The organism is Amycolatopsis sp. MEPSY49 (assembly GCF_051337345.1).
Lineage (GTDB): Bacteria > Actinomycetota > Actinomycetes > Mycobacteriales > Pseudonocardiaceae > Amycolatopsis.
Window position 1 is genome coordinate 803,201 of sequence record NZ_JBDLYJ010000003.1, and the last position, 221,046, is coordinate 1,024,246.

The following is a 221,046-nucleotide window of genomic DNA, read 5'->3' on the forward strand; positions in this document are numbered from 1 at the left end:
TCGAGTACGCGATGGACCACTACGACGTCGCCGGCGCGTGCCAGACCGTGCGGGACTTCCTCGAGGTCCTCACGAACTGGTACGTCCGCCGCTCGCGGGACCGCTTCTGGGCCGGGGACCAGGACGCCATCGACACGCTGCACACCGTGCTGGAGGTGACTTCGCGGGTGACGGCGCCGCTGCTGCCGCTCACCACCGAGGTCGTCTGGCGCGGCCTGACGGGCGGCCGCTCGGTGCACCTGGCCGACTGGCCGAACGCGAACGACCTGCCCGCGGACGCGGCGCTGGTCACCGCGATGGACCGGGTGCGGCAGGTGGCGTCGTCGGCGCTGTCGCTGCGGAAGGCGAACAAGCTGCGCGTGCGGCTGCCGCTGTCTTCGCTGGTCGTCGCGGCCGACGACGCCTCGTCGCTGGCGCCGTTCGCCGACATCCTGCGTGACGAGGTGAACGTCAAGACGGTCGAGCTGACCACCGACGTCGCCGCGCACGGCGGGTTCGAGGTCGCGGTCAACGCCCGCGCGGCCGGCCCGCGGCTGGGCAAGGACGTCCAGACCGTGATCAAGGCCGTCAAGGCGGGCGACTGGTCGTTCCAGGGCGGCGCCGTCGTCGCGGCCGGCATCACGCTGCGCGAAGGCGAGTTCGACCGGCGGCTGGTCGCCAAGGGCGGCGGCGCGGCGGCCGAGCTGCCCGGCGGCTCCGGGCTGGTCCTCATCGACACCGAGGTGACGCCGGAGCTGGCGGCCGAAGGCCTGGTCCGCGACCTGATCCGCGTCGTGCAGCAGGCGCGCCGCGACGCCGGGCTGGATGTCGCCGACCGGATCGCGCTCACCGTGGACGCGCCGGACGACGTCGTCGAGGCGGCTCGGACACACCAGGAGTTCCTGGCCTCGGAGACGCTGGCGACGTCGGTGACGTACGGCGCGGTGGCCGACGGGTCCGCCGGCACCGTCGGCGACGGCACGAAGGTCACGGTCGCGGTCGCGAAGGCCTGATTGTCGGGGGTGGCCGGTAAGGTGAGCGCCTGACCGGCCACCCCGATGCTTCGTGGGCGGCTTCCTTGGGGGAGGGGATCGCGAAATGAGTCCTGCCAGAAGACGCGGCATCCTGATCGGCGGCGCGCTGCTCGTCGTCGTGGTCGTGGTGGCGGCGTTCTTCGTGCTGAACGGCGGATCGGCGCCCGAGGCGGAGGCCGGGGCGACGAGCGTCGAGAGCCCGGGCGCGGCCGACCCGCACACGGCGATCACGGAGTACTTGCAGGACGTGGCCGAGAACAACCCGGACGCGGCCGCCCGGCTGACCGACGGCGCGCCCGCGGCCGCGGTGGCCCTGCGGGACGCGCGGAACACGCTGAGCCCGAGGTCGGTCGTCGCCAAGCTGACCGTCCTGCAGCCGACCCCGGCCGGGGCGAAGCGGACCAGCGGGACGTTCAGCATGTCGTGGGCCCTCAAACCGGGCAACTGGACCTACGACGTGCCGTTCGAGCTGGTCCAGGCCGACGGGAAGTGGCTCGTGCACTGGGCGCCGTCGCTGCTGCACCCGAAGCTGGAGGCGGGACAGCGGCTGGTGATCAGCACGGCGGTGCCGGACACGACGGCGGTCGCCGACCGGGACGGCAAACCGCTGCTGGTCAACGGGGCAGGTGGCCTGCGCGCGGTCGACGGCGACCCGGCGCCGCTGCTGCGGTCGGCGCTCGGCGGGCAGGTCACGGCGGCGAGCGGGAGCGGCTTCGCCGTCCAGCGCGTCGACACGAGCGGGAAGAGCGTCGAGACGCTGTTCGGGAAGGCCGACGGCGAGGCGAAAGCGCTGACGTCGAGCCTGAGCCTGACCGCGCAGAAGTCCGCGCAAGCCGCGGTGGACAGTTACCAGGGCTCGGCCATGATGGTCGCCCTCGACACCGGCTCGGGCGACATCCTGGCCGTCGCGCAGAACGCGGCCGCCGGGAACTCCCCGAAGGCGCTGCACGGCCTGTACGAGCCCGGTTCGTCGTTCAAGATCGCGACTTCGGTCGCGGCGGTCCAGCAGAGCGGCCTGAACGCGCAGTCGCCGGTCGACTGCCCCGGCGTCGCGACGATCGGGACGCGGACGGTCAAGAACGAGGGCTTCGAGCTGGGCGCGACCACCCTGCAGACGGCGTTCGCGCGTTCCTGCAACACGACGTTCGGGCAGCTGGCGCTGGACCTCCCGGCCGACGGGCTGGTGAAGGCCGCGAACGAGCTGGGCCTCAACGCCGACTACGAGATCCCGGGAATCGACACCGAGCTGGGCAAGGTCGAGCCGGCGGCGAGCAAGGACGAGCAGGTCGAAGACGGGTTCGGCCAGGGCCGGATCCAGGCGAGCTGCCTCGGCGGAGCGCTGATGGCGGCGACGGTGGCGTCCGGCAAGGCCGTCACGCCGCGGCTGTGGCACGACCTGGAGACCACGGTCGTCAAGGGCTACTCGCCGCCGCCCGCGGCGGTGCTCGGGCAGGTGCGGAAGATGATGCGGGCCGTCGTGACCAGCGGGACCGGGCGCGGCGCCGGGGTCGCGGGCGAGGTCTACGGCAAGACGGGCACCGCCCAGTTCGGCGACGGCTCGGACGCCACGGGCTGGTTCGTCGGGTACCGCGGCAACGTGGCGTTCGCGGTGCTCCTGGAGGAGTCCAACGACTCGGGCCCGGCGGTCACGTTGGCGGCGAAGTTCCTGAAGGGGATCTGACGCTTCGGCCGCGGCCGAAGAGCGCGGGTCGTAGCGTGGGGGCATGGAGACGATCGCCCTCGCCGAGGTCGCCGCGGTGCTCGCCGACCCGAGCCGGGCCACCATGTGCCTCGCGCTGCTCGACGGGCGCGCCTGGACCGTCGGCGAGCTGGCCAAGGCAGCCGGGATCGCGCTCTCCACGGCCAGCGAGCACGTCACGCGGCTGGTCGACGCCGGGTTCGTCGTCCGGGTCAAGCAGGGCCGCGCGAGCTACGTCCGGATCGCCGACCCGCGCGTCGCCGAGCTGATCGAGCACCTGGCCCAGCACGCTGTGACATCCGGGGCGCTGCCCCGGGCCGGGGGCTCCGCCACCCGGAGCCCCCGAAAAACTGTCGGGCACCGGCCGGTGACCGGGCTGAAGTCGTCGCTGCGGGTGAAGCGGCTCGGCTTCGCACGCACCTGCTACGACCACCTCGCCGGGGTGCTGGGCGTCGCCGTCCGCGACGGCATGCTCGCCACCGGGCTCGTCGACACGGCCGACGGGCTGACGCTGACCGGCCGCGGCCGCGAGGTGCTGACCGGGCTCGGCGTGCCGGTCGCCGCCGGACGCCGGCCGCTGCTGCGCGACTGTCTGGATTGGACGGAACGCCGCGACCACCTCGCCGGCGCGCTGCCCGCGGCGCTGCTCGACCGGGCGGTCGAAGCGGGCTGGGTCGGCCGGGACGGCCACCGCGCCGTGAAGGTGCATCCGAGCGCCGTCGAGCCGTTCGCGGCGCTCGGTGTCGATCTCGCCGCGCTCGGTGGGCCTTGCCGCGCTGCTGGTCATTGACCCGGCCACAGCCACGGCCGAAGAGTCTCGAGCCACGATCGCCTGCCGCTCGGCGGCGGCCTGCTTCCGGCCGGGTCAATAACACACCGGGTGCCCGACTCGGGCCGGCGGTACACGAACGAGTTAACCCACCCGCTTCACTATTCTGAGTGCCCACGGCACTCGGAGGGAGGCGGCATGGACCAGCTCCCCGTGTTGCTCGGCGTCGGCGGCGTCGTGCTGCTCGCGTCCGTGCTCGCCGTGCGCGTCTCCATCCGGCTGGGCCTGCCTTCGCTGCTGCTGTACCTCGGGATCGGTGTGCTGCTCGGCGAAGCCGGCTTCGGCATCCGGTTCGACAACCCCGAGCTGACCCAGTCGCTCGGGCTCGCCGCGCTCGTCATGATCCTCGCCGAAGGCGGGCTGACGACCCGCTGGTCGGCCGTGAAACCCGCGCTGGGCTTGGGAATCGTACTGTCCACAGTGGCCGTCGTGGTGAGCATCGCGGTCACCGGTGCGGCGCTGCACTTCCTGCTCGGCCTCGACTGGCGGTTCGCCCTGCTGTGGGGCGCGGTGCTCGCGTCGACCGACGCGGCGGCGGTGTTCTCGGTGCTGCGCACGGCGGGGATCGGCAAGCGCCTGGTCGGGGCGCTGGAGCTGGAGTCCGGCATCAACGACGCGCCGGCGTACATCGCGGTCGTCGTGCTGGCCGAAGGCACCACTGTGGACTGGACGCTGCCGCTGCTGGTGGTCTACGAACTCGGCGCGGGCCTGGCGATCGGGCTCGGCTTCGGCTGGCTCGGCGGGATCGCGCTGCGCCGGGCCGCGCTGCCGGCGACCGGGCTCTATCCGCTGGCGACGGTCGCGGTCTGCGTGGTGGCGTACTCGTCCGGCCAGTTGGCGCACGCGTCCGGGCTGCTCGCGACGTACGTCGCCGCGCTGGTGCTGGGCAATTCGCGGCTGCCGCACCGGTCGGACACGCTGTCGTTCGCCGAGGGGCTCGGCTGGCTGGCGCAGATCGGGCTGTTCGTGCTGCTCGGGCTGTTCGCGTCGCCGAGCCGGCTGTTCGAGACGCTGATCCCGGGCCTGGTCGCCGGCGCCGTCGTGCTGCTGCTGGCCCGGCCGATCTCGGTGGTGCTCTCGGTGCTGCCGTTCCGGCTGCCGTGGCGGGAGCAGGCGTTCCTGTCGTGGGCCGGCCTGCGCGGCGCGGTGCCGATCGTGCTGGCCATGATCCCGCTGTCCCAGGGGTTGCCGGGCGCGCAACGGCTGGTCGACGCGGTGTTCGTGCTGGTGATCGTGTTGACGCTGGTCCAGGGCGCGACGCTCGGACCCCTCGGCCGCAAGCTCGGGCTGGCGAAGAAGTCCGAGCCGCACGAGGTCGAGGTCGACAGCGCACCGCTGGACGAGCTGGGCGCCGAGCTGCTGCAGGTCCGCATCCAGCCGGGGTCCAAGCTGCACGGCGTGTACTTGTCGGAGCTTCGGCTGCCGACGGGGGCGACGGTGAGCTTGGTAGTCCGCGAGGGCACGGGGTTCACCCCGCAGAAGACGAGCAGGCTGCAGGAGAACGACCAGCTGCTGGTGGTGACGACGGCCGCGGTCCGCGACGCGGTCGAGCGCCGGTTGCGGGCGGTGGACCGGGCCGGTCGGCTGGCACGGTGGCGGGGCGAGTCGGGGCGGTAACCCGTTCGGGGCCGCGGCCGGGCTGGGACCGATCGGACGATTCGCTGCCGGCTCGACCTGCCTACGAGCCGAGCGCCCGATCAACCCGCCGATCGCGAGGGCGGCCTTTCAAGCGCGGACAACCCAGCCAGGCGCATGAGTCGCCGCCAGGCCCCTTGCGCCGAGCACGTGCCCCAACCCCGGTGTACTGCTCGGCCCCGGCGGTGAAGCGCCAGCCGCCGATGGTCTTGCCGTCGACGGGTTCGGCGGCCAAAGGTTGGATCATGGGGAAGATCTCGGACGCGGAAGATCACCCTGACGGGAAAAGATCACCAGGTGGATGCGGAGAGTGGACAGGGATCGGACAACGCGCGGCTCAAGCAGAGCTCTGACCCTCGCGGGCTGTGAGCGGCGTCTCAGAATGTGAGGCGGGGGTTGGCCGCCGGCCGCGTTCTCGGTTACCTTCGGGCTCAGGTCATGAGTGCCAGCGCCAAGCCCCGGCTTGCTGGCCGGCAACCCTCCTACCGCGGTGGGGTGCCCCGGGTGAAGACCGGGCCGGTCGCGCCGTGCGACGGGCAAGCGCGGGCCCCTCGCCGGGGTCCCCCGGACCGCCGAGGAGGCACCGATGACTCTCGCCATCGACCGCACCAGCACGATCACCTCGCTCGAAACCGTTGTCGCGCACGACATCCCGGCCGTCGCCGGGGCCGCCCTGCGCGTCCCGCTCGTCACCGGCGAGACCGTCGGCTACGCCAACCTCGACCACGCCGCGAGCGCCCCCTGTCTCGACGCCGTCCGCGCGAAGGTCGACGAATTCCTGCCCTGGTACGCCAGCGTCCACCGCGGCGCCGGCTTCGCGTCCCAGGTCTCCACCAAGCTCTACGAGCGCACCCGCGACGTCCTGCGCCGCTTCGTCGACGCCCGGCGGACCGACACCGTCGTGTTCACCCGCAACACCACCGACTCCTTCAACCTGCTCGCCCGCAGCCTGCCCCGGCACACCACGGTGGTCGTCTTCGACACCGAGCACCACGCCGCGCTGCTGCCGTGGCAGGGCCCGAACGTCCGGCGGATCCCGACCCCGCGCACCCGCCTCGCCGCAGTGTCCGCTGTGGACGAAGCGCTCGCGGACGCCCCGCAGGGACCGCGATTGGTGGTCGTCACCGGAGCGTCCAATGTGACCGGTGAGCTCCTTCCGGTCGCCGAAATCGCCGCCGTCGCGCGGAAACACGGCGCTCGCATCGCGCTCGACGCGGCCCAGCTCGCCCCGCACCGCCGGATCTCGATCAAGGAACTGGACGTCGACTACGTCGCGCTGTCCGGCCACAAGCTGTACGCGCCTTTCGGTGCGGGCGCGCTGATCGGCCGCGCCGACTGGCTGCGCGCCGCCCGGCCGTACCTCTCCGGCGGCGGCGCGACCAAGCTCGTCACCGAAGACGCTGTCGTCTGGAACACCGGGCCCGAGCGCCACGAAGCCGGCTCGCCCAACACCGTCGGCGTGTACGCGCTCGGCGTCGCGTGCGAGACCCTGGCCGAAAACTGGGCCGCGATCGAAAGCCACGAGCAGGCCCTGCTGACCCGGCTGCGCAAGGGACTCGAAGGCATCCCGGGCTGCGCCGAGCTGCGGCTGTTCGACGCGCCGGTCGACCGGGTCGGCACGGTCAGCTTCGTCGTCGACGGCTTCGACCCCGGCTGGCTGGCCGCGGTCCTGTCGGCCGAGTACGGCATCGGCGTCCGCGACGGCGCCTTCTGCGCCCACATCGCGGCCAAGCGCCTGATCGGCGTCACGGGCGGCAGCGGGCAGCAGGCGATCCGCGTCAGCCTCGGCCTGGGCAGCACGGAGGAGCACGTCGACCGCGTGATCCGGGCGCTGCGCCAGATCGTCGCGCGCGGAGCCCGCTGGGAGTACGCGAAGGTGGACGGCCGCTGGGCCCCGGTCGGCGACCCGCGGGAGCTGCCGCCCTTCTGCTGAGCGCGAGCCCGGCCCGATGGGGAGAGGGCGGCGGTTCTGGTTCCCACTGGCACTGCTCGGGCTGACGCAGATCGGCCTGGTGGCGGTGCAGTTGCTGTCGCGCCGGAGCCCGGCCGAAGACCAGTCCGCGAACCTCCTCCTCCGGCCGTCGCCGACCGGGGCGGCGGGCTACGGCCGCCTGCAGTTCCTGACCCAGGGTCCGCTGTTCACGCCGGGGCCGGAGCTGCCGGCCGGGCCGGCGTGGCAGGTCGCGCTCGGCGTGGCGGTGCTCGGCACGGCGATCTGGTACTGGTTCGCGCTGCGGCCGGCCCGCACCGGCTGGTTCGTCCTCGGCACGATCGGCGCGCTCCTCGCCGTTCCGCTGCTGGACCTGGTCGGGTCGTGGCAGCTCCGCCTCGGCGACGGGCTGCGCGGCCCGCTGCCGGCCACTCTCGGCCTGCTGGTGCTCGCCGCGTACGAGCGCAGCAAGCTCGTCCTGGTCACCGCGGCCGGGTTCGCCGTGCTCGCCGTGGTGCTCGCGGCCGACCTCGTGGGTGCGCTGCTCTCGGCGGTCGTCCTGCTCACCGCGGCGTTCGCGGTCCTGCTGCGCCGGGCACCCGATACCCTGCGGTGATGGGGAGTGCGCGACGGTCCTGGTTCCCGTTGGCGGCGCTGGGGTTCGCGCTGCTGGTCATGGTGGCGGTCGACCTGCTGCCGAACGAGACCAACGCCGGCTTCGTGGCCGGACGGGGTTACGACCTGAGCCAGCACCTGTCCGGCCTCGGCACCGGCGAGGTTTCCGGCACGGGACTGCCGGACAACCAGCTCTCGGGTATCGCCGTCGCGGTCGCCACCGACGTGGTTCCATCGGCGACGCTCGGCTGGCTCGCCGGCCTCGCCTGCGTGGTGCTCGCCGTCGCCGGCTGGTACTGGCTGTCCCTGCGCCGGGCCGGGACGCCGCCGCGGCCCGTCCGGTTCGTGCTCGGCACCCTGGGCGCGCTGGCGGCCGTCCCGCTGCTCGATCTGGTCGGCGCGCTGGAGCTGCGGCTGCCCGGGGACGTCCGCGGCGCGCTCCTGGCCGCGCTCGGCCTCCTGGTGCTGGCCGCGTACGAGCGCAGCTGGTTCCTCGCGGCCGTCGACGCGGCGTTCCTCCTGGTCGCGACGGTCTTCCCGACCGCGCCGGCCGGTGCATTGGTGTCGGCGGGCCTGCTGTTCGCCGCCGCGTTCGCCGTGCTCCTGCGCGGCCCGGTCACCGCCGCCGACACGGCCTGACCAGCACCGTGGAGAATGGAGCGGTGAGCACCGAGCCCAGCCACTCCGAACCCGACACCGAACCCGCCGCCGAGGCGGCGCCCGAGACCGTGCAGGAGACGCCGGAAGAGCCGGCGAAGCCGCTGCCGAAGCGCCGGGTGGGCTGGGTGTTCGCCGTCGCCGTCGTGTTCTGGGCGGTCGACCTGGTGACGAAGAACCTGGTCGTGGCCAACCTGGAGGGCAAGGAGCCGGTCAAGATCCTCGGCGGGCTCGTCTACCTGCAGGTGATCCGCAACCCCGGTGCCGCGTTCTCGATGGCCACCGGCATGACGTGGGTGCTCGCGCTGGTCGCGCTCGCCGTCGTCATCGCGATCATCTGGCTCTCCCGGCGGCTGCGCTCGATCGGCTGGGCGATCGGCCTCGGCCTCGTGCTCGCCGGGGCGACCGGCAACCTCACCGACCGCATCTTCCGCGCGCCCGGCGGGCTGCAGGGCCACGTCGTCGACTTCATTTCGGCGTTCGCCCCGAACGGCAAGGGCTTCGCGATCTTCAACATCGCCGACTCGGCCATCTGCGTCGGCGGCGCGCTGATCGTGCTGCTTTCGCTGCTGGGCAAGGACTACGACGGCACGTCGACCAAGGACAAGAAGAAGGTCGAGAAGGCGCAGGAGGAGCAGGCGTGAGCTCGCGGATGCTCCCGGTGCCCGACGGGCTCGACGGGATGCGGGTCGACGCCGGCCTCGCCAAGCTGCTCGGCCTGTCCCGGACCGTCGTCGCGGAACTGGCCGAAGCCGGGGACGTGCTGCTCGACGGCCGTCCCGCGGGCAAGTCCGACCGGCTCTCCGGGGGCGGCCTGCTGGAGATCACGCTGCCGGAGCCGGCGAACCCCGTCGAGGTCGTCGCCGAGCCGGTCGAAGGCATGCAGATCCTCCACGACGACGACGACATCGTGGTGATCTCGAAGCCGGTCGGCGTCGCCGTGCACCCGAGCCCGGGCTGGACCGGCCCGACGGTCGTCGGCGGCCTGGCCGCAGCCGGCCTGCGCATCGCGACGTCGGGCGCGGCCGAGCGCCAGGGCGTCGTGCACCGGCTCGACGCGGGCACCACCGGCGTGATGGTCGTGGCCAAGAGCGAGCACGCGTACACGGTCTTGAAGCGCGCGTTCAAGGAACGCACGGTCGACAAGGGCTACCACGCGATCGTCCAGGGCCACCCCGACCCGACGCGCGGCACGATCGACGCCCCGATCGACCGCCACCCGCGCCACGACTACAAGTTCGCGGTCGTCCAGGGCGGCCGCGAGAGCGTCACGCACTACGAGGTCGTCGAGGCGTTCCGGGCGGCGTCGCTGGCGCACATCAAGCTGGAAACCGGGCGCACGCACCAGATCCGCGTCCACTTCTCGGCGCTGCGCCACCCCTGCGTCGGCGACCTGACGTACGGCGCGGACCCGGTCCTGGCCCGGCACCTCGGCCTGAACCGTCAGTGGCTGCACGCGAAGACACTGGCGTTCGCGCACCCGGCGGACGGCCGCTGGGTCGAGTTCGAATCCGAGTACCCGGACGACCTGGCGAAGGCCCTGGAGATCCTGCGGGACGAGAGTTACTGATCCTCGATCGACCAGGTGAGCGTGCGCTCGTCGGGCTCCGGCCGCGGGCTCCAGCGCACCGACACCACCCGCGTCGCGTCCGGCAGGACGTACACCGTGTGGCCGCCCAGGGTTTCGCCCGGCTTGACGCCGATCTTGTGCGGCGGCCGGGACGTCAGCGACACCGGCGCCTTGCCGATCGCGGAGCCGTCGGCGGCGAGCAGCTCGAGGTAGTTGTCGGGCAGCGACGCGAACGGGATCGACCCGCGGTTGGTGATCTCGGTGTGCACGACCACCGCGCGTTCGCCCGCCTCCAGGCGGTATCCCGCCGCGCTGAACAGGTAGTCCGCCGGGTCCTGGACCTCCAGCAGCTGGACCGTCAGCTGCTCGCCCTCCAGGCCCTGGGTTTCCATGACCTCGCCGAGCTTGCCCTTCTTGCCGGTGCCGGCCGGCCGGGCGGGCTCGTCGCCGCGGGCCCACGACGCCGTCTGCGGCAGGCCCCACGTGCTCACCACGGGATCGACCGGCACCGGCGGCGGGGTGAACTGGGGACGCGGTGGCGGGCCGGGGTAGCGCCCGGACGGCGTGCCCTGGACGTTGTAAGGGCCTGAAGGCGCGCCCTGGACGGTGTACGGACCCGAAGGCGCGCCCTGGACGGTGTACGGACCCGAAGGCGCGCCTTGCACGTTGTACGGCCCCGACGGCACGCCCTGCGGGCCGGGGCCGGGGGCGGGCGGCGGCATCGGCGGCGCGGGCTGCTGGGGAACCGGGTGCGACGGCGGCGCGAACTGCTGCGGGGCCGGGAACTGCTGCGGCGGCCGGTTCGCCCACGACGGCGGCGCCCCGGCGATCGCCGCGCGCAACCCCTGCGGGTCGCTCTCGACGCCGACGAGCAGCGGCAGCCCGCTGCCGGACAGCGCGACCAGCCGGTAGGCGACCTCGCGGGGATCCATGCCGACCTTGGCCGCCAGCTCGTGCACCGCGGCCTTGCCGAGGTCGGCGAGCGCGGCGAGCAGGCGGATGTCCACGGGATCGGTCACGGCCACCCACAGAACGCTACCGCCTCCTCGATCCGCCCGCGCCGGCCCCGCTCGGTGGGGCCGCCTCGCCGATCCGATCACGCCGCCCCTGCCCGGCAGAGTTCCGGCAAAGTCGCGGCGGCGTGCTGGCGGCGGCTCCGCCGACGTCTTGAATGACTCATTCATGTCGTGGGAGGTCCTGAATGAGTCATTCAAGACACTCGGGTTCCGCTTCAGCGACCAGGACGCCGACTTTGCCGGGCCCTGCCCCCCGGCGGCGCAGGCTCGCCCGCACCGCCTGCGAGGCCGCGCCCTGTGGGGCCCGCCTTGCCGATCCGCCTGCGCCGGCCGTGTGGCCCGCGTCCGGTGGGGCTGCCTCACCGATCCGCCCGCACCGCCCGCGCCGGCCCGGTCCGGTGGCTCACCGTTCTTGTCGGTGATCTCCGTTAGGGTCGGCTGAGGAGCACAACACCGAAAGCTGGGGGTCCTGCCCATGACCGCGGTCACCGAACTCGCCGAGGAGTTCGTCGAAGCGCTGTTCGCCGCCGATCCGCTGACGCCTGCCCTGCTGGGCATCCGCCCGGCCGAGCCCGGCCTGCCGGACTTGTCCGCCGAGGCCGAGCAGGCGCACCGCGCCACGCTCGCGGAGTTCGCCGAACGGGCCCGCGCGCTGGACGCCGAGGAGCTGTCGGCCGAGGACCGCGTGACCCGTGACGTCCTGATCGCCACGGCGGAAGACCGCGTGGCGGCGATCGACAGCCGGATGGCCGAGTTCACCGTCACCGACATCATGGTCGCGCCCGCCGCCTCGCTGCTGATGGTGCTGCCGATGACGACGGTGACCGCCGGCGAAGCCGCGGAGGCCCAGCTCGGGCGGCTGGCCGCCGTCCCGGAGTACCTGCGCCAGGCCGCCCGGCGGCACGCCGAGGGCATCGCCGCCGGGCGCACCCCGGTGGCGCACCTGGTGGAGGCCGCGATCGCGCACCTCGACCGCTACCTCGCCGCCCCGGAGGCGGACCCGCTGCGCCGCCAGCCCGCGCCGGACGAGGAGTTCGGGCGACGGCGCGACGAGCTGCTGGCCGATGTCGTCCGCCCGGCCTTCGCCGAGTACCGCGCGTTCCTCGACACCGAGGTGCGGCCGCACGGGCGGCCCGCCGACCGGCCCGGCGTGAAGTGGCTGCCCGGCGGCGAAGAGACGTACGCGCGGCTCGCGAAGGTGCACACGACCACCGACCGCACGCCCGAGGAACTGCACCGGACCGGCCTCGACGTCATCGACTCGCTGGCCGCCGAGTACCGCGAGCTGGGGCAGAAGGTGTTCGGCACCGACGACCTGGCCGAGATCTTCGAGCGGCTGCGCACCGATCCGGCCCTGCGCTGGAACGACGCCGAGGAACTGCTGGAGACCGCGCGCACGGCGGTCGCCCGCGCGACCGCCGAAGCCCCGAAGTGGTTCGGCGACGTGCCGTCGCAGCCGTGCCGGGTCGAGGCGGTGCCGGAGGAGGCCGCGCCCGGCGCGCCGCCGGCGTACTACCTGCGGCCGGCCGCCGACGGCTCGCGTCCGGGCATCTACTTCGCGAACACCTACGAGGCCACCGAACGCTTCCGGCACTCCGCCGAGTCGGTCGCGTTCCACGAAGCCGTGCCTGGGCACCACTTCCAGCTGAGCATCGCGACCGGCCTGACCGACCTGCCGCTGCTGCGCCGCATCGGCACCTTCACCGCCTACACCGAGGGCTGGGGCCTCTACAGCGAGCGCCTCGCCGAGGAGATGGGCCTGTACTCCGACGACGTCGCGCGGCTGGGCATGCTGACCGCCGACTCGATGCGAGCGGGCCGGCTGGTCGTCGACACGGGCCTGCACGCACTGGGCTGGAGCCGGCAGCAGGCCGTCGACTACCTGGCCGAAAACACGCCGATGGCCCGGGTGGAGATCGAAGCCGAGGTCGACCGCTACATCGCGTGGCCCGGCCAGGCGCTGGCGTACATGGTGGGGCGGCTGGAGATCCAGCGGATCCGCGCCCGCGCCGAGGAGCGGCTCGGGTCCCGGTTCGACGTCCGGGCGTTCCACGACCTCGTGCTGGCCGGCGGCGCGCTGCCGCTGTCGGCGCTCGCGTCCGTGGTCGACGAGTGGGTGGCCGGCCACGGCGACACGGCGAACGGCTTGGCCGCCGAGCTGGTCGAGCTGTCCTTCGAGCACGAGCCGCTGTTCCCGTCGGTCTTCGGGCTGCCCGGCGACCACGACCGGCTCGCCGACCAGACCCGGGCCGCGCAGGAGAAGTTCCGCACTGCCTACCGCGAGCTCGCCGCCCGCGCCCGGGCGCTGCCCGCCGACGGGCTGACGGCGGAAGAGGCCGTGACGCGCGAAGTGGTGGTCGCCGCCGCCGAGGTGGAGGCCGACCGGCTCGGCGCCCGCAGCGCCGACATCGCGGTCAGCGACGGGCTGACCGCGCCCGCGCTGGGGCTGCTGCTGTACCTGCCGTACTACAGGCTGGACGACGAGAAGAAGGCGCGCGGCTACCTGGCCCGGCTCGCGGCGAGCGCGACGTTCCTCGAGCAGCTGACCGAGCGGCAGCGCGAAAGCCTGGCCGACGGGCTCGTGCCGCCGGCCTACCTGGCCCGCGTCGGTATCGAGTACATCGACCGCTACCTCGCGGCGCCGGACAGCGACCCGCTGAAGGTGGGCACGACCGCGGACGTCGAGGGTTTCGAGGCCGAGCGCGACCGGCTGCTCGCCGAGGTCGTTCACCCCGCGTACGCCCGCTACCGGGACTTCCTGCGCACCGAGGTCGAGCCGGTCGGGCGGCCCGACACCGCGCCCGGCATCGGGCACGTGCCGGGCGGCGCGGAGCGCTACGCGGCGCTGATCCGCGCGGAGACGACGACCGAGCGCACGGCCCAGGACCTGCACGACACCGGGCTGGCGCTGATCGAAAAGCTCGCGGACGAGTACCGCGAGCTGGGGCAGAAGGTGTTCGGCACCACCGATCTCGCCGAGATCTTCGAGCGGCTGCGCACCGATCCGGCGTTGCGCTGGCGCGACGGCGAGGAACTGCTCGCCGCGGCGCGTGACGCCATCGCCCGCGCGGAAGCCGTGGCACCGCGGTGGTTCTCGAGCATCCCGGCGGAGAAGTGCGAAGTCGCGCCGGTGCCCGAAGCCGACGCGGCGAGCGGCACGATCGCGTACTACCTCCAGCCGTCGCTCGACGGGACGCGGCCGGGGACTTACTACGCCAACACCTACGAGGCCGACAAGCGCCCGCGCTTCACCAGCGAGGCGATCGCGTTCCACGAAGCCGTGCCGGGGCACCACTTCCAGCTCAGCCTGGCCCAGGAGCTGACGGACCTGCCGCTGCTGCGGCGGATCGGCATGTTCAACGCCTACGCCGAGGGCTGGGGCCTGTACGCGGAGCGGCTCGCCGACGAGATGGGGCTGTACTCCGACGACGTGGCCCGGCTCGGCATGCTCACGCAGGATTCGATGCGGGCCGGCCGGCTCGTCGTCGACACCGGGATGCACGCGCTGGGCTGGAGCCGGCAGCAGGCGATCGACTACCTCGTCGACCACACGCCGATGGCGCGGATGGAGATCGAGGCGGAGATCGACCGGTACGCCGGCTGGCCGGCCCAGGCCCTCGGGTACATGGTGGGGCGGCTGGAGATCCAGCGGCTGCGGGCCGAGGCCGAGGAGGCGCTCGGTGACGGTTTCGACATCCGCGCCTTCCACGAAGTCGTGCTGGGCCACGGCATGCTGCCGCTTTCGGCGCTGGCCAAGGTCGTCACGGACTGGGTGGCGGCCCAGGGCGACACCGCCGACCGGCTGGCCGACGAGTGCCTGGAGCTGATGTTCGAGGCGCAGCCGCTGCTGCCGTCGCTCTACGGGCTGCCCGGCGCGCACGACAAGCTCGCCGACCAGTCCGCCGAGGCGATCGCCCGGCAGCGCGCCGGGTTCGCCGCGCTCATCGCGCGAGCCGAGGCGCTCGCGGAGTTGCCGCCCGCCGCGCGCGTCACGCGGGACGTTGTGATCTGGCAGGCCCGCACGCTGATCGACACGCTGGACTCGGGCCGGGCGGACATCGCGGTGAGCGACGGGCTGGCCGCGCCGGCGCTGGAACTGCTGATGATGCTGCCGCAGACGGTGCTCGACGACGAGGCCAAGGCCCGCGGCTACCTGAGCCGGCTCGGCGCGATCGGCACGTACCTGGACCAGCTGATCGAGCGGCAGCGGGCCGCGCTCGCCGAGGGCCTGACGCCGCCGGAGTTCCTGGCGCGCATCGGCGTCGGCTACGTCGAGCGGTACCTCGCGGCTCCGGACAGCGACCCGTTGAAGGTGCCGGTCCACGGGCTCGAGGCCGAGCGCGACCGGTTGCTGGCCGAGGTCGTGCGGCCCGCGTATGCGCGGTACCGCGACTTCCTGGCCGACGAGGTGATCCCGGTCGCGCGGCCGGAGACGTCGCCGGGCATCGGCGACCTGCCGGGCGGCGCGGAGCGGTACGCGGCGCTGATCCGCGCGGAGACGACGACCGAGCGCACGGCGCAGGACCTGCACGACACCGGGCTGGCGATCATCGAGCGGCTGGCGGGGGAGTACCGCGAGCTGGGGTCGAAGGTGTTCGGCACCACGGACCTCGCGGAGATCTTCGAGCGGATCCGCACGGACCCGGCGTTGCGCTGGCGCGACGGCGACGAGCTGCTGAACGCGGCGCGGGAGACGATCGCGCGGGCGGAAGCCGTGGCGCCGCAGTGGTTCCTGCGGGTGCCCGAGCAGAAGTGCGAGGTCGCGCCGGTGCCGCCCGCCGAGGCGGAAAGCGGCTCGATCGCGTACTACATCGACGCGTCGCTGGACGGTTCGCGGCCGGGCACGTACTACGCCAACACGCACGAGGCCGACCAGCGGCAGCGGACGCTGGGGGAGGCGGTGGCGTTCCACGAAGCCGTGCCGGGGCACCACTTCCAGCTGACGCTCGCGCAGCAGCTGACGGGAGTCCCGTTGCTGCGCCGGATCGGCATGTTCAACGCCTACGCCGAGGGCTGGGGCCTGTACGCGGAGCGGCTCGCCGACGAGATGGGGCTGTACTCCGACGACGTGGCCCGGATCGGCCTGCTGACGCAGGATTCGATGCGCGCGGCCCGGCTGGTGGTCGACACGGGCCTGCACGCGCTGGGCTGGAGCCGGCAGCAGGCGGTGGACTACCTGGTCGAGAACACGCCGATGGCCCGGATCGAGATCGAGGCGGAGATCGACCGGTACGCGGGCCACCCGGGCCAGGCCCTGGGCTACATGGTGGGCCGCCTGGAGATCGAGCGGCTGCGGGCGGAGGCGGAGCAGGCACTGGGCGAGGAGTTCGACATCCGCGAGTTCCACGACACGGTGCTGGGCAGCGGAACGGTCCCGCTCCCGGTGCTGGCGGACGTGGTGGCGGAGTGGGTGGCGGCGCGCGCGAAGTGAAGGCGGCGGGCCCGGCGGCGGTAGCTGGTTTCACCCGGCAGCCGGGAAAGGGCGGCGCCTTGGCCGGTCGGCGGCAGAATGCTCGACCGGCCTCGTCGGCCCCGTCCGGCCTGGCCCCGTCCGGCCTGGTCCCGCCGACGGCGCTTGGCCCTGGCGGCGGCGCTTGGTCCTGCCGCCCGGCTTGGTCCTGCCGACGGCGCCTGGTCCCGCTGGCAGCGCCCAACCCGCGGGCAGCGCCTGCCCCGCCGGCCACCCACCCCCGCCTGCCCCGCCGGCCCACCCACCCCGCCGGCCGCCCACCGTCCAGTGCGGACTTTCGACCCGAGGAGCACATGTGACCTGGCTCGACCTCGCCGACGACACCCCGTTCGGCCTGGACAACCTGCCCTACGGCGTCTTCTCGGTCGGCGGCGCGCCCGAGCGGCGCGTCGGCGTGCCCGTCGGTGAGCACGTCCTCGACCTGAGCGCCGCCGCCGAAGAGACCGCCGCCGCCTTCGCACCTCTGCTCACCGCCGGTGTCCTCAACCCCCTGCTCGCCGCCGGGCCCGACACCTGGCGGGAAGTGCGCGAAACCCTCCGGGACTGGCTCACCGAACCCCGGTACGCCGACCAGCTCCGCCCGCACCTGCACCCGCTGACCGAGGTCACCACGCACCTCGCCTTCGACGTCGCGGACTACGTCGACTTCTACTCCAGCGAGCAGCACGCCCTCAACGCCGGCCGGATCTTCCGGCCCGACGCGGCCGAGCTGCCGCCGAACTGGAAGCACCTGCCCATCGCCTACCACGGCCGGGCGGGCACGGTCGTCGCGTCCGGCACCCCTGTCGTCCGCCCGCACGGGCAGCGCAAGCCCCGCAACGCCGACGCTCCCTCCTTCGGCCCCTCGAAGCGCCTGGACATCGAAGCCGAAGTCGGCTTCGTGGTGGGCGTTCCGGGCACGCGGGTGTCCACTGGGGACTTCGCCGCCCACGTCTTCGGCGTCTGCCTGGTCAACGACTGGTCGGCCCGCGACATCCAGGCGTGGGAGTCCCAGCCGCTGGGCCCGTTCCTCGGCAAGTCGTTCGCGACGTCGGTGTCGCCGTGGATCGTCCCCCTCGCCGCGCTCGAGCACGCGCGGGTCGACGGCCCGCCGCAGGACCCGGAGCCGCTCGACTACCTCCGCACCACCGAAAAGCAGGGCCTCGACCTGGCGATCGAGATCCGGCTCAACGGCCACCTCGTGTCCAGCCCGCCGTTCGCGACGCAGTACTGGACGCCGCCCCAGCAGCTGGCGCACCTGACGGTCAACGGCGCGAGCCTGCGCACCGGCGACCTGTTCGCCTCGGGCACCGTCACCGGCCCGGACCGCGACCAGCGCGGCTCGTTCCTGGAACTTTCCTGGGGCGGCCGGGAACCCCTCGAGCTCCCGGACGGTCAGACCCGCACGCTCCTGGAGGACGGCGACGAGGTCACGATCACCGCGACGGCCCCGGGGCCGGGCGGCGCGCGGATCGGGTTCGGGGAGGTGCGCGGCACAGTCGTCCCCGGATGACGCGTGACGATCACCCCGCCACCGGGTCCGGACTGCGGAGGACACGTGCGGATGAGAGGGTCGGCCGGTGGGGAAAGCCGTCGTGAGGAAGCCGCTGCGGCGGGTCGGGGCCACACTCGCCCGGTACCGCGAACGCGACGGCGACCACTACGCCGCCGCCGTCACGTTCTTCAGCCTGCTCGCGCTGGTGCCGCTGGTGATGGTCGCCGTCTCGGTAGCCGGGTTCGTGCTGGCCGGCGACCAGCTGCTCGCCACCGAGCTCGACCGGGCCATCGACGGCGCGCTGCCGCCCGAGATCGCCGGGCGGGTCAACGACGTCGTGCACACCGTCGTGGGGGAACGCGGGCGGATCGGGCTGCTCGCGCTGACCGTCGCCGCGTACTCGGGCTGGAGCTGGATCAGCAACGTCCGCGACGCCGTCACCGCGATGCTCGGGCAGGAGCGCACCACCCGGCCGCTGCTGCGCGGGATCGCCGCGGACATCTTGGCGCTGATCGGGGTCGGGCTCGCGATGGCGGTGTCGTTCGGGCTGGCGGCGCTCACCGGCGCGGCCGGGACGTGGCTGCTCGGCCTGACCGGGTTGACCGGCGGCTTCGCGCACTTCGTCCTCGTCGCGGGTTCGCTGCTGCTCGGCCTCGCGGCGAACTGGCTGGTCATCGCCTGGTGCCTGGCCCGCCTGCCGCGCCGTCCGCTGCCGCTGCGGTCGACGCTGCGCCCGGCCGGGGCCGCCGCGGTGGGGCTCGCCGCGCTCCAGCAGGCCGGCGGGCTGTACCTGCACCTGCTCGGCCGCTCGCCCGCGGTCGCGGCGTTCGGCACGCTCGTCGGCGTGCTGCTGTTCGTCTACCTGGTGGTCCGCTGGCTGCTGATGGTGACGGTCTGGCTCACGGTCCGCGACGACCCGCCGGCCGGCACGCTCGCCGCCGACGTCCGCTACGCCGGGACGACGCTCGGGGCGGGAGCGTCGGCGGAGCTGGTGGTCCGCACCCTGACGGGCCGCTGAGCTGACCCCGCCGGTCGGCTGACCGCAGCCGGGGTGCGGAGACGACGGCCCGCCGCGGCCGTCATGACCAGGATCGCCTCCTCATCTTCGACCGCTGGTGCGCAGCACGATGGGCCTGCGAACTGTTCCGGAATCGTTGTGGCGTGCGGTACGCTCGACGCGCTCGCAAATCGCGAAGGCGTGGGCACGCGGAGGTGATCGCAGTAAGCGCCGATGGACCGGGCTTCGAAAAAAATCCCACCGACGTCCGCGTACCGCCATATCCGGCGGTAGCTCTTTCGGAGTTGGCGCACTTCCTCAGTTACCGTGATCCGGGGGGAAAGTACTTCGTTTTCTTCCGGGACAGGCCGCCGAGGAAAGGTGGCCCCGCCCTGGTCGTCGCCCGGCGATCGGCAACTGGGTTCGACAAGGTCGTTTCGGATTTTTTCCCGCCGACGGCGCAGGGTTGGGCCGACGTCTGGAAGACCCTCGCGGACCTCGACCCGGGCGAGTTCGAAAGATGCCGCAAAGCCGTCGGCCGCAACGAAGTCGGCTACCGCAACCGAACGGACGATCACGAGCTCCGCCGGGAACTCGAACGTGAGACGCGCTTGTTGCTGACTCCCACGGTCTTCCTGGGCGGCGACTACGCGAAATGCGGAAACTTGAGAGCGAAGTCGTCCTACGATGTGCGGTTCACCGACGACAGCCTCAAGGTGCTCGGCGTCGGATCGCGGCAAGTGGCCGGCATTCTGCCCTACGAGGATTTCACGAACATCCAAATCAGCGGACCCGGGGAGACCCAGTCGACCAACCCATTCGTCGACTCGGCGGGGAAAATCATCGGCTCGGCCCTCAAGGCCACGCAGGCCGGCATCAGCGACAACTTTTCGGGCGCGGTGGACGGTCTGGTTTCGGCCGTCCTGAAGGCGGCCGGCACCCGTACCACCATCAAGACCATCCTCGCCGTGCGTACCACGGAATCGGAATTGTTCTTCCTGTACACGGTCACCGAGCCCGGTCAGCTGCGCATAGAACTGTCGCCGGTGCTGGGGAGAATCAGGGAAGTCCTCGCCTCGGCCGCGGGTACGGGTGAAGTGAAGCCACGGCCGGACGCCGCGTCCATCATCGAGCAACTCGACAAGGCGTCGAACCTGCTGGACCGCGGCCTGATCGACCGCGCCGATTTCGACCGGCTGAAGGCTCGGTTGTTCTCCGGGAATTAGACAGCACGACGTGCGGGTGTGACACGCGTTGCGATCGAAACGTCGCGGGGAGGGGCGGTCCGCTGAGTGGCGGCGCGCACATCGTCCCCGCGCGAGACGCCCGGTCCCAGTAGGCTCTCTGGCTAAGCGCTTGCTCAGCAACGGAGGTGGCCATGCGGATCGGGACCGCGATCAACTACGCCGGAGGCTTCGCCGACAGCGTGGCGGACATCGTCGAGCTGGAGAAGGTGGGGCTCGACGTCGCGTTCGTTCCCGAGGCCTACTCCTTCGACGCCGTCAGCCAGCTCGGCTACCTGGCGGCGAAGACCGAGCGCGTCCAGCTCGCGTCGGGCATCTTCCAGATCTACACGCGCACGCCGACGCTCACCGCGATGACCGCGGCCGGGCTCGACTTCGTCTCCGACGGGCGGTTCATCCTCGGGCTCGGCGCCTCCGGGCCGCAGGTCATCGAGGGCTTCCACGGCGTGAAGTACGACGCGCCGCTGGCTCGCACCCGCGAGATCGTCGAGATCTGCCGGCAGGTGTGGCGCCGCGAACGCGTCGTCCACGACGGCAAGCACTACACGATCCCGCTGCCGCCGGAGCAGGGCACCGGCCTCGGCAAGCCGCTCAAGCTGATCAACCACCCGGTGCGCGAGCGCATCCCGGTGCTGCTGGCCTCACTTGGCCCGAAGAACGTCGCCCTCACCGCGGAAATCGCCGAGGGCTGGCAGCCGATCTTCTTCCACCCGGAGAAGGCGGCCGACGTCTGGGGCGAGTCCCTCGCGGCCGGCAAGGCGAAGCGCGACCCGGCGCTGGGCGAGCTGGACACGTTCGTCAGCGCGGCGCTCGCGATCGGCGACGACGTCGAGCCGCTGCTCGACCGCCTGCGCCCGATCGTGGCGCTGTACGTCGGCGGCATGGGCGCGCGGGGCAAGAACTTCTACAACGACCTCGCCTGCCGCTACGGCTACGAGGCGGAGGCGAAGCTGATCCAGGACCTGTACCTCGACGGCAAGAAAGAGGAGGCCGCCGCGGCGGTGCCGGTCGAGCTGCTGCGCTCGATCTCGCTGGTCGGCCCGGCCGGGTACGTGAAGGAGCGGCTGGCGGCGTTCGAGGAAGCCGGCGCGACGACGCTGGTGGTCAACCCGCTGCTGCCCGGCCGCGAGGCGCGGGTGTCGGCGGTGGCCCAGCTGCGCGAGCTGCTCGGCTGACGACTAGACCGGCGTCGCGTACACGGCGACCCGGGGCGAGTCCATCCCGGCGAAGTCGTGGTTCCCGTCGCTGGTGATGAGCCGCAGCTCCGGGCCCGTTCCCTCCGGGGCGACGAGCGTGCTGTCCGGCTCGTCCGGCGCGAACGTCTCCGTCCTGCGGACCGTGAACCGAGCCTCGTGGCCTTCGTCGTCGCGGACCATGACCGCCGCGCCCGGCTGCAGGGTGCCGAGGCGGGCGAACGCGCCGCGCGAGAACCCGAACCCCGCGTGCCCGGACAGCACCGCCACGCCCGGGGCGCCCGGGGCCGGTCCGTCGGCGAACCAGCCGACGCCGAGCGCCGTGCCGGGCTGCTCGCGGCGGCCGGCGACGTGGCCGAGGTCGACGAGGTGGCTCACGGAGAGGCCCAGGTCGGGGATCACGAGCGCGGTCGGCAGGACACCCGTCGCGGGCCGGTCCGCGGCCGCCGCGCCAGGGGTCGTCGAGGCGCCCGGCGCGAGCACCGTCGTGACGCCGAGCAGGACACAGCCGAGCCCGGCCACCACCGCGAGCACGGCGGCGGCCGGACCGACGAGCTTCCCCTGCCGCACGCCGGTAAGTCGGGTCCGCGGCGGCCTGCGTTACCGAATCGTGTCCAGAGGTGGCCGGGTTCACTCGATCGGGTCACCCCACTGTGACCTTCGCGTCAGCAAGGCACGTCCGGAGGAGGTAAATCCGACAATTCCCGGCGGACTGCGGTGAACTCCGGCAGAATGGCCGGTTTCGGACTGTCGAACTGGGGTTATCCACCGGGGCGGAAGTGAGGTGCGCCGAGTCGTGCGAAAAATCGAAGAACCCGCGGTGGGCGTACTGGACGTCGGATCGTTCAGCGCCCGCCTGGTCGTGGTCCCGGTGGACGGCTCGCCGCGCGAGCCGGTGCTGAACCACCAGACGCGGCTGCGCCTCGACCGCGCGCTCGACGACCGCGGCCGGCTCACCGACCGCGGCATCGCCGACGTCACGGCCGCCGTCGCCGCGGGCATGACGGCCGCCTACCGCCACGGCGTGAGCGACGTCTACCCGTTCGCGACGTCCTCCATCCGCGACGCCGCCAACGCGGCCGACGTCGTCCGGCACGTCGCCGGCGAAACCGGCGTCGAGCTGCGGTTCCTCTCCGGCCGCTGCGAAGCCGAGCTGACCTACCTGGCCACCCGCCGCTGGTACGGCGCCGAGGCCGGCCCGCTGCTGGTGCTCGACATCGGCGGCGGGACGGTCGAACTCGCGGCCGGCCGCGGCGACCAGGCCACCTTCGCGCGGTCGCTGCCGCTGGGCGCGCGGTCGATGACCCGCGACTGGCTGCCGGGCGAACGCGTCTCGACCAAGCAGGTCAAGGCGCTGCGCGCGCACGCGCTCGACGTCGTGACCACCACGCTGGGTGCCGCCGACGTCGACGACCCGACGGTCGTCGGCTGCTCGAAGGTGCTGCAGCAGCTCGCACGCCTGGCCGGGGCGCGGCCGAACAAGTGCAAGGAGCTGCGGCTCGAAGACCTGCGCGCCTGGATCCCGCGGCTCGCCGCGCTGCCGCCGTCGAAGCGCGCGAAGCTGCCCGGCATCTCCCGCAGCCGCGCGCACCAGGCCCTCGCGGGCGCGATCGTGGCCGAGGCGCTGCTGACGGTCGCCGGCGGCAAGGTCGCGATCTGTCCCTGGTCGACCCGCGACGGCCTGCTGCTCACCCTGCAGGACCGCGCGCGGGAGAAAGCGGGCAACGGCGTCGCCGCCTGACCCCTGGCCGTAACCGGGAAAACCGGGTATTCCGGAGAGCATGAGCGAGCAGCAGCGCATCCACGCCCTGGACGACGAAGACGACGAACTCCCGAAGCTGCCGAAGCCTGGCCAGCTGACGCATGACGTGCCGACCGCGCCCGACCCGGACGTCAGCCCGGGCGGGACCGAAGAGATCCCGGCCCCACCCGGACGGGAGGCCGCGAGCGACCTCCCGCAGTGACACCTCAGTCGGAGTAGACCTCGCTGATCGGGTTCGACGGTTCGGCGTACTGCCGCATCTTTTCCGAGTCACGTCGCATGGGCGCGCGGCCCGGCGGCTGCTTCGGCGGCTCGCCCGCGTCGATCTTCGGGATCGTGAACCGCTGGGGCTCCGGGGTGAGCGTGATGCGCTCGCCGTGGTGCAGCACTTCCAGCGGGTCGCCGTCGAGCACGTGGTAGGTCGCCTGGTCGCGGTCGATCTCGACCTGGAACCGCGTGCCGCGGAACATCAGGCGGAAGGTGATCCGGTCCAGCTGCGCCGGCAGCCGCGGCGCGAACGCCAGCGTCCCGCCGTGGTCGCGCAGGCCGCCGAAGCCCGCCACCGCGCCCTGCCACGCCCCGGCCAGCGACGCCATGTGCAGACCGTTGCGCACGTTGTTGTGCACGTCGTGCAGGTCGGTCAGCGCGGCCTCGGCGAGGTAGTCGTAGGCCAGGTCGAGGTGCCCGACCTCGGCCGCGACCACCGCCTGCGTCCCCGCCGACAGCGACGAGTCGCGCACGGTCCTGGCTTCGTAGTAGGCGAAGTCGCGCGCCTTTTCCTCGGGGCTGAACGAGTCGCCGCACAGATGCAGCGCCAGCACCAGGTCCGCCTGCTTCACGACCTGCTTGCGGTAGAGGTCGAAGTACGGGAAGTGCAGCAGCAGCGGGTAGTGCGCGAGGTCGGTGTTCTCGTAGTCCCACTCGTCGTGGTCGAGGAACCCCTCCGACTGCGGGTGCACGCCGAGCTCTTGGTCGTAGGGCAGGTACATCGCCGCGGCGGCCGCGCGCCACGAGTCCAGCTCGACGGTGTCGACGCCGAAGTGCGCCGCCACGTCCGGGTGCCGCTCGCACGACTCCGCGGCGGCCAGCAGGTTCCGGCGCGCCATCAGGTTCGTGTAGACGTTGTTGTCCGCCACGGCCGAGTACTCGTCGGGTCCGGTGACGCCGTCGATGCGGAAGTCGCCGTGCCGGTCGTGGTGCCCGAGCGACGCCCACAGCCGCGCGGTTTCCAGCAGCAGCTCGGTGCCGTAGTCGCGTTCGAACTCCACGTCGCCGGTCGCGTTGAGGTACCGCAGGACGGCGTCGGCGATGTCCGCGCTGACGTGGAACGCCGCCGTGCCCGCCGGCCAGTACGCCGAGCACTCGGCGCCGTTGATCGACCGCCACGGGAACGCCGCGCCGCGCAACCCCAGCTGGTGCGCGCGTTCCCGCGCTTTGTCCATTGTGGAATGCCGCCAGCGCAGGGCGTCGCGCGCCGCGTCCGGCATCGTGTAGGTCAGCACCGGCAGGACGAACGATTCGGTGTCCCAGAAGGCGTGCCCGTCGTAGCCCGGGCCGGTCAGGCCCTTGCCGGCGATCGCGCGGCTTTCGCCGCGGGCCCCGGCCTGCAGGAGGTGGAACAGCGCGAAGCGCACCGCTTGCTGCAGCTCGGGATCGCCCTCGATCTCGATGTCCGAGGTGGCCCAGAAGTCGTCGAGGAACTGGCGCTGCTCGGTGACCAGGCCCTTCCAGCCGGTCTGGCGCGCGCCGGCGAGCGCGGCCTCGACCTGCGACCGCAGGGCGGGCACCGAGCGCTGCGCGGACCAGCCGTAGGCGAGGAACTTCGTGATGCGCAGCCGGCCGCCCTTCGGCACGTCGACCGCGACGGTGAGCCGCGCGAGGTCCTCCTCGGAGTGGATGCGGGCGCGGATCCCGTCGTCCACCTCGATCTTGTGGTCCATCGCCGCGGCCATCCGCAGCCCCGAGCGGCGGGTCTGGTGCACCAGCACGGCGTTGTAGTCCGACGCCCGGTGGAACTCGCCGACCAGCGGCGAGTTCAGCGCGGCGGCCACCCGCGGGTCGCTGGTGTCGGACTCGATCGGCTCGTTGGCCAGCAGGTCGGACTGGACGACCAGCTGCAGGTCCTCGTCGAGCGGCTCGACCTCGTACCGGATCGCGGCGATCGCGCGCTGGGTGAACGACACCAGCCGCTCGGTGCGCACGCGGACCCGCCGCCCGGTCGGCGACGACCACTCGGTGGTCCGGCTCAGCGTGCCTTTGCGGAAGTCGAGCACGCGGTCGTGCGCGGTGGCCGCGCCGTAGCGCATGTCCAGCGGCTCGTCCTCGACGAGCAGCCGGATGATCTTGCCGTCGGTCACGTTGACGACGGTCTGGCCCTCTTCGGGGTAGCCGTAGCCCGCCTCGGCGTAGGGGAGTTCGTGCTGCTCGTAGAAGCCGTTGAGGTAGGTGCCGGGCAGCCCGCGCGGCTCGGCTTCCTCGAGCGTGCCGCGCAGCCCGATGTGCCCGTTCGACACGGCGAACGCGGACTCGGTGCGCTGCAGCGCGTCGACGTCCATCCCGCGCCAGCGCAGCTCCCACGGCGCGCACTCGTAGCCGCGGGGTTCTTCTTCGGTCATCAATCCTCCAGCAGGTCGGCGAGGTCGTCGACGACGATGTCGGCCCCGTGCGCCTTCAGCTCGGCGGCCTGGTCGGCCCGGTTCACGCCCACGACGTACCCGAAGCCGCCGGCCTTCCCGGCTTGGACGCCGGACTGGGCGTCCTCGAACACCGCCGCGTGCGCGGGTTCGACGCCGAGCGCCGCGGCGCCGGCCAGGAACGAGTCCGGCGCGGGCTTGCCCCTGAGGTTCCGTTCGCGGATGACGAGCCCGTCGACGCGGGCTTCGACGTACTTGCTCAGGTCGGCGCCGTCGAGCACCTTCGCGCCGTTCGCGGACGACGTCACCACGGCGATCCGCAGGCCGGCCGCCTTGACGGCCTCGAGGTAGCGCACCGAGCCGGGGTAGGGGTTGACGCCCCGCTCGTCGATGATCTTCAGGACCAGTTCGTTCTTGCGGTTGCCCACGCCGTTGACGGTCGGGGCGTCCACCGGGTCGTCGGGGGTGCCTTCCGGCAGCTCGATCCCCCGCGAGCGCAGGAACTCGCGCACGCCGTCGGCGCGCGGGCGGCCGTCCACAAAGGTCGCGTAGTCCTGCGCGGTGAACTCTCGGAAGTCAGCGCCGTCGCGGGCGCGCAGGAATTCGTCGAAAGTCCGTTTCCAGGCTTCGCTGTGGAGTACGGCCGTACCGGTAAGCACTCCGTCGAGATCGAACAGGCACGCGGTGATGGTCTCGGGCAATCCCGTCATGCGAGCACGCTACCGGTCACCCTGATCGGGCGAGGACTCCTGGGGGTGTGGGCGCACCCGATGGATGAGTTCGTGCACGGTCGCGTCCGCGAGCCGGTAGCGCACGACGCGTCCGGTGCGCTGCGCGGTGACCAGCCCGTGCGCCCGCAGCAGCCGCAGGGCCTGCGACACCGCGGTGTCGGTCATGCCGGTGACCGCGGCGAGGTCGGTGACGCTGATTTCGCGGGCGTAATGGATCGAGACGAGCAGCGCCAGCCGGGACGGGTCGGCGACGACGGAGAAGCGCTGGGCCCACTCCTCGATGACGGCGCGGTCGCCCAGCCCGTCGACCGCCGCCGCGACGCGTTCCGGGTCGATCGGCTTGCGGTCGGTGCTCACCCCAGGATGATTCCACCCGGCCCGCGGGCGGACCACCGGTGGCCTGGGTCACGCGCCGCTTGACGACGGCGGCCGCGCGGGCGAAGCTGCGATTAAGACAGTTGTCATAGTCGAGGAGCCGGGATGACCGACGTCGAAGCGCAGGTCCGTTCGAAGACCATCACGTGGCAGGACCCGCTGGCGACGGCCCGGCTCGGTGCCACCATGTCGGGGTTCGACTACCTGACCGCCGTCGCCGAGGGCCGCGTCCCGGGCCCGCCGATCGCCGCGCACTTCGGGTTGCGCTGGGAGCACATCGGCCACGGCGAGGTCGTCGCGGTCGCCGAGCCGGACGAGTCGCTGTACAACCCGATCGGGATGGTCCACGGCGGTGTCGCGGCCACGATGCTGGACTCGGTGGTCGGCTGCGCGGTGCACACGACGCTGCCGGCCGGCGTCGGCTACTCGTCGGTGGAGCTGAAGGTGAGCTACCTGCGGGCCATCCACGCGGGCCGCGGCGAGATCCGCGCGACCGGCCGCGTCGTGAAGGAGGGCTCGAGGATCGCGTTCGCCGAAGGGGAGATCCGCGACGCCGGGGGCAAGCTGCTGGCCACGGCGTCGGGGACCTGCGTCATCACGCGCTGAGCGGCTGTTTGACGTCCCAGTGCTCGACGAGACCGGTCGCGGCGGCGCGGCTTTTGCCGCGTCGAAGTCCTTGTGCGCGAACAGGTTTTCGAGGCAGTCTCGCGCGGGCGTCGATTACGCCGGGGGTAATCACCGGGGCGGGCGGACGCGTCGGGCGCGGATCGCGTCGTCGCCGCCGAAGCGGCCGATGACCGCCGCCAGGAGTTCCCGGGCGTCGGCGACCCGCTCGGCGCCGAACTCCGACTCCAGTTCTTCCTGAAGTTCTTTCCTGAGCGCGCGTGTCGCTTCGACGGCGTGCCGCGCGTGCTCGGTGAGGTGCAGGAGCTTGGTGCGCGCGTCGGCGGGGTCGGGTTCGCGGCTGAGCAGTCCCCGGCGTTCGAGATCGGCGACGGCCTTCGACGCGGCTTGCTGGGTGACGCCCATGCGTTCGGCGAGCGCGGTGATGGACAGCGGCGCGGCCAGGACGTGCTGGATGACGACGCCGTCGTTGAACCTGAGCTCGCCGAGACCCTGCTCGGCGAGCCGCCGCTGGACCTCGTCGGTCATCGCCCAGCCGGCGAAGAGCGCGGTCAGCGAGAGGTCGAGGCTGCTAGTATGCACAACCATGGTTGTGGAATCTAGCAGGGTGCCGGCCGGACTGGCCGAAGCGTTCGTGCGCGTGGCGCACCGGATCGTCTGGTGCACGCTGGTGACCGTCGACGGCCGGGGCCGGCCGCGCTCGCGGGTGGTCCACCCGATCTGGGAGCAGGGCCCGGACGGGCTGACGGGGTGGCTGTTCACCCGCCCGACGCCGCTGAAGGTGGCGCACCTGGCGGCGTCGCCGTACGTGTCGTGCTCGTACTGGGACCCGCGGCACGAAGTGGCGGTGGCGGAGTGCCGCGCGGAGTTCGCCGACGACGAGCCGACGCGGAAGTACCTGTGGGAGCTGTTCGCGTCGGCCCCGGAACCACTGGGCTACGACCCGAAGATCCTGGGCGGCGAGGACCACCGCGACCCGAAGATCACGGTGCTCAAGCTGACGCCGTGGCGGATCTCGACGGGCGGCGAAGCCTGGCGCGCGGCCTAAGCCGCGCCCACGCGGCGGTCGAAGACCAGGCCCTCGGCCGCCCGCAGTCCCACGCTGATCGCCCCGGTCAGCACCGCGTCCTCGCCCAGCTCGCCCTGGACCACCTTCGGCACCAGCGGCGTGAACGCCCGCAGCGCCCGGTCCAGCGGCTCCAGCAGCAGGTCCGCCGCGGTCCCCATCCCGCCGCCGAGGACGATCAGCTCCGGGTCGATCACCGCCGCCACCGAGGCCACCGTGTACGCCAGCCGATCCGCCTCCGCCTCCAGGGCCTGCTTCGCCAGTTCGTCGCCCTCGCGGGCCAGGCGGAACACCTCGCGCGCCGATTTCGCCGTGCCCAAGCCGAGTTCGCGGGCGCCGCGGACCACCGACTGGGCCGCCGTCGCCTCCTCCAGGTGGCCGCGGGCCGGCGGCGCGCCGTCCTCCGACGACGACCGCGTGCGGCCGTACGGCAAGTAGCCGATCTCGCCGGCCGCGCCCGTCGCGCCGCGGAACACGCGGCCGTCGACCATCATGCCCATGCCGACGCCGGTGCCGATCGTGATGCAGCCGAACACCGACGCCCCGCGCGCGGCGCCGCTCTCGCCCTCGCCGACCGCCGTCAGGTTCGCGTCGTTCTCCACCATCAGGTCCGGGCCCAGCGCGGCCTCGAGGTCGTCGATCAGGCCCGCCCGGCCCCAGCCCGGCAGGTTCGGCGCGTGCCGGAAGCAGCGCTTTTCCGGATCGGCGACCCCGGGGGAGCCGACCACGCGGACAACGATGTCGGCGGCCGACAGCCGCGCCTCCGCGACGGCCGAAGCCGCGATCTTGCCGACCGCCGTCACCAGTGCCGCGCCGGAGCGGGCGGTGTTGCGTTCGTCGCGGCGGGCCACGACCCTGCGGCCGAGGTCCGACACCGCGACGCGGATGTGTTCGCGCCCGATGTCGACGCCCAGCACGTACCCCGCGGTCGGGTCGGCCTCGTACAGCACGGCCGAGCGGCCGGTGCCGGTCGACGTCTGCCCGGTCGGGCGCGCCAGCCCGGCGGCCTCGAGCGCCAGCAGGGCCTGGCTCACCGTCGGCTTCGACAGCCCGGTTTCCTTCGCCACCTGCGGCCGGGTCGCGGCCCCGCTGCGGCGCAGCAGGTCGAGCACCGCCCGCTGGTTGATCTTGCGCATCCCGGCGGGGGTCCCGACCGTTGGAGCATCTACGCCGGCCACCCGTGCCCGCCTCCACTCGTCCTCGTGCTTCCTGCCACGCTAGCCGTCCGAGCCCCGGTTTCGCCGGAATACCCCCGCTTCGGGACCCGTTGACCGGGGCATGAGCACTCCGGTACGCGGCCGGGTCCGCGTGGCACAAGGCGCGAAGCGGGTACGGGCGTTCCTCGGCGGGCAGGTCGTCGCGGACACCGTGCACCCCCTTCTGGTGTGGGAAGTCCCGTACTACCCCACGTACTACTTCCCGCGCGCGGACGTCGTGAGCGGCGTTCTCGCCCCCTCCGGCCGGACGTCGCACTCGCCCAGCCGCGGAGAAGGTGTTCTGTCGACGATAAAGGCCGGCCGGGCCGAGGCGGTGGACGGCGCGCTGGAATACCCGGATTCGCCGATCGAAGAGCTGCGGGACCACGTCCGCTTCGAGTTCGGCGCCTTCGACTGGTTCGAAGAGGACGAACAGATCTTCACGCACCCGCGCGACCCCGGCGTCCGGGTCGACATCCTGCCGAGCTCCCGCCACGTGCGGATCGAGGTCGACGGCGTCACGGTCGCCGACACGGTGCGGCCGCACCTGCTGTTCGAGACCGGCCTGCCGACCCGTTACTACCTGCCCCGCGTGGACGTCCGGATGGACCTGCTGGAGAAGATCGACACGGTGACGCACTGCCCGTACAAGGGCGCGGCGGAGCACTTCGACGTGAGCGGGCACGCCGATCTCGCGTGGAGCTACCCGACGCCGCTGCCGGAGAGCACCCGCGTCGCCGGGTTGGTGGCGTTCCTCGACGAGAAGGTGGACGTGTTCGTCGACGGCGTGCGGCAGGAGCGGCCGAAGACGAAGTTCGCCTGAGCCTCAGGCGCCGAAGACGGCTCGCACCGCCGCCTCGTCGCCTTCGACGTCGAGGAGCTCGCAGGTGTCGTCGAAGGCGAGCACCCCCGGCCAGGCCGAGCACGATCGCGGCGTCGGCGCGCACGACGGCGTCGAGGTCCCGGCCCCGCCTTGGTGCTGCGCGCCGCCGACCGCTTGGCTCCCCAGTTCGTATAACGACCTATACCTCAGGCCGCGTGCCGGCCGTGGGCCTGGCGGCGGAACGGGCGGGGCCGCGGCCGTCCTGTCGGCGCGTCCGCAGTGGACCCGCCGGCCGCCGGGCCGCTTTCGTCGGCCGTCGCCGCCGGGAGGGGTGCGCCGCCGTGGTCGCGGTGACCTCGGTGGACCGCCCACAGCAGCACCAGCCCCGCCACCACCAGGACGTGCGTCGCGAGCCGGGCGAGCGTCACCTGGCCCGCCGCCAGGTCGCCCGCCGACAGCACCAGCAGGACCCCGACGAACCCGGCCAGCAGCGGCAGCTGGCCGCCCGCCGTCTTCGGGCGGAGGGCCGCCGTCAGCAGGCCGATGCCGACCGCCAGGTTCCAGGCGCCGCTCTCGTGGCCGAGGTGGGTGCCGCCGTGGCCGCCGTCCGTGCCCAGCAGCTGGGCGAACGCCAGGCCGAGCTGCCCGATCGCCACCAGTGCCAGCGCGATCCGCGGCCCCCAGCCCTCGCCGGACGGCGCCGGCGGCCGCTCGAGGATCGCCGCCGTGAGGTCCGGGACCGGCGGGGCCGGGCGGAGCACCATCGCGCGCCGCAGCCGTTCGGCGCCGGCGAACCACTCCCGGCACGCCGCGCAGCCCTCCAGGTGCCGGTCGACGCCCGCGGGTTCGTCCTCGCCGTCAAGCCGCGCCGAAAGCCCTTCGCGGCACTCCTCGCACTTCACCTCCCAGTAGTCGGACGGCGGGTCCCGATGGTTCCCGGTAACTGCTACGTTCCGGTTCATGACTCGCGGTGAGGACGACGAACGCGTCACCAGCCTGGCCATGGCCGCCGGCCGCGGCGACCGGCGCGCGCTCGAAGAGTGGGTCCGTGCGACGCAGGCCGACGTCTGGCGCTTCCTCGCCCACCTGACCGACGCCGCCGCGGCCGACGACCTGACGCAGGAGACCTACCTTCGCGCCTTCGGCAGCCTTCGCCGCTTCGCCGGACGCTCGTCGTCGCGGACGTGGCTGCTGTCCATCGCGCGCCGGGTGGTCGTCGACCAGATCCGGGCCGCCGGCGCCCGCCCGAAGATCGCCGACACCGACTGGGAGGCGGCCGCCGAGCGCACCCGCGACCCCGCGGCCGGTTTCGAGGAGCTCGTCGAGCTGGGCCTGCTGCTCGACGGCCTGGAGCCGGAGCGGCGCGAAGTCCTCGTCCTGACCCAGGTCCTCGGCCTGTCCTACGCCGAGGCCGCCGACGTCTGCGGCTGCCCGGTCGGCACGGTCCGTTCCCGCGTCGCCCGCGCCCGCGACGACCTGATCCAGGCCCGGCGCGCCCGCGGCGCCGGTTAGCGGACGCCCGGACCGTAGCGCCGCGCCATGCCGACGAGCCACTCCCGGCCCACCGGGTTGGCCGTGTGGACGCGCACTTCCCGTGGCCAGCGGTCGTTTTCGCACAGCCAGAGCACGACCGGGCGGGTCGTGTCGTCGCCGCCCAGGTCGTGGTCGAGGGAGATCGCCGTGAACTCGCCGGCGGCGAGCAGCTCGATCGCCGCCGCGCTCGTCTTCGCCCACGTCCAGCCCGGCGGGGCCGGCCGCAGGTCGTCCACCCAGAGGCCGGTCATGCCGCGAGCAGTTCGCGGGTGCGGGCCTGCTCCGCGGGCGACCCGAACGGCATCACCAGCAGCTCGGTCGCGCCCGCGTCTGCGAGCGATTTCACCTGGCGGCGCACGAATTCCTCGTCGCCCACGAGCACGCTGTCCGACACGCGCGCGTACCCGTCGCGGTCCAAAATGGACCGATAAGCGGGCACCTGCGCGGCGGCACCGTAGGTCTCTTCGACCCATGACCGGCGTTCGTCCACTTCGGACGTCACGCAGATCAGCTGGCCGGAAACCACGCGGCCGTTGCCCAGTGTCGGCGCCACGAACTCGCCGATTGCCCGCGGGCCGGCCCACGTCGTGATCACGCCGTCGGCGAGCTCGCCCGCCAGCCGCGTCGAACCCGGGCTCACCGAGCCGACCAGGACCGCCGGCCGGGACGCGCCTGGCGTATTCAGTCCGCCCGCCGCCGTCAGCGCTTCGCCATGGACGTCCGCTTTTTCCCCGCGCAGCAACGGATTCAGCGCTTCGAGGTACTCGCGCAGGTGCCGCAGCGGGCGGTCGTAGGAGTACCCGAACTCCTGCTCGACGATGTGCCGGTGGCTCAGCCCGACGCCGAGGTGGACCGGCACGCCGCTCGCGGCCTGGACGGTCAGCGCCTGCGCGGCCATCGTGATCGGGTGGCGCGGGTACGTCGGCACGACGCACGTCCCGAGTTCGATGTCGGATACGCCCAGCGCGGCCAACGCCGTGAGCGCGTCCCAGCCGCCGCGCTGTGCCAGCCAGAGCGTGCGGTAGCCGAGCTTCGCGGCTTCGCGTGCCTGCGCGCGTATGCCGTCGAAGCCGACGCCCAGTTCGTCGATCAGGATCCCGGTGCGCATGGTGTCCTCCCAGTGGTCAGTACGCGCGTTCGAGCTGCTTCCGGTCGAGCGCGGCGGATTCGGTGAACAGCGCGACCACTCGCGGCGCGACGGCCCGCAGCCGCATCGTCGAGACCGCGACCGGCTCGAAGGCGTGCGCGACGGTGTCGGCGATCAGGGCGGGGGGTGGCGGGGGAGTCCCGACGAGGAACCCGTGCAGCACCGCCCGGTAGGCGACGGCGAGCTCCCGGGCGGGCCGGTCGGTGCGCAGCAGGTCGTTCTCCGCCAGCAGGCCGAGGTACTCGACGAAGGCCTCGTCGTGGCGCGGGTCGAGCTTGGCGTGCAGCTTCGGCAGGAGCTTCCCGAGCGTGTCGGCGTCGTCGGCGTACCCCGCGCGCAGCAGCGGCCGCCCCAGCACGTTCGCGTACTGGACTTCGGTCAGCGTCGACAGCCGCGCGGCCAGCGGGTCGGCGTCGACCGCCCGGACGAGGTCTTCGATGCTGCGCACGGACTCCCGGAGCAGGACCGCGAGGAACAGCTCCTCGCGGTTCTTCCAGTGCAGGTAAACGGTCCCCTTGCCGACATCCGCGCGCTCGGCGACGTCCTCGATCGTCGTCCGCCGGTAGCCGGCCCGCAGCAGCAGCTCGGCAGCCGCGTCGAGGATCCGCTCGGCCCGTTCGGCGCGGTCTTCCGCAGGAGGCATGCCATCATCATATGACCAAATTCGAAATCTGGTCAAACGTCGAGCCGGAAAGGGCGGGACGCGCGCAGCGCCCCGCCGCCGGGCCTCAGGAGTCCGAGGACCGCTTCCAGAGGTTGATGTCCGCGTCGGTGGCGTGCCCGTCGATCTCGGTCAGCTCCTCCGAGGAGAAGTCGAGGTTGCCGAGCGCGCCGACGTTGTCTTCCAGCTGCTTGACGCTGCTGGCACCGATCAGTGCCGACGTCACGCGGCTGTCGCGCAACGTCCACGCGAGCGCCAGTTGCGCCAGCGACTGGCCGCGCCGGGCCGCGATGTCGTTGAGCGCGCGGACGCGGTTCAGGCGGTTCTCGTCGAGGGTGCCCGGGTCGAGCGACTTCCCCTGCGCCGCCCGCGAATCCGCCGGGACGCCCTTGAGGTACTTGTCGGTCAGCAACCCCTGCGCGAGCGGCGAGAACGCGATGCAGCCGGCGCCCGCCTCCTCGAGGGTGTCGAGAAGCCCGTCCTCTTCGATCCAGCGGTTCAGCATCGAGTACGACGGCTGGTGGATCAGCAGCGGCGTGCCGAGCTCGCGCAGCAGCCGCGCGGCCTCGGCGGTCCGCTCCGAGCTGTACGACGAAATCCCGACGTAAAGCGCTTTCCCGGCGCGGACGGCGGAGTCGAGTGCCCCGACCGTCTCCTCCAGGGGCGTCTCCGGGTCGAACCGGTGCGAGTAGAAGATGTCGACGTAGTCCAGGCCCAGCCGGCCGAGCGACTGGTCCAGTGAGGACAGCAGGTACTTGCGCGAGCCCCACTCGCCGTACGGGCCGGGCCACATGTCGTAGCCGGCCTTGGTCGAGATCACCAGCTCGTCGCGGTAGGGCCTGAAGTCGGTGGCCAGCAGCCGCCCGAAGTTCTCCTCCGCCGAGCCGTAGGGCGGGCCGTAGTTGTTGGCCAGGTCGAAGTGCGTGATACCGAGGTCGAACGCGCGGCGCGTGATGTCGCGCTGGGTCTGCAGCGGCCGGTCGTGGCCGAAGTTGTGCCACAGCCCGAGCGAGATCGCGGGCAGCTTGAGCCCGGAACGCCCGCAGCGGCGGTAGGGGATCGTTTCGTATCGGCCGGAAGCGGCAACGTAGGTCACGCGGCCGATGCTAGCCCGCTCGTCGGGTACGCTCCTGGTGAGCGACCGCTTAGGAGGCACGTGGTGGGCACCGGATTCTTCACCTCCGTCGACGACGTGTCGGCCAAGCTGGCCGAAGCCGGCTACCTGGCGTCGACGGCCGTGGCGACCACCGTGTTCCTCGCCGACCGGCTCGGCAAGCCGCTGCTGGTCGAGGGGCCCGCCGGCGTCGGCAAGACGGAGCTCGCCAAGGCCGTCGCGCAGGTGAGCGGCTCGCGGCTGGTGCGCCTGCAGTGCTACGAGGGCATCGACGAGGCCCGCGCGCTGTACGAGTGGAACCACGCGAAGCAGCTGCTGCGGATCACCGCCGGCCGCGACGAGACGTGGGAGCAGGCCCGCACCGACATCTTCGGCGAGGAGTTTCTGCTGCGCCGCCCGCTGCTGACGGCGATCTCGTCGGACGAGCCGACCGTGCTGCTGATCGACGAGACCGACAAGGCCGACATGGAGGTCGAGGGCCTGCTGCTGGAGGTGCTCGGCGACTTCCAGGTGACCGTGCCGGAGCTGGGCACGATCACCGCCACGCGCGCGCCGTTCGCCGTGCTGACCTCCAACGCGACGCGCGAGCTGTCCGAGGCGCTGCGCCGCCGGTGCCTGTTCCTGCACATCGACTTCCCGGACGAGGACCTCGAGCGCGACATCGTCCGGCTCAAGGTCCCCGGCATCGACGCGGCGCTCGCCGATTCCGTCGTCCGGGTGATCGCCGCCCTGCGCGCGATGGACCTGCGCAAGCTGCCGTCGGTCGCCGAGACCATCGACTGGGCGCGCACGCTCCTCGCGCTCGGCGCCGCGACCCTGGACGACCAGGTCGTGCGGGAAAGCCTCGGCGTCGTCCTCAAGCACCAGGACGACATCGCCAAGGCCGGCGCCGGCCTGAAGCTCGAACAGGTCCTGGACGCGTCGTGACCGGCGGCGTGCCGGAGCGGCTCGCGTCGTTCGTGCGGGCCCTGCGGGACCAGGGCATCCCGGCCGGCCCCGCCGAGACCGTCGACGCCGCCGCCGCGCTGGAAGTCCTCGGCATGGACGACCGCTCGCTCGTTCGTGAAGGCCTGGCCGCGGCGCTGGTCCGCCGCGGCGGGCAGCGCGCGGTCTTCGACGCCGCGTTCGACCTGTACTTCCCGGCCGGCATCGGCACGCCCGAGCGGGCCCGCGAGGACCAGCCGTCGACGCTGGAGGAGCTGCGCGCGGAACTCGCGACGGCGCTGGCCGACGGCGACCAGCAGGCGCTCGCCCAGCTGGCCGGGCTCGCGGTGGACATGCTCGGCCAGTACGGCTCGGCGTCCGGACCCGGTGGCGGCTTCTCGGCCCACCAGACCCTGGAGCGGCTCCAGCCGCAGACGCTCATCGCGCGGGTGCTGGCCGCGGTGCGCGGCGGCGGCGCGCGGGGCGAGTTCACCGACCGGCTCGACCGCGACGAGATCCGCCGCCGCGTCGAAGGCTTCCGCGGCCAGGTCCGCACCGAGGCGCGCCGCCGCGCCGCCGAGGTCCGCGGCCGCGAGCGCGTCGCCAAGCACGCCATCGCGCCCGCGCCCGACCGCGTCGACTTCCTCATCGCGAGCCGCAACCAGCTCGCGGAGCTGCGGCGCACGATCCAGCCGCTGTCCCGCAAGCTGGCGACGCGCTTGGCGGCGCGCCGCCGCCGGATGACGCGGGGACAGATCGACCTGCGCCGCACGCTGCGCCGGTCGCTCTCCACCGGCGGGGTCCCAGTCCGCCCGGCCTACCGCCACCGGCGGCCCGGCCGGCCGGAGATCGTGCTGCTGTGCGACCTCTCGGGCTCGGTGGCCGGGTTCGCCAACTTCACGATGCTGCTGGTGCAGGCGCTGCGCGACCAGTTCAGCAAGATCCGCGTGTTCGCGTTCGTCGACAGCGCCGACGAGGTCACCCACCTGGTCACCACCGGCGTCGCCGACCCCGAGCACCTGGGGGCGCGCATGCTGTCCGAAGCGGCGCTGGTGCGCTGGGACGGCCACAGCGACTACGGCGGCTCCCTGCGCCAGTTCACCGCGAACTGGCTCGACGCGGTCGGCCCGCGCACGTCGGTGCTGATCCTCGGCGACGCCCGCACCAACGGCGGCGACCCCAACCTCGACGCCGTCCGCGAGATCAAGGCCCGCGCCCGGCACGTCTACTGGCTGAACCCGGAACGGCGGTCGCTGTGGTCGACCGGCGACTCGGCGGCGCTGGAGTACGCCGAGGTCGTCGAGATGCACGAGTGCCGCACAGTGCACCAGCTCGGCACGCTGGTCACCCGCCTGCTGCCGGTGTGAGCCAGGCGTCGATGTCGTGCAGCAGCCGCTCCTTCGTCGCTTCGGGCGCGAAGGACGCCGTGACGCTGGCCCGCGCGAAGCCGGCCATCGCGGTGTCGTCGTAACCAAAGGCGTCGCGGACGCGCGCGTACTCCGCCGCCAGGTTCGCGCCGGTGACCGACGGGACGTCGGTGTTGAGCGTGACCGTCAGCCCGGCCTCGACGAGCCGCGGGAGCGGGTGTTCGCGCAGGGACGGGACCAGCCCGAGCGTCACGTTCGACGACGGGCAGACCTCCAGCGCGAGCCCCCGCGCGCGGACTTCGGCGACGAGCGACGGGTCGTCGAGGACGCGGATGCCGTGGCCGAGGCGCTCAGTACGGCCGACGTCGAGGGCTTCGCGGATGCTGTCCGGGCCGGCGTCCTCGCCGGTGTGGTGCAGCAGGTGAAGGCCGGCCGCGTGGGCCTTCTCGAAGACCGTCGCGAAAGGACGGAGGGAGTGGTTTTCCTCGCCGGCCATGCCGATCGCGAACACGTCGTCGTACTTCAGCGCGAGATCGAGGGTCCGCTCGGCGCGGTCGACCGGACGGCGTCGCGAATGGTCCAGCAGCAGTCGCCATTCGAGGCCGGCGGTGCTCGCGTTCAGTCCTTTGAGGACGGATTCGAGCGGCATGGCGAGATCGCCGAGGCGTTCCCCGTGTGAGGCCGCGGTGAACGTGATCTCGGCGTAGCGCGTGCCTTGGGCAACTTCGTCTTCGCAGTACTCGCGGGCGATCCGTTCGAAGTCTTCGGGCCGCCGGAGACACGATCGGATGAGCGCGTTGTGGTCGGCGAAGGCGCGGAAGCCGTCGAACACCGGGGCCTCGGCGGGGACGTCGACGCCGTTGGCCTCACCCAGTTCGCGGAGGGTGTCCGGTCGGATCGTGCTCTCCAGGTGGACGTGCAGGTGGGCCTTCGGCAGGGCGGCCAGGTCGCGCATGAGCGCGAGCCTAGAGGCGCGTGGCGGCGGCTCGCGCGGCTTTTCCGGCGCGGTCACGCGCTCGTCACTCTCCGCGCCCGAGGTTTGGCGGTCGTCACACGGGGAACCTCCGGGTGGTTCGTCCGCGTTGTCAGGATGACCGGAACCGATGAGGGAGGGCCACCGTGCCTCTGATGAAGAAGCTGACCATGCTGGCCGGCGCTGCCGGCGCGGCCCGGGCGTACGCCAAGAAGAACCCCGAAAAGGTGAACCAGGTCGTCGGCAAGGCCGCGAAGTTCGTCGATGACAAGACCAAGGGCAAGTACCACCAGCAGATCGCCGGCGCGGTCCGCAAGGTGAACTCGGTGACGGGGCCGGACGGCCGGCCGGGACCGGCCGCCCGGTAGGTCACTCCGCCGTCAGGACCTCGAGGACGCCTTCGCCGTACTTGGCGAGCTTGTTCTCGCCGACGCCGCTGACCGTACCCAGGTCGGCCAGCGTCGACGGCCGTTGCGTAGCGATCTGACGCAGGGTCGCGTCGTGGAAGATGACGTACGCGGGCACGCCCTGCTCCTTCGCGACGCCCGCCCGCCAGGCACGCAGGCGCTCGAACAGCGGGGCCGCCTCCGCCGGCATGTCCGCCGCGGGGGCGGCCTTGCGCGCGCTGCGGACGCGGGCGGCCGCGGCGCGCTCGGGCTCGCGGCGCAGCAGCACTTCGCGGCCACCGCCCAGCACCTCGGCACTGGCTTCGGTCAGCACCAGCGAGCCGTAGTCGCCTTCGACGGCCAGCAGGCCTTGGGCCAGCAGCTGCCGGACCACCGCGCGCCACTCCGGCTCACGCAGCTCGGTGCCGATGCCGAACGTCTTGAGCGTGTCGTGCTGGAACTGCGTGACCTTCGGCGTGGACTTGCCGAGCAGGATGTCGATCACCTGGCCCGCGCCGAACTTCTGGCGCCGCTCGTTGCGCAGCCGCACGACCGTCGAGAGCAGCTTCTGCGCCGGGATCGTGCCGTCCCACGTCTCCGGCGGGCTCAGGCACGTGTCGCAGTTGCCGCAGGGCTCGGCCTTCTGGCCGAAGTAGTTGAGGATCTGCACGCGCCGGCATTCGACCGTCTCGCACAGCGCGAGCATCGCGTTCAGGTGCGTGGCCTGCCGTCGCCGGTGCGCCTCGTCGCCCTCGGACGTGTCGATCATCTTGCGCTGCTGCACGACGTCCTGGAGCCCGTACGCCAACCATGCGGTGGACGGCAGCCCGTCCCGGCCCGCGCGGCCGGTTTCCTGGTAGTAGCCCTCGACGGACTTCGGCAGGTCGAGGTGCGCGACGAACCGGACGTCCGGTTTGTCGATGCCCATCCCGAACGCGATCGTGGCGACCACGATCAGGCCGTCTTCGCGCAGGAACCTCGACTGGTGTTTCGCGCGGGTCCGCGAGTCGAGGCCCGCGTGGTAGGGCACCGCCGGGATCCCGTTCTGCACCAGGAACTCCGCGGTCTTCTCGACCGAGTTGCGGGACAGGCAGTAGACGATCCCCGCGTCCCCCTTGTGCTCGGTCTGCAGCAGTTCCAGCAGCTGCCGCTGCGGCGAGTTCTTGCCGACGATCCGGTACTGGATGTTCGGCCGGTCGAAACTGGCGACGAAGTGGCGGGCTTCGTCCAGCTTCAGCCGTGCGGAGATCTCCCGGTGCGTGGCCTCGGTCGCCGTCGCGGTCAGCGCGATGCGCGGCACGTCCGGCCAGCGTTCGTGCAGCGACGACAGCGCCAGGTACTCGGGCCGGAAGTCGTGGCCCCACTGGGACACGCAATGCGCTTCGTCGATCGCGAACAGGGCGATCTTCCCGCGGTCGAACAGCCGCGCGGTGGACTCCATCGACAGCCGTTCCGGTGCCAGGTAGAGCAGGTCGAGCTCGCCGGCCAGGAACGCCGACTCGACCTCCTGGCGGGCCGCGTAGTCCTGCGTGGAGTTCAGGAAACCCGCGCGGACACCGGCGTTGCGCAGCGCGTCGACCTGGTCCTGCATCAGCGCGATCAGCGGGGAGACCACCACGCCGACACCCGGCCGCACCAGCGCGGGAATCTGGTAGCACAACGACTTCCCGCCGCCGGTGGGCATCAGGACGAGCGCGTCGCCGCCGGCGACCACGTGCTCGACGATCGCCGCCTGGTCGCCGCGGAAGCTGTCGTAGCCGAACACGCGCCGGAGGGTCTCCAGCGCGTCGGACACGGTCGCGAGGTCGGTGTCTGCCACCCGGCCGACTATAGAGCGGGGGCCCGACAGTTCCGGTCCGGCCCGCCGCGGGGTGGCACACTGGCCACGTGGAGTACTGGCCGGTTCCCGATCTCGCCGCGCATTTCGCCGGCGAATGGCGCTTCGACCGGGAAATCCGCACCGCCGACGGCGATCCGGCGGGGGAGGTCACCGGCACCGCCACGTTCACCGAGGAGGACGGCGTCCTCGTCTACCGCGAAGCCGGCGAACTGCGGCTCGGCGGGTACACCGGGCCCGTGACGCGCGAGCTGCACTACCGGCCGACCGCGCCCGGCCGCGCCGACGTGCACTTCGACCACGGCGGGTTTTTCCACGCCGTCGACCTGCGCGCCGGGCACTGGGACGCGGACCACCCCTGCCGCGACGACTTCTACCGCGGGAGCTACCGCGTGCTCGACGCGCGCCGCTGGCGGCAGGAGTGGGCGGTCCGCGGCCCGGCGAAGGACCACGTGATCGTCACCCGGTTCAGCCGGCCGCCGGGCTGAGCAGGTCGGCCAGGTCGATCCGGCGCAGGAACTCGCTCCGGATGCGGTCGCCGACTTCGGCGACCAGCCAGCCGCCGTCGTCGGCCGGGTCGACGTGCACCCGGAACGGCCGTTTCCCCTTGGGCAGGTCCACCACGCGCGCCAGCTCTTCGGCGACGACGGCGACGTCCGCGTCCGCCGGGGTGATCTCGGCCAGCTTCGCGGCGACGTGGTCGGTCAGGCCCGCGTACCGCTCTTCGTAGGCGGCCGCGACGGCCGTGTCGGCCGGGTGCCCGGAGTTCGGGAAGTGGTTGGTGCCCGCGGTGAACGCGCCCGGCACGACGATCGTGGTGTCGATGCCGAAGCGCGCGACCTCGGCGGCGTAGGAAACGGCGAGGCTGTCCATCGCGGCCTTCGCCGCGAAGTACGGCGCCAGGTAGGGCGGGGTGCCGCCGCGGACGCTGCTGCTCGACACCCACACCAGCAGCCCGTCGCCCTGCGCGCGCAGGTGGGGGAGGGCGGCGCGGTTGACGCGCTGGGTGCCGATCGCGTTGGTGTCGTAGAGCTGGGCGAGCTGCTCCGGCGTGAACGCCTCGGCCGGGCCGAGCACCATGTGCCCGGCGTTGTGCACGACGACGTCCAGCCGGCCCTGCTCGGCGACGATCCGGGCGATGGCGGCGTCGGCCGAATCCTGGCTGGAGACGTCGAGGTCGACGGTCCGCAGGTCGACGCCGTGGTCGCGGGCGAACGCGGTGGCCGCGTCGACCTGCGGCGCGTTGCGGCCGGCGGTGGCGCGCATGCCCGCGTAGACGGTGTGGCCGGCGCGGGCCAGCGCCCGGGCGGAGAGGGCGCCGATCCCGCTGGAGGCGCCGGTGACGACGATGATCACGGCCGTTCCCCTCTCAGACGATTCCGCCGTTGGCGCGCAGCACCTGGCCGTTGACCCAGCGGGCCGGGCCGGCGAGGAACGCGACGACCTCGGCGATGTCCTCGGGCTTGCCGAGCCGCTCGAGCGGCGGCTGCTTCGCCATCCGGGAGATGGTTTCCTCGTCCTTGCCGTCGAGGAACAGCGCGGTCGCCGTCGGGCCGGGCGCGACCGTGTTCACGGTGATGTCGCGGCCGCGCAGCTCGCGCGCCAGGATCATCGTGATCGCCTCGACCGCGCCCTTGGTCGCGTTGTAGACGCCGTAGCCGGGCAGGTTCAGGCCGAGGACCGAGGTCGACGTCGTGATGATCGCGCCGCCCTCGCGCACCCGCCGCGCGGCCTGCTGGGCCACCGCGAACGTGCCGCGGATGTTGGTGCGGTGCACCCGGTCGAGGACCTCGAAGTCGGTGTCGGCGATCGGTGTCGGCGCGTTCATCACGCCGGCCAGGTGGGCGACGACGTCCACGCCGCCGAACGTGGTCTCCGCGGTGTCGAACAGCTCCGCGACCGCGGCCGGGTCGGCCACGTCGGCGCGCACGGCGATCGCCCGGCCACCCCGTCCGGTGATGGCGTCGACCGCGGCCTGCGCCTCCTTCTCGTTGCCCGCGTAGTTGACGACGACGGCCATGCCGTCGGCGGCCAGGCGCTCGGCGACCTGGCGGCCGATGCCGCGGGAGCCGCCGGTGACGATCGCGACACGGGGTTCGGTGGTGCTCATCGTTTCCTTCTTCCTGAGAGGTAACGCTGCTTTCGTCCTGCTGTTATCGACGATAGCACCTTGTTGGTAACGACGCTAGTCGGAAGTTGTTATCGTCGTTACACCGCTGTCGGCGCCTCGGCATCCGGCGGTATCCGCGCCGCCGGTCGGCCGAATCGCGGATGAACGCGGTTTTCGGCGCCCCGGATACGGGCACACCGGTCGCATCGGGGGCGACATCCGTGAAGGAGTTTGCGCAATGCCCACATGGCTGATCATCGTGATCGTCGTCGTGGCCGTCGCGGTGCTCGGCGCCGTGATTTGGCTTGTGACGCAGGAGATGCAGCGGAAGCGCCTGCAGCAGCGGTTCGGCCCGGAGTACGAGCGGGTCGTCAAGGAGAGCGACAACCCCCGTGCGGCGCAACGGGAACTCGCCGAGCGCGAACGCCGGCACAAGGAGCTCGACATCCGGCCGCTGTCGGCCTCGGCGCGCGAGCGTTACGCCCGGGAATGGGCGCAGGTGCAGGAGAAGTTCGTCGACCAGCCGGCCGAAGCGGTCAGCGAAGCCGACCGGCTCCTCGTGGCGCTGATGGGCGAGCGCGGGTACCCGACCGAGGGCTACGAGCAGCAGGTGACCGATCTTTCCGTGCGACACGCCAAGACGCTGGAGCACTACCGCGCCGCGCACACGACGCAGCAGAAGAGCGACGGAGCGTCCACTGAGGACCTGCGCGACGCGATGGTGCGCTACCGGACGGTCTTCGAGGACCTGCTGACCGACGGTGCCGACGACGAGCACCGCGACCGGGACCGCGACAGCGACCGCGATCGTGACCACCACGACCGCCGGAACGGTCACGACCACGACGGCGCCGACCGTCGCGACACCGCCAAGGAAGAACACCAGGCGTCCGCGCAGCCGCGGACCGAGTGGAACGGAGGACGCTGACCATGACCGAACACCTGACGCGGCACAGCACCGACCACGACGACGACTTCGCCCGTGACGACGTATCCCGCGCCGACGCCCGTGACGGCGCCGCGGAAGTTCCCGACCAGGAGCGGACCGAGTTCCGCGAGCCGGGCACCGATGACGACCGCGGCACCGATGTGGACCGGGACAGCGACGTGGGCCGCGGCACCGGCCAGGACCAGAACCTGAGCACCGCCGACCTGGCCTCGGCCTCGGCGGGCCCGGGCGGCACCGCCGGCTCCGCCACGGACACGGACACCCGTCCCGCGGAGTCGGGCGGTGACGTGGAGACGCCGCCGCTGATCGACGAGGACAAGGTCACCGGGTTCCGCGACCGCTGGCAGAACGTGCAGACCGGCTTCGTCGACGACCCGAAGCAGGCCGTGCGGCAGGCCGACGAGCTCGTCGCCGCCGTGATCAGCGCGCTGGCCACGACGTTCGCCGAGCACAAGGGCGAGCTGGAAGCCCAGTGGCAGCAGGGCGAACCGGCCACCGAGGAGCTGCGGATCGCGCTGCGGCGCTACCGCTCGTTCTTCGACCAGTTGCTCCCGCGGTAGCCGGGTCCGTTTGCCGGCGGGCATGATCGGGTAGCACGCCGGTGAACGGGTTCCGCAACGGGAGGCAGCCGATGAACGTGGCCGATCTGCTCGTCGACGGCTTCGGCCGGGTCCGGGAGAACGTGCATTCGGCGGTGGAAGGGCTCACCGCCGAGCAGCTCCGGACCCGGCTCGACGACGAGGCCAACTCGATCGCCTGGCTGGTGTGGCACCTGACCCGGGTCCAGGACGACCACGTCGCGGACGTGGCCGGGTCCGAGCAGGTGTGGACCGGCGAGGACTGGCTTTCGCGCTTCGGCCTTCCGTTCCCGGCGGGCGACACCGGCTACGGGCACCGCCCGGCCGACGTCGAAGCGGTCCGGGTCGACGATCCCGCCCTGCTCACCGGCTACTACGACGCCGTGCACGAGCAGACCGTCCGGTTCCTCGAGAACCTCGACGACCAGGCGCTCGACCGGATCGTCGACGAGGCGTGGGACCCGCCGGTGTCCCTGGGCGTGCGGCTGGTCAGCGTCCTCGACGACGACATCCAGCACGCCGGGCAGGCGATGTTCGTCCGCGGCGTGCTGGAGCGCCGCTAGCTTTCGTAGCCGTCCCCGCGGTGGCCGTCCAGGCGCTGCGGGCCCGGCCCGTCGGCGCCGAGCCGGTCGCCGGGGTTGGCGAGCCGGCACTTGGCCAGTGACATGCACCCGCAGCCGATGCAGTCGGTGAGCTGGTCGCGCAGCTGTTCCATCTGACGGATCCGCGCGGTGAGGTCCTCCTGCCAGCACTTCGAGATCCGCGCCCAGTCGGCCCGGGTGGGCGTGCGGTCGTCGGGCAGGAGCGCGAGCACCTCCCGGATCGCCGACAGCGGCATGCCGACCCGCTGCGACATCCGGATGAAGGTCACCCGCCGCAGCGCGTCGCGGCAGTAGCGGCGCTGGTTGCCGGCGGTGCGGCGGCTGCGGATGAGGCCTTCGTCCTCGTAGAACCGCAGGGCCGACGCGGGCACCCCGCTGCGCCGCGAGAGTTCGCCGACGCTCAGGTCGGGCAGCGTCCGGGCCGTGGCGTTCACCATGCTTCCCAGCCAACCACAGGCGCGCGCTTGACTTCAAGCGAGCTTGAAGTCCGATCCTGGCCCGGACGGCAACAACGCCGCTGTGCCAAGGAGGAAGTGTGTCCGAAGCTCCCGTGCGGGTCGCGGTGATCGTGGGAAGTGTCCGGGAAGGACGGTTCGGCCCGGTGGTCGCGGACTGGCTGGCCGGTGTCGCGGGCGAGCACGGCGGGTTCGCGGTCGACGTGGTCGACCTGGCCGAGTCCGACCTGCCGATGGTGCTGCCCGCGTTCGGCGCGGCACCCCCGCCGGCGGTGGCCGCCGAGGTGGCGAAGGTGACGCCGCGGCTCGAGGCGGCCGACGCGTTCGTCGTGGTCACCCCGGAGTACAACCACAGCTACCCGGCCTCGCTGAAGAACGCGATCGACTGGCACCGCGGCGAATGGGCGGCCAAGCCGGTCGCGTTCGTCTCGTACGGCGGGATGTCGGGTGGCCTGCGCGCGGTCGAGCACCTGCGAGCGGTCTTCGCCGAGCTCCACGCGGTCACGATCCGCGAGACGGTCAGCTTCCACGGCGCCCACACGCGCTTCGGCCCGGACGGCACCCCGACCGACGACGCCGCGCCGATCGCGGCGAAGGCGATGCTCGACCAGCTGGGCTGGTGGGCGCGGTCGCTGACGGATGCCAGGGCGGTCCGGCCGTACCCCGGAGCTTGACTTCACGTGCACTTGAAGGCCGACGATGGCGGGCATGACCTCGGAGCTACTGGCTCGCCTCGACCTGGTGGACTCGCTGCCAGGAGCGGCCGAGCTGCGCGAAGCGACGTATGAGCTGTTGCGGTGCAGGCCGGGCGACCGGGTGCTGGACGTCGGCTGCGGCGGGGGACGGGCGGTCGCGGAGCTGTGTGCCCGCGGGGTGCGGGCGGTGGGCGTGGACAGTGACCCGCGGATGCTGGCCGCGGCCCGGTCGCGAAGTGCCGGCGGCCCGGTGGCGGCTGAAGGCCCGGCGCCGGGTTTTCCGGCCCCCGTTCCCGCGGCTCGGGCGCGGAGTGCGGGTGAGCCGCCGGCAGCTTCGCCGGGCTTGCCGGCACCTGCCTCCGCGGCCCGGGCGCGGGTCTTCGTCGCCGCCCGGGTTCGTCGAAGCCGACGTGCTCCGGCTGCCGTTCGCCGTCGGCGAGTTCCGCGGTTACCGCGCCGACAAGGTGCTGCACGAGCTGGCCGACCCGGCGGCGGCCGTCGCCGAGGCGCGGCGGGTGCCGGCCCCCGGGGGCCGGATCGTGTTGTGCGGGCAGGACTGGGACACCCTCGTGCTCGACTCGGACCGGCCGGCCCTGACCCGCGCGATCGTCCACGCCCGCGCCGACACCGTCGCCGGTCCCCGGGCGGCCCGGCAGTACCGGACTCTGCTCGTCGACGCCGGGTTCACCGAGGTCGCCGTCGAAGTCCGGACGGTCGTCGACACCGACGGCGGCTTCCGGCCCCTGCTCGACGGGCTCGCCGCCGCGGCCCGGGCCGCCGGCGTCGCGACGGACGCGCAGCTCGAAGCGTGGCTGCGGGAGCAAGCCGCGCGCGCCGAAGCCGGGCGGTTCTTCCTGGCCGTCCCGATCTTCGTCGCCTCGGCGACTGTGCGTCCACAGTAGACAGTGGTCAGGACGCCTGGCACGCTTGGTACGGCAGCTGGACGTCCGGCCCGGAGACGGCGAGGGTGCCGTCGATCGAGTACCGGCCGTCGGCCGCCAGTGCCGCGAACGCCGTGCAGACCAGCTGGTTGACCCCGACCGCGCCGAGGGTCTTCAGCGGGAACGAGACGGTGATCGTCGCCGGCGGACCGGGGACCAGCGCGATCGAGCCGGCCCGGCGCGGCAGGGCCGTCACGTACCCGTCGGCGCGCTCGGCCTCGGAAGGTCCGTCCAGCAGCATCGACAAGGCCGCGTCGGCACCCACCTCGGTGCCGACCGGGCGCGTCACCGGGGCCGCCCGCCCGTCGAGGACGAAGTAGAGGATCACCTCGGCATCGCGCCCCGGGCTGCCCGGGTTGCGCAGCGTCGGCGCCGGCCCGGCCGGGACGACGCCGGTCGGCTTGACGCCGCACGCGCTCAGCAGCAGGACCGCGGCCAGGACGAGGAGCTTCTTCACCGCGCCTCCCCGGACCCGGCCTCGCGGGGCAGGCGCAGCTCGAACCGGGCGCCGGTGCCGGTGTTGGCCGCGACGACGTCGCCGCCGTGCAGCCGCGCGTTCTCGCGCGCGATGGACAGCCCGAGCCCGCTGCCCTCGGACCGCGCCCGGGACGTGTCCGCCTTGGCGAAGCGGTCGAAGATCCGGGGGAGCACCTCGTCGGGGATGCCCGGGCCGTGGTCGGTGACGGTCAGCACGACGGCACCGGGGTCGGCCCGCAGCACCACCTCGACCGGCGGCGCGCCGTGCCGCAGCGCGTTGCCGACGAGGTTCGCCACGACGATGTCCAGCCGCCGCCGGTCGAGCGCGGCCGTGATCCCCGCCGGCAGGTCGGCCACGACGCCGGAGTTTTCGGCCCCGGGTTGCCAGCCGCGCGCGGTGAGGCTGTCGGTGACCGCGGCGGCGACGTCCAGCTCCTCCCGGCGCAGCTCGGCCCGGCCCGCGTCGAACCGGGAGATCTCGATCAGGTCCTGCACGAGCCGCGTCAGCCGTTTCGTCTCCGCCGAGACCAGCCGCGCGGCCACCGCGGTGTCCGCCGGCAGCTTGTCCGCGTCCTCGTCGAGGACGTCGGTGACCGCGTTCATCGCCGCCAGCGGGGTCCGCAGCTCGTGCGAGACGTCCGCGACGAACCGCCGCGCGTCCGCCTCCATCGCCCGCAGCGTGCCGACCGTGCGCTCCAGCTCCGCGGCGGTGTGGTTGAACGTCGTGACCAGCTGCGCGAGCTCGTCGGAGCCCTTGACGTGCAGCCGCACGTCGAGCCGGCCGCGGCCGAGCTGGTCCGCCGCGGTGTTCAGCGCGCGCACCGGCCGCAGCACCTGCCGCGCCGCCAGCAGCGCCACCGCCACCGCGAACGGGAGCGCGAGCGCGGCCGTCTGCCACGCCGTCCGGGTCAGTTCCTCGATCGCGGCCTGCTGCTGGCCCAGCGGCGTCATCGCGTAGACCTCGATGCCGCTCGTCCGCCCCGACCCCGTCTGCACCGGGATCCCGACGAAGAACATCGGAAACCCCTGGACGACGACCCGCTGGAACTGGATGTTCGTGCTGCTCGCCACGGCCTCGCGCAAAGCGCCCGGCACGTCCTGCGGCGCCATGCCCGACGACGAGTGCAGGTCGTGGTAGACGACCAGCGCGCCGCTGGGCTTGAGCGCGGCCGCGAACGCGTCGAGCGTGGCCTGGGTCGGCGGCAGCGACACGGTCGGCAGGTACGCGACTATCTGGTCGCGCAGCTTCAGCATCGTCTGGTCCTGGATGCCTTCGAGGATCGCGTTGCGCGCGGAAACGTAGCTCGCGCCGGCCGCGGCGGTGGCGCCGAGGATCATGATGACCGCGAACGCGGCGACCAGCCGGGGCCGCAGCCCGGCGAGCCACGAGCGGATCCGCCGGATCACGACCGGCCGAACCGGTAGCCGAACCCCCGGACCGTCTGCACGTACTCCGGCCTCGCCGGCACGTCTTCGATCTTCGCGCGCAGCCGCTGCACGCACGCGTCCACCAGCCGGGAGTCGCCGAGGTAGTCGTGGTCCCAGACGGCGGAGAGGATCTGCCGGCGGCTGTAAACCTGCCCGGGCGTGCGCGAGAGCTCCAGCAGCAGCTTCAGCTCGGTCGGGGTCAGCGACACGGCGGCACCGCGCTTGGTCACCTCGAGCCCGGCCCGGTCGATCACCAGGTCGCCGTGGCGTTCCTCGGGTTCCGGCGGCTCGCCCGGCCGCTCGGCGACAGCCCGCCGCAGCACGGCCCGGATCCGCGCGTCCAGCACCCGGGGCTCGACCGGCTTGGCGACGTAGTCGTCCGCGCCCGCTTCGAGCCCGGCCACGACGTCGAAGTCGTCGCTGCGCGCGGTGAGCATGATGATCGGGATCGGCCCGGACGCCCGCATCCGGCGGCAGGTCTCGAAGCCGTCCATGCCGGGCAGCATCAGGTCGAGCACGACGATGTCGGGCCGGTGCCGCACGAGCACCTCGATGCCGAGCTCACCCGATTCGGCCGTGTGCACCACGTGTCCCTGCCGGCGCAGGGCCAGCTGCAGTCCTTCCCGCACCGCCGCGTCGTCTTCTACCACCAGTACCTCGGCCACGGCGCCATTATTCGGAAAAGCGCACGTCGTGGCGACCCGGGCGGATCTTGTAGCAAAACCATGACATCGCGCTGACGGGATCCCGAAATGCCGTCACCAGACTCGGGGACATGGCAGTGACTATCTCCGAGACGCGACCCGCTCCCGTCCGCCACCCGCTCGTGACCCAGGCTGTGTCCCGCACCGCCGTGCTCGCGGCGAGCGCGGCCGGGTTCGCCTTCGCCTTCGTCGCGGCCTACGTGCTCTTCGTCCGCACCGAGGCCGGCCGCAGCGTCGAGAACGGCGTCGTCCGCAGCGCCCAGTCCGCGGGGACCACGGTGGACTGGGCCGGCCCGCTGCGGCAGGCCGACCAGGTGGTCCTGCTCGGCGGCGTGGCGGTGCTCGTGGTGGTGATCGCCCTGGTGCGGCGCCGGTTCGCCCTCGGGGTGACGGCGTTGTTCCTGCTCACCGCGCCGCTGGTGGTGGCACAGCTGCTCAAGCTGTACGTCCTGGACCGGCCGAGCACCGGCGACCGGTTCGGCGTCGCCGCCCACAACAGCTTCCCGAGCGGGCACGTCAGCGCGGCGATGGCCGTGCTGGTGGCGCTCGCGATCGTCCTGCCGCGCCGCTACCGCCCGCAGGCCCTGGTGCTCGGCGGCGTCGGCGTCGCCTGGGTCTCGGCCGCGACCGTGGCGCTGGGCTGGCACCGGTTGAGCGACACCGTCGGCGGCTGCCTCCTGGTCGCCGCGGTCACCTGCGCCGGGGCGGCGGTGGTGTCCGCCCGCCGCCCCGACGGTGACCGGGTGCCGCCCGTGCCGGTGCTGTGCGGGCTGCTCGCACCGGTCGCCCCGGTGCTGGTGGGGTACCTGGTGCTCGGGACGGCGACGTCCGGCGCCGCCCAGTTCGTGGCCGCGATGGTGCTCGCCGCGCTGTCGGCGCTGGCGGTGGTGGTGCTGCTGGTGGGACCGCTGCGACGGGTGGCGTTCGACCCGGCCGAGGCCCGCGTCCGGCGGCTCCTGCGCCGCTGACTCCGGCGGGGGCCAGTTTCGGCGGATTGGCCCGCGACAGCGCTGTTCGCGGCGCCTAGCGTCGGGCGCGTGCATCCGAGGCTCGCCGAAGACCTGAACTCCCTGCCCGACCTGCTCGACGCCGCGCGGAAGCTCGCCGGCGAGGCGCTGGCCGGGCTGCCTGAACGGCCGGCCGCCGTTCCGCCCGGGGACGTCGCCCGGGCGCCGCTGCCCCTCGGAGGCGCCGGGGCGCGGGGTGCGCTGGAGGAGTTCTCGCGGCGCTGGGAAGCCGGGTTCGCGGGCAGCGCCGGGCCGCGCTACCTCGGGTTCGTCACCGGTGGCGCGACCCCGGCGGCGCTCGCCGGAGACTGGCTCACCGCCACCTACGACCAGAACCCCGCCAGTGGCCTGGACTCCACGGCACAGCACCTGGAGCGTGAGACCGTCGGCTGGCTGGCCGAGTTGTTCGGGCTCGGCGCGGAGTTCTCCGGCGCGTTCGTCACCGGGGCGACGATGTCCACCGTCACCGGCCTCGCCATTGCCCGCGAGTGGCTCGGTGAACGCGCCGGGGTTTCGGTGTCCGAAGACGGCGCCGCCGCGCTCGGCCCGGTCACCGTGCTGTCCGGCTCGCCGCACTCGAGCGTCTTGAAGGCGTTGTCGTTCCTCGGGATGGGCCGGTCGGCGCTACGGAAGGTGCCGGTGCTGCCGGGCCGCGAAGCCGTCGACGTCGGCAAGCTGGCCGAGGTGCTCGAAACGCTCGACGGGCCCGCCGTCGTCGTCGCGAACGCGGGCACCGTGAACACCGTCGACTTCGACGACCTGCGCGCGATCGCCGCGCTCAAGCAGCGGTACGGCTTCTGGTTGCACGTCGACGCCGCGTTCGGCGGGTTCGCCGCCCTGTCACCGGAGCACGCGGCGCTGACCGCGGGCCTCGACCAGGCCGACTCGGTGGTCGTCGACCTGCACAAGTGGCTCAACGTGCCCTACGACTCCGCCGTCCAGTTCACCCGCCGGCGCGACCTGCAGCTGCGCGTGTTCGGCAACAACGCCGCCTACCTCGGCGAGATCGGCGAGACACCGGACTTCCTGCACCTCACCCCGGAGAACTCCCGCCGGCTGCGCGCCCTCCCGGCCTGGTTCTCGCTCGTGGCCTACGGCCGGGACGGGCACCGCGAGATCGTCGAGCGCTGCGTGTCGCTCGCCCGGGACCTCGGCGCGCGGCTCGACGGCTCGCCGCATTGGCGGCTGCTCGCGCCCGTGCGGCTCAACGTCGTCTGCTTCGCCCCGGCCGGCGAACGGGACATCGATGCCCTCGTGCGCGCCATCGCCGAGGACGGCACCACGTTCCTGACCCCGACGGTGTACGACGGCCGCCCGGCCCTGCGCGCCGCCTTCAGCAACTGGCGCACGACCGCCGCCGACGTCGACCGCGTGTTCGCCGCCCTCGACCGCTTGGCCGCTGATTAGCTGCGGTCCGACTTCGGCATCAGGTACTTCCACGGCGAGGCGCCGGCGCCCAGCTCGCACGGCACGTGCACCAGCGCCGGCCGGCCCGCGGCTAACGCCTTGTCCAGCGCGCCGCGCAGGTCGTCCGGCGTGCGTGCGGTCAGGCCGAGCGCGCCGAACGTCTCGGCGAGCCGGGCGAAGTCCGGGTTGCGCAGCCGGCCGCCGAGCACGCGGCCTTCGAACAGCCGCTCCTGGTCGAGGTGGACGTTGCCGTAGAAGCCGTTGTCGAACACGACCGCCACGACGTTCAGTCCGTATTGGACGGCCGTGGCCAGCTCCTGCGCGGCGAACATGAACCCGCCGTCCCCGGCCACCGACACCACCGGCCGGCCGGGGAACGCCGCCTGCACGCCGAGTGCCGTCGGGTAGCCGAAGCCGAGCGTGCCCTGGTGGCCGCACGTGACGAAGGTGCGCGGCGAGTAGACCTCGAACCCGAAGTAGGACGCGAAGCCGACTTGGCAGATCTCCTCGACGAAGAAGCCGTCGCGCGGCAGCACGTCCCGGATCGCCCGCAGGTACTCCAGTTCCGGTCCGACGTCGGCGAACCGCTCGGCCACGGCTGCCTTCAGGGCGGCGAACTCCGCGGTCCGGTCCGTCCTCTGTGGACCGACGGCTTCGGCGAGCGCGGCCGTGGCGTCGGCGGCGTCGGCCACGATCGCGACGTCCGCCTCGAGCCGCGTCGCCTGCCGCGGGTCGATGTCGAGCAGGATCGTCTTGAGGCCGGCGGGCTTGTCGGGCCAGCGGAACCAGGACAGCTCCATCCGTGACCCGATACCGATCACGACGTCGGTCTCGGCCCACCGCTCGAAGCCGGAGACGCAGGTGAAGCCCAGCGGGTGGTCGTCGCCGACGATGCCCCGCCCGCCGCGGAACGGCACGACCGGCGCCTGCAGCCGTTCGGCCAGTGCCCGGACCTCGGCGGCCGCGTGCCGGGCACCGCCGCCCACCATGATCATCGGGTGCTTCGCGCCGCTCAGGAGGTCCGCGGCCTGCGCCACGGCGGCCGCGTCGACCACCGGGCGCGGGAGCGGCCGCGGACCGACGGGTTCGGCCGGGCCACGCAGGCCCAGCACGTCCCACGGCACCGCCAGCGAGACTGGCCTCGGCCGCCCGCCCGCGGCTTCGCGGAAAGCCGTCGCCAGCGCGTCCGGGATCTCGGCCGGGTGCTCGACCAGCGCCGACCACTTGGTCATCGTCCGGAGGGTGGCCAGCTGGTCGGGCATCTCGTGCAGGTGACCGAGCCCGCGGCCGAGGTACGCGCGGGGGATCTCGCTGGTCAGGCACACGACCGGGGCGCTCGCGCCGTGCGCCGAGAGCAGGGCCGCCGAGGAGTTGAGGACGCCGGGGCCGGGCACGACGGTGTAGACGCCGGTGCGCCCCGTCGCCTGCGCGTAGCCGAACGCCATGTAGGCCACGGTCTGCTCGTGCCGGGCGCCGATCACCCGGATGTCCTCGCCGGCGCGGGCCAGGCTGTCGAACAGGTCGTAGGTCTGCACGCCGGGCAGCCCGAAGACGGTGTCGACGCCGTGGGCCCGCAGGCCGTCGACGATCAGGTCGGCCGCGGTGGGGGCGGGCGGGGAACTCGGCATCGGCGCGGCCTCCTGGGCGTCATCCGTCGACGGGACCATATATGGTTTCCTACATGATCAGCGCGTCCTCGGGAAGACCGGTCACGAAGTCCCAGCTGGCCTACGAGACGATCAAGGCCAGGATCCTCGACGGCCGCTACGGGCCCGGGTACCGGCTGGTGCTCGACCAGATCGGCCGCGAGCTCGAGGTCAGCGCGGTGCCGGTCCGCGAGGCCCTGCGCCGGCTGGAGGCCGAGGAGCTGATCGAATTCGAGCGGAACGTCGGGGCCAGGGTGGTGGCCATCGACCCCACGGAGTACCGGCACGCGATGCAGACGGTGGCGATCGTCGAGGGCGCGGCGACCGGCCTCGCCGCACCGCTGCTCGCCCCGGCGGACCTGGCGCGCGCCCGGGCGCTGAACGAGCGGATGCGCCGGAGCCTGGCCGAGTTCGACCCGCTGACGTTCACCGCGCTGAACGCGGAGTTCCACGAGGTGCTGTTCAGCGCTTGCCCGAACCCGAACCTGGTGGATCTGGTGCAGCGGTGCTGGACGCGGCTCGCGGCGGTGCGGGACAGCACGTTCGCGTCGGTCCCGGGCCGGGCACCGGCGTCGGTCGAGGAGCACGAGCGGTTGCTCGCGCTGATCGAAGGCGGCGGTGGACCGGCGGAGGTCGAGCAGTGCGCGCGGGAGCACCGGCTGGCGACCTTGGAGGCATATCTCGCGCGGGAGCGGTGACCGGGCGTTGCCAGGGGCTTCCGGGTCGGCGCGCGCGGGTGGCTCGGCCGGGCCGGTGGGTACCGTGGCCCGGTCTCGGCCCGCCGTTTCGCACCCCGCGAGGGTTGCCCGGGTCGCCTCGGGAGTGTCAGGGTCGGGGATGCCGATCTTCTCCGCGCCGGACGGGACCGCGCTCTCCGTTCGTCTTCTCGGTTCCGGTGGCGATCTCGTGGTCTGCCTGCCCGGCGGCCCCATGCGCGCCGGGGCCTATCTCGGTGACCTCGGCGGGCTCGGCGCCCGGCTTGCCGTGCTCGACCCACGGGGGACCGGCGACTCCGACGTCCCCGCCGATCCCGGTACCTACCGGTGCGATCGGCAGGTCGAAGACGTCGAGGCGTTGCGCAAGCACCTCGGCCTCGACCGGCTCGACCTGCTCGGGCACTCGGCCGGGGCCAGCCTCGCCGTCCTCTACGCCGCCCGGTACCCCGGCCGGCTGCGGCGGCTGGTGCTGGCCGCGCCGAGCCCGCGGGCCGTCGGGTTGCAGCTGTCCGTCGACGACCGGCGGCGGATCATGGCCCGGCGGGCCGGTGCGCCGTGGTTCGACGCCGCCGCGGCGGCCTACGACGCGATCGCCGCGCGGACGGCGACCAGCGCCGACTGGGCCGCCGTCGCGCCGATGTACTACGGCCGCTGGGACGACGCCGCCCGGCGGCACCAAGCCACCGAGGCCGGCCAGCGCAACGGCGCCGCCGCGCGCGTCTACAACTCCGAGGGCGCCTTCGAGCCCGAGGTCACCCGGGCCGCGCTCGGAGCTGTCGAGGCTCCCGTGCTGGTCCTCGCCGGGGAGCTGGACTGGATCGCGAGCCCGGCCGTCGCCGAAGAGTTCGCCGGGCTCTTCCCGGACGGCCGGGTCGTCGTCCTGCCCGGCGCCGCGCACTACCCCTGGCTGGACGACGCCGCCGGGTTCGGGTCAGCTGTCACGGGTTTCCTGGTGTGACGCCGGGTTCCGGCGCGGCTTGATGCGGACCGCCGGCAGCGGGGGCGCCGGCAACCGCTGCGGCGTGCCCGTGTAGCCGGTGACGCTGCCGAACTGGTCGGACTCCGCCTCCCACGCCTCGCGGAACGCCGCGATCTCCTCGTGGGTCCGGCCGACGAAGTTCCACCACATCAGGATCTCTTCGTCGAACGGGGTGCCGCCGAGCAGGAGGAACCGGGCGGGCGCCGTGCCGCGGTTGCTCAACGTCAGCGAGCGCACGCCGATGCCGACGTAACCCAGCTCCGCCGCGCGGACGCGGGTGCCCGCGACGACGACGTCGCCCGTGTCGACCAGGACGCCGTGCTCGAAGCGGGGGTCGACGCCGAGGGACATGTGGGCGTCCGGGCCCAGCACGATCTCCGCGCCCAGCAGCGGGGTGTAGGTCGGGATCGGGGAGGTGCGCCCGGCCAGGGACCCGAGGAACACCCGGATTTCCGCGCCCTCGATCCGGTTCACCGAGGGCACGTAGTGGTCGAACGCGCGGGCCGTGTGCCGGTGGCGTTCGGGCAGCGCCACCCAGAGCTGGACGCCGTGCAGCGTCTTCGCCGCCGGGGTCGAGACCTCCGAGTGGCAGATGCCGTGGCCGCCGGTCATCAGGTTGAGCTCGCCGGGGCGGACGAGCTCGTGGGTGCCGAGGCTGTCGCGGTGCTCGATCTCGCCGGCGAACAGCCAGCTCACGGTCTGCAGGCCGGTGTGCGGGTGCGGGGCGACGTCCATCGCGCCGGTGACGTCGGTCGGGCCGTAGTGGTCGGCGAAGCACCAGGCGCCGATCAGCGACCGGGACCGCTGGGGGAGCGTCCGCCGGACTCGCATCGCGCGCGGGCCGCCGAGGGGCACCTCGCGCGGGGTGAGGATTTCGACGGCGGGGTGCTCGGGATCGGCGGCCGTGGGCCGGTCACCACAGGCGAGCTCGGCGGGGGCGGCCTCGGTGTTGCTCATGTCCGCCACGGTAGTCGCGTCGCTCGCCGGGGCTCGGCTGCGAGGTGGCCGGGGCCGGCGGTGGGCGGGCCGGGCTCGGTGGCGTCTGGCCGGCGGCGGACGACCCGGCCGGATAACCGCGGACCCGGCGGCGGACGCCGATGGGCTCCGGAACCCCGCCCGCCCGGCCTGGCCCGACCCGGGCCGGGCCGAAGGCGGGTCGGAGGTCGGCCGGATGGCGTCCACCGGCGTCGCTGACCCTGCCCGCCGGGCGCCGACATGGCCGCCTTCGCTTTCTGGAGTTGTCAAGCTTCGCGTCGCCTCTTCAGGCGGCGTGGTGCTGCTGGCGGGCCGCCACTATCGCCTGGCCCTCCGCCGTCAAGATCGCCGGGACCAGCTCGCCCGGCACACCGGGCCGGGCCGCGCGGACCAGGCCCTGGTGGGCCAGTGCGTGGGCCGCGAACTGGTCGCCGCACGAAAGGCCGTCGATGAACAAGTCCGGCTCGCTGCTGCACGACACCCGGCCTCGGCCGGCTCCGACCGCTCGCAGCATCGCCAGCATGCGGTGGTTCACCAGGGGGCGTACGGCCGGTGTTCCGGGTTGCTCGTTCATCTCGGTCCCTCCCGCTCGTGGTTCGACCTCGTCTCACTCATGCGTCGAACCAGCTGCCGGGATTTCGACAGAAGTTTCCCGCCATGGTCACCGCCGGCGGTCGAGCCCGGGTCGACTCAGAACGGAGGCTCCGCGCCGGCGGCCACCGGCTCCGGCGTCCACGAACTGGTCGCCTCGCCGCTCGCGGCCCGGCTCAGCCTGGTCACCGTGGCCGTGGCGTAGCGCAGGGCCGGGCCGACCTCGTCGACGTCCAGCTCCGTCACCGTGCGCTTCTCGCCCTCCTTCGTGTCGAACGACCGCTGTCTCAGCCGGCCCTGCACGATCACCCGGGCTCCGCGCCGCAGGGACTCCGCGGCGTTCTCCGCGTACTGCCGCCACACGTTGCAGCGCAGGAACAGCGCGTCGCCGTCGCGCCAAGCGCCGGAATCGCGGTCGAACGTCCTCGGGGTCGACGCGACCGTGAAGTTCGCGACCGCGGCGCCGGACGGGGTGAACCGCAGCTCGGGGTCGGTCGTCAGGTTGCCGACCACGGTCACCAGCGTTTCGCCTGCCATCGGGCTCCTCCTTCTCCTCCGGGTGCGGGGTGCACCGCTCTCGCCGACGAGGAGAGCACGGGGGTCCGACAGTTCCGGGCCGGGCGGCGAGCTGCCGGTACCCGTCCGGGCTGGTTTCCCGCCGCCGTGCCGGCGGCGTTTCAGAAGGAGCTGGGCACGCTCGCCCAGCGGCCGGCGGACCTCTGCGCGCCGGTCGCGATCGCGTTCTGAGCGGCCACGCGGTGCGTCCGGGAAAGTGACCGCACGCTGGGCGGACGGGTGCGGGAAGACGCCGCCGTGATCGCCGCGCCCGGGGCCGCGTGCGAGGACCAGGCGGATGCGCTGCCGGCCCCGCACGCGCCGCGGGAGGAGGACGTGAAAGCGGTCGTCGCCGCCGTGCACGCCGCCACGGATCTCACTCGGATGGGTGGTCTTGCGCTGGAGGTCGCGGAACGCGAACCACGCGAACCGGCGGGCGGCATCGGCCGGCCGCACGGGACGGCCGACGTAGTGCTGCTCGCCGCGCCTACGGGCGGTTCGCCGGGACCCGGGTCTCGATCGCGCGCCGGATGGCGAAGTTCGTCCCGGTCGCTACCTCAATGTCCGAAATGGACGCTGGGGTCACTGACCCTGCTGGGGGAACTGGCCCGGGTACTGCTGCTGCGACGGGTGCTGCGGCTGCGGGAACCCCTGCGGCTGCGAAGGGTGCGGCGGCTGCTGCGAACCCTGCGGCAAACCCTGCTGCGGGAATCCGCCCGACGGCGGCTGCTGCGGGTAGCCCGGCTGGGCACTCTGCTGCTGGCCCTGCTCCTCCTGCGCCTGCAGGCGGACGGCGTCCTCCTTCGGGATCCGGTTCTCGATCCCGCAGAACGTGCACTGCGCCGAGTACTTCACGCTGATCGGGAAGAGCGGGATGAAGAACAGGGTGAACTTCGTGACCGCCTTCCGCACCGCGTGCGAGGCGGGGTTGCCGCACCGGCCGCACAGGAAGGTCGTCATCGCCAGCACGTAGATCCGCGTCCGCCAGCCCCAGATCAGCATCGGTACTTCTTTCTCCCAGGTCTTCCGTTCGCCGGGCAGCCTGGCACACCGGGACGCGGCCGCGTGGCGGTTTCGCCGAACTCGGGGACTAGATTGTGATCATGCCGAGCGATTTCGCCCTCAAGACCATGAACGCGGTGCACCGCGGCCTGATCAAGCTCACCGGCGGGCGGGTGGGCTGGCAAGCCGGCATGCCGGTGCTGGAGCTCACCACGATCGGCCGCAAGAGCGGGCAGCCGCGGACCGTGCTGCTGACCTCCCCGCACCAGGACGGCGAGAAGCTGGTCGTCGTCGCTTCGCGCGGTGGGGACGACACCCACCCCGCGTGGTTCCTCAACCTGCGTGACAACCCCGACGTCGAGGTGTCGCTCAAGGGCGCGCCGAAGCGGCCGATGCGCGCCCGCGTCGCCGACGCCGGCGAGCGCGCGAAGCTGTGGCCGAAGATCTCCGGCCAGTTCAAGAACTACGCGCAGTACCAGACGAAGACCGAGCGCGAGATCCCGCTCGTCTTCCTCGAGCCGCGCTAGTTCCGCGCGGTCAGGTAAGCCGGGTCGGGCCCGGGGATCGGCTGGTCCGGCACGCCCGCCAGCAACTGGCTCATCGCGTGGAAGTACGGCGGCGCGGCGACTGTGCCGCCGAACGCGCCGTGGCCGCAGTTGCCCAGGTGGACCGGTGTGCCCGGGCAGATCTCGCGCGGGCGCGGCCCGTCGGCGAAGACCATGGACGACACCGCGTAGCCGTCGACGCCGCCGACGAACGCGACGGATTCGCTCTGCTGCGTCGTGCCCGTCTTGCCGATGTCGGGCCGGGTCCAGCCGGCCGCGCGCGCCGCTTCGGCCGACGTACCGCTCGTCGTGTCCTTGCTCAGGCCCGCTTCGAGGGTGTTCGCGACGCCGGTCGGGATGACCTGCTCGCACGCCTGCCGCGGGACCGCGACGGCGTTTCCGTTCCGGTCGGTCACCGACAGGATCGGGTCCGGCGGGCACCAGACGCCGCCGCTCATCAGCGTCGCCGACACGTTCGCCATCTCCAGCGGGCTCACGGGGCTGTTGCCGAGGGTGAACGACAGCAGGTTCTGGAAGTACTTCGACTGCGGTTCGCTGTACTGCGGGTTGCTCGACGAGGGATCCGGCACGGCACCGGCGTCGTTGGTCGCGAGGGTGTTGCGCAGCCCCAGCTTGTAGGCCATGTCGAGCACGGCGGGCAGCCCGACCTGGCTCTCCAGCCCGACGAACGCGACGTTCGGCGACGTCGCCAGGCCGTCGGCGAGGGTGATCGGGTCCGCGTAGTGGCCGTCGTTGTGGACGGTGTAGCAAGCCGAATGCGAGTCGGGCACGGGGAAGCACTGGCTGTCCGGGTTGGGCAGCGGCGTCTCCAGGCCGGCCTTGCCGGTGACGAGCGCCGCGGCCGAGGTGAAGATCTTGAACGACGAACCGGCGCCGAACTCGTTGCTCGCGTCCGCGACGATGTCCGTGGACGTCTCGCCCTGCGCGGGATCGGTGCCGTAGTTCCGGTTGGCGACCATGGCGAGCACCTGGTGGCCGGCCGAACCCGGCTGCACGACGGCGAAGGTGTTCGCCACGCCGTCCTGGGTGGTCGGCACGTTCGCGTCGACGGCGTCCTTCGCCACCTGTGAGACGCGGGGATCGAGCGTGGTCTTGATCGTGTACCCGCCGGTGGCCAGCTGGTCCGCGGTGAACCCGGCGTGCACGAGGTAGCTTTCGGCGTAGGCGCAGAAGAACCCGGCGTCCGGCGCCGCGCCCAGGCAGGTCGAGGACGGCGCCACCGGCCCGTTCGGCAGCACGCCGAGCGGCGCCGCCTTCGCGGTCGGGGCGTAAGACGCGGGCAGCGACCCGTTGGTGACCATGTCGTCGATGACGAGGTTGCGGCGCTGCAGCGCTTTGTCCGCGTGCGTGTACGGGTTGTAGATGCTCGGGTTGTTCACCATTCCGGCGAGCAGTGCCGCCTGCGGAACGGTCAGTTTGTCCGCTGTCGTCCCGAAATAGGCTTTCGCCGCCGCGCCGACGCCGTACACCGTGCCGCTGAATTCCACCACGTTCAGGTAATCGGCGAGAATGTCGTCCTTGCTCGTGGTGTCGTTGAGCTGGACGGCCATTTTGGCCTCCCGCAGCTTCCGCGCGACGGAGTCCTCGCGGTCGGCCGCCTGGGCCACCGGGTCGGTGCGGTCGACGACGTTCACGAGGTAGTTCTTGACGTACTGCTGCGTGATGGTCGACGCGCCCTGCAGCGCGCCGCCGGTGCTGTCGTTGACTGCCGCGCGAAGCATCCCCTGCAGGTCGACACCGCCTTCGGTGTAGAACCGGCGGTCCTCGACCGCGATGATCGCGGCCTTCATCGTCGTCGCGATCCCGGCCGCGGTGACCGGGAGCCGGTACTGCGCGTAGAGCGTCGCGATCGGCGTGCCGTCGCGGTCGGTCACCGTCGTGGTGAGCGGCGGGTCCGCCGCGGCGAGCTGAGCGGAAATGGCGTCCACCGAATCGCTCACCTGATTCGACAGCAGGCCGGCGCCGAGCGCGACGGGCGCCATCGTGCCCGCCACCAGAATTCCGGCGAGAACGCACAAACCGGCAAAAGAGACCACGCCAGGACGACCATTCACGGAACCGAGATTAGCCATCGGGGAATGAAGCTTCCGTTCGGTGAGACATGTGCCTCAACGGGCCAACCTGCCCAGCAGCGCCGAAGCGACCGCGATCGCGGCGACGGTCGCGACGGCCAGCACGCCGAAGTCGAGCCCGAGGTGGGCGGGCGTGCCGATCAGCAGCCCGCGCAGCGCGTCGACCTGGTAGCTCAGCGGGTTGACGTGGCTGAGCACCTTCAGCCACGACGGCATCAGGTCCACCGGGTACAGCGCGTTGGAGCCGAAGAACAGCGGCATCGTGATGGCCTGCCCGATGCCCATCAGCCGTTCGCGCGACAGCACGATGCCGGCGATCACGATGGACAGGCAGCAGAAGAACGCCGACCCGAGCACGAGCACGACCGCCATGGCGAGCAGCTTCAGCGGGTTCACGGTCAGCCCGACGCCGAGGATCGCGGCCAGGACCAGCACCATCAGCGCTTGGACGAGTGCGCGCACCCCGGCGGCGAAGGCCTTCCCGGCGACGAGCGCGGCCCGCGGGGTCGGCGTCACCAGGAGCTTGGCGAGCACGCCCGCGTCGCGTTCCCAGATGATCTGGATGCCGTAGAAGATCGAGATGAACAGCGCGGACTGCGCGAGGATGCCGGGCGCGAGGTAGTCGAGGTAGGGCGTCGAGCCGGTCGGGATCGCCTTCAGCCGGGTGAACGTCTCCCCGAAGATCAGCAGCCACAGGGCCGGCTGGATCGCCCGGGTGAGCAGCTCGGTCTGGTCACGGCGGAGCTTCTGCAGCTCCACCAGGCACATCGCGCCGACGCGGGCGGCGAGGATGCGCGCCTGGCGCAGCGGGCCGGGGTCAGCCGAGACGGCGGGCGGTGCGGCGAGCGGCACGGACACTGCGGATCCCTCCTTCGTCGGTTTCGAGGCGGTCGCCGGTGACCGCGCGGAACACGTCGTCCAATGTGGACCCCGGACCGAGGTCGGTCTCCAGCTCGGCGGGGGTGCCCAGCGCCCGGATCCGGCCGGTGTGCATGAGCGCGACGCGGTCGCAGTACTGCTCGGCCTCGTCCATGTAGTGCGTGGTGACGAGCACGGTCATGCCGGTGTCGGTGCGGATCTGCGTGATCCGCTCCCACACCGCGGAGCGGGCGACGGGGTCGAGCCCGATCGTCGGCTCGTCGAGGATCAGCAGCCGCGGCGAGCTGACCAGGGCCTGGGCGAGCTCGAGCCGGCGGATCATGCCACCCGAATAGCCCTTCGCGACGCGGTCGGCGTCGTCGGCCAGCCCGACGAGGTCCAGGGCGCGGCGGACCTCGTCGTCGCGCCGCGCGCGGGGGACGTCGAAGAGCCGGGCGAACAACGCGACGTTCTCGCGGCCGGTCAGCGCGCCGTCGGCGGACAGCTGCTGCGGCACATAGCCGATCAGCCGCCGCACGGCCATCCGGCGGCGCGCGACGTCGACGCCGAAGACGGTGATGCGGTCCGGCGCGGTGGGCAGCAGCGTGGTGATCATCCGGAGCGTCGTGGTCTTGCCGGCGCCGTTCGGGCCGAGCAGGCCGAACACCTCGCCGGGCGCGATCTCCAGGTCGACGCCGTCGACCGCGCGGGTCGTGCCGAACGAGTGGCTGAGCCCGGTGCACCGCACCGCGGGTTCGGTCATGGCTGCTCCTTCAGGATGCCCATGAGCTTTTCCAGTGCCGGCAACGCCTGCTCGATCGCCGCGGTGTCCTCTTCGGACAGTCCGGCGAGCGCGTCGGCGACGAGTCCGGTGCGGGCGCGCCGCCAGGCGGCCATCCGCTCGCGCGCCGCGCCGGTGATCTCCAGCCGGGTGGCGCGCCGGTCGGCGGGGTCGGGCTCGCGGCGCAGCAGGCCGGCGTCGACGAGCTGGTTGACCAGCGTGCTGACGGAGTTGGCGGCCAGGTGCAGCTCCCGCGCGGCCGCGGCGACGCCGATGCCGGGCTGGTCGGCGACCACGCGCAGGACCTCCACCTGCGCACCGGGCAGCGGGAAGCCCGGCACGTCGGCGCGCACCCGGCGGCGCACCACGCGGCGGATCCCCTGGACGGCGCCCAGGAGCCGGTCGGCGAGTTCGGTCATGCCGCCAAAGTAGCTCTGACCCAGAACTATTAGCAACGCTAAATGTCTGGTTGGCGCGGAAGATCCCGGATCAGCGGGCGGCTTCGGCGAGGGCGAGGTCGAGCAGGCCGGGGAAACGGGCGTCGAATTCCTCGCGGCGCAACGCGTTGAGCCGCTGCGTGCCGCTGTCCCACTGCTTCAGCAGGCCGGCCGCGCGCAGGATCTTGAAGTGCCGGGACGCCGCGGGCTTGCTGACCGGCGGCATGATCGCGCCGCACGACTGCCCGGGTTCGCGGGCGAGGGCGGCGACCATGGCCAGCCGGTGCGGGTCGCGCAGGGCTTCCAGGGCCTCGGCGAACGAGACGTCCTCGAGGGCCGGGTGCTCCAGGGGGGTCGCGGTGCGGCTGGCCATGGTCCGAGTATCCCTCGGTTGCCGGAGCGCGGGCGGCTGTGCCATGGTCGATGTTAGCCATTTGGTTAACATGAGGAGGTTCCGGTGCGCGCTTACCGTCCCGAGTCCGGCCGCCTGGTCCGGTGGGAAGAGCCCGTGCCCGAGCCGCAGCGCGGGGAGGTGCTCGTCCGGGTCCGGGCGACGTCGCTGAACTACCGGGACCTGCTCATCCTCGACGGCGTCCACTTCACCAACGCGCCCCGCGCCCTCATCCCGCTCTCCGACGCGGCGGGCGAGGTCGCCGCGGTCGGCGAGGGTGTCACGCGCTTCGCGCCCGGCGACCGGGTGGTCAACGCTTTCCACTCGAACTGGATCGCCGGTCGGCTGCCGGACGCGCTGGTCGGCTACGGGAACGGCCAGGACGGCTGGCTCACCGAGTACCGCGCCGTCTCCGAGCACGCGCTCGTCGCGCTGCCGGATTCGCTCACCTGCGAGGAAGGCGCGACGCTGCCGTGCGCCGCCGTCACCGCCTGGACGTCGCTCGCCGGCGTGCGGCCGGGCGACGTCGTGCTCACCCTCGGCACCGGCGGGGTGTCGCTGTTCGCCCTGCAGCTGGCGAAGGTGCTCGGCGCGCGGGTGGTCGCGACGACGTCCAGCCCGGAGAAGGCGGCGAAGCTGACGGCGCTCGGCGCGGACACCGTGATCGACTACCGGGCGACGCCCGAGTGGGGCAAGGCGGTCCTCGACGCCACCGGCGGCCGGGGCGCGGACCGGATCGTCGAGGTCGGCGGACCCGGCACGTTCGCGCAGTCGCTCGTCGCGGCCGGGACGCACCACGCCGACGTCGCGCTCGTCGGGTTCGTCGGCGCCGAAGGGCCGCCGGTGGACTTCATGGACCTGTTCCGCAGCGGCGCGACCGTGCGGAAGATCTGGGTCGGCAGCCGGGAGGACACCGAAGACCTCGTGCGGCAGCTCGCGGTGCGCCCGGTCGAGCCGGTGGTCGACAGCGTGTTCGCGTTCGACGACGCCCCGGCGGCGCTCGAGCGGTTCCGGAGCCGCGAGAACTTCGGCAAGGTCGTGATCACCACCGCGTGAGGCGAAAGGGATACCGCTGATCGGCTGAACCTGACTCCGAGTGACCGTTCGGCGGCGAAGTGCTGCCGTTCGCCGCGTGATCGCGTGGTTCTCCCCGGGAACCGGGGGTCGCGGGCGCATGCTGTCCTTTCCGACCCCGCGTCCCCGCGCCTGACGTCCACTGTGGACATTGCCAGTGCGCCCGGCCCGGCGGTCTTTCTCTACCCGAGATAGGACACATCGTCGTGACCCTGCTGGACAGCAAGCTCGTCCGGTGCTGGACGTCCCGCCCGCACCTGCAGTCCCTCTACGCCCTCGCCTCGGCCGCCCCGCGGATGCGCGCCGCGCTCGGCCTCGCGCCCACCGGCGGCGGCACGGTCGGCTTCAAGGTGGACGGGGACGCGCTGGCCCGCACGGAGGCGGAGCTGATCGCCGCGACGTCGGCGCGGCTGCCGGTGCACCCGCTGGTGACGCAGGACCTGCACGGCCGCTCGACGGTCCGGTGCTGGCGCCGCAACCACGACCTGCGCGTGCTGACCGGCGACCTGGTCGACGTCGCCGACCGGCTGGCCCGGGCGGGCTACGGCGGCTGCCTGCGGTCGGCGACGGTCGAGTTCGCCGAGCAGACCGGGCGCCGCGACCGCAAGCTCGCGCTGGTCTACCTGTTCGACCGCGGCACGTTCCACACCGCGGCGGCGGCCGGGGCCGCGCCGCTCGACCGCGCGCTGGAGCTGCGCGCCCGCGCCGCGCTGCACGGCGCGCTGCCGTTGGAACCGCACGCGCACCGCCGGTTCGTCGTCTGAAATTCTCGCGTTTGTCGAGGTCACGGCCTTCTGCGAGGATGCTGCTCTCGTTCGAGGAGAAGGAGTTCGCAGTGGCTTCCGTGCTCAACCCGTACCTGAGCTTCCGCGCCGAGGCGCGGCAGGCCATGGAGTTCTACAAGAGCGTCTTCGGCGGCACCCTGAAGGTGAACACGTTCGGGGAATTCGGGTCACCCGAAGGGGCGGACGCGGACAAGATCATGCACGCCCAGCTGGAGACCGACCACGGCTACACGCTCATGGCGTCCGACACCCCGGCCGGCATGGATTACCACCCCGGCACCAACATCACGGTCAGCCTCAGCGGCGACGACGCCGGCACCCTGCGCGGCTACTGGGACAAGCTGAGCGAAGGCGGCACCGTGACGGTTCCGTTCGAAAAGCAGATGTGGGGCGACGAATTCGGTGCCTGCGTCGACAAGTTCGGCATCCCGTGGATGGTGAACGTCGTCCACCAGGGGTAACGGGGGCGTTGCAGCCCGCGCTCTCGTCGGTGACGATGAGGTGCCGGCGTGCTCCCGCGCCGGGGCGAAGGAGGCCCGATGGCGGGTTCCCCCTGGACGTGCGCGCAGTGCGGCGCGGTCAACGACCCCGCCGTCGGCCGGTGCGGCACCTGCGCGAGCCTGGCACCGGGCCGGGCTCGCGCGCGGGCGCTGTGGGTGCTGCTGACCCTCATGCTCGTCGCCGGCGTCGCGGTGGGCGGGGTCCTGCTGTTCACCGGCCGCCCGAAGCCGTCGCCGGACGCTGCCGGGCCGTTCCCGTCGTACACCACCCCCGCCGTGCCCACCACCAAGACCGTGGTCACGACCGCGAACGCCGTGACCCCGCCGCCGTCGACGACGACCTCCGCGGCACCGGACGGGAAGCCGTGCCCGGGTGACGCGGCCCGCTACCTCCCGGGTGGCCAGGGCACCGCGCTGCTGGTCGCGCAGACGGCGAAGTCGCTGATCACGATCTGCCGGGTGCCCGACGGCCGGATCTTCTACGACGGCCAGGCCCGCGGGCAGGCGGCCTCGGACGACACCCACATCATGCTGCCGGCGCAGGCTTCGGGCGACGGCTTCGTCGCGAAGAACGGGGACTACACCTACCAGGTCGGCGGCGGCAGGCTGGTCGTCTCGGCCGGGTCCGGCGTGCTCTCGGACGAGGAGCTGACGACGGTCGGCTGAGCGCTTGCTCAGGATGTGGGAGCGCCGCCGGACGATCGGCGGTTTGCGCATGCTGGACGCATGGCTTCTCCGCTGGACAACCCGACGTGGACGTCGCTGAACGGCCCGCACGCCCGCTTCGCCGAACGGCGTGGGCGCGTGCTGCGCTACCCCGAGGACATCGCGCCCTTCCTCGGCCTGCCCGACGACCCGGGCGAGCAGGACTGGCAGGACGTCGCCGAACTCGGCGGGCCGGGCGCGGTCGTCGTGCTCGCCGCCACCGCCGCCCGGCCGCCGGAAGGCTGGGAAGTGCTCGACGCGCTGCCCGGGGTCCAGCTGGTCGACGAGGGCGTCGCGGCCGCACCGGCGCCGGAGGCCGTGCGGCTGGGGCTCGCGGACGTGCCCGAGATGCTCGACCTCGTCGAGCGGACGAAGCCCGGGCCGTTCCGCAAGCGGACCGTCGAGCTCGGCACGTACCTGGGGATCCGGCGCGAGGGCGCGCTGGTCGCGATGGCGGGGGAGCGGCTGCACCCGCCCGGCTACACGGAGATCAGCGCGGTCTGCACCGACCCGGCCTACCGCGGCCAGGGCCTCGCGACGCGGCTCGTGCTCGCCGTGGCGGCGGGCATCCGCGAGCGCGGCGAGACGCCGATGATGCACGCCGCCGCGAGCAACACCTCGGCGATCCGGCTCTACTTTTCGCTCGGGTTCGCCCTGCGGAACCGGCCGGACTTCGTCGCGGTGCGCGTCCCGGGCTAGGCGCCGGTCGAGGAGCCCGGCCGCACGATCATCAGCACCGTCACCACCGCCCACAGCAGGTTGAACACGCCGGTGACCATCGCGAGCCGGCCGAGTTTGTCCGAAGTGGACTCCTCGGCCAGGAACCGCTTCTGCCGCGGCAGCACCAGGAGCGCGAGCACCGCGGCGGCGACGGCGGTCAGCCCGATCGACGTGAGCAGCCACGGGTCGCCCATCACGTGCATCGTGCCGGCGACGCCGAACCCGAACACGGGCACCGCGATGGCGGCGTAGGCGTACACGCGGCAGATCCGGTGCAGCATCGTCGCGACCTTGACGTCGCCCTTCCGGACGGCGGCGGGGAACATGCTGGCCGCGACGGCGACCGGGCCGACGGCGAGCACCGCCGCCAGGACGTGGACCGAGAGCAGGATTTTCGACACGCGCCGAAACTAGTGGTCCGCACCCGGCGTCCGGGAGTGGCTGAAATGCCACAAACCGCCGGGATCCGGCCAACTGCGTCCGGCTGTCGAATCCGCGGGCCTCCCTTCGACGAACGGGTAGGGAAAGGGGAACGCGATGACCACCACGACTCGCAGCCGGGTCCGCAGCCTGCCGGTCCTGCTCGCCACCGAAGACGACGCCGAGGACATGGGCCTGCTGGCGCCGGACGACCGCCTGACCTGCCACGTGCACGGCCGGTGGATCCACCAGTGCGTCGCCTCGCCGGCGCACGTCAGCCCGGTCACCCGGCACCGCTGGTGCCGCGGCTGCCGCACCGAGCTGTGCGTCGCCGTCGACGAGCTGACCCAGCGGGTCGCGATGACCTGCCCGCGCTGCGGCCACGGCGGCAGCGCCGCCACCACCCGGCTGACCGCGGCCTGCCGCGCGAGCCTGGCCGCCGAGCGCGACGCCCGGCGCGCGGCTTAGGAAGCACGGTCTCGAGACCGAGGTCGGCCAGTCCGGCGTAGACGTCCGGACCCGCGGTCGAGGACCGCAGGCAGCACGCGGGCCCGGCCGAGCGCGATCAGCGCGGCGACCACGCCCATCGGCCGTTGCCTAGCCCGGCACCCACATCGTCACGCGGGTGCCGCGGCCCGGCTGGGAGTCCACCGTGCCGTGGCCGCCGACCTCGGCCAGCCGGGCCACGATCGACTGGGTGATGCCGAAGCCCGGTGGCCGCTCGCGGACGTCGAAGCCCTGGCCCTGGTCGCGGGCGACGACCGCGATGCCGCCGTCGCGCTCCTCCACGCGCAGCACGACCTGCTTCGTCCCGGAGTGCTTGACGGTGTTGCGCAACGCTTCCCGCACCGCTTCGCACATCGCCGTGCGGCGGTCCTGGGACAGCTTGTGGTCGTCGGCGAAGTCCGCGGCGACGAGCTGGGTGCGCAGGCCGTCGCGCGCCATTTCGGTCGCGACGTCGGCGAGCTCGACCGCGAACCCGCGCGTCATGCCGGTCGGCACCGGCTCGGTGATCCGGCGGCGGATCTCGGCGGCCTCCGCCTTGGCCACCGACCGCACCTCCGACAGCCGGCTCACGGCGTGCGTGTCGTCGCCCGGCGCCGAGATGGCCAGCGCTTCCAGCGTTTGCAGCACGTGGTCGTGCATGAGCCGCCGGGTCCGGCGGCGCTCGGCCTCGCGCCCACGCCGAATCCCGATGTCGACCGCGAACCGGGTACCGGCGCCGAGCAGGATGAGGATGCCCGCGGCGATGACGATCGCCACCGCCAGCGCGACCATGCAGCCGATCGAGCGGGTCACGGAGAGCTGGTCGGTCAGCGGCAGGCCGCCGGCCAGCGTGAGAAGCGCCCGCAGCGGGGCGGCCGCCACCAGCAGCCACAACGCCGACGGCAGCCCGGACGTGCCCGCCCACATGGCGACCGCGCCGACCAGCCACGTCCACGACACGTCGACCGCGAACGGCTGCACCGACGCCGGGGCCGTCACGGCGACGGCGACGTTGAGCAGTACCCCGACGGCCAGGTCCAGTGCGAGCGCGCGACCGGTGACGCGGTGCCGCAGGCCGCCCGCGCGCAGCACCCAGGCCACCGCGGCGGTGTTGGCCGCGACGGCGAACACCGTGGCGGCGAGCACCGGGCCGAGCCCGAGCTTGCCGTTGGCCGCGGCGAACCCGATGAACACCTTGACGAACGCCGCGATCCGGTAGGTCAGCGGCACCACGACCCAGTAGCGCGCGGCCCGGGCGAGTGTCGCGTCGCCGACGGCGGCGAGGTCGCTGTTCTCGTCCGGGGGCTCGGCGGGTTCCGGGGGTGTGCCGCTGCGCAGCAGCGTGCGAACGAGCGCGCGCGGCGGTGCGGCGGAGCCCGCCTCGGGCATCGGTGGTCCCCATTTCGTCCGGCCGTCCGGGCGGTCTGAGCCTGGCAGCGCGGCGGGGGCGTCGTCAACCGCTTGCGGGGTGGGGTCAGTACGTGTGGAACAGCGTGTCTTCGCCCGTGTACTCCGGCCACCCGGGCGACCCGGTGGCGGCGAAGCGGTACCACGCGCCGTTGAGGTCGTGGGCCAGTTCCCGGGGCGCGTGCTCGCCGAGCAGGCCCCGCGGTCCGGACAGCGGCCCGAGCGCGTCGAAGACGAAGGGCAGTTCGAGCCCGTGGCACGCGCCCAGCGCGCCGTCGTGCAACGGGGAGCCCCACTCGAACTCGTACCGGAAGGTCCGGCCGGCGTGGTTGTCCGCGAGGTCGCGCACGCCGTCGCGGAAGACCAGGTCGGTCAGGGCCGCCACGAGGACCTCGCCCGCCGGCCCGTCCGAGCCGAGGCCGTACCGCTCGAGCACGCCGGCCGGGTCGGGGTGCGACACCGCCAGCGACGCCACGGCCTGGTCGTCGGTCACCGCGTCGAGCGCGCCGGTGGGCACCAGGTAGAGCCGCATCTCCTCGCTGCAGCTGCCGACGACGAGGTCGACGTCACGGCCCGCGCCCGCTTTGATCGCCTTCGCCGGGTGCTGCGGCAGGACGTCGTCGCCGACCACCGGGAGGAACGGGCTGAGCCCGTACCCGCGGTCGTAGCCGAGCGCGTCGCGCAGGTCGGGGGCGCCGCCCGGGCGCAGGACGGCGTCCTGGGCGTCGAGCAGCTGCTCGGTCGACACCTTCCGGAACGCCTCGGCGGTCGGTTCGGCCTTCAGCTCGTCGGCGATCACCCGGGCCAGCCGGCGCGCCTGGACGCCGTCGCGGACCATGTCCGGGTGTCCACTCTGGACGATGGCGCGGTGGAAGAGCCCTTGCGAGAGCGGGGAAGCGAGCAGGCAGGCGACGCTGACCGCGCCCGAAGCGGCGCCGAAGAACGTGACGTTCCCGGGGTCGCCGCCGAACCCGGCGATGTTCTCCCGGACCCAGCGCAGGGCCGCGAGCTGGTCGCGCAGCCCGAGGTTCGTCGTGCCGCCGTCCAGCGGCAGGAAGCCGTCGACGCCGAGCCGGTACTGGACGGTCACGAGCACCGCGCCGGCGTGGTTGAACGACGTGCCGTCGTAGACCGGCGCCGACCCGGTGCCGCCGAGGAACGCGCCGCCGTGCACGAACACCAGCACGGGCAGGCCGGCGGCGCCGAGCCGCGGCGTCCAGACGTCGACCGTCAGGTATTCGGGGCCCGGCCGCCAGCCGGCGCCGGTGAGGGGAGTCAGGTCGAGCCCGGGGACGTCGTGCCGGCGCTGCGGCGCGGTCGGCCCCGGTCTCAGCGCGTCGCGCACGTCCTCCCACGGCGGGGCCGGGACGGGTTCGGCGAAGCGCAGGTCGCCCTCCGGCGCGGCGGCGTACGGGATGCCGCGGAACAGCGCGAAGCCGGCGGCGGTGACCTGACCGCGGACCGCGCCGGACGTGGTGGGGACGACGGGGTCGGTCATGCCGGGTGGTCCCTTCGGGGAAGATCGGAGAGAGTGCCCGACAGCCTAGGACCGGGGACGGGCCGCCGTCATGGGCGACCGTCGCGGGAGTTGTCGCGGATGGGTAACGGCGAAGCGTGCGTTGCGCCAGGTGGCCGAACGCGGGGGCGGGACGCGCGTGCGTCCCGCCCCCGACCTCAGTCTTCGAGCAGATCTTCGATGGTGATCGGGATGTGCCGCACCCGGATGCCGGTGGCGTTGTGCACGGCGTTGGCGACCGCCGCGGCCATGCCGACCGTGCCGATCTCGCCGAGCCCGCGCGCGCCGACCGCGTTGTGCAGCGTGTCCGGGTACTCGACGAACTGGACGTCGACCTCCGGGATGTCGGCGTTGACCGGGAGCAGGTAGCTCGCGAAGTCGCCGTTGGCGAGCCGGCCGTTCGCCTCGATCTCCAGACCCTCGTGCAACGCGGCCGAGACGCCCCAGATCATGCCGCCCATCAGCTGGCTGCGGGCCGCCTTGTCGTTGATGATCCGGCCCGCGTCGAAGACGCCGAGCATCCGCGACACGCGGGCTTCGCGCGTCCACTTGTGCACCCGGACCTCGACGAACTGGGCGCCCCACGAGGCGAACGAGTGCTTCGTCAGCTCCTCGCCCGGTGCCGACGAGCCGGTCACCTCCAGCTTTTCGCGGCCCAGCGTCCGCAGCAGCTCACCGAACGTCATGTTCTGCCCGTTCGCGAAGACGCGGCCGTCGGCGTAGGTGACTTCGGCGCCTTCGAACGGCGCGCCCGGGTCGGACGCCAGGGCGACGAGCTCGTCGATCGCCTTGGTGGCGGCGAGCATGATCGCCGTGCCCGCGCTCGCCGTCGCCGTCGAGCCGCCGGACATGCCGCCCGGCGGGAGCGTGGAGTCGCCGAGGCGCGGGGTGATCCGGTCGGCGGGGATGTCCAGCGACTCGGCGCCGATCAGGGAGAGCACGGTCAGCAGGCCGGTGCCGGGGTCCGCGCCGCTCGTCGCGACGACGGCGGTGTCGTCCGCCCGGAGCGTGATGCCGACGGTGGCCGGGAAGCGCAGGGCGGGGAACACCGCGGTGGCGACGCCCATGCCGACGAGCCAGTCGCCGTCGGTGCGGGTGCCCGCCGGGCGGTGCGCCCAGCCGAAGCGCTGCGCGCCGACGCGGAAGCACTCGTCGAGGTGCTTGCTCGACCACTGCAGGTCGTGGCCGGGCGGGGCGGTCGAGTTGTTGCGGACCCGCAGCTCGATCGGGTCCATGCCGAGTGCCTCGGCGAGCTCGTCGATCGCGCTCTCCAGCGCGAACGAGCCGGGCGCCTCGCCGGGCGCCCGCATGAACGTCGTCGGCGGGACGTTCAGCGGCACGATCTTCTGCTTGATGGACAGGTTCTTCGTGGCGTACCACTCGCGCGAGGTGCCGTGCGAGGTCGGTTCGACGAAGGACCGGGCCGTGTCCGTGTGGCACCACGAGTCGTGGCGCAGGGCGATCAGCGTGCCGTCCCGCTCGGCGCCGAGCGCGAGCTTCTGGACCGTCGAGGCCCGGCCGGCGGTGGCGGTGAAGACCTGTTCGCGGGTGAGCGCGGCCTTCACCGGCCGGCCGAGGGCCCGGGCGGCCGCCGCGGCTAGGAACGCCGGCGCGGACGTCCGTCCCTTGCCGCCGAACGCGCCGCCGACGAACGGGTTGATCGCGTGGACGGCTTCCGGCGCCAGACCGAGGGCGATGGCCAGTTCCGTCGCCTGCATGTTGGACGCCTGGTTCCCGCTGTAGACGGTCAGCTCGCCGTCGTCCCACACCGCGACCGCCGAGTGCGGCTCCATCGCGGCGTGGTTCTGCGTCGCGGTCGTGTAGGTCGCCTCGACGACCACCGGGCTCGCGGCCATCGCGGCGTCGAAGGACTCGACGCCGTCTTCGAGCACCTCGATCTCCGGGGGAGCGCCGTCCATCGCCGGGGGCGCGGGTTCGGCCGAGTCGAGGTGTTCGGCGAGCGAGGTCCGGGCGGGCCGCTCGCGGTAGGCGACCGTGACGAGGCTCGCGGCGTCCCGGGCCTGCTCGAACGTCTCCGCGACGACGAAGCCGATCGGCTGGCCGTAGTAGCTGACTTCCTTGCTCTGCAACGGAACCCACGTCTCGCCGAAGGGCGGCAGGCTCGGGGTGTTCAGCGCCAGCGGGTCGAACGGCGTGTACACCTCGAGCACGCCGGGCGCGCTCTTCGCCGCGGAGACGTCCATGGCCTCGATCTCGCCGCAGGCGATCGTGCTGAGCACGACGTAGCCGTAGGCCTGGCCGAGGAAGGTGTGGTCGGCGCCGTACTTGGCCCCGCCGGTGACCTTCAGCGGCGCGTCCAGCCGGGTGATCATCGGGAGCTCCCCTCGGTGAGTTCGAGCAGCGCGCGGACGATGGTCCGCTTGAGCAGCGGCACCTTGAAGGCGTTGTCCCGCAACGGCCGGGCGCCGTCGGCGGCGACGGCCGCGGCGGCTTCGAACGACGCCTGCGTCGCCGGGGCGCCGCGCAGGGCGTCCTCGACGGCGGGCAGGTGCCACGGCACCGTGCCGACGCCGCCGGCCGCGACCCGCGCGTCGGCGATGACGCCGTCGCGCACGTCCAGCGCGACGGCGGCCGAGCACAGCGCGAACTCGTAGGACTGCCGGTCGCGCACCTTGACGTAGGTGGAGTTCGCCGCCCAGTCCAGCCGCGGCACGACCACCTCGGTGATCAGCTCGCCGGGCCGCAGGTCGTTCTCCAGCGCCGGGGTTTCGCCGGGCGTCTGGTAGAAGTCGCGCAGCGCCACTTCGCGAGTGCCTTCGGCGTCGGCGAGCTTCACGCGGGCGTCGAGCGCGACGAGGGCGACGGCGACGTCACTGGCGTGCGTCGCGACGCAGGAGTCGCTGGTGCCGAGGATGGCGTGCATCCGGTTGGCGCCCTCGATCGCGGAGCAGCCGCTGCCGGGCTCGCGCTTGTTGCACGGCATCGCGACGTCGCGGAAGTACGTGCAGCGGGTGCGCTGCAGCAGGTTCCCGCCGATGCTGGCCATGTTCCGGATCTGCTGCGACGCGCTCAGCAGCAGCGCGCGCGAGATCACCGGGTACACCTGCGGGTGCGCGGCGATGGCGCTCATCCGCTCCAGCGCGCCGAAGCGCAGGCCGTCGCTGGTGTCGATGCCGCGCAGCGGGACCCGGTTGATGTCCAGGACGTGCCGCGGGGTGAGGACGTCGAGCTTCATCAGGTCGACGAGGGTCGTGCCGCCGGCCAGGAACGTGCCGGGCGTGGCGAGGGCGGCTTCGACGGTGGTGGGCGCGGTCAGCTCAAACGGACGCATCGGCCCGCCTCGCCTGGTCGACCGCCTTGACGATGTTCGGGTAGGCCGCGCACCGGCAGAGGTTGCCGGACATGAACTCCCGCACGTCTTCGACGTCCTGTTCGACGGCGGCGACCGCCGACATGATCTGCCCGGCGGTGCAGAACCCGCACTGCAGGGCGTCCTGGTCCACGAAGGCCTGCTGCACCGGGTGCAGCTTGTCCTCGGTGGACAGTCCTTCGACGGTGGTCACCGGCTCCCGCACGGTGGCGGCGAGCGTCAGGCACGAGAGCACGGGCCGGCCGCCGACGTGCACGGTGCAGGCACCGCACTGGCCGCGGTCGCAGCCCTTCTTCGGGCCGGTGACGTCCAGGCGCTCGCGCAGCGCGTCGAGGAGGGTGACGCCGGGATCGACGTCCAGGTGTTCGGTACTGCCGTTCACTTCGAGTGAGATGTCCACTGGTCTCTTTCCGCAGCTCGTCCGGATCGGTGCCCGACGGTGGTGGTGGCGGCGAACATGGGGAGCGGATAGTCATCCGCTTCACCCGTTCGCGAGGCTAGCGGATTACAATCCGCTTCGCAACGAAGTGGTCACGCTGGAGTTGCTCCAGGTCTGGGTTAGATTCGGCGGACAGCACTTCGGCACGGCACGACGAACGGGAGGGACGATGACGACGGGATCGGTCAGCCCCCGGCGCGCGGACACCCGGCGCAACCACGAGCGCATCCTCGTCGCGGCCGGGGAGTCGCTGGCCCGGACGGGTGAGGTTTCGTTCAACGCGATCGCGAAGCAGGCCGAGGTCGGCGTCGGCACGGTGTACCGCCACTTTCCGACGCCGGAGTCGCTGATCCTCGCGGTCTACCAGCGCGAGGTGCGGCACATCGTCGACATCGTGCCGGTGCTGCTGGAGAAGCACGGTCCGGCGGAGGCGTTCCGGGTGTGGGTCACCGACCACCTGGCGCACTACATGATGACGAAGAAGGGCTTGGCCGACGCTCTGCGCCGCGCGACGGCGTCCCGCGGCGAGCTGCCGGCGAGCGCCTACGAATCGATGATCGGCGCGATGGCGGAGCTGCTCGAAGCGAACGCGGCCGCAGGCACGGTCCGGCCGGACCTCGAGCCGGTCGTCGTGCTGCGCGGCCTGGCCGGCCTGCTGCTGCTCGACCCGGGCGGGGACTGGCGCGGCGAAGCGGCGAGCCTGGCCGACCTGCTCTGGCACGGGATGGCCCGCTAGCCGGCTTGATCGAGCCGGACGGTCACTGTCACGCGGCCCTTCGCGTCGCGCCGGGCGACGGCGTGGCCGGTGCGTTCGGTGTCGTCGAGTTCGAGGGTCAGCGGGCCGCCGTCGCCGGTGAAGTTGCGCCACCACGACTTGGCGTCGGGCAGCCGGACGCCGATGGTGACGACCTCGCCCGCCCGCCGGTAGCCGACGGGGGTGCTGAAGGTCCGCCCCGACCGCCGGCCGGTGTAGGTGACCTGGGTGAGGTGCCGCCGGACGAGCCGTCCCCACCGCGGCGACGTCCGGAGCGAGCCGACGCAGTCGTTGACGCGGTCGACGGTGTTCTTCGGGAGCGGGCCTCGGTACCCCATGGCGGCCTCCTTCGCCGGTGCTGCCGCCACCGTACCGGAAAACGGAGAAAGGTGTTCCGGTTAGTCGCGCAGCCAGGCGCGGGGGATTGCGCCGACCACCCGGAGCGCCTCGCGCGGCTGGTGCTCTCGACGTGCGAAACGCCGGACTCGACGTGGCCGACCGCCGGGCGGCTTCGGCCTGCTGAAGGCGACAGCCCGGACGCGGGCGACGTACCGTGCCTCTACCAGGTGCTGCGCGCGGGTTCGCCGAGCCGGGGGTCGCGCCAGGTGCCGTCCGGAGTCATCGCAGGAACCGGCGGCGGCCGAGTACCGGGCCGCCTCCGGGCGCCACCAGCGCGGCCAGGTCGCCGGCCGGCTCAGGACGAGCCGGGCCAGCGGCGCGGAGTCGAAGAAGGCGTCGCGGCGCAGCACCTTGCCGTGCTCGTCGAGCCACAGCTGGTCGACTGCGCGGAAGGCCAGCGGCTTGACCCGGGCCAGTACGCGGCGGGCAAGGAGCTCGCCGAGCGGCTGGTGCGGTCGGTCGCCGACCAGAACGGCCGCCTGGTGGACGCACTCCGACGCGGCGTGGCGGCCGGGAAGCTCCGGACGGTCGACCCCGAGGACGTGGCGACGGTGCTGTGGGCGTCGTGGCGCACGGGCTCCTGGCCCGCTGACGGAGCGTCCGAAGTGGACGCTCCGCCCACCGCGGGTCAGTTCGACGTCGGGAAGGTGAACGCTGCCGCGGAGGCGCTCGTGTGCGGCCACCGCGTCGTGACCACCTTGGCGCGGGTGTAGAAGCGGACGCCCTCGGGGCCGTGGACGGGGCTGTCGCCGATGAGGGAGTCCTTCCAGCCACCGAAGGAGTAGTACGACATCGGGACCGGGATCGGCACGTTGACGCCGATCATGCCGACCTTGACCTCGCGCTGGAACTTGCGCGCCGCCTCGCCGCTGCCGGTGAAGATCGCGGTGCCGTTGCCGTACGGGTTGGCGTTGATGATGGCGATGGCTTCGTCCACGGTCTCCGCCCGGACGACGGCCAGCACGGGGCCGAAGATTTCCTCCCGGTAGGCGTCCATGTCGGTCGTGACGTTGTCCAGCAGGGATGGTCCGACGAAGAAGCCCTCCTCACGCCCCTCGACCTTCAGGCCGCGTCCGTCGACCACGACCGACGCACCCTGCTCGGCGCCGCGGGCGACGGCGTTCACCACTCGCTCGCGGGCAGCCTCGGTGACGACCGGGCCCATGTCGCTGGCCGGGTCCGAGCCGGGGCCGACCTTCACCTCGCGCGCCTTGCGTTCGAGGATCTCGACGAGCCGGTCACCCGCCGCGCCGACGGCCACGCCGACCGAGATCGCCATGCACCGCTGCCCGGCCGAGCCGAACGCGGCCGCCGTCAGGTGGTTGGCCGCGTACTCCAGGTCGGCGTCGGGCAGGACGACCGCGTGGTTCTTCGCCCCGCCGAGGGCCTGGACGCGTTTGCCGGCCGCCGTCCCGCGCTCGTGGACGTACCGGGCGATCGGGGTCGAGCCCACGAACGACACCGCCGCGACGTCCGGGTGGTCCAGGAGCGCGTCGACCGCGGTCTTGTCGCCGTGCACGACGTTGAACACGCCGTCGGGCAGGCCGGCTTCGGCGTACAGCCGCGCGACGAAGTTCGACGCCGACGGGTCGCGTTCGCTCGGCTTGAGGACGAACGTGTTGCCGGTGGCGATGGCGATGGGGTGCATCCACAGCGGCACCATGATCGGGAAGTTGAACGGCGTGATCCCGGCGACCACGCCGAGGGGCTGCCGGAAGTCGTGCACGTCGACGTCGTGCGAGACCTGGTCGGAGAAGCTGCCTTTCAGGGCGTCGGCGATGCCGCAGGCGTACTCGACGACTTCGCGGCCGCGCACGATCTCGCCGCGGGCGTCGTCGACGACCTTGCCGTGCTCGCTGGAGATGATCCGCGCGAGCTCGTCCTCGTGCTTCGCCAGCAGCTCGCGGAAGGCGAACATCACCTTGGTCCGCTGGGACAGCGAGGAGTTGCCCCACGACTCGAAGGCCTTGCTCGCGGCCGCGACCGCGGTGTCCACATCGGACGCTTCGGCGAGGAGGACCTCGGCCTGCCGCCGGCCGGTGGCCGGGTCGAAGACCGGCGCCGTGCGGGTGGAGCCCGCGGACGTGGCGGTGCCGTTGATCCAGTGGTCGATGGTGTTCACGGTGCTCCTACCGTTGGCTGGCCCAGAGTCTGCTTGGTCGCGGTGTGGGTTCACAGCAGCCCCACCGCGGTGTCGACGGCCTTGGCGACGTCGCCGTCGTGCGGGTAGAGCAGCGACCGTCCGACCACGAGACCCTGCACGGTCGGTTGGGTCAGGGCCTGCCGCCAGGCGGCGAACGCGGCGTCCGGATCCTTGACTTCGCCGCCGAGCAGCACGGCCGGCAGCGTCGAGGACGCGAGCACGCGTTCCATGTCGTCGACCACGGGCAGCTTGAGCCAGGTGTAGGCCGAGGACCGGCCGAGCGCGGCGGCGACGGTGATCGACGTGATGACGGCGTCGGGGGAGAGGTCGTTCTTGAGCCGCCCGTCGGTCCAGACCGAGAGGAACGGCTCGACCATCGCGATCAGCTTGCGGTCGGCGAGGTCGTTGATCGCTTTCGCGGTGTTCTCCAGGACGCTCGGCGTGGCGGGGTCGTCGAGGCAGATCCGGGTGAGGGTCTTGCCGCCGTCGAACCGCATCCGTTCGATCGCTTCGGCGTCGTAGCAGGCGAACCGGTCGTCGACCTCGAAGCTCGAGCCGGCCAGTCCGGTGCGGTTCATCGAGCCGAGCACGGTTTTGCCGTCCAGGACGCCGAGCAGCAGCAGGTCGTCGAGGATGTCCGCGGTGGCCAGGACACCGGTGACGCCGGGGCGTTCCAGTGCGAGGCACAGCCGTTCGAGCAGTTCGCCGCGGTCGGCCATGGCCGACGGGTTGCCCCCCACGGCGTTGGCGCCGCGGGCGGGGTGGTCCGCGGCGATGATCATCGTCCGGCCCTTGTCGTTGAAGGGCGATGTGGCCCGGACCCGGTTGGCGGCCGCTTCAGCGATCGCTTCCGGGTCGCGCACCCGTTTCGCGACGAGACGCCGCACCACGTCGGTCACTGTTCCCCTCCTCTTCGGCCGGTCCGAGATCGACACTGCCAGCGCCGACGCGACTTTGTCAAGACATATGGACATCAGGTCATCCCTACTGATGACCCGATGGCGGTAGGCTGCCGGCGATGAGCACCCCGCCGCCGCCGTCCCGCGTGGACGTCACGTTCCCCCCGGCCTGGGACCCCGGCCGGGAGATCGTGCTGGACCCGGGCAGCCCCGAGCCGCTGTACTTCCAGGTCTCCCAGCAGCTGCAGCACGCGATCGAGGACGGCCGGCTCCCGGCGGGGGCCCGGCTGGGCAACGAGGTGGACCTGGCGGCGAGCCTGCGGCTGTCCCGGCCGACGCTGCGCCAGGCGATCCAGACGCTGGTCAACCAGGGCCTGCTCGTGCGCCGCCGCGGCGTCGGCACGCAGGTCGTCCGGACGAAGGTGGCACGCCCGCTGCGGCTGAGCAGCCTGTTCGACGACCTCGCCGGGCTTGGGGGCAAACCGGAGTCGGTGGTGCTGGCCAACGGCGTCGAGGAGGCGGACGCCGAGGTGGCCGAGCTGCTGGAAGCCCCGGGCCTGACCCACGTGCGGCGGCTGACCCGCATCCGCTCGGCCGACGGCGAGCCGCTGGCGTTGATGAACAACTACCTGCCCGACGGCGTCATCGACCCGACGGACGACGAGCTGCGCGAACGAGGTCTCTACCAGCTGTTGCGCTCGGCGGGAGTGCGCCTGCACGCGGCGGAGCAGAACATCGGCGCCCGGCTGGCGTCCGAGGAGGACGCGGAGCTGCTGGGCGAGGAGCCGGGAGCGGCCCTGCTGACGATGCAGCGCACGACGTACGACGATTCGGGCCGCGTGGTCGAGTACGGCTGGCACGTTTACCGGGCGTCGCGCTATTCGTTCAACCTGTCGCTGACGAACGGCGCCTGAGCGCACCCCTAAGGGGCTCGTGAACCCGCGCCGGCGGCGGGTAGAACTCGAACGGCCACCCCGGTCCCCAGTCCTCAACGAGGAGATCACCATGGCCACACGCCGGCCGGCCTTTCGCGGCCTGATCCTCGCCCTGGTCGTGCTCTGCCTGGCGCCCGTCCCGGCCGTGGCGGCGGTGACCGGCCCGAAGTACGCGGTCGCCGGCCTGCACCGGCCGGCCGAGCTGCTCGTCGACAAGTGGGGCGTGCCGCACATCTACGCGGCCGACACCAGTGACCTCTTCTTCGCCCAGGGCTTCAACATCGCCCGCGACCGCCTGTTCCAGATCGACACCTGGCGCCGCCGCGGTCTCGGCACGCTCAGCGAGGTGCTCGGTCCGTCCTATGTGGAGCAGGACCGGGCCGCCCGGCTGTTCCTCTACCGCGGTGACATGGACGCCGAATGGGCGTCCTACGGTCCGGAGGGCAAGCTGGCCGCGACCCGGTTCGCCGAGGGCATCAACTCCTACGTCGACTGGTTGAGCCGCAATCCGGCCGCGGTCCCGCCGGAGTTCGCCAAGCTCGGCTACCAGCCCGCCCGCTGGCGCCCGCAGGACGTCGTGCGGATCCGCACGCACGCCATCGGCGAGAACCTGATGTGGGAGGTCGCCCGGGCGAAGCTGGTCTGCCTGGCCGGTCCCGGCGCGAGCCGCTACTTCCGCGCCCTTCACCCGGCCCACGAGGCGGCGGTGCCGGCCGGGCTCGACCCGTGCTCGGTGCCGGACGACGTGCTCAAGGTGTACAACCTCGCGACCGCCGCGGTGAACTTCACCGGCAGCGGGTTCGAGACCAAGGACATCGCCGACGCGACGTCCGGCAGCAACGCCTGGACGATCGGGCCGGGCCGGACCGCGTCGGGCCGGCCGATCCTGGCCAACGACCCGCACCGCGGCGCGGACGCGCTGCCCTCGGGCCGGTACGTCGCGCAGCTGTCGGCGCCGGGGCTGAACCTCGCCGGCGCGGGCGAGCCGTGGAACCCGGGGATCGCCATCGGGCACAACGAAAACATCGCGTTCGGCCTGACCAACCTGCCGATCGACCAGACCGACCTCTACGTCTACGAGCTCGACCCGAACGACCCCACCCGCTACCGCTACGGCACCGGCTGGGAAAAGATGACCACGGTGACGGAGCCCATCCCGGTCCGCGGCGGCACGCCGGTCGCCGGGGCGCTGTCCTTCACCCGGCACGGCCCGGTCGTCAAGGTCGACGCGGCGGCGCACCGCGCGTTCGCGGTCCGCACGGCGTGGACGCAGCCGGGCAGCTCGGCGTACCTGGGCAGCCTGAACTACCAGCGGGCGACGAACTTCGGCGAGTTCACCGCGGGCATGCGGAACTGGGGCACGCCGGGCTCGAACCTGGCCTACGCCGACGTGCGGGGGAACATCGGCTACGTCCCGGCGGGCCTGACGCCGCGCCGCACGGGAGCCGGCTACGACGGCCTGCTGCCCGTCCCCGGCGACGGGCGCTACGACTGGAACGGCTTCCACGCCAACAGCGAGCTGCCGGGGCAGTACAACCCGGCGTCCGGCTTCTTCGCCTCGGCCAACGACTTCAACATCCCGCCGGGCTGGCCGGTGGTGTCCAACTACGAGTGGCAGCTGCCGTACCGCAAGCAGCGCATCGACGAGCTGATCAAGTCCACCCCGCGCGCGACCGTCGCCGACTCGCTCGCGCTGCAGAAGGACGAGAAGTCGTTGGTGGCCACGCAGATCCTCGACTTCGTGCGCGGCCTGTCCGCATCGGACCCGGACACCGCGCAAGCGCTTTCGCTTCTCCGGGGCTATGACGGCGTGGCGTCGGTGGATTCCCCGGGGGCGGCGCTGTTCGAGACGTGGATCATGAAGTACCTGCACTGGGCGTGGGCGCACGCGGTGCTCCCGAAAGCCGCGGCGGACGCGCTGGTGCAAACCATCAACCCCGACTTCAGCCTGGTGATCGCCTCGTTCAAGGACCCGGCGGCCTGGCTCGGCCCGGACGGCGCGGCGGTCCGCGACGAGCTGATCCTGGACACGCTGCCGCTGGCGTTCCGCGACGTGGCGGCCAAGCTCGGCACGGACACGTCGACGTGGCACTGGGGTTCGTTGCACTACCAGGAGTTCGTCCACCCCGCCGGCGGCCCGAACGTGGGCCCCACCCCGGTCGGCGGCTCGTACCACACGATCCACCCGTCGTTCTTCCACCCGCTGACGTACCAGCAGATCATCGGGGCGACGTTCAAGATGGCGTTGGACGTGGGCAACTGGAACGGCTCGGCCGCGATCAACGCACCCGGACAGTCGGGTGACCCGCGGAGTCCGCACTACAGCGACTTGAACGGTCTTTGGGCTTCGGGCGGTTCGTTCCCGTTGCTGTACAGCCGGAGCGAGGTCGAGCGGAACCTGGATGTCCGGATCCGCTTGGAGCCGGCTGCGTAGCCGTCGGCTTCGCTTCGGCAACCCAGGACGCTGCCCACGCCACCGTGCTCACCAGGTCGGCAGGCACGTCGGGTCGTCCGAAGTGGAGGCACAACGGATCAAGGGGCAGCCTCGCCGGTCGTCCGGTCCGACGCTGGTCGCGTTCTTCGCCGTACGGCCTGGACGGACAGCGGCGAGCGCCGGGACCGCCGACAGGTCAAGCGGCGGGAGAACAACTGGCCGCCTGCGGGGAGATCCATCTGACCGTTGACACCAGGCTTACGTGGCGGATCGCTTCGGCTCGTGGCCGAGTTCGACAGCCGTCACCGGTCCGGTCTAAGTGACATGTAAGCCAGCGGGGGCACGTCGCGTCGTACCGCCAAGTTGACTCCGGCAGTCCTGCACCTTGTGTGCGACAAAGTTTGAGACAGTGAGGCCGCACAAGTACCACAGGAAAAGGCTTCCGGCGACGCTCCTGATGACTGTCTGCGAAGGCCGCGTCAGGGCTTGAGACCGTCCAGCACCACGGCGAGACAAGGGGCGGCCGTCTTGCCGGTACTGGGATCTTTCGGCAGCGCCGCGATCAACGCGAGCACCTGGATGGCGGAGATGTCGGCACGCACCCTCTTCTCGCGTCGGGCTCGATCGAACAGCAACGCGAAGCTGCTCTTCATCGGGCCGCACGCCGGACCGACCGGGGAGGAGTCGTCGGTCAGACCGTCGCCGACCCGTAAGCTCATCCCGGGGTACTCCGTCGCGCATCGATCGTAGAGGCGAAGCCAGTCCTCGAGCGCCTCCGAGACGTCAGGAGCGGTCAGCAGTTCCCGGGCTTTCGCATCCAGTTCGTCGACGCGTTCGCTCATGATCGCGGCGAAGAGATGTTCGCGGGTCGGGAAGTGGCGGTACAGGGTCCCACGGCCGACGCCTGCCTCTTGGATGACGATCTCCATGGCGACGTCGGTACCGTGCTGTGCGAACGCCTTCTTTGCTGCGGCGAGCACTGCGTCATAGTTGCGCCGCGCGTCTGGCCGGGAAGATTTCGCGCCGACTTGCCCGGGACTCATGTCGTCGACGGTACCAGAAGCGGACAGTGTGTCCGGTGACACTTTGACCAAGCGGACACTTAGTCCGTATTCTCGGACAGGAAGCGGACAAGGTGTCCGAATTTCGTTCGAACAGGGACGGCGAACAGAGGACGCCGGTCCAGTCCAGGCACTCGCCCCATCGCGCCGCTGGGTGATGTGCACCGATTTGGCCGTCTCCTTGCCCATTCGCCCCTAGTCGCTGGAGGACGTCCCCATGAAGGGCGGCATCATCGGAGCCGGGAACATCGGCGCCACCCCGGCTCGCAAGCTCACGGCCGCGGGACACGAGGTCACGATCGCCAACTCGCGAGGGCCCGCAATCCTGGGTGAGTTTGCCGCCGAAACCGGCGCCACCGCGGCCGCGGTACAAGATGTGGCGCGCGATGCCGACGTCGTCTTCGTAGCCATCCCCTTCGGCGCCACCGCTGCGCTGCCCGTCGACGTCTTCGATGCCCTGCCACCGCACGCAGTGCTCGTCGACACCGGCAACTACGTCCCTCGGTGGCGGGATGGAAAGATTCCGAAATCGAGGACGGCATGCCGGAAAGCGTGTGGACCAGCCGAGCTCTGGGGCGCTCGGTGGTGAAGGCGTTCAACACTGTCGCCGCGGAATCTCTTCGGAGCCGTGGTGAGCCTGCTGGAACGGCCGGTCGGGTCGCAGTGCCCGTCGCCGGAGACGACGCCGCCGAGAAAGGGGTGGTGATGCGACTCGCCGATGAACTCGGTTTCGACGCCGTAGACGCGGGCTCACTCGACGACTCGTGGCGAATGCGGCCAGGTACGCCGGTCTACACCGCAGACCTCGACACGGACGCGGCCTTGGAGGCTCTGGACGAGGCCGACCCCGAGCAGACCGCCACCTGGCGCGGCTGACTCGGTGATGCGACGTTCGTGGCGTGCAGCCACTGGATCAGCCGGTCAGCGGTCATCGGGTTGTGCCGGATCGTCTCGTGCGCTCGGCAGTGATAGGCGGTATCCGAAAGCGTGGAGGTTTCAGTGACGCGGAAAATTGCGGTGGTGACGGGCGCCAGTCGGGGCGCGGGGAAGGGAATTGCGGTCGCTCTGGGGAGATCCGGAGCAACCGTCTACGTGACCGGGCGCAGTGAATCACCCGCTGATTCGCCTCATGGTGGCACGGTTGCGGAGACTGCCGCGCTCGTCGGCGAGGCGGGCGGCCGGGGAATCCCCGTTGCCGTCGACCATGGTGACGATGAGGCGGTCCACGCGTTGTTCGATCGAGTGCGGCGCGAGGAGGGGCGGCTCGACATCTTGGTCAACAATGCCGCGAAGGTCGCCGATGTTGCGGCACCCGGCGGATTCTGGCAGAACCCACTGGAAGCGGCTGATCTCATCACCGTGGGGCTGCGGTCCCACTATGTCGCGGCGTACCACGCCGTGCCCCTGCTGATCGCCAACGGTCGCGGGTTGATTGTCCACACGGGGCATTACGGTGCGGTTTCTTACCATCAAGGGCCCGCCTACGGAGCGCAGAAGGCAGGCTCCGACAAGATGGTCGCGGACATGGCGAAGGAACTGAGACCGTTCAACGTCGCAGCCGTGTCGATCTGGATGGGTGGGCTCACCACCGAGCGTGCCCTCGCCTACATCGCGTCGCTGCCCGAGAACGTCCAGCCGGTCGGACGCCGGGAGTCGCCTCAGTTCACCGGTGAGGTCGTGGCGGCTCTCTACGCCGCCGAGAACTTCATGGACTACTCAGGACGCGCCCTCATCGGCGCGGAGCTGGGCGCCGAGCTGGGCGTGACGGACATCGACGGTACTGCGCCGCCGTCGCTGCGCGATCGCCTGGGCGCGCCGCCGGATCTGCACGACAGTCTCCGGTAGCGCCAACCTGCCCGGTCACGACCTGGTGCCGAGGTCTGAGCCGACCGAGTCATGCAAGGGGAACACGAGCGGGACACTGCGCCTGGCACGAAAACCACCGCACCTCGGCGTATCGCCCGATGTACTTCGAATTCGTACACGGCGCAGAGCGGCCCCGCACGTCCCGGTTGATCATTCGGGACGTGCGCCACCGCCTGCCGGTCTCAGCCGGAGAAGAACGAGCTGAAGGCCGGCGAGTGGTCTCGCAGCCACTGCTCCTGCGGGACGATCGGCCGGTCGAGGCGGCCTTCGCGGCTCATGCGCTGTTCGAAGGCCTCCAGGTGCTTGGCCATGGCGCGGGTGGCGCGGTCGGCGTCGCCCGCGGCGATGGCCTTGGCGATCGCCATGTGGGCTTGGTTGGCCTCGTCGAGGTCGGTGTTCTCGATCGATTCGCCTTTGAGGTGCTCACGCAGCAGGTCGTGCGGCACGATGACGAGCACGCGCAGCAACAGGTTGTCCGACATCTCCGCGATGCGCTCGTGGAAGGCGACTTCGTTGGTGTAGCCCGGGCCGGGGTTGTGCTCGGCGAGCTTGAGCAGTGACTGCTTGCTTTCCGCGCTCGCGAGGGTCGCGGCGAGGCCGGCTGCCGGCGGTTCGACCATCTTGCGGTATGTCGTCAGGTCGCGCAGCGGTGCCTTCGACAGGGTCAGCACGGGCGCCAGCGTGTGGCTGAGGTTCGACAGGTTCGGTTGCGCCACGAAGATCCCGCCGTGCGAGCCGCGGCGGATGACCACGAGACCCTGGGCTTCCAGCAGCCGGATGGCCTCGCGGACGGTGGCGCGGCCGAGGCCGCTTTGCGAGATCAGCTCGGGTTCGCTCGGCAGCTGGCTGCCCGGTTCCAGGCCCAGCCCCAGGATCTGGGCGCGGATTTCCTCCGCGAGGGAGGCGGCGGCCTTCGGTAGCGTGCGGGCGCTCTTGACCGCCACGGTGGGAACGCTGTCCCGCCGAACTCCCTCGGGCACGCTTGACCTCCTGGTGGGGACCTCCGGGCACCGCGCCCATGAGGACAATGATGCGACAAATGCTAGCACCGGGCGCAAGGGGCTTGGCGGCCCGCTTGCGCCCGCGTGCTCAGCGGGGCGGCATGCGGACCGCGCCGTCCAGCCTGATGGTCTCACCGTTGAGCATGGGGTTGGCCACGACGTGCCCGGCCAGGTGCGCGAACTCGTCCGGACGGCCGAGCCGGCTCGGGTGCGGGATCTGCTTGCCCAGGGAGTCCTGAGCGGCCTGCGGAAGCCCGAGGAGCATCGGCGTCTCGAAAATGCCCGGCGCGATCGCACAGACACGGATGTAGTGTTCGGCGAGGTCGCGGGCCGCGGTCAGCGTGAGGCCGTGGACGCCCGCCTTGGACGAGCTGTAAGCCGCTTGCCCGATTTGCCCGTCGAACGCCGCGATCGACGCGGTCAGCACGATCACGCCGCGGTCGCCGTCGAGAGGCTCGTTGAGGCGCATCGCCTCGGCGGCCAGGCGCAGCACGTTGAAGCTGCCGACGAGGTTGACCTCCACCACTTTCCGGTACAGGCCGAGGTCGTGCGGGGTGCCGTCCTTGCCCAGCACGCGCTTCGGCGGTGCGATGCCGGCGCAGTTGACGACCACCCGCGGAGCCTCGCCCGCGGCGAGGGCGGCGCGCACCGCGTCCTCGTCGGTGACGTCGGCGGCCACGAACCGCACGCGGGCGCCGAGCTCGGCCGCGAGGGCGGTGCCGGGGGAGCTGGGCAGGTCGGCGATCGTCACGTGAGCGCCCGCGGCGTGGAAGCGGCGCACGGTGGCGAGGCCGAGGCCGGAGGCGCCGCCGGTGACGACAGTCTGCTGGTCCTTGAGTTCCACGGTTTCTCCGATCAGAGAGTTGAGGAGTGGGCGGCGAGCGCGGCCCACAGGTCGCCGTCGTAGCCGGTCTGCACGAGCCGGGCGAGCCCGCCCGACCACTCGGTGGCCGACCCGAATTCGTCGCGCCAGGCCCAGAGGCGGGTGGTGAAGTGGTGCAGCGGGTGTTCCTCCGTGACGCCGATGGCGCCGTGCAGCTGGTGCGCGGCGCGGGCTACCCGGGTGGCGCTGGTGGCGGCGTGGATCTTGGCCGCCGCCACGGCGACCGCGGCGGGGGTGTCCGGGGCGGTGCCCGCGCCCGGGAGCAGGCCGGCGGCGAGGCCGACGGCGCTTTCGACCGCGGCCACATCCACCAGCATGCGGGCCAGCGTGTGCCGGACGACCTGATGCGCCGCGAGGGGTTTGCCGAACTGCTCCCGGGCCAGTACGTGCTCGCGGGTGAGCCGCAGGCAGGAACGCAGCGCGCCGAGCAACCGGCAACTGCTCCCGAACGCGCCGAGCAGGCGGATGTCCTCCCGCACCCTGGCGTCCAGCGACCGGGCCTCGTCGGTCTTCACGGTCACGATGCCCCGCGGCTCACCGGCGAGGTTGTGCACGGGCTCGCCGGAGCACGGGGGCAGGCGCGTGAATGCCGTCCCCCCGCCCGGCGCCGCACCCACCACCCAGATCTCGTCGGCCACGGGGGCCCACGCGACGTCGACCTCGGGTTCGCCATGGGAGTCGGCCACCGTGACCACTCCGCCGGGAACGGGCTCTCCGGTGAGGACGGCCAGGTGCGCGACCGGGAACAGTGTTTCGGCCAGCGGCACGCTCAGCCCGGCCTCGGCGGCCTTCACCGTCACGGTGACGGCATCAGTGAGTTCGCCGCCGGATCCGCCGAGGTGCTCGGGTATCCCGACCCGGGTCAGTCCGGTCTCGGTGAGCGCCGCCCAGGCGGAGCCTTCGATGCCGGTGCCGGCGTGTTCGCCGTGGCGGCCGAAGATCTGGTCCAGCAACGCGTCCAGGTCGCTCATGAGAGTCCCTCCGCCCGGGCGATGATGTCGCGCATGATTTCGCTGGCGCCGCCGCGCAGCGTGAACCCGGGTGAGTGTGTCTGCGCCTGAGTGAACAGTTCCGCGAGATCCGGGGCCGGGTGCTGCGAGAGCCATTCCCGTGCGACGTCGAGGGTGTCCTGCTCGAACGCCGTCCCCAGGTCCTTGACCACTGCCGCGGCGACGCCGGGGGCCTCGTTGTCGCCGAGGTGCTTGCCGACTCGCGCCGACATCGATCGCAGTACCACCAGCTGCGCCACCAGGTGTCCGAAATCCGGTTCCGCTGCGCCGTCGCGGGCCATCGCGGACAGCAGCGGGAAGGTCGACAGGAAGCGCTCGGGGCCGCTGCGCTCGAACCCCAGTTCGCCGAGTACCTGCTTCCAGCCGCTGCCGGGCGTGCCCAGCACCCGGTCGGAGGGTACGAACACGTCGTCGAAGAACACTTCACAGAAGTGCTCGCGACCGTCGAGTGTCCTGATCGGACGGACGGTGACACCGGGTTGCGCGAGGTCGACGATCATCTGGGTGAGCGCTGTGGAGGCCTTCTCGCCGCGATCTCCGGTGCGCACCAGGGTGAGCAGGTGATGGGAGTGCTGGGCGTGGCTGGTCCAGATCTTGGAGCCGGTGACCGTCCAGCCGTCTCGGGCGGGGACGGCGCGGGTGCGTACCGAGCTGAGGTCCGAACCGGACTCCGGTTCGCTCATGCCGATGCTGAAGTACAGCTCGCCGCGGGACATGCGCGGCAGGAAGAATTCGCGCTGCTGCGCGGATCCGTGCCGCAGCAGCGACGGGCCGATCTGCCGGTCGGCGAACCAGTGCGCGGCCACCGGTGCACCCGCCGCGAGCAGCTCCTCGATCACCGCGAAGCGCATCGACGGCGAGGTGTCGCGGCCGCCGTACCGGCGCGGCCAGGTCATGCCGATCCAGCCGCGGCGGCCCAGCTCCCGGGAGAACTCGGGCGAGTGGCCGGACATCCAGCTGTCGCACGATGTCGCCATGAGCCCGGAGTGCTTGGCCTCGGCGAGGAATCCGCGTATCGCGGCGCGTTCGCGGGTGATCTCGCCGGGCTCCGCGCCGAGGGGTTCGCCGAACAGTTCCAACGTCGCGCTCATCGGTGGGCCGCCAACCGCTCGCGGTACTCGGGCCGGTCGACGCTGGCCAGCTGGCGGCGCAACTCGACCTCGCTCGCCTCGGCGTGCTCGGCCAAGGACGGCGTGGTTCGCAGCGTGTCCTTGATCTCGCGCACCAGCAGCCGCGGTGCCGCCGCGACCGGACGGCAGAAGGCCACGGCTTCGGTCAACAGTTCGTCATCCGCCACGCAGGACCACGCGAGGCCCACCTGCACGGCGCGCGGGCCGTCCACGGCGTGGCCGAACAGTGTCATCGCGGCGGCTGCCTGCGTGCCGGCCGCGCGGTCGAGCAGCCAGGTGTGGCCACCACCGGGGTGCACGGGAATGCCGACGAAGCGCGGGTCGAACACGGCCGAGGCGCCCGCGATGCGGACGTCGCAGGCGAGCGCGAGGTTGAACCCCGCGCCCACGGCCGGGCCGTTCACCGCGGCGACGGTCGGCAGCGGCAGGGCTCGCACCCGCAGGAACGCCGAGTAGACGCGACGCAGCACTTGCTCGTCGGCGCGGCGCAGCGCGTCGCGGTCGGCGCCTGAGCAGAAGGCGGGACCTTCGCCGGTCAGGACGACCGCGCCGACCTCGGGATCGGCCTCGACCTGCGTGATGACGTCGCCGAGCTCGTCGGCCAGTTCGAGGGAGACGGCGTTTCGGCGGCGGGGGTCGGTGAGGGTGATGACGGCGACCCCGTCGTCGTGGTCGTACCGGACGAGTGGCATCAGGCGCTCCTTCGCGTCTTGCGCTTCAGGTCAATCTGGCGCAAGATTAGCCTAATGCGACGGAGCGTGGGAGGTTCGATGGCGAGCACCGAGACGACCTGCCGGGGAATCGGTGGTTCCTCTCCGGTGGACGGTCGGCCACCCTCCCCGCGCGCGTCGACCTTCCCCCGTGTGACCCCGAGGGACGGTCGCGCGCCCAGATCCCCTTGCCGAAGCAACATCCCCTGCACGAGTGAAAACGGAGGCGTCCATGACTGAACGCGAGACCGAGGGCCGAGTGGCCGTGGTGACCGGCGCCGGACGCGGCATCGGGCGAGCGATCGCGTTCGCGCTCGCGGCCGAGGGCTGGGCGGTCGTGGCCAACGACCTGGGCGCCGGTCCGGCCGGCGGCGGAACGGACGCGGGGCCGGCCGAGGAAGTCGCGGGCAAGATCCGCGCCGAGGGCGGCCGCGCGCTGGCCAGCACCGCCGACATCACCGACTCGGCCGCGGCCGCGGAGCTGGTGCGTTCGGCCGTGACGGAATTCGGCCGGCTCGACGGCGTGGTCAACTGCGCGGGCATCCTGCGCGACACGATCTTCCACAAGATGGCCGAAGAGGACTGGGACTCCGTCCTCACCGTCCACCTGAAAGGCAGCTTCAACGTCAGCCGGGCCGCGGCCGAGGTGTTCCGCAACCAGTCCTCGGGCGCGTTCGTGCACATGACCTCGACCGCCGGCCTGATCGGCAACCTCGCGCAAGCCAACTACTCCGCGGCGAAGTCGGGCATCGTCGGCCTGTCCCGGTCGATCGCGCTGGACATGGCGCGCTACCACGTGCGGTCCAACGCGATCGCTCCGTTCGCGTGGAGCAGGCTGATCGACACGCTCCCGGAGAACACGCCGGAGGAGAAGGCCCGCGTCGCCCGCATGAAGCGGATGACGCCGGAGCAGATCGCCCCGCTGGTCGTCTACCTGCTCGGTGACGACGCCGGCGAGGTCAGCGGGCAAGTCTTCGTGGTCCGTGGCAACGAGGTCATGCTGATGAGCCAGCCACGGCCGCTGCGCACGATGGCCCGCAACGACGGCTGGACCCCGCAGCTGCTGGCGGACCACTTCGGTCCGGCGGTGCGGTCCAGCCTCGTCCCGCTCGAGACCTCTCCGCAGGTCTTCTCCTACGACCCGGTGTGAGGTGACCCGATGACGATCGACGCGGCGGAGCTGCTCAGCTGGCGGTTTCCGGTCACCGAGCACATTTTCACGGAGAAGGACGCGATGCTCTACGCCCTGGGTGTGGGGCTCGGCGAGGATCCGGTTGACGAGATCGAGCTCCCCTTCGTCTACGAGCGCGAGCTGGCGGTGCTGCCCACGCTGGCGGCGGTGCTCGGGCACCCCGGCCCGTGGTACTCCGATCCCGCCACCGGCATCGACTGGGTGCACGTGGTCCACGGCGAACAGGAACTGCGGCTGCACGCTCCGCTGGTGCCCGGTGTCGTCCTGCGCTGCGAAACGGCGGTGACCGACGTCGAGGACAAGGGTGCGGGCCGCGGCGCGCTGGTGCGCTGGCGACGACGGCTGGTGGCCGTGGCCGACCGTTCGCCGGTGGCCACGGCCGACAGCACCTTGTTCTGCCGCAACGACGGCGGATTCGGCGGCGAACGCCGCCCGAAAGCCGCCGTGCCCGCCTGGCCGTCGACACCGCCGACGGCCGTGACCGAGCAGGACATCTCGCCCCGCGCGGCATTGATCTACCGGCTCAGCGGCGACTTCAACCCGGTGCACGCCGACCCGAAGGTGGCCGCGCAGGCCGGCTTCGAACGGCCCATCCTGCACGGGCTGTGCACCTACGCGCTGGCCACCTGGGCGGTGCTCAAGGAACTGGCCGGCGGCGACGTCTCGGCGCTGGAGTCGGTGCGCGTGCGGTTCAAAGCCCCGGTGCTGCCGGGCCAGCGGCTGCGCACGCAGATGTGGCGCGACGGCGGGCGTGTGCTGTTCCGCAGCAGCACCACCGACACCGGTCAGGTCGTGCTCGACGGCGGCGAACTGCGGCTGCGCGCGGACAAGGTCGCGTGATGGCCGAACACGACAAGGACATCGGCTACGCGGTCGAGGACGGCGTCGCGACGATCACCCTCAATCGCCCGCACACCCTCAACGCGCTCACCACCGACATGGCCACCCGGCTGCTGCCGGACCTGTGCCGCGAGGCAACGGAGGACGACCGCGTCAAGGTCGTCGTCGTCACCGGGGCGGGCCGCGGCTTCTGCTCCGGCGCCGACGTCGGCGAGCGCATCCCGGCCGTGATCAAGGCCGTGGACAGCGCGACCTTGGAGCGGCCGGTGGGTGCGTTCGTCGAGGCGGTGTGGTCGATCCCGAAGCCGGTGATCGCGGCGGTCAACGGGGTCGCCGCGGGCGGCGGCATGTCGATCGCTTGCGCAGCGGACTTCCGGTTCCTCGCCGAGTCCGCACGCTTCGCACCGTCGTTCGTGCGCCGCGGCCTGATGCCCGACAGCGGCCTGACCTACCTGCTGCCGAAGCTGATCTCCCGGTCACTCGCCCTGCGGCTGATGATGACCGGCGAGACCGTCTCCTCGGCGCAGGCCAAGGAATACGGCCTCGCGGACGAGGTCGTGCCCGACACCGAACTGACAGCCGCCGTGCGGGATTTCGCGGCGCAGCTCACGCGCGGGCCCGCGGTGGCGTTGTCGTTCACCAAACGCGCTGTGCAGCGCTCCGACGAGCAGACCCTGCAGGCGCAACTGGCCTTCGAGAGCTGGGGCCAGGGCATCTGCTTCAAAACCCAGGACTTCGCCGAGGGCATCAACGCCTTCGCGGAGAAACGAGAACCTCGGTTCGAGGGACGGTAGGAGACCGATGACCTACACCGACATCGTGGTCGGGACCGCCGACGGGATCGCCACGATCACCATCAACCGGCCCGAGGTGCTCAACGCCCTTCGGTCGCAGACCGTACGGGAGCTGACCGACGCGTTCCTACGGGCCGACGACGACCCTTCGGTCGGCGTCGTCGTGCTCACCGGCGCGGGGGAGCGGGCGTTCAGCGTCGGCGGCGACCAGAAGGAACTGGTGTCGCAACTGGACGCCCAAGGCTGGCGAGTCGCCGCCCGCGAGCTGCGGGACCTGTTCGCCGCCATGCGCGGCATCGGCAAGCCGATCATCGCCGCGGTGCGCGGCTACGCGATCGGCGGCGGCCACGAGCTGCACTGCTTCGCCGACCTGACCATCGCCGACGAGAACGCCCGCTTCGGGCAGGTGGGCGCGAAGGTCGGCGGCGCGCCGATCTACATCACGCGGCTGCTGCCGAAACTGGTCGGGGAGAAGAAGGCCCGCGAAATCATGTTCCTGTGCGAGCAGTACTCCGCGCAGGAGGCGCTCGACATGGGCCTGATCAACCGGATCGCGCCGGCCGGCACCCTCGACGACGCGGTCGCGAGGATGGCGGCCGATCTGCTCGCCAAGAGCCCCACGGTCATCCGCACGCTCAAGAAGGCGGTGAGCGCCGAGAACGTACTGGGTGACGACGTGATCCCGATGATCGTCGAAAGTCTCACGTCGTTCTTCGGCTCCCCCGAGCAGCGTGAGGCAACAACGGCGTTCGCCGAGAAACGCCAGCCCGACTTCGCACCGTTCCGGAGCGGATCATGAGCGACCAGTACCCCGTCCCCGGGCCCCTCAACGGCGTCAAGGTCATCGCGTTCGAACACGCGTGGGCCGCCCCGTACGGGACGATGATGCTCGCCGACATGGGCGCCGATGTCGTGAAGATCGAGCCGCCGGGTCTCGGTGACCACGTCCGGGCCTGGACCCGCAATGACCTGGGTGGCCAGAGCCCGCACTTCCTCGCGGTCAACCGCAACAAGCGGTCGCTGGTGCTGGACCTGAAGAACCCGGCGGGTGTGGAGACCGCGCGCACGCTGATCGCGGAGGCCGACGCGCTGGTCGAGAACTTCTCGCCGGGCACCATGGCGAAGCTGGGCTTGGACTACGAGACGGTCCGCGCGATCAACCCGGAGCTGGTCTACTGCTCGGTGAGCGGGTTCGGTGAGACCGGTCCGTACTCGCACCGCCGCGCCTACGACCTGCTCATCCAAGCCGAGGGCGGCATCCTGTCGGTGACCGGCGCGGACGAGCACACCCCCGCCAAGGTCGGCACCGCCGTGGTCGACATCCTCACCGCGATGGTGGCCGCGTTCTCGGTCGCCTCGGCAGTGCGCGGCAAGGAAGCGCACGGCGCCGGCCGCTACATCGACGTGTCCATGCTGGATGTGACGGCATCGGTGATGGCGTTCAACATCTTCAGCTACGGCATCTCCGGCGTGATGCCCAAACCGATCGGCACCGCGCACCCGCTGCTGGCCCCGTACGAGGTCTACGAGACCGGGACTCACCCGGTCGCGATCGCGATTCTCACCGAGGCGCACTGGGCCACGTTCTGCACCCTGATCGGGAAACCGGAGCTGTGCGCGCAGGACGAGTTCGCGACGGCGCCGCAACGCGTGGCCAACCGCGAACTGCTCAACGAGCGGCTGCGGCCGGTCTTCGCCGAGTGGGACGGCACCAAGCTCGTCGACACCCTCGCCGAGGCCGGACTGGCCTGCGCCAACGTCAACGACGTCGCCGCGATCCTGCGCCACCCGCAGCTGGCCGAACGCGGGTTCTTCACCGACTGGCAGGTCGCCGGGCAACAGCTCAAGGCGCCCGGCGCGCCGTGGCGGATGACCGACGCACCCCAGCCCGAGGACCGGCTGCCCGCTCAGGCACCCGGGATGCACGCGGAGTCCGTGCTGCGGGACTGGGCGGGCGCCGACGACGAGGCCATCGGCAAACTTCGAGCGGACGGAGCACTGGGATGACCCCGCGCACCACCGCCGTCGCCCTCCGCGCGGGAGCGAGCTACGTCCCGCGCTACCGGCTGACCGGCGAAGAGATCGAGCGCACCCACAACCGCACGGGCGGTCGCGGCGCCCGCAGCCTGGCCGGCCCGGACGAGGACGCGCTGACGCTGGCCGTCGAGGCCGCCCGGCGACTTCCTGCCGGCGCTCTCGACGGGGTGCGAACCGTGCTGTTCTGCTCGACCAGCGCGCCGTATCTGGTCAAGAACAACGCGAGCGCCGCCGCGGCCGCACTCGGCCTGGCACCCGACGTGCTCGCCGTCGACGCGGGCGGTTCGCTTCGCTCGGCCGTCGGCGCGCTGCTGGGAGCCGCTCCGGGCACGCTGATCCTGGCCGGAGAAGTCAGCACCTCCCGACCTGGCGCACCCCAGGAGCTCACGCACGGCGACGCGGGGGTGGCCCTGGTCGTCGGCGAGACCGGCGACGCGCGCGCCACGGTGACGGCCGCGGCCAACGTGACCGACGAAATCCAGGACCATTGGCGCGATCCTGCCCGGCCGTGGGTGAGCCAGTCCGAGGACCGCTTCCCCGTCGAGCGCTACCTCACGCTGCTGGACGCCGCGGCCGACGGGTTCGCCGACGCCGACCACGTCGTGATCAGCGCGGCCTCGTCCCGGGTCGCGAAAGCGGCCGGAAAGAAGCTGGGCCGCCGGGGCAAGGTGGGTGCGTTCGCGACCGCCGGTTACACCGGTTCGGCCGACCTGCTGGTGCAGTTGTGCGGCGCGCTCGCGGAGTGCGCGGCGGGGCAGACGGTGCTCGCGGCCACGCTGTCCGACGGCGCCGACGTCCTGCGGATCGAGGCCGGCGACGGCACGGGAGAGGCGTTCGTGCACGGCGCGACCGGAGCCACGGCCGTTCCGACCTACTTGCAGGCGCTCACATGGCGCGGCCTGCTGGAACGTGAACCGCCGCGCCGCCCCGAGCCCCGGGTGGTGAGCGCACCGGCGGCGCTGCGCGGCGCGGGCTGGAAGTACTCGCTGCTCGCTTCGGTGTGTGCCGCGTGCGGGTTCGTTTCCACCCCGCCGCAACAGGTTTGCCTGCACTGCGGCTCGACCGAGCACGGTGAGCCCGTGGACATGACGCGGCGCCCGGCCGCGATCCGCACGTTCAGCGTCGACCGGCTCGCTTATTCGCTCAACCCCCCCATGGTCGCCGCGGTCGTCGGGTTCGAGGGCGGCGGGCGGCTCGAGGTCGAGCTGACCGACACCGACCTCGCCGCGCTGCGCGTCGGCGCGCCGGTGCGGATGACCTTCCGCCGCCGGCATTCCAGCGGCGGTGTGCACAACTACGTCTGGAAGGCCACGGTGCCCGGCGGCACCGGGGGAGGAGGCACCGCATGAGCAGCCACGGCATCCGCGACAAGGTCGCGATCATCGGCATGGGCTGTACCCGCTTCGGTGAATTGTGGGACCGCAGCACCGCCGACCTGCTGGTGGAAGCGTCCGAGGACAGCGTGAAGAGCGCCGGCGTCACGCTCGAGGACGTCGACGCGTTCTGGCTGGGCACCATGGACTCCGGTTACAGCGGCCTCACGCTCTCCACCGCCCTCAAGACCCGCGGCAAACCCGTCACGCGAGTGGAGAACATGTGCGCCACCGGGTCGGAAGCGCTGCGCGGCGCGGTCTACGCGGTCGCCTCGGGCGCGGTCGACATGGCGATGGCGATCGGCGTGGAAAAGCTGAAGGACTCCGGGTTCTCCGGGCTGGTGCGCAACGACCCACCGGACGACGGCACCCCCACCGAGACCACCGCACCCGCCGCGTTCTCCTACCTGGCGCCCGCCTACCAGGACACCTACGGCCTCGACGAGCAGACGATGCGCGACACGCTGAGCCACATCGCGGTGAAGAACCACGCGAACGGCTCGCGCAACGAGCGGGCGCAATTCCGCAGCCCGGTCACGGCCGAGGCCGTGTCGTGCTCACCGCTGGTGGCGGGCATGCTCGGCATCTTCGACTGCTCGGGCGTCGCCGACGGCGCGGCCGCGGCGATCGTGGTGCGGGCCGAGGACGCGCACAAGTACACCGACAAACCGATGTACGTGAAAGCTCTGTCCATCGTGGCCGGCAACGGCACGGCGATCCTCGACGACGAAGCGTCGTTCGCCTCCATCCCGGAGGTCGCCGCGAGCGCGCAGGAGGCCTACCGGCAGGCCGGCATCGTCGACCCGCGCCGCGAGCTTTCGCTGGCCGAGGTGCACGACTGCTTCACCCCGACCGAGCTGGTGCTGATGGAGGACCTCGGGTTCTCCGAACGTGGCCAGGGCTACCGCGACGTGCTCGCCGGAGCGTTCGACGCCGAGGGCGATCTGCCGGTGAACATCGACGGTGGCCTGAAGTCCTTCGGCCACCCCGTCGGGGCCACCGGGCTGCGGATGGCGTTCGAGTGCTGGCTGCAGTTCCGCGGCGAGGCCGGCGAGCGGCAGCTGCCCGGTCCCACCCTCGGCCTGACCCACAACCTCGGCGGCCGACCCGGCCGCTGCGTGTCCTTCGTCGGCGTCTTCGGTTCCGAGAAGTCCGCCTGACCCCGAGATTTGCCAACCCGAAAGGAAGCAGTATGGCCATCCTGGAACCCGCCGAGCTGACCAAGGAGCTGGAGGGCACCTACTACAGCCCCAAGATGCAGTGGTGGTGCGCCCACACCGACCTCGTCGACGACGAGGGCAACGAGACCGCCCTGTACTTCTGGCCCGCCCTCGGCTCCCTCGACGAGGCCTGGATCTGCTCCTTGCACACCAAGGACGAGATCATCGACCTGACCGAGCTGTACCAGCCGCTCGGGACGTTCAAGACCGCACGCTCCGGGGTGGACGTGCAGTTCGGCTCGCAGTACATCCGCGGCAGCTACCCGGACTACGAGATCCACGTCGAAGGCACGCACGACGGGCAGCCGGTGTCGCTGACCGTGCGGATGACCGCCGACATCGCCTCCTACGAGGCTCTGCCGAAGCTGCGCGGCATCACCTGGCACTACGTTCCCCGCTTCACCGTGACCGGCGAGCTGACCCTGCGCGGAAAGACCACAAAGGTCGGCGGCGCGGGTTATCTCGAGCGACGCCGTGGCCGGTTCTGGTCGCCCGGCATCGACCGCGGCCTGTGGGAGAGCGTGGTCAAGCCCGGCCCCGATCCCTCGTTCGCGATTCCGCTGTTCTACAAGGTGTGGAAGAAGGACGGCAGCATCCAGCTGCAGACCCTCACCTTCACCGTGGACGGTGAGTCCATGGTGGACTTCGGGGAGGTCGACGTCGACATCCAGGAGACCGCGAAACTGCCCGGTTTCGAGGACATCGACCACCCGATGCGCTACCGGCTCACCGCCGAGGGCGACGGGGGGAAAGCGTCCATCGACGTCGTGCGCAGCCCGCACCGGCTGAAGCTGCGCAACTACTTCGACGACCCGGACCCGCGCGCGGAGTGGGCGGGGATCTACGGCGCCGGGCACGCCTCCGGTGAGATCACCTACCGAGGTGAGACCTACCGGGTGGACGGGCCCAGCTACGGCAGCGCGCTCTACTTCACCGAGAAGAGCTGACACCGGCGACTGGCCGGCCGTCCCGCGGACCTCTCACCCGTGTGGCGGCCGGCTTTTTTCGTGTCCGCACAAGCACTTCCGCGTCGAGGTGCAGTCGCCTGAGCACGGCCGGTGAGCTGGGCGGATTGTGTTGACGTGACCGGGAGCACGTGCTTCTATTAGGTCAATCATGCGCCCAATGAACCGGATAGCCTGAACCGGATCACTCAGAGAGGAGTGACGGTGCTTCCTTCCGCCTCAGAAGCCACAGATACCGAACCCGCGGGTATCACGGGCACCGCACCACACAGCACGGCCGGAGCCGGCGTCGTCGCCGAGGGCGTGCGGGTCGACTTCCCCAGCCCTGACGGCTCGACCCTGCGCGTGCTCGACGGGGTCACGGTGACCGTCCCACCCGGACAGTTCGTCTCCCTGCTCGGCCCCAGCGGCTGCGGCAAATCCACGTTCCTCAACGCCGTCGCCGGTCTCGTCCCGACCTCGGGCGGCACCATCACCGTCGGCGGACAGCAGCTGGACGGGCTCAACCGCCACGCCGGCTACATGTTCCAGGAGGACACCCTCCTGCCGTGGACCAGCGCACTGGACAACGTCCTGCTGCCGATGCGTGCCGCCGGTAAGCCCGACGTTGCCGAAGCCGAGCGCCTGCTGGAGCTGGTGGGCCTGTCCGGCTTCTCCCGTCGCCGCCCCGGCGAGCTGTCGGGTGGCATGCGCAAGCGCGTCCAGTTCGCGCGCCTGCTCGCCCAGGACCCCGATCTCATCCTCATGGACGAACCTTTCGGCGCTCTCGACGCCCTGACCAAGATCGTGATGCAGCAAGAACTGCTGCGGGTCTGGGACCTCGCGCCCCGCACTGTGTTGTTCGTGACCCACGACCCGGGCGAGGCGATCCTGCTCAGCGACCGGATCCTGGTGTTCGGCTCCCGCCCTGGCCGCATCGTGTTCGACGAGCAGGTCGGTATCGACCGCCCGCGCGGCGACCTCTCGCAGGTCATGAAGCGCCCGGACTACCGGGAGCTCTACGACGTGCTGCTGCACCGCCTGATGTCGCCGGAGGACCTGCGATGAGCGCCGTCGCCACCAGGACTTCCGACGCCGCTACGCGTCCCCGTCTGCGTCCCGTGAGGGCGTCGCTGCGGCTGTTCGGGCTGCGTCTCCTGCTGCTCGTGGCCGTGCTCGCCCTCTGGCAAGCGGCCGTCGAGCTGGGCCTGGTCGACCCCTTCTTCGTCAGTGAACCGACCGCGATGCTCAAACGCCTCGGCGAACTGCTGGGAACCGGTCAGCTGTACGCCGACATGGCCTTCACACTGCAGAACGTGATCGTCGGCTTCGCGATCAGCGCGGTCGCCGGCATCGCCGGCGCCTGCCTGCTCTACCGGATCCCGTTGCTGCAGAAGGTCGTCGACCCGTTCGTGCTCGCGCTCTACAGCACGCCGCGGCTCGCGCTGGCGCCGCTGTTCACCATCTGGTTCGGCATCGGCGCGGCCAGCAAGATCGCGCTCGTGGTCTCCCTGTCGTTCTTCATCATGCTGCTCAACACCTACGCCGGTCTGTCCACAGTCGACAAGCGGCTGATCAGCCAGGTGCGCATGATGGGCGGCGGCGACTGGTTCGTCTTCCGCAAGGTGAGCCTGCCCGCCTCAGTGCCCTGGCTGCTGTCGGGCACCCGGGTAGGTCTGGGCTTCGCGCTCATCGGCGCCGTCGTCGGCGAGCTGATCATCGCCGAGCACGGCCTGGGCCTGCGCATGGCCCGCGCCTCCGGGCTGTTCGACACCACCGGCGTGTTCGCCTACCTGATCGTCGTCGCGCTGCTCGGGATGATCCTCGACCAGCTCGTCCGGGTGCTGGAACGCACCCTCGCCGGCTGGGGAAACCAGCCTTCCGCTTCCTGATCCTCGCTTTCCGAAAGGAACCACCGTGCAACGGAGCACCGTGCGAAGAGCCGCCGCGATCATCGCGGCCCTGCTCACCCTGACCGGCCTGACCGCGTGCGCGGGCCGCCCCCAATCCGGCGACCCGAAGAACGTCAAGATCGCCGCGATCAACCTGCTCACCTTCAGCCCCGTGTACGTGGCCGACAAGCTCGGCTTCTTCAAGGACGAGGGACTCGACGTCACCATCGTCCCCACCACCAGCGGCGACGCGTCGGTGCAGGCGATGCTCGGCCGCAGCGTCGACGGCGCCACCACCGGGTTCGACACGCCCATCGAGCTCACCGCCAAAGGCCAGGCCGTGCAAAGCCTGGTCGGCATGGAGATGGCCACCATCTACGCCTTCGTCGGCGGCAAGAACTTCCCGGCCGTGCCGGCGGACGACCCGGCGGCGTTCGTGCGGGCGGTGAAAGGCCACAAGTTCGGCGTCGCTTCCTCCGGCTCCACCGGCGACCTGATCGCGCGCGGCCTGTTCACCGAATACGGCCTCGACCCCGAACACGACGTCTCGATCATCGCCGTCGGTACCGGTGCGGCCGCGACCGCCGCGCTGCAGTCCGGCGCCGTCGACGCGCTGATCTCCTACGAGCCCGATCTCACCCGGATCACCGGCTCCGGCGCCGGCAAGGTCGTGTTCGACCTGCGCACCAGCAAGGCCGAGCAGAACTACTCGCAGCTGCCGACCTCGACGCTGCAGGCCACCAGCGCCTGGATCAAGTCCAACCCGGACATCGCCAGGTCGCTGGTGCGCGCCGTCGCCCGCGCGGACACGGTGCTGCGCGAGAAATCCGACACCGCGCTACCGGTGCTGAAAGGCCTGTACCCGGAGCTGTCGCCGCAGCAAATCGAGAGCATCTACTCCGCCTCCCGAAGCCACTTCCGGGCGGAGATCAGCCGGCCGACCTTCGACTCGGCGATGAAGATCTACCGAGGCGCCGGCGTGGAGACCGGGCAGGTCTCCTACGAGCAGGTCGTCGCCACCCAGTTCAGCCAGGACTGGTCCGCGGCCTGAGCGGACCGGTCACCCACCCCGACACGGAGGAAGCTCCACAGTGGACAGCACTATTCTGGTCGCGACCGGGGACTCGATCCTCACCCACCGGATCTCACCGATCGAGAACGAGGACTTCGCCGGCGTCGTGGACCTCGTCCGCGAGGCCGACGTGGCCTTCACCAACCTCGAGATGGTGTTCCCCGGCGCGAACCGGCACCCGGGCGCGACCTACCACGGCACGCACCTGGGCGTGGACCCCGCGCTGCTGGAGGAGTTCACGTGGTTCGGGTTCGACCTCTACGGCATGGCCAACAACCACGCCACCGACTACGGGACCGACGGCCTGGCCGCGTCGCTGGCGAAGCTGCGCGAACGCGGGATGACCTTCGCCGGCGCCGGCCACACCCTGCGAGAGGCCCGGCGACCGGCGTACTTCCAGACCCGCAACGCTCGCGTGGCGCTGGTGTCGGCGGGCTCGAGCAACGCCCGCCTGTCGGTCGCGGCCGACCCGGGGGAGGGCGATCTGGGCCGCCCCGGCATCGCGCCGGTGCGGGTGCAGAAGACCCACCACATCCGGCGGGAGCGGTTCGAGCAGCTGCGGGAGATCCTCGCCGAGACCGGCCAGGACGTCCAGGCCACCGGTACCACCGCCCCCGGGGTGTTCCTGCCCTACCCCGACCGCAACATCTGGGACGGACCGCCGCCGGGCGGGTTCGCCGTGGAGGGTGTCCACTTCGTACCGGATAAGGAGTCTGCGGTGCGCACCACGGCGCTGCAGCGTGACGTGGACGCCCTCGTCGCCTCGGTCGAGGAGGCCCGCCGCCAAGCCGATTTGGTGTTCGTGGCGCTGCACTGCCACGAAGGCGTCGACGGGCGCTGGAACAACGACGTGCCCGCGGAGTTCCTGCGACCGCTGGCCCACGCGCTCGTCGACGCCGGCGCGCACGCCGTGCTCGGCTCCGGCCCGCACCAGCTGCGCGGCATGGAGCTCTACCGCGACCGGCCGATCTGCTATTCGCTGGGTAACTTCCTGTTCTCCCTCGAGACCATCGCCTCGTTCCCGGTCGAGGTCTACGAGCAGGTCGGGATGCCGCCCGGCTCCACCACGGCCGACCTCTACGACCGCATCACCGGCTACGCCACGCACCAGCGGTTCTGGGAGACCGTGGTGCCTCGGTTCGAGTTCTCCGGCTCGGGCGACCTGCTCGCCACGGAACTCGTGCCGGTCACGCTGGGCTTCGGACTGCCGCGCAGCCGCCGGGGCCTGCCCGTCCTCGCCGGCGCGGCCGCCGGACGGGAGATCCTCGCCCGGCTCGACGAGCTGTCCAAGCCGTTCGGCGCCCGGGTCGAGACGGCCACAACCGCGGACGGCGTCCGCGGCCGCCTCGTCGCCGCCTGATCCGCACCCCACCGGCACGCACCCCAGGAGGTCTGCATGACGTCGGCGCACGAACGGCGGGTCGCCCTCGCCAGCCTCATCGGCGGCTCCATCGAGTACTACGAGTTCTTCATCTACGGCCTGTCGGCGTCGCTGGTGTTCGGCAAGCTGTTCTTCCCCTCGGCCGACCCGCTGGCCGGGACCCTGCTGGCGCTGTCCACTTTCGCGGTGGCGTTCCTCGCCCGCCCCGTCGGCGGCTGGCTGTTCGGCCACTTCGGCGACCGCATCGGTCGCCGGGCCGTGCTGATCCTGACCCTGGTCGGCATGGGCGGGGCGACCACCCTGGTCGGCCTGCTGCCCGGCTACGGCGCGATCGGCGTGGCCGCACCGATCCTGCTGGTGGTCTTGCGCCTGGTCCAGGGGTTGTCGGTGGCGGGGGAGACCACAGGCGGGTTCCTGCTCACCTACGAGCACACCGAGCGCGGCGGCCGGCCGGGCCTGTTCACCGGGGCGGTCAGCACCGGGAATGTCGTGGGCCTGCTCCTGGCCAACGGCGCGTTCTTCCTGGTCAACCTGCTGCCCGAGGACCAGTTCCTGCGGTGGGGCTGGCGGCTGCCGTTCCTGTTCAGCGCGGTGCTTGTCGGCGTCGGGCTCTACATCCGCACCAAGCTCGCGGAAAGCCCGGACTTCGCCGCGGTGAAAGCCGCCGGGCGCGTGAGCCGCAACCCCGCGCTGGAGGTCGTGCGGCGGCACCCGCTGCGGTTCCTCGGGGTGGTGCTGGTGACGATCCCGCAGAGCATCTTCTTCTACGTGGCCTCGGTGTTCTCGCTCAGCTACGCACCGAAGGCGGGCGTGGCGGCCTCGACGGTCTCCCTGATCGTGATGGTGATCTGCGCATTGCTGGTCGTCGCGATGCCGTTCTTCGGCTGGCTCGGCGACCGCACCGGGCGACCGCGCGTGATCTTCGGCGCGGGGCTCGTGGTGATGGCGGTCGCGCCGTTCGTGTGGTTCCCGCTGTTCGACACCGGCAATCCGGTGCTGCTGTTCCTCGGGTTCGCGGTCCTGCTGGGTGGTTTCGCCGTCAACTACGGGACGCAGGGCATGTTCTACCCCCAGCTGTTCCCGGCTCACCTGCGCTACAGCGCGATCGGTGTCAGCGTCGCCGTCGGCGGCGTGCTGGGCGGCGCGTTCGCCCCGCTGATCGCGATCTGGCTGCTCGGCACGTCGGGCAGCTGGGTGCCGGTTGCCTGCTACATGACCGGCACGGCAACGATCGCGGCGGTGACCACGCTCCTGCTGCGGCCCCGCACTGCCGACTCCGCCGCCTTCGTGGATGAGTCCGCGGCGGTGCGCTCGTGAGCGTGACCCGAACCGAGCTCCGAGTGGACGTCAGCGCGGCCGTCGGAGCCGAAGCGTCCCTGGCGGTCACGGTCCACCGCAGCGGGTCCGCGGCGGAGGTCTTCGCCTTCGCCGTGCCGGGCGGCGGCTACACCCGCGGCTACTACGACTTGTCCCATCCGGCACTGGACGGGCCGGGGCAAGCCGAGTACCACGCGTCACGCGGATGGGTGTTCGCCGTCTGCGACCCACTCGGCAGCGGCGACAGCACGCCCGTACCCGACGCGCTCGCCGGACTCGACGCGAGCGCGCACGCCGCGCACCTGGCGTGCACGCAGATCCGGGCACAGCTGGGCCTCGGGCCGGCCGTCGGCATCGGGCACTCGCTGGGCGGGATGCAGCTGATCCACCAGCAGAGCCGGTTCGCCACGTTCTCGGCGATCGCCGTGCTGGGCTTCAGCGCGATCCACACCCGGATCCCGACGCCGGACGCGCGGGTACTGGCCCCCGCCGGTGGCCGTTCGGTGGCCGAGGCGTGGGCCGGCGAGCTGAGCGACGACCTCGCGAACCTGCGCTATGCCTACCACTGGGACGATGTGGCACCCGAGCTGGTGGCCGCGGACCTGTCCGCGGGTTTCCCGGTGCGCACCGCCGATCCACTTCCGCCGTGGATCAGCCGCACGTTCCCGCCCTATGCGGCCGACTGTCTGGCTCCGGGTGTGGTGGCCGAGCAAGCCGCATCGATCGACGTACCGGTCTTCGTCGGCGCCGGCGAACGTGACGTCCTGGCCGACGCCCGCGCCGAGGCGGCCGCCTACCCGGCCAGCCGTGACATCACGATCGCCGAAATCCCCCGTTGTGCCCACATGCACAACTTCTCGCCCCGGCGTGGCCGACTGTGGCAGCGGCTGCACGCGTGGGCCGAATCCTTGGAGGACTGATGCCTGACCGCACCGCTCTGCTCCTGATGGACCTGCAGCCCCTCACCGTCCCGGCCTTCGGCGGAGACGACGCGCTCCTGACCCGCCTGGCCGGAGCCGCGGCCGCGGCCCGCGCGGCCGGCGTCGACGTGATCCACATCCGCATCGCCTTCCGTCCCGGCTACCCGGACGTCGCGGCGGGCAACAAGATCTTCTCCGCCGTGACCGGCATGATGGACATGACCGAGTCCAATCCGGACACAGACGTGCATCCGGGGCTGGCTCCCGATCCGGCTGACTTCGTGGTGACCAAGCGCCGGGTGAGCGCGTTCTCCGGCAGCGATCTGGAGCTGTTGCTGCGTTCTCGTGACGTCGGCACGCTGGTGCTGGCGGGGGTTTCCACGTCCGGTGTGGTCCTGTCGACACTGCGCCAGGCCGCCGATCTGGACTATCGGTTGGTGGTTCTGTCCGACGGTTGCGATGACCACGACTCCCACGTGCACGAGGTGCTGGTGGGATCGGTGTTCCCGGCACACGCGGAGATCGCGACCACGGAGGAGTGGGTCGCTGGGCTGGGCTCGGACCGGCACGGATGACAGGTGCTCCCTCGCCGAACGGAAGGTCTCGGAGATGACTCTCGACCAGCAGGTGCAGCCGTCTGAATCCGGAACCCGGCCGGATCCGGTCCCCGAGCGGTGCGAACTGCGCTACGACCAGCTCTTCGGCTGGTCTGTGCGGAGACGCGGCGTCCAGTCCTTCCTGGCGCTGGAGAGGGGCATCTGCGCCGTGACGCTGCCGAAGCTCAGCGCCGGACCGGTCATCGCCCGTCTCGCTGCCAACGGCTGCGCGGGGCCGGCCTTGGTGATCCCGATGCGGCGTGGCCCGCACGTGGCTCTGCTTGCCGAGGTCGACGGGCTCATCCCGTCCCGATCGGAGTTGCCCGAGGACGCCGAGGTGCTCGCGTGGGGCGCGCTGCTGCCCTTGCCCGATCGAGCCCGCCGGGACGCCGCGGCGGAATGGCTCATCGCGCCCGACCCTCGGCAGCGGTGGCTCCCCAGCTTGGACGCAGTGCTCGCCGGCATTTCTGCCCGCCGCTGACTGCCCGACATCGTCGAGACAGGGCCCATCGCTACTTCGCCGCGCACTCTTGCGTCCACGGTAGGCGCGGGTGGCCATCTGGCGGGGCGGGCGACCACAGCCGCCGTCACTCGGCGATCCGGTCAAGATGGCCGACCGCGTCATCGCGAGTGCCCGGCAGTCGCCGGCCTCGAAGCAGCTCGTGCTGGGCAGCGATTCGTTCCGCTTCCCGCGAGGCCGCTGGCGGAGTGCCTTGCCGACGTCGAGGCGCAGCAGCACACCGCCGGAGGCACGGACTTCACCGAATAGGTCAGCTACCGTTCGAACCCCGGCGGACCAGTCGAGTCGCCGTGGTTCGGGCCGAGGCCGGTCGTGGTCGCCGTCAGGCGCTCGCGCCTTGAAGGGCGAGCAAGCTCTCTGCGGTGTCGGCGATGGTGTCCTCGATCGGCCGCGGCGACCAGCCCAGCAGGTCCTGCGCCTTCTTCGAGGTGGCGTCGAAGTTCTTGCCCAGCTGCGGGCGCAGGATGCGCAGGCCGGGGTTGACGCGTGCGAGGGCGCGCGCGGTCCACACCGGCAGTTCGCGCGTGGGGACCTTCGACGCGCGGTCGCCGAGGCGGTCGCGAAGGATCGCGGCGATGTCGCGCACCCAGAGGCTGTGCCCGGAGATCGCGAGGAACCGCTCGCCTGCCGCGGTGGGATCGGTCATCGCCCGCAGGTGCAGGTCCGCGACGTCGCGTACGTCCACGTACCCCATCGCGAACTTCGGCAGCGCGGGCAGTTCGCCGTCCAGCATCCGCTGGAGCAGCCCGAGCGAGGGCGAGTAGTCGGGGCCCAGAACCGGCCCGAACACACCCACGGGGTTCACGACCGCCAGCTCGACACCGCCGTGCTCGGCGACGAAGTCCCACGCCGCTTTTTCCGCCAGGGTCTTGGACTTCTGGTACGGCGCGATCCCGCCGTCCACATTGCTCCAGTCCTCCTCGGTGAACACTCGCGACTTCTCCGGGTGTCCCATCCCGACCGCGCCGAACGCCGACGTCAGCACGACCCGTTTCACCCCGGCTTCGCGCGCGGCCCGCAGCACGCGCAGCACGCCGTCCCGGGCGGGCGCGACCATGTCGTCGTCGCTCTGGGACAGGCTGGTGAGCGTGGGGGAGGCGACGTGCAGCACGTAGTCGCACCCCTCGACCGCCTCGCGCCAGCCGCCGTCCTGCTGCAGATCCGCCTGCAGCACGGTCAGCTTCGCGTTTTCGGGTGCTCCGCCGGCCCGCAGCATCTCGCGCACCACGGATTCCTTTTTCAGGTCGCGCACCGTGGTGCGGACGGTGTGCCCGTCGGCCAGCAGGGCGAGCACGCAGAAGCTGCCGATGTAGCCGGAGCCGCCGGTGACCAGTACTTGAGCCATGGATTACCTCACAAGGTCTCGGGAGAGTGGCATTTCTCGAACCGGCTCGGGTTGCTCCGGGCTTGGTGCACCGGGTGGTGCTCCTGTACGGTTCTGGAGAGGTCTCCACATAAACTACCGGAGACGTCTCCGGATAGCAAGGAGGTCCCGTGGTCCGCTCGGACGCCCGCGAAAACAGGGCTCGCATCCTGCAGGTCGCCCGCGAAGCCTTCGCCGAGGACGGTGAGGTCTCGATGAACCAGATCGCACAGCGTGCCGGGGTGGGACCGGGCACCCTGTACCGCAACTTCCCGACCAAGGAGGCTCTCGTTCTGGTCGTCTACCAGCACGAAGTCGACCGGCTCATGGAGTCGGTGCCGCAGCTGCTGGCGACGCACCCGCCGCTGGAGGCGCTGCGGCAGTGGACCGTCGACCTGGTGGCCGCCATGCGGAAGAAGCACGGTCTCGGTGACGCCCTCAGTCCCGACGCGCACCAGGTGATCGCCGAGCAGACCTACGGTCCGGTCATCGCCGCGATCACGCAGCTGCTCGACGCCGGCAAGCACGACGGCACCATCCGCGCCGACGCCGATCCGCGCGACTTCCTGCAGCTCACCGGCGCCCTCTGGCGGGCGGCCTCGGGACCGGAAGACCGCTCGGCGTCCATGCTGGCCCTCATCCTCGACGGACTGAGCGCTCACCGGCGCTCGTGACGCAATCACCGTTCATGGTGCCGGTTCTTGCGCTGTCGCTGCGGCGTTCCTGCTCGAATCCGGGCGCGATCACCCGAAAACCACGCTAACCGGTGAATCCGCGTGCCTGTGGCGGTTCACGAAACGATGGCCGGCGAAAACTGTTGCCGTGACAGAGGTCCCTCATTGCTGCGACATGGTGCATGCTGCAGGTCGCCGGCTGTTCACGCTGGTGGGGGCGCTTGTTCGAGACCGGAGAACACGGTAGCGATCAGGCGTCGTCCCTGGGTCACGCCGTCGTCGTTGTTCGCGACCCGCCACAGGAAGCTCATCAGCATGATGATGTCCGCCGGATCGTGCCCGGCGGCAATGGTGCCTTCGGCCACGCAGGCGTCGACGAGCTTCTTCACCGCCGCGGTGGTCGGCGCCCACGAGGCGCTGATCACATCCTGGGCGGCGGCGCTGTGCAACGCGTCACCGAGGCCGTGCTTGATGCGGATGTAGGCGGAGAGGGTCTCGAACCACTCGATGAAGGCGGCCTTCGCGGACGAGTGTCGCTCGAGGGCGTCGTCGGCGGTGGTGGTCAGGCGTTCGATGTCGTGCTGGTAGGCCGCGAGGATCAGGTCTTCTCTGGTGGGGAAGTGGCGGTAGAGCGTTCCGGCGCCGACGCCGGCGCGTTTGGCGACCTCGCTCAGTGGCACGAGCGGGTTCTGCGCGAACAGTTCGTGGGCGGCCTCGATGATCGCGACGCGGTTGCGCGCGGCGGCCTTGCGCTGCGTGCCGTAGGTGGTCGGCGGCTGGACGGTCATCACTCCATAGTGCCCCCTCGTTGACTCGCGGACAATCCTCCGCTAGTTTCGAGAGCACTTGCGGAGGATCGTCCGCGAGTTCTGCCTCTCAGGAGATCTCCCATGCGTTATGTGAAACTCGGAGCCACCGGCCTGGACGTCTCGCCCATCGCGATCGGCGCGATGACCTACGGCGAGCCCGACCGCGGCCACCCCGTCTGGTCCCTCGGTGAAGAGGACGCCCGTCCGCTGATCAAGCACGCCCTCGACGCCGGCATCAATTTCTTCGACACCGCGAACATGTACTCCAACGGCTCCAGCGAGGAGATCCTCGGCCGCGCGCTGAAGGACTTCGCCGATCGCGACGACGTCGTGATCGCCACCAAGCTGCGCCACCCCATGCGCCCGGGTCCCAACGGAAAAGGCTTGTCCCGCAAGGCGATCATGACCGAGGTCGACCACTCCCTGCGGCGGCTGGGTACCGACTACATCGACCTCTACCAGGTGCACCGCAACGACCACGCCACCCCGCTGGAGGAGACCCTCGAAGCGCTGCACGACCTGGTCAAGGCCGGAAAGGTGCGGTACCTGGGCGCGTCGTCGATGTTCGCCTGGGAGTTCGCCAAGGCGCTGCACCTGCAGAAGCAGCACGGCTGGGCGCGGTTCGTGTCCATGCAGGACCACTACAACCTGCTCGCCCGCGAGGAGGAACGCGAGATGATCCCGCTGTGCCTCGACGAAGGCGTCGGCACGATCATCTGGAGCCCCCTGGCCCGCGGCCGCCTCGCCCGCGCCTGGGACGACGCCAAGTCCACCGCCCGCGCCGAGACCGACGGCGGCTACGCCGACATGCTCTACTCGCCCACCGAAGAGGCGTCGAACCACGCCATCATCGACGCGGTCGGGAAGGTCGCGGCCGAGCACGGCGTGAGCCGCGCCTCGATCGCGCTGGCCTGGCTGCACCGCCAGCCGGTCGTCACCGCCCCGCTGGTCGGCGCCGGCTCGACCACGCAGATCGACGACGCCATCGCCTCACTGGACGTCGAGCTCACCGACGAGGACGTCCGCGCGCTCACCGCCCCCTACACGCCGCGGTACGACTGGCAGGGCGTCTCCGATGAGGCGACCATGGACGCGATCCGCGCCCGTGTGCCGGGAATGGCGCTGAAGTGACGCCGATCGTGCGCTCCGGCGCTGCGGCCCGCGTCGGAGCGGTTCTGCTCTTCATCGGTCCGCTGGTGTCGTGGGTGGCCGAACTCGTCACGGCGGCGGCTTGGCAGGAGCCGCACTACTCGCTGTTCTACAACTGGGTCAGCCATCTCGGGCTGACCGGCCCGAGCCAGGTCGCGTTCGGACAGGTCGGGAACTCCCCGCTCGGGGCGGTCATGGACATCGGCTGGGTGCTCTACGGCATCCTGCTGATCGTCGGCACGTTGCTCACCTTCGACCTGCGCGGAGGACCGCGGCCGATCGTGATCGTCGTGCTGGCGGTCCTGGCCGGTGTCGGCGTGTCGTGCGTCGGGATCTTCCAGGGGTCCAACGCGAACGTCGCGAACGGCCTGATCGTCTTCCACACCTACGGTGCGCAAGGCGTGATGCTGGCCGGGAACCTCATGGCGATCACCGTCGGCGCCGCCGGGAGCCGGATCGGCTTGGGCCGTGGCCGCCGGATCACGAGCATCGTGCTGGGTGTCTTCGGTCTGGTTGCGTTCGCGGTCTTCATGGCGGATGTGTTCACCGGCTGGGCGTGGAACATCGGTCTGTTCGAGCGGGCCGTGATCTATCCGATCATGGTCGGCCACGTCGTCCTCGGCAGCGGGCTTCTCACCGCTCGGGCCGCCCGGACCGCCCAGCACACGTCGCAGCGCCAGCCGGTCCCCGCCGGCCGATAACAGAACCCGGGTGGGCCGACCTCGCGCCGGTCCGCCCGGGACAGAGAGAGCGAGAAAGACCTGACCGAGGTGCTGGTCACGGGAGAAGGAACCGGCTACGTCGGCGGGTGAGCGGTCATCGCCCTCCTGCAGTGCGGCTACGACGTGCGCGCCACGGTCCGCTCGGCATCCCGAGAGCAGGCGGTGCTCGACGCCGTGTCCACCGAAGGTGATCAGGGCGGGCGGTTGAGCTTCGCACACGCCGGCCTGGATGAAAGACGACGGCTGGGATGCCGCGATGGACGGTGTCGAGTTCGTCCTGCACGTCGCCTGACCACTGGGCGACGGAGGAGACAATGGCCCCGAAGCGCTGATCGTTCCCGCCCGCGACGGCGCGCTGCGCGTGCTGCGCGCAGTGACCCGCGCCCAGGTGAAACGGGTCCTGATGACCTCTCCCGCCAACGCCGGCCCCATGTCCTGCAACACCGAGGGTGTCACCGACGAGACACGGTCCGGAACGCCCGGGATCGGCCAGCTGTCTCTCGATCAGGCGTCTGTGTCCAGAGCGGCGGCGCGCAATGCGGCGGCGACGCGGGCCGCCGGTTCCGAGAGCGGTCGTGGAAGGCGGGCGAGTACGACGCGTCGCTGCTCTCCAGGTCCGCCGCGGACTGCCATCACCCGCACCCCCGGCGGCACCACGGATCCGAATGCACCGGGCACGGTCGTGATGCCGCAGCCAACGGCGACGAGGTGCAGCTTCGCCAGCCAGTCGCGGGCGGTGTGCGCGATCTCGGGCCGCTCGTCCAGGCCGGGCCACACACCCATCACGTGATCGTCGCCCGAGCCGCCGATCCAGCGCTGGCCGCGCAGGTCGGCGACGTCGACGTACTCCCGGCGCGCAAGCGGGTGGCTCTCGGACACGGCCACGCGCAGGCTGCGCTCGGTGAGCGTCTGCAGGACCAGCGCCGGTGTTTCGGCGTCGGGCGGTCGGAACGGCGGCGCCGAGGCCAGCAGCGCCAGCTCGACAGTGCCGGCACGCAGAGCGCGGATCAGCGCGGGGGTACGGCCTTCCCGGCTGAGCACGGTGATCGCCGGGTGTGTCCGTCGCAGGGCCGACAACGTCCGGGGGAGCAGGTCGGCACCGGCGGTCGGAATCCACCCCAGCCGGACCGTGCCCTGCTCATCCGGTAGTCCGGCCAGTTCGCGGGCGGTGGCGTCGAGCTGGTTTATCACGTCGGCGGCGCGGCGCACCACGAGCTGCCCGGCCGAGGTGAGCCGCACGCCGTCGTGGCGCCGTTCGAGCAACGGCGTTCCCGCCGCGCGTTCCAGCGACGCGATCTGCCGGGAGACCGCGGACTGGGTGTAGCCCAGCGCGGCCGCCGCCGCGGTGAGCGTGCCCCGCTCGGCGACCTCGCGGAACACCCGCAGCGCGGTCAGCGACGCATCGGAGAAAGCCATGAGCCAACTGCATACCAGGTTTGCGTTTCCTTCGCTGCCGTCATGGCAGGAATGCTCCTAGCGTGGAGGTATGGACCTGATCAAGACTCCTTTCGGATTCAGCAGCACCGCCGCGGAAGTCGCCACGGGCATCGACCTGACCGGCCGGCGGGCCGTGGTGACCGGCGCCTCCTCCGGCCTCGGCGCCGAGACCGCCCGAGCCCTGGCCGCGACCGGCGCCGAGGTCACTCTCGCCGTCCGCGACGTCGAAGCCGGCCAGCGTGCTGCCGCCGACATCGCTGCCACCACCGGAAGCCGCGCGCTGCACGTCGCCCCGCTGGACCTCGCCGACCCGGCATCGGTCGCCGCGTTCACCGGCTCCTGGAGCGGCCCGCTGCACATCCTCGTGAACAACGCGGGCGTGATGGCCACGCCCGAGCAGTACACGCCGCGGGGCTGGGAGTTGCAGTTCGCCACCAACCACCTCGGGCACTTCGCCCTCGCGACCGGCTTGCACGGCGCACTGGCCGCCGACGGCGCCGCCCGCATCGTGGTGGTCAGCTCCACCGGGCACATGCAGTCGCCGGTCGTCTTCGACGACGTTCACTTCGCGTTCCGGCGTTACGACCCGTGGCTGGCCTATGGCCAGTCGAAGACCGCGAACGTGTTGTTCGCCGTCGAAGTGACGCGCCGTTGGGCTCGTGACGGCATTACTGCGAACGCGCTGATGCCGGGCGCGATCTACACGAACCTGCAGCGCCACACCGGCGGCCGCGGCAGCGGCCAGGTTCCGCCCGAGCTCATCAAGACGCCGGAACAAGGCGCCGCGACGTCGGTGCTGCTCGCCACCTCACCCCTGCTTGTCGGAATCAGCGGCCGCTACTTCGCTGACTGCAACGAGACCGAAACCATCGACCGCCGCGGCGAAGCCCCGGCCCTGCACGGTGTGGCCCGCTACGCGCTCGACCCCGACAGTGCCGACCGCCTCTGGATCCTGTCGGAAACCCTGCTCGCGAAAGGAATCGCATGATCACGAAGGTCGCTCCCGTCACCGGCGCCACCTAATACCTCGGCCTCGCCCTGGTCGAGAGACCCGCTGGCAGCCTGTCCACTGAGGACACCGTCTACCTCACCGGCCGGGACGCCGGGCGCGTCGCCCAGGCGGTCCAAGCTCTGGCCGCCGGCGAGGCCGGGTCCGCAGCGAGGGTCTCGCCGTCGTCGGCCCGCACGAGGCCGACCGCCTCACCGCGCGGCTGCAGGAGCCAACCGGGCGCCGGGTTGGACGGCGTCGGTTGGCGGCCACACCGGCTGCGCGCCAGCATCGGGTTCGCCCGCGTCGAACGAGTGGAGCACCTTGCCGAGGACCGTGCACGCGACGTGTTCGCTGCCCGATGCATCGACTGGGGCCCGGTGCCGATCGTGTGGTGCCACGGTGTTCCTGGCCCGTTGGTGGTGCGTGGCGGGGACGTTCAGGTGCTGGACCACACGAACCCCGGCCGGGTGCACCACGATGAAGCGCACCCGTCGTGGGCTGCCGTCGAGGGGGTCCTTCTGCGAGGTTCGGTGCCGGCGGGCCGAGAACCCCATCAGTGGCGTCGTGAACCCCGGCCGCGGACAGGACATTCCTCGTGGACCGACGAGGGCTCGGCGCGCCGGGCGATCTACCGGGCGACCGGGTTCACCAAGCCCGCCGCGGCTCTGCCCGTGGGGGATTACCTGCGTATCCATCGAGATCGCTGGCCAGAGGTTGACCAGGACGTCGACGAGGGCTTCGCTCGAATCGAGGATCTCCGCCTTCTCGACTCCGACGTCGCACGGCAGCTGTTTGCGGCTGCGGGGTGGGACACGACCGTCGTGGTCGCGACCCTGTACGCATTGCCCGGCGTGGTGCTTCTGCGGAGCGAGCACCTCGTGGAGGTTCAGGCGCAACCGAACGCGGAGCGGAACGCCTGGGAATTCCGAAACCCGTGGAATCCTGAGCCGCCGATGGAGTTCTGCGACAGCCGCAGTCGGACAGAAGCTGAGCGGCGAGCGGCGGAGACCGTCGACGCGGCCTGCCGCCCGCAGATCGAGGAGCAGGACTGGTATCCGAGCAGATACCGCGACCCCTTCAAGCGACGGCTGGCGCTGGAGTCCCGGCACGGAGTGCGGATGGTGCCGCTGTCGGCGTTGCCGTGGCCTCACAACCAGTCGAACTGCCGATTAGGTCCCCTCGCCGGCACTCTCCGGACTGCAGTGATTGATGCGCAGACCGCTCATGCCGCCGCATTCCTATCCCAGGACGGTCGTACCGCGATGGAATCGTGTCGTTACCATCAGCCGGACTGGCCGCGCCTGGTCGGAATCCTGGTCGACATCCTGGGCTCCGCCGGAGCGGGCGAGCCGCAGCCGCGACAGCACCCGGATTACCGTCGGCTTTCCGCTGAAGACCAGCAGTGGCTGGGCTCCCTCCTGGAGGAGCCGATCGACTGGGATGACCGCGACCAGTCGCTGACCAACGGCCAACACCGCGTATGCGCACTGCGGGCAGCACGAGTTCAGCCCTGTCCGGTCCGGGGAAACTACCTGCTCGACACCGACTACGGCTCCGCAATCCCAGCGACGAAACAAGCGAAAAATGCAATTCGCGCGAGTTGGCGGCGCTATGCCAGTGAGCGAGGCTGGCCGAGGTGGGTCGGCACCCTGATTGGCAAACTTCCACCCGCAATGCAGACGCGAATATCTATGGAATATTGATTCAATTGTTGATCGCGGAGGGTGAGGGCCACGTCCTGGTGGAGCACTGGAGTCGAGGAGTCTGTGTGCGACCTAATCATTTGGGCGAGCGGAAGCTCTGCGGATCCAGTGATCTCGGAGAATGCGTTCGTGCACCGCTCGAGTGAGCGGGCGTCGGCCCTCGCTCCGCGCCTCCGCTCAGTGTGAGCTGCCGGCCGCCGTCGCTAGTCGGTCCGCGCGAGGCCCGCGAGGAGCAGGTCGATCATGCGCCGCGCCTGGTAGCCCGGGAACGTGTCGGCTCCGATGCAGAGGTTGCCGACGCCGAGCATCAGGTCGAAGGCCCGGATGTCGTCGCGGGTCCGGCCGGTCGTGGCCGCTGCCTTCAGCAGCCGGTCGAGAACGGGCAGCAGGCGTTCGACGAACTCGGCGTGCAGGCTCTCGAATCCCGCTTGATCGGAGCGTAGTGCCTCGGCCAAGCCGTGCTTGGTGACCAGGAAGTCGGCGAACCGGTGCACCCAGTTCCGCAGGGTGTCCTCCGGGGATTCACCGGCCGCGGGCGTGGTGGCCGCGAGCGCGTCGACCTGGTGCCGGAAAACGGCGACGACCAGGTCCGCGCGGGTGGGGAAGTGCCGGTAGATGGTGGCGATGCCGACGCCCGCTTCGGCGGCGATGTCCCGCACGGGGGCGTCGACCCCCGTGCGGACGAACACGGTGGCGGCGGCGTCGAGAAGTGCCTGCTCGTTGCGGCGAGCATCGGACCGCTTGCTCTGTTGGTGCTCAAGCCCGTCGGCCTGGCGGCTGGAGCGCCTGTCTTCTACCACATGCACGGCGGTGGCATGATCATCGGCAACAGCCGCACGGGAGTCGGCGCCGTTCTCGACTGGGCCGTCGGCAACGGTGCCGTCGTGGTGTCGGTGGAGTACCGGCTGGCACCGGAACACCCCGATCCGGCGCCGATCGAGGACTGCTACGCGGGTCTGTTGTGGACTCATGAGCACGCCGCGGAGATCGGCGGCGACCCGGACCGGATCGTCGTCACCGGGGCCGGCGCCGGTGGCGGGCTCGCGGCCGGTGTGGCACTGCTCGCCCGCGACCGCGGCGGGCCCCGGCTGTTCGGCCAGGTGCTCATGTGGCCGATGCTCGACGACCGGCTCGTCACGCCGAGCAGCCGGGAACTCGACGGCGAGGGCATCTGGGACGCCACCAGCAACCTGACCGGATGGACCGCGTTGCTCGGCGAACGCAGGGGCGGCGCCGACGTCAGCAGCTACGCGGCACCGGCCAGAGCGACCAACCTCACCGGCTTGCCCACCGCGTTCGTCGACGTCGGCTCTGTCGAGACCTTCCGCGACGAGGCCGTCGACTACGCCACCCGGCTGCTGCGGGCCGGCGTCCAGACCGAGCTGCACGTCTGGCCGGGCGGCTTCCACGGATTCGACGGCATCGCCCCGCACGCCTCGCTGTCACAGACCGCATCGGCGACCCGGTCCGCCTGGATCCGGCGACTACTGGCCTCGGGTTGACGACGCCCCTTCTCACCGCGGCTCCCCGCATGGCGCTGGAAGGCTGCGCGGCGTCAAGGGCGGCGTGATCGTCCGGATCCAGCATGATCCGCGTGATCCCGGCGGCGCGAATGGATCGCACATCGTCGGGTGAACGGGACGAGACCGACGACGACTTCCGGTTCGACGAGCTTCCACTGCGGCTGGACGTCCTCCGGCTCGTGGTGGGTGTGGACGATGGTGGCGTAGCCGGACTCGTCCAGCGCTGCTGGGCCGGCCTGTCGTCGCTGGTTTGGGACGTTCGTGCGACCTCGGCGCTGGTCGCGACATGGCGCTGTCCTGGACCGCGCGATGTACAGGCAACAATGTCGCGGCTGCTGCGACCGGAGGCCTCACGCACCGGACCAAGCCGGCCGGCATGGAGTGAGAGCCAACCGATCGTCAGGACTCGAAGTCGCTCGTCGGCCATATGAGCCGACGCGCAGACAACCCGATCAGAATCGATAGGTCTCAGCGACGTTCTCGGTCATTCGGGAGGTCTCGCGTTCGTCGAACAGGTGGCCCATGCGGTGCTGCTTGGTGGCCAGGTAGCGAAGGTTCGCAGGCGCCGCACCGGCCGTGAGCGGGAGCCGGTGCGCGACGGCGATCCCGCCGGCTTCCAGGTGCCGGATCTTGTCGGGGTTGTTGGTCAGCAGCTGGACCCGGGTGATGTCGAGGTCACGCAGGATTGCCGCGGCGGCACCGTATTCGCGTGCGTCGGCCGGCTCGCCGAGCCGGAGGTTGGCGTCCACTGTGTCCAGTCCGTCGTCCTGGAGTTCGTATGCCGCCAGCTTTTTCGCCAGCCCGATGGCCCGGCCCTCGTGTCCGCGCAGGTACACGAGCACCCCGCCGTCGCGTCCGATCCGCGCCAGTGCGTCGTCGAGCTGGGGGCCGCAGTCGCAGCGCCTCGAGCCGAGGGATTCGCCGGTGAGGCATTCGGAATGCACCCGCACGATCACCTCGCCGCGGGGCCTGCCGCGGACGAGCGCGAGATGGTCGGCGCCGGTGCGCAGGTCGAGGTAGCCCAGCGCGCGGAAGCGGCCGTATCGGGTCGGCAACTCGGTCGCGGCGGTCTGCACCACGCGCGGCTCTTCCGTGGTCGGCAAGGGATTCCGGCGCCGGTAGGAGATCAGGTCCGCGATGCTCAGCGTAGGCAGGTCGAACCGGCTCGCGAGCGCGTCGACGGCCGGGCCGCGGAGCATCGACCCGTCGTCGTCCACCAGTTCCGCGATGGCTGCCACGGGCGGCACACCCGCGAACCGGCACAGGTCCACCGCTGCCTCGGTGTGTCCTGGCCGCTCCAGTACGCCGCCGGCGCGCGCACGCAGCGGCAGGATGTGCCCGGGGCGGGCGAAGTCCGTGGCCGCGGCCGCCGGATCCGCGAGCATCCGCAGGGTGCGGGCGCGATCCGAGGCGCTGATCCCCGTGGTCACCCCGGTCCTCGCGTCCACGGTCACGGTGTAGGCCGTGCCGTGCGGGTCCTCGTTGCGCTCCACCATCGGAGGCAGGCGAAGGCCGGCTGCACGGCGCGCCGTCATCGGCGCGCACAGCAGTCCCGATGTGTGCCGGACGGCCCAGGCTGTCCAGTGCGTCGTCGCGGCGTGCGCGGCGAGCACCACGTCGCCCTCGTTTTCCCGGTTGGCCGCGTCGGTCACGAGCACCGGCCGCCCCTCCCGCACGGCGGCCAGCGCCATCGTCACCCTGTCCATGAGGCAAGTATAAGCATGCTTACGCTATCTGCGCATGCTTACTCATCGGTCCGCCCCATCTCCCGAAGCTCGCCCTCGACGACGAGCGCGGCCTGTCGCAGCTGACGGTCGGCGGCGACGATCTCGTCGTGACCGAGCACCGCCCCCAGCGTGTCGCTGATCTTGAGCACCTCGGTGCCCATCTCCTCCAGCGCGGCGAGGCCGGCCTGGGTGACCTTGAGTGAGAGTGCCCGTTCGCTCTCCGGGTGCGCGCCGCGAGCGACGAACCCGCGCTTCTCCAGCTGGGTCACGATGCGTGTCATCGTTTGCGGACGGGCGTAGCACCGCCTGGACAGCTGGGCCAGCGTGAGATGCGGCCGGTTGGCCAATATCCGCAGTGCCGTGTAGCTGGACAGCGTCATGTTCCACGGTCGCAGCCGCGCATTGCCGATCCGCGAGATCGCGCGCTCGAACCGGAACGCGGCGTCGATCAGGGAGGACGCTTCGTCCATGTCTGTCGCCGGGTGCGCGGGCGAGCGACCGTCGTCGAACGGATCGATGTAAGGCAAGGGATCGGTCACCCCTGCAGCCTAGAGCGACCTCGGCACGCGTGGGTCAGCATGCTTGCATCAACGTTCGCAGGCTTATATGGTCTCAGCATGCTTACATCAACGCGATTCCGATCCGTTCTGGGGCACTTCCCCAGCGGCGTCGTGGCGATCACCGGGCGGGACGCCAACGGTGGGCCGGCGGGCATGGCTGTCTCGTCCTTCACGTCGGTCTCGCTCGACCCGCCCCTCGTGGCGTTCCTGCCCGGCAAGACGTCCTCGACGTTTCCGGTGCTCGCCCGGAGCGGCACGTTCTGCGTCAACGTCCTCGCCGCCGGCCAGGAGGACATCTGCCGCGCGCTGGCGATGTCCGGAGTAGACAAGTTCGCCGGCCTGCCCTGGCGCCCCGGGCCGCACGGAGATCCCGTGCTCGAGGGGGTCGTGGCCTGGATCGGCTGCACGATCGAGGCCGTGCACGACGCCGGCGACCACCACATCGTCATGGGCCGCGTCGACGACCTGGCGGCCGACCCCGCGGCGGAGCCGCTGCTGTTCTTCCGCAGCCGGTACCACCACCTCGCGGCCGCCTGAGCCGCCCGGACCCGGCGTCCGACCCGGGGCCACGACCTCAACGGAGAGGCATGTCATGACCACACCGGCGGAAGTGAGACGCACGACGCTCGCGGCCTCCATCGGCAACACGGTGGAGACCTACGACTACGCGGTTTACGGGTTCCTCGCGACCGTGCTGGCCAAGGTCTTCTTCCCGGCCGCGAGCACCGCGGCCGGCCTGCTGTCGTCGTTCGCGGTGTTCGGCTCGGCGTTCCTGGCCCGCCCCGCGGGCGCCCTGGTCTTCGGCCCGATCGCGGACCGGCTCGGCCGGCGCCCCGCGCTCGTGGCGTCCCTGCTCCTGATGGCCGGCGCCAGCACGCTGATCGGCCTGCTGCCGGCGACCGGGACGATCGGCATCGCGGCACCGGTCCTGCTGGTGCTGTTGCGGTTCACGCAGGGACTGGCCGCGGGCGGCGAATTCACCACCGCGATCATCTACGTCGCCGAGTTCGCGCCGCCGGACCGGCGGGGCGAACTGGCGAGCCGCGTGCAGGTCGGCAGCCTGACCGGTTTCCTGCTGGGGGCGGTCGTCGTGCTGTCGCTCAACGCCGCGCTGACCCCGGCGCAGCTGCTCGACTGGGGCTGGCGGGTGCCGTTCCTGCTGGCCCTGCCCATCGGCGCGATCGGCCTCTACCTGCGCAGCCGGTTCGGCGAGACCCCGGAGTTCCTCGCCGCCCGCCGCCGGCCGTCCACAGCGGACACGACCGTGGACCGGCAGTGGTCCTCGGTGTTCCTGCTCGTCGGCGTGTCCGTGCTGCACATCGTCGGCATCTACATGGTCTATACCTATGTGCAGAGCTACCTCATCCAGCTGCGCCTGTCCGCCCTCACCGCCACCTCGGTGATCGCGTTCGCGCTGGTGGCCGGGATCTTTCTCGTGCTGGCCGGCGGCCGCGCCTCGGACCGGACGGGGCGCCCGAAAGCCTTGCTGGTGTCCTCGCTCGCCGTGCTCGTGGTGAGCTATCCGCTGTTCGCCGTGCTGGCCACCGCCCCGCCGTGGTGGCTGGCCATCGTCTGCACGGTGCTGCTGTCGGCCGGCCCGGCGTTCTACTCGGGCATCGCGCCGATCACCTACGTCCAGCTCGTTCCGGTGCGCAGACGCGGCAGCGTCGTCGGCATCTCCTACAACGTCACCGTCGGCATCCTCGGTGGCTCGGCGGTGTTCATCTGCCAAGCACTGATCGAACTGACCGGCGACCGTCGCTCACCCGCGTACCTCCTGCTGGCCGCGGCCGCCGCCAGCGCCCTCGCCGCGTTCGCGCTGACCCGCCGCGCCGCGCGGCGCCCCGAACCCGCCCCGTCCACCCTGCCGATGTCCGCGGAGTCCAGCCCATGACCACCTTGCCCCTGTCCGATGCCCACGGCCTCGTCGTGGCCGCCATGGCCAAAGCCGGGCACACCCCGGACGAGGCCCCCGTCATCGCCGATCACCTGCTCGACTGCGAACTGCGGGGGCTGACGTTCGGCGGCCTCGCCCGTGCCCTGTCCATCGTGGAACGGATCCGCGCCGCGGGCGAGGCTCCGCGGCCGATCCGGGTCACCGCCGAGACCCCGGTGTCGGCAACCATCGACGGCGGCGACCAGGTGGGCTACCTCGTCGGCATGCGGGCGCTCGACCTGGCCGTGGCGAAGGCCCGCGCGCGGGGGATGGCCGTGGTCGGCGCCCGCAACACCTGGTACACCGGCATGTTCTCCTACTACCTGGAGAAGGCCGCCGCGGCCGGGCTCGCCGGGATGATCGCGGGCAGCGGGCCCGCGGTGGTCGCCCCGCACGGCGGCACCGAAGGAAGGTTCGGCACCAACCCGATCGCGTTCGGGTTCCCCGCCACGCCGGTGCCGGTCATCTGGGACATCGGCACCTCCGCCGTGATGCACGGCGAAGTGGTGCTGAAAGCGCGGCTCGGCGAACAGCTGGAGGCGGGCCAGGCCTACGACGCCACCGGGGCTCCCACGCTCGACCCCGCGGCGGCGCTGGGCGGCGCGTTCGGCGTGTGGGGCGGGCACAAGGGTTCCGGCCTGGCCATGGTGGTGCAGTTGCTCGGCATGATGAGCGGTGCGGCCGCCGCTCCACCGGGCATCTCCGACTGCGGGTTCTTCGTGCTGCTGATCGATCCGGGCGCTCTCACCGACGCGGACGACTACCACCGCCACGTCAGCGAGTACGCCGCGTCGATCCGGGCGACCCGGCCCGTCGCAGGGAGTTCCGCCGTCCGGGTGCCGTTCGACCGGTCCGTCGCCTGCCGCGAGGAGGCGTTGCGGCGCGGCACGATCGAGGTGCCGGACACGGTGGTCGCGGCCCTGCGGAAGATCGCGCATGAGTGACCGCCCGGACGACTTCGGGATCGGCCCGTCCCCGTCGGGACGGCTGCTGTGCGGTGGCTGCACCCCGGACGACCGCTGCCGCCTCGGTGTCGGGATCGCGCACGCGGGCGAGGGCGCCGTGACGTTCGACGTGGTCTGCCCGCGGCACTGGCACGGCGGACCCGAGGTAGCGCACGGCGGCTGGACCGCGGCGGTGTTCGACGACGTCCTGAACGCGGTCGCGCTGCGCAGTGAGACCCGCCTGGTCACGAAATCGCTGCGCATCTCCTACCACCGCCCCGTTCCCGTCGAACGGCCGCTGTCCGTGGTGGCGCGGATCGACGGCCACACGGGCAGGCGCTGGGAGGTCTCCGCGCGCATTACCCTCGCCGGCGGCGGCCCGCCCCTGGCCACCGCCACCGCGGAACTCCGCACCCGGCGGCCCGGCCACTTCGCCAGGCACCAGGCCTGGCCGGCACAACTGAGGAGGACATGATGGTCGAGTTCTTCACGGGGCTGCAGCCCCTCGACACCGGTGAGACCGGACCGGAGGAGATGATCGCGCGGGTCCGGGAACTGGACCGTTCGCAGGCGGTCGACCGCGTCCTGGTGGGGTACTCCTCGACCTGGCCGCACAACCACGCGACCGCACCGTTCGCCCTCGCGCTGACGGAGAAGTTCTCGCCGATCGTCGCGCACCGGCCCGGCGTCATGCCACCGGTGGCCGCCGCCCGCTACTTCGCCACGCTCGACGTGCTGGCCCGCGGGCGGCTCGCCGTCAATGTCGTCGTCGGCGGCTCCGACAAGGACCTCCGGCGCGAATCGGACGCCCTGCCCAAGGCCGAGCGCTACCGGCGTGCGGTCGAGTACCTCGACGTCGTCCGGCGCACCTGGACCTCACCCGGGCAGTTCGACCACCACGGCGAGTACTACACCGCCGACGCGGTGAAGATCCTCACCAAGCCCGTGCAGGGCCAGGTGCCGATCTTCATGGGCGGCGAAAGCGACGACGCCGTCGACTTCGGTGCCCGCCACGCCGACCTGTACATGCTGTGGGGCGAGCCGTTCGCGGGCACGAAGGAGCGCATCGAACGGGTCACCGCGGCCGCGGCCGGCTACGGCCGGAAGCTGCGGTTCTCCCTGAGCCTGCGGCTGTTCCTCGGGGACACCGACGACGACGCCTGGGCCCAGGCACGCGCGGTGGAGCGGCAGATCGCCGAAAGCAGCGGCACGTTCCTGCGTTCGTCCTCCACCGACGCCTCCGTCGGGCGGCAACGGGCGCTCGCGCTGACCGACGAGGAGCTGCACGACGACTGCTTCTGGACCGGGCTGACGAAACTGCTGGGTGGTTTCGCCAACTCGCAGGCGCTGGTCGGCACCGAGGAACGCATCCTGAACACGTTGGGCGCCTACCGTGATCTCGGTGTCGGCGCCTTCCTGGTGACCACCGGCGCCGAGGCGGCCTGGGACCCGGCCCTGGAAGGGTTCCTGACCCGGGTGAAGAAGGAGCTGGCATGACCGGAACCGGCACGAGGCCCGAAGAGCGCGCGGCGGAAACCGTCGGGGGGCTGATCGCCGCGCGAGCACGGGAACACCCCGGCAAACCCGCACTCGTGGTCGACGGCACCGAGCTGACCTACGGCGAGCTGGACCGGGCGGTGTCCGAGGTCGCGCGCGGTCTGCTCGCGGTCGGTGCCACGCCAGGCGACTCGGTCGGCGTTCTCCTGCCCAACCGCGCCGAATACGTGCTCACGTGGTTCGGCGCGGCCCGCGCCGGGCTCGTCGAGGTCCCCGTCAACACCGCCTACAAAGGACAGTTCCTCGACCACGCGCTGCGTAGTACCGACGTACGGATCCTCGTCACCGAGCCCGCGCTGCTCGGCCTCGTCGCCGACCTCCCGGAACCCCCGCACACGCTGACCACGGTCGTGGTACTCGGCAACGCCGCGCCCGGCCGTACCCCGCCGGGGGTACGGGTGCTGAGCTGGCGCGAACTGCTTGCCGCCGGCGCCCCGGCACGCGAACTTCCCCAGGTCGGCCCCACCGATCCGGTGGCCATCATGCTCACCTCCGGCACCACCGGCCGCAGCAAGGGAGTCGTGTACCCCAACCGCATGCAGGTCGTCGCCGCCCGGGAGTGCGCGACGCAGCTGGGCACGACGTCTGACGAGCGGCTGTACACGTGCCTGCCGCTGTTCCACGGTGCCGCCCAGGTCAACATCACCCTGCACGGCCTGTCCGCCGGGGCCACCGTCGTGCTCGGCCGCCGGTTCTCCGCCAGCGGCTTCTGGGACGAGATCCGCGCGCACCAGGTCACCCAGTTCAACGCGCTGGGCTCGATCCTGCCGGTCCTGCTGGCCCGGCCACCGTCCGAACGGGACCGTGACCACCAGGTGAAGCGGGTGTTCGCCGCGCCCGCACCCCCGCAGGTTCTGCATCCGTTCGAGGAACGGTTCGGCGTGCACATCGTGGAGGGCTACGGACTCACCGAGATCAAGAACGTCCTGTACAACCCCCTGGACGCCCGCAAAGTCGGCTCGATCGGCCTGCCCACCGAGTCGTCGATTCTCGAAGTCCACGACGAGTCCGGGAACCGCGCGGCACCCGGCCAGGCCGGGGAGATCGTGTACCGGCCGCGCCGGGCGGACATCATGTTCTCCGGCTACCGCGGCGAGCCCGAGGCCACCCTCGCGACCATGAAAGACCTCTGGTGGCACACCGGAGACCTCGGCTACACCGACGAGGACGGGTACTTCTACTTCATCGACCGCAAGAAGGACGCATTGCGCCGGCGCGGCGAGAACATCTCCTCCCACGAGGTCGAATCGGTCCTGCTCGCCTACCCCGGCGTGGTCGCGGCGGCGGCGGTCGCCACCCCCTCCGAGCTGGGGGAGGACGAGGTGCTCGCCGTCCTGCAGGTGGGATCCGGTCGGGAGGTGGACTTCGCCGATCTGTTCGCGCACTGCGACCGTTCCATGCCGCACTTCATGGTTCCCCGGTACTACCGCGTCGTCGACCGGCTACCCGTCACCCCGACCGGCAAGGTCCGCAAGACCGACCTGCGTGGCCAGGGCCGGGACGAGGCCTGGGACGCCCACGCCGCCGGATTCACCCCGGCTCGCCATGTCTGAGCGGCGGGCGGCGCGCATCCGCGAAATCGCGCCACGCCTGACGTTCCAGGACCACGTCGTGCCGACCGAGGTCAAGGCCGAGCTGGTGCGGCGGCTCGTCGACGCCGGGATCCGCGCGTTCGAGCTGTCCTCGTTCGTGCGGCCCGATCTGATCCCGGGGCTCGCCGACGCCGAGAAGGTGTTCGCGACGGTTCCGCGCGTGCCGGGGCTGCGCCTCGGCTGCTGTGTCGGCAACCTGCGCGGCCTGGCGCGGGCGATCGACGCGGGCGCGGACAGTGCCTCGTTCCTGTTGTCCGCGGACGAGGCCTTCGCCCGCGCCAACATCGGCCGCTCCACGGTGGACTCGCTGGCCGAGCTCGAGCGCATGGCCGCCTACGCCGCCGGCCACGACATCGTGCTCGGCACGTACGTGATCTTCGCCTGGGGCGGCCCCACCGGACCCGCTCGCGGCGGTGAAGATCTCGGACCACTGGCCGACCGGCTGCTCGACATCGGCGTGGACCACTGGATCCTCGCCGACTCGTCCGGCTACGCGGCACCACCACAGATCCGCGAACTCGTCACCGCCGCGCTCGCCCGCATTCCCGCCGAGAACCTCACCGTGCAGATCCACGACGCCCGCGGCATGGGATTGGCCGCGCTGCTCCTTCTGCTCGACCTCGGCGTCCGGAACATCGACACCGCACTCGCCGGCAGCGGCGGGCATCCGGCCATGCCGGGCACCCGGGGCGGTGGTGTGTGCACCGAGGACGCCGTACAACTGCTCGAACTGTCCGGTGTGGATACCGGGATCGACCTGCCCCGCCTGATCGACAGCGCGAACTGGCTGGCCACCGAAACCGGCGTGCCGTGCCAGGGGTTCGTCCGGCACACCGGCCCGGTGCCGGACCGGCCCGGGCAGTCGCTTGCCTTCCGCTGGTGAACCAAGGAGGACCAATGCCGAACATCGTCGTCGCCGGAGCGGGCCTGACGGGGCTTGCCGCCGCGATCTCCGCCCGCGAGGCCGGAGCGAACGTCGTCCTGCTGGAAAAGGGCAGCCGTGCCGACGTGGGCGGGAACGCCGCGTTCTCGGGCGGGCTGTTCCTGTTCTGCTACGACGGACCGGACGATCTCACCTCGATCACCCAGGACTTCGAACCCGGCCTGCGCGCCGGGAAAATCGTCGCGCCGCCCTACACCCGCGGGGCCTACGCGGCCGAGTTGATGGCGATGAGCGACGGCCGGGCCGACCCGGTGCTGGTGGCCGCGCTCGCGGAACGCTCGCTGGACACCGTGCGGTGGCTCGCCGCGAAAGGGGTGGGCTTCACCTTCAACCGGACGCTCGGTGCGCGCGTGCGCGACGGCGTGCTGCACATCCCGGCCGGGCAGATCCTGACCAGCACGGGCGAAGGGATGTCGCGCGGGTTCGAGGTGATCAAGCCGCTGCTGCGCCACGCCGAGCGGGTCGGCGTCGAGCTCTGCTGGTCCACCCCGCTCATCGACGTGATTCGCGAGGACGGGCGGGTCACCGGTGTGCTCGCCGGCGACGGCGTGGTGCCGGCCGACGCGGTGGTGATCGCCAGCGGCGGATTCCAGGCCAGTCGCGAGCTGCGGCGCCGGCATCTGGGACCCGAGTGGGAGAACGTGAAACTGCGGGGCACGCGCCTTTCGACGGGTGACGGGATGCTGGCGGCGCTGCGGGCCGGGGCCGGCGAGGCCGGGACCTGGTCGAGCTGCCATTCGGCCGCCGTGGACCCGACCATGCCCGCACCGGAGCGCAGCGAGGCGTCCCCGCCGTTCCCCTTGCACGGGTTCTGGCTCGGGGTACTCGTCAACCGCGACGGCGAGCGGTTCGTCGACGAGGGGCCCGGCCCGTGGGTGAAGAACTACTCGAAGATGGGCAAGGCGATCATGCGTCAGCCCGGCCGCGAGGCGTACGAGATCTTCGATCAGCGCACCGCGGCGCGCGTGGCCGACGAGTTCGCCGGGGCCGCGGTCCCGGTCGCCGCACCGACCCTGACCGAGCTCGCCGAGCGCATCGGCGTGCGCGCCGAAGCGCTGGTGGGCACGATCGAGGAGTTCAACCGTGCTTGCCGGGACGAGGGGAGCACGACGGGGATCACGCCGGCCAAGTCACACTGGGCCACCCCACTGGACCGCCCGCCGTTCGTCGCCTACCACGCGACCGCCGGGCTGACGTTCACGTTCGGCGGCGTGCGGATCGACCCCGACGGGCGCGCCCTGGCCTCCGACGGCAAGCCGGTGCCCGGTTTGTACGCGGCGGGCGAGGCCACCGGCGGCCTGTTCTACGGCGACTATCCCGGCGGCGCCGCCCTCATGCGGGCCGCGGTGTTCGGGCGCGCGGCGGGCCGGACCGCGGCGACCGAGGCCCTGCCTCAGCGCGGCTGAAGGGTGTGCAGCAAGCCGGTCGCGGAAGGTGCCCGGTCCAGGCCGTCGACGCACGCCAGGATCGCTTCGCCGCCGGCGCGGCCATAGACCGGGTCAGCGGCCAGGTGGAACCGCCGCACGATCTCGCCGGCGGTCATCGAGGGGAAGGTGTCCTGCTCGGCGGCGAGCACGCGCCCGTCGTCGAGCAGCACCTGGACCCGCGCTCCGTTGCGTGCCGGAAACCGCGCCGACAGCTCCGGGTCCGCGACTAGCCGTGACCGGGCAGCGAGCCGGTTCGTCTCGGGATCGGCCGGGTTCCGCCAGTTCCGGTCGAGAATTCCGCCGGCCACGAGCACGGAGGCCACGCTGAACTGCACGCTGAGCTGCGCGGCCACGACATCGATGATCGGGCCGCCGTTGTCGCAGCCGGGATACCGGGCCGCCTGGTCGGCGAGTCCGACGAGGACGGATTCGATGCGGGCCGGATCGGGGTGATGCCGCCGCACGATCTCCTCGGCGAGCCGGCAAGGCCCCTGCACGTAGATGCAGGCCGGGGCAGGCTTGTGCACGATGTCGCGGATCGCGAAGCGAGTCCCGAGTCCCTCGGTGAGCCGGTGTGCCCGGCTCCGTGCGCCGAAGGCCGCGAGCAATCCCGCCGCACCCTCGACCGCGCCGCCGGACGCGGTCAGCCCGGCGGCCGCCAGCAGGGCCGACTCGACACCGGTCCGCGCGGCCATCGCCGAATGCAGCACATGCTCCTGAGTACCAGCCCGTGCCCACTCGTTGAAGCCGCACGCCGCATTCGCCGCCATGCCGAGCGCTGCCCGGGTCGCGGCCTCGCCGAGGGCGAGCAGGTGGGCGCACGCGGCGGCAGCCGCGACGGGGCCGATCACCCCGGTCGGCCGGAAGGTCGCGGCCACCTCGGGCGTGATCACCGCCGAGCCGAGCCGGCACATCACCTCGTAGCCGACGACCGCCGCGGACAGCAGTCGCCCGCCGGACGCCTCAGCCTGACCCGCAAGTGCCAACAGCGCGGGGAAGACCACCATGCCGGGGTGCGACGAGCTTTCGACGTGCGTGTCCGTGCGACCGGTCGCCGCCGCAGGCACGCTGTTGAGGTAAGCCGCCGTCGGCGCGGCGGCACGCGCCGCGGTCCCCAAGATCAGCGCGTCTCCGGCGGGTTCGCCCAATGCCTGCAGGGTGATGCGCGCCTCGACGGAGGGTGTCACAGCCGCGGACAGAAAGTCCACCAGGCACAGTTTGACCTTGCCGATGACGTCCGCTGGGAACCGCTGCGTGGTGGCCGCCACGCAGAAACCCGCCAGCTCGCTCCCGATGTCGTCGCCCATACCCGGTAGTATAAGCATGCTGACGGTAGACACGCATGCTTATGGAGGACCTTGTGGTGCTGTACGAACTCGCCCATCTCGCGCTGAAGCTCTACACGGTGCCCAAAGCGCTTTCCGCCCTCGAGCATTACGCGACGGCCGCGTCGGCGCGCGGCAGGCTGCTCGGCTGCTGGGAGACCGAGCACGGGGAGATCGTCGGCCGGGTCCTGCTGCTCCGGGAGTTCGAGGACGCGGAAGCGCTCGCCGACGAGCGGCAGCGGATCCTCACCAGCTCCGACCCGTTCGGAGTCGGCGAGCACCTGGAGTCGTTCACCGTCAACAGCTACGCGCCGTTTCCGTTCGTTCCGCCCGTCCAAACCGGACACTACGGCGACGTCTACGAATTCCGCACCTACAAACTCAAGGTCGGCGGGCTGCTGCCCACCATGGCCGGCTGGGAAGCCGCGCTCCCCGAACGCACCAAGCTCTATCCGCTCACCACGGCGATGTACGGCCTGGACGGGATCCCGCGCATCACCCACATCTGGCCGTTCCCGAGTCTCGACGAACGCGTGGCCATCCGCCGCAAGTCCTACGAGCGGGGGATCTGGCCCCCGCGCAACGGTCCGGAGAACATTGCCCATGCGACCTCCAGCATCGCCATTCCCACCGCCTTCTCCCCATTGCACTGAGCCGCGGCCATCCGGGAGGTCGCGGAGTCGACGAGGTGCCCGGACCGAGACCCGCGGCCTGCACAGCACGCGCGCCTTCGCGGCGGTCGCGCACCTGGCCGGTGCCGAGCCGGTCACCGCCCAGCGGCTCCAGGCACTGCGCGGTGGCCGAAACGACTTGACGTAGCAGATCCGGCGGTCCAGGTCTGTGCTGCCTGTCGCCGGTGCCGTCAATCGCGCCGCAGCGGGTGATGGCCCTCCGTCCGGGACTCCGGCAGCCTGGAATCGTGACCGGACGGCGGCGACTTTCGCCGACGAGTTCGACGTGTTGCCGGGTCAGCCGAACAAGCCGGCGTCCCAGACACCGTCATCGGTCGTTTTTGCCTGCGACCACCGAGTCCTGTGCGCCGACCCGGCAGACAACGCGCCACCAGCGCCGATCGGGCCTGGCTCCGCGGTCAAGACATCACCTGCGGTGTTCCCTTGACCGCCCTCGGCCCGCCTCTCTGGTGGGTGCGTATCCCCAATGTCGGGGAGGGCGCCGGCCGGAAGGGCAGGCCAGACTTTTCGGCATGACTCCGACGTTTGTCTTCGTGCATGGCTCGAACAGCAACGCTCGCTCCTGGACGACTGTTCAGCGTGAACTGGCGCTGCTGGGCCACCGCTCGCTGGCCGTCGATCTTCCGGGGCACGGTACGGGCGCCGGCTACACGGCCGCTTACCAAGCGCCCCAGGACATCGCCGCCTTCGCCGAAGCGCCGTCGATGCTGGCCGGGGTGAGCTACGCCGACGGCGTGCGGCACGTGATCGATACCGTGCGCCGGGTGCGGGAGCACGGGCCAGTGACCGTCATCGGGGCAAGCCGCGCCGGGCTCGTGCTGACCAGCGTCGGCAACGCCGTCCCCGACCTGCTCGACCGGATCGTCTACATCTCCGCCTGGTGCTGCGTGGACCGGACGGTGCCGGAGTACATGCAAGCCCCTGAGTTCGCCACCAGCAAGTTGGCCGCACTGCAGCCTCTGATGATCGGCGACCCCGCGAAGCTGGGCGTCATGAGGTGGAACTGGCGCACCGCCGACCCGGACCTGCTCGCCGCGCTGAAGGTGGCGTTCCTCGCCGACGGCAGCGACCAGCAGTTGCTCGCTCTGATCAACGGCTTCGAGCCGGACGAGATCCTCGACTTCGGCACCGACGTCGTGGACAAGGACACCTGGGGCCGGGTCCCGCACACCTACATCCGTCTCACCGACGATCAGGCCATCCCACCCGCCATGCAGGATCTGCTCATCGCCCAAGCCGACGCGCTCACCCCGGACAACCCGTTCGACGTGCACTCGCTGCCCGGCAACCACGCAGGCTTCGGGCTTCCCGCCCATGCCCGCGCGGTCGCGGCCATCCTGGACAAGGAGCTGACCAGGGAGCACAGTGAGAGACGTGACGTGGTCGGGGGAGCCGCCGCCACGGCGGTTGACGGCGCAGTTGACAGCGGCGACAGCGCAGGGCGCCGGCTACCGGGAGCTGAGTGAGGCGATCTCGCGAGCGGTCGCCGCCGTGGTGCCCCACGACGGCCTCCGGCTGGCCGGCACCACCCCGACAGCAGGGGCCGGACCGGCGTCATTCAGTTTCTGGCACGAGTTCGACCCCGACCTCGGCATGGCGTTGCTCCACATCGCCTTCGCCGGCGACGACCCGTGCTCGATGGAGGAACTCGCCCGGCGATCGCAGCCGGTCGGGGTGGTCGGCACCGGCAGCGGGCGACGCCACCGAGCCGCCCGGCGGCTGCTTGCCGACCACGGGGTCGGCAGCGAGTTGCGGCTGGTGCTGCGGGACACGCGCGGCGTCTGGGGAATGCTGGAGCTGCTGCGGGCACAAGGCGGCCGGGCGTTCGACGAGGACGACGCGAACCGGGCGACGCAACTGGGAGCAACGCTGATCGCCGTCCTGCGCGCGCACGTCACCGCTGGGCCCGCGGCACCAGTCGCGCCGAGACTGCCCACGGGCGTGATCGTCGTCGGCCCGGATCACGCGATTCGAGCGGCTACACCGCAGGCACACGGCTGGCGGGAACAACTCCAGGCCCGCCAGCGTGCCCCGGACTTCACCAGCACGGCATACTGCGCCGGGTTGTCGATGCAGGCCCGCCGGCGCACCCGCGACCCACACGCCCCCGCCCCGCTCGTCGTGGGTCCGCCGGCGAGCTACGGCCGATGGGTCACCTGCCACGCCCAGCCCTTGACCAACGCCGACTCCGAAAGCGGCTCCAACGACGTCGCGATCATCGTCGAGACCGCCACCAGCGAGCAACTGCTCCCCTCGTTCTGCGACTGGTACGGCATCACCGTGCGCGAACGCCAGGTCATCGAGCACCTGCTCGACGCCGCCGCGCCCAAACAGATCGCTCGTCGCCTCGGCCTGTCCGCACACACCGTCAACGATCATCTCAAGGCGACATACCGCAAAACCGGCACCAGCGGGAGGGACGAATTGCTCACCGCGCTCACCGGCTGACCACCTGACACACCCGCCGGACTATCCGATGCTGCAACGCATCACAGTCCACGACCACCGAGCCTCGACAAAGCGCCGGTGGACAGCAAACGGTCCGGACGCGTGCGCGGCCGGCCACCGCCCGAGCGGGGCACCCGAATCCCTGGCCAGGACGGGGATGAACTGCGGGCTGTCGCCACGTTTCCGCCCGACCTGCACACCCGCTGTGGGTTCTTGGCCAGGAGGGCGGCGAGCTTGCGCAGGCTCCAGCGGGTGAAGGGCTGGTCGAGTTCCGGGTCGCGGGGTGGCCGTCGCGACGATGACGGCTTCGTCTTCAGGGCTGATCAGGCGGGGACGGCCACCCGCCCACACCATGAATCGCGTCCTCGTCGCCCTGAACCAGCCCGGGCGATCGCCGGGACGGTGTTCCCACCGGCGGACGCGAGCACCGCCATCGCCGGCTACGAACTGATGCCGGGGGCGGTGCTGTTCCGAGGCCCCGAGTGGGCACCTTCTCGGGTCAAGCGGTTCGCGCGGCGGGACTCGCCGGGCAGGCCAGCACCCGTTCGGCGCGCACCGCGAGGCGCAGGCTGAGCTGTTCCTCTGGGTCGTCCAGGCGGGCTCCGAACAGCGTGCGGAGCCGGCGGAGGCGGTTGCGTGCGGTTTGTGGGTGGATGCCCAGTCGGAGCGCGACTTCGGGGGCGCCGCCGCGGGCGTCGAGTGCCGCGTCGAGGGTTTCGGTGAGTTTGCCGCGCTGGTTGGGGGACAGTCCGGACAATGGCGCCAGGCTGCGCGTGGCAAGAGCGCTGGTCAACAGCTCGTCCGCGACCAGCCAGTGGGTGGTCAGGTGATCGGGCCAGCGCACCAGGCCGTCGGAGGGGACGAGGCCGCGGCCGCGCAGCTCCCATGCCCGCCGGGCCCAGTGCAGCGACGTAGCCGCTTCGGCCGGGGGAACCGCAGGCCCGCTCGCGGCCGGGGCGTCGCCGAGCAGCCGCGTCGGATCGGTGTTCGCGGGGATCAGCAGGTACGGCTGTTCGACGGTGAAGTCGGCGAGCACGCCGGGGTCGAATGGGGCGATGCGCACGCTGGCCGCCACGACGACGGCCACCACGCGCTCGGGCGGGGTCCAGCCCGCGCGAAGGGCCAGGTCGGTCCACGGCCGGCCGGTCACCAGGTCGCGCAGCAACTGCCGGCGCAGGTCGGCGGCGGACGGCTGTTGCGCGGCCCGGAAAGCTTCGGTGGACAGCCGGGCCAGGATGTCGACGCAGCGGAGCACCGCCTCCACTCCGGTACCGACGACGCCCGCGTCCGTCCGGCGGCCCAGCTCGGCCATGATCGGGAGGGCGCCACGGCCACCCGCCTGGTATGCGCGGGAGAGGCGCACGAGGTCGCCGCCCGCTGCCTGCTCCGCGGCGCCGGCCCGGCGGAAGGCGTCCGCGCCGGCGGCGATCCCGACCGGGGTCGATCGGGACCCGCTCAGCAACGCCGCCACGAACTCCGCGGCACCCGCGTCGAACAAGGCGGCGTGCTCGGGGATGGCGTGCCGGATGCCGACGACGACCGCGCGGGCGATCGCCGTCGCCGTGCCATGGGGCATGGGTGGGGGGATGGTCATCGTCGACCTCCGAAGCGGCGGGCATCGCTGGAGCGCCTAGTCTGGCCCGCCCGGGCCGCCGGACGCGTCGACAGAAAGACGTATTCCCCCGCCATACGTATCGCGCTCCCGCCGACCGACCCCGGGCGGCCCTCCTAGCCCGGACGGGTGAGGCCGGCCCGACGTGCGGGCCTGACAGGCCGGGTTCGCCTGACCCGCTCGGCGCAACGGGCGCTGGGCCAGATGGACATCGGGGGCCGGATCCGATCAAGATGTGCGTGAGCGTCTGGGATTTGGGTGATGGGATGACGACGGACGGCCGCGGTGTGGGCGTGCGGGGGGACCTGACGAGTTACGTGGGGCGCGCCGAGGACGAGAGCGAGGTGCGGCGCCTGCTGGGCGAGGCCCGCCTGGTCACGCTGACCGGTCCCGGTGGGGTGGGCAAGACCCGGCTCGCCGGCCGGGTCGCCAGCTCGGTGACCCGGGCGTTCCCTGACGGCGTGGTCGTCGTCGGCCTGGCCGAATTGCGCGACGGCACCATGGTCACCCGCACGCTCGGCGACTGCCTGGGCTTGCACGACACGGCTGGCCGGACGTCGCTGGACACTGTGCTGGCCCACCTGCGTGACCGGTGGATGATGCTGCTGCTGGACAACTGTGAGCACCTCGTCACTTGCTGCGCCGAGCTGGTCGATGTCCTGCTGCGGCGGTGCCCGAACGTGGTGGTCTTGGCGACCGGCAGGTGTTCGCTGGGTGTCGCCGGGGAGCGGATCGTGCCGATCGCGCCCTTGGCGGTACCCCCGGAGGGCGCCCGGTCCGTCGAGGAAGCGTTCGCGTACGACGCGGTGCGGCTGTTCGTCGACCGGGCGACCGAGGTGCTGCCGTCGTTCCGGTTCACCGAGGGCAACGCGGCCGCCGTGGTGGGCTTGTGCCGGCAGCTGGACGGCCTGCCGCTGGCCGTCGAGCTGGCCGCGGCCCGCATCCGCGTGCTCTCGCCCGGCCAGATCGCCGACCGGATGAGCGGCGGTCTTGCGCTGCTGACCACCGGTGCGAGGTCGTGGCCCGAGCGCCACCGCAGCTTGCGGGCCACCATCGAGTGGAGCCATTCCTTGTGCACGGACGTCGAGCGCGCGGCCTGGGAGTGTTGTTCGGTGTTCGCGGGTGCGTTCGACCTGTCCGCGGCCGAGGACGTCTGCGCGGCCCCCGGCCCGGCGGGTCTCGACAGTCACGCGGTGCTGGACGCCGTGGACGGTCTGGTCGACAAGTCGGTGCTGCTGCGCGTCGAGGGGACGACCGGGGTCCGGTTCCGGATGCTGGAGGCGCTACGCGAGTTCGGTCAGGAACGCCTGGTCGAAGCGGGGACCGCCGAGGCCGTCGCCCGGCGGCACCGCGACCACCACGCACGGCTGCTCGAGCAAGCCGACGCCGAATGGTTCGGCCCCCGGCGCGACGACTGGTTGGCCCGCTTGTCCGACCGGCACGCGGACATCCGGGCAGCACTGTCGTGGTCGCTGCGCACGTCGGAAGAAGCCGTGGTCGCCCTCCGGATGGCCGGCGGCGTGATCGAGTACTGGATGGCCCGCGGGGCCGCGTGGGAGATCCGGGAGTGGCTCGACCGCGCGCTCGCCGTCGCCGCCGAAGACGCCCCGGGACGGGCGGCGGCCCAGGCCCGCGCAGCGCTCTGCGCCGCGCTGCACGCGGACCTGGACGGGGCCAGGCACCGGCTGGAGCTCGCCGAAAGCGTCGGCGACGACGACGCGGTTCCCTACATCTGTCACGCACGAGCCTTCGTGGCGCTGCTCGCGGTCGAGCCGCACGCGCTGGAGAACGCCGCGAAAGCCGTGCGGATCTTCGGCGAGCGGGGCGCCGTCCGGATGCAGCTGCACCCGATGTTCATCCAGGCGGTGGCCACGGCGTTCCGCGGCGATCTCGACGGCGCCCGGCACCTGCTGGACGCGATGCTGCGGCTGTGCGAATCGGTGATGGACGAGTCCTACCGGTCCATGGCCCTGTTCGGGCTGGGCACGGTCGAGATCTTTTTCGGCGGTGACCTCGACGTCGGTGAGCGCGCGATGCGAGAGGCGCTGGAGATGGATCTGCGGGGGCCGGACGTGCTGTCCGCGGCGTATCGGGTGGACGGGCTGGCGTGGGCCTCGGCCCGGCGGGAAGACTGGCCGAGCGCGGCGAGGTTGTTCGGCACGGCGGCGACGTTGTGGGACCGGTGCGGTGCGGAGCCGGACATCGCCGTGTCGCTGGCCCACCGGGAGTTGCTGAAGGCCACTCGCAGCGCGCTGGGGGAGGCACGGTTCGAGGCAGCGTTCGCCGAGGGGCGGCGGCGGAACCCGCACGACATCCTGGCGCCCGCGGCGGCCCCGGCGTCCGGCGGGCACGACGGGCCTGCCGGAACCGCGGTGTTGCCGCCGCTGACCCGGCGCGAATCGGAGATCGCCAGGCTGGTCGCGACCGGGCTGAGCAACCGCGAGATCGCCATCCGCCTGGTCATCGCCCAGCGGACCGCGGAGACCCATCTCCAGCACATCCTGAACAAACTGAGTTTCGCCAACCGGACCCAGGTCGCCATCTGGGTGAACGAGCAGGGCGCCGCCCGCACGGGCGACCCGGATCCGGCCCGGGGTGATCAGCTCAGCGGGCAGGTGCCCCGGTAGGCGGCGATCGCCGGGTCACCCGCGGGCAACGGGCAGAGGAACTGCTCGTACCGGGTGTCCTCGTCGACGAAGCGCTTCAGCCAGGAGATGCTGTACTCCGCGATCGTCGTGTTGGGCTTGGTCGGCGCCATGTGCCCGGCACCGGCCAGCAGCAGGTACGCCTTGTCCAACGACGGCGACAGGCTCTGGTAGAACGGGCGCGAGTACGTGCCGTCCGGGGCGATGAAATCGTTCTGGGCGCTCACGACGAACGTCGGCACCTTGACGTCGGAGAACGTCGTATTGGGGTTCCAGCCGGTCAGCGGGATCGCCGCTTTCAGCGTGGGCGCTTTCTGGGCGGCGATCAATGTCCCGCCACCCCCCATCGAATGCCCCATCACCGCCAGCCGGTTCTGGTCCACGCGCCCCTTGGCCTGGCTCGAATCCGTGACGTAGCGCAGCGCCGCGAGCAACTCTTCCGAGCGGACGTCCGGGGTGTCCCACACGCTGTTCGTGGAGATCGTGATGACGACGAAGCCCTGCGAGGCCAGCCGCGGTCCGTACCAGGCGATCGCGGCTTCGGTCTCGAGGAAACCCGGCGCGACCGCCACGGCGCCGAAGCTGCCATGGCTTGTGTCGGTGGGGAAGTAGACCGTTCCGCCCCCGAATCCCTTGCCGCCGCCGACCTTTTCCGTCGCGATCGCAAAAGGGCCGCGCTCCGCTTCGACCGAGGCTTCGGTCGGGGCCGGTCCCCGCGCGAACGGGCTGTCTCCGGCGAGGTCCGGCGACGCGATCGCAGGACTCGCGCCGGTGACACCGGCGGCAGCGAGCAGAACGGCGCCCAAGGCACCGGCGACCCATGGTGCCCATCGTGGTTTCCGCATCATTGCGAACATCCTCTCGGGAAATCTCCCGTCGAACACGGGAAGTCCAGGTATAGCGACGGCGCGGGGTGACCCGCGTCAGGAGAATACGTATCCGCGATCGACGGAATTCGAGGGCGACCGACGCGGGGGAATTTTGTGCACGGCGTGAGAGGTGGGTTGGCGAATTCTGTGCCGATCATGCGAATTCAGGGCGATCAGGCACGGCGGGCTGCCCGATGACCACACGGACGGCGCCTGGCCCGCAACGCGCTCGATCCGGCGCACCTCGATCCGTCGACTGCTGCGACCGGGTGGGCTGCCGATACTCCACTGTGGATAGGTGTCCCCCGCGTCGACGCGGGGTCGCCCCATGGGGCGGAGGTCGTTATTGCGTAACGTTTCCTGCTATGACGGCGCCACAGGCAACCGCTGGCATGGACGCGATAGCGACTGCACTGGATCAGCTGGAAGCGAGTGCCCGGCACCTGCGCACGGTGTCACCCGGAGAGGGCGCATTGGTCATTCGGGCTGCCCGGCGGGGATTCGCCACGGCGGCGAACGCGGCAGCCATATTGGCCAGACAGGCCAACTCTGCCGTACTGCTCGCGGGTTACACCCGAGCGGTCCATTGCGCGGCGAGCCGATATCTCGCGCCGCGAACGTCCACGTCGACGTTGTATGTCGTCCCTTTCGAATCCCCGGCGAACGGCAGGCGCCGGGCAGAACCGGGGACCGGTGCGGGGCGGGCCGATACGGTCCGCCGCACTGTCCGATCGCTCGCGGTCGAGCTCGATGTCGTCCTTTCCCGCTCGGCCCAGCTCGTGCCGGAAGCGGTGCACGCAGACGCCTGTCGGCAGGCCGCGCGGCTCGCGTACGAGCTCGCGCATCGCTGGCACTCGGCCCTGTCGACGGAGGTAACAGCGGCGTTGCCTGCCGGCCGCCGACGACGCGAAGCGGTCCACGACCCGTGAGCTGATCGAGCTCGCGGCCCTGTTCATCGCCACGGGCATCGCTGACGTGTTCGTCAGCACGCTCTCGAGCAACCGCGTCGGGCCGGTGGTGCTGTTCGTGCTGGGTGGCTGCTCATCGTCTCGGCGGCCGGGCGCCGATGGTGGATCCATCGTCCGCGGACCCGGGTGGAAAACGCGCGACCTGAAGCACCGACCGGGGTGGCGTGGCGGGTCCGGGCGACCGTGCGGGACGTGCCGGGGAGTCTCGCGGGGGTGACGGCGGCGTTGGCGGCCCACCGGTACGAGACATCGTGTCGATGCAGGTCCTCGCGGTCGAGGAGGGCGTGGTCGACGAGTTCCTCGTGCGCGCGCCGGCCGGGGCGACGGCGGAGGAGATCGCCGAGGTCACCGAGCTCGGTGGTGGCCGGGACGTGTGGGTCGCGCCGGCCGACGTGCACGAGTTCGTCGATCTTCCGGCCCGGGTGCCGAGGTTGGCCACGCGGCTGGTGGCGGCGGAGGCCGACCTGGCGCAGGTGCTGCGAAGCCTGCTCGGAGAGTGTGTGGTCGAGCAGGCTCCGTCGGGTGCCGGGCGGCCGTCCGGCGAGGGCTTCGAGGCAAGCACGATGCGGCTGGTGGACATCGACGGCGCCCTGGTGGGCGTCACTCGCCCGCTGCTGCCGTTCACCCCGGCGGAGTTCGCCAGGGCGAAGGCGGTGTTCGAGCTGGCACAGCAGCTGACCGGGCGCCCGGCCGCGGCTTCCGGCACGGAGCTGGTCATCCGGCGCGCAGAGCCCGCCGACGCGGCCGCGGTCGCGGCCATGCACGCGCGGTGCGGCGCGGAGTCCCGTGCTCGTCGGTACGGGGACGGGGGGCCGGTCGGTGCCGACTAGTTCGTGCTCGCCGTGATTTGCCGTGCCCGCCGAAAGTCGTTGTGGAGTAACGGAGCATTCCGGTGACCTGTCGAGCCGGCGCGAAACGCCTCGCCGTCCTCGGCCGCGTCGGCCTCGTCCACGCCCGCACTGCGTGCGCGAAAGCACTACGCGACTGTGACACTTTTGCGTGAACTGCCACACGGGAAGCCGGCGGTTCGCTACAGTCCTGCGTGGCTCCGATCGGAGCAAGATCAACCGGGGGAGGGTACGCGCACGTGCGGGGAACGCTGATCAGGCTGGCCTGCCTGGGGCCGTGCTCACGGCCGCCGGTTGCGGTGGCGGAATCGACCGCTCGGCCTCGACTCCGAGCGGATCGGCGCCCGCCGCGGAGCCTCCGACGTCGGCCGCGCCTGAGGCGAAGACCGCCGACCCGCCCATGGCGTTCGACAAGAGCGCACCCGTGGGGCTCCCGGCCGGCGCGCTGCGCGCCAACGTGGCGGGCCACGTACGCCAACCCGGTGACCCGTACAACCAGAGCGGTCCGTTCGTCAACACCAGCGGGCCGCGTCCGCCGGCGGTCGGCGACAAGCTCGCCGCCGCCGTCCCGTCCTCATCCCGGCGAAGGGCACCACGCCGGCCTACATCGCGCTGTCGGTGGTCGCGGCCGACGTCGAAAAGGGCACCAAGGTCTGGCAGTCCGAGACCAAGGTCTCCGAGGACCAGTACGCCAGCGCGAGCAACGCCGTCACGGAGGTCGTCGCCATCACCGGCAAGGCCGTGGTCGCCAGTCATGGCCGCTCGGACGAGGAGCACATTGCGGTCGCGCTCGACCTCGCCAGTGGCAAACCCTGTGGGAGCGCAAGGACTGCGACGCCGACAGCGTTGCCGCCGACGACGGCGTGCCCGTGGCGTACCCGGTCAAGAACCAGTTTTTACCGACTTGAAAGGCGATCCATTGTCCGCACGTTCAATTTCGTTGCTCGCCACGGGCGTTGCCCTGCTGATCTCCGGCTGCTCGGGTGGGGACGGCACCTCGGCGGCGACGGCGTCCTCGAGCACCGCCCCACCCCCGGCGACGACGTCGGCCTCCGCGGCACAGACCACTACCACGCCGCCCGCCCCGTCGGCGACGACGAAGGCGAACGCAGGCGCGGTCGAGCGCTACGAAACCTTCCTGCACGCGGTGGGCAACCAAGACGTCGCCACGGCCTGCGAAATAGCCGCGCCCGCCGCCAAGAAGGCGGAGGACGAGGGCATGGGGCCGTGCGAACAGACGTTTCCGATCACCTTCGCGATGTTCAGCCCCGCGCAGCGGAAAGCTCTGCAGGGCGCCACCGTGGACCGGGCCCGCATCACCGTGTCTTCGAAGAAGGTCGAGATCCCGGCGAAGGCGGTCAAGGCCACTGCGAAGTTCACCGACAGCGACCTGGGTGACGCCGTGCTGGAGCTGCGCAACGGAAAGTGGTACGTCACCGACTGAGCCGCGCGGCGGGCTTCGCGGCCACCTGGGGACTCGGTTGTCTCGCGGCGATGTCACCCAAGATCAGTCTCGGTCTCGCGGCATTTCCGAGCCATGCCTCGGGGCTGGCCGGCGGCCGGTCGCGGTCGCTCGGATCGGCGGCCAGGTGCGCAGTGCCGTGTCGGCGATCTCCTGGAGGTCGCCGCGGCTGATGCCACTGGCGGCCTGGACGGCGATACCGAATGACACCGTCATCACGTAACGGGCGAGCCGCCCCGGCTCGGCATCCCGCGGCAGGTCACCCTCGTCGACAGCTCGTCGGAAACGTTGCTCGAGGTGTCGGCGCGCGTGGTTCCGCCATTCGACCAGGGCGTCACGGGCGGGTCGGCCGACGTCGCCGGCTGCCGGCGAGCCCTGAACGCCCAGGCAGCCGGCGGGGCAGCCCGGGCGGGTGGTCGCCTGGACCGTGCCGTTGAGGAATGGTGTGGCGATTGCTCCTTCGGTCCTGGCGGCTTCGTCGGCCGGGTCGCGCTGGCGATGTCCGGCCCGGCGGGGCTGGCCGGTGCGGTCTGCCCGCCCGGGTCCTGTCCCGAAAGTCCCGTGACCGGCTCGGCACGTCCAGTAGCCTGAGCCGACCGGAGTAACCAGCAAAGGGGGCTGCGTGTCGGCGCGGTACTACTTCTACATCAGCGACTCGAAGGTCGACATGCTGCTGCCGCAGATCGACCCGGGCTTCGCAGCCAAGCGCAGCACCGAGGTCGGAGTCAACCTGCAACTGCTCACCGGCAAGCACAAGCGGGAGTCCGACCCGGACCGCGTACGCCGGCTGGAGCGAGTGGTGCGGCACATCGACGACTTCCTGGACGTCGGCACGATCGACGAGCCGGGCCAGTACTTCCGGGGACGGCTGGACATGCGCTGGCAGCAGATGCCGGGCTTCGAATACTTCGCCGGCGCAACCGAGGCCACGGTGGTGGGGCTGGGCGGCTCGAGTGGTCACCTCATCGGAGGAGCCGTGCCGAAGGACGACGCGGTCATGGCGCCGTCGATGCTGCCGGGCATGGTGAGAGGCCTGTCGGCGCTGGTCGCCGACGATGCTCCGGAAAGTGCGCTCGAGCTGGCGTACCTGGCGAACCGGAACGCCCGCGGCGAGGAGCAGGAGGTGGAGTTCATCGCGAAGCGTCTGCGGTACGGGCCGAGCCCGTACCCGGAGCTGGACGGTGGGCGGGAGGTGCGGGTGCTCGTCGGCAGCCCGCTTTTCGTCGCACTCGCCGATTGATGGGCTGGCAGCCGGGCGAGACCGTCCTCGGCCTGTACGAGGTCAAGGACGTGCGCAGCGGTGGCATGGGCGTGGTGCACCGGGTGCGTCATCTCGACTGGCAGGTCGACCTGGCGGTGAAGACGCCCCACCCGGAGTGGATCACCACTGCCGCGGACCGGCGGCATTTCGAGCGCGAGGCCGGCACGTGGGTGAACCTGGGGCTCCACCCGAACACCGTCAACTGTGTCTATGTGCGCACGATCGGCGAAGTGCCGCGGGTGTTCGCGGAGTGGGTGGACGGTGGCAGCCTCGCCGAGGCGGTGCGCCAGGGGAACCTCACGCCGGCCCGGATCCTGGACGTCGCCATCCAGACCGCCTGGGGCCTCGCCCATGCCCACGAGGCCGGCCTGGTGCACCAGGATGTCAAGCCGGCCAACGTGATGCTCGATCCGGATGGCGCGGCCAAGGTCACCGACTTCGGTCTGGCCAAGGCGATGCGGCCCGAGGAGGACATGCCGGCCGGCGTCAGCTTCGCCGGCATGACACCGGCGTACTCGTCGCCCGAGCAGGCCGACGCGGCAGCCGGCCGCGCTGGGGTGCGCATCACGGCGGCGTCCGACGTGTGGTCATGGGGCCTCACGGTGCTGGAGATGTTCGCCGGCCGACGGACGACCACCTTCGGCCAGGCGGCCGGTGCGGCGCTGACCGTGCTGCTGGACGAAGGCCTGCGCATCCCGGACCCGGTAGCTCTCCTGCTGCGGGCCTGCTTCGCCGACGACGCGACGCGCCGGCCGACCGCCATCGAGGCCGCTGCGCGGTTGATCGACAGCTACGCCGAAGTCGCCGGCACGGTCTACCCGCGGTCGCGGCCGAAGGCGGCCCGGCTGCTCGCCGACGGCCTGTGCAACCAGGCTCTCTCGCTGCTCGACCTCGGCCGCGACGAGGAGGCGGAGGAGCTGTTCCGGGGCGCGGTCACCGCTGATCCGTACCACCTGCCGACGGTCTACAACCGGGCCCTGCACAGCTGGCGGACCGGCAGGATCATGGGCGAGGAAGTCGTGTCCGATGTGGAGGCTGCCTGGGCGGCCGATCCGGCCAACGGCCTCGGGCCGTTGCTGCTGGGGGCCGTTCAGCTGGAGCGGCACGAGGATGAACGGGCCGGTCAGCTGCTGCGCGAAGCAGATCAGTCCGCGGCGGACGTTCAGACGGCGTTGGCGGAGTTGGCGAATCGTCCGCCGCGGGTCAACGTCGATCTCGAGCACCCGGATGTCACGGCCATCGCGCTCAACGCCGACGGCTCGGCGGTGCTGTTCGGCGACAAGGCCGGTCGGCTGGTGTTGTGGACACCGGGCAAAGGCACCGGCCGGCGGGCACTGCGTACTTTGACCCGCCGCGGTGATCCCGTCACGGCCGCCGCGATGAGCGCGGACGCCACGGTCGGCGTGATCATCCGTGACGACGACGTCGAGCTGTGGGATCTGGCGCGCGGCCGCCAGGGGCAACGGCTGCATGATGCGATCGACGACGTCGGCGTGATCATCCGTGACGGCTTGGCCGAGGCGATGCGCGACAGCGAGCAGCGAGGGCTGCGCGATTCCGGTGTGTGCGCGATCGCCGTGAGCGCGGACGGGCGATTCTGCGCCACCGGCCATTCATCCGGCCGGGTCTCGGTCTGGTCGGTCGAGAACGGGTGGCCGGTCGCCGACCTGCTGACGCAGGCCGGCAGCGTGCATTCGCTGGCGCTGAGCCCGGACGGCAGCCGGGTCGTGGCCGCCTTCTTCGACAGCGAGGACAGCAGCGTCCGGGCTTGGGACGTGGCAACCCAGACCCTCACGGCGGTGCTGACCGGCCCGCAGCCGGATCTGCCCCGCGGCTGGCCGAGGCCATCCAATGTGGACTTCGGCGCCCTGAGCGCGGACGCCGTCCACGCCGTCGTCGCGTGGCGGAGTGGGCCGTGCGTGACATGGGACGCCCACCGGGATGTCGTGCTGGGCGAGGTGCGGAGCCGACGCTCCGACATCGACACCGTGGTGCTCGCCGGCACGACCATGCTGAGCAACTACGGCCTGCCGGTACGGGTCTGGAATGCGCTGACCGGCCAGTGCCTGGGCACGCTCAGCCGTGACCTGGTCAGCATGTCCCAGCTGACGGATCCCGCGGCGATCAGCCCCGACGCGCGGACGGCCGCGTTCTGGACCACGGACTCCGGGGTCATCGCCCTCCGGTCACTGCCGGTCACCGGCTACCGAGCACCCTGGTGTTACGCCCGGCCGCGGGCGGTCGACGAGCTCGTCAGCACGGAAGACACGTTTCGCAGCCGCATGGACCGGGTGCGCGAGCTCACAGAACGGGAACGCTACGCGGAAGCCGGGGCGTTGTTGCGGTCCGTGCGGGAAGTACCGGGGTTCGCGCGCAACCGCGAGGTCCGCGCGGCATGGGCCACGCTCGGTCCGCGGGGCACGAGGGCGAACCTGCTCGGCGGCTGGCGCGTATTCACCTTCGAGGGTGAGGTCGAGCTGACCCGGCCGCCGGTGGTGGCGCTGCGCGAGGACGGCCGCTACATGGCGACCTGCCGAAGTACCTGCGAGGTCGACCTGTGGGACTTTCGCGACTCCGAACGGCTGCGGACGTTCGACAGCGGTGAGGGCGGCGCGGGCACACAGGTCCATTTCGCCGCCGACGGCGTGTTGTTGCTGGTGCTCACCGACGTCGGCACCATCCGCCAGCTCAACCTGTACGACGGCAGCAAGCGGATCTTCGCCAACGACAACGGCAAGCTGACGGCGCTCGACGTCAACCCGGCCGGCGACCGGGTCGTCATCGGCGACGAGCACGGCACGGTGCGCCAGCGGGAACTACCGTCCGGAAAGCTCCTGCGCGAAATCGCCGCGGTCGACGGCCAGGTCAGCGCCGTCGTGATGAGCCCGGACGGCCGGCACCTGGCAGCCGTGGGCCTCGGCACGGACATCCGGGTGTGGGGCGACCGGCCGGCCCCGAAGTTCGTGGTCGAGAGCCGAAACCACTACCGGGCCCTGCGATTCGGCCCCGACGGGAACCTCCTGTTCATCTCGCTCAGGGAGTCGACCGCCGCGTGGGACGTGGCGACCGGCGAATTCAAATACGAAGTGCGCGGCGTCGATGCGCATCCCGAGTGGCGGCTCGCCCTGAGCGGCGACGGCCGGTTCGGCGCGACGCCGGCCCGAGGCGGCCTCGCCGTGTGGTCGGCCGACACCGGCAAGGTCGTCCGGACGCTGCCGATGACCAGCTGGGTCAGGGCGCACGCGCTCAGCGCCGACGGCACGTTCGCGGTCACCGCCACCGCCGATCGCCATGTTCAGGTGTGGGACCTGCGCACCGGTGAATGCCTGCGGACGATGGAGGCGCACGAGCACGACATCCTCCGGGTGATGCTCAGCGGCGACGGCCGCTGGCTGATGACGCTGGACATCGGCTCGACCGTGTGCGGCTGGGAACTCGTGTGGGACTACGACATCCCGTGATCCGACTGTCCTACGCGGGCCGTTCATCGGTCATCACGAGCCCCTGCGTGATCGGCCGCGCGCCGGAATGCGACTTCCGGATCGCGGCCGATCCCAAGGTGTCGCGCCGGCACTGCCTGATCGACGGTGTGACGGTGCACGACCTGGGCAGCCGGAACGGCACGACCGTCAACGGGGAGGTCAGCTCGACCGCCGAACTGCGCGACGGTGACGAGCTGCTGATCGGCGACACGAGAGTGCGGGTCACACTGTTTCCCAGTGTGGTCAGGGAACTGGGGCGCGGCGCGCAGGGCGTGGTGGAACTGGTCGAACAGGCGCCGGACGAGTTCGTCGCGGTCAAGACGCTCACCGAGCGGGGCCTGGCCGACGCTGACGCCCGGGATGCCCTCCAGCGTGAACTGGATTGCACGAAGGCGTTGCGACACGACCACATTGTCGAGTACCGCGGCAGCGAATCGATCAACGGGCGGCTCCGGATCCGCTATGAGTACTGCGCCGGCGGCACCATCGGACAGTCCGGCATCGATCGGGCCGTTTCCCTGACGCTGCAGGCGCTGGACGCGCTGGCGTACGCCCACGAAGCCGCTGTGCCGGTGCGGCTGGCAGACGGCGGCACCGCCATCGGGCACGGCCTGGTGCACCGGGACCTCAAGCCGCAGAACCTGCTGCTCACCGCCGATGGCCGGCTCAAGATCGCCGACTTCGGCCTGGCCAAGGCGTTCGACCAGGCCGGCCTGTCCGGCCGCACCCGCACCGGGGCCATCGGCGGCAGCGTCGCGTTCATGCCCCGCCGCCAGGTCTTCGACTTCAAGTACGCGAAGCCCGAGGTCGACCTGTGGGCCGTCACCGCGTGCCTGTACTGGATGATCACCGGCCGGCCGCCGCGCGACTTCCCGCCCGGCGCCGAACCCGTCGCCGTGGTCCTGCGCCAGCCGCCGATGCCGATCCGCAACCGGCTGGCTACCGTGCCGGCGGCGCTGGCAGAGGTGATCGACGCGGTGCTGGACGAGAGCGCCGCTGCCGGTCCGAGGACCGCCGCCGAGCTCGCGGCGGCGCTGGCCGAAGCGGGCATCGGCCGTTCGATGTGACGAGAACGGTTCGCGCTGCGAGCTGCGCCGGTCGACACCCATGGCTACGAACGGTTCGGCACCGACAGCGACCAGAATGGCGTGCCGCTCAAGCCGGCCGATCCCAAACTCCTGCCGCGGCCGGCCTCGGCCGAGCGGGCGGTCTACGACTTCCTGCCGGACCCCGACCTGCGCAGCCATCGGCGGTAGTGCGGCACCGTCGGCCGGACGATGCACAGATCCCCGGGGGAGCTGTGGGCTCTTCCCCGGGGACGTGGTCACCAGTGCGGGCCGGGCAGGTCGGCGATCCGCACCAGGTCCGCCTTGGACAACGGCGGCGTCGGCGGGATCGGGTACCGGTACCCGTCTCGGCGTTGGAGGTGTGGGCCGCGGCGTACGGTTCTCGCGAAGGTGTGCAGTGCGACCCGGAGTTGTTGTACGTCGGCTCCCTGGCCGAGTTCAGCCCAGATTGATCACATGCAGCGTGGTGTCGCCTGCGACATAGGCTTTGCGACCGTCCGGTGCGAGCGCGAGGCCGTTGGTGGGTGAGCCCACCTGGACTGTCGTGACGACCACGCCGGTGGCGGTCTCGACCGTCTGCAGTGTTCCGGATTCATCGAGGACGTGGAGCCGACGGCCGTCCGGAGAGAGCGCAAGCCCCGTGCTGCGGCCCTTGACGGGAATGGTGCCGGTGATCGCACCGGCCGCTGTGTCGATCAAGGACACGGCGTTGGGGGTGTCCTGGGACGACGGGAAGTGGGCGACGTAAAGCCTGCGGCCGTCCGGTGAGATCGCCACCTCGTGGGGCCGCTCCGCGTTCACCGTGATGGTCGCGGAGATCGTGTTGCCGCTGGTGTCCAGGACGTTTACCGAACGCGGTCCGGGTAATCGCGGAGCGAGCGACGTATCGGTGGTGAAATAGGCGTATCGGCCATCCGGGGACATCGCGACGCCGCCGCGTTCGCCCCGAGGCAGGGGGATGGCCTGCACCGCGCGGGTCTTGAGGTCGACCACGACCGCGCCGGCACCGGAATTCGCGCTGTAGCCCCGAAGTCCGTCCGGGGCCAGTGCCAGTCCGTACAGTGGGCCGCCGTCGACCGGAATGATGCCGGTCAGCCTGCGACTGGCCGTGTCGATGACACCCACCCCGCCGTTGATCGTGCCGCTCGCGACGTAGGCCCTGCTCCCGTCGCCGCTGAACCGGATCTGCCGGGGACCCGGGGCGTAACCGATGGTGTCGATCGTTTTGGCCGCGGTCAGATCGACCACCGCGATCTCGTCCTGCCCCGCCGCGTGGGCAAAGCGACCGTCGGGGCTGGCCGAGACCCCTGCCATCCTCAGTCCGGTGTCGATGGTGGCGACCTCGGCGGCGGCCGGTGCGCCGGCATCGTTCGCGCCGCCGGTATCGCCCTCGCGGCCGGACGAGCAGCCCGCCGCCGTCGCCAGCATCACGGCAATGACCACTGTCCGCCACCCAGCGCCGTTCATATGTCGCGTCCCTCCTCGGCCGACTTCTGCGCTCTCCGTCCCGACGCTACTGGCGCCGATCGGCCGGTACCGAGCGGAAGGCCGGTTCAGGACATCGCCACCCACATCCCTCTGACGGCACCGTAATTTCATCCGCACCGTCGCGGGGGCTCCTCCTGGCGCAGCAGAGAGAGGTGGAAACAACCGTATGGGACACAAGCGATGGCTCGCGATGGCGGTCGCCGGGGCGGCAGTGGTGGCCGCGTGCGGCGAGCCTGCCACGGAGAATGGTGCGCCACCGTCGTCGACCGCATCCACCACGACAGGCAGCTCTTCCGCTGCCGTGCCGACCGAGGCGGTGGTGGCGTGGGTCGATGTGATGTGCGCGGTGGAGAAGCTCAGCTTGTGGAATCCGCCGCCACCGGTGAAGGCGACTGGCCTGAAGGAAGCCGATCGTGCGTTGGTGGTCGGGTACCTCACCGAAGGCTATGCCGCTTTCTCGCAGGCAAAGACGTCGCTGGACGGTCTTGGGCCTGCGCCTGTGCCCCAGGGTAACGAGCTGGTGACGGCGACGCGGGCTGCCGTCGGCAAGATGGCGGACAAGTTCGGCGAATACGTCCAGGAGGCCAGAACGTACCCGGCCCCGGACTTCGGTGCGCCATACCGGCTGGCGCAAGACGACGTCGCCTCGTACACAGCAGGCGAAACGCTCGCCGAACTGGCACAGCAGAACCCGACGGTAGCGGCGGCCCGGAAGCAGGCTCGCCGCTGTTAGCCGCGGATGGAGTGGAAGCTGGATCCCTCTGGTGGCGCGGACATGCAGGTCGTGGCGGGGATCGGGGTCAGTTGCCGATGGCGGGGCGCGGCCGGTGTAGGTGGTGTCCTCGACTTGCGCGGCGGCGATGAACCGGACGATGGTCCAGTCCACCCCGGAGCTGGTGACGACGTCGGTCATGCCGGTGATTTCGTCGTAGGCGCGGCGCATGAAGGCGCGGGGCAGGAAGCGGATGAGCCGGGTGACGGGGGTCGGCTTTTCGCGCGGGTCAAGGATGGCCGGGTGGCGTGGCCGATGTAGCGGCGCACACCGTGGTGTTTCCTGACGTCCAGGATGTGGCCGGTCCCGGCGACCAGCGGCAGGCCGGTGGCCTTGCCGTCCATGCTCGGCCCGAGCGCGCTGACGACCGCGTCCGCGCGCCACGCTGGCCCCGGTTCGCCGCGGCCGCCGGCGCGGACGCCGTGGCCGGCTACCTGTCCGCGCCGCTGTTCATCGACCGCGAGTACCAAGGCTCGCTCAACCTCTACGGCACCGCCGGGCAGGGCTTCGGCACCCTGGACGTCGCACTCCTGGATCTCTGCACCACCGCCCCCGAAGCCGCGTTGCGCAGCGCCCGCCGCTACACCGCCGCCCAGGCCACGATCGGACAGCTTCGCACCGCCCTGACCTCCCGCGCGGTCATCGGCCGGGCCAAAGGCATCCTCATGGCGCTGCACCGCATCTCCGCCGACGACGCTTTCGGCCGGCTGGTCGAGCGATCCCAGAACACCAACCTCAAGCTGCGCGACGTCGCCGAGCAGTTCGTCACCGACGTGCTCAGCAACCCCCGCCGAACCCACCGATCGCCCGGCCGGACCGGTTCCTGCTCTACGTCGAGAACGTCATCCGTGATCCGGGAACTCAGACGGCCGCGAGCCGGCGGAACCGGCTGCCGTGGAAGACCAGCGGCGGCGTTGCGGCCGTACTCAGACGGTGGATTTCCAGGAGGGCGATCAAATGGTCACCGGCCGGGACCTCGTCGTGCAGCGAACACTCCAGCCAGGCACTCGCCCCGCTGATGAAGACGCTGCGGTCGGGTCCGGGCTCCCACCCGACGTCCCGGAAGCGGTCGCCGTGGCGGGCCGACAGCCGGAGGCAGGCGTCGTCCTGGCCTTCGGCGAGGACGCTGAGGCCCAGCCGGGGCCGGTCCCGCAGGAGCGGCCACGTCGACGACGTCCGCTGGATGCACAGCGACACCAGCGGCGGCGCCAGCGAAACCGACGTGAACGAGCTGGCGGCCATCCCGCGCGGCACGCCGTCGGCGAGGGCGCACACCGCCGTGACGCCGGAAGGGAAGCAGCCGAAGGCTTCGCGCAGGTGGCTCTCGGACGTCACGGACTGGAGGTCGATCATCAGCGTCCTTTCCGAAGCGGGGGATGCAACGCCCGGACGGGTGGGGCGGGCTCGGGGAAGCGTTCGACGTCGACGGCCGCGTGCTGGCCCGCGCAGCCCTGCGACAGCCGCGACGACGGGATGTCGGCGGTCAGGACGTTCGGGTTGCCGTGCGCGCACAGCGGACCCGACGGGTGGTCGTCGACCGGGTCGAACCACGCGCCGGTCGCGAGCTGGACGACACCCGGCCGGAGCGCGTCGTCCAGGACAGCGCCGGCCAGGCAGGCACCGCGGGCGTTGAACACCCGGACGACGTCGCCGTCGGCGATGCCGCGGGCGGCCGCGTCGGCCGGGTTGAGCCGGATCGGCTCGCGCCCGGCCACCTTGCCCGCTTGGCTGACCTCGCCGGCGTCGAGCTGGCTGTGCAGGCGGGTGTGCGGCTGGTTCGCGATCAGCCACAGCGGCCCGGTTTCGGTCGGGGGCAGCCAGGCCGGGTGGCCGGGGCAGTCCGGGTAACCGAAGCCCGCGATGGTCGACGACGTGATCTCGATGCGGCCGCTTGGGGTGCGCAAGGGATGCGCGACCGGGTCCGCGCGGAAGTCGGCGAACAGCGTGTGGTGTTCGCGGCCGGGTGGGAGCCGCAGCTCGCCGGCGGCCCAGAACTCCTCGAACGAGGGAGTAGCGCGCCAGCCGGCGTAGAGGTGTTCCAGCCACCGCCGGGCCGTGCGGCCTTCGGTGAACGCGTCGGAAACACCCAGCCGGGCAGCCAAAGCCGAGAAGATCGCGTAGTCGTCGCGTGCTTCGCCGGCGGGTTCGGCGATCCGGTGCATCGCGATCAGGTGGGTGTCCCGGCGCCCGGAGCCGAGGTCCTCGCGTTCGAGGGCGGTGGTGGCGGGCAGGACGATGTCGGCGTGCCGGGCGGTGGTCGTCCAGTGGGGTTCGTGGACGACGACGGTGTCCGGGCGGGTGAACGCGCGGCGCAGGCGGTTGAGGTCCTGGTGGTGGTGGAACGGGTTGCCGCCGGCCCAGTAGACGAGCCGGGTGTCCGGGTAGCGGCGGACCTCGCCGTCGTAGTCGTAGGTCGCGCCCGGGTGCAGCAGCAGGTCGGCGATCCGGGCGACCGGGATGAACTCGTCCACCGGGTTGACGCCCTGCGGCAGGTACGGGATCCGGATCTCGGGGCCGGTGTCACCGACGTCGCCCATCGAGCCGTAGCCGTGCCCGAACCCACCGCCGGGCAGCCCGATCTGGCCCAGCATCGCCGCCAGCGCGATTCCCGCCCAGACCGGCTGTTCGCCGTGTTCGGTGCGCTGCAACGACCAGGTGACCGTGATCAACGTCCGGTGCGCGGCCATCTCGCGAGCGAGCGCGACGATGTCCGCGGCCGGGATGCCGGTGATCCCGGCCGCCCATTCCGCGTCCGTCCCGGTGTCGAGGAGGTACCGCTCGAATTCGGGGTAGCCGACGCAGTGGCGGTCGAGGAACTCCTTGTCGTGCCGGCCTTCCACGGCGAGGGTGTGGGCGAGCGCGAGCATCAGTGCGGTGTCGGTGGCGGGCCGGATCGGGTACCAGCGCGCGTCCACTGTGGACGGCATGTCGTCGCGCAGCGGGCTGATGAGCGCGACACGGGCTCGCAGCCGCGTGAGGTGCCCGGGCGTTCCGTGGACGGTGACGCCGCCGGGCGTGACGAAGACGTTCTTCTCCGGCACGCCACCGAAGGCGACGATCAGTTCGGTGTGCTCGGCGATCGTCGGCCAGGTCGACGCCTGGCGCAGCACCGCGTGCGTGTCGCCGACGACGTGCGGCAGCAGCACCGACGACGTCCCATTGCTGTAGGTGTTCCGCGACGCCGTGAAGCCGCCGATCGTGTTCAGGAACCGGTGCAGCTGGCTTTGGGCGTGGTGGAAGCGGCCGGCGCTGGCCCAGCCGTAGGAGCCGCCGAAGATCGCCTGGTTGCCGTGCTCGTGCCGGACCCGCTCCAGCTCGGCGGCCAGCCGGTCGAGGACGTCGTCCCAGGGCACCTCGACGAACTCGTCGCGGCCGCGGCGGTCGTCGGGGCCGGGGCCGTCGCCGAGCCAGCCGCGGCGGACCGCCGGCCGGGCCACCCGGCTCGGGTGATCCAGCGCGGCGGCCAGGTTGCCCAGCAGTGGCGAGGGCGCCGGGTCGGCCGGGTGCGGCTCGACGCGCAGCCGGCCGTCGGCGTCGACTTCGGCTGAAAAGGCGCCCCAGTGCGAAGTGCTCGGTTTCATGCCCCGACGGTAACCGCGTCGGCCTTTTCCCTGACCAAGCGCACGAGCGTGCCGTAGTCGCGGGCGTCGGCCAGCGGCGAGAACCCGCGGATCAGCAGGGTGCCGACACCGAGCCGGACGTAGTCGAGCAGCGAGTCCGCGACCTGCTCGTAGCTGCCGACCAGCGCCGTCGAGTTACCGGCCGCTCCGGTCGTCTTCGCCACCGCCGTCCACAGGCGTTCGTCGACCACGTCCCCGGTCGCGGCGGCCTCCAGGAGCCGCCGCGAGCCGGCCGCTTCGCTCGAGTCACGGCGGCCCTTGAACTCCCCGACGCGGTCCTGGGTCAGGCGCAGGATGTCGCGGGCCCGCTCCCACGCCTCGGCTTCGGTCGCCGCCGGGATCGGCCGGAGGCTGACGCTGAACGCGACGTCGCGGCCTGCGGACGCCCGGACCTGGTCGATGCGTTCGGCGATGCCTGCCAGGGGCTCGCCCCAGAAGGCGTAGACGTCGGCGTGCTTCGCCCCGACCCGGATCGCGTCGGCGGACGCGCCGCCGAAGTACACCGGGATGGGCCGCTCGGGGCGGATGTCGGAGCGGGCGCCGCGGACCCGGTAGAACTCGCCGTCGTGGTCGAACGGCTCGGCCGAGTCCCAGGTCCGCCGCACCACGGACAGAAAGTCGTCGGTGCGGCGGTAGCGGGTGGGCTTGTCGGTGAAGTCGCCGTCGCGGGCCTGGTCGGCGTCGTCGCCGCCGGTGATGACGTGCAGCGCGATCCGGCCGGGGTGGAACGCGTCGAGCGTGGCGAACTTGCGGGCCAGCTGGGTGGGCGCGACGAAGCCAGGCCGGTGGGCGAGCAGCACACCGAGCCGGTCGGTGGCGGCGAGGACCTGGTCCGCGAGCACGAACCCGTCCGGGCTGCTCGCCGACTGGGCGATCAGCACGCGGTCGAACCCGGCCGCCTCGTGGGTGCGGGCGACTTCGCGCAGGTAGCCCGGCTGGATGACCGGGCCGTCCGGCGCGACGATCTCGCTGGCCTGGCGGCCGGCGGCGTAACCGATGAATTCGAGCGTCACGGGGTCTCCTGTCCGAGGGCGCGGGCGGCGGCGAAGATGTTGCTCATCCGCCAGCTTTCGTTGGCGTGGGTGCGGCGCGCCCGGCCCCAGCCGGAGTCGCGCCGGTACTGCGCGGGCCAGTCACCGGCCCGGACGGCGGCTTCGTCGACGGCGACCGGCGTGCGGCAGTCCGGGTCGACGAACAGCGCGTCGGCCGGGCAGTACAGCTCGCACAGGAAGCACGTCTGGCAGTCGCTTTGGCGGGCGATGACCGGCGGTGCGTCCGGGACGGCGTCGAAGACGTCGCTGGGACACACCCGCACGCACTTGTCGCAGGCGATGCAGCGGTCGGCGAGGACGAGTTCGATCACGCGGCGGCCTCCTGCCAGTCCGTGCGCCAGTGCATGCCGAGGCTCTCGCGCCGGCGCAGGGCGGCGGTCTTGACCCAGCGGCCCATGGCGACCAGCGACGCGGTCTCGCGCGCCGTCACGGCGTCGCGGCCGGTGCCGGTGAGGCTCGCCTCGACGTCCGTCCACAGTGAATCCAATGTGGACAAAGAGGCACGGAGACCGGCTTCGTCGCGGAACATGTTCTTGTCGTAGGCGTTCAGCTCCTCCCGGACGACGTCGACTACGGCGGTCGTGTCCATCGCGGCCCGGCGCCGGCCGGGCCGGATTCCCGCCCGGCCCGCCGGCCGCAGGGCAGCCGCCGCGGCGGCCTTGCGCGCGTACCGGACCGCCGCCCGCCCGGCCCACGTGCCCGACGAGACCGCCCACGCGGAATTGGGTGAGCCGCCGCCGGAGATGGCGCCGACGACCGGCACCCGGCTGGCGACGTCACCCGCGGCGAACAGGCCGGGCACGCCGGTGGCGCAGTCCGGCCCGGTGACGAGCCCGCCGACGCCCCGGATGGTGCCCTCGCCGAGCAGGGTGACCTCGAACCGCTGGGTGTACGGGTCGATCCCGCGGCGGGTGAACGGCAGCAGGAAGTTGGGCTGCACCACGGGCATCTTGCGGCGCACCCAGTCCGGCGCGCGGTCGAGCGTCGTGAACACCGGACCGCGCAGCATCGCCGCGCCGAGGACGCGGTTGCGGTCCGGGCCGGGCGGCAGGTCGATCTCCCGGCCGTCGGCGTCGGTGTAGGTGCCGAACAAGTACGTCATCGACCGCGCCATCGTCGAGTACGCCGGGGCCAGGGTGTAGTAGTTCGAGAACTCCATGCCCGACAGCTGTGCTCCGGCTTCGACGGCCATGAGGTGGCCGTCGCCGGTGTTGCCGCGCGAGCCGAGCAGGTGGGACCGGAACGCCGTGCCGCCGGTGGCCAGCACGACCGCGCCCGCGCGGACCCGCCAGTTCCCGCCCGCCTGCCGCCGGACGCCGGCCGCGCCACCGACCGAACCGTCGGGGCGCAGCAGTAGTTCGAGAGCGGGGTGGTGGTCGAGGATCCGGACGCCGGCGCGGTGGACGAGCCCGCGCATCGCCCGCAGGTACTCCGGCCCGCGCACGTTGTTCGTCCGGTCCGGTTTGCCGTCCCGCACGGGGAACGGGTAGTACCGGTCCACCGTGGGCAGCCGGTCCCACGTCGTGCGCAGCACCCGCAGCGCCTGCTCGGGGTCGGCGAGACCGCCGGCGTGCGCGTGCCGCTCGGCGACCGCCCGCTCGTGCTCCGCGGGCGGGACGAACCAGTGCGTGACCCCGGCGGTGGCGGTGACGCCGCTGGTGCCGCAGTAACCCTTGTCCACCAGGACGACGTCCCCGCCGGCCTGGGCCGCGGCCAAGGCGGTCCAGGTCGCGGCGAGGCCGCCACCGATCACGAGCACGTCGGCGCCCGCGTCGAGATCGGCGGTCATCGGGATTCGGCCAGTTCGGCGTCGGCGGCGACGCCCAGCTCGGCGAGCAGCCGGTAACGCAGCTCTTCGAACTCGGGGTTGCGGCGGGTGCGTTCGCCGGTGAAGGCGACGCGGTGCTCGGCGGCGAGTTTGCCCTCGCGCAGGGCGACCACGCGGTCGGCGAGCAGGATGGCTTCGTCGACGTCGTGGGTGACGAGCAGGACGGCCGGGCGGTGCTTGTCCACCAGCTCCCGGACGAGAGCGTGCATCTTGATCCGGGTCAGCGCGTCGAGGGCGGCGAACGGCTCGTCGAGCAGCAGCAGCCGGGGTTCGCGGACCAGCGCCCGGGCGAGCGCGACGCGCTGGGCCTCGCCGCCGGACAGCGTGACCGGCCAGGCGTCGAGGTGCCCCGCCAGGCCGACTTCGGTCAGCGCGCGGGCGGCGGCTTCGCGAGGCAGGCCGATGGCGACGTTCTGCCACACCCGCCGCCAGGGCAGCAGGCGGTGTTCCTGGAACACGACCATCCGCTCGGCCGGTGCCGCCAGCTCGCCGTCGTCGGGGGTGTCGAGCCCGGCGAGCAGGCGCAGCAACGTCGTCTTGCCGCAGCCGCTTTCGCCGATGAGCGCGACGAACTCGCCGGGCGCGATGTCGAGGTCGAGTCCATTCAGGACGTTCCGTGGCCCGAAGCTCTTGGACAGTGCGCGCACGCGCACGGCGGTGCTCACAGCTTCACCGCGTGGTCGGCGATGGTGATCGGGCCGCTGAGGATCTTCCGCTGGGTGAGCCAGTCGGCGCCGCGCTGCAGTTGCGCGATCCCGTCGTCGTTGACCAATGCCAGCTTCGTCTGGACGTTCTTGGCGGCCATCTTGTCCAGCACCGGCTGGGGGTAGTGGGAGACGGCGTTGCCGATGTCGAGCGCTTCCTTGTAGTGCTGGTTCTGCCAGTCGTAGTCGGCCTGGAACGCGGCGATCACCTTGCGGATGGTGTCGGCGTTCTGTTCGGCGTAGTCGCGGCGGACGAGGTAGCTGGTGAAGTCGATCTGGAAGTCCAGCTCGTCGCCGTCGACGAAGATGGGCTTGGCGCCGTACTGGACCTCGGCGATCTCGCGGAAGCCCTGCCAGATGGCCCAGGCGTCGATCTTCCCGGCGCCGAACGCGGCGGACGCCTCGGGCGGGTTGAGGTAGGTGACCTTCACCGAGTCGCGGGGCACCTGGTACTTCTCCAGCGCGGCAACCAGGAGGAACTCGCCGAGACCGGCCTTGTTGACCGCGACGGTCTTGCCCGCCAGGTCGGTCACCTTCTCGATCCCGGTGTGCGCGCCCGCGACGATGGCGGTGGTCCGCGGGTTCGAGATGGCCCAGGCGACGTAGACCAGGTCGGCGCCGGAGAGGATCGCCTGGTCGGCGGGGGTCGTGCTGCCGCCGAAGCTGAAGTCGGCCGTGCCGCCGACGACCGCTTGCAGGGTCGGGGCGTGGTTGGGGAAGGGGCCGACCCACTCGACGGTGATGCCCTGGTCCTTGAGTGTTTTCTCCAGCACACCCCGGGCCTTGGGGACGGAGATGGTGCTGTAGGTCAGCCGGACCTTGCCCTGGGTGGCGCCGCCGGCCGAGCCGGTGGCGCACGCGGCGAGCGGGGCGGCGAGGGCGGTGATCCCGGCTGCGGTCAGGAACGTGCGGCGGGAGAGTGTCATGGCGGTCCTCAGGCGGTCAGGCGGGCGTAGGTGGGGTGCCAGCGCAGCAGGCGGCGTTCGAGCAGGCGGGTGATGAGGTCGCAGAGGATCCCGATCACGGCGTAGATGAGCACGACGAGCACGATCACGTCGGTCTGCAGGAATTCGCGGGCGTTGGTGGCCATGAACCCGAGCCCGGCGTCCGCGCCGAGGGTTTCGGCGATGACCAGGGCGAGCCAGGCGGCGGTGAGCGACAGCCGCAGCCCGCCGAGGATCGACGGCAGCGCGCCCGGCAGTACCACCCAGCGGATCTGCGCGGCGCGGCCGAGGCCGACGACGTCGGTCATCTCCAGCAGCTTCGGGTCGATCTGCCGGATGCCGAGCACGGTGGTCAGGTAGAGCGGGACGGCGGTGCCGAGCGCGATCAGGAAGATCTTCCCGGCTTCCCCGATCCCGAACCAGACGATCACCAGTGGCAGGATCGCCAGGAACGGTACCGCGCGGACCATCTGGATGCTGCGGTCCAGCAGTGCTTCGGCCACTTTGGACAGTCCGACGAGCAGGCCGAGCCCGAGGCCGAGGCTCGCGCCGATGGCGAACCCGGTGGCCGACCGCTGGAGGCTGGCCAGCAGGTTCGACGGCAGCTCGCCGTCGGCGATCAGGTCACCCGCCTTGGCCAGTACGCCGCTCGGGGCCGGCAGCACCTGCTCCGGCAGGAGCCCGGTCCGCGCGAGGAGTTCCCAGAGCGCGAGCACGGCCACCGGTGTCAGCCAGGAGATGGCCCGGTGTGGGAACCGGATCCCGGCGGTGGCGGGCCGGGCGAGGGCGCGCGTCATCGGGGATCGAGTCCGGAGTCGATGTACTCGGTCAGCTTCTTGCCGCCGGGGAACAGGCCCTGCTGCACCCAGGTGTCGTAGGTCTTCTGCAGCTGGGCGGCGAGCGCGGCGTCGACGGGGATGCGCTGGTAGGTCGTCTCGTCCGGGCGGACCTGGGCGGCGATCTCGATCGGCTGGTGGGCGAATCCGGCGTACCACTTGTCGAAGGCGTCGGGGTTGTCCTTCGACCAGGCGTAGCTCTTGTCGACGCGGCTCGCGAAGTCCTGGATCGCGGTGCGTTTGCGTGGGTCGCCCAGTGCTTTGTCGGTGGCCGACAGCACGTTGAGCCCGGAGTTGATGCCCGCGCCGTCGGAGAGCACCCGCGCGCCGAGTTCGCCGCGGGCGCGGGCGGCGTAGACGCTCCAGGTGGCCCAGGCGTCGATGTTGCCGGTCGAGAACGCGCCGTTCGCCTCCGAGGGGGCGAGGAAGTTGAGCGTGACGTCCTTGTCCGACAGCCCGGCCTGCTTGAGTGCGCCGATCACCAGGTAGTGGGCGACGCTGCCGCGGGTCGTGGGGGAGATCCGCTTGCCCTTGAGGTCGGCGACGGTGCGGGCGGGACTGTCCTTCGGCACCAGGAGGTAGGTGCCCTTGCCGCCGTTGCTCCAGGCCGCGGCGACCTTGATCTTGGAGCCGCCGGCGATCGCCGTGACGGTGGGGGAGTCGTTGGCACCGCCGATGTCGATCGCGTCCGCGCGCAGGGCTTCGTGCAGGTTGACCGCGGCGGCGAACTGCGACCACTCGATCTTGTAGGGCAGGTTGTCGAGCAGCCCGGCCGCTTTCAGCCGGGACTGGGTGGCGCCGGTCTGGTCGCCGACGCGCAGCACGACTTCGCCGGAGGCGTCCGATGTGGACGAACCGCACGCGGTGAGCGTGGTGAGGCCGAGCAGTGCGGCCACGAGCAGGGCGAGCCGGGGTTTCGAGGGCATGCGGAACTCCCAATGCGGTGTCGGCCGCGGAGATTCGGTGACGGGCGCCGGGCTAAATGGTCACCGGCATGTGTCTATTTTCCCCGGGGGTGCGGGAGAGTCAATGCCCGCGCCCGCGTTCTCACGAGCCGGGAAGGCTCCACTGTGGACGGCGGCGTCACCCGGTCGCGGCGCGCGCGGCGTCGAAGTACTCGCGCAGCGGACGCCAGCCGGGCACGACGAACCGGCCGCCGGGACCGGTGAAGGTGAGCGTCGGCAAGGCGTAGCGGACGTGGTGTTCGAGGTGCTTCGCGCGGCCGCTGTGCGGTCCGGGCGCGGTGATGTCAAGGACTTCCGGGCATGGGTTGCGCGTCTCACGCCAGTCGTCGCGGACGGCCTGGCGGACTTCGCCGCTCGCCATGGCCGTCCGCAAGGCATCGACGTCGAGGCCCGGCACGCCTTCGACGGCGGCGAGCACGCGATCGGTGTCGTCGGCCGGGGTGCCGAGCACGAACGTCGTCTCGCGCAGCCGGGTCAGCACGAGCTCGGCGACGGTTTCCCCTTGCGCCTCAGCGGCTTTCGCGGCCAGGGAAGCCGGCCAGCTCGTCCTCGCCACCCAGGCCAGGTGAGCCGGCTTCGGGGCGCCGGTGTGCTCGGTCACGCCGTCGATGAACTTCGCGTACCACGCGGCCTCGGCGGCGGGGTCCGGCGCCGGGTCCTCGTCGTCGTCGAAGAGGATGCCGAACACCCGGCGCCACCGGACGTCCGGCAGTTCCGCCCGCAGCAGGCGGAACTTCGGCTCCGACCCCCACGCCCACGGGCAGGCGGGGTCGGTGTACTCGACGACTTCGAGCGCCTGCGCCACGGTTACTCCTCGGGCACGTCGACCGGGGACCACAGGCTGGGCAGGTTGACCACGATGCCTTCCTGGCTGCTGCGCGCGATGACGACGACCGCCTCTTCGTCGGTCGGGTTCTCCTCGCGGTGCGGCACGTACGGCGGGACGAAGATGTAGTCGCCGGGTCCGGTCTCGATCCGGACCTCCTCGTCCCCGTCGGCGAAGACGAACACCGGGTGGCCGGACTTCACGTAGATCGCGGTCTCGGCCTCACCGTGGTGGTGGTCACCGGAGTTGGTGACCGGCGCGACGTGCGTCTCGCCCATCCAGACCTTCGACGAGCCGACGGTCTTGCCCGAAATGGCTTCCAGGCGGGTCATCCCGGTGGTCTGGTTGGTGTCGCCGGTCAGGTCGGCGCCGCGGATGTGCCGCAGCGGCTGGTGCCAGAGATCGCTCACGAAAGTCCCTTCAGGTGGCGACGCGGGCCGGGGCCGCGCCGGTGAGGAGGTCGGCGATCGTCGTCGCGCGCAGGATCGCGTCCAGCCCGGCTTCGACGTCCGACCAGAACGGGGCCATCCCCGCGGCCGTGCCGTGGTAGGCCAGCGCGGGGCGGGGTTCGCCGCGGACGGAGAGGAACTCGCCGTCGACCGCCACGACGGCGTCCCGCACGGTGACCTGGTCGGCGGCTCTGGCCAGCCAGTAGCCGCCCTCGCAGCCGCGCTGGCTGCGGACCAGCCCGGCCTGGCGCAGGTCCCGCATGACCGCCTTGATAAACCGGGCCGGGATGTCCTGCGTGGACGCGACGGCTTCGCAGGTGATCGGCCGCGTGGTGTCCGCGGCGAGCTCCAGCAGCACCCTGATCGCGTAATCCGCCCTGGCCGAGATACGCATACGCGCCATCATCCCCGGACCAGGACCGGTCCGCGCGTCCCGGCGCGCAGCCACTCCAGGAACTGGACGATCTCGGCGGCCACGCTGCGGTGGGCGACGTCGTTGAGCACGTCGTGCCGGCCGCCCTCGACCAGCGCGAACCGGCCGGCGGGGAGCATCTCGGCGAAGGCTCGGGCGGCCTTCGGGTCCGCGACCAGGTCCGCGCCGCCGTGCAGGACGAGCGCCGGGATGCCGGGGAGGGGCGCCGGGATTCCGGCGGGCTCGGCGAGCAAGGCGCCGCGCCGCAGCCCGTCGTCGCCCTCGAGCAGCGCGCGATGCACCGGACACGCCGTCCGCGCGTCGAGTTCGGCTTCCCACGAGCGGTCCGGCGTGGCGTCCGCGGACAGCGGCAGCCCGGCCGCCACGACCGCGTGCACCGGCAGCTCCACGGCGAGGGCCAGTGCCTCGATGGCGCCGGTGTCGCTGCCGGCCAGGACCACGGGGACCGGGCCGCCGCGGATCTCGCCGGCGACGTCGTCCCCGGAGGCCACGGCGACGATCCGGTAGCCGTCGAAAGCGAGCCGGGCGCCGAGCCTGGCGTAGAGCGCCGGGTGCTCGCCCCGGCCGGGCAGCAGCACGACCGTGCCGCGCACGGGCACGCCTTCGGCGGGGGCCCAGCGGACCGTCGCGGCGGGGGCGCGCGTCATACGGCGGCCGCCGTGGCGGGCTGCCGCTCGCGGCGGGCCAGCTCGGACCGCACCAGCGGCAGCAGGTGCCGTCCGTAGTCGATCGCGTCGTCGAGCGGGTCGTACCCGCGGATCAGCAGGGTGGAGACGCCGATGCCGACGTAGTCCAGCAAAGCCTGCGCGACCGTTTCCGGCGTGCCGACCAGCGCGGTGGAGTTGCCGGCGGCGCCGGTCGCCGTGGCCAAGGGAGTCCACAGTGCACGGTCGTGGCGGTCGGCCTTCGCCGCCGCGGCCAGCAGCCGGACGCTGCCGGCGTTGGTGGGCGGGCCGCCGTCACGCCATTCGCGCGCCGCCTTCGCGGCGCCGGTCGCGGTGATCTTGTCGAGGATCCGTTCGGCCCGTTCCCACGCCAGTTCCCCGGTGGGGCCGAGGATGGGCCGGAAGGACACGCTGATGCGGGGCGGGGTGAGCCGTCCCGCCGCCTTCGCCGCCGCGCGGACGGACGCGATCTGCTCCGCCGTCTCCTTCAGCGGTTCGCCCCAGAGCGCGAACACGTCGGCGTGCTTGCCGCCGACCCGGTAGGCCGCCTCGGAAGAACCGCCGAAGTACAGCGGGATCCGGGGATTCTGCAGCGGCCGCACCTGCGGCGTGTAGTCGTCGAGCCGGTAGTGCTTGCCGTGGTGGGAGAACGCGGTGCCGGAGGTCCAGGCGCGCTTGACGACGTCCAGGTACTCGTCCGTGCGCTCGTAGCGTTCGTCCTTGGGCAGGTAGTCGCCGTCGCGGGCCTGCTCGACGTCGCTGCCGCCGGTGATGGTGTGCACCGCGACGCGGCCGCCGGTGAAGTGGTCGAGGGTGGCGAACGCGCGTGCCGCCAGGGTCGGCGCGACGAACCCGGGGCGGTGGGCGACGAGCAGGCCGAGGCGCTCGGTGTGGGCGGCCGCGTAGGCCGCCACCTGCTGGCCTTCCGGCCAGCCCGCGCCGTAGCCGATGAGCACGCGGTCGAAGCCGCCGTCCTCGTGCGCCCGGGCGAACCGGCGGACGTAGGCGGGGTCGATGACCGGTCCTCTGGCGGGCCGGGTCTCGCTCGCGTCCTGGGTGCCGATCATGCCGACGAACTCGACGGGCATCTGCTTTCCTTTCGCCGCAAGAAGAACGCCCTGTCAGAGAACGGCACGGGGGTCCCGGTGTCAATTGGTCAGCTGCAGGTGTCCATTTGGTGGACGTGGCTGGCTTCCACCGATCCGCGCGGCTTATCGTCGGCCCGCTCGCCGACCCTTCCGGGAGGACTTCGTGACCACGACCGTCGCCACCGGGCCGCCACCCGACCTCGCCGCGCTGCCGTCGATCGTCGCCGGGCTGTCCGCGCGAGCCGGCGAGCACGACCGTGAAGGGACGTTCCCGCACGAGGGTGTCGCGCTGGTGCACGCCGCGGGTTTGCTGACCACGACCGTGCACCCGCGCTACGGCGGTCCGGGCGCCGGGGTGCTCGACACCGCGCGGCTGCTCGCGGAGCTGGGCCGCGGTGACCCGTCGGTGGCCCTGGTGACCGCCATGACGCTGTTCGTCCACGCGGCACAAGGTCTGGACCCGACGTGGCCGGACGAGGTGTACCGGGAGGTGCTCGCGGAGTCCGCCGAGCGGCCGGTGCTGATCAACGCGCTGCGCGTGGAACCGGAACTGGGCTCGCCGACCCGGGGCGGCCTGCCCGCGACGATCGCGCGCCGGACCGCGGACGGGTGGCGCCTGTCCGGCCGCAAGATCTACTCGACCGGCTCGGTGGGCCTGCGCTGGATGGTGGTCTGGGCCCGGACCGACGAACCGGAGCCGCGCGTCGGCGGGTTCCTGATCCGCGCCGACGCACCGGGCATCACGATCGAGCCGGCCTGGGACCACCTCGGCCTGCGGGCCAGCGCCAGTCACGACGTCGTGTTCACCGACGTCCCGGTGGCGGACGGGGCGACTGCCGGACTGTCCACACCGGACGCTCAACGGCCGCCGGTGCCGACGTTCCCCTTGGCGCTGCCCGCGCTCTACCTCGGTGTGGCGCGCAACGCCCTGGACTGGCTCACCGGGTTCCTGCGCGAACGCGTCCCGAGTGGACTCGGCAAGCCGCTGGCCACGCTGCCGCGGTTCCAGGCCGGGGTGGGGGAGATCGCCGCGCGGATCACCGGGGCTCAGGAAGTCCTGTTCGGACTCGCCCGCCGGGTCGACGAAGGCGATCCCGACGCCGCGGCGCACGCGGGCGTCGCGAAGGTGCTCGCGACGCGGTTGCTCATCGAGGCGGTCGAGCAAGCCGTCGCGCTCGCCGGGAACCCCGGGCTGACGCGGGCCAACCCGCTGCAACGGCATTACCGCGACATGCTGTGCAGCCGCGTCCACACCCCGCAGGACGATGCCGTGCTGACCGGTCTGGGCCGGTCGCTCCTCGGCTGATCGCCTGAGCGGGCTCAGGCGGCGAAGGTCCGCATGATCGTCTCGGTGGCCTGGTCGGCGACCGCGTCGATCTCGGTGACCGGGACCCGCCGCGTGCCCAGGTGCGAGCGGCGCTCGAGCGGGCCGGTCAGCAGGGCGAGGAACTGCTCCGCGACGAGCGCGGGATCGCAGTGCCGCAGCTGCCCGCCGACCACCAGCCGGGCGAGGCGGTCCGCCAGTGCGTCACCCAGCCGTCCGGCGGTGACGGCGTGGACGTCGGTCAGCAGCTCGGGGAACCGGCCCAGCTGGGCGTAGGTGAGCGCGCGCAGGGCGCGGGACTGCTCGTCGCAGCAGCGCCGGGCCAAGGCGCGGGCCGCGCGCGTCAGGATCCGCCGTGGGTCGCCGTCCGGGGCGATGCGCTCGACCGCCGCGAGGTTGGCGGCGCCGACCTGCTCCGCGACCGCGGCGAGGGCGGCGCGGAAGAGTGCTTCCTTGTCCTCGAAATGGTTGTAGACCGTGGGCTTCGCGACGCCGGCCTCGGCGGCGATCTCCTGGACGTTGGCGGCGTCGTAACCGGCCCGGGCGAAGACGGCGAAGGCGGCATCGAGGATCGCCTCCCGCTTGTCGATCCGGCCGCGCGCCTTGGTCATGGACGTAGTTTACAACGGTCTCATGAGTTCGCTAATTTGAACCTACGAGTTCACTTTGGAGGACGCCATGATCGTCAACCTGCTGCGGTTCCGCTTCCGTGACGATGTCACCGAGGACCTGCGCGAAGCCGTCCTGGAGGCCATGCGGCGGACGGCGAGCGTCGAGTCCGCCGCGTTCGGCACGGTCGGGCGGGATCTCGGTGACCCGGCCGAGGGGTACACGCACGCCTACTGCGTCGGCGTCGAGGATCTCGCCGCGCTGGAGCGGTACCTGCACGACCCCGTGCACCTGGCCGGCGACGACGTCATTCTGCCGGCCCTGGCGCGGCTGTCGGCGGTACGGTTCACCGACGACACCGACCCGGGCACCGGAACCAAGATCGTCGCCCTGCACCGGGCGAAGCTCGCGAAGTACCCGGACTGGGAGCGGCAGCTGAACGCGATTCCCGCCTGACGCCCGAACGGCGCACAGCGGCGGAGCCCGCGATGTGAGAACGCCGGTCCTGGCTGCCGGGCGTGACGTCCGCCGTCCTGGTCGTGCTCGGCGGCCTGCCGGGCACCGGCAAGTCCACGGTGGCCCGGCCGCTGGCTCGCGCGCTCGCGGCGGCCTACCCGCGGATCGACACTATCGAGCAGGCTCTCGTGGACTCGGGAGAGCTTTCCGCGCCGCCGCGTGCCGCGGGGTACGTCACTGGTTACGCCCTGGCCCGAGACCAGCTCGCCAACGGCGTGGCCGTCGTCGCCGAGTGCGTCAATCCGCTGAAGATCACCAGGGAGGCGTGGCGCGCGGTCGGGCCCCGGGTCCTCGAAGTCGAGCTCGTCTGCTCCGATCCGGCCGAGCACCGCGCCCGCGTGGAGGGGCGGACCGCCGACATCCCCGGTCCCGAGCTGCCGACGTGGCGGGACGTCGTCGAGCGGGAGTACGAGCCGTGGGATCGCGACCACCTGGTCGTCGACACCGCCGCCACGACTGTGGCCGGATGTGTCGAGCTGATCCTCCGGCACGTCACCGCGCTTTGAGGGCCGAGTACGGGTCGCGGCGACCCCGCGTGCCCAGTCGTTGTCGCCAACATGGTCAAGGAAGTCACGCCGTCTCACTTTCCGGCCCACGCCGGCGGATATCCGCGTGCGGTCACCCAGCTGCTCCTGGCCGGCGCGGATGCCCGCCACCCGCTCAGCGCGACCGCCGCGACGACGAGCAGCAGTGTGGTGCCGGCGATCACCACCGGGAGGCGGGGTGGCACGGCGACGACCCGGTCGGCGGCACCGGGTCCGGGCGTTGCCAAGCCGGTCAGGACCTGTTCGGCTCGGGCCATCGTGGGCCGGGTGGCGGGGGCTGGGTGCAGAAAGCCGAGGACGGCGTCGATGACCGGGCCGTGGGTGCGTGGTGGCACGGCATCGAAGGGCGGCCGCCCTTCGATGGCGGTGTAGAGGGTGGCGCCGAGGGAGAAGACGTCTGCTGGGAGGCCCGGCACAGCGCCCCGCGCCACCTCGGGCGCGAGGTAGGCGGGGGGAGCCGGTGTTCAGCCCGAAGCCGGTGATCTTGACCGTCCCGCTCTTCGTGATCAGTACGTGGTCCGGGGTTGATGCCGCGACGCAGGATGCCCTCGGCGTGCACGGCCGCCGAGGCCGAGGCCAGCCGGGCGCCGAGTGCGGCGACGCGGTCCGGCGGGAGGCTCCCGATCTGCTGGACCTCGATGACCGCACGTCCTCGGCCTCGTGTAGCGAGTCGCGCTCCGATCGCGGATGGCTCGGCCAGGTGGTGTCGCGGTGGACCGTGGGTCAGAGTCACCTCCGCCCCGGCCAGAACACCGCCGCCCGCTACCGTCTCCGGCACTCCCGCGCGCCTCGGCTGCCAGCCCCGTCCGGGCCCCCGGATCCGGCCAAAAGTAGACCGCGAATAGACCGCGACTGGCCGCACATCACCGGTTTCAGCCGTACACAACCGGATATCCCGGACTGGATCGCCGCTCCGGAAAAGCCAGCTCATAGACCTATTTTCGCAGGTCAGATGTGGTGCCCCCGGTGAGATTCGAACTCACACTGGACGGGTTTTGAACGGACCTGCGAAACGGGGTTCGACCTGCGGACTTACCTCCTGCAGCTGATCTTCGGGGGTGTCTAGGGGGTTGCTCGGTCGTCTGGTCGAAGGCCGCCTTGTGTAGATGCGTTAGTCCCAGCGGCGGAGGCTCGGACCAACCATGACCTGCGGCTGTCCACTAAATGTCCGTTATCTGTTTACCAGGTGACCGTTGAACAACGCGAATGTTACGGATCGACCTCGGTCGTAACTTCGGAACTCCACTGTCCGACCACGATCAAGACGTGTTCGGGAGAGTGGGGAGGGAATGTGGTCCGCAGCTGGCGCAACCAACTCTTCTATGGTGACAATCTTGACGTCCTGCGACGGCATGTTCCCGATGAATCCGTAGACCTCATTTACCTCGACCCGCCATTCAATTCGAATCGTTCATACAATGTGCTCTTCAAGCACAAGAGTGGCGATGAGTCGCAAGCGCAAATAGAGGCTTTCGATGACACCTGGGTGTGGAGTCAGGATTCCGAGTCTCAGTATCATGAGATAATCAATGGTGGCGCGCCAGTGCGTGTTGCTGACACGCTTGAAGCTATGCGTCGACTGGTGGGCGAGAATGACGTCCTGGCATACCTTGTCATGATGACTGTCAGGCTAGTCGAGTTGCATCGTGTACTTAAGTTGTCAGGCTCCCTGTATCTTCATTGTGATCCCACTGCTAGCCATTATTTGAAGATAATTCTCGATGCGATCTTTGGTCCTGAGCTGTTTCGAAATGAGATCGTATGGCGGCGAACTATGGCCAAGGGGTTGATGAGTCGCCGCCTTCCTTCGAATCATGACACAATTCTTGTCTACAGTAAATCTGAACTGCCGACTTGGGTCGAAGAGGCAGTTTTTCAGCCATATGACCAACTTAACTTGGATGAGCGGACGGCTCAGAAGTACTCCCAACGAGATTCCGATGGTCGTCTCTATCAGCTAACTAGTCTTATAAATCCCAGTCAGGATAGGCCGAACTTGACCTACGAGTTCCTTGGGGTTACCAGGGTTTGGCGTTGGACGAAGCAGCGCATGCAAGAGGCATACGAGAGTGGGCTCGTTGTGCAGACAAAGCCGGGTCGCGTTCCGCGACTCAAGCGATATCTTGACGAGCAGCGCGGCAAGCCTCTTGACGACGTTTGGTCCGATATTCCGCCCTTGAACTCCAGGGCGGCAGAGAGGCTTGGGTACCCGACGCAAAAGCCCGTGAGTTTGCTTGAGCGGATAATCAAAATGGCAAGCAAGGAAGGAGATGTGGTTCTTGACCCCTTCTGTGGCTGTGGTACTGCGATTGCGGCTGCCGAACGTCTTGACAGGCGGTGGATGGGCATCGATGTGACCTACCTTGCGGTTGATCTGATCGAGAAGAGGTTGCGGCACACGTATGGCGAATCTGTAATGGACAAATTCACGGTGGTTGGCATCCCCCGGGACGTGGAAGCTGCTCAGGCACTGTTCGCGCGATCTCCGTTTGAGTTCGAGCGTTGGGCGGTCTCCTTGGTGGATGGTCAACCTAATGAGAAGCAAGTTGGTGATAAGGGTATCGACGGCGTTATTAGGTTCATTGCGGATAGTCGCGGATCGACAGAAAAAGTGCTGGTGTCCGTCAAGGGCGGTAGGCAGCTCGGACCTCAGATGGTTCGAGACCTTGCTGGGACGGTTTCCACGAACCATGCCGCAGGCGGTGTTCTTATAACACTTGCCAAGCCGACACGTGGCATGATTGATGCCAGCCGGCATTCTGGGCTGTTCCATCACGCGAGGCAAGGTAAGGCCTATCCCCGTGTTCAGCTCATAAGTGTTCCAGAGCTGCTGGAAGGTAAGAGGCCGACGCTGCCTCCGGTTGTGCTCCCATACGTCCAGGCGAAGCGAAACAGTAATGCTGGCGTGCAGCAGACCATCTTTTAGTCGCGTGCCAATATCTGGTTGCGGAACCTCCATGCGCGTTCAAGGATGCATGCGCCTGGTGAAGCCATCGGTTCGTTGGTTAGCAACTTTGTAACGCTGCTTTCGGTGAAGGGTACTCCTTCGGATACGGATGATGACTCGGAAGCTGTTACCAATACGCCTTCGGCGTTGACGTCAACGGCGTCGCCAAACAGGTCGTCAAAGACGTCGTCGTCCATCACGACTACGGTCAGCACAGTGGCAGTGAGGGTAAGCGTGTCAAGCCCAATGCCGAGACAGTAGGCAGTAACGCGGTCCTTTTCGCGCGCAGCCTGCAGGTCGCGGTATAGCGACCAGTTCTCATAGTCGAGCGGTTCGCCCTGGCTGCCATCGCGCTCCGGCTCTCCGAGAATCTCCTCGGAGTACTCCCTGACCATGCTGCGCCACAGGTCGAAGTCGTTCTCCTTGTCCCAGGCCGCGACCGACGACGGCTGGAACTCGCCGGCTGGGATGAGGCCGTAGATGCCGGCGGCCGTTGCCACCTTGGCCGGGTCGCGCCAGTGCAGGAGGAACGTCGCTTTGCCAGTGTCGCGCTGGCGGCGGAGCGTCAGTGTCTCGATCGCGGGCATGACCGGCCGCCGCTCCAGGTCGAACGGGTCGCCGATCAGACCTCGCAGCGGGAGTTCGGCCCAGTCCGCGCGGGGGATCTTCCGGTTCGGGAACTGCGCAACGGCCAGCTCGTGCGCGATGGCCTCGGACAAGTCGAGCTTGTCGAAGTACGTGGCCAGGCCGAACGTCATCCGCTCGTTCGATGGCGTCAGGTCGACGTCCAGCAGCCGGTAGCTGGTGCGGTTCTCGAACAGCGCCGGCGGGTCCAGGTACTTGATCGCCGACGTGTACCGCTCGAAGCGCCGGCCGGGCGCGCGGAGCGGCAATGCCTTGTCTGCCTCAGGCTCTGTGCCGGTGACCGTGATCGGGACCCGGTGATCCTTCCACTCAAGCTTGATGTCCTCCAGGCGCACCGGCGCCGGCGGCATCCACTCGCGCCGGGCGATCAACGGAGCCTTACCGATGCGCGCTTCCGGCCGGTAGAGCGACGCGGCCGCCTCGGCGAGTTCGCGCCGGCGGCTGTTGAGCTCGCGCCGCATCCGGCGCCACTCCTCCTGGCTCACCGCGACCGGATCGACCTCGTTCACCAGCGCCGACGTCGACGGGGGAGCGACGGGCTGAAGCAGCTCCTTGGATAGGCCGAGCCGTGAGGGCGAGATGCCAAGCTGGTTAGCGACCCGCAGCAGCGTGTCCAGGTCCCGGACCTGCCGTTGACCAGTTTCGATCTTCGAGATGTACGACTGGTCCATGTTGAGGATCTGGGCCAAGTCAGCCTGGTTGAGCCCGTTCGTCTTCCGGTACTCCTTCAAGACCTCGGCAAGCAGCCCGGTGTTCAGTTCGAGCTCGGTTGTCGACCTCGGCGAGAGCCACGGCTGGTCTGCTTCCACTGGTGGCAAGTCCCTTCTTTTCGATCTTCTTCGGCTGCGATCGGGCTGGGCGAATGGCGTTTGACCTGCGGTTATGCCTGGCTGTCATGCGGAAGCGTCGTTAGGACTGTCCGGCCTTGGACTGTGGTGGCGCTCACGGGTGAAGCTATTCCCATGATCACGGAACACGGGCCGAACGGCCGAACATCACGACCGCTTCTCAAGCTCCTCTACCCGGCGCCGGAGGTCGGCAACCTCGGCTCGGAGCGCGGCGACGTCGTCGGCGGGGGCGCTCTCGTCCGGGAGGCTCCGGACGAACGTGCCTCGCCCGGCGGCGGACTCGAGCACGCCGGCGTGCTGAAGCTCCCGGATGGCGTTGTGGACGGTGAGTTCGGCGACGTTGTACGTCGCCGACAGCGCTTTGAGGGACGGGATCTTCTCCCCGAGCGCGAACTCGCCGGCCCGGATGCGTCGGACCAGGTCATCCCGGATCTGTGCGCCTAGCGGCTGCGCTCCCTGCTGATCGATAGGCATCTAGCCAGGGTACGCAGAAAACCAACATCACCCTAATGCGCCACACGTGCGAGCTTGACTTACCTGAGCACCATAGTGTGCACTAAGGTGCAGTAAGGCATTAGATCGAAAGGTTCCTCATGAAGTTCGCGAACATCACCAACCACGTCATCCGGGCCGCCGCCGACAGTGTTTCCGCTGTTCAGGGGTACTGCCCGGATGGCCTGGACGAGTCCGTCATCGACGCGCTGATCGCCGAAGTCGACCAGGAGTTGACCGGCGCGACGGCCGTGGCGGAGACCCGTACCCGGCACGCGTTCACCGACTCGCAGCACGCCCACCGCACTCGTCGGCGCGTCAGCCGCGCGGCGCTGCGGGTGCTGCCGTTCCGGCTCGACACGGCCGCGTCGGCGGAGAGCGGGGAGGCCGCATGACGGTCCGGCTCGGTATCCCCGTCGCATTTGGTCCCGACACGGCGGCTCACTCCGCCAAGAACGCGCACGCCGCGTCGGGTCTCCCGATCAACCACCACGCAGGTAGCTACTCGGAGAGGTCTCTCATGGTAGGCACCCTCACTCCTCGCGCAATCGAGCGTTTGGCGATCCGCCGATACACCGACCAGACCGGCCAGTCCTGGGCCAAGGCCCCGGCTGCCACGCGCCGGGCGTGGCTGGCGGAGGCCGAGCCGGTGATCCGCGCCGAGCACGGCATCGCGCTGGACGCGGTGTGGGACAGCGGGGACTGGCAGGCACCCGGCCAGTCCGACCTGTTCGACGTGCCGGAGGTGGCCTGAGATGTCCGCGCAGGTACTGATGGTCCTCGGCGGTCTCGCGCTGGTCGGCGTGTTCGCCGTGTGGCGCTCCGGCCGCAAGTCCGCGATCCGGGCCCAGAAGGGCGTCCGCGAGATCACTCGGATGACGGGCAACACGATCCGTCTGGTCCTGGCCACGGCGATCATCGCGTTCGTCCAGTGGCTGGTGATCGTGAAGATCCAGAACACCACCGCCACGTGGATCGCGCTGGTCGTCCCGGCGCTGCTGGCCGCCGCCACGATCGTGCGGCTGATGGCCATCACCGAAATCGTCCACACCACCCGTGGGGGTCGTCGCTGATGTTCGGCAAGAAGAGGTCCGAAGAGGACGCCATCGATGCCGCCGTGGTCCACGTGCTGCTGTCCGGCATGAAGCCCGAGCACCGGCAGGGCGTTCTTTCGCAGCTCAACGACAACGAACGCCGCCAGGTCCTGAACGCGGAGCTGGAAGGCCGCGCGGACCAGTGGGAGCGCAAGACCGGCACCGAATGGGGGCAGAGCTGATGAGCACGGAAACCCTGGCTCCGCAGGACGCGAAGCACCAGCCGCTCACGGACGCGGACAAGCTCGCCCAGGACGCCGCTACCGCCGCGCAGGTCCGCCGGCTGGCCAACCACCCCGACGTGGTCGCGCTGCGGGTGGAAAAGGTCCGCACGCAGATCGACGCGGTGATCTGGCTCGGGATCTTCCTCGGCCTGGCCTTCACCATGGTCAACGTCCAGTCCTTCGCCGCCGCCGGCGCAGCCACCTGGTCGCTCGGGTGGCTGGCCGGGTGGCTGCTGGACCCGATGGTCTCGCTCGTGTTGGTGGCGGTGCTGCGGGCGGAGCAGGTGACCGCCCGGTACCAGGTCGACACCGGCCGGTGGGCGCACCGAACGAAGTGGTTCGCCTTCCTGGCCACCTACGTCATGAACACCTGGAAGTCCTGGACGCACCTGGACGTGGCCGGGGTGGTGCTGCACTCGGTGCCGCCGGTGCTGGTGTTCCTCGCAGCGGAGACCGCGCCGGTCCTGCGGGACAAGCTCACCGAAGCCGTCATGGCCGCCGCCGGCGCGGCGTTCACGGGAGAGCAGGCCGCCGACGCTCCGGCCGCCGTGCCCGCCGCTCCGGTGGAGGACAGCGCGGGGGAGAAGCCGGCACCTGTTGCCCGGCCGCGTCGCCGTGCGGCCCGCAAGCCTGCTGCGAAGCCCACGCGGAAGCTGCGCGGGGACTACCTGGCCGACGCCCGCGCCGCGTGGACACCGGGCATCGAGATCACCCCGGCCTGGGTCCGGTCCGTGTGCCCGGAGATCTCGCGCGGCACCAGCAAGAACGTCGCTGACGACCTGATCGCCGAAACCGCCCGCCCGGCCGCCTTGCCGGTGCCTGCTGACCAGCCCGTGATCGTCGACCAGGAGGAGGCCGCCTGATGTCCACCACCGCCGACCACACCCCCGAGTCCGTGAACGGACCCGACCCCGAAGGGCTTCTCTCCGTGAACAGCACGCCCGACCCGTCCACGAATACCCCGACCGACACGTCCGTGAACGCCGCCGTGAACACCGACCCGGCCGCCACCGACACGGTCACGACGCGGGCCGGGAACGTCGTCCCGATCCGCCCGGACACCGCCCGCACGCCGGAGGAGATCCCGGAGCAGGACCGGCCCGCCGCAGACAACGCGGAGTCTGGTGCGGTCGTTCGGCTGGTCGACCCGCCCGCGACCAAGGCGACGTGGTGGGAGACCGTCTCCGACGCCACCGCCCGCCCGCTGGTGGCCAAGTGGCTCACCTCGGCGGAGGAGTTCAAGTCGCGGGCGCGGTTCCTGGTCCGCTACGCCGCCCACACCTTCGCCTTCCACGCGCTGCGGGTGCCGGTGTACATCCCGTCCGCGCTGCTGCGCGCCCCGGGCGCGTTGTGCCGGCTGACCGCCCGGGTGGGGCGGTGGGTGTTCGACGCGGAGTCCAAGCCGGTGCGGATGAACGCCCGGGACCGCAACGACGCGGATGTGTACATGAAGCTGCGCGATGCCCGCAACGAGACCGTGCGCCACCGCTCCGCCCCGGTCATGGTCGCCGTCCTGGTACTGATCGCGACGGCGTACCTGTGCCTGACGTTCGTGTCGCCGGTGTGGAACTGGACGGCCCTGGTGGCCACCCTCACCGCCGTGGGCTGGTGGGGCGCCCCGGCGGACAAGCCGGTCGCCGGCCGCGCCGTGGACTCGGTCAAGACCCCGAAGCTGACGTCGTCGATGATCGAGGACGCACTCTGCTCTCTGGGCATCGGTGGCCTGAATCAGGCCTACGCCAAGGGCAAGCGCATCGAGTTCCCGAACCCGATTGCCCGCGACGGCGACGGCTGGCGCGCCGACGTCGACCTTCCGTTGGGTGTCACGGCCGGCGACATCATCGCCAAGCGCGACGAGCTGTCCTCCGCCCTGCGCCGCCAGATCGGGTGCGTGTGGCCCGAGGGGGATGCAAAGGTCCATGAAGGACGGTTGGTGTTGTGGGTCGGGGACATCGATATGTCCAAGGCCAAGCAGAAGCCGTGGCCGCTGGCCAAGCCGGGCGCGACGGTCGACCTGTTCAAGGCTCAGCCGTTCGGCACCGACCAGCGCGGCCGCTGGGTGCCCATCACGCTGATGTTCGCCTCGATGGTGATCGGCGCGGTCCCGCGCATGGGCAAGACGGTCACGCTGCGGGAACTGCTGCTGATCGCCGCCCTGGACCCGCGCGCGGTGCTCTACGCCTACGACCTCAAGGGCACCGGCGACCTCTCCCCGCTGGGACAGTGCGCGCACGGCTACGGGGTCGGCGACGACCCCGAGGACATCGAACGCATGGTGGTGGAGATGCGGGAGCTGCGGGAGGAGATGCGCCGCCGCACCAAGGTGATTCGCAACCTGCCGGAGTCCGTGTGCCCGGACAACAAGGTCACCCCGGAGTTGGCCGCGCGCAAGGACTTGCGGCTCGCGCCGATCGTGGTCGGGGTGGACGAGTGTCAGGTGTGGTTCGAGCACCCCGAGCACGGGGAAGAGCTGGAGGAGATCTGCACCGACCTGGTCAAGCGCGGCCCCGCCTTGGGGATCACGCTGATCCTGGCCACGCAGCGCCCGGACGCGAAGTCGCTGCCCACCGGCATCTCCGCCAACGCCATCCTGCGGTTCTGCCTCAAGGTCATGGGGCAGCAGGCCAACGACATGGTTCTCGGCACCAGCCAGTACAAGTCCGGCGTGCGCGCCACGATGTTCGCCCGCTCCGACCGGGGCATCGGCTACCTCGCCGGCGAGGGCGATGACGCGCAGATCGTGCGCAGCGTCTACAAGGACGCCACCGACGCCAAGAAGATCGCCGCCGGCGCCCGGGCACGGCGGGAAGCGCTGGGCAACATCACCGGCTACGCCGCCGGCGAGGCCGTCGACGTCGAGGCCGCGCGCCTGGACCCGCTGGCCGACACCATCGCGGTGTTCGCCCGGGGCGAGGACAAGCTCTGGTCCGACGCCATCGTGACCCGGCTCGCCGAGCTGCGGCCCGGCCAGTACCGGGGCTGGACGGCGCAGAACCTCGCCACCGCGCTCAAGCCCTACGGCGTCAAGCCCAAGCAGGTGTGGAGCACCGACCCCGACACCGGCAAGGGAGCCAACCGCAACGGCTACACCCGCGACGCCCTCACCACTGCCAAGAACAACCGAGCGTAACCAGTCTCGGAGGCTAGGGGCGGTGCGCGTCCTAGACCAGACCGCCCCTAGATCTAGACCCCTCCTCTAGACACCCGCAGCGGTCGTGAACAGCGCACTAGCGTCCTAGACCCACCTCGCTCCGACCTGCGGAAACACCCGGAAAACCAGGCTAGCGCCATCGCCACGCGGCCCTAGCTCTGACTCAACGCACCCACACACCGTCACTTTATGTGACCGACGTGAGGAACCGCCTTGACCGCGCACGCCACCACCGCCGGCCCGGCCACCCGGGTCACCATCCCCTTCGCTGAGTACCGCGCGCTCACCCTCGACGCCGCCGCCTGGCGACTGCTCAACACCAGCCCACACGTCGCCGAACTCCTCGCCGAATGGATCGAGTGGGACCGCCGCCGCACGCTGCGGGAGACGTCCAACGCCGTGTCGGCCGCCGCTGACTGGCGCGCGCTTGCCGGCGCGCCGACCTACGCCGAACTCGAACGCCGCCGCGCCGTCGCCACCCGGCCCGCCCTGACGCCGCACCAGATCCGCGCACAGGCCACCGCGTCCTGGGCCCGGGTTGACGCCTGGATCGCCACTCGAGAGGCCGCCTGATGACCACCACGACACCGAACGACGAGGGAGCACCGATGGGCACCTACGACCTCGAACCGTCCACGTTGGACGGGGCCGCCTTGCTCGACTCGCTGCGGGCCGCGCTCACCCGGTACGTGGCCTTGCCCAACCCGGAGACCGCCGACGCCATCGCGCTCTGGATCGCGGCCACCCATGCGCAACCGGCGTGGGCGCACGCGCCCCGGCTGGTGATCCGCGCGCCGGAGAAGCGCTGCGGGAAGTCCCGACTGCTCGACATCGTCGAGGCCACCTGCCACAACCCGTTCATCACGGTCAACAGCAGCCCGGCTGCCGTCTACCGGTCGGTCTCCGAGGACCCGCCCACCCTGCTCGTCGACGAGGCAGACACCATCTTCGGACCGAAGGCCGACGGGAACGAGGACCTACGCGGGCTGCTCAACGCCGGACACCAGCGCAACCGACCAGCCAAGCGCTACGACGCCACCAACCAACGCGTCGAGTCCATCCCCACCTTCGCCATGGCCGCCCTCGCCGGCATCGGGGCCATGCCCGACACCATCGAGGACCGGGCCGTCATCGCCCGGATGCGCCGTCGCGCGCCCGGCGAAACCGTCTCGCCGTATCGGCACCGCCGGGACCGGCCCGCTCTGCGGATGCTCGCCGACAACCTGCACGCGTGGCTGCGCGCCGACCTGTCCACATTGGAGACCGCCGAACCGGAGATGCCCGTGGAAGACCGCGCCGCCGACACCTGGGAACCCCTGGTCGCCGTCGCCGACCACGCCGGCGGCACCTGGGGCGACCGCGCCCGCGCCGCCGTGCTCGCCCTCACCGCCACCGCCGACGAGGACAACGAAGGCTCCGACCGGCAACGCCTGCTCACCGACTGCCGCACCGCGTTCGGCGACGAACTCGCCCTCCCGACCGCTGAACTGCTGCACCGCCTGCGCGCCCTGGAAGAGTCGCCGTGGCGCGAGTACGGCGCTACCGGGCTCACCGCCATGAAACTCGGCAGCCTGCTCAAGGAGTACGGCATCCGCTCGGACACCATGCGGTTCCCCGGCGCCGGACAGGCCAAGGGCTACCGCCGCGCCGACTTCGCCGACTCGTGGGAGCGCTACTGCGCCGATCCGCCGGCCAAGGGCGACGGCGAAGCGGCGGCCCGGGGAGCGATTCCGCTGCGCCGGGCGCGGTCGGCCTGACGCCCGCCGGGCGGGGTAGTCGTACCAGCCGTACCAGCCTCATTTCCGCAGGTCAGCCCTGGTACGGCTTCCCCGCCTGGTACGGCTCAAGCCGTACCACCGCAACCGTCCTGGTACGGCTCAAGCCGTACCACGAAACCAAGCCGTACCGCACCTGACCAGGCAAAACGAGGCTGGTACGGCTGGTACGGCTTACCCCCTAAGCACCGACAACCGACCACACCGAAACCGAGGAGAGCCCATGCCCATCACCGCCACCCGTAACGCGATCCGAAGGGCTCACCATCGATGGCCACGCCACGCCAGCACCTCACCATCGCCGAACTCTGCGCCGAACTCGCCGTAGCGCGCTCGACCTTCTACGAGTGGCGCGCCAAGAAGCGCGCACCCCGCTGCATCAAGCTCCCGAATGGGGAGCTCCGGATCCGCCGGGCCGACCTTGAGTCCTGGCTCGACAACTGTGAGGAGGCCGCCTGATGGACACGACCTACGACGTCAAGATCTGGAAGATCGAGACCCGCGTCTGGAAGTCGAAGACGAGTTACCGCGTCGTCTGGTTCGTCGCCGGCGCGCGCTTCGGTGAGACGTTCGAGACGAGTGCTCTGGCCGATAGCTTCCGCTCGGACCTGGTTGCCGCGTCACGACGCGGTGAGGCTTTCGAGCGCACGCAAGGTCTCCCGGTCTCGAAGCTGCGGGAAGAGAACGAAATGCCGTGGTTCGACTTCGCGTGCAAGTACGTCGATATGAAGTGGCCACGGGCCGCCGGGAAGTCGAGGGCGGGGAACGCTGATGCGCTCGCCAGTGTGACGCCGGCGCTGCTGAAGACGACCCGGGGCGCGCCGGACAGCAGGACGCTTCGCCGGGCGCTCACCGGTTGGGCGTTCAACACCAAACGCCGCGATGAGCCGAAGCCGCGAGAGGTGGAGCAGGCGTTGAAGTGGCTCAAGACGAACACCGCGCCGGTGTCGAGGCTCAACGACAAAGCGGTGCTTCGGGAGGTGCTGGAAGTGCTGTCGCTCAAGCTCGACGGAAAGCAGGCTGCGGCGAAGACCGTCAACCGCAAGCGCGCCGTTCTGTTCAACGCGTTGGAGTACGCCCACGAACTGAAGCTGTTGACCGCAAATCGACTTTCCGAAGTGAAGTGGACAGCCCCGAAGTCGGTGCGGGCGATCGATAAGCGCGTGGTCATCAACCCGAGGCAGGCGAAGAGTCTGCTGTCCGAAGTGGAGGCACAGCGGATCGAAGGGCAGCCGCGCCGGTCGTCTGGGCCGATGTTGGTCGCGTTCTTCGCCGTCATGTACTACGCGGCTCTCCGGCCGGAGGAAGCGGCCATGTTGCGCAAGTCGGACTTGCAGCTCCCCGAAGAGGGGTGGGGCGAGCTGCTGTTGTCGGAGACCGCGCCGATCACCGGCGCGGCCTGGACGGACAGCGGGGAACGCCGCGACCGCAGGCAGCTCAAGCAGAGGGGAAAGGGAGAGGTCCGCACAGTGCCGTCGCCACCGCCGCTGACGGCGATCCTGCACACGCACCTGACCACGCTCGGCACGGCGGCCGACGGGCGGCTGTTCCGGAACCTGACTGGGGGAGACCTGGCCGAATCCACGATCGGCCGGGTCTGGGACAAGGCGCGTAAGGCGGCGTTCTCGGACGACGAGTACGCCTCTCCGCTGGCAAAGCGTCCCTACGACCTCCGCCACGCCTGCGTGTCGACCTGGCTGGCCGCTGGGGTGCCCTCTACGCAGTGCGCGGAGTGGGCCGGCCACTCAGTCGCCGTCCTGCACCAGATCTACGCCAAGGTCATCGCCGGCCTGGAGTCGGCGGCCCACGACCGCATCGAGAAGGCGCTCGACTGGCAGGGCGACGAAGGCCCGACTCGCGGGGGCGCATAGGGGGTGGAGGGTCGTAGACGGCCGGACAGAGCCAGACACGACCGGACTCACGAGAACGGCCCCTGGCCGGATAAGTCCTGGTCAGGGGCCGTTCTGTGCTGGTGGGCCACTGTGCCCCCGGTGAGATTCGAACTCACACTGGACGGGTTTTGAATCCGTTGCCTCTGCCAGTTGGGCTACGGGGGCGTGACGTCGTAACCCTACGGGATCACCGAACCCGGCCAGTGACCGGCCCCGGGTGTCACGCCCGCCACTTCGTGGTGAACGCCATCTCTTCTTCTGGATCGTTCCCGGTAGGCTTCAGGTTCGCGGGAAGCCGCGAGACCCACCGTCCCGCCGAGTCTTTCAGGAGGACCCCGGTGACCGATCAGGCTACCGAGGCCATCGTGCCGCAGCGTCGGGTGCTCGTCGCGGAGGACGAGGCACTCATCCGGCTGGACCTCGTCGAAATGCTGCGTGAAGAGGGCTATGAAGTGGTCGGGGAGGCGGGGGATGGCGAGCAGGCCATCTCGCTGGCCACCGATCTGAAGCCCGACCTCGTGATCCTCGACGTCAAGATGCCCAAGCTGGACGGCATCGAGGCCGCGGCCAAGATCACCGGTGACCGGATCGCCCCCGTGGTCATCCTCACCGCCTTCAGCCAGCGTGACCTCGTCGAACGCGCCCGGGACGCCGGGACCATGGCCTACCTCGTCAAGCCCTTCGCCAAGCGGGACCTCGTTCCGGCCATCGAGCTCGCCGTCAGCCGGTTCTCCGAGCTGCAGGCCCTCGAGGCCGAGGTCGCCGGGCTCACCGACCGGCTCGAGACGCGGAAGGTCATCGACCGCGCCAAGGGCCTGCTCATGAGCCGGCAGGGCCTCACCGAGCCCGACGCCTTCCGCTGGATCCAGCGCACCGCCATGGACCGCCGGACCACCATGAAGGCCGTCGCCGAGGCCGTCGTCGAGAGCATCGGAAGCTAGCCGTAACCGACGGCCGGCGGGCAGAATCACCCAGGTGAAACTGCTGCCGGCCGTCGTCGCCCTCATGCTGCTGACCGGATGCGAAGCGGCCCCGAGCACGCCCGCGCCGACCACCTACGAGCTGCCGCCGCGACAGGTCCGGCCCGATGAGACCGCCCTCAAACTCGCGCCCGCGAAGAACGGCGACACCGAGTTCGACCTCATCGGCCTCGCCGCCGGGCTGCCCAGCATCACCGGGAGCCACACCGAGTTCCCCGCCAAGGGGCAGTTCGTGCGGCTGCGGCTGGTCGTCACCAACACCGGCACCTCGAGCGTCCTGTTCGACACCAAACGGCAACTGCTCGTCGACGACCAGAGCGCCACCCACCCGCCCGAAGAGCAGGCCATGCTGATCAAGCGCCAGCCCGGCCAGTTCGACCTCGGGCACGGCGTGCGCGTCGAGTTCGACCTCTACTGGGACATCCCCAAGGACCGGAAGCCGGTCGCGATCCGGGCCTTCGGCGGGCCGACGATCACCGACATGAAGAACGCCAACGGCACCGACATCAAGCTGTGAAAAGGGCCCGGCGCACGAAGCGCCGGGCCCCTTCCGCAACACCACTCAGACCCCGAGGTCGCCACCGAGATAAGCGGCCCGCACCTTCGGGTCGTTCAGCAGCTCGGCCCCCGGCGCGCTCTGGACCACTCGGCCCGTCTCGAGCACGTACGCCCGGTCCGACAGCTTCAGCGCCTGCTGGGCGTTCTGCTCCACCAGCAGCACCGTCGTGCCGCGCTTGTTGATCTCGCGGATGATGTCGAAGATCTGCGCGATCAGCATCGGCGCCAGGCCCATCGACGGCTCGTCGAGCAGCAGCACCTTCGGCTTCGTCATCAGCGCGCGGCCGATGGCGATCATCTGCTGCTCGCCGCCCGACATCGTGCCGCCGAACTGCGTCTTGCGCTCGGCGAGGCGGGGGAACAGCTCGTAAACTTCGGCGAGGTCGGCCTGGAGGTCGTCCTTGCGGGTGTAGGCACCCATCAGGAGGTTCTCCTGCACCGTCATGCCGGGGAACACGCCCCGGCCTTCCGGCGACTGGCCGATCCCGAGCAGCACGCGCTTGTGCCCCGGGGTCTTCGAGATGTCCTGGCCGTTGAACAGGATCCGGCCGCTGGTGAGCGGCCGCAGCCCGGAGATCGTCTTGAGCGTCGTGGTCTTGCCGGCGCCGTTGGCCCCGATGAGGGAGACGATCTCACCCTCGCCGACCTGGAGGCTCATGCCCTTGAGGGCCGCGATCTTGCCGTAGTGGACGTTGATGTCCTCGACCTCAAGAAGCATCTTCGGACACCCCCAGGTACGCCTCGATCACCTTCTGGTTGTTCTGCACCTCGTGCGGCAGCCCTTCTGCGATCTTCTGGCCGAAGTCGAGCACCGCCAGCCGGTCGCTGATGTGCATGACCAGGCCCATGTCGTGCTCGATCAGCAGCACCGTGCGGCCGTCGTCCCGGATCTTGCGGATCAGCGCCTGCAGGGCGTTCTTCTCCGCCGGGTTCATGCCGGCGGCCGGCTCGTCGAGCAGCAGCAGCTTCGGATCCGTGGCCAGCGCCCGCGCGATCTCCAGCCGGCGCTGGTCGCCGTAGGAAAGGTTCTTCGCGACGTTGTGCTCGACCCGGCCGATGCCGACGAAGTCGAGCAGCTCACGGGCCCGCTCACGGCCGTGCTTCTCTTCCTTGCGGTGCCACGGCAGGCCGAGCGTCGCGCCGATCGCGCCCGTCTTGTGGTGAGCGTCGACGCCCACCATGACGTTCTCCAGCGCGGTCATGTTGTGGAACAGCCGGATGTTCTGGAACGTCCGGGCGATCCCGCGCTTGGTGACCTTGAACCGCTTCATGCCGTCGATGCGGTCGCCGTCGAAGCGGACCTGGCCCTCGGTCGGCTGGTAGACGCCCGTGACCACGTTGAACACCGTGGTCTTGCCGGCGCCGTTCGGGCCGATGAGGGCGAAGATCTCGCCTTCGTTGATGCTGAGGTTGACCTCGCGCAACGCCGTGACGCCGCCGAAGCGCATGGTCACGTTGTCGAATTCGAGCAGCGCGCTCACTTCGTCACCTCCGCCGAAGCCTCGGAGTCGGGGCCGGCCACTTCCGCGCCCATGGCGCCCATGCCGCCGGTTCCTTCCCGTAGTTCGGCCTTGCGCTGCCGCGACGGCAGCAGGCCTTCCGGCCGCAGCGCCATCATCAGCACCAGCACGGCACCGAAGACGAGGACGCGGTAGTCGTTGAACTGGCGGAAGCGCTCCGGCAGCCACGCGATCACGAACGCCCCGATGATGACGCCCGGGAGGTTGCCGGACCCGCCCAGCACGACCGCGGCCAGGATGGTCGCGGACAGGATGAACGGGAAGTTCTCCGGCTGGATGAACACCGCCTTGCTCGCGTAGATCGTGCCCGCGAAGCCACCGATCATGGCGCCGATGGCGAAGGCGAGCAGCTTGAACTTGAACGTCGGCACGCCCATCAGCTCGGCCGCGTCCTCGTCCTCGCGGATCGCCGCCCACGCCCGTCCGACCCGGCTCTTGTTGAGCCGCACCGAGAAGGTGATGACGAGCACGATCGCGAACAGCATCAGGTAGTAGTACGGCGCCGGGTCGAGGAAGAACTCCATGCCGAAGATCGGCTCGGGGTGCGGGATGTTCGTGATGCCGCGGGCCCCGCCGATGCCGTCGGTGTTGTTCGCCGTGATCCGGACGATCTCCCCGAAGCCGAGTGTGACGATGGCCAGGTAGTCACCTCGTAGCCGTAGCGTTGGTGCGCCGAGGATGACCCCGGACACCGACGCGAGGAAGATGCCCAGCACCACCGTCGGCCAGAACGACCAGCCGTAGCTCGTACCGATCGACGCCCACGTGTAGGCGCCGATCGCGAAGAACGCCACGTACCCGAGGTCGAGCATGCCCGCGTGGCCGACCACGATGTTGAGGCCGACGGCGAGCAGGATGTACGTGCCGACCGGGAAGATCAGCACGGTCGTCCAGTCCGAGTACGGGGACATGAACGAGCCGATCCACGGCGCGGGCAGGATCAGCGCGAAGACGATCAGCGCGATGTAGACGGCGTAACGCTGCCAGTGCGGCGCGTCGGCCCACCAATCGCGCATCCCGTCGATGGGGTGGAAACCCTTGCGCGCGCGGGTTTCGTTGTTCTCAGCCACTCCGTCGCCTTTCATGCGCGTGCCCGTTGCAGGGATTCGCCGAGGATGCCGGTGGGCCGGAGCATCAGCACGAGGACCAGGACCACGAACGCGGTGACGTCCTTCCACTCGGAACCGAGGAAGATGGAGCTCCAGTTCTCGACCAGGCCCAGCACGATCCCGCCCAGCAGGGCGCCGCGCAGGTTGCCGATCCCGCCGAGCACGGCGGCGGTGAACGCCTTGATGCCGAGCAGGAAGCCGATGCGGTAGTCGGTGTTCTCGTACTCCATGACGTACAGCGCCGCGGCGACACCCGCCATCGCGCCACCGAGCAGGAAGGTGATCCGGACGATGCGGTCGATGCTGACGCCCATGAGGACGGCGGCTTCGGGGTCCTGTGCGGTCGCGCGGATGCCGCGGCCGATGCGCGTGCGGCTGACCAGCTGGTCGAGCACGACCATCACGACGACGGCGGCGATGACGACGAAGACGTGGTCGGTGCGGACGACGCCGTTGCCGATCCGGAACAGCTCCTCGTGCGGCACGAACCGGGGGGCGTTCTGCTGGACCTTGCCCGCCTTGTCCGACAGCGCGGGGATGATCGCGAGACCGAACAGCTCCTGCAGGAACAGGGAGGCGCCGATCGCGGAGATCAGGGCGGCCAGCCGGGTCGCGCCCTTCTTGCGCAGCGGCCGGTAGGCCAGCTGCTCCAGCACGATGGCCGAACCGCCGGACGTGGCCGCCGAAGCGACCGCGATGAGCAGGAGGATGCCGATCATCCCGAAGACGCCGACCGTGATCGGGGCGGTGCCGCCGGCGATGGCGATGAGGATGAACAGGGACGTCATCGTCCCGATCATGAAGATTTCGGAGTGTGCGAAGTTGATGAGCCTCAGCACGCCGTAGACCATCGTGTAGCCGAGGGCGATGAGGGCGTAGATGGAGCCGGCTACCAGGCCGCCGATGGTGCTGCCCAGAAACTGGCTCTGCAGATCTTGGAACATGACGTAGTTGCCTTACCTGACGGGGCGAGGATGGTCGCCACATTGGCGGGGAGCGGAGGTGCTGTGGTCGTCCACAGCGCCCCCGCTCCCGTTAGGTGTGCTCTAGCTCCGTCAGCCGTTGATCTTGGCTTCGGTCGAGGCGCCGAGGTTCTTGATGACCCCGCCGACGACCTGGTACACGTAGATCGCGTTCGTCTGCGGCTCGCCGTTCTCCTTGAACTTGATCTGCTTCGACGCGCCCTTGAAGTCTTCCGTCTTCAGGAAGTCGTTGATCTTCTCACCGGTGGTGTTGCCGGCCTTGACCGCGTTGATGATGGCGGTCGCGGCGTCGTAGCCCTCGGTGGCGTAGATCGCCGGGTCGACGTTGAACTTCGCCTTGTACTTGGTGGCGAACTCGTTGGTGGCACCCGCGTCCGGGATGTTGCACGGGCAGCCGATGACGGCGCCTTCGGCGGCCGCGGCACCCGCGCCGGAGACCAGCTGCGGGTCGAGCGAACCGTCACCGGTGGCGAAGATGGCCTTCACGCCGCCGTCGCGGAGCTGCTTGAGCAGCCGGCCGCCCTGGGCGTAGTAACCACCGAAGGTGATGACGTCCGGGTTGGCGGCCTTGACCTTCTGGACCGTCGAGGAGTAGTCCGACGCGTCCTTGGCGAACTTGTCGCGCTCGGTCGTGATGCCCTTGTCCTTGAAGGTCTTCTCGAAGGCGTCCGCCAGGCCGACGCTGTACTCCTGGTCGTCCGAGATGACGTACGCGTTCTTCGGCGACTTCGCCGTGATGAGGAAGTTCGCGATGGCCGGGCCCTGGTCGTTGTCGTTCGCGACGACGCGGTGCCAGTACTTCCAGCCGTTCGAGGCGAGACCCGGGTTGGTCGCCGACGGCGACACGCTCGGGATCTTGCCCTGCTCGAGGACGCCGCCGACGGCCTTCGACTCACCCGAGAACGCCGGGCCGATCAGGGCCGTGATCTTGTCCGTCCCGATCGCGGTCTGGACCAGCGAGGTGGCCTGCTCCGGCTTGCCCTGGCTGTCGTAGTTCTTCAGCTCGAGCTTCACCTTGGGGTTCGTGGCGTTGTACTCGTCGATGGCGAGCTTGGCGCCGTTGTTGGGCGGGATCACGATCCCGGAGTTCTCCCCGGTCAGGTCGCCCATGAACCCGATCTTCAGCGTGCTGCCGTCACCACTGTTGCTGGACGAGCCGCCACCGGCGCAGCCCGCCAGCGCGAGCGACGTCGCCGCTGCGAGGGCGAGAACCCGTCCAAAACGCACTCCTGACACCGACTACCTCCCATGACCAACCAGCCGCCGGTAGGCGTTGCCCCCGACACAGGGGCTAGGTTAGGGCAGGAAGATATCCCTCTCGCCCGTCATGTGCACAGGCGGCCTCACTACTCTGTGTCCACATCGTGACGATCGCAACCGACACGAATTGCACGAAAAGGCGAACGATGTTTCGCGGCGGCCCGCCGCTGGTCACGCAGCGATGCTAAGTATCGGCGCTCGTTCTGCGAATGGGTGACAGCCGTGTTTCCGCGGTATGTCATCGGCCATTTCGGCGGGCGGTGCGTGGCCGGTTTCCCGCAGATCCGCTGTTCACCCTGGCGGGGGCCGCCGGGAGCGGGCACCGCCGTAGGGATGCACCTTACGTCCGGTTCGGGCGGCCGATCGGACCAGCCTCCGGGTGAAAGTCTGCCCGAACGGTCACAACCATCGGTTGTCGTGGCCCTCCGAACGGCTGTTGGACCCGCGCCCCGCCCCGGCTGTTCGCTGGAAGCAGCCGAGAGACAGGGAGAGACAGGATGCGGGAAGCAGTCGAGGGCGTCGCGGCGGGCGTGCCGTTCGTGGCGCTGGCGCCGGCGGACCCGGCCGCGCCGGCGGCGCTGCTGGCGGGCTGGCACCTGATGGAAGAGCCTTCGAACGAGCGGGCCTTCGCCGAAGCGGTGCCGATGACCGGGCTGCCGGCGTGGCGGGTGTACTTCGGCCTGCCGCTGACCGGGGCACGGCTGCCCGAAGGCGGTCCGGCCGAGCTGTTCCGGCTGGCGAGCGAGGACGCGGTGCTCAACGTCTTCGAGCCGGTCACCGAGCAGGCGGTGGCGGAGTTCCCCGCGGCGCTGGCCGAGCTGCGGGACCGGCTGCCGGGCGCGGACGGCCCGCTCGGCGTCTTCGGCGGTTCGGCGGGCTCGCTGGTCGCGCTGGAGGTGCTCGCCCGCGGAGACGTCGCGGTCGAGGCCGCCGCGGTGGTCAGCCCGGTCGCCCGGCTGGCGCCGGTGATCGGCCGCAACGAGCGGCTCTTCGGCGTCACCTACCCCTGGACGCCGCGCTCGCGCGCCGTCGCGGACCGCTACGACTACGTGCGCCGGGCCGGGGAGGTGACCGCGCCGCTGCTGCTGGTCGCGGGCGCCGACGACGACGTCGCCGTGCGCGAGCCGGCCGGAGCGCTGCGCGAGAAGCTGGGGACCGAGCTGGTGACGGTCGACGGGATGGCGCACGAGTTCCCGCCGGGGACCCCGGAAGCGAAGGCCGTCGACGAGGCTTTCACCGGGTGGTTCGCGCGGCGGCTGCGAGCTTGACGTCGTCCTCCGGCAGCCAGGCGTGCTCGGGGTCGTAGGCGCACCAGTCCTCTTCACGGCTGGTGCGCCCGGCCAGCGCCAGCAGCCGCCGCAGCGCCGGGCTCGCCTTCCCGCGCCGCCAGACCAGCGACCACGGGAACAGCGGGGACGGCTCGAACGGCAGCACCTTGAGGTTGAGGTCGGGCGCGAGCTCCATGTCCGCCCCGGCGAGGGTGACGCGCCGCTTGCCGTAGCGCGTCTGCTCGAGGGTGTGCCGCAGGTCGAAGCTGACGCCGGAGTCGTCGATCGGGACCCCGAACCGGTCGCACAGCTCCCGCAGGTAGGACAGCCACTCGGCGGGCCCGCGCAGGCCCGGCAGCCAGATCCCGTCGGCGCGCAGGTCGTCGAGCCGCAGCACGTCCTGCACGGCCAGCGGGTGCTCCGGGGCGAGCAGCGCGACCAGCGGTTCGAGCCGGACGACGCGGTGCTCCAGCCCGTCGGGCAGCGGCCGGCCGGAGCCGCTGACCCGGCCGACGGCGACGTCGAGCTCGCCGGACAGCAGCGGCTCGACGGCGCCTGCGAACCCGCCGCCGGCGACCCGGTCGATCCGCAGCGCCGGCTCCCGCGCGGCCAGCCGGCGGAGCAGGAAGATGGGGGAGAGCCGGTAGTCGACGACGTCGAGGCGCAGCGGCCGGTCGTCGGCGCCCATCGCGGCCACCGCCGCGTCGGCCACCCGCACCAGCTCGCGCGCGTGCGGGAGGAACCGCTCGCCTTCGGCGGTGAGCTCGACCGAGCGGTTGGTGCGCAGGAACAACGGCGTGGCGAGCGAGTCTTCGAGCTTCCGGATCCGCTTCGACAGCGCCTGCTGGGTGAGGAACAGCGCCTGGGCGGCCCGCCCGAAGTGGCGCTGTTCCGCGGTCACGACGAACGCCCGCACCTGGGCGAGGTCGAGGTCCACGCGCTCAGGCGCCCGGCGGGCGGTCCCGGACGACGCAGGTGAGCCGCGCGGTGCAGGTCCGCCGGCCCTCGTCGTCGGTCAGCACGATCTCCGCGGTGATCGTGCCGCGGCCGACGTGCAGCGGCGTCGCGACGCCGGTGACGGTGCCCGAGCGGACGGCCCGGTGGTGGGTGCAGGACAGCTCCAGCCCCATCGCGGCGCGGTCCGGGCCCGCGTTGAGCGCGGCGACGGTCGAGCCCAGCGCTTCGGCGAGCACCGCGTTGGCGCCGCCGTGCAGCAGGCCGTACGGCTGGAGGTTGCCCTCGACCGGGATGGTGCCGACCACGCGTTCGGCGGTGGCTTCCAGGAGCTTCATGCCGACCTTGTCGTTCAGCTGCTGGTCCGCGGCGGCCGGATCGATCCCGGCGTAGTTGTCGACCGCGACGTCTGCGGCGCGTTCGGTCACGCAGTGCTCCTCTTCCTATGCGACACGTAAGAGTGTCGGACCCTCAGCCTAGACTCGGCCCCGTGAGCCCGAGTGAGAAGACGACCGTTGCCAACGCCACAGGAACCACCGCTGTCGCCGAGCGGCCGAAGCTGCTGCTGATCGACGGCCATTCGATGGCCTACCGCGCGTTCTTCGCGCTGCCCGCGGAGAACTTCAAGACGAAGACCGGGCAGGTCACCAACGCGGTCTTCGGGTTCACCTCGATGCTCATCAACCTGTTGCGCGACGAAGCGCCGAGCCACCTCGCGGTGGCGTTCGACCTCTCGCGCAAGACGTTCCGCTCGGAGACCTACGCCGACTACAAGGCGAACCGCAGCACGACGCCGGACGAGTTCCGCGGCCAGGTGGACCTGGTCAAGGAGGTCCTCGACGTGCTCGGGATCCCGTCGCTGGTCAAGGAGAACTTCGAGGCCGACGACATCATCGCCACGCTCACGACGCAGGCGACGGCCGACGGCTTCGACGTTCTCATCTGTACCGGCGACCGCGACGCGCTCCAGCTGGTGACCGACCAGGTCACCGTGCTGTACCCGAAGCGCGGCGTCTCCGAGATGACCCGGTTCACCCCGGACGCCGTCGAGGAGAAGTACGGGCTCACCCCGCGCCAGTACCCGGACTTCGCCGCGCTGCGCGGCGACCCGTCGGACAACCTGCCGAGCATCCCCGGCGTCGGCGAGAAGACCGCGGCCAAGTGGATCAGGCAGTTCGGCTCGCTCGACGACCTCATCGACCGGGTCGACGAGGTCAAGGGCAAGGTCGGCGACGCGCTGCGGGCGCACCTCTCCTCGGTCCAGCTCAACCGCCAGCTGACCGAGCTGATCCGCGACGTCGAGCTGGAGATCGGGCCCGCCGGGCTGGAGCTGCGCCCGTGGGACCGCGAGGCGGTGCACGCGCTGTTCGACGAGCTGGAGTTCCGCGTGCTGCGGGACCGGTTGTTCGCGACGCTGCAGAGTGCCGAGCCGGAGGCCGACGAGGGCTTCGAGGTCTCGGGGTCCGCGCTCGCGCCCGGCGCGCTCGGCGCGTGGCTCGCGGCGCACGCGGGGGCGGGCGAGCCGGTCGCGCTGGCGTTCCGCACGGTGGGCACGTCGGTCCGGTCCGACCTGCGCGCGGTCGCGTTCGCCTCGGCCGACGGCGAAGGCGCGTACGTCGACGTGACGGCGATGGACCAGGCCGACGACGCCGCGCTCGCCGCGTGGTTCGCCGACCCCAAGATCCGCAAGACCGGCCACGACCTCAAGGTCCCGCTGCACGCGATCCGCGCCCGCGGCTGGGCGCTCGCCGGGCTCGCCATGGACACCGCGCTGGCCGCGTACCTCGTGCGGCCCGGGCAGCGCACGTTCGAGCTCGACGACCTCGCGCTGCGCTACCTGCACCGCGAGCTGCGCTCGGAGACCGACGGCGGCGACGGGCAGCTGTCGCTGCTCGACGGCGGCGCGGAAGGCCTGGAGCAGAAGGAGATCGACGAGGAGCTGGTCAAGGCCCGCGCGATCTTCGAGCTGGCCGGCGCGCTCGACAAGGAGCTCGAGCAGATCGGCGGCGCGCGGCTGCTCGCCGAGCTGGAGCTGCCGCTGCTGGAGGTCATCACCGAGCTGGAGGTCGCCGGCGTGGCCGTCGACCTCGAGCAGCTGACGTCGCTCGAAGCGCACTACCTCTCGCGCGTCACGCAGGCCGCCGAAGCCGCGTACGAGGTGATCGGCAAGCAGATCAACCTCGGCTCGCCGAAGCAGCTGCAGGTCGTGCTGTTCGACGAGCTCGGCATGCCGAAGACCAAGCGCACGAAGACCGGCTACACCACCGACGCCGAGGCGCTGCAGGGCCTGTTCGAGAAGACCGAGCACCCGTTCCTGCAGCACATGCTGGAGCACCGGGACGCGACGAAGCTGCGCACGACGGTCGAGGGCCTGATCAAGTCGGTCGCCGACGACGGGCGGATCCACACCACGCTGCTGCAGACGATCGCGGCCACCGGGCGGCTGTCGTCGACCGAGCCGAACCTGCAGAACATCCCGGTCCGCACCGAAGAGGGCCGCCGCATCCGCGACGCGTTCGTCGTCGGCGAGGGCTTCACCGAGCTGATGACCGCGGACTACAGCCAGATCGAAATGCGGATCATGGCGCACCTGTCGAAGGACGAGGGCCTCATCGAGGCGTTCAACTCCGGCGAGGACCTGCACACGTTCGTCGCGTCGCGGGCGTTCTCGATGCCGCCGGAGGAGATCACGCCGGAGCTGCGCTACCGCGTCAAGGCGATGTCGTACGGGCTCGCGTACGGGTTGTCGGCGTACGGGCTTTCGCAGCAGCTGCGGATTTCCACCGAGGACGCCAAGGCCCAGATGGAGGCGTACTTCGCCCGCTTCGGCGGCGTGCGCGACTACCTCCACTCGGTGGTCGGCGAAGCGGCGAAGTGCGGCTACACGGAGACGATCTTCGGCCGCCGCCGCTACCTGCCGGACCTCAACAGCGACAACCGCCAGCGCCGCGAGATGGCCGAGCGGATGGCGCTCAACGCCCCGATCCAGGGCAGCGCGGCCGACATCATCAAGGTCGCGATGCTGAACGTCCACCGCGCGCTCGTCGAGGCGAAGCTGAAGAGCCGGATCCTGCTGCAGGTGCACGACGAACTCGTGCTCGAGGTCGCCGAGGGCGAGCGCGAGCAGCTGGAGAAGCTGGTGCGCGACGGCATGGGGTCGGCCTACGACCTCGCGGTGCCGTTGGAGGTCTCGGTCGGCTACGGGCGGTCCTGGAACGAAGCCGCCCACTGAGGTCACGCCGCGTCACGACCCGGATCACCGGGTCGTGGCTCGGGTGTACTCGGGCGGCCGTCGTCGAGTACCGGTCGGCGCGGCGATGCTGTCGTGCATGGCGAGTGACTTCCAGCGACGCAAGATCTCCGGGGTGTTCGGCGCGATGGACGCCGACGCCGACGGCTACCTGACCGAGTCCGACTTCCGCGCGCTCACGGCGAGATGGCTCGACGTGCGCGGCACCGACGCCGGCACGCCCGAGGGCGAGAAGCTCGCCACGATCATGATGGGCTGGTGGGCGACGCTGCGCGACGCGTCCGACCGCGACCGCGACGGCAAGGTGACCCTCGACGAGGTCCTCTCGGTCGTCGACGAACTCCCGAAGATGCCGGGCGCGGTCACCGGCACGGCGGCGGCGATGTTCGAAGCGGTCGACGAAAACGGCGACGGCGCCATCTCGGCGGCCGAGTACCGGCGCATGATCGAGGCGTGGAGCGGCGTGGGCGTCCCGACGGACGAGGTGTTCGCGCTGCTGGACACCGACGGCGACGGCCGGCTGTCCCACGACGAGTTCACCGGCCACTGGTACGAGTTCTGGGCCGGCGACGACCCCGCGGCGGCCGGGAGCTGGGTGTTCGGCCGCGGCTGAACGCGAGCGGTTTTTCCGACGTCTCTGACGGAAATACTCACCGGCACACAACACCGTTCGGCGTTCCTACCAACGGAGGACTCCGTTCGGGTGAGCCATTACCGCTGGGTAGGGAGGTCGGCGCCCACCCGGGAGCGATCACGGCGTAGGGTCCGCCGAATGGGGTTCGAGCGTGAGCGACGACGCTGGCGGGTCCGGCTGCACGACGAACTCGGCCGGGTGTGCGGTGCGGGCACGGTGCTGGACGAATACCACGTCCTCACGAGCGCGCACGTCGTCGAAACCGCCGGGGGTCCGCGGTCCGCGTTGAGCGTCGACTTCGTCGGCCTGGCCGAGGCGATGCCCGGCTCGGCGACCGTCGTCGAAGGCTGCTGGGTGCCCTCCGACGGGGGCGGCCGCGGCGATCTCGCCGTGCTGCGCCTCGACCGCCCCGAGTCCCGCGTCTTCCGCGCGCCGCTGCACCGCATGCCGCTCGGCGAGCACCAGCTCGTCCGCGCCTTCGGTTTCCCGCCGGGCTCGGTCGGCCGCTGGACGCACGCCCGCCTCGGCGGCCCCGAACACCCCGGCGGCCCCGGCGGCGAGTGGGTCCGGCTGTTCCGCACGGCCGAAGCCGAACCGCTCGGCCCCGGTTTCGGCGGCACGGCGGTGCTCGACGAGGCGACCGGGCACGTCGTCGGCGTCGTCGTCGGCAAGGACACCGGCACGTGGATGATCCCGGTCGAGACCATGCTCGGGCACCTGCCGCAGCTGAGCATCTGGACGTCGGGCAGCCCGGCCGTCGACGCGAGCTTTTCGCGCCCGGTCGGCGAAGCCGTCGACGTCTCCTTCGTGCAGAGCGTCGCGGACTGGTTCGCCAAGGCCGAGCCCGGCACGGTCTGGGTCGTCGACACCGGCGAGGCCGGCTCGCCGGTCGCCGCGGCGCTGCGGTTCGGGATCGTCCTCGCCGACCGCGAACGCTCCCTCGGCGTGCCCGGCCTGCCGCCGGCGCTCGGGCAGATGCCGCCGGCGGGCAGCGTCGACCTCGCCGTCGACGCGACCGGCCGCACCGCCGACGCCGTCCGCCACCGCATCGCCGACCGGCTGACGACCGGGGTCGCCGGCCGCACCCTGGTGGTCGACGCGATCGACGACTCCGCCGAACCCGACCGGCTCGTCGGCGAGGTGCTGGCACCGCTCGCCGGCCGCGCGGCCGAGCTCGGCATCCGCCTGCTGCTCGGCTTCCGGGAGGAGTCTTCGCCCGGGGTGGCGGCGATCCGCGCGGGCACGCTCGGCGCCCGCCCGGCACCGGACGACCTCGCGGGCCGGCTCGACGTGCTGACGCAGGCGGTGGAGGAGCTGGCCGAGATCGAGGCGTACCAGCTGAGGGTGGCGACGCGGTTCACCGGCGTCGCGATGCTCCCGGCCCGCGCCCAGCGGCTGCGCGCAACGCTGAAGCAGCTGCGGTCGGCCGAAGTCGACGGCGACGCGGAGTGGGTCGAGAAGCACATCGACGGCCACGAGCACGCGGTGGCCCCGGCGGTCGAGGACGGCCGCCGCCAGCGAGCGGTGCTCGACGGCTTGGTGGCCCGCCGCGAGGAGCTGCGGGCCCGGCTGGCCGCGGACAACGAGCTGGCGCGCGACCGCGGCCTGGACGGAGATCCGGAGCTGGAGCAGGCGTACGTGCCGGCGAAGAGGTTGCTGATCGACGGCCCCTGCGAGCTGACGGCGGCGGCCACGGCGGTCGACACGTACGCGGCGGCGGTCCGGGCCCGCCTCGAAGACCGCCCCTGACGGACTTCGAGGCGCCGAAACTGTCGGTGCCGACCGGTAAAGTGGAAAACGGGGGGCGCCCCCGCGGGCTCGGCCGCGATCAGTCCGCAGACTCGTCGACAGACGTAGTGAATGACTCATTCCTGTCGTCTGGCGACATGAATGAGTCATTCACTACACCGGAAACGCCGGCTCAGCGCCGTCCCAAGCCCCGGATCAGCACCATCACCGCTTCCCGCACCTCGCCCCGCGTCCGCTGCGGCCCGAACACCTGCCAGTCGAGCGCCACCACCAGCATCGTCCCGAACAGCCCCGCCGCCGCCGTCGGGATCTCGACCCCCTCCGGCAGCCGCCCGGCCGCGTCCAAACGCGACAGCTGCTGCTTCACGATCGAGATGATCTCCTCGCGCAGCAAGGAAAGCGTGTCGTGCCACTGGCCCGGCGTCCGCCACAGCTCGCTCACCAGGATCTGCGAAAACCCCGGATACCGGGCGATGAACTCCAAGGTGACATCGACCTGCGCCTCGATCACGTCCAGCGGGTCCTCTTCGGAGACCGCGGAACGAAGCCGCGAGGCCAGCATGTCGACCCCGTACCGCAGGAGCCCGTCGACCAGGCCGTCCTTCGAGCCGAAGTTGTAGTAGACCGTGCCCTTCGCGACGCCGGCCTCGGCCGCGATGTCGTCGACCGTCAGCCCCACCAGGCCCCGGCTCTTCGAGAGCCGCAACGTGGCCTCGAAGAGCTTCTGCTTCGTCCCGCCGCTCACAGGCTCAGCTCGGGCTTGAGCGCGGACACCGTCCAAACGCGACGTTTGCGCGCGGCCAGCGTCGACACCAGGATCCCGCCCACCAGGTACGCCAGCAGCACCCCGATGTCACCCAGGATCTGCACCGTCGCGCCGCTGTAGAAGAGGTGGCGGAAGCCGTCGATCGCGTAGCCCATCGGCAGCACCACGTGCAGCGGGTACAGCGCGTCCGGGATCGTCTGCCACGGGAACGTGCCGCCCGCGCTGACCAGCTGCAGCACCAGCAGCACCAGGCCGAGGAACTTGCCGACCGCGCCGAAGAACGCGTTGAGCGCGTGCACCACCGAGGTGAACGTCAGCGACACCAGCACCGCGAACCCGATCGCGCCCAGCGGGTGCGCGATGTGGATGCCGACCAGCCACGTCACCGCGCCGAACAGCACGATCACCTGCGCGATACCGAGCAGCGCCGAGGACAGCCAGCCGCCGACGGCGACCCGGAACGGCGCCGCGCCCGCGGTCAGGGCCCGCGTAGAGAGCGGCCGCAGGATCAGGAACAGCACGAACGCGCCGATCCACGTGGCCAGCGAGATGAAGAACGGCGCGAGACCGGCGCCGTACGTCCCCGCCGACGCCTCGCCGTTGGCGTTCACCGCTACCGGGTCCGCGATCGTGTTGGCCGTCGCGTTGCGGGTCGGGTCGTCCGGGTTCGGAATCTGCTGGAGCCCGGCCGCGAGCCCGTCGCGCAGCTTCACCGCGCCGTCCGCCAGCTGGTTCGTGCCGGTGACGGCCGTCTTTTCGCCGTCGCTGAGCTGCGAAGCGCCGTCGCGCAGCTGGTTCGCGCCGTCGGACGCCTGGGCGATGCCACTGGTCAGCTGCGGCGACGCGGCGGCGAGCTTGGCCGCGCCGTCGGACACCTGCCGGGCGCCGTCGGCCAGCTTCGCCAGGTCGCCGTTGGCCTGCTGGATCTTGCCGTTCGCCTGGTCGACGGGGGAGCGCAGCTGGTCGGCCCGCGCGACGATCGCCTGGACCTGGGTCTCCGGCACGCCGGCGTCGCGCAGGTCCGTCACGAGCTGGGTGCGGTAGGAGTCGAGCTTGCCCTGGACGTCCGACGACGCCGTGGCGGCCAGCGACGCCGCGTCGGCGACCTTCTGGTCCCCGGCGGCCACCTGCGACGCGCCGTCGGCCAGCTTCTGCGTCTGAGATGGCAGGGAAGCGGTACTGCTCTTCAACGTGCCCAGACCGGTCGCCAGCGTCGACGAGCCGTCCGCGAGCTTCGCGGCGCCGTCGGCCAGCTGCTGCTGACCGGACTTCAGCTGCGAAGCGCCGTCAGCGAGCTGTGACGCGCCGGTCGACGCCTCCTGGATCTTGGCGTAGATCGTGGAGAAGCCGACGAGGAACCGGTCCGCGGCCTCGCTGCCGACCTTCTCCGCGATCGTCTTGCGCACCTGCTCGGCGACCTGCTTGGCGATCGTGCCGGAGAGGTAGTTGTTGGCGTCGTTGGTGGTCAGCGTGATCGTCGCCTGCTGCGGCTGGAAGTTGCCGACCGACAGCAGTGCCGCGGAGAAGCCGCTCGGGATGCCGATGGCGAACGAGTACTTGTCGTCGCGGACGCCGTCGCGCGCCTCCTGCTCGGACACCTCGTGCCACTGGAAGGTGCCGGACTTGACCAGCTCGTCGGTCACCTCGCGGCCGACGTTGCGCTGCTGGCCGGTCGAATCCTTCGCGCCCGTGTCGCTGGTGAAGACGGCGGCGGGCAGCTTGTCGAGCCGGCCGTAGGGGTCGTAGTTCGCGTAGAGGTAGAAGGACGCGTAGAGCAGCGGCACCAGCACGAGCGCGACCAGCGCGAGCTTCGGCATCGTGCCGGTGGAGAGGCGGCGCAGCTCGTTGCGCGCGATCCGGAAGGCGTTCATTCGGTGACCTCGTCGGTGCTCTCGGGGAGCTCTTCGGTGGGGGTGGGTTCGGGGGCGTGGTGCCGCGGCTCGGGCTGCTCGGCGGCGCCCAGGAGGGCGGGCGGGAACGGCAGCGCGGACAGCGGCGTCGTCGCGGTCAGGACGACGACGGCGAGCCCGCGCTCGGCCTGTTCGCGGGCGAGGTCCGCCCAGCTGCCGACATCACTGGTGTGCCGGTCGGGCGTGTCGAGCACGAGCAGCCGGACGCCCTTGCGCTCGGCGGCCAGCTCGGTGAGCAGCCGGGTGCGCAGGGCCGGGGCGAGGTTCTCGAACCGCGTGCCGGCGAACGGCGCGGCGTCGTGCGCGGCCAGCCACCGGGCGACGTCCTCCTTGCCGGCCGGGCGGTGGGCCAGCGCGAGCTCCTCGCCGACGACCACGCGCAGCGCCAGCGCGTCGTCGGGCTCGCTGACGCCGGGAGCGTCGACGACCGCGACGAGCTCGGGCAAACCGGCGTCGACGCCGTCGGCGTGCACGGTGCCGGTGGTCGGCTTCAGCCGCCCGGCCAGCGCGAGGCCGAACGCGGTGACGCCGACGCCGGGCTCGCCGTGCACGATCGCCAGGTCGCCCTCGCCGACGGTCAGCGAGGTGGGCGGTAACAAGGTGCCGTGGTGCCCTTCGAGGGACACGCGATCGGCTCGGACCTGCACGGGGGACTCCAGCGTTTTTGAACTGACCGGTCAGTTCAAAAACTAGTCCTCGCCGGGGTGGGCGGCAAGATCACCGGACGCACGTCACACCCGTGGGTGACTCACGAGAGGCTCGCACGCGGTCGGCGGTGGCGCCGCCCGGTGGACCCGGGCGGGTGAGGGTGCCGGCTGCTGGTTTGGCGGCCGGCTCGGGCCGGGTCAGGTCGGGCGGTAGCGGTGCTCGGCCGGCCCGGCGGGCGGTGCCGGCCGGCCCGCGAGTGGTGGTGCCGGCCGGGCCAGCGGGAGCAGGCAGCCTGGCCGTCGGCGGCCGGCTGTGGTGCGGGCTGGCTGTTGGTGGCGCGGGCGGCGCCGGCCTGGCGGGCGGTGGTGCCGGCCGTGCCGGCGGGGCGGTGGTGCCGGCCGGGCCGGCGGGGGAGCGGGCGGCCTGGCTGTCGGCGGCCGGCTGTGGTGCGGCCTGGCGGTTGGTGGTGCGGGCGGCGCCGGCCGGGCTCCACGGACCACCTCGGCAGACCGCCGCTCACCGGAGCGCCGACGCCGGGCGGATCTCCCAGCTCGTCCACAGTGGACGATAGCCCTGCCGGTGCCAGAACACCGAGGACAGCGGGTTGGTCGGGTTGTAGTAGAGGTAGGTGCGGGTGGCGCCGCCCCGGTGCAGCTCCCGGTGCACGTGGGCCATCAGCGCCCGCCCGAACCCGCCGCCGCGGTCGCCGGGCGCGGTCACGACGTTGTTCACGTAGCCCCAGCGGCCCGGCGGGAGCAGCTCGGCGGCCTCGTTCCCCGGCGCCGCGTCCACCCACGCGCAGTGCGCCAGCGCGCGGGCTTCGCCGTCCTGTTCGGCCAGCCAGACGGGCGGTTCGGCTTCGGCGAGGGCCGCGCGCAGGCCGGGGCCGAGCAGCTCGGCGGTGTTGGGACGGCGGGGCGAGGCGACGAGGCCGGTGTAGTCGAAGGTCGCCTCGGCGAGCGCCACCGCGGCGGCGTAGTCGGCCGGCCCGGCGCGGCGGACGGTGACCGCCGGGTCCGTTTCGGGCGGGGGAGCGGTCCGCACGCCGACCGCCGACAGGGGGACCAGGCCGTGGTCGAGGAAGGCGCGGATCGCCTCGGCGTCCCGGCTGGGCCAGAGCACCACGCACGCCGAGTCGTCGCCGGCCGGCTCCGCCTCCAGCCGGCCCTTGAGCGCGCGCAGCAGCAGGTCGGCGCCTTCGGTACCGGTGTCGCCGAAGTACGGGAACAGCTGCCAGGTGTCGGCGGCCGACCACAGCATCGGGACGTCGCCGGGGCCGAACCGGTGCCGCTGGAGGACGCCGGTGACCTGCGTGCCGGCCGCGGTGGCCGCGTCCAGCCGCTCGCCTTCGGCGGGCGGGGCGGCGGGCGGCAGCAGCGCGTCGATCGCCGCGAAGCGCGCGCGGTGGGCGGCGAGCAGCGGCTCGGCGATGTCCATGGAGCCCCCTGGTGCGTCGGTCAGGACCAGGCGGGTCGCCGGATCCACATCGTCCACAGTGGACGATAGCCCTGCCGGTGCCAGAACACCGGCGAGAGCGGGTTCGCCGGGTGGTAGAAGAGGAACGTACCGCGTGCGTCCGGCCGCAGCAGCTCGCGATGGGCCACCGCCATCAGCGCCCGGCCCACGCCGCCGCCGCGCGCTTCGGGCGCGACCGACAGCGTGTCGACGTACCCCCAGCGGCCCGGGTGCAGCCGCCCGTGGAGGCTGTCGCCCGGCGCCGGCGAGGTCAGCGCGCACGCGGCCATGCCGACCGGCACGCCGTCGTCCTCGGCGAGCCAGACCAGCCCGCTGAAGCGCAGCGAGCGGACGACCTCCGCGCGCAGCAGCGCCCGCGCGCCCGGCCGCTCCCGGGCGGTGCCGACCAGCGACGTGTAGCGCCACTCCGCCAGGCGCAGGTCGGTCAGGGCCTCGACGTCGCCCTCGTCCGCGCGGCGGACGGTCACCCGCGCGGGTCCGGCCTCCTCGGGTGGTCCCGGCTTGCGCACCGCCAGCTGGGTCATCGGCGCGAAGCCGTGGGCCAGCAGGACCGCGGACGCCTCGGCGTCGCGGCTCGGCCAGGCCAGCGAGCAGCCCGAATCCGGCTCCGGGCGCGTCCCGCGCAGCCGGTCGCGCCAGGCGCCGAGCAGCGCGGCCAGCCCCGCCGCGCCGCTGTCGCCGGGGACCGCGGTCAGGTCCCAGATCTCCAGCGGGCCCCACAGCGCGGGCCACGACCCCGGCGCGTGCACGACGTGCGTCAGCAGCGCGCCCGCGCGGAGCCCGCCGGTCGCCACCACCAGCGGCTCGTTCGCCGCGGGCGGCGGCGCGATCGGCGGGAGGAGCGGGTCGAGGGCGGCGAACCGCGCGTTCTGCTGGGCCTCCAGGGGGTTCACGAGCGGCGCGTGCGGAAGATCGCGGTGCCCGGGAAGAGCCGGCCGCGCAGCGGGCTCCACTGGCCCCAGACCCGCGTGTGCCCGGCCGGCCACTCGGGTTCGACCAGGTCGGTCAGGGTGAACCCGGCCGCGGCCAGCGCGCGCACGTAGTCGCCGAGGGTGTGGTGGTACTCGACGTAGGTCGCGGTGCCCTCGTCGTCGACCTCGACGTAGGGCGTGCGGTCGAAGTACGGCTGGGTGACGGTGAGCCCCTGCGGGCCCGGGTCGTCCGGGAAGATCCACCGCATCGGGTGAGTCACCGAGAACACCCACGGCGCGCCCGGCCGCAGCACCCGGTGCACCTCGGCGAAGACGGCGTCCACCGAGGCCACGAAGGGGATCGCGCCGAACGCCGAGCAGGCCGCGTCGAAGCTGCCGGACGCCAGCGGCAGGTACTCGGCGTTCGCCTGCACCAGCGGGACGTCGAGCCCGGTGCGGGCGTTGCCGTCGCGGGCGTGGCGCAGCATGCCGGCCGACAGGTCGGTCGCGACGGCCAGCGCGCCTTCCGCCGTCAGCCAGCGCGCGCAGGCGGCTTGCCCGCACCCGACCTCCAGCACGCGCTTGCCGCGGACGTCGCCGAGCAGCCGCGCGTCCGCCTCCCGCACGCCCTCCGGGCACCAGACGAAGTCGGCGTCGCCGAGGAACCCGCCGTGCTCGGCCTGGTAGTCGTCGGCGTCGGCGTCCCACCAGGCGAGGTTCGCGGCGGCTGCTTCGGCACCCCCGACCTCGCGGTAGGCGACGGCCGCGGTACCCAGCCGGTGCTCGGCCGCGTCGTGGCGCCCCGGCGCGGGCGGCTCCTCCGGTGGCATGATGGTGGTCTCCGGTCCGCTGCGTGTTTGCTTCCGCGAGGACCTTAGCGATCGAGGGGGACCCTGATTGTGCCCCCTAGCGGCCGCCGCGTACGATAAGTGTTAGCGCAGTGGGTTCGCGCTGCCTTCCGCTCAGCTTCTTGGTCGGGCTCGGGTCGCGCACCGTTATGCGGGTCATGCCGCGGTCGTTCACTGGTGGACGTTTGCTCGCAGGGTCATCGCATGTCGCAGTAGCCCATCGCGCCGACAACTGCCAACCCTCGATTCCCATCCACCGGAGCAACCCGCCTAATGACCACCGACACCGCCACCGCCCCGACCGCCCCCACCGGGCCCCAGCAGGTCGCCATCAACGACATCGGGTCGGAGGAAGACTTCCTCGCGGCGATCGACAAGACGATCAAGTACTTCAACGATGGCGACATCGTCGAAGGCACCATCGTCAAGGTCGACCGCGACGAGGTCCTGCTCGACATCGGCTACAAGACCGAGGGTGTCATCCCCTCGCGTGAGCTCTCCATCAAGCACGATGTCGACCCGGCTGAGGTTGTCACCGTCGGCGATGAGGTCGAAGCCCTCGTTCTCCAGAAGGAGGACAAGGAAGGCCGTCTGATCCTGTCCAAGAAGCGCGCGCAGTACGAGCGCGCCTGGGGCACGATCGAGGAGCTCAAGGAGAAGGACGAGCCCGTCAAGGGCACCGTCATCGAGGTCGTCAAGGGCGGCCTCATCCTGGACATCGGCCTGCGCGGCTTCCTCCCCGCGTCCCTGGTCGAGATGCGCCGCGTGCGCGACCTGCAGCCGTACGTCGGCCGCGAGCTCGAGGCGAAGATCATCGAGCTGGACAAGAACCGCAACAACGTGGTCCTGTCCCGCCGCGCCTACCTGGAGCAGACCCAGTCCGAGGTGCGCAGCGAGTTCCTCAACGCGCTCGCCAAGGGCCAGGTCCGCAAGGGCGTCGTGTCGTCCATCGTCAACTTCGGTGCCTTCGTGGACCTGGGTGGCGTCGACGGCCTGGTGCACGTCTCCGAGCTGTCCTGGAAGCACATCGACCACCCGTCCGAGGTCGTCGAGGTCGGCCAGGAGGTCACGGTCGAGGTCCTGGACGTCGACATGGACCGCGAGCGCGTCTCGCTGTCGCTGAAGGCGACCCAGGAAGACCCGTGGCGCCAGTTCGCCCGCACCCACGCGATCGGCCAGATCGTGCCGGGCAAGGTCACCAAGCTGGTTCCGTTCGGTGCGTTCGTGCGCGTCGAAGAGGGCATCGAGGGCCTGGTCCACATCTCCGAGCTGGCCGAGCGCCACGTGGAGATCCCGGAGCAGGTCGTCCAGGTCAACGGCGACGTCATGGTCAAGGTCATCGACATCGACCTCGAGCGCCGTCGCATCTCGCTGTCGCTGAAGCAGGCGAACGAGGGTGTCACGCCGGACACCGAGTTCGACCCGACCCAGTACGGCATGGCCGCCGAGTACGACGCCGAGGGCAACTACATCTACCCCGAAGGCTTCGACCCGGACACCCAGGAGTGGCAGGAAGGCTTCGACAAGCAGCGTGAGGAGTGGGAGCGCCAGTACGCCGAGGCGCACACTCGTTACGAGGCCCACATGAAGCAGGTCCAGAAGGCCGTCGAGGCCGACGCGGAGGCCGCGGCCGACGCGGCGACCGGCGTCGAGGGTGGCTCGGAGAGCTACACCTCGGGTTCGACCTCGACCGACACGAAGAGCAGCGGCGGCACCCTCGCCTCCGACGAGCAGCTCGCGGCGCTCCGCGAGAAGCTCTCCGGTGGTGCGTGAGCAGTAGCGCTCCGATCTGACGGCGAACCCCCGGTCCACTTCGGACCGGGGGTTCGCCGCATCCGGGATCGCGTCGGCCGGCCGGCAAGCGCCCCAAGGCGGCCTTGGTTGCGTCCCACGCACCGAAGGCCGCCTTGGTTGCGTCCCACGCACCGAAGGCCACATTGGGGCGCTGGGATCAGCGGTTGCGCAGGTCCAAGCCGGTGATCATCGCGGTGACCCCGCGGCGGTACATCTCTTCGTTCGCCTCGTCGGTCGGCGGGATGAACCAGTCCGGCAGCGGGGTCCGCGACGCCAGCATCAGCTCCGCCCCGACCAGGCCGTGCATCGCCGTCCACAGCTGGTACGCCGCCGCGCGGGGGTCCGCTCCCGGTGGGCACACCCGCTCGACCCGGGTGATGAACAACGTGAACGTCGTCCGCAGCACCGCCGACCGCAGCGCCGGGTCCGGGTCGAACCCCGGCACCGGACGCTCGAACATCAGCGCGTAGCGGACGGGGCTCTCCAGCGCGAACCGCCGGTACTCGAGCGCCAGGTGCAGCAGGTCCGCGACGCCGTCCGGGCTCGACGGCGGCAGCCCCTCCAGCAGCTCCCGCAGAGAGTCGAACGTGCGCTCGTACAGCGCATCGAGCAGGCCCGCGCGGCCGCCGAAGCGGGCGTACACCGAGAGCGTCGACGCGCCGGCCGCTTCGGCCACCCCGCGCACCGACAGCCCCGAGACGCCGCGGTCGAACAGCACCGACAGCGCCGCGTCCAGGAAGCGTTCGCGGCTGCCCTGCTCGGCGGGGCGCATCGACAGGTGCCTGGTGGCCACGGCGCACCCCCTCTTCGCGCACAACGACGTCCGGGTGACCCACCCGCAGCAGAAGATACGATATCCGGGCCATCTTGGGAACAAACCGCATGTCCGGATGTGCGGGGTTCCCGTCCGGTGGACGCATGTCCGAACATCGGGCATGCGGGCATCGTCGGCGGCATGACCATCGAAGTCCCCGACACCGCACTGGCCCGCGAAGCCGGCGAGTACGTCCGCGACACCGCCGGCCCGCTCCTGTTCGACCACTCGTCCCGCGTCTACCTCTTCGGCGCCCTCCAGGGCCGGCGCCGAGGCATCGCCTTCGACACCGAACTGCTCTACGTCGCGGCGCTGTTCCACGACCTCGGGCTCGTCGAAGGCCACCGCACCGACCGGCGCTTCGAGCTCGACGGCGCGGACGAGGCCCGGAAGTTCCTGCTGGACCACGACGTCGACGCCGAACGCGCCCGGATCGCCTGGACGGCCATCGCGCTGCACACCACCCCGGGCATCCCCGAGCACATGGAACCCGAGGTCGCGCTGGTGACGGCGGGCGTCGAGTACGACGTCCTGGGCATCGGCTACGACGACCTGCCCGCGCGCGACCGGGCGGCGGTCGTGGCCGCGCACCCGCGGCCCGGCTTCAAGCGGCGCATCCTCGCGGCATTCACCGAAGGCATCCGTGACCGGCCCGACACGACGTTCGGGAACGTCAAAGCCGACGTGCTGGCCCGGTTCGTGCCAGGCTTCACGCGCACGGACTTCGTGACCACGATCGAGGAATCACCCTGGGAGGACTGACCGCATGGAGCACCCCGAGCCCGGCACGGTGGTCGTCACCGCGAGCGGCGACGGCACCTACACGCAGCAGGTGACGACGGCGACGCACGAGCTGCTCGTCGACGAGCCGGTCTCGGTCGGGGGCGCGGACGCCGGGCCGAATCCGTACGAGCTGCTGCTGGCCTCGCTGGGTTCGTGCACGGCGATCACGCTGCGGATGTACGCGAACCGCAAGGGCATCCCGCTGACCCGCGCGACGATCCGGCTGCGCCACGACCGCATCCACGCGGAGGACTGCGAGAAGTGCGAGACCGAGCGCGGCATGCTGAGCCGGATCACGCGCGAAATCACGCTCGAGGGCGACCTGGACGACGACCAGCGCGCGAAGCTGATGGTGATCGCGGACAAGTGCCCGGTGCACCGGACGTTGTCCGCGGAAATCGCGATCGAGACTCGCGAGGTCGCGGGCTGAGCGAAGGCCGGGTCGGCCGTGGTCGGGCCGCGCGTCCGGCTACGCGGCGCGGACGGTGACCGCGGCCGGGGCCCGGGTGACGACAGCCGGGACCCAGATGCGCTCGAGCGCCGCCGCGCGGGCCTTGCGGCGCAACCCCGCGAAGCTGTGCTTCGCCGGCACCAGCAGGGTGCTCAGCCACGTCCGGCGGTAGTCCGCCAGCGCCTCGGCCACGGGGCGGTGAAGAACGCAGTGCACCAGCCCCGGTGTGCCGAGCCGGTGCCTCCCGACGTGCTTGCTGTCCGCCATCGTTCCTCCGTATGGGCGACCCTGTCGCGCGCACGGTACGCAATCGGGCCGGGGGACGTGGGTAAGCAACGCGGCGTGTCCGGATATCGGTTGAGTCACGCGTCACGTTCGCCTTGCGGCTCACCCGTCCGTGTGCCTCACGCTGGGCCGGACGCGCCGCCGCAGGTCACCGTCCCGAACGGGATCCACGTGCGCTCCACCGCGTACAGCTTCGCGGACGGCGTGTATCGGAACCACGCCTGCACCCGGTACACCCCGAACACGCACGCGGCCGGTGGCGCGGGCGCCGCCGTCACCACGCCGGGCACCGCCACTGCCAGCCCGGCCGCGCACAGCCCGGCGGCCGCCGCCCTGCCGATCTTCGACATCCTCATGGCTCCCCCTCCATGCGGCGGGTAAGGCGAACCCGCTCACCTCGCCATCGGTAATCGATTACCCGCGTTACGGGTCCGCTGGCGCTGTCACACGAATGGGCGCACGGACAGCCCGTCCGAAGAGGCTGACTAGGGTGATCGGCATGTTGCGTGTGGGGTTGACGGGTGGGATCGGGGCAGGCAAGTCGACCGTGGCGAACCGGCTCGCCGAGCACGGCGCCGTGCTGATCGACTCCGACCGGATCGCCCGCGAGGTGGTCGCGGCCGGCACCGAGGGGCTCGCCCGGCTCGTCGAGGAGTTCGGCGAGGATGTCCTGGCCGCCGACGGCTCGCTCGACCGGCCCGCCCTCGCCGCGAAGGCGTTCGCCGACGACGAGTCGCGCCGCCGGCTGAACGCGATCGTGCACCCGCTGGTCGGCGCCCGCACCGGCGAGCTGATGGCCGCCGCCGCGCCGGACGCCGTCGTCGTCCACGACATCCCGCTGCTCGTCGAAAACGGCCTCGCGACGGCGTACCACCTGGTCGTGGTCGTCGACGCGCCGGTCGAGGTCCGGGTCCGCCGCCTGGTGACCGCGCGCGGCATGGCCGAGGACGACGCGCGGGCGCGGATCCGGGCCCAGGCGAGCGACGAGCAGCGCCGGGCCGTCGCGGACGTCTGGCTGGACAACGGCGGTCCCGAAGACGCAGTGCTCCTCGACGTCGACGCGCTGTGGGCCGACCGGCTGGTGCCGTTCGAGGCGAACGTCCGGCTGCGCAAGCCGCGCCCGCCGGTGTCCCCGAAGATCGCCGAGTACGACCTCACCTGGCCCGCGCAGGCCGAGCGGGTGCTCGCCCGGGTCCGCGCCGTCGCGGGGGAGCTCGCCCGCCGCGCCGACCACATCGGATCCACCGCCGTGCCCGGCCTGCCCGCCAAGGACGTCCTCGACCTGCAGCTCACCGTGTCCACTTTGGACGACGCCGACACGCTGGCGGAGCTGCTGTCCGACGCGGGGTTCCCGCGGCTGGAAGGCGACTGGTGCGACGACGCCCAGGACGGTACCGGGACGTGGCCGAAGCGGCTGCACGTCGGCGCCGACCCGAAGCGCGCGGTGAACCTGCACGTCCGGGCCGAGGAGACGCCCGCGTGGCGGCTCGCGCTGCTCTTCCGCGACTACCTGCGCGCGAACTCCGGCGAGCGCGACGACTACCGCGACGTCAAGCTCCGGCTGGCCGACGCGCACGCCGAGGACGGCAACGTAGCCGCCTACGCCGACGAGAAGCAGGAGTTCGTCAACGGCGTGTTCGCCCGCGCGGAGAAGTGGGCCGCGACCACCGGCTGGACGCCCTAAGAGCCGAGCAGCCCGCGTTCGAAGGCGACCGCCACCGCGGCCGCGCGGTCGTTGACGCCGAGCTTCGCGTAGACGTGGATCAGGTGCGTCTTGACCGTCGCCTCGCTGATGAACAGCTTCTTCGCCGCTTCCTTGTTCGTCGACCCGCGCGCCACCAGGGTGAGCACCTCGAGTTCGCGCTGGGACAGCGGTTCCCGCGCCGGCTCGCGCATCCGGCCCAGCAGCCGGCTCGCGACGGCGGGGGAGAGCACCGCCTCGCCGCGGGCGGCGGCCTCGACCGCGCGGAACAGGTCTTCGCGCGGGGCGTCCTTGAGCAGGTAGCCCGTCGCGCCCGCTTCGACCGCGGGCAGGACGTCGGAGTCCGTGTCGTACGTCGTGAGCACCAGAACGCGCGCCGGGTTGCCCAGCCGGGCCAGCTCGGTGATCGCCGCGACGCCGTCGGTGCCCGGCATCCGCAGGTCCATCAGCACGACGTCGGGGCGCAGCCGCTCGGCCAGCACCACGGCTTCGGCGCCGTTCGCGGCCTCCCCGACGACCTCGAAGCCGCGGCCGGTGAAGATGCCGCGCAGGCCGTCGCGGACGACCGGGTGGTCGTCGGCGATGAGCACGGTGATCGTCATGCGGAAGCCTCCGGCGGGGCGGGGACGGCGGGCAGGACGGCCGAGATCGCGGTGCCGCCGCCGGGTTCGGACTCGACGTGCAGCGTACCGGCGAGCCGCTGGACGCGGCGGCGCATCCCGGGCAGCCCGAAACCGGGGCCGGGCCCGGGGACGAACCCGGCGCCGTCGTCGCGGACGTCCACGGTCACTTCGTCGTCCATGTAGGACAGCGTCAGGCCGACCCGGCCCGCCGCGGCGTGCTTGTCCACATTGGACAAAGCTTCCTGGGTGACGCGCAGGACGGTCGACTCGATCTCCGGGTGCAGCGGCCGCGGGACGCCGGTGGTGGTGACCGCGGCGGGCACGCCGGTCCGCGCGCTCCACCGCGCCGCGACCCCGGCGAGCGCCTCGGGCAGCGTCGCGGAGTCGAGGTGCTCGGGGTGCAGCGCGTGCACCGAACGCCGAGCGGCGGTGAGGTTTTCCCGCGCGAGCGCGGTCGCGGAGTCCAGGTGCCGCTGCCACTGCGCCGGCTCGTCCTTGGCCAGCGCGGCGGCTTCGAGCTGCGTGATGATGCCCGTGAAGCCCTGCGCCAGGGTGTCGTGGATCTCCTGCGCCAGCCGCTGCCGCTCGTCGAGCACACCGGCTTCGCGGGCCTGGCTGAGCAGCTGCCGTTGCAGGCCCTCGTTCTCCGCCTGCGCCGCGGCCAGCTCGTCGAGCATGCGCCGGCGTTCCTCGTTCTGGCGGGCGACCGCCGCCGACAGCAGCCCGCCGCCCCCGATGGCCGCGGTCTGCACGACGATGATCGTGATCCAGATGCCCGGCCGTTCCCGCAAGGCGTGCACGGGACCGCCGTTGCCGAGAGTGTTGATCAGCAGCGACGTCGCCGCCAGCGCGGTGAAGGCGAGCCACGTCGGCCGCAGCCGCATGGCGGCCAGGAACGCGTAGATCATGAAGATGACGTACGTGACGTCCCGGACTTCGAGCGCGCTGCCCAGCCCGAGGATGCCGAGGAACGTGAGCAGCGCGAAGGACGGCCGCTCGCGCAGCCGCACCGGCGCGAGGACCATCGTGCCGAGCAGCCAGAGCGCGGTGACGGCGACCAGGGTGCCGGTGATCGCCCACCAGCGGCCGTCGTGCCCGCCGACGCCGAGGCTGACCAGCGTCGAGACGGCGAGCAGCAGACCTGGCACGTACCGCTCGACCCGGTTCAGCCACGGCTGCCAGCCGCTCGGGGTCCGCGACGAGAGCGGCGGCCACAGCGACCGGCTCCAGTCGACGTCGAGGCTCACGCCCGCATGTCCTTGAGCCGCGGCCAGATCTCGGCCCAGCCCGCGGTCCGGCCGGTGAGCTGCCAGACGGGCATGTGCGCACTCGCGTTGCGCACGCCGAGCCGGTTGCCGACCTGGCCGACGATGTGCGCGTCCCCGAAGTACTTCGCGAGCTTCGACGGGTCATAGCCGACGAAGAGCACGGTGTCGGCGTTGTCGGCCGGCCGGCCGAAGTACCAGAAGCCGCGGCTCGGGCTGTACGCCTCGGGCAGGCCGCGCTCGGGCCCGTACCGGCCGAGCGCGCCCGCCTGCCAGTAGCCGCCGGTCACGACGGCCGTGCCCGGCGGCGCGGTCCGGTACAGCTTGGCGACGTCGTCGGCGAGGTCCGGCCAGCCGATTTCTTCGGCCGCGTACGCGGGCCGCGGCGCGGCGGGGTGGTCGACCAGCCAGTGCGCCGGCCAGACCGGCAGGGTGAACGGGAGGCTGAACAGGGCCGACAGCACGAACGTCGGCCACGTCGGCACCCACCGCCACAGTGCCGATGCGGGGGTGCGACCCCCGCGCCCCGGCCCGGGGGGGGGGGGGGCCCCCCNGGCCGCGGCGCGGCGGGGTGGTCGACCAGCCAGTGCGCCGGCCAGACCGGCAGGGTGAACGGGAGGCTGAACAGGGCCGACAGCACGAACGTCGGCCACGTCGGCACCCACCGCCACAGTGCCGATGCGGGGGTGCGACCCCCGCGCCCCGGCCCGGGGGGCTTCGCCCCCGCGGACCCCCCGAAGTGGTGGGAGGGTTCGAGAGTCTCGAAGTGCACGGCGGCCGCGGCCCACAGCACGCCGAACATCCCGGCCGCGTAGTAGTACCGCCCGTTGGCGACCAGGAAGACCGCGACCACGCCCAGCGCCGTCCAGCCGAGGAACCGGTACGGCCGCAGCTGCCTGCTCCCGGCCAGCACCGCGACGCCGTAGAGGACACCGAGCGCGCCGATGACCCAGCCGGCTCCGGCCAGCAGCTGCGGGACGAAGCTCCCCCGCCCGCCCGCCGCGTCGACCTCGGCGCCGACCGTGTCGCCCATCCCGAGCTGCGGCCAGCCGTTCGCGCGCTGCCACAGCAGCGTCGGCACCAGCGAGCCGGCGGCGATCAGCGCGCCCAGCCACAGTTTCGGCCGCCGCAGCAGCTCCCGCGGGCCGAACGCGAGCACGGCGAGCCCGGCCACCACCCAGAACGCGCCGATGAGCAGCTTGTCGTTGAGCGCCACCGCCGTCACGACGCCGAGCCACACCAGCAGCGAGTCGGCGCGGGTGCGGACCCAGCGCACCAGCAGCCACAGCACGAGCGTCCACAGCAGCGGGTCGATCGTCGACGTCGCCAGGTAGTGACCGCTGCCGACGAACTGCCCGCAGATCGCGTACGCCGCCGCGGCCCGCGCCTGCGCCTTGCGCCGCCCGCCCAGCTCGCGGGCGATCAGCGCGGTGACGACGACCCCGGCCGCGGTCGCCGCGATCGCCGGCAGCCGGAAGACGACGAGCGAGCCCGGCGCGAGCGTGTCCATCGCCCACGCGAGGAACGGGACGAGCGGCGGCTGGTCGGCGTAGCCCCAGGCCAGGTGGCGTCCGGCGGCGAGGAAGTACAGCTCGTCGCCGAAGTAGCCGTAGCGGCCCGCCGTCAGCAGCAACGCCGTGGCCGTGCCCAGCGCGAGCAGCGCGACCGGCAGCCTGGCGAAGGGGGCGAGATCGGCTTTCGCCTGGTCGGGTGCCGTGGCTACGGCGTCCATCGTGCTCCTTGTCGGTGGTCGGCGCCGGTCCTTCCCGCACCCTACGTGGGGGCCCTTGAAGCCACCGTGCGGATGGTGACGCCGGGCTCACGTGTGCGTGTTCACCAGCTTCGGCCACAGCTCGGACCACGGTTCGACCCGGCCGGTCGCCAGCCACAGCGGCACGCCGTCGAAGTAGCTCGGCTTCGCCGTGCCGGTGTCCACCTTCCCGATCGGCCGCAGCTCGGCGAAGTGCCCGAGCAGCGGCCGCGGATCTTCGCCCACGAACAGCACTTCGGTCGTGCTTTCCGGCGGGACGACCAGCGTCGCGTAGCCGCGGTTCCCGCTGGCCGGCTCGGGAAGGCCGAGGTCGCGCCCGTAGTGGTCGAGCGCGCTCGCCTGCCAGTACGTCTCGGTCACCACCGCGGTCCGGTCCCGGTCGGGCAGGCGCGCGAACGCGCCGGCCACCGAGCGGGCACCCTCCGGCCAGCCGATCTCGGCGAAGGAGAACAGCGGGGTCGGCAGCGACGGGTGCTCGGTCAGCCAGGCCCGGGGCCAGACCGGCAGCGCGACGGGCACGACGACCAGCGCGGCCAGCGCGTAGCACGGCCAGGTCGCGACCCACCGCCACCAGCGCGCCGGTTCCCGGCGTTCGAGCGCGACGGCGGCCATCGCCCAGCACACCGGGTACATCCCGGCGACGTAGTAGAACCGGCCGTTCACCGCCAGGAACACGACGGTCAGCAGCACGGTCGTCCAGCCGAGGAAGCGCAGTTCGCGGCTGCGCAGGAGCCGCCACAGGCCGTAGCCCAGCAGGACCGCGCCGACCGGGAGCCCGGCGACGAGCACCGCGGTCGGCAGGAACGTCAGCCGGCCACCCCACGTGCCGCCGACCTCCGCCGAGATCGCCGCGCCCATCCCCAGCTGCGGCCAGCCGTGCGTGGCCTGCCAGAGCAGTGTCGGCACCAGTGCCAGCACGGCGATCGCCGCGCCGAGCCACAACGCGGGACGCCGCAGCAGGTCCCGTGGCCCGCAGACGAGGACCGCGACGCCGGCGGCGAGCCAGAAACCGCCGATGAGGAACTTCGTGTACAGCGCGACGGCCGTCACCACGCCGGCCCAGACGAGCAGGCCGTCGGCGCGGGTGCGCAGCCAGCGGACCAGCAGCCACAGCACCAGCGTCCAGAGGAACGGGTCCACTGTGGACGTCGCCAGGTAGTGCCCGCCCGCCAGGAACTCCGTCGAGACGGCGAAAGTGGCGGCGGCGAGCGTCTGGGCCTTCGCGCCGCCGCCGAGCTCGCGGGCGATCAGCGCGGTGAGCGCGACCCCGGCGAGCACGGCCAGTATCGCCGGGATCCGCAGCACGAACGGCGAGTGCCCGAGCGCGTCCATCGCCTTGGCCAGCAATGGAAGCAACGGGGGCTGGTCGACGTATCCCCACGCCAGGTGGCGCCCGGCGGCGAGGAAGTACAGCTCGTCGCCGAAGTAGCCGTAGCGGTTCGCCGTCAACAGCAAGGGGATCGCCATCAACGCCGTCACGACCGCCACCGGCTTCACGGCCAGCGGCCGGACGACGGCCGGCGCGGGCGCGGTCGTCACTCCCATCGGAACACCCGCGCCGCGATCGTCGTGCAGCCGACGGCGAAGACCGCCATCGCGCCGAGCTGCAGCAGCTCGGGGGCGTCGCCGGCCCAGGTGGCGCGCAGCGCGTTGAGCGTCGACCCGAGCGGCAGGACGTCCGCGACGTGCTGCAGCGCCACCGGCAGCTGCTCCTTCGGCACCCAGACCCCGCCCAGCGCCAGCATCGGGAAGAACACCGCGCTGCCGATGCCGCCGGCCGCCCGCCCGGTCGGTGCCAGCGCCGCGATCAGCAGGCCGACGGAGAACAGCGAGAGCGCCCCGAGGACGATCGAGATCAGGAAGCCGGCCGGGTTGGCCGGCAGAGGGATGCCGAGCACGAGCCCGCCGACCCCGGCGATGAGCAGGACCACGACGACGGCGGCGGCCAGGTTGACCAGCAGTTGCGCGGTGAGCAACCGGCTCGGGGACACGGGGCTCGCGGAAAGCCGCTTCAGCAGGCCTTTCTCGCGGTAGGTGCCCATGACGTTCGGGAAGTGCGTCAGGGCCAGCATGGCCAGCAGGATCGTGACGGCCATCGGCGCGATCACCGTGGCCAGCGCGCTGTGCCCGCCGTACTTGGGGTCCGGCTCGTTCGCGCCGGGCAGCAGCCCGAACACCAGCAGCAGGGCGAGCGGGATGCCGACGACGATGGCCGGCGCCCCCGGGTCGCGCAGGAACACCTTGGCCTCGGCGGCCGTCAGCTTGGTCAGGACGGTCATTGGTTTCCCCCTTCAGTCCGGCCGGTGACCGGTGAGCGCGACGAAGGCGTCGTCGAGGCCGGCCTGCTCGACGCGCAGGTCGCCGGCGAGCACGCCGAGCCGCGCGAGCAGCGACGTCACCGCGTGGAGCACGTTCCCGTCGCCGCGGACGACCAGGCGCTCGCCGCGCCGCTCGACCGCGCGGACCTCGGGCAGCGCCTCGAGCGCGCCGGGCTCCAGCGGCGCCGACGGCCGGAACCGCACGACCTGCTCGTCGGTGACCCGCGCGACCAGCCCGGCGGGCGAGTCGACGGCGACGACGCGGCCGGCGTCGATCACCGCGATCCGGTCGCAGAGCCGCTCGGCTTCCTCCATGAAGTGCGTGACCAGCAGGATCGTCACGCCCTGGGCGCGGACGGTCTCGATGAGCTCCCACGTGTCGCGGCGGGCCTGCGGGTCGAGGCCGGTGGTGAGCTCGTCGAGCACCGCCAGCTCCGGGCTCCCGACCAGCGCGAGCGCGATGGACAGCCGTTGCTGCTGGCCGCCGGAAAGCTTCTTGTACGCGGTGTTCCGGTGCTCGGTCAGGCCGAGCGTGGCCAGCAGCTCGTCCGGATCGGCAGGCGTCCGGTAGAAGGCGGCGTAGAGGTCGAGCAGCTCGCCGACCCGCAGCTTGTCCTGCAGCCTGCCCTCCTGGAGCTGGACGCCGACGCGCTGGCGCAGCTCGGCCCGGTCGCGGCGCGGGTCGAGGCCCAGCACCGAAAGCTCGCCGCCGTCGGGCGTCCGCAGGCCTTCCAGGCACTCGACGGTCGTGGTCTTGCCCGCGCCGTTCGGGCCCAGGATCCCGAAGATCTCGCCGCGTTCGACGGTGAACGAGACGTCGTCGACCGCGACTTTGTCCCCGTACCGCTTGTGGAGGTGCTCGACCTCGATGACCGGCATGTCGCCGTCCCCCTACTCGATCCGTATCCGACAGATCGAGAATCCCGCGGCGGACCGGTGCGGCGCGTCATCAGAACGATCCACCCCGCATCCATCGTTCGGAGGATGCGGCGGCCCCTAGGGGTGGCGGCGCCAGGTGAGCGCGATGTCCTTCGTGGACAGCCAGGCGGCGAGGTCGTAGCCGTGCGCGGCCAGCCCTTCGACCGCCGCGTAGGCGGTTTCCAGGGCGTACTGCGCGTCTTCGGCGGTGACGAGGCCGGCGGCGTGGGCCTCGAGGAGCTCGTCGGTGTCGATCACCCGCAGCGACAGCTTGTCCTTGAGCACGATGTCGACGTAGAGGTCGGTGGCGACCCAGCGCGGGCCGTCGCGGCGGACGCGGACGACGTCGAGGTAGAAGTCCTGGTCGCGTTCGTGACCGGGGGAGAACCAGAAGTCGGTGAACCGCAGGCCGAGCCGGGGCACCAGCCACGACTCGAGGTAGTGGAACTGGGCGCGCCCCGGCGTCGGGCGGGCCAGGTACAGGCCGAACGGTTCTTCGCGGTACTCCTCGACCTCCCGCACGATGCCCTTCGGGTCGATGTTCGCGCGCGCGGCGGGGTCGAAGACCTCGACCTTCGGGGGGTGCAGTACGGCCATGGCGCTCATCCTGCCGGGCGGGTCACGAATCGCGTACACGCGCCACGCGCGCCACGCGTTCGGGCTAAGGTGCGCCGACTGTGAGTGAGGGGAACCGGGGATGTTCGGGATCATCAGGCCGTGTAGGCATCGGCTGTCCGAGGGACTGCACGCGGACTGGCTGGCGCACCTGTGCGGGCTCTGCCTGACGCTGCGTGACGAGCACGGGCAGTTCGCCCGCGTCGTCACGAACTACGACGGGCTGATCATCTCGGTGCTGGTCGAAGCGCAGACCCCGCGCGGCGACCTGCGTCGCGACGCGGGCCCGTGTCCGCTGCGCGGCATGCGGCCGGCGTCGGTGGCGCAGGGCGAGGGAGCCCAGCTCGCGGCGGCGGTGTCGTTGGTGCTGGCGGCGGCGAAGGTGGGCGACCACGTCGAGGACGGCGACGGCGCGTTCGGCCGGCGTCCGGTGGCGCTCGCCGCGCGCCGGGTCGCGGCTCGGTGGGCGTCGCAGGGAAGCAGTACCGGTGGCCGGGTGGGGTTCGACACGTCGGTGCTGACCGAGGCAGTGTCGCGGCAGGGGTCGCTGGAGCGGTCCGTCGGGTCGGGGGACTCGGCGTTGCTGGCGACCGAGCCCGCCGAGCTGGCGACGTCGGCGGCGTTCGCGCGGACGGCGGAGCTGGCGGGACGGCCGGGCAACGTGGCGCCGCTGGCGGAGGCCGGACGGTTGTTCGGGCGGGTGGCGCACTTGCTCGACGCGGTCGAGGACTACGCGGTGGACGCATCGGCCGGGGCGTGGAACCCGTTGCGGGTGACCGGGACTTCGTGGGCCGAGGCGCGGCGGTTGTGCGATGACGCGGTGCTGGGGGTGGAGCTGGCGCTGCGGGAGGCCGAGTTCGCGGAGCCGGGGCTGGTGCACGCGCTGCTGGTGCACGAGTTGCGCCAGGCAGTGCGGCGGGCCTTCGGCCATGGGGCGGCGCACGGCCATGGCTCGGACTTCGGGCACGGCTCGGCGCACGGCGGCGGTTCGGCGCGGGGGCATGGCTCGGGCTTTGGGCACGGCTCGGTGTACGGCGGCGGTTCGGCGCGGGGGCATGGCTCGGGCTTTGGGCACGGCTCGGCGTACGGCGGCGGCTCGGCGCGGGGGGATGGCTCGGACTCCGGACCCGGCTCTGTCCTCGGCGCCGGTCCGGCGACCGCGAGCGACCTGGAGTCCTCGGCCGGCTCGAGGCCGGCGCCCGGCGATCGGTTGCCGGGCGGTCTCGCCGGGCAGCAGCCGCCGCCCGGGTGGATCGGGCCTGGGCCGACCCCGCAGCAGCATCCGCACCAGCCGCCGCCTCCGCCGGGGTGGATCGGGCCCGGGCCGACCCCGCAGCAGATCCCGCCCGGATGGGGTTCGCAGCGGCCGCAGGGCTTTCCGCCGCCCGGGCCGGTTCCGCCGCCGGGCGCTCCCGGCCCCGGCGGCCCCGGTGGCCGCGGCCCAGGTGGGCCCGGCGGCCGTGGTCCCGGCGGACCTGGAGGGCCCGGCGGTCCGGGTGGACCCGGCGGGCCGGGTGGACCCGGCGGGCCGGGAGGCCCTGGCGGTCCTGGAGGTCCCGGCGATTCCTCCGGTCCCGAATCCCTCGACGGCAAAGGCGGCGGCCTCTGGTACCCGAAGTTCGCCGTCCCGCCCAAGAAACGCAACTTCTTCCTCGGCTGCGCCCTCACGCCGTACATGTGCTGCACCTGCCAGTTCTGCTGCCGCGATCCCTATCCTGGGCCGTGGAGCGGGAAACCGCACTCGACCGGCGGCTGCGACTGCGGCTGTGACGGGTGTTGCGACTGCTGCTCCTGTTGCGACTGCAGCTGCTGAAGGGGGAGCGGGATGACGATGGACGACCTGCACGACCGGGGCCGCGAGAACTTCGCCGAGCTGGTCGAAGACGGCACGAAGCGGCTCGACGCGCTGTTCGCCACCGTCCCCGCGCTGGGCGAGCTGGCCGTCGGGACCGTCTACGGCCACCTGCACGAACGTCCCGCGCTCGACAGCCGGACCCGCGAAGCCGCTACGCTGGCCACGATCGTCGCGGCGGGGATGGTGGGGCCGCCGCTGAGCGTCCACCTCCGCACCGGCCTCGCTTCAGGGCTGGCGCCGGCCGAGGTCTGCGAAGTCGTCGTCCAGACGGCCGCGTTCGCGGGCTTCCCTCGCGCGGTTTCGGCCGCCGACCAGCTGAACCTTCTCTTCGAAGGCCACGGCCTGCCGATCCCGCCGCCGCCCGCCCCGCGCGAAGTCGTGCTGGCCTACCTCGGGGAGCCCGCCGCGGAAGTGACCGAGGTGCTGGCGGAGTTCCCGCGCACCGAGGTCCAGGCGACCGGGCCGGACCGGGTGCTGGTTTCGTGCTTCGGAGACGACGCCGTGCCCGGTGCCGTCCTGCACTGCGCCGTGACCGGAGGCGAAGTCACCTCCGTCACGGTGTTCCGCCCCCGCTGACCAGGCCCGACGGAAATTGTCGGTGGGTCGGCTTACTCTGGTCGACGTGGCTTTCGCAACCGAACACCCCGTGCTCGCCCAGTCCGACTTCCGCCCGGTCTCGGAGATCCCCCGGACCGGCGGCCGCTTCGAGGTGGTCAGTGACTACCAGCCCGCCGGTGACCAGCCGGCGGCCATCGACGAGCTCGAACGCCGGGTCAAGGCGGGCGAAAAAGACATCGTGCTGCTGGGCGCCACCGGTACCGGCAAGTCGGCGACCACGGCGTGGCTGATCGAGCGCGTCCAGCGGCCGACGCTGGTGATGGCGCCGAACAAGACCCTCGCCGCGCAGCTGGCCAACGAGCTGCGCGAGCTGTTCCCGAACAACGCGGTCGAGTACTTCGTCAGCTACTACGACTACTACCAGCCCGAGGCGTACATCGCGCAGACGGACACCTACATCGAGAAGGACTCGTCGATCAACGACGACGTCGAGCGGCTGCGGCACTCGGCGACGATGAACCTGCTCTCGCGGCGGGACGTCATCGTGGTCGCCAGTGTCTCGTGCATCTACGGCCTGGGCACGCCGCAGTCGTACCTCGACCGGTCGTCGAAACTGGCGGTCGGCATGCAGCTCGACCGGGACGTCTTCCTGCGCGCGCTGGTGGACGTGCAGTACACGCGCAACGACGTCGCGTTCGCACGCGGCACGTTCCGCGCGCGCGGCGACACGGTGGAGATCATCCCGGCGTACGAGGAGCTGGCGATCCGCGTCGAGTTCTTCGGCGACGAGGTCGAGAAGCTCTACTACCTGCACCCGCTGACCGGCGACATCGTCAAGGAGGTCGACGAGGTCCGGATCTTCCCGGCGACGCACTACGTCGCGGGCCCGGAGCGGATGGAAAAGGCTATCCAGGGCATCGAAAAGGAGCTCGAGGAACGCCTGGCGGAGCTGGAGAAGCAGGGCAAGCTGCTGGAGGCGCAGCGGCTGCGGATGCGCACGGCCTACGACATCGAGATGATGCGGCAGGTCGGGTTCTGCTCCGGCATCGAGAACTACTCGCGGCACATCGACGGCCGCGGGCCGGGCACCGCGCCGGCGACGCTGATCGACTACTTCCCGGACGACTTCCTGCTGGTGATCGACGAGTCGCACCAGACGGTCCCGCAGATCGGCGGCATGTACGAGGGTGACATGTCCCGGAAGCGGAACCTGGTGGAGTACGGCTTCCGGTTGCCGAGCGCGGTCGACAACCGGCCGCTGACCTGGGAGGAGTTCTCCGACCGGATCGGGCAGACGGTGTATCTGTCGGCGACGCCGGGGCCGTACGAGATGGGCCAGGCGGGCGGCGAGTTCGTCGAGCAGGTCATCCGGCCGACGGGCCTGGTCGACCCGAAGGTGGTCGTCAAGCCGACCGAGGGCCAGATCGACGACCTGGTCCACGAGATCCGCGAGCGCGCGGACAAGGACGAGCGCGTCCTGGTGACCACGCTGACGAAGAAGATGGCCGAGGACCTGACCGACTACCTGCTGGAGCTGGGCATCCGGGTGCGCTACCTGCACTCGGAGGTCGACACGCTGCGGCGGGTGGAGCTGCTGCGGCAGCTGCGGGCGGGCGACTTCGACGTGCTGGTCGGCATCAACCTGCTGCGCGAGGGCCTCGACCTGCCGGAAGTGTCGCTGGTGGCGATCCTCGACGCGGACAAGGAGGGCTTCCTCCGCAGCGGGACGTCGCTGATCCAGACGATCGGCCGCGCGGCGCGAAACGTGTCGGGCGAGGTCCACATGTACGCGGACAAGATCACCGATTCCATGCAGCACGCGATCGACGAGACGGACCGCCGCCGCGAGAAGCAGGTCGCCTACAACGTCGAGCGAGGGGTCGATCCGCAGCCGCTGCGGAAGAAGATCGCGGACATCCTCGACCGGGTGTACAGCGAGGCGGAGGACACCGAGCAGGTCTCGGTGGGCGGCTCGGGCCGCAACTCCTCGCGCGGCAAGAAGCCCGAGCAGGGCGACCGCGTGCGCAGCTCGGGGATGCTGGTGGACAAGGACGTCTCGGCGATGCCGCGGGCCCAGCTGGCGGACCTGATCCAGCAGATGACCGACCAGATGATGCAGGCGGCCCGCGACCTCCAGTTCGAACTGGCGGCGCGGCTGCGCGACGAGATTTCGGACCTGAAGAAGGAGCTGAGGGGCATGGACGCGGCCGGCATCAAGTAGGCGGCCGTCCGGCAAGAGCAGACAGTGGAATCATTACACCATCGCCGGTACCATTACACCATGGCGATGAACATCAAGGATCCGGAAACCGAGCGCCTGGCCGCCGAAGTCGCCGAGTTGACGGGCGACACCAAGACGGGTGCGGTGCGCACTGCCCTGCGCGAATTGAGGGCCAAGCTGGTCGCGGACAGGGAGACGCCCGAGGAGCGGCTGGAACGGATGCGTCGCTTCCTGGAGGACGAGGTCTGGTCCCAGCTGCCCGCGGACCAGCTGGGAGTGCCGATCACCAAGGAAGAGCAGGAAGAGATTCTCGGTTTTGGACCGGAGGGCGTGTGATCATCGATTCATCGGCCATCATCGCGATGATCAACCGCGAGCCGGAGAGCGGCGCCCTCGCACGGGCGCTGGTCGCGGATCCGGAGCCCAAGATCGGTGCGCCGACGAGGGCGGAGGCAGGGATCGTCCTGATGGCGAAGTTCGGAATGCGGGGCAAGAGCCTGTTCGAGCGGTTCCTGCAGGAGTGGGGCGTGGTCACCATTCCGTTCGATCATCGCCACGCCGAAGTCGCCATCGAGGCATTCCACCGGTTCGGGAAGGGCAGGCACTCGGCGAAACTCAATCTGGGCGACTGTCACTGTTATGCCACGGCCAAGATCGCGCGGGAACCGTTGCTGTGCATCGGGGACGACTTCCCCCAGACCGACCTCGAGCTGGTGAAGCTCGAGTCGTGAACATCGAAGCCGTCGTCGCCCACTGCCTCGGCAAGGCCGGTGCCGAGGAGACCTAGAAGCCGCCGAGGTCCCGGAACGGCACCCGGATGCCGTCACCGTCATCGACGCTTCCTACGACGACGTCGTGCGCCGGCTGCCGAAGGGGAAACGGCCCTAGCCCGGCGCCGGTGCTTCGGAATCCGGTTGCAGCATCCCGAAAATGTTGCCCTCGGTGTCCGTGCAGTACGCCAGCCACCCCACGCCCGGCACCGAATTCTTCGGCAGCGCCAGCGAACCGCCCGCGTCGTTCACCGAAGCCAGCGCCGCGTCGAGGTCTGTCACCGCGATCGTGTTCACGTACCCGTGCACCGGGGCCGATTCCGCCGGCGGCGGGCCGACGCGCGGGACCAGGCCGCCGTCGATGCCGTTGCCTTCTCCGGTGGAAATCACCCAGTAGGGCGCCTCGCCCCAGCGTTCGAACTTCCAGCCGAACACCGCCGAATAGAACGCCACCGCGCGTTCGGGTTCGCCCGCGTGGATCTCGAAGTGGACGGGACGAGGCATGCGCGCCTCCTCGGGCCGGGCCGGCAACGGTGCCGTGAGACTACGCCCGGCCCGGGGAAACTCACAGCGGTGGCCGCGCCGAAAGGGTGAGGTCCGCGTCGAAGTCGGGGAACCCGGCCGGGGCGCTGCGGGCCGTCAACGACGCCGTCGCGGGCAGGCCGGCCCAGCGCCGGACCGTCGCGGTCGCCGCCGCCGCGTCCGCCGGGGGCAGCTGGGCGATCTTCGACCCGTGGTTGCCGCCCGGCACGTAGTAGCGGTACGAATCCCGGCTGCCGAAGCCCAGCTCGAACGGCTCCGCGCCCCACGGGTCGTTCGAGCCGTACACGAACAGCAGCCGCGTGCCGCGGGACTTCACCCAGAAGTCGATGTCGGGCATCGCCAGGTAGTCGAACCGCGGCAGCCGGATCGATGCCGGCACGAACGTCTTCGGCTGGTCCGCGCCCGGGTAGCGCAGCAGGTCGCGCAGGTAGCCGTCGTACGCCTCGGGCGAACCCAGCTGGACCGCCGCCTGGTAGTAGTACGGGATGTACGGCGCCAGGTCCTGGTCGGAGTACGTGTTGAGGCTCTCGACCTTCTCGTACCAGGCGTAGACGTCGGCCGCGGGCGCGCCCGGCGCCGGCACCGTCGCGCAGTCCGCCTGCTTCTGGTACTGCCAGAACGCGAAGTACGAGTCGATCACCGAGATCTCGAGGGACTTGTCGGCCGAGCCGACGATCGAGAACGTCAACCCCCGGCGAGCCGCGTCCGCCGCGGCGATCACGCCCAGCTCGTCACGCCGCTTCAGCGCGTCCCGCTGGATCGCCTTCAACGCGTCGCGGCACGCGGGGTCGTTGCCGACGCGGGAAAGGAACCGGTTGTAGACGTCGACCGGGTCGATGACGTCGTTCGGCGCGACGTAGGGGATCGTCGCGTCGACGTCGTCGGGGAAGAAGCGCCGGAAGTACGTCGCCGTCATGCCGCCCTTGCTGCCGCCGGTGGCCAGCCACTTGCCCGGGTAGATCGCCTTGAACGCCTGCACCGCGCGGTGCTCGTCCGCGGCGGCCTGCCAGATCGTCAGCTGCTTCGCCCAGTTTTCCGGCTGGGGCCGCGACGGCGTGAAGTACCGGTACTCCATCGAAAGCTGGTTGCCGTCGACGATCTGCGTCGGCTCCGACCGGTTCGGCGTGGTGCTGACGTTGTAGCCGCTGGTGAAGGCGACCGTCGGGGCGGCGAAGTCGCGGTGCAGCAGGGTGAACCGCTGCTGGAACGTGCCCGCGCCGGGGTGGCGGTGGTCGGCCGGCTGGGTGAACGTCAGCTCGAAGAACCGGTAGCCGGCCGGGGCGGGGTCTTCCTTGACGACCGTCAGCCCCGGGATCCGCGCCAGCGCGGTCTCGATGTCGGGCGCCGCGCTCGCGGCGGGCGCCACGCCCACCGCCATCAGCACGGCCGCCACGGCGGTGAAAAGTCTGCGCATGGAGCACCCTCCCCGGCTCGATCCCACGTGGGACCCTCACAGAACCGGGCGCGGTCGGCAATCGGCTGTCCGGGCGCAGAATCGGTCAGGTTCCGACTTTCGTCGGGTGGCGCGCGCGTCCTCAACCGTGCGCAACCGCGGGCACCGTGCGAGTTGTCCGGGTGATCAGCGCCACGTTACGGTCCGAATCCGTAGGCACCGGCATCGAGCGAGGGGTCCGCCATGAAGGTTTCCGACTGCCCTACGACGCAGGTCGAAGTCCGCATCGAAGCGCGGCCGGCCGAGGTCTGGTCCTGGCTGCTGGACGTCGACCTGCCGGCCCGGTTCTCGAACGAGTTCCAGGGCGGCGGCTGGGTCGACGGCGCCGAACCCGGCCTGGGCGCGCAGTTCCGCGGCCGCAACTCCCACCCGGTCGCCGGGGAGTGGGAGACGGTCTCGACCGTCACCGGCTACGAGCCCGAGCGGCTGTTCGCGTGGGCCGTGATGGACGTGACGAACCCGGCCGCGTCGTGGAAGTTCGAGCTCATCCCTGACCGCGACGGCACGATCCTGCGCCAGTGGGCCCAGATCGGCCCCGGCCCGTCCAACCTGACGGCGATCATCGGCTCGATGCCCGAGCACGAGGAGGAGATCGTCGCGATGCGCCTCGGCGAGCTGCAGGGCAACATGCAGAAGACGGTCGAGGGCATCAAGTCCCTCGCCGAGAGCGGCGTCCGCGCCGCCTAGCCGAGCACTCCGTCCACATAGGACTTGACGGCGGCGAGTGCCGCCGGGGCCCGCCACAGCCGTTCCACCTCGGGGTCGTCGCTGTGGCGGTACTCGGCGATCCGCTCGTGGAAGGGCTGGCGGATCTGGGCCTTGGTGTGCGCGAACGGCTCCGCGGGCAGCTTGCCCAGCCGGTCCGCGACGGCGAGCGCCCGCTCGAGGGCGTTGTCCGCCAGCTCGTCGACCAGGCCGCGGGCCAGCGCGTCCGCACCGTCGTACGTCGAACCCGAGTAGGTGAGCGACGGCAGTGGTGCGGTGCCGTACGCGCAGCGCAGGATTTCCAGGGCGGCCAACGGGAACGGCACCCCGACGAGCAGCTCGGTCACGCCGATGGTGCCCGCGCCGAGCACGCGGTGGTCGCACGCCGCGGCGAGCACCGCGCCGCCGGCGATGGCGTGCCCGTTCAGCGCGGCGACCACCGGCCGCGGGCAGCCGAACACGGCGAGCAGGGCGTCGGACAGCAGCGGCAGGAACTCCGACACGTAGGCCGCGCCGCCGTCGTGGATCCGCTTGAGGTCGACGCCCGCGGAGAAGATCCGGCCGGTGCCGGTGAGCACGACCGCGCGGGCCTCCGACACCTCCTCCATCCGGAGCACGAGTTCGCGGCACGAGGAGGTGTCGAGCGTGTTGGCCTTGCCGTGGTCGATCCGCAGCACGGCGACGTCGTGGTGGCGTTCCAGGGTGATCGGCACGGCCAGACCGTACCCCGGCGCGGCCGCCCGCTCAGGTTTTACCGCTCAACCGGACGACGCCGAAACAGTTCCGCCGCGCCAGCTCGGTGACCTCGTCCAGGGTCGGCAGCCGGCCGGCCGGGAACTTCAGGCCGATCTCGCGCCCGGCCCGGCGCAGGCCCAGCATCGGCGTGGTCCGGCCGGCGAACGCGAGCAGCATGAACTCGCGGACGCCGCGGCCGAGCGGACTGGGCAGCACCCGCCGCAGCACCACGTTGAGCGTCTTCACCAGCGGAGCGGGCGGCTGGTGCCGGTGAGGCTTATTCAGCCGTCGGCCGCCGCATGACTTCGCCCTGGGCCGCGGTTGGCGGGCGGGGTGCGGCGGCCTGGCCAGAATAAGCCTCATTCCACGGTCGACATTTCCGCAGCGTACGCCCGCCGCGGGCGTCAGCTGGTGATGTCTTTTTGAGCGAACCGCCGCCCGGCGTACAGGAAG

The 221,046-nt window shown here is 71.4% G+C and carries 220 protein-coding genes, 1 tRNA gene, 3 pseudogenes and 1 riboswitch (2 of these 225 only partly in view); of the genes and pseudogenes, 119 read left to right on the top strand and 105 right to left on the bottom strand.

Going from position 1 to position 221,046, the window contains the following annotated elements; all coding sequences use genetic code 11:
• The 9 genes from ileS to ABFJ78_RS18145 form a co-directional block, all read left to right on the top strand.
• On the top strand, positions 1–992 hold the 3' end of the coding sequence (gene ileS / locus ABFJ78_RS18105; protein WP_436387499.1) for an isoleucine--tRNA ligase. The gene continues 2,179 nt to the left of window position 1, outside the view; only the last 992 of its 3,171 coding nucleotides appear in the window; its start codon lies beyond the left edge, outside the window; the stop codon is at positions 990–992.
• A gap of 85 nt (positions 993–1,077) precedes the next feature.
• Positions 1,078–2,694: a penicillin-binding transpeptidase domain-containing protein gene (locus ABFJ78_RS18110; RefSeq protein ID WP_436387500.1), complete on the top strand. Its 1,617-nt coding sequence runs from the start codon at positions 1,078–1,080 to the stop codon at positions 2,692–2,694.
• Positions 2,695–2,737: 43 nt separating this feature from the next.
• Positions 2,738–3,502 carry an ArsR/SmtB family transcription factor gene (locus ABFJ78_RS18115; RefSeq protein ID WP_436387501.1) on the top strand — a complete coding sequence of 255 codons (765 nt, stop codon included), beginning with the start codon at positions 2,738–2,740 and terminating at the stop codon, positions 3,500–3,502.
• Positions 3,503–3,679: 177 nt separating this feature from the next.
• The gene (locus tag ABFJ78_RS18120) at positions 3,680–5,158 is read left to right on the top strand and encodes a potassium/proton antiporter (RefSeq protein ID WP_436387502.1); all 1,479 of its coding nucleotides are present in this window, start codon (positions 3,680–3,682) and stop codon (positions 5,156–5,158) included.
• Between the two features lie 452 nt (positions 5,159–5,610).
• Positions 5,611–5,725, top strand: a riboswitch (SAM riboswitch).
• A gap of 37 nt (positions 5,726–5,762) precedes the next feature.
• Complete coding sequence (locus tag ABFJ78_RS18125) at positions 5,763–7,109, top strand: aminotransferase class V-fold PLP-dependent enzyme (protein WP_436387503.1); 1,347 nt, start codon at positions 5,763–5,765, stop codon at positions 7,107–7,109.
• Positions 7,110–7,125: 16 nt separating this feature from the next.
• Positions 7,126–7,722, top strand: coding sequence for a hypothetical protein (locus tag ABFJ78_RS18130; protein WP_436387504.1), 597 nt, complete (start codon positions 7,126–7,128; stop codon positions 7,720–7,722).
• Positions 7,722–8,360, top strand: a complete 639-nt coding sequence (locus ABFJ78_RS18135) for a hypothetical protein (protein WP_436387505.1) — start codon at positions 7,722–7,724, stop codon at positions 8,358–8,360. Before ABFJ78_RS18130 ends, ABFJ78_RS18135 begins: the two co-directional genes overlap by 1 nt.
• Before the next feature lie 89 nt (positions 8,361–8,449).
• On the top strand, positions 8,450–9,022 hold the full coding sequence (gene lspA / locus ABFJ78_RS18140) for a signal peptidase II (RefSeq protein WP_436387801.1): 573 nt from the start codon (positions 8,450–8,452) through the stop codon (positions 9,020–9,022).
• A complete protein-coding gene (locus tag ABFJ78_RS18145; RefSeq protein ID WP_436387506.1) occupies positions 9,019–9,948 on the top strand; it encodes an RluA family pseudouridine synthase in 930 nt (309 codons plus the stop codon). The genes lspA and ABFJ78_RS18145 overlap by 4 nt, the downstream gene beginning before the upstream one ends.
• On the opposite strand, the gene ABFJ78_RS18150 is transcribed toward ABFJ78_RS18145, so the two are convergent.
• Positions 9,942–10,973, bottom strand: coding sequence for an AsnC family protein (locus ABFJ78_RS18150; protein ID WP_436387507.1), 1,032 nt, complete (start codon positions 10,971–10,973; stop codon positions 9,942–9,944). The genes ABFJ78_RS18145 and ABFJ78_RS18150 overlap by 7 nt on opposite strands.
• Positions 10,974–11,439: 466 nt before the next feature.
• On the opposite strand from ABFJ78_RS18150, the gene ABFJ78_RS18155 reads away from it, so the two are divergent.
• The 5 genes from ABFJ78_RS18155 to ABFJ78_RS18175 all read left to right on the top strand — a co-directional run bounded on the left by ABFJ78_RS18155 (position 11,440) and on the right by ABFJ78_RS18175 (position 21,324).
• On the top strand, positions 11,440–16,395 hold the full coding sequence (locus tag ABFJ78_RS18155) for a DUF885 domain-containing protein (protein ID WP_436387508.1): 4,956 nt from the start codon (positions 11,440–11,442) through the stop codon (positions 16,393–16,395).
• Between the two features lie 334 nt (positions 16,396–16,729).
• Positions 16,730–17,926: a fumarylacetoacetase gene (fahA, locus tag ABFJ78_RS18160; RefSeq protein ID WP_436387509.1), complete on the top strand. Its 1,197-nt coding sequence runs from the start codon at positions 16,730–16,732 to the stop codon at positions 17,924–17,926.
• A gap of 82 nt (positions 17,927–18,008) precedes the next feature.
• The gene (locus ABFJ78_RS18165) at positions 18,009–18,926 is read left to right on the top strand and encodes a YhjD/YihY/BrkB family envelope integrity protein (protein ID WP_436387510.1); all 918 of its coding nucleotides are present in this window, start codon (positions 18,009–18,011) and stop codon (positions 18,924–18,926) included.
• A gap of 194 nt (positions 18,927–19,120) precedes the next feature.
• A complete protein-coding gene (locus ABFJ78_RS18170) occupies positions 19,121–20,131 on the top strand; it encodes an SHOCT domain-containing protein (RefSeq protein WP_436387511.1) in 1,011 nt (336 codons plus the stop codon).
• Between the two features lie 152 nt (positions 20,132–20,283).
• Positions 20,284–21,324: an LLM class F420-dependent oxidoreductase gene (locus ABFJ78_RS18175; RefSeq protein ID WP_436387512.1), complete on the top strand. Its 1,041-nt coding sequence runs from the start codon at positions 20,284–20,286 to the stop codon at positions 21,322–21,324.
• A gap of 3 nt (positions 21,325–21,327) precedes the next feature.
• Here ABFJ78_RS18175 and ABFJ78_RS18180 read toward each other — a convergent pair whose 3' ends face one another.
• The gene (locus ABFJ78_RS18180) at positions 21,328–21,912 is read right to left on the bottom strand and encodes a class F sortase (protein WP_436387513.1); all 585 of its coding nucleotides are present in this window, start codon (positions 21,910–21,912) and stop codon (positions 21,328–21,330) included.
• A 226-nt stretch (positions 21,913–22,138) separates the two neighbouring features.
• On the opposite strand from ABFJ78_RS18180, the gene ABFJ78_RS18185 reads away from it, so the two are divergent.
• Together ABFJ78_RS18185 and ABFJ78_RS18190 are read left to right on the top strand one after the other, a co-directional pair.
• A complete protein-coding gene (locus ABFJ78_RS18185) occupies positions 22,139–23,083 on the top strand; it encodes a Ppx/GppA phosphatase family protein (RefSeq protein ID WP_436387514.1) in 945 nt (314 codons plus the stop codon).
• A 40-nt stretch (positions 23,084–23,123) separates the two neighbouring features.
• Positions 23,124–23,306 (top strand): hypothetical protein, encoded by a 183-nt coding sequence (locus ABFJ78_RS18190; RefSeq protein ID WP_400905378.1) that lies wholly within the window; start codon positions 23,124–23,126, stop codon positions 23,304–23,306.
• A 4-nt stretch (positions 23,307–23,310) separates the two neighbouring features.
• Here ABFJ78_RS18190 and ABFJ78_RS18195 read toward each other — a convergent pair whose 3' ends face one another.
• The 3 genes from ABFJ78_RS18195 to ABFJ78_RS18205 are packed head-to-tail and all read right to left on the bottom strand — an operon-like array spanning position 23,311 to position 26,825.
• Complete coding sequence (locus ABFJ78_RS18195) at positions 23,311–25,719, bottom strand: glycoside hydrolase family 65 protein (protein ID WP_436387515.1); 2,409 nt, start codon at positions 25,717–25,719, stop codon at positions 23,311–23,313.
• A complete protein-coding gene (locus ABFJ78_RS18200) occupies positions 25,719–26,447 on the bottom strand; it encodes an HAD family hydrolase (RefSeq protein WP_436387516.1) in 729 nt (242 codons plus the stop codon). Before ABFJ78_RS18200 ends, ABFJ78_RS18195 begins: the two co-directional genes overlap by 1 nt.
• A gap of 9 nt (positions 26,448–26,456) precedes the next feature.
• Positions 26,457–26,825 (bottom strand): ArsR/SmtB family transcription factor, encoded by a 369-nt coding sequence (locus ABFJ78_RS18205; RefSeq protein ID WP_436387517.1) that lies wholly within the window; start codon positions 26,823–26,825, stop codon positions 26,457–26,459.
• 123 nt (positions 26,826–26,948) lie between these two features.
• On the opposite strand from ABFJ78_RS18205, the gene ABFJ78_RS18210 reads away from it, so the two are divergent.
• A complete protein-coding gene (locus tag ABFJ78_RS18210; RefSeq protein WP_436387518.1) occupies positions 26,949–27,449 on the top strand; it encodes a PaaI family thioesterase in 501 nt (166 codons plus the stop codon).
• Between the two features lie 129 nt (positions 27,450–27,578).
• On the opposite strand, the gene ABFJ78_RS18215 is transcribed toward ABFJ78_RS18210, so the two are convergent.
• Positions 27,579–28,055, bottom strand: a complete 477-nt coding sequence (locus ABFJ78_RS18215; protein WP_436387519.1) for a MarR family winged helix-turn-helix transcriptional regulator — start codon at positions 28,053–28,055, stop codon at positions 27,579–27,581.
• On the opposite strand from ABFJ78_RS18215, the gene ABFJ78_RS18220 reads away from it, so the two are divergent.
• Positions 28,054–28,515, top strand: a complete 462-nt coding sequence (locus ABFJ78_RS18220) for a pyridoxamine 5'-phosphate oxidase family protein (RefSeq protein ID WP_436387520.1) — start codon at positions 28,054–28,056, stop codon at positions 28,513–28,515. The genes ABFJ78_RS18215 and ABFJ78_RS18220 overlap by 2 nt on opposite strands.
• Here the strand turns inward: ABFJ78_RS18220 and ABFJ78_RS18225 are convergent.
• On the bottom strand, positions 28,512–29,669 hold the full coding sequence (locus ABFJ78_RS18225) for an ROK family protein (protein ID WP_436387521.1): 1,158 nt from the start codon (positions 29,667–29,669) through the stop codon (positions 28,512–28,514). The genes ABFJ78_RS18220 and ABFJ78_RS18225 overlap by 4 nt on opposite strands.
• 142 nt (positions 29,670–29,811) lie before the next feature.
• On the opposite strand from ABFJ78_RS18225, the gene ABFJ78_RS18230 reads away from it, so the two are divergent.
• Positions 29,812–30,552, top strand: coding sequence for a DUF427 domain-containing protein (locus ABFJ78_RS18230; protein ID WP_436387522.1), 741 nt, complete (start codon positions 29,812–29,814; stop codon positions 30,550–30,552).
• A gap of 206 nt (positions 30,553–30,758) precedes the next feature.
• On the opposite strand, the gene ABFJ78_RS18235 is transcribed toward ABFJ78_RS18230, so the two are convergent.
• Positions 30,759–31,514, bottom strand: coding sequence for a zf-HC2 domain-containing protein (locus tag ABFJ78_RS18235; protein WP_436387523.1), 756 nt, complete (start codon positions 31,512–31,514; stop codon positions 30,759–30,761).
• Between ABFJ78_RS18235 and sigC the strand changes: the two genes are divergently transcribed.
• Positions 31,513–32,064: an RNA polymerase sigma factor SigC gene (gene sigC, locus ABFJ78_RS18240; RefSeq protein WP_364458950.1), complete on the top strand. Its 552-nt coding sequence runs from the start codon at positions 31,513–31,515 to the stop codon at positions 32,062–32,064. The genes ABFJ78_RS18235 and sigC overlap by 2 nt on opposite strands.
• Here sigC and ABFJ78_RS18245 read toward each other — a convergent pair.
• The 4 genes from ABFJ78_RS18245 to mgrA all read right to left on the bottom strand — a co-directional run bounded on the left by ABFJ78_RS18245 (position 32,061) and on the right by mgrA (position 34,989).
• On the bottom strand, positions 32,061–32,336 hold the full coding sequence (locus tag ABFJ78_RS18245; protein ID WP_436387524.1) for a cyclic-phosphate processing receiver domain-containing protein: 276 nt from the start codon (positions 32,334–32,336) through the stop codon (positions 32,061–32,063). The genes sigC and ABFJ78_RS18245 overlap by 4 nt on opposite strands.
• A complete protein-coding gene (locus tag ABFJ78_RS18250; protein ID WP_436387525.1) occupies positions 32,333–33,193 on the bottom strand; it encodes a TIGR03564 family F420-dependent LLM class oxidoreductase in 861 nt (286 codons plus the stop codon). The genes ABFJ78_RS18245 and ABFJ78_RS18250 overlap by 4 nt, the downstream gene beginning before the upstream one ends.
• A gap of 16 nt (positions 33,194–33,209) precedes the next feature.
• Positions 33,210–33,875 (bottom strand): TetR/AcrR family transcriptional regulator, encoded by a 666-nt coding sequence (locus ABFJ78_RS18255; protein ID WP_436387526.1) that lies wholly within the window; start codon positions 33,873–33,875, stop codon positions 33,210–33,212.
• 85 nt (positions 33,876–33,960) lie between these two features.
• Positions 33,961–34,989 (bottom strand): L-glyceraldehyde 3-phosphate reductase, encoded by a 1,029-nt coding sequence (gene mgrA, locus ABFJ78_RS18260; protein ID WP_436387527.1) that lies wholly within the window; start codon positions 34,987–34,989, stop codon positions 33,961–33,963.
• A gap of 63 nt (positions 34,990–35,052) precedes the next feature.
• Here mgrA and ABFJ78_RS18265 point away from each other — a divergent pair, with 63 nt between their 5' ends.
• On the top strand, positions 35,053–35,934 hold the full coding sequence (locus tag ABFJ78_RS18265) for an AAA family ATPase (RefSeq protein ID WP_436387528.1): 882 nt from the start codon (positions 35,053–35,055) through the stop codon (positions 35,932–35,934).
• Positions 35,931–37,298, top strand: a complete 1,368-nt coding sequence (locus ABFJ78_RS18270) for a vWA domain-containing protein (protein WP_436387529.1) — start codon at positions 35,931–35,933, stop codon at positions 37,296–37,298. Before ABFJ78_RS18265 ends, ABFJ78_RS18270 begins: the two co-directional genes overlap by 4 nt.
• Here the strand turns inward: ABFJ78_RS18270 and add are convergent.
• Entirely contained in the window at positions 37,276–38,253 is a 978-nt protein-coding gene (add, locus tag ABFJ78_RS18275; RefSeq protein ID WP_436387530.1) for an adenosine deaminase, read from the bottom strand. The two genes, ABFJ78_RS18270 and add, sit on opposite strands and share 23 nt — an antisense overlap.
• Before the next feature lie 173 nt (positions 38,254–38,426).
• On the opposite strand from add, the gene ABFJ78_RS18280 reads away from it, so the two are divergent.
• The gene (locus ABFJ78_RS18280) at positions 38,427–38,639 is read left to right on the top strand and encodes an antitoxin (RefSeq protein ID WP_436387531.1); all 213 of its coding nucleotides are present in this window, start codon (positions 38,427–38,429) and stop codon (positions 38,637–38,639) included.
• Position 38,640: 1 nt separating this feature from the next.
• On the opposite strand, the gene recQ is transcribed toward ABFJ78_RS18280, so the two are convergent.
• Positions 38,641–40,476, bottom strand: a complete 1,836-nt coding sequence (gene recQ / locus ABFJ78_RS18285; protein WP_436387532.1) for a DNA helicase RecQ — start codon at positions 40,474–40,476, stop codon at positions 38,641–38,643.
• A gap of 68 nt (positions 40,477–40,544) precedes the next feature.
• Between recQ and ABFJ78_RS18290 the strand changes: the two genes are divergently transcribed.
• Positions 40,545–40,982: a DUF6314 family protein gene (locus tag ABFJ78_RS18290; RefSeq protein WP_436387533.1), complete on the top strand. Its 438-nt coding sequence runs from the start codon at positions 40,545–40,547 to the stop codon at positions 40,980–40,982.
• On the opposite strand, the gene ABFJ78_RS18295 is transcribed toward ABFJ78_RS18290, so the two are convergent.
• Positions 40,963–41,850: an SDR family oxidoreductase gene (locus ABFJ78_RS18295; RefSeq protein ID WP_436387534.1), complete on the bottom strand. Its 888-nt coding sequence runs from the start codon at positions 41,848–41,850 to the stop codon at positions 40,963–40,965. The two genes, ABFJ78_RS18290 and ABFJ78_RS18295, sit on opposite strands and share 20 nt — an antisense overlap.
• A gap of 13 nt (positions 41,851–41,863) precedes the next feature.
• A complete protein-coding gene (locus ABFJ78_RS18300) occupies positions 41,864–42,604 on the bottom strand; it encodes an SDR family oxidoreductase (RefSeq protein WP_436387535.1) in 741 nt (246 codons plus the stop codon).
• A 238-nt stretch (positions 42,605–42,842) separates the two neighbouring features.
• Here ABFJ78_RS18300 and ABFJ78_RS18305 point away from each other — a divergent pair, with 238 nt between their 5' ends.
• The 3 genes from ABFJ78_RS18305 (at position 42,843) to ABFJ78_RS18315 (ending at position 44,694) form a co-directional block, all read left to right on the top strand.
• Positions 42,843–43,532: a hypothetical protein gene (locus ABFJ78_RS18305; RefSeq protein WP_436387536.1), complete on the top strand. Its 690-nt coding sequence runs from the start codon at positions 42,843–42,845 to the stop codon at positions 43,530–43,532.
• Between the two features lie 2 nt (positions 43,533–43,534).
• A complete protein-coding gene (locus ABFJ78_RS18310) occupies positions 43,535–44,113 on the top strand; it encodes a hypothetical protein (protein ID WP_436387537.1) in 579 nt (192 codons plus the stop codon).
• 71 nt (positions 44,114–44,184) lie between these two features.
• The gene (locus ABFJ78_RS18315; protein WP_436387538.1) at positions 44,185–44,694 is read left to right on the top strand and encodes a mycothiol transferase; all 510 of its coding nucleotides are present in this window, start codon (positions 44,185–44,187) and stop codon (positions 44,692–44,694) included.
• Here the strand turns inward: ABFJ78_RS18315 and soxR are convergent.
• Positions 44,691–45,170, bottom strand: a complete 480-nt coding sequence (gene soxR / locus ABFJ78_RS18320; protein WP_436387539.1) for a redox-sensitive transcriptional activator SoxR — start codon at positions 45,168–45,170, stop codon at positions 44,691–44,693. The genes ABFJ78_RS18315 and soxR overlap by 4 nt on opposite strands.
• A 98-nt stretch (positions 45,171–45,268) precedes the next feature.
• Between soxR and ABFJ78_RS18325 the strand changes: the two genes are divergently transcribed.
• From ABFJ78_RS18325 to ABFJ78_RS18335, 3 genes and pseudogenes are all read left to right on the top strand, one after another.
• Entirely contained in the window at positions 45,269–45,862 is a 594-nt protein-coding gene (locus tag ABFJ78_RS18325; RefSeq protein WP_436387540.1) for an NADPH-dependent FMN reductase, read from the top strand.
• A gap of 34 nt (positions 45,863–45,896) precedes the next feature.
• Positions 45,897–46,067, top strand: a pseudogene (locus ABFJ78_RS18330) (methyltransferase domain-containing protein); the annotation flags it as partial.
• Between the two features lie 133 nt (positions 46,068–46,200).
• Positions 46,201–46,785, top strand: a complete 585-nt coding sequence (locus ABFJ78_RS18335; RefSeq protein ID WP_436387541.1) for a methyltransferase domain-containing protein — start codon at positions 46,201–46,203, stop codon at positions 46,783–46,785.
• A 7-nt stretch (positions 46,786–46,792) separates the two neighbouring features.
• Here ABFJ78_RS18335 and ABFJ78_RS18340 read toward each other — a convergent pair whose 3' ends face one another.
• The 3 genes from ABFJ78_RS18340 to ABFJ78_RS18350 form a co-directional block, all read right to left on the bottom strand.
• Positions 46,793–47,281: a hypothetical protein gene (locus tag ABFJ78_RS18340; protein WP_436387542.1), complete on the bottom strand. Its 489-nt coding sequence runs from the start codon at positions 47,279–47,281 to the stop codon at positions 46,793–46,795.
• Complete coding sequence (locus ABFJ78_RS18345; RefSeq protein ID WP_436387802.1) at positions 47,278–48,639, bottom strand: ATP-binding protein; 1,362 nt, start codon at positions 48,637–48,639, stop codon at positions 47,278–47,280. Before ABFJ78_RS18345 ends, ABFJ78_RS18340 begins: the two co-directional genes overlap by 4 nt.
• Before the next feature lie 65 nt (positions 48,640–48,704).
• Positions 48,705–49,394: a response regulator gene (locus tag ABFJ78_RS18350; protein ID WP_436387543.1), complete on the bottom strand. Its 690-nt coding sequence runs from the start codon at positions 49,392–49,394 to the stop codon at positions 48,705–48,707.
• 110 nt (positions 49,395–49,504) lie between these two features.
• On the opposite strand from ABFJ78_RS18350, the gene ABFJ78_RS18355 reads away from it, so the two are divergent.
• Entirely contained in the window at positions 49,505–50,401 is an 897-nt protein-coding gene (locus tag ABFJ78_RS18355; RefSeq protein WP_436387544.1) for a phosphatase PAP2 family protein, read from the top strand.
• Between the two features lie 69 nt (positions 50,402–50,470).
• Positions 50,471–51,847, top strand: a complete 1,377-nt coding sequence (locus ABFJ78_RS18360) for a pyridoxal phosphate-dependent decarboxylase family protein (protein ID WP_436387545.1) — start codon at positions 50,471–50,473, stop codon at positions 51,845–51,847.
• Here the strand turns inward: ABFJ78_RS18360 and ABFJ78_RS18365 are convergent.
• Entirely contained in the window at positions 51,844–53,475 is a 1,632-nt protein-coding gene (locus tag ABFJ78_RS18365; protein WP_436387546.1) for a thiamine pyrophosphate-dependent enzyme, read from the bottom strand. The genes ABFJ78_RS18360 and ABFJ78_RS18365 overlap by 4 nt on opposite strands.
• A 41-nt stretch (positions 53,476–53,516) precedes the next feature.
• On the opposite strand from ABFJ78_RS18365, the gene ABFJ78_RS18370 reads away from it, so the two are divergent.
• Both ABFJ78_RS18370 and ABFJ78_RS18375 read left to right on the top strand, forming a co-directional pair.
• Complete coding sequence (locus ABFJ78_RS18370; RefSeq protein ID WP_436387547.1) at positions 53,517–54,191, top strand: GntR family transcriptional regulator; 675 nt, start codon at positions 53,517–53,519, stop codon at positions 54,189–54,191.
• Positions 54,192–54,330: 139 nt separating this feature from the next.
• Positions 54,331–55,167, top strand: coding sequence for an alpha/beta fold hydrolase (locus ABFJ78_RS18375; RefSeq protein ID WP_436387548.1), 837 nt, complete (start codon positions 54,331–54,333; stop codon positions 55,165–55,167).
• On the opposite strand, the gene ABFJ78_RS18380 is transcribed toward ABFJ78_RS18375, so the two are convergent.
• From ABFJ78_RS18380 to ABFJ78_RS18395, 4 genes are all read right to left on the bottom strand, one after another.
• A complete protein-coding gene (locus tag ABFJ78_RS18380; protein WP_436387549.1) occupies positions 55,141–56,145 on the bottom strand; it encodes a pirin family protein in 1,005 nt (334 codons plus the stop codon). The genes ABFJ78_RS18375 and ABFJ78_RS18380 overlap by 27 nt on opposite strands.
• 304 nt (positions 56,146–56,449) lie before the next feature.
• Entirely contained in the window at positions 56,450–56,737 is a 288-nt protein-coding gene (locus ABFJ78_RS18385; protein WP_436387550.1) for a hypothetical protein, read from the bottom strand.
• A gap of 116 nt (positions 56,738–56,853) precedes the next feature.
• Entirely contained in the window at positions 56,854–57,291 is a 438-nt protein-coding gene (locus tag ABFJ78_RS18390) for a single-stranded DNA-binding protein (protein ID WP_436387551.1), read from the bottom strand.
• A gap of 600 nt (positions 57,292–57,891) precedes the next feature.
• Positions 57,892–58,311 carry a zinc-ribbon domain-containing protein gene (locus tag ABFJ78_RS18395; protein WP_436387552.1) on the bottom strand — a complete coding sequence of 140 codons (420 nt, stop codon included), beginning with the start codon at positions 58,309–58,311 and terminating at the stop codon, positions 57,892–57,894.
• 101 nt (positions 58,312–58,412) lie between these two features.
• On the opposite strand from ABFJ78_RS18395, the gene ABFJ78_RS18400 reads away from it, so the two are divergent.
• Complete coding sequence (locus ABFJ78_RS18400; RefSeq protein ID WP_436387553.1) at positions 58,413–58,838, top strand: nitroreductase/quinone reductase family protein; 426 nt, start codon at positions 58,413–58,415, stop codon at positions 58,836–58,838.
• Here ABFJ78_RS18400 and ABFJ78_RS18405 read toward each other — a convergent pair.
• The 5 genes from ABFJ78_RS18405 to ABFJ78_RS18425 all read right to left on the bottom strand — a co-directional run bounded on the left by ABFJ78_RS18405 (position 58,835) and on the right by ABFJ78_RS18425 (position 63,398).
• Positions 58,835–60,949 carry a transglycosylase domain-containing protein gene (locus ABFJ78_RS18405; protein ID WP_436387554.1) on the bottom strand — a complete coding sequence of 705 codons (2,115 nt, stop codon included), beginning with the start codon at positions 60,947–60,949 and terminating at the stop codon, positions 58,835–58,837. The genes ABFJ78_RS18400 and ABFJ78_RS18405 overlap by 4 nt on opposite strands.
• A gap of 36 nt (positions 60,950–60,985) precedes the next feature.
• Positions 60,986–61,807, bottom strand: a complete 822-nt coding sequence (locus ABFJ78_RS18410) for an ABC transporter permease (protein ID WP_436387555.1) — start codon at positions 61,805–61,807, stop codon at positions 60,986–60,988.
• Positions 61,767–62,570, bottom strand: a complete 804-nt coding sequence (locus tag ABFJ78_RS18415) for an ABC transporter ATP-binding protein (RefSeq protein ID WP_436387556.1) — start codon at positions 62,568–62,570, stop codon at positions 61,767–61,769. Before ABFJ78_RS18415 ends, ABFJ78_RS18410 begins: the two co-directional genes overlap by 41 nt.
• The gene (locus tag ABFJ78_RS18420) at positions 62,567–63,007 is read right to left on the bottom strand and encodes a MarR family winged helix-turn-helix transcriptional regulator (protein WP_436387557.1); all 441 of its coding nucleotides are present in this window, start codon (positions 63,005–63,007) and stop codon (positions 62,567–62,569) included. Before ABFJ78_RS18420 ends, ABFJ78_RS18415 begins: the two co-directional genes overlap by 4 nt.
• 70 nt (positions 63,008–63,077) lie before the next feature.
• The gene (locus ABFJ78_RS18425) at positions 63,078–63,398 is read right to left on the bottom strand and encodes an ArsR/SmtB family transcription factor (protein ID WP_436387558.1); all 321 of its coding nucleotides are present in this window, start codon (positions 63,396–63,398) and stop codon (positions 63,078–63,080) included.
• An 84-nt stretch (positions 63,399–63,482) separates the two neighbouring features.
• Here ABFJ78_RS18425 and ABFJ78_RS18430 point away from each other — a divergent pair, with 84 nt between their 5' ends.
• From ABFJ78_RS18430 to ABFJ78_RS18450, 5 genes are all read left to right on the top strand, one after another.
• Positions 63,483–64,472, top strand: coding sequence for a zinc-dependent alcohol dehydrogenase family protein (locus tag ABFJ78_RS18430; protein WP_436387559.1), 990 nt, complete (start codon positions 63,483–63,485; stop codon positions 64,470–64,472).
• A gap of 224 nt (positions 64,473–64,696) precedes the next feature.
• Positions 64,697–65,254: a PspA-associated protein PspAB gene (pspAB, locus tag ABFJ78_RS18435; protein WP_436387560.1), complete on the top strand. Its 558-nt coding sequence runs from the start codon at positions 64,697–64,699 to the stop codon at positions 65,252–65,254.
• A gap of 71 nt (positions 65,255–65,325) precedes the next feature.
• Positions 65,326–65,736 (top strand): VOC family protein, encoded by a 411-nt coding sequence (locus ABFJ78_RS18440; protein ID WP_436387803.1) that lies wholly within the window; start codon positions 65,326–65,328, stop codon positions 65,734–65,736.
• A 78-nt stretch (positions 65,737–65,814) separates the two neighbouring features.
• A complete protein-coding gene (locus ABFJ78_RS18445) occupies positions 65,815–66,441 on the top strand; it encodes a hypothetical protein (RefSeq protein ID WP_436387561.1) in 627 nt (208 codons plus the stop codon).
• Positions 66,442–66,501: 60 nt separating this feature from the next.
• Positions 66,502–67,179, top strand: a complete 678-nt coding sequence (locus tag ABFJ78_RS18450; protein ID WP_436387562.1) for a GNAT family N-acetyltransferase — start codon at positions 66,502–66,504, stop codon at positions 67,177–67,179.
• Here the strand turns inward: ABFJ78_RS18450 and ABFJ78_RS18455 are convergent.
• Positions 67,176–67,601: a DUF2269 family protein gene (locus ABFJ78_RS18455; protein WP_436387563.1), complete on the bottom strand. Its 426-nt coding sequence runs from the start codon at positions 67,599–67,601 to the stop codon at positions 67,176–67,178. The genes ABFJ78_RS18450 and ABFJ78_RS18455 overlap by 4 nt on opposite strands.
• A 136-nt stretch (positions 67,602–67,737) precedes the next feature.
• Here ABFJ78_RS18455 and ABFJ78_RS18460 point away from each other — a divergent pair, with 136 nt between their 5' ends.
• Positions 67,738–68,088 (top strand): hypothetical protein, encoded by a 351-nt coding sequence (locus ABFJ78_RS18460; RefSeq protein ID WP_372667059.1) that lies wholly within the window; start codon positions 67,738–67,740, stop codon positions 68,086–68,088.
• Positions 68,089–68,217: 129 nt separating this feature from the next.
• On the opposite strand, the gene ABFJ78_RS18465 is transcribed toward ABFJ78_RS18460, so the two are convergent.
• The 5 genes from ABFJ78_RS18465 to ABFJ78_RS18485 form a co-directional block, all read right to left on the bottom strand.
• Entirely contained in the window at positions 68,218–69,495 is a 1,278-nt protein-coding gene (locus ABFJ78_RS18465) for a sensor histidine kinase (RefSeq protein ID WP_436387564.1), read from the bottom strand.
• Between the two features lie 85 nt (positions 69,496–69,580).
• On the bottom strand, positions 69,581–71,011 hold the full coding sequence (locus tag ABFJ78_RS18470) for a carboxylesterase/lipase family protein (RefSeq protein ID WP_436387565.1): 1,431 nt from the start codon (positions 71,009–71,011) through the stop codon (positions 69,581–69,583).
• A gap of 176 nt (positions 71,012–71,187) precedes the next feature.
• Positions 71,188–73,362: a xanthine dehydrogenase family protein molybdopterin-binding subunit gene (locus ABFJ78_RS18475; protein ID WP_436387566.1), complete on the bottom strand. Its 2,175-nt coding sequence runs from the start codon at positions 73,360–73,362 to the stop codon at positions 71,188–71,190.
• Positions 73,359–74,321: an FAD binding domain-containing protein gene (locus tag ABFJ78_RS18480; RefSeq protein ID WP_436387567.1), complete on the bottom strand. Its 963-nt coding sequence runs from the start codon at positions 74,319–74,321 to the stop codon at positions 73,359–73,361. Before ABFJ78_RS18480 ends, ABFJ78_RS18475 begins: the two co-directional genes overlap by 4 nt.
• Positions 74,308–74,760, bottom strand: coding sequence for a (2Fe-2S)-binding protein (locus tag ABFJ78_RS18485; RefSeq protein WP_436387568.1), 453 nt, complete (start codon positions 74,758–74,760; stop codon positions 74,308–74,310). Before ABFJ78_RS18485 ends, ABFJ78_RS18480 begins: the two co-directional genes overlap by 14 nt.
• A 208-nt stretch (positions 74,761–74,968) precedes the next feature.
• Here ABFJ78_RS18485 and ABFJ78_RS18490 point away from each other — a divergent pair, with 208 nt between their 5' ends.
• Positions 74,969–75,535: a TetR/AcrR family transcriptional regulator gene (locus tag ABFJ78_RS18490; protein ID WP_436387569.1), complete on the top strand. Its 567-nt coding sequence runs from the start codon at positions 74,969–74,971 to the stop codon at positions 75,533–75,535.
• On the opposite strand, the gene ABFJ78_RS18495 is transcribed toward ABFJ78_RS18490, so the two are convergent.
• The gene (locus ABFJ78_RS18495) at positions 75,532–75,891 is read right to left on the bottom strand and encodes a hypothetical protein (protein ID WP_436387570.1); all 360 of its coding nucleotides are present in this window, start codon (positions 75,889–75,891) and stop codon (positions 75,532–75,534) included. The two genes, ABFJ78_RS18490 and ABFJ78_RS18495, sit on opposite strands and share 4 nt — an antisense overlap.
• Positions 75,892–75,942: 51 nt before the next feature.
• On the opposite strand from ABFJ78_RS18495, the gene ABFJ78_RS18500 reads away from it, so the two are divergent.
• Entirely contained in the window at positions 75,943–76,665 is a 723-nt protein-coding gene (locus ABFJ78_RS18500) for a hypothetical protein (RefSeq protein ID WP_436387571.1), read from the top strand.
• Here ABFJ78_RS18500 and ABFJ78_RS18505 read toward each other — a convergent pair.
• On the bottom strand, positions 76,581–78,074 hold the full coding sequence (locus tag ABFJ78_RS18505) for a CoA-acylating methylmalonate-semialdehyde dehydrogenase (RefSeq protein WP_436387572.1): 1,494 nt from the start codon (positions 78,072–78,074) through the stop codon (positions 76,581–76,583). The two genes, ABFJ78_RS18500 and ABFJ78_RS18505, sit on opposite strands and share 85 nt — an antisense overlap.
• 50 nt (positions 78,075–78,124) lie before the next feature.
• The gene (locus tag ABFJ78_RS18510) at positions 78,125–78,994 is read right to left on the bottom strand and encodes a Cgl0159 family (beta/alpha)8-fold protein (protein WP_436387573.1); all 870 of its coding nucleotides are present in this window, start codon (positions 78,992–78,994) and stop codon (positions 78,125–78,127) included.
• Positions 78,995–79,113: 119 nt separating this feature from the next.
• Between ABFJ78_RS18510 and ABFJ78_RS18515 the strand changes: the two genes are divergently transcribed.
• Both ABFJ78_RS18515 and ABFJ78_RS18520 read left to right on the top strand, forming a co-directional pair.
• The gene (locus tag ABFJ78_RS18515) at positions 79,114–79,908 is read left to right on the top strand and encodes a GntR family transcriptional regulator (protein WP_436387574.1); all 795 of its coding nucleotides are present in this window, start codon (positions 79,114–79,116) and stop codon (positions 79,906–79,908) included.
• 91 nt (positions 79,909–79,999) lie between these two features.
• Positions 80,000–82,363 (top strand): penicillin acylase family protein, encoded by a 2,364-nt coding sequence (locus tag ABFJ78_RS18520; RefSeq protein WP_436387575.1) that lies wholly within the window; start codon positions 80,000–80,002, stop codon positions 82,361–82,363.
• 479 nt (positions 82,364–82,842) lie between these two features.
• Here ABFJ78_RS18520 and ABFJ78_RS18525 read toward each other — a convergent pair whose 3' ends face one another.
• Positions 82,843–83,406 (bottom strand): TetR/AcrR family transcriptional regulator, encoded by a 564-nt coding sequence (locus ABFJ78_RS18525; RefSeq protein WP_436387576.1) that lies wholly within the window; start codon positions 83,404–83,406, stop codon positions 82,843–82,845.
• A 235-nt stretch (positions 83,407–83,641) separates the two neighbouring features.
• Between ABFJ78_RS18525 and ABFJ78_RS18530 the strand changes: the two genes are divergently transcribed.
• From ABFJ78_RS18530 to ABFJ78_RS18540, 3 genes are all read left to right on the top strand, one after another.
• Positions 83,642–84,013, top strand: a complete 372-nt coding sequence (locus ABFJ78_RS18530; RefSeq protein WP_436387577.1) for an NAD(P)-binding domain-containing protein — start codon at positions 83,642–83,644, stop codon at positions 84,011–84,013.
• Positions 84,007–84,300: a hypothetical protein gene (locus ABFJ78_RS18535; RefSeq protein ID WP_436387578.1), complete on the top strand. Its 294-nt coding sequence runs from the start codon at positions 84,007–84,009 to the stop codon at positions 84,298–84,300. The genes ABFJ78_RS18530 and ABFJ78_RS18535 overlap by 7 nt, the downstream gene beginning before the upstream one ends.
• A 123-nt stretch (positions 84,301–84,423) precedes the next feature.
• The gene (locus ABFJ78_RS18540) at positions 84,424–85,269 is read left to right on the top strand and encodes an SDR family NAD(P)-dependent oxidoreductase (RefSeq protein ID WP_436387579.1); all 846 of its coding nucleotides are present in this window, start codon (positions 84,424–84,426) and stop codon (positions 85,267–85,269) included.
• Positions 85,270–85,472: 203 nt separating this feature from the next.
• Here ABFJ78_RS18540 and ABFJ78_RS18545 read toward each other — a convergent pair whose 3' ends face one another.
• From ABFJ78_RS18545 to ABFJ78_RS18565, 5 genes are all read right to left on the bottom strand, one after another.
• The gene (locus tag ABFJ78_RS18545) at positions 85,473–86,270 is read right to left on the bottom strand and encodes a FadR/GntR family transcriptional regulator (protein WP_436387580.1); all 798 of its coding nucleotides are present in this window, start codon (positions 86,268–86,270) and stop codon (positions 85,473–85,475) included.
• 109 nt (positions 86,271–86,379) lie between these two features.
• Complete coding sequence (locus ABFJ78_RS18550; RefSeq protein WP_436387581.1) at positions 86,380–87,135, bottom strand: SDR family NAD(P)-dependent oxidoreductase; 756 nt, start codon at positions 87,133–87,135, stop codon at positions 86,380–86,382.
• Between the two features lie 11 nt (positions 87,136–87,146).
• Positions 87,147–88,145, bottom strand: a complete 999-nt coding sequence (locus ABFJ78_RS18555) for an acyl-CoA dehydrogenase family protein (protein WP_436387582.1) — start codon at positions 88,143–88,145, stop codon at positions 87,147–87,149.
• Positions 88,142–89,275: an acyl-CoA dehydrogenase family protein gene (locus tag ABFJ78_RS18560; protein ID WP_436387583.1), complete on the bottom strand. Its 1,134-nt coding sequence runs from the start codon at positions 89,273–89,275 to the stop codon at positions 88,142–88,144. Before ABFJ78_RS18560 ends, ABFJ78_RS18555 begins: the two co-directional genes overlap by 4 nt.
• The gene (locus tag ABFJ78_RS18565) at positions 89,272–90,006 is read right to left on the bottom strand and encodes an enoyl-CoA hydratase (protein ID WP_436387584.1); all 735 of its coding nucleotides are present in this window, start codon (positions 90,004–90,006) and stop codon (positions 89,272–89,274) included. Before ABFJ78_RS18565 ends, ABFJ78_RS18560 begins: the two co-directional genes overlap by 4 nt.
• A gap of 250 nt (positions 90,007–90,256) precedes the next feature.
• On the opposite strand from ABFJ78_RS18565, the gene ABFJ78_RS18570 reads away from it, so the two are divergent.
• From ABFJ78_RS18570 to ABFJ78_RS18645, 16 genes are all read left to right on the top strand, one after another.
• Complete coding sequence (locus ABFJ78_RS18570; protein WP_436387585.1) at positions 90,257–91,174, top strand: SDR family NAD(P)-dependent oxidoreductase; 918 nt, start codon at positions 90,257–90,259, stop codon at positions 91,172–91,174.
• Between the two features lie 9 nt (positions 91,175–91,183).
• Entirely contained in the window at positions 91,184–92,056 is an 873-nt protein-coding gene (locus tag ABFJ78_RS18575) for a MaoC/PaaZ C-terminal domain-containing protein (RefSeq protein ID WP_436387586.1), read from the top strand.
• Positions 92,056–92,850 (top strand): enoyl-CoA hydratase/isomerase family protein, encoded by a 795-nt coding sequence (locus ABFJ78_RS18580; RefSeq protein WP_436387587.1) that lies wholly within the window; start codon positions 92,056–92,058, stop codon positions 92,848–92,850. The genes ABFJ78_RS18575 and ABFJ78_RS18580 overlap by 1 nt, the downstream gene beginning before the upstream one ends.
• Positions 92,851–92,857: 7 nt before the next feature.
• Positions 92,858–93,649, top strand: coding sequence for an enoyl-CoA hydratase-related protein (locus ABFJ78_RS18585; RefSeq protein WP_436387588.1), 792 nt, complete (start codon positions 92,858–92,860; stop codon positions 93,647–93,649).
• Positions 93,646–94,857 (top strand): CaiB/BaiF CoA transferase family protein, encoded by a 1,212-nt coding sequence (locus tag ABFJ78_RS18590; protein ID WP_436387589.1) that lies wholly within the window; start codon positions 93,646–93,648, stop codon positions 94,855–94,857. The genes ABFJ78_RS18585 and ABFJ78_RS18590 overlap by 4 nt, the downstream gene beginning before the upstream one ends.
• Complete coding sequence (locus ABFJ78_RS18595) at positions 94,854–96,236, top strand: OB-fold domain-containing protein (RefSeq protein ID WP_436387590.1); 1,383 nt, start codon at positions 94,854–94,856, stop codon at positions 96,234–96,236. Before ABFJ78_RS18590 ends, ABFJ78_RS18595 begins: the two co-directional genes overlap by 4 nt.
• Entirely contained in the window at positions 96,233–97,420 is a 1,188-nt protein-coding gene (locus ABFJ78_RS18600) for an acetyl-CoA acetyltransferase (protein WP_436387591.1), read from the top strand. The genes ABFJ78_RS18595 and ABFJ78_RS18600 overlap by 4 nt, the downstream gene beginning before the upstream one ends.
• A 32-nt stretch (positions 97,421–97,452) precedes the next feature.
• Entirely contained in the window at positions 97,453–98,427 is a 975-nt protein-coding gene (locus tag ABFJ78_RS18605; protein WP_436387592.1) for a hypothetical protein, read from the top strand.
• A 222-nt stretch (positions 98,428–98,649) separates the two neighbouring features.
• On the top strand, positions 98,650–99,492 hold the full coding sequence (locus tag ABFJ78_RS18610) for an ABC transporter ATP-binding protein (protein WP_436387593.1): 843 nt from the start codon (positions 98,650–98,652) through the stop codon (positions 99,490–99,492).
• Positions 99,489–100,316: an ABC transporter permease gene (locus ABFJ78_RS18615; RefSeq protein ID WP_436387594.1), complete on the top strand. Its 828-nt coding sequence runs from the start codon at positions 99,489–99,491 to the stop codon at positions 100,314–100,316. Before ABFJ78_RS18610 ends, ABFJ78_RS18615 begins: the two co-directional genes overlap by 4 nt.
• Positions 100,317–100,341: 25 nt before the next feature.
• A complete protein-coding gene (locus tag ABFJ78_RS18620) occupies positions 100,342–101,367 on the top strand; it encodes an ABC transporter substrate-binding protein (RefSeq protein ID WP_436387595.1) in 1,026 nt (341 codons plus the stop codon).
• A gap of 40 nt (positions 101,368–101,407) precedes the next feature.
• Positions 101,408–102,748 (top strand): CapA family protein, encoded by a 1,341-nt coding sequence (locus tag ABFJ78_RS18625; RefSeq protein ID WP_436387596.1) that lies wholly within the window; start codon positions 101,408–101,410, stop codon positions 102,746–102,748.
• Positions 102,749–102,784: 36 nt separating this feature from the next.
• The gene (locus ABFJ78_RS18630; RefSeq protein WP_436387597.1) at positions 102,785–104,086 is read left to right on the top strand and encodes an MFS transporter; all 1,302 of its coding nucleotides are present in this window, start codon (positions 102,785–102,787) and stop codon (positions 104,084–104,086) included.
• Complete coding sequence (locus tag ABFJ78_RS18635; protein ID WP_436387598.1) at positions 104,083–105,006, top strand: hypothetical protein; 924 nt, start codon at positions 104,083–104,085, stop codon at positions 105,004–105,006. The genes ABFJ78_RS18630 and ABFJ78_RS18635 overlap by 4 nt, the downstream gene beginning before the upstream one ends.
• Complete coding sequence (locus ABFJ78_RS18640) at positions 105,006–105,581, top strand: cysteine hydrolase family protein (RefSeq protein ID WP_436387599.1); 576 nt, start codon at positions 105,006–105,008, stop codon at positions 105,579–105,581. Before ABFJ78_RS18635 ends, ABFJ78_RS18640 begins: the two co-directional genes overlap by 1 nt.
• A gap of 34 nt (positions 105,582–105,615) precedes the next feature.
• On the top strand, positions 105,616–106,083 hold the full coding sequence (locus ABFJ78_RS18645; RefSeq protein WP_436387600.1) for a glycogen operon protein GlgX: 468 nt from the start codon (positions 105,616–105,618) through the stop codon (positions 106,081–106,083).
• A 361-nt stretch (positions 106,084–106,444) separates the two neighbouring features.
• On the opposite strand, the gene ABFJ78_RS18650 is transcribed toward ABFJ78_RS18645, so the two are convergent.
• A complete protein-coding gene (locus tag ABFJ78_RS18650) occupies positions 106,445–107,467 on the bottom strand; it encodes an SDR family oxidoreductase (RefSeq protein WP_436387601.1) in 1,023 nt (340 codons plus the stop codon).
• A gap of 149 nt (positions 107,468–107,616) precedes the next feature.
• On the opposite strand from ABFJ78_RS18650, the gene ABFJ78_RS18655 reads away from it, so the two are divergent.
• Complete coding sequence (locus tag ABFJ78_RS18655; protein WP_436387602.1) at positions 107,617–108,159, top strand: TetR/AcrR family transcriptional regulator; 543 nt, start codon at positions 107,617–107,619, stop codon at positions 108,157–108,159.
• Positions 108,160–108,362: 203 nt separating this feature from the next.
• Here the strand turns inward: ABFJ78_RS18655 and ABFJ78_RS18660 are convergent, their stop codons facing one another.
• Positions 108,363–108,947 carry a TetR/AcrR family transcriptional regulator gene (locus ABFJ78_RS18660; RefSeq protein ID WP_436387603.1) on the bottom strand — a complete coding sequence of 195 codons (585 nt, stop codon included), beginning with the start codon at positions 108,945–108,947 and terminating at the stop codon, positions 108,363–108,365.
• Positions 108,948–109,049: 102 nt separating this feature from the next.
• Here ABFJ78_RS18660 and ABFJ78_RS18665 point away from each other — a divergent pair, with 102 nt between their 5' ends.
• Both ABFJ78_RS18665 and ABFJ78_RS18670 read left to right on the top strand, forming a co-directional pair.
• Complete coding sequence (locus ABFJ78_RS18665; RefSeq protein ID WP_436387604.1) at positions 109,050–110,099, top strand: aldo/keto reductase; 1,050 nt, start codon at positions 109,050–109,052, stop codon at positions 110,097–110,099.
• A complete protein-coding gene (locus ABFJ78_RS18670; RefSeq protein ID WP_436387605.1) occupies positions 110,096–110,818 on the top strand; it encodes a DUF998 domain-containing protein in 723 nt (240 codons plus the stop codon). The genes ABFJ78_RS18665 and ABFJ78_RS18670 overlap by 4 nt, the downstream gene beginning before the upstream one ends.
• Positions 110,819–111,343: 525 nt before the next feature.
• On the opposite strand, the gene ABFJ78_RS18675 is transcribed toward ABFJ78_RS18670, so the two are convergent.
• Entirely contained in the window at positions 111,344–112,255 is a 912-nt protein-coding gene (locus ABFJ78_RS18675; protein WP_436387606.1) for a LysR family transcriptional regulator, read from the bottom strand.
• Positions 112,256–112,325: 70 nt separating this feature from the next.
• Between ABFJ78_RS18675 and ABFJ78_RS18680 the strand changes: the two genes are divergently transcribed.
• Both ABFJ78_RS18680 and ABFJ78_RS18685 read left to right on the top strand, forming a co-directional pair.
• On the top strand, positions 112,326–113,264 hold the full coding sequence (locus ABFJ78_RS18680; protein WP_436387607.1) for an SDR family NAD(P)-dependent oxidoreductase: 939 nt from the start codon (positions 112,326–112,328) through the stop codon (positions 113,262–113,264).
• A 443-nt stretch (positions 113,265–113,707) separates the two neighbouring features.
• Positions 113,708–114,970, top strand: coding sequence for a hypothetical protein (locus tag ABFJ78_RS18685; protein ID WP_436387608.1), 1,263 nt, complete (start codon positions 113,708–113,710; stop codon positions 114,968–114,970).
• 203 nt (positions 114,971–115,173) lie between these two features.
• On the opposite strand, the gene ABFJ78_RS18690 is transcribed toward ABFJ78_RS18685, so the two are convergent.
• Positions 115,174–115,770 carry a TetR/AcrR family transcriptional regulator gene (locus ABFJ78_RS18690; RefSeq protein ID WP_436387804.1) on the bottom strand — a complete coding sequence of 199 codons (597 nt, stop codon included), beginning with the start codon at positions 115,768–115,770 and terminating at the stop codon, positions 115,174–115,176.
• On the opposite strand from ABFJ78_RS18690, the gene ABFJ78_RS18695 reads away from it, so the two are divergent.
• On the top strand, positions 115,771–116,472 hold the full coding sequence (locus tag ABFJ78_RS18695; protein WP_436387609.1) for an alpha/beta hydrolase: 702 nt from the start codon (positions 115,771–115,773) through the stop codon (positions 116,470–116,472).
• Between the two features lie 473 nt (positions 116,473–116,945).
• Here ABFJ78_RS18695 and ribA read toward each other — a convergent pair whose 3' ends face one another.
• Complete coding sequence (gene ribA, locus ABFJ78_RS18700) at positions 116,946–118,199, bottom strand: GTP cyclohydrolase II (protein ID WP_436387610.1); 1,254 nt, start codon at positions 118,197–118,199, stop codon at positions 116,946–116,948.
• A 38-nt stretch (positions 118,200–118,237) separates the two neighbouring features.
• Positions 118,238–118,759 (bottom strand): MarR family winged helix-turn-helix transcriptional regulator, encoded by a 522-nt coding sequence (locus ABFJ78_RS18705; protein ID WP_436387611.1) that lies wholly within the window; start codon positions 118,757–118,759, stop codon positions 118,238–118,240.
• 78 nt (positions 118,760–118,837) lie between these two features.
• Between ABFJ78_RS18705 and ABFJ78_RS18710 the strand changes: the two genes are divergently transcribed.
• Genes ABFJ78_RS18710 through tcuA form a run of 8 tightly spaced genes read left to right on the top strand, consistent with a single transcriptional unit; the run spans position 118,838 to position 127,158 of the window.
• Entirely contained in the window at positions 118,838–119,317 is a 480-nt protein-coding gene (locus ABFJ78_RS18710) for a flavin reductase family protein (RefSeq protein WP_436387612.1), read from the top strand.
• Between the two features lie 55 nt (positions 119,318–119,372).
• Positions 119,373–120,674, top strand: coding sequence for an MFS transporter (locus tag ABFJ78_RS18715; RefSeq protein ID WP_436387613.1), 1,302 nt, complete (start codon positions 119,373–119,375; stop codon positions 120,672–120,674).
• Positions 120,671–121,660, top strand: coding sequence for an Ldh family oxidoreductase (locus tag ABFJ78_RS18720; protein ID WP_436387614.1), 990 nt, complete (start codon positions 120,671–120,673; stop codon positions 121,658–121,660). The genes ABFJ78_RS18715 and ABFJ78_RS18720 overlap by 4 nt, the downstream gene beginning before the upstream one ends.
• A complete protein-coding gene (locus tag ABFJ78_RS18725) occupies positions 121,653–122,135 on the top strand; it encodes a PaaI family thioesterase (RefSeq protein WP_436387615.1) in 483 nt (160 codons plus the stop codon). Before ABFJ78_RS18720 ends, ABFJ78_RS18725 begins: the two co-directional genes overlap by 8 nt.
• Positions 122,135–123,157 (top strand): LLM class flavin-dependent oxidoreductase, encoded by a 1,023-nt coding sequence (locus tag ABFJ78_RS18730; RefSeq protein ID WP_436387616.1) that lies wholly within the window; start codon positions 122,135–122,137, stop codon positions 123,155–123,157. The genes ABFJ78_RS18725 and ABFJ78_RS18730 overlap by 1 nt, the downstream gene beginning before the upstream one ends.
• Positions 123,154–124,770: an AMP-binding protein gene (locus ABFJ78_RS18735; protein WP_436387617.1), complete on the top strand. Its 1,617-nt coding sequence runs from the start codon at positions 123,154–123,156 to the stop codon at positions 124,768–124,770. The genes ABFJ78_RS18730 and ABFJ78_RS18735 overlap by 4 nt, the downstream gene beginning before the upstream one ends.
• Positions 124,763–125,692 carry a pyruvate carboxyltransferase gene (locus tag ABFJ78_RS18740; RefSeq protein WP_436387618.1) on the top strand — a complete coding sequence of 310 codons (930 nt, stop codon included), beginning with the start codon at positions 124,763–124,765 and terminating at the stop codon, positions 125,690–125,692. The genes ABFJ78_RS18735 and ABFJ78_RS18740 overlap by 8 nt, the downstream gene beginning before the upstream one ends.
• 14 nt (positions 125,693–125,706) lie before the next feature.
• Positions 125,707–127,158 (top strand): FAD-dependent tricarballylate dehydrogenase TcuA, encoded by a 1,452-nt coding sequence (gene tcuA / locus ABFJ78_RS18745; RefSeq protein WP_436387619.1) that lies wholly within the window; start codon positions 125,707–125,709, stop codon positions 127,156–127,158.
• Here the strand turns inward: tcuA and ABFJ78_RS18750 are convergent.
• On the bottom strand, positions 127,146–128,486 hold the full coding sequence (locus tag ABFJ78_RS18750; protein WP_436387620.1) for an MmgE/PrpD family protein: 1,341 nt from the start codon (positions 128,484–128,486) through the stop codon (positions 127,146–127,148). The two genes, tcuA and ABFJ78_RS18750, sit on opposite strands and share 13 nt — an antisense overlap.
• Before the next feature lie 56 nt (positions 128,487–128,542).
• Between ABFJ78_RS18750 and ABFJ78_RS18755 the strand changes: the two genes are divergently transcribed.
• From ABFJ78_RS18755 to ABFJ78_RS18765, 3 genes are all read left to right on the top strand, one after another.
• Positions 128,543–129,157: an NIPSNAP family protein gene (locus ABFJ78_RS18755; RefSeq protein ID WP_436387621.1), complete on the top strand. Its 615-nt coding sequence runs from the start codon at positions 128,543–128,545 to the stop codon at positions 129,155–129,157.
• A 551-nt stretch (positions 129,158–129,708) separates the two neighbouring features.
• A complete protein-coding gene (locus ABFJ78_RS18760; RefSeq protein WP_436387622.1) occupies positions 129,709–130,662 on the top strand; it encodes an alpha/beta hydrolase in 954 nt (317 codons plus the stop codon).
• Positions 130,604–131,644, top strand: a complete 1,041-nt coding sequence (locus ABFJ78_RS18765) for a LuxR C-terminal-related transcriptional regulator (RefSeq protein WP_436387623.1) — start codon at positions 130,604–130,606, stop codon at positions 131,642–131,644. Before ABFJ78_RS18760 ends, ABFJ78_RS18765 begins: the two co-directional genes overlap by 59 nt.
• A gap of 499 nt (positions 131,645–132,143) precedes the next feature.
• On the opposite strand, the gene ABFJ78_RS18770 is transcribed toward ABFJ78_RS18765, so the two are convergent.
• Complete coding sequence (locus ABFJ78_RS18770) at positions 132,144–133,220, bottom strand: helix-turn-helix domain-containing protein (protein WP_436387624.1); 1,077 nt, start codon at positions 133,218–133,220, stop codon at positions 132,144–132,146.
• Positions 133,221–133,522: 302 nt separating this feature from the next.
• Between ABFJ78_RS18770 and ABFJ78_RS18775 the strand changes: the two genes are divergently transcribed.
• Positions 133,523–135,883, top strand: a complete 2,361-nt coding sequence (locus ABFJ78_RS18775; protein WP_436387625.1) for an ATP-binding protein — start codon at positions 133,523–133,525, stop codon at positions 135,881–135,883.
• Here ABFJ78_RS18775 and ABFJ78_RS18780 read toward each other — a convergent pair.
• Positions 135,856–136,749 carry a poly(ethylene terephthalate) hydrolase family protein gene (locus ABFJ78_RS18780; protein ID WP_436387626.1) on the bottom strand — a complete coding sequence of 298 codons (894 nt, stop codon included), beginning with the start codon at positions 136,747–136,749 and terminating at the stop codon, positions 135,856–135,858. The genes ABFJ78_RS18775 and ABFJ78_RS18780 overlap by 28 nt on opposite strands.
• 386 nt (positions 136,750–137,135) lie before the next feature.
• Here ABFJ78_RS18780 and ABFJ78_RS18785 point away from each other — a divergent pair, with 386 nt between their 5' ends.
• Positions 137,136–137,699 carry a hypothetical protein gene (locus tag ABFJ78_RS18785; RefSeq protein WP_436387627.1) on the top strand — a complete coding sequence of 188 codons (564 nt, stop codon included), beginning with the start codon at positions 137,136–137,138 and terminating at the stop codon, positions 137,697–137,699.
• A 290-nt stretch (positions 137,700–137,989) separates the two neighbouring features.
• The gene (locus ABFJ78_RS18790) at positions 137,990–138,568 is read left to right on the top strand and encodes a hypothetical protein (protein WP_436387628.1); all 579 of its coding nucleotides are present in this window, start codon (positions 137,990–137,992) and stop codon (positions 138,566–138,568) included.
• A 620-nt stretch (positions 138,569–139,188) separates the two neighbouring features.
• Here the strand turns inward: ABFJ78_RS18790 and ABFJ78_RS18795 are convergent.
• Positions 139,189–139,314, bottom strand: a complete 126-nt coding sequence (locus ABFJ78_RS18795) for a hypothetical protein (RefSeq protein ID WP_436387629.1) — start codon at positions 139,312–139,314, stop codon at positions 139,189–139,191.
• A 191-nt stretch (positions 139,315–139,505) separates the two neighbouring features.
• On the opposite strand from ABFJ78_RS18795, the gene ABFJ78_RS18800 reads away from it, so the two are divergent.
• Positions 139,506–140,030 carry a hypothetical protein gene (locus ABFJ78_RS18800; protein WP_436387630.1) on the top strand — a complete coding sequence of 175 codons (525 nt, stop codon included), beginning with the start codon at positions 139,506–139,508 and terminating at the stop codon, positions 140,028–140,030.
• Positions 140,031–140,093: 63 nt separating this feature from the next.
• On the opposite strand, the gene ABFJ78_RS18805 is transcribed toward ABFJ78_RS18800, so the two are convergent.
• Entirely contained in the window at positions 140,094–140,660 is a 567-nt protein-coding gene (locus tag ABFJ78_RS18805; RefSeq protein ID WP_436387631.1) for a TetR family transcriptional regulator C-terminal domain-containing protein, read from the bottom strand.
• A gap of 10 nt (positions 140,661–140,670) precedes the next feature.
• Here ABFJ78_RS18805 and ABFJ78_RS18810 point away from each other — a divergent pair, with 10 nt between their 5' ends.
• From ABFJ78_RS18810 to ABFJ78_RS18820, 3 genes are read left to right on the top strand one after another with little or no spacing between them, the layout of a single operon-like run.
• Positions 140,671–141,288 (top strand): DUF7019 family protein, encoded by a 618-nt coding sequence (locus tag ABFJ78_RS18810; RefSeq protein WP_436387632.1) that lies wholly within the window; start codon positions 140,671–140,673, stop codon positions 141,286–141,288.
• Positions 141,288–144,770: a protein kinase domain-containing protein gene (locus ABFJ78_RS18815; protein ID WP_436387633.1), complete on the top strand. Its 3,483-nt coding sequence runs from the start codon at positions 141,288–141,290 to the stop codon at positions 144,768–144,770. The genes ABFJ78_RS18810 and ABFJ78_RS18815 overlap by 1 nt, the downstream gene beginning before the upstream one ends.
• Positions 144,771–144,817: 47 nt before the next feature.
• Positions 144,818–145,858 (top strand): protein kinase domain-containing protein, encoded by a 1,041-nt coding sequence (locus tag ABFJ78_RS18820; RefSeq protein WP_436387634.1) that lies wholly within the window; start codon positions 144,818–144,820, stop codon positions 145,856–145,858.
• Between the two features lie 438 nt (positions 145,859–146,296).
• Here the strand turns inward: ABFJ78_RS18820 and ABFJ78_RS18825 are convergent, their stop codons facing one another.
• Positions 146,297–147,301 carry a hypothetical protein gene (locus ABFJ78_RS18825; RefSeq protein WP_436387635.1) on the bottom strand — a complete coding sequence of 335 codons (1,005 nt, stop codon included), beginning with the start codon at positions 147,299–147,301 and terminating at the stop codon, positions 146,297–146,299.
• A 211-nt stretch (positions 147,302–147,512) separates the two neighbouring features.
• Between ABFJ78_RS18825 and ABFJ78_RS18830 the strand changes: the two genes are divergently transcribed.
• Positions 147,513–148,079, top strand: coding sequence for a hypothetical protein (locus ABFJ78_RS18830; protein ID WP_436387636.1), 567 nt, complete (start codon positions 147,513–147,515; stop codon positions 148,077–148,079).
• 900 nt (positions 148,080–148,979) lie between these two features.
• On the opposite strand, the gene ABFJ78_RS18835 is transcribed toward ABFJ78_RS18830, so the two are convergent.
• The 14 genes from ABFJ78_RS18835 to ABFJ78_RS18900 form a co-directional block, all read right to left on the bottom strand.
• The gene (locus ABFJ78_RS18835; RefSeq protein ID WP_436387637.1) at positions 148,980–149,471 is read right to left on the bottom strand and encodes a flavin reductase family protein; all 492 of its coding nucleotides are present in this window, start codon (positions 149,469–149,471) and stop codon (positions 148,980–148,982) included.
• A complete protein-coding gene (locus ABFJ78_RS18840; RefSeq protein ID WP_436387638.1) occupies positions 149,471–151,699 on the bottom strand; it encodes a molybdopterin-dependent oxidoreductase in 2,229 nt (742 codons plus the stop codon). The genes ABFJ78_RS18835 and ABFJ78_RS18840 overlap by 1 nt, the downstream gene beginning before the upstream one ends.
• On the bottom strand, positions 151,696–152,751 hold the full coding sequence (locus ABFJ78_RS18845; RefSeq protein WP_436387639.1) for an LLM class flavin-dependent oxidoreductase: 1,056 nt from the start codon (positions 152,749–152,751) through the stop codon (positions 151,696–151,698). The genes ABFJ78_RS18840 and ABFJ78_RS18845 overlap by 4 nt, the downstream gene beginning before the upstream one ends.
• On the bottom strand, positions 152,748–153,101 hold the full coding sequence (locus tag ABFJ78_RS18850) for a 4Fe-4S binding protein (protein ID WP_436387640.1): 354 nt from the start codon (positions 153,099–153,101) through the stop codon (positions 152,748–152,750). Before ABFJ78_RS18850 ends, ABFJ78_RS18845 begins: the two co-directional genes overlap by 4 nt.
• Entirely contained in the window at positions 153,098–154,579 is a 1,482-nt protein-coding gene (locus ABFJ78_RS18855) for an FAD-binding protein (RefSeq protein ID WP_436387641.1), read from the bottom strand. Before ABFJ78_RS18855 ends, ABFJ78_RS18850 begins: the two co-directional genes overlap by 4 nt.
• On the bottom strand, positions 154,576–155,283 hold the full coding sequence (locus ABFJ78_RS18860; protein WP_436387642.1) for an ABC transporter ATP-binding protein: 708 nt from the start codon (positions 155,281–155,283) through the stop codon (positions 154,576–154,578). The genes ABFJ78_RS18855 and ABFJ78_RS18860 overlap by 4 nt, the downstream gene beginning before the upstream one ends.
• Positions 155,280–156,248, bottom strand: a complete 969-nt coding sequence (locus tag ABFJ78_RS18865) for an ABC transporter substrate-binding protein (RefSeq protein ID WP_436387643.1) — start codon at positions 156,246–156,248, stop codon at positions 155,280–155,282. Before ABFJ78_RS18865 ends, ABFJ78_RS18860 begins: the two co-directional genes overlap by 4 nt.
• 8 nt (positions 156,249–156,256) lie before the next feature.
• Complete coding sequence (locus ABFJ78_RS18870; protein WP_436387644.1) at positions 156,257–157,063, bottom strand: ABC transporter permease subunit; 807 nt, start codon at positions 157,061–157,063, stop codon at positions 156,257–156,259.
• Positions 157,060–158,028 (bottom strand): ABC transporter substrate-binding protein, encoded by a 969-nt coding sequence (locus ABFJ78_RS18875; protein ID WP_436387645.1) that lies wholly within the window; start codon positions 158,026–158,028, stop codon positions 157,060–157,062. Before ABFJ78_RS18875 ends, ABFJ78_RS18870 begins: the two co-directional genes overlap by 4 nt.
• Positions 158,029–158,185: 157 nt before the next feature.
• Positions 158,186–158,872 (bottom strand): DsbA family oxidoreductase, encoded by a 687-nt coding sequence (locus ABFJ78_RS18880; protein ID WP_436387646.1) that lies wholly within the window; start codon positions 158,870–158,872, stop codon positions 158,186–158,188.
• A 2-nt stretch (positions 158,873–158,874) separates the two neighbouring features.
• Positions 158,875–159,303 (bottom strand): cupin domain-containing protein, encoded by a 429-nt coding sequence (locus tag ABFJ78_RS18885; protein WP_436387647.1) that lies wholly within the window; start codon positions 159,301–159,303, stop codon positions 158,875–158,877.
• A gap of 10 nt (positions 159,304–159,313) precedes the next feature.
• The gene (locus ABFJ78_RS18890) at positions 159,314–159,736 is read right to left on the bottom strand and encodes an RrF2 family transcriptional regulator (RefSeq protein ID WP_436387648.1); all 423 of its coding nucleotides are present in this window, start codon (positions 159,734–159,736) and stop codon (positions 159,314–159,316) included.
• Between the two features lie 8 nt (positions 159,737–159,744).
• Complete coding sequence (locus ABFJ78_RS18895; RefSeq protein WP_436387649.1) at positions 159,745–160,422, bottom strand: alpha/beta hydrolase; 678 nt, start codon at positions 160,420–160,422, stop codon at positions 159,745–159,747.
• Positions 160,419–161,528: an LLM class flavin-dependent oxidoreductase gene (locus tag ABFJ78_RS18900; protein ID WP_436387650.1), complete on the bottom strand. Its 1,110-nt coding sequence runs from the start codon at positions 161,526–161,528 to the stop codon at positions 160,419–160,421. The genes ABFJ78_RS18895 and ABFJ78_RS18900 overlap by 4 nt, the downstream gene beginning before the upstream one ends.
• 163 nt (positions 161,529–161,691) lie before the next feature.
• On the opposite strand from ABFJ78_RS18900, the gene ABFJ78_RS18905 reads away from it, so the two are divergent.
• Positions 161,692–162,834, top strand: coding sequence for an acyl-CoA dehydrogenase family protein (locus ABFJ78_RS18905; protein ID WP_436387651.1), 1,143 nt, complete (start codon positions 161,692–161,694; stop codon positions 162,832–162,834).
• A gap of 14 nt (positions 162,835–162,848) precedes the next feature.
• Here ABFJ78_RS18905 and ABFJ78_RS18910 read toward each other — a convergent pair whose 3' ends face one another.
• Entirely contained in the window at positions 162,849–163,463 is a 615-nt protein-coding gene (locus ABFJ78_RS18910) for a TetR/AcrR family transcriptional regulator (RefSeq protein WP_436387652.1), read from the bottom strand.
• Between the two features lie 67 nt (positions 163,464–163,530).
• On the opposite strand from ABFJ78_RS18910, the gene ABFJ78_RS18915 reads away from it, so the two are divergent.
• Positions 163,531–163,917, top strand: a complete 387-nt coding sequence (locus tag ABFJ78_RS18915; RefSeq protein WP_436387653.1) for a Dabb family protein — start codon at positions 163,531–163,533, stop codon at positions 163,915–163,917.
• Positions 163,918–163,979: 62 nt separating this feature from the next.
• Positions 163,980–164,483: an AAA family ATPase gene (locus ABFJ78_RS18920; RefSeq protein WP_436387654.1), complete on the top strand. Its 504-nt coding sequence runs from the start codon at positions 163,980–163,982 to the stop codon at positions 164,481–164,483.
• A 74-nt stretch (positions 164,484–164,557) separates the two neighbouring features.
• Here ABFJ78_RS18920 and ABFJ78_RS18925 read toward each other — a convergent pair whose 3' ends face one another.
• Entirely contained in the window at positions 164,558–164,938 is a 381-nt protein-coding gene (locus ABFJ78_RS18925) for a hypothetical protein (protein WP_436387655.1), read from the bottom strand.
• An 875-nt stretch (positions 164,939–165,813) separates the two neighbouring features.
• Between ABFJ78_RS18925 and ABFJ78_RS18930 the strand changes: the two genes are divergently transcribed.
• The gene (locus ABFJ78_RS18930) at positions 165,814–167,448 is read left to right on the top strand and encodes a DNA methyltransferase (protein ID WP_436387656.1); all 1,635 of its coding nucleotides are present in this window, start codon (positions 165,814–165,816) and stop codon (positions 167,446–167,448) included.
• On the opposite strand, the gene ABFJ78_RS18935 is transcribed toward ABFJ78_RS18930, so the two are convergent.
• Both ABFJ78_RS18935 and ABFJ78_RS18940 read right to left on the bottom strand, forming a co-directional pair.
• A complete protein-coding gene (locus ABFJ78_RS18935; protein ID WP_436387657.1) occupies positions 167,445–168,923 on the bottom strand; it encodes a helix-turn-helix domain-containing protein in 1,479 nt (492 codons plus the stop codon). The two genes, ABFJ78_RS18930 and ABFJ78_RS18935, sit on opposite strands and share 4 nt — an antisense overlap.
• Before the next feature lie 186 nt (positions 168,924–169,109).
• Positions 169,110–169,436 (bottom strand): GntR family transcriptional regulator, encoded by a 327-nt coding sequence (locus ABFJ78_RS18940; protein ID WP_310976736.1) that lies wholly within the window; start codon positions 169,434–169,436, stop codon positions 169,110–169,112.
• 119 nt (positions 169,437–169,555) lie between these two features.
• On the opposite strand from ABFJ78_RS18940, the gene ABFJ78_RS18945 reads away from it, so the two are divergent.
• The 10 genes from ABFJ78_RS18945 (at position 169,556) to ABFJ78_RS18990 (ending at position 177,569) form a co-directional block, all read left to right on the top strand.
• Positions 169,556–169,849 carry a hypothetical protein gene (locus tag ABFJ78_RS18945; RefSeq protein WP_436387658.1) on the top strand — a complete coding sequence of 98 codons (294 nt, stop codon included), beginning with the start codon at positions 169,556–169,558 and terminating at the stop codon, positions 169,847–169,849.
• Positions 169,850–170,010: 161 nt separating this feature from the next.
• Positions 170,011–170,208 carry a hypothetical protein gene (locus ABFJ78_RS18950; RefSeq protein WP_436387659.1) on the top strand — a complete coding sequence of 66 codons (198 nt, stop codon included), beginning with the start codon at positions 170,011–170,013 and terminating at the stop codon, positions 170,206–170,208.
• Between the two features lies 1 nt (position 170,209).
• Entirely contained in the window at positions 170,210–170,527 is a 318-nt protein-coding gene (locus ABFJ78_RS18955) for a hypothetical protein (protein ID WP_436387660.1), read from the top strand.
• A complete protein-coding gene (locus tag ABFJ78_RS18960) occupies positions 170,527–170,730 on the top strand; it encodes a hypothetical protein (protein ID WP_436387661.1) in 204 nt (67 codons plus the stop codon). The genes ABFJ78_RS18955 and ABFJ78_RS18960 overlap by 1 nt, the downstream gene beginning before the upstream one ends.
• Positions 170,730–171,635 carry a hypothetical protein gene (locus ABFJ78_RS18965; protein ID WP_436387662.1) on the top strand — a complete coding sequence of 302 codons (906 nt, stop codon included), beginning with the start codon at positions 170,730–170,732 and terminating at the stop codon, positions 171,633–171,635. Before ABFJ78_RS18960 ends, ABFJ78_RS18965 begins: the two co-directional genes overlap by 1 nt.
• Positions 171,635–173,902, top strand: a complete 2,268-nt coding sequence (locus ABFJ78_RS18970) for an FtsK/SpoIIIE domain-containing protein (protein ID WP_436387663.1) — start codon at positions 171,635–171,637, stop codon at positions 173,900–173,902. The genes ABFJ78_RS18965 and ABFJ78_RS18970 overlap by 1 nt, the downstream gene beginning before the upstream one ends.
• Positions 173,903–174,136: 234 nt before the next feature.
• Positions 174,137–174,496: a hypothetical protein gene (locus ABFJ78_RS18975; protein ID WP_436387664.1), complete on the top strand. Its 360-nt coding sequence runs from the start codon at positions 174,137–174,139 to the stop codon at positions 174,494–174,496.
• The gene (locus ABFJ78_RS18980) at positions 174,496–175,680 is read left to right on the top strand and encodes a DUF3631 domain-containing protein (protein ID WP_436387665.1); all 1,185 of its coding nucleotides are present in this window, start codon (positions 174,496–174,498) and stop codon (positions 175,678–175,680) included. Before ABFJ78_RS18975 ends, ABFJ78_RS18980 begins: the two co-directional genes overlap by 1 nt.
• 288 nt (positions 175,681–175,968) lie before the next feature.
• Entirely contained in the window at positions 175,969–176,157 is a 189-nt protein-coding gene (locus ABFJ78_RS18985) for a helix-turn-helix transcriptional regulator (RefSeq protein ID WP_436387666.1), read from the top strand.
• The gene (locus ABFJ78_RS18990; protein ID WP_436387667.1) at positions 176,157–177,569 is read left to right on the top strand and encodes a tyrosine-type recombinase/integrase; all 1,413 of its coding nucleotides are present in this window, start codon (positions 176,157–176,159) and stop codon (positions 177,567–177,569) included. Before ABFJ78_RS18985 ends, ABFJ78_RS18990 begins: the two co-directional genes overlap by 1 nt.
• Before the next feature lie 112 nt (positions 177,570–177,681).
• Here the strand turns inward: ABFJ78_RS18990 and ABFJ78_RS18995 are convergent.
• Positions 177,682–177,755, bottom strand: a tRNA-Leu gene (locus tag ABFJ78_RS18995).
• Positions 177,756–177,928: 173 nt separating this feature from the next.
• Here ABFJ78_RS18995 and ABFJ78_RS19000 point away from each other — a divergent pair.
• Positions 177,929–178,531 carry an ANTAR domain-containing response regulator gene (locus ABFJ78_RS19000; RefSeq protein ID WP_372667078.1) on the top strand — a complete coding sequence of 201 codons (603 nt, stop codon included), beginning with the start codon at positions 177,929–177,931 and terminating at the stop codon, positions 178,529–178,531.
• A gap of 34 nt (positions 178,532–178,565) precedes the next feature.
• The gene (locus ABFJ78_RS19005; RefSeq protein WP_436387668.1) at positions 178,566–179,087 is read left to right on the top strand and encodes a hypothetical protein; all 522 of its coding nucleotides are present in this window, start codon (positions 178,566–178,568) and stop codon (positions 179,085–179,087) included.
• Positions 179,088–179,132: 45 nt separating this feature from the next.
• On the opposite strand, the gene ABFJ78_RS19010 is transcribed toward ABFJ78_RS19005, so the two are convergent.
• From ABFJ78_RS19010 to ABFJ78_RS19030, 5 genes are all read right to left on the bottom strand, one after another.
• Positions 179,133–179,846 (bottom strand): ABC transporter ATP-binding protein, encoded by a 714-nt coding sequence (locus ABFJ78_RS19010; RefSeq protein ID WP_436387669.1) that lies wholly within the window; start codon positions 179,844–179,846, stop codon positions 179,133–179,135.
• Positions 179,836–180,609, bottom strand: a complete 774-nt coding sequence (locus ABFJ78_RS19015) for an ABC transporter ATP-binding protein (protein ID WP_436387670.1) — start codon at positions 180,607–180,609, stop codon at positions 179,836–179,838. The genes ABFJ78_RS19010 and ABFJ78_RS19015 overlap by 11 nt, the downstream gene beginning before the upstream one ends.
• Positions 180,606–181,733 (bottom strand): branched-chain amino acid ABC transporter permease, encoded by a 1,128-nt coding sequence (locus ABFJ78_RS19020; RefSeq protein WP_436387671.1) that lies wholly within the window; start codon positions 181,731–181,733, stop codon positions 180,606–180,608. Before ABFJ78_RS19020 ends, ABFJ78_RS19015 begins: the two co-directional genes overlap by 4 nt.
• Positions 181,730–182,701, bottom strand: coding sequence for a branched-chain amino acid ABC transporter permease (locus ABFJ78_RS19025; protein ID WP_436387672.1), 972 nt, complete (start codon positions 182,699–182,701; stop codon positions 181,730–181,732). Before ABFJ78_RS19025 ends, ABFJ78_RS19020 begins: the two co-directional genes overlap by 4 nt.
• Before the next feature lie 111 nt (positions 182,702–182,812).
• Positions 182,813–183,967: a branched-chain amino acid ABC transporter substrate-binding protein gene (locus ABFJ78_RS19030; RefSeq protein ID WP_436387673.1), complete on the bottom strand. Its 1,155-nt coding sequence runs from the start codon at positions 183,965–183,967 to the stop codon at positions 182,813–182,815.
• 530 nt (positions 183,968–184,497) lie between these two features.
• Between ABFJ78_RS19030 and ABFJ78_RS19035 the strand changes: the two genes are divergently transcribed.
• Entirely contained in the window at positions 184,498–185,268 is a 771-nt protein-coding gene (locus ABFJ78_RS19035; RefSeq protein WP_436387674.1) for an alpha/beta hydrolase family protein, read from the top strand.
• Here the strand turns inward: ABFJ78_RS19035 and ABFJ78_RS19040 are convergent.
• Both ABFJ78_RS19040 and ABFJ78_RS19045 read right to left on the bottom strand, forming a co-directional pair.
• Positions 185,234–186,205 (bottom strand): LysR family transcriptional regulator, encoded by a 972-nt coding sequence (locus ABFJ78_RS19040; RefSeq protein ID WP_436387675.1) that lies wholly within the window; start codon positions 186,203–186,205, stop codon positions 185,234–185,236. The two genes, ABFJ78_RS19035 and ABFJ78_RS19040, sit on opposite strands and share 35 nt — an antisense overlap.
• Positions 186,206–186,209: 4 nt before the next feature.
• Positions 186,210–186,650: a PaaI family thioesterase gene (locus ABFJ78_RS19045; RefSeq protein WP_093952561.1), complete on the bottom strand. Its 441-nt coding sequence runs from the start codon at positions 186,648–186,650 to the stop codon at positions 186,210–186,212.
• Positions 186,651–186,712: 62 nt separating this feature from the next.
• On the opposite strand from ABFJ78_RS19045, the gene polA reads away from it, so the two are divergent.
• The 3 genes from polA to ABFJ78_RS19060 all read left to right on the top strand — a co-directional run bounded on the left by polA (position 186,713) and on the right by ABFJ78_RS19060 (position 191,855).
• Positions 186,713–189,454: a DNA polymerase I gene (gene polA / locus ABFJ78_RS19050; protein WP_436387676.1), complete on the top strand. Its 2,742-nt coding sequence runs from the start codon at positions 186,713–186,715 to the stop codon at positions 189,452–189,454.
• A 97-nt stretch (positions 189,455–189,551) separates the two neighbouring features.
• A complete protein-coding gene (locus ABFJ78_RS19055) occupies positions 189,552–190,085 on the top strand; it encodes an EF-hand domain-containing protein (RefSeq protein ID WP_436387677.1) in 534 nt (177 codons plus the stop codon).
• A 159-nt stretch (positions 190,086–190,244) separates the two neighbouring features.
• The gene (locus ABFJ78_RS19060) at positions 190,245–191,855 is read left to right on the top strand and encodes a trypsin-like peptidase domain-containing protein (RefSeq protein ID WP_436387678.1); all 1,611 of its coding nucleotides are present in this window, start codon (positions 190,245–190,247) and stop codon (positions 191,853–191,855) included.
• Between the two features lie 172 nt (positions 191,856–192,027).
• Here ABFJ78_RS19060 and ABFJ78_RS19065 read toward each other — a convergent pair whose 3' ends face one another.
• The 6 genes from ABFJ78_RS19065 to ABFJ78_RS19090 form a co-directional block, all read right to left on the bottom strand.
• Positions 192,028–192,600, bottom strand: a complete 573-nt coding sequence (locus ABFJ78_RS19065) for a TetR/AcrR family transcriptional regulator (RefSeq protein WP_436387679.1) — start codon at positions 192,598–192,600, stop codon at positions 192,028–192,030.
• Complete coding sequence (locus ABFJ78_RS19070; RefSeq protein ID WP_436387680.1) at positions 192,597–194,492, bottom strand: YhgE/Pip family protein; 1,896 nt, start codon at positions 194,490–194,492, stop codon at positions 192,597–192,599. The genes ABFJ78_RS19065 and ABFJ78_RS19070 overlap by 4 nt, the downstream gene beginning before the upstream one ends.
• Positions 194,489–195,178, bottom strand: coding sequence for an ABC transporter ATP-binding protein (locus tag ABFJ78_RS19075; protein WP_436387681.1), 690 nt, complete (start codon positions 195,176–195,178; stop codon positions 194,489–194,491). Before ABFJ78_RS19075 ends, ABFJ78_RS19070 begins: the two co-directional genes overlap by 4 nt.
• 517 nt (positions 195,179–195,695) lie before the next feature.
• Positions 195,696–196,616: a GNAT family N-acetyltransferase gene (locus ABFJ78_RS19080; RefSeq protein ID WP_436387682.1), complete on the bottom strand. Its 921-nt coding sequence runs from the start codon at positions 196,614–196,616 to the stop codon at positions 195,696–195,698.
• 20 nt (positions 196,617–196,636) lie between these two features.
• Positions 196,637–197,548, bottom strand: a complete 912-nt coding sequence (locus ABFJ78_RS19085; protein ID WP_436387683.1) for a GNAT family N-acetyltransferase — start codon at positions 197,546–197,548, stop codon at positions 196,637–196,639.
• Positions 197,545–198,396, bottom strand: coding sequence for a class I SAM-dependent methyltransferase (locus ABFJ78_RS19090; protein WP_436387684.1), 852 nt, complete (start codon positions 198,394–198,396; stop codon positions 197,545–197,547). The genes ABFJ78_RS19085 and ABFJ78_RS19090 overlap by 4 nt, the downstream gene beginning before the upstream one ends.
• A 291-nt stretch (positions 198,397–198,687) precedes the next feature.
• Here ABFJ78_RS19090 and rpsA point away from each other — a divergent pair, with 291 nt between their 5' ends.
• Complete coding sequence (gene rpsA / locus ABFJ78_RS19095; protein WP_364451091.1) at positions 198,688–200,187, top strand: 30S ribosomal protein S1; 1,500 nt, start codon at positions 198,688–198,690, stop codon at positions 200,185–200,187.
• A gap of 178 nt (positions 200,188–200,365) precedes the next feature.
• Here the strand turns inward: rpsA and ABFJ78_RS19100 are convergent, their stop codons facing one another.
• Complete coding sequence (locus ABFJ78_RS19100; RefSeq protein WP_436387805.1) at positions 200,366–200,980, bottom strand: TetR/AcrR family transcriptional regulator; 615 nt, start codon at positions 200,978–200,980, stop codon at positions 200,366–200,368.
• 183 nt (positions 200,981–201,163) lie between these two features.
• On the opposite strand from ABFJ78_RS19100, the gene ABFJ78_RS19105 reads away from it, so the two are divergent.
• Together ABFJ78_RS19105 and ABFJ78_RS19110 are read left to right on the top strand one after the other, a co-directional pair.
• Positions 201,164–201,784: an HD domain-containing protein gene (locus ABFJ78_RS19105; RefSeq protein ID WP_436387685.1), complete on the top strand. Its 621-nt coding sequence runs from the start codon at positions 201,164–201,166 to the stop codon at positions 201,782–201,784.
• 4 nt (positions 201,785–201,788) lie between these two features.
• Positions 201,789–202,235 (top strand): OsmC family protein, encoded by a 447-nt coding sequence (locus ABFJ78_RS19110; RefSeq protein WP_436387686.1) that lies wholly within the window; start codon positions 201,789–201,791, stop codon positions 202,233–202,235.
• A 39-nt stretch (positions 202,236–202,274) separates the two neighbouring features.
• Here the strand turns inward: ABFJ78_RS19110 and ABFJ78_RS19115 are convergent, their stop codons facing one another.
• Both ABFJ78_RS19115 and ABFJ78_RS19120 read right to left on the bottom strand, forming a co-directional pair.
• The gene (locus ABFJ78_RS19115) at positions 202,275–202,523 is read right to left on the bottom strand and encodes a hypothetical protein (RefSeq protein WP_436387687.1); all 249 of its coding nucleotides are present in this window, start codon (positions 202,521–202,523) and stop codon (positions 202,275–202,277) included.
• Positions 202,524–202,660: 137 nt separating this feature from the next.
• Positions 202,661–202,897, bottom strand: a complete 237-nt coding sequence (locus ABFJ78_RS19120; protein WP_436387688.1) for a hypothetical protein — start codon at positions 202,895–202,897, stop codon at positions 202,661–202,663.
• Positions 202,898–203,040: 143 nt separating this feature from the next.
• Here ABFJ78_RS19120 and coaE point away from each other — a divergent pair, with 143 nt between their 5' ends.
• A complete protein-coding gene (coaE, locus tag ABFJ78_RS19125) occupies positions 203,041–204,225 on the top strand; it encodes a dephospho-CoA kinase (RefSeq protein WP_436387689.1) in 1,185 nt (394 codons plus the stop codon).
• On the opposite strand, the gene ABFJ78_RS19130 is transcribed toward coaE, so the two are convergent.
• The 8 genes and pseudogenes from ABFJ78_RS19130 to ABFJ78_RS19165 all read right to left on the bottom strand — a co-directional run bounded on the left by ABFJ78_RS19130 (position 204,222) and on the right by ABFJ78_RS19165 (position 211,735).
• Positions 204,222–204,845, bottom strand: coding sequence for a response regulator (locus tag ABFJ78_RS19130; RefSeq protein ID WP_372667102.1), 624 nt, complete (start codon positions 204,843–204,845; stop codon positions 204,222–204,224). The two genes, coaE and ABFJ78_RS19130, sit on opposite strands and share 4 nt — an antisense overlap.
• Positions 204,842–206,113, bottom strand: a complete 1,272-nt coding sequence (locus tag ABFJ78_RS19135; RefSeq protein ID WP_436387690.1) for a histidine kinase — start codon at positions 206,111–206,113, stop codon at positions 204,842–204,844. The genes ABFJ78_RS19130 and ABFJ78_RS19135 overlap by 4 nt, the downstream gene beginning before the upstream one ends.
• Positions 206,110–206,421, bottom strand: a complete 312-nt coding sequence (locus ABFJ78_RS19140; RefSeq protein WP_436387691.1) for a hypothetical protein — start codon at positions 206,419–206,421, stop codon at positions 206,110–206,112. Before ABFJ78_RS19140 ends, ABFJ78_RS19135 begins: the two co-directional genes overlap by 4 nt.
• Before the next feature lie 266 nt (positions 206,422–206,687).
• Positions 206,688–207,863: pseudogene (locus tag ABFJ78_RS19145) on the bottom strand (ArnT family glycosyltransferase); the annotation flags it as partial.
• A gap of 87 nt (positions 207,864–207,950) precedes the next feature.
• A complete protein-coding gene (locus tag ABFJ78_RS19150; protein ID WP_436387692.1) occupies positions 207,951–209,447 on the bottom strand; it encodes an ArnT family glycosyltransferase in 1,497 nt (498 codons plus the stop codon).
• Complete coding sequence (locus ABFJ78_RS19155; protein ID WP_436387693.1) at positions 209,438–210,181, bottom strand: ABC transporter permease; 744 nt, start codon at positions 210,179–210,181, stop codon at positions 209,438–209,440. Before ABFJ78_RS19155 ends, ABFJ78_RS19150 begins: the two co-directional genes overlap by 10 nt.
• 12 nt (positions 210,182–210,193) lie before the next feature.
• Positions 210,194–211,099, bottom strand: coding sequence for an ABC transporter ATP-binding protein (locus ABFJ78_RS19160; RefSeq protein ID WP_436387694.1), 906 nt, complete (start codon positions 211,097–211,099; stop codon positions 210,194–210,196).
• A gap of 117 nt (positions 211,100–211,216) precedes the next feature.
• Positions 211,217–211,735 carry a DUF402 domain-containing protein gene (locus ABFJ78_RS19165; protein WP_436387695.1) on the bottom strand — a complete coding sequence of 173 codons (519 nt, stop codon included), beginning with the start codon at positions 211,733–211,735 and terminating at the stop codon, positions 211,217–211,219.
• Positions 211,736–211,835: 100 nt separating this feature from the next.
• Here ABFJ78_RS19165 and ABFJ78_RS19170 point away from each other — a divergent pair.
• From ABFJ78_RS19170 to ABFJ78_RS19190, 5 genes and pseudogenes are all read left to right on the top strand, one after another.
• Positions 211,836–212,699, top strand: a pseudogene (locus ABFJ78_RS19170) (DUF5685 family protein); the annotation flags it as partial.
• An 879-nt stretch (positions 212,700–213,578) separates the two neighbouring features.
• Positions 213,579–214,184, top strand: a complete 606-nt coding sequence (locus tag ABFJ78_RS19175; protein WP_436387696.1) for a carboxymuconolactone decarboxylase family protein — start codon at positions 213,579–213,581, stop codon at positions 214,182–214,184.
• A gap of 46 nt (positions 214,185–214,230) precedes the next feature.
• Positions 214,231–216,387 (top strand): excinuclease ABC subunit UvrB, encoded by a 2,157-nt coding sequence (uvrB, locus tag ABFJ78_RS19180; RefSeq protein ID WP_436387697.1) that lies wholly within the window; start codon positions 214,231–214,233, stop codon positions 216,385–216,387.
• A 60-nt stretch (positions 216,388–216,447) separates the two neighbouring features.
• Positions 216,448–216,723 (top strand): type II toxin-antitoxin system VapB family antitoxin, encoded by a 276-nt coding sequence (locus tag ABFJ78_RS19185; RefSeq protein WP_436387698.1) that lies wholly within the window; start codon positions 216,448–216,450, stop codon positions 216,721–216,723.
• Positions 216,720–217,118, top strand: coding sequence for a type II toxin-antitoxin system VapC family toxin (locus ABFJ78_RS19190; protein ID WP_436387699.1), 399 nt, complete (start codon positions 216,720–216,722; stop codon positions 217,116–217,118). The genes ABFJ78_RS19185 and ABFJ78_RS19190 overlap by 4 nt, the downstream gene beginning before the upstream one ends.
• A gap of 153 nt (positions 217,119–217,271) precedes the next feature.
• On the opposite strand, the gene ABFJ78_RS19195 is transcribed toward ABFJ78_RS19190, so the two are convergent.
• Both ABFJ78_RS19195 and ABFJ78_RS19200 read right to left on the bottom strand, forming a co-directional pair.
• On the bottom strand, positions 217,272–217,661 hold the full coding sequence (locus ABFJ78_RS19195; RefSeq protein ID WP_436387700.1) for a VOC family protein: 390 nt from the start codon (positions 217,659–217,661) through the stop codon (positions 217,272–217,274).
• Positions 217,662–217,722: 61 nt separating this feature from the next.
• A complete protein-coding gene (locus ABFJ78_RS19200) occupies positions 217,723–219,114 on the bottom strand; it encodes a S28 family serine protease (protein ID WP_436387701.1) in 1,392 nt (463 codons plus the stop codon).
• 222 nt (positions 219,115–219,336) lie between these two features.
• On the opposite strand from ABFJ78_RS19200, the gene ABFJ78_RS19205 reads away from it, so the two are divergent.
• Positions 219,337–219,840 carry an SRPBCC family protein gene (locus ABFJ78_RS19205; protein ID WP_436387702.1) on the top strand — a complete coding sequence of 168 codons (504 nt, stop codon included), beginning with the start codon at positions 219,337–219,339 and terminating at the stop codon, positions 219,838–219,840.
• On the opposite strand, the gene ABFJ78_RS19210 is transcribed toward ABFJ78_RS19205, so the two are convergent.
• The 3 genes from ABFJ78_RS19210 to ABFJ78_RS19220 all read right to left on the bottom strand — a co-directional run.
• A complete protein-coding gene (locus ABFJ78_RS19210) occupies positions 219,837–220,571 on the bottom strand; it encodes an enoyl-CoA hydratase/isomerase family protein (protein ID WP_436387703.1) in 735 nt (244 codons plus the stop codon). The genes ABFJ78_RS19205 and ABFJ78_RS19210 overlap by 4 nt on opposite strands.
• Before the next feature lie 31 nt (positions 220,572–220,602).
• A complete protein-coding gene (locus ABFJ78_RS19215) occupies positions 220,603–220,839 on the bottom strand; it encodes a hypothetical protein (RefSeq protein WP_436387704.1) in 237 nt (78 codons plus the stop codon).
• A 158-nt stretch (positions 220,840–220,997) separates the two neighbouring features.
• Positions 220,998–221,046: the end of an ABC transporter permease gene (locus ABFJ78_RS19220; RefSeq protein WP_436387705.1), read on the bottom strand. 875 nt of this gene lie beyond the right edge of the window; only the last 49 of its 924 coding nucleotides appear in the window; its start codon lies off the right edge, out of view; it ends in the stop codon at positions 220,998–221,000.

What these genes read in the sequence shown, in the direction of transcription:
- ABFJ78_RS18110 (WP_436387500.1), top strand. Translation starts at nt 1,078, where the DNA reads ATGAGTCCTGCCAGAAGACGCGGCATCCTGATCGGCGGCGCGCTGCTC.
- ABFJ78_RS18115 (WP_436387501.1), top strand. Translation starts at nt 2,738, where the DNA reads ATGGAGACGATCGCCCTCGCCGAGGTCGCCGCGGTGCTCGCCGACCCG.
- ABFJ78_RS18120 (WP_436387502.1), top strand. Translation starts at nt 3,680, where the DNA reads ATGGACCAGCTCCCCGTGTTGCTCGGCGTCGGCGGCGTCGTGCTGCTC.
- ABFJ78_RS18125 (WP_436387503.1), top strand. Translation starts at nt 5,763, where the DNA reads ATGACTCTCGCCATCGACCGCACCAGCACGATCACCTCGCTCGAAACC.
- ABFJ78_RS18130 (WP_436387504.1), top strand. Translation starts at nt 7,126, where the DNA reads ATGGGGAGAGGGCGGCGGTTCTGGTTCCCACTGGCACTGCTCGGGCTG.
- ABFJ78_RS18135 (WP_436387505.1), top strand. Translation starts at nt 7,722, where the DNA reads ATGGGGAGTGCGCGACGGTCCTGGTTCCCGTTGGCGGCGCTGGGGTTC.
- ABFJ78_RS18155 (WP_436387508.1), top strand. Translation starts at nt 11,440, where the DNA reads ATGACCGCGGTCACCGAACTCGCCGAGGAGTTCGTCGAAGCGCTGTTC.
- ABFJ78_RS18175 (WP_436387512.1), top strand. Translation starts at nt 20,284, where the DNA reads ATGCGGATCGGGACCGCGATCAACTACGCCGGAGGCTTCGCCGACAGC.
- ABFJ78_RS18190 (WP_400905378.1), top strand. Translation starts at nt 23,124, where the DNA reads ATGAGCGAGCAGCAGCGCATCCACGCCCTGGACGACGAAGACGACGAA.
- ABFJ78_RS18195 (WP_436387515.1), bottom strand. Translation starts at nt 25,719, where the DNA reads ATGACCGAAGAAGAACCCCGCGGCTACGAGTGCGCGCCGTGGGAGCTG.
- ABFJ78_RS18200 (WP_436387516.1), bottom strand. Translation starts at nt 26,447, where the DNA reads ATGACGGGATTGCCCGAGACCATCACCGCGTGCCTGTTCGATCTCGAC.
- ABFJ78_RS18210 (WP_436387518.1), top strand. Translation starts at nt 26,949, where the DNA reads ATGACCGACGTCGAAGCGCAGGTCCGTTCGAAGACCATCACGTGGCAG.
- ABFJ78_RS18220 (WP_436387520.1), top strand. Translation starts at nt 28,054, where the DNA reads ATGGTTGTGGAATCTAGCAGGGTGCCGGCCGGACTGGCCGAAGCGTTC.
- ABFJ78_RS18215 (WP_436387519.1), bottom strand. Translation starts at nt 28,055, where the DNA reads ATGGTTGTGCATACTAGCAGCCTCGACCTCTCGCTGACCGCGCTCTTC.
- ABFJ78_RS18225 (WP_436387521.1), bottom strand. Translation starts at nt 29,669, where the DNA reads ATGCGCAAGATCAACCAGCGGGCGGTGCTCGACCTGCTGCGCCGCAGC.
- ABFJ78_RS18230 (WP_436387522.1), top strand. Translation starts at nt 29,812, where the DNA reads ATGAGCACTCCGGTACGCGGCCGGGTCCGCGTGGCACAAGGCGCGAAG.
- sigC (WP_364458950.1), top strand. Translation starts at nt 31,513, where the DNA reads ATGACTCGCGGTGAGGACGACGAACGCGTCACCAGCCTGGCCATGGCC.
- ABFJ78_RS18235 (WP_436387523.1), bottom strand. Translation starts at nt 31,514, where the DNA reads ATGAACCGGAACGTAGCAGTTACCGGGAACCATCGGGACCCGCCGTCC.
- ABFJ78_RS18245 (WP_436387524.1), bottom strand. Translation starts at nt 32,336, where the DNA reads ATGACCGGCCTCTGGGTGGACGACCTGCGGCCGGCCCCGCCGGGCTGG.
- ABFJ78_RS18250 (WP_436387525.1), bottom strand. Translation starts at nt 33,193, where the DNA reads ATGCGCACCGGGATCCTGATCGACGAACTGGGCGTCGGCTTCGACGGC.
- ABFJ78_RS18255 (WP_436387526.1), bottom strand. Translation starts at nt 33,875, where the DNA reads ATGCCTCCTGCGGAAGACCGCGCCGAACGGGCCGAGCGGATCCTCGAC.
- add (WP_436387530.1), bottom strand. Translation starts at nt 38,253, where the DNA reads ATGCGCGACCTGGCCGCCCTGCCGAAGGCCCACCTGCACGTCCACCTG.
- ABFJ78_RS18280 (WP_436387531.1), top strand. Translation starts at nt 38,427, where the DNA reads ATGAAGAAGCTGACCATGCTGGCCGGCGCTGCCGGCGCGGCCCGGGCG.
- ABFJ78_RS18300 (WP_436387535.1), bottom strand. Translation starts at nt 42,604, where the DNA reads ATGAGCACCACCGAACCCCGTGTCGCGATCGTCACCGGCGGCTCCCGC.
- ABFJ78_RS18305 (WP_436387536.1), top strand. Translation starts at nt 42,843, where the DNA reads ATGCCCACATGGCTGATCATCGTGATCGTCGTCGTGGCCGTCGCGGTG.
- ABFJ78_RS18310 (WP_436387537.1), top strand. Translation starts at nt 43,535, where the DNA reads ATGACCGAACACCTGACGCGGCACAGCACCGACCACGACGACGACTTC.
- ABFJ78_RS18315 (WP_436387538.1), top strand. Translation starts at nt 44,185, where the DNA reads ATGAACGTGGCCGATCTGCTCGTCGACGGCTTCGGCCGGGTCCGGGAG.
- soxR (WP_436387539.1), bottom strand. Translation starts at nt 45,170, where the DNA reads ATGGTGAACGCCACGGCCCGGACGCTGCCCGACCTGAGCGTCGGCGAA.
- ABFJ78_RS18345 (WP_436387802.1), bottom strand. Translation starts at nt 48,639, where the DNA reads ATGATCCTCGGCGCCACCGCCGCGGCCGGCGCGAGCTACGTTTCCGCG.
- ABFJ78_RS18355 (WP_436387544.1), top strand. Translation starts at nt 49,505, where the DNA reads ATGGCAGTGACTATCTCCGAGACGCGACCCGCTCCCGTCCGCCACCCG.
- ABFJ78_RS18365 (WP_436387546.1), bottom strand. Translation starts at nt 53,475, where the DNA reads ATGCCGAGTTCCCCGCCCGCCCCCACCGCGGCCGACCTGATCGTCGAC.
- ABFJ78_RS18370 (WP_436387547.1), top strand. Translation starts at nt 53,517, where the DNA reads ATGGTTTCCTACATGATCAGCGCGTCCTCGGGAAGACCGGTCACGAAG.
- ABFJ78_RS18375 (WP_436387548.1), top strand. Translation starts at nt 54,331, where the DNA reads ATGCCGATCTTCTCCGCGCCGGACGGGACCGCGCTCTCCGTTCGTCTT.
- ABFJ78_RS18380 (WP_436387549.1), bottom strand. Translation starts at nt 56,145, where the DNA reads ATGAGCAACACCGAGGCCGCCCCCGCCGAGCTCGCCTGTGGTGACCGG.
- ABFJ78_RS18385 (WP_436387550.1), bottom strand. Translation starts at nt 56,737, where the DNA reads ATGAACGAGCAACCCGGAACACCGGCCGTACGCCCCCTGGTGAACCAC.
- ABFJ78_RS18390 (WP_436387551.1), bottom strand. Translation starts at nt 57,291, where the DNA reads ATGGCAGGCGAAACGCTGGTGACCGTGGTCGGCAACCTGACGACCGAC.
- ABFJ78_RS18395 (WP_436387552.1), bottom strand. Translation starts at nt 58,311, where the DNA reads ATGCTGATCTGGGGCTGGCGGACGCGGATCTACGTGCTGGCGATGACG.
- ABFJ78_RS18400 (WP_436387553.1), top strand. Translation starts at nt 58,413, where the DNA reads ATGCCGAGCGATTTCGCCCTCAAGACCATGAACGCGGTGCACCGCGGC.
- ABFJ78_RS18405 (WP_436387554.1), bottom strand. Translation starts at nt 60,949, where the DNA reads ATGGCTAATCTCGGTTCCGTGAATGGTCGTCCTGGCGTGGTCTCTTTT.
- ABFJ78_RS18415 (WP_436387556.1), bottom strand. Translation starts at nt 62,570, where the DNA reads ATGACCGAACCCGCGGTGCGGTGCACCGGGCTCAGCCACTCGTTCGGC.
- ABFJ78_RS18420 (WP_436387557.1), bottom strand. Translation starts at nt 63,007, where the DNA reads ATGACCGAACTCGCCGACCGGCTCCTGGGCGCCGTCCAGGGGATCCGC.
- ABFJ78_RS18425 (WP_436387558.1), bottom strand. Translation starts at nt 63,398, where the DNA reads ATGGCCAGCCGCACCGCGACCCCCCTGGAGCACCCGGCCCTCGAGGAC.
- ABFJ78_RS18445 (WP_436387561.1), top strand. Translation starts at nt 65,815, where the DNA reads ATGGCGGGTTCCCCCTGGACGTGCGCGCAGTGCGGCGCGGTCAACGAC.
- ABFJ78_RS18450 (WP_436387562.1), top strand. Translation starts at nt 66,502, where the DNA reads ATGGCTTCTCCGCTGGACAACCCGACGTGGACGTCGCTGAACGGCCCG.
- ABFJ78_RS18460 (WP_372667059.1), top strand. Translation starts at nt 67,738, where the DNA reads ATGACCACCACGACTCGCAGCCGGGTCCGCAGCCTGCCGGTCCTGCTC.
- ABFJ78_RS18465 (WP_436387564.1), bottom strand. Translation starts at nt 69,495, where the DNA reads ATGCCCGAGGCGGGCTCCGCCGCACCGCCGCGCGCGCTCGTTCGCACG.
- ABFJ78_RS18470 (WP_436387565.1), bottom strand. Translation starts at nt 71,011, where the DNA reads ATGACCGACCCCGTCGTCCCCACCACGTCCGGCGCGGTCCGCGGTCAG.
- ABFJ78_RS18475 (WP_436387566.1), bottom strand. Translation starts at nt 73,362, where the DNA reads ATGATCACCCGGCTGGACGCGCCGCTGAAGGTCACCGGCGGGGCCAAG.
- ABFJ78_RS18480 (WP_436387567.1), bottom strand. Translation starts at nt 74,321, where the DNA reads ATGCGTCCGTTTGAGCTGACCGCGCCCACCACCGTCGAAGCCGCCCTC.
- ABFJ78_RS18490 (WP_436387569.1), top strand. Translation starts at nt 74,969, where the DNA reads ATGACGACGGGATCGGTCAGCCCCCGGCGCGCGGACACCCGGCGCAAC.
- ABFJ78_RS18495 (WP_436387570.1), bottom strand. Translation starts at nt 75,891, where the DNA reads ATGGGGTACCGAGGCCCGCTCCCGAAGAACACCGTCGACCGCGTCAAC.
- ABFJ78_RS18515 (WP_436387574.1), top strand. Translation starts at nt 79,114, where the DNA reads ATGAGCACCCCGCCGCCGCCGTCCCGCGTGGACGTCACGTTCCCCCCG.
- ABFJ78_RS18520 (WP_436387575.1), top strand. Translation starts at nt 80,000, where the DNA reads ATGGCCACACGCCGGCCGGCCTTTCGCGGCCTGATCCTCGCCCTGGTC.
- ABFJ78_RS18525 (WP_436387576.1), bottom strand. Translation starts at nt 83,406, where the DNA reads ATGAGTCCCGGGCAAGTCGGCGCGAAATCTTCCCGGCCAGACGCGCGG.
- ABFJ78_RS18530 (WP_436387577.1), top strand. Translation starts at nt 83,642, where the DNA reads ATGAAGGGCGGCATCATCGGAGCCGGGAACATCGGCGCCACCCCGGCT.
- ABFJ78_RS18555 (WP_436387582.1), bottom strand. Translation starts at nt 88,145, where the DNA reads ATGAGCGACCTGGACGCGTTGCTGGACCAGATCTTCGGCCGCCACGGC.
- ABFJ78_RS18560 (WP_436387583.1), bottom strand. Translation starts at nt 89,275, where the DNA reads ATGAGCGCGACGTTGGAACTGTTCGGCGAACCCCTCGGCGCGGAGCCC.
- ABFJ78_RS18565 (WP_436387584.1), bottom strand. Translation starts at nt 90,006, where the DNA reads ATGCCACTCGTCCGGTACGACCACGACGACGGGGTCGCCGTCATCACC.
- ABFJ78_RS18570 (WP_436387585.1), top strand. Translation starts at nt 90,257, where the DNA reads ATGACTGAACGCGAGACCGAGGGCCGAGTGGCCGTGGTGACCGGCGCC.
- ABFJ78_RS18575 (WP_436387586.1), top strand. Translation starts at nt 91,184, where the DNA reads ATGACGATCGACGCGGCGGAGCTGCTCAGCTGGCGGTTTCCGGTCACC.
- ABFJ78_RS18580 (WP_436387587.1), top strand. Translation starts at nt 92,056, where the DNA reads ATGGCCGAACACGACAAGGACATCGGCTACGCGGTCGAGGACGGCGTC.
- ABFJ78_RS18585 (WP_436387588.1), top strand. Translation starts at nt 92,858, where the DNA reads ATGACCTACACCGACATCGTGGTCGGGACCGCCGACGGGATCGCCACG.
- ABFJ78_RS18590 (WP_436387589.1), top strand. Translation starts at nt 93,646, where the DNA reads ATGAGCGACCAGTACCCCGTCCCCGGGCCCCTCAACGGCGTCAAGGTC.
- ABFJ78_RS18595 (WP_436387590.1), top strand. Translation starts at nt 94,854, where the DNA reads ATGACCCCGCGCACCACCGCCGTCGCCCTCCGCGCGGGAGCGAGCTAC.
- ABFJ78_RS18600 (WP_436387591.1), top strand. Translation starts at nt 96,233, where the DNA reads ATGAGCAGCCACGGCATCCGCGACAAGGTCGCGATCATCGGCATGGGC.
- ABFJ78_RS18605 (WP_436387592.1), top strand. Translation starts at nt 97,453, where the DNA reads ATGGCCATCCTGGAACCCGCCGAGCTGACCAAGGAGCTGGAGGGCACC.
- ABFJ78_RS18615 (WP_436387594.1), top strand. Translation starts at nt 99,489, where the DNA reads ATGAGCGCCGTCGCCACCAGGACTTCCGACGCCGCTACGCGTCCCCGT.
- ABFJ78_RS18630 (WP_436387597.1), top strand. Translation starts at nt 102,785, where the DNA reads ATGACGTCGGCGCACGAACGGCGGGTCGCCCTCGCCAGCCTCATCGGC.
- ABFJ78_RS18640 (WP_436387599.1), top strand. Translation starts at nt 105,006, where the DNA reads ATGCCTGACCGCACCGCTCTGCTCCTGATGGACCTGCAGCCCCTCACC.
- ABFJ78_RS18645 (WP_436387600.1), top strand. Translation starts at nt 105,616, where the DNA reads ATGACTCTCGACCAGCAGGTGCAGCCGTCTGAATCCGGAACCCGGCCG.
- ABFJ78_RS18650 (WP_436387601.1), bottom strand. Translation starts at nt 107,467, where the DNA reads ATGGCTCAAGTACTGGTCACCGGCGGCTCCGGCTACATCGGCAGCTTC.
- ABFJ78_RS18660 (WP_436387603.1), bottom strand. Translation starts at nt 108,947, where the DNA reads ATGACCGTCCAGCCGCCGACCACCTACGGCACGCAGCGCAAGGCCGCC.
- ABFJ78_RS18665 (WP_436387604.1), top strand. Translation starts at nt 109,050, where the DNA reads ATGCGTTATGTGAAACTCGGAGCCACCGGCCTGGACGTCTCGCCCATC.
- ABFJ78_RS18675 (WP_436387606.1), bottom strand. Translation starts at nt 112,255, where the DNA reads ATGGCTTTCTCCGATGCGTCGCTGACCGCGCTGCGGGTGTTCCGCGAG.
- ABFJ78_RS18680 (WP_436387607.1), top strand. Translation starts at nt 112,326, where the DNA reads ATGGACCTGATCAAGACTCCTTTCGGATTCAGCAGCACCGCCGCGGAA.
- ABFJ78_RS18695 (WP_436387609.1), top strand. Translation starts at nt 115,771, where the DNA reads ATGCACGGCGGTGGCATGATCATCGGCAACAGCCGCACGGGAGTCGGC.
- ribA (WP_436387610.1), bottom strand. Translation starts at nt 118,199, where the DNA reads ATGGACAGGGTGACGATGGCGCTGGCCGCCGTGCGGGAGGGGCGGCCG.
- ABFJ78_RS18710 (WP_436387612.1), top strand. Translation starts at nt 118,838, where the DNA reads ATGCTTACATCAACGCGATTCCGATCCGTTCTGGGGCACTTCCCCAGC.
- ABFJ78_RS18715 (WP_436387613.1), top strand. Translation starts at nt 119,373, where the DNA reads ATGACCACACCGGCGGAAGTGAGACGCACGACGCTCGCGGCCTCCATC.
- ABFJ78_RS18720 (WP_436387614.1), top strand. Translation starts at nt 120,671, where the DNA reads ATGACCACCTTGCCCCTGTCCGATGCCCACGGCCTCGTCGTGGCCGCC.
- ABFJ78_RS18725 (WP_436387615.1), top strand. Translation starts at nt 121,653, where the DNA reads ATGAGTGACCGCCCGGACGACTTCGGGATCGGCCCGTCCCCGTCGGGA.
- ABFJ78_RS18730 (WP_436387616.1), top strand. Translation starts at nt 122,135, where the DNA reads ATGGTCGAGTTCTTCACGGGGCTGCAGCCCCTCGACACCGGTGAGACC.
- ABFJ78_RS18735 (WP_436387617.1), top strand. Translation starts at nt 123,154, where the DNA reads ATGACCGGAACCGGCACGAGGCCCGAAGAGCGCGCGGCGGAAACCGTC.
- ABFJ78_RS18740 (WP_436387618.1), top strand. Translation starts at nt 124,763, where the DNA reads ATGTCTGAGCGGCGGGCGGCGCGCATCCGCGAAATCGCGCCACGCCTG.
- tcuA (WP_436387619.1), top strand. Translation starts at nt 125,707, where the DNA reads ATGCCGAACATCGTCGTCGCCGGAGCGGGCCTGACGGGGCTTGCCGCC.
- ABFJ78_RS18750 (WP_436387620.1), bottom strand. Translation starts at nt 128,486, where the DNA reads ATGGGCGACGACATCGGGAGCGAGCTGGCGGGTTTCTGCGTGGCGGCC.
- ABFJ78_RS18760 (WP_436387622.1), top strand. Translation starts at nt 129,709, where the DNA reads ATGACTCCGACGTTTGTCTTCGTGCATGGCTCGAACAGCAACGCTCGC.
- ABFJ78_RS18770 (WP_436387624.1), bottom strand. Translation starts at nt 133,220, where the DNA reads ATGCCCCATGGCACGGCGACGGCGATCGCCCGCGCGGTCGTCGTCGGC.
- ABFJ78_RS18775 (WP_436387625.1), top strand. Translation starts at nt 133,523, where the DNA reads ATGACGACGGACGGCCGCGGTGTGGGCGTGCGGGGGGACCTGACGAGT.
- ABFJ78_RS18780 (WP_436387626.1), bottom strand. Translation starts at nt 136,749, where the DNA reads ATGATGCGGAAACCACGATGGGCACCATGGGTCGCCGGTGCCTTGGGC.
- ABFJ78_RS18785 (WP_436387627.1), top strand. Translation starts at nt 137,136, where the DNA reads ATGACGGCGCCACAGGCAACCGCTGGCATGGACGCGATAGCGACTGCA.
- ABFJ78_RS18795 (WP_436387629.1), bottom strand. Translation starts at nt 139,314, where the DNA reads ATGGCGACGACCTCCGTGACGGCGTTGCTCGCGCTGGCGTACTGGTCC.
- ABFJ78_RS18815 (WP_436387633.1), top strand. Translation starts at nt 141,288, where the DNA reads ATGGGCTGGCAGCCGGGCGAGACCGTCCTCGGCCTGTACGAGGTCAAG.
- ABFJ78_RS18830 (WP_436387636.1), top strand. Translation starts at nt 147,513, where the DNA reads ATGGGACACAAGCGATGGCTCGCGATGGCGGTCGCCGGGGCGGCAGTG.
- ABFJ78_RS18835 (WP_436387637.1), bottom strand. Translation starts at nt 149,471, where the DNA reads ATGATCGACCTCCAGTCCGTGACGTCCGAGAGCCACCTGCGCGAAGCC.
- ABFJ78_RS18840 (WP_436387638.1), bottom strand. Translation starts at nt 151,699, where the DNA reads ATGAAACCGAGCACTTCGCACTGGGGCGCCTTTTCAGCCGAAGTCGAC.
- ABFJ78_RS18855 (WP_436387641.1), bottom strand. Translation starts at nt 154,579, where the DNA reads ATGACCGCCGATCTCGACGCGGGCGCCGACGTGCTCGTGATCGGTGGC.
- ABFJ78_RS18865 (WP_436387643.1), bottom strand. Translation starts at nt 156,248, where the DNA reads ATGACACTCTCCCGCCGCACGTTCCTGACCGCAGCCGGGATCACCGCC.
- ABFJ78_RS18870 (WP_436387644.1), bottom strand. Translation starts at nt 157,063, where the DNA reads ATGACGCGCGCCCTCGCCCGGCCCGCCACCGCCGGGATCCGGTTCCCA.
- ABFJ78_RS18875 (WP_436387645.1), bottom strand. Translation starts at nt 158,028, where the DNA reads ATGCCCTCGAAACCCCGGCTCGCCCTGCTCGTGGCCGCACTGCTCGGC.
- ABFJ78_RS18890 (WP_436387648.1), bottom strand. Translation starts at nt 159,736, where the DNA reads ATGCGTATCTCGGCCAGGGCGGATTACGCGATCAGGGTGCTGCTGGAG.
- ABFJ78_RS18895 (WP_436387649.1), bottom strand. Translation starts at nt 160,422, where the DNA reads ATGACGCGCGCCCCCGCCGCGACGGTCCGCTGGGCCCCCGCCGAAGGC.
- ABFJ78_RS18900 (WP_436387650.1), bottom strand. Translation starts at nt 161,528, where the DNA reads ATGCCCGTCGAGTTCGTCGGCATGATCGGCACCCAGGACGCGAGCGAG.
- ABFJ78_RS18910 (WP_436387652.1), bottom strand. Translation starts at nt 163,463, where the DNA reads ATGACCAAGGCGCGCGGCCGGATCGACAAGCGGGAGGCGATCCTCGAT.
- ABFJ78_RS18915 (WP_436387653.1), top strand. Translation starts at nt 163,531, where the DNA reads ATGATCGTCAACCTGCTGCGGTTCCGCTTCCGTGACGATGTCACCGAG.
- ABFJ78_RS18940 (WP_310976736.1), bottom strand. Translation starts at nt 169,436, where the DNA reads ATGCCTATCGATCAGCAGGGAGCGCAGCCGCTAGGCGCACAGATCCGG.
- ABFJ78_RS18945 (WP_436387658.1), top strand. Translation starts at nt 169,556, where the DNA reads ATGAAGTTCGCGAACATCACCAACCACGTCATCCGGGCCGCCGCCGAC.
- ABFJ78_RS18955 (WP_436387660.1), top strand. Translation starts at nt 170,210, where the DNA reads ATGTCCGCGCAGGTACTGATGGTCCTCGGCGGTCTCGCGCTGGTCGGC.
- ABFJ78_RS18960 (WP_436387661.1), top strand. Translation starts at nt 170,527, where the DNA reads ATGTTCGGCAAGAAGAGGTCCGAAGAGGACGCCATCGATGCCGCCGTG.
- ABFJ78_RS18965 (WP_436387662.1), top strand. Translation starts at nt 170,730, where the DNA reads ATGAGCACGGAAACCCTGGCTCCGCAGGACGCGAAGCACCAGCCGCTC.
- ABFJ78_RS18970 (WP_436387663.1), top strand. Translation starts at nt 171,635, where the DNA reads ATGTCCACCACCGCCGACCACACCCCCGAGTCCGTGAACGGACCCGAC.
- ABFJ78_RS18980 (WP_436387665.1), top strand. Translation starts at nt 174,496, where the DNA reads ATGACCACCACGACACCGAACGACGAGGGAGCACCGATGGGCACCTAC.
- ABFJ78_RS18985 (WP_436387666.1), top strand. Translation starts at nt 175,969, where the DNA reads ATGGCCACGCCACGCCAGCACCTCACCATCGCCGAACTCTGCGCCGAA.
- ABFJ78_RS18990 (WP_436387667.1), top strand. Translation starts at nt 176,157, where the DNA reads ATGGACACGACCTACGACGTCAAGATCTGGAAGATCGAGACCCGCGTC.
- ABFJ78_RS19010 (WP_436387669.1), bottom strand. Translation starts at nt 179,846, where the DNA reads ATGCTTCTTGAGGTCGAGGACATCAACGTCCACTACGGCAAGATCGCG.
- ABFJ78_RS19020 (WP_436387671.1), bottom strand. Translation starts at nt 181,733, where the DNA reads ATGAAAGGCGACGGAGTGGCTGAGAACAACGAAACCCGCGCGCGCAAG.
- ABFJ78_RS19025 (WP_436387672.1), bottom strand. Translation starts at nt 182,701, where the DNA reads ATGTTCCAAGATCTGCAGAGCCAGTTTCTGGGCAGCACCATCGGCGGC.
- ABFJ78_RS19035 (WP_436387674.1), top strand. Translation starts at nt 184,498, where the DNA reads ATGCGGGAAGCAGTCGAGGGCGTCGCGGCGGGCGTGCCGTTCGTGGCG.
- ABFJ78_RS19055 (WP_436387677.1), top strand. Translation starts at nt 189,552, where the DNA reads ATGGCGAGTGACTTCCAGCGACGCAAGATCTCCGGGGTGTTCGGCGCG.
- ABFJ78_RS19060 (WP_436387678.1), top strand. Translation starts at nt 190,245, where the DNA reads ATGGGGTTCGAGCGTGAGCGACGACGCTGGCGGGTCCGGCTGCACGAC.
- ABFJ78_RS19070 (WP_436387680.1), bottom strand. Translation starts at nt 194,492, where the DNA reads ATGAACGCCTTCCGGATCGCGCGCAACGAGCTGCGCCGCCTCTCCACC.
- ABFJ78_RS19080 (WP_436387682.1), bottom strand. Translation starts at nt 196,616, where the DNA reads ATGGACATCGCCGAGCCGCTGCTCGCCGCCCACCGCGCGCGCTTCGCG.
- ABFJ78_RS19090 (WP_436387684.1), bottom strand. Translation starts at nt 198,396, where the DNA reads ATGCCACCGGAGGAGCCGCCCGCGCCGGGGCGCCACGACGCGGCCGAG.
- rpsA (WP_364451091.1), top strand. Translation starts at nt 198,688, where the DNA reads ATGACCACCGACACCGCCACCGCCCCGACCGCCCCCACCGGGCCCCAG.
- ABFJ78_RS19100 (WP_436387805.1), bottom strand. Translation starts at nt 200,980, where the DNA reads ATGCGCCCCGCCGAGCAGGGCAGCCGCGAACGCTTCCTGGACGCGGCG.
- ABFJ78_RS19105 (WP_436387685.1), top strand. Translation starts at nt 201,164, where the DNA reads ATGACCATCGAAGTCCCCGACACCGCACTGGCCCGCGAAGCCGGCGAG.
- ABFJ78_RS19110 (WP_436387686.1), top strand. Translation starts at nt 201,789, where the DNA reads ATGGAGCACCCCGAGCCCGGCACGGTGGTCGTCACCGCGAGCGGCGAC.
- ABFJ78_RS19115 (WP_436387687.1), bottom strand. Translation starts at nt 202,523, where the DNA reads ATGGCGGACAGCAAGCACGTCGGGAGGCACCGGCTCGGCACACCGGGG.
- ABFJ78_RS19120 (WP_436387688.1), bottom strand. Translation starts at nt 202,897, where the DNA reads ATGAGGATGTCGAAGATCGGCAGGGCGGCGGCCGCCGGGCTGTGCGCG.
- coaE (WP_436387689.1), top strand. Translation starts at nt 203,041, where the DNA reads ATGTTGCGTGTGGGGTTGACGGGTGGGATCGGGGCAGGCAAGTCGACC.
- ABFJ78_RS19130 (WP_372667102.1), bottom strand. Translation starts at nt 204,845, where the DNA reads ATGACGATCACCGTGCTCATCGCCGACGACCACCCGGTCGTCCGCGAC.
- ABFJ78_RS19150 (WP_436387692.1), bottom strand. Translation starts at nt 209,447, where the DNA reads ATGGGAGTGACGACCGCGCCCGCGCCGGCCGTCGTCCGGCCGCTGGCC.
- ABFJ78_RS19155 (WP_436387693.1), bottom strand. Translation starts at nt 210,181, where the DNA reads ATGACCGTCCTGACCAAGCTGACGGCCGCCGAGGCCAAGGTGTTCCTG.
- ABFJ78_RS19160 (WP_436387694.1), bottom strand. Translation starts at nt 211,099, where the DNA reads ATGCCGGTCATCGAGGTCGAGCACCTCCACAAGCGGTACGGGGACAAA.
- ABFJ78_RS19165 (WP_436387695.1), bottom strand. Translation starts at nt 211,735, where the DNA reads ATGGCCGTACTGCACCCCCCGAAGGTCGAGGTCTTCGACCCCGCCGCG.
- ABFJ78_RS19175 (WP_436387696.1), top strand. Translation starts at nt 213,579, where the DNA reads ATGACGATGGACGACCTGCACGACCGGGGCCGCGAGAACTTCGCCGAG.
- ABFJ78_RS19185 (WP_436387698.1), top strand. Translation starts at nt 216,448, where the DNA reads ATGGCGATGAACATCAAGGATCCGGAAACCGAGCGCCTGGCCGCCGAA.
- ABFJ78_RS19195 (WP_436387700.1), bottom strand. Translation starts at nt 217,661, where the DNA reads ATGCCTCGTCCCGTCCACTTCGAGATCCACGCGGGCGAACCCGAACGC.
- ABFJ78_RS19200 (WP_436387701.1), bottom strand. Translation starts at nt 219,114, where the DNA reads ATGCGCAGACTTTTCACCGCCGTGGCGGCCGTGCTGATGGCGGTGGGC.
- ABFJ78_RS19205 (WP_436387702.1), top strand. Translation starts at nt 219,337, where the DNA reads ATGAAGGTTTCCGACTGCCCTACGACGCAGGTCGAAGTCCGCATCGAA.